Below are 230,686 nucleotides of genomic sequence, written 5' to 3' on the forward strand. Positions count from 1 at the left end.
CGGCGGCGACGGCCTGACCGTCTTCACCCGCGACGGCGCGGAGTACGCCGTGCCGGGCGAACGGGTCGACGTGGTGGACACGATCGGCGCCGGCGACACGGTGAACGCGGCCCTGCTGCACGGCCTCGCCGCCCGCGACGCCCTGTCTACGACGGCACTGGCCGGCCTGGGCGCCGACGGCTGGGGCGAGCTGCTGCGGTTCGCGGCACGCGCGGCGGCGATCACCTGCTCACGGGCGGGCGCGGAGCCGCCGTACGCCTATGAGGTGGGCGCTTTCTAGGGCGATCTGTGCAGCCGCTGGCGGGCGTCAGCTGTTGACGGCGCGCAGTGCGCCGGGCCGGCGGCCGTTGAGGCGGTCGAGCGCGTCGGCCGTGGCGTCGTCGGCGGGCAGGTGCACGATCAGGCGCTGGCCGTCGTTCGGCAGGGCGAGCGTCTCGTGGGCGAGGCGCAGCCGGCCGACTTCGGGATGGGCGACGAGGTCCGCCCCGGCCGACCGGGGCATGACGGGCGCGGCGGCCATACGGTCGGCGAACGGGGCTCCGGCCGTGATGGTCAACTCGTCGATCAGCGCGACCACATGGGGATCGCTGGACGGCACCTCGTGCCGGAAGGCGGCGACCTGCTCGTCGGCCACGCGGTCCCAGTCCGGGAAGGCGGTGCGGGCCCTCTCGTCGGTGAACACGTAGCGGAGGATGCTGGGGTGCGCGCCGTCGAGCAGCCCCAAGGGGGCCGCGAGCCGTTCATAACCGGTGGTGTACGCGAGGATGTCGCCGAGCGGGTTCAGCAGGACGGCGGGGGCGGGCTCCAGCCGGTCCAGCAGAGCCTGCACGGTGGGGCGCACCGTGTGGGCCGGAGTCATCCCGGCGCTGCAGAGCACGGCCTCGTCGCCCGACTCCTTCGCCAGGCGGCGCAACAGGATCCGGTCGTGCACGGCCAGCCGCAGCGCGTCCGCCAGGGCGGCGAGCACCTGGGCCGACGGGTTGTGGTCACGGCCCTGCTCGAGCCTGGTCAGGTACTCGACACTGATGCCGGCCAGCGTGGCCAGCTCGGCGCGGCGCAGCCCCGGAGTGCGACGACGGGGTCCGGTGGGCAGCCCCACCTCGGCGGGTGTGACCGCCTCACGGCGCGTGCGCAGGAAGGTGCCCAGCTCGTTGTCGCTCACCCAGGGAACGTATCAACGCACGAGCGCCAGAGGGTGGCCCTGTCACTACCATCCTCAGCCCGGCCTCCCTCCCGTCCGGCATCTCCCGCAGAGTGGCCGCATGGCTAACGACAACTCCCCGACCGTTGTGACCGCTTCCGCTCTCCCGCTGCTCCCCGGCGACTGGGAGCTCGACCCCCTCCATTCCGCCGTGAACTTCACCATCCGCCACCTCGGCATCGCCAAGGTGCGGGGCCGCTTCAGCGAGGTGAAGGCCGAGCTGTACGTGGGTGAGTCGGCCGACGACATCAAGGTGAGCGCCGAGATCGCGCTGGCCTCCATCGACACGGGCAACGCCGACCGTGACGCGCACACCCGCTCCCCCGAACTGCTCGACGTGGCGAGCCGCCCGACGATGACGTACCGATCCACTCGTGTGTCCGGAAAGGGCGAGGAGTGGTCGATGGAGGGCGAGTTGACGATCGGCGGGGTGACGCGTCCGGTGACGTTCGCAGTGGAGTTCGGGGGCGTGGTGGACTCCGTCATCGACAACCGCAGGCACGCCGGATTCGAGGCGACCGGCGAGATCCGGCGCAGCGACTTCGGCCTGGACTTCGCCCCGGGGCTGCTCGGTGATGTGGTCAAGATCCAGCTGGACATGCAGTTCGTCGAGCCGCAGGGGCAGGCCGGCTGACTGTGCAACGCGCCGCGCCCCACGGGGAGTTCCCGTGGGGCGCGGCGCGTTCGTGCGAGCCGGCTGTACGCGTACGAACCCGGCTCAGGCCTTCCGGGCCCCCGCCGCCTTCTTCGCCGGAGTCGCCTTCTCTGTGGTCGCGTCCGCCTTCTTGATGGCAGTGCTGTTGGCGGTCCTGGCCGTCGCCGCCGTCCTCGTCGTCGACTTGGCGGCCACCGTCTTCCTGGCCACCGTCTTCCTGGCCGCCACCTTGCGCGGGGCCTTCACCGGTTCGGCGTCGCTGATGCGCTCGGCGTCCAGCACCTCGCGCAAGAACTTGCCGGTGTGGCTGGCCGGTACTCCGGCGACCTGCTCGGGCGTGCCCTCGGCGATGACGAGGCCGCCGCCGCTGCCGCCTTCGGGGCCCATGTCGACGACCCAGTCCGCGGTCTTGATGACGTCGAGGTTGTGCTCGATGACGATGACCGTGTTGCCCTTGTCGACCAGGTCCGACAGGACCGAGATCAACTTGCTGATGTCCTCGAAGTGCAGACCGGTGGTCGGCTCGTCGAGTACGTAGACCGTGCGTCCCGTAGAACGCTTCTGGAGTTCGGAGGCCAGCTTCACGCGCTGGGCCTCGCCGCCGGAGAGGGTCGGCGCGGGCTGGCCGAGCCGCACATAGCCGAGACCGACGTCGTTGAGGGTCTTCAGGTGGCGGGCGATCGCGGGCACTGCCTCGAAGAAGCCGTGGGCCTCCTCGATGGGCATGTCCAGGACCTCGGAGATGGACTTGCCCTTGTAGTGGACTTCGAGGGTCTCCCGGTTGTAGCGCGCCCCGTGGCAGACCTCGCAGGGGACGTACACGTCCGGCAGGAAGTTCATCTCGATCTTGATGGTGCCGTCGCCGGAGCAGTTCTCGCAGCGGCCGCCCTTGACGTTGAAGGAGAAGCGCCCCGGCATATAGCCGCGGACCTTCGCCTCGGTCGTCTCGGCGAACAGCTTGCGGACGTGGTCGAAGACTCCGGTGTACGTCGCCGGGTTCGACCGGGGTGTGCGGCCGATGGGCGACTGGTCGACGTGTACGACCTTGTCGACGAGGTCGTCGCCGTCCACGCGCGTGTGCCGCCCGGGAACGTTCCGGGCACCGTTCAGCTCGCGGGCCAGGTGGGTGTAGAGGATGTCGTTGACGAGTGTCGACTTTCCGGAGCCCGAGACGCCCGTGACGGCCGTGAGGACGCCCAGGGGGAAGGACACGTCGATGTCCTGGAGGTTGTTCTCGCGGGCGCCGTGCACCGTGAGCTTGCGGATCGGGTCGGCGGGGCGGCGGATCTCCGGGAGCGCGATCTCCTTCTTGCCCGCCAGGTACTGCCCGGTGATCGACTCCGGGTTGGCCAGCAGTTCCTTCAGGGGGCCGCTGTGCACGACCTTGCCGCCGTGCTCGCCCGCGCCGGGACCGATGTCCACGATCCAGTCGGCGACCTTGATGGTGTCCTCGTCGTGCTCGACGACGATGAGCGTGTTGCCCATGTCGCGCAGCCGGACGAGGGTCTCGATGAGGCGGTGGTTGTCGCGCTGGTGCAGGCCGATGGAGGGCTCGTCCAGGACGTACAGGACGCCTACGAGGCCGGAGCCGATCTGGGTGGCCAGGCGGATGCGCTGGGCCTCGCCGCCGGAGAGGGTGCCCGCCGCGCGGTTCAGCGAGAGGTAGTCGAGGCCGACGTCCACGAGGAATCGCAGGCGTTCGTTGACCTCCTTCAGGACGCGCTCGGCGATCTTCTTGTCGCGCGCGTTGAGCTTCATCTCGCCCAGGAACTCCGCGCAGTCGCTGATCGACATCGCGGAGACCTCGGCGATCGACTTCCCCAGGATGGTGACCGCGAGGATGAGCGGCTTCAGGCGTGTGCCCTCACAAGTAGGACAGTGCACCTCGCGCATATAGCCCTCGAAGCGCTCGCGGCTCGCGTCGCTCTCGGCCTCGCCGTGCCGCCGCTTCACGAAGGGGACGGCTCCTTCGAAGGGCGTGGTGTAGACGCGCTCACGGCCGTAGCGGTTTCTGTACCGCACCTCGATCTGCGTCTTGTGCCCGTACAGGAGGGCCTTCTTGGCGCGCTGCGGGAGGCCCGCGAAGGGGATGTCGGTCCGGAATCCCAACGCGTTGGCGAGGGCTCCGATGAGGCGCCCGAAGTAGTCCTTGGTGTGGCCGTGCGACCAAGGGTGGATGGCGCCCTCGTCGAGGGACTTCTCCTCGTCGGGGACGATCAGCTCGGGGTCGACCTCCATGCGCGTACCGATACCCGTGCACTCCGGGCAGGCGCCGAAGGGCGAGTTGAAGGAGAAGGAGCGGGGCTCCAGCTCCTCGAAGGACAGGTCGTCGTACGGGCAGTAGAGGTGCTCCGAGTACATGCGCTCGCGCTCGGGGTCGTCCTGGGGGAGGTCGACGAAGTCGAGGACGACCATGCCTCCGGACAGGCCGAGCGCGGTCTCCACGGAGTCCGTGAGGCGGCGCTTGGCGCCCTCCTTCACCGTGAGGCGGTCGACGACCACCTCGATGGTGTGCTTCTCCTGCTTCTTCAGCTTCGGCGGTTCGGAGAGCTGGATCGTCTCTCCGTCGACCCGCGCCCGGCTGTACCCCTTGGTCTGGAGATCACCGAAGAGGTCGACGAACTCGCCCTTGCGCTCACGCACCAGCGGCGACAGGACCTGGAATCGGCTCCCCTCGGGCAGCTCCAGGACCTTGTCGACGATCGCCTGCGGTGACTGGCGCGAGATGGGGCGGCCGCACTCGGGGCAGTGCGGCTTGCCGATACGCGCGAAGAGCAGGCGCAGGTAGTCGTAGACCTCGGTGATGGTGCCGACCGTCGAGCGCGGGTTGCGCGAGGTCGACTTCTGGTCGATGGAGACAGCCGGCGACAGGCCCTCGATGAAGTCGACGTCCGGCTTGTCCATCTGCCCGAGGAACTGCCGGGCGTACGAGGACAGCGATTCGACGTACCTCCGCTGTCCTTCGGCGAAGATCGTGTCGAACGCGAGCGAGGACTTGCCCGACCCGGACAGACCCGTGAAGACGATGAGCGAGTCGCGCGGGAGGTCGAGCGAGACATTCTTGAGGTTGTGCTCGCGCGCCCCACGGACGATGAGACGGTCGGCCACGCCGGTCCGCACCTTTCTTGAGAGAAGTGACAGGGGCGGGGCCCCCGTCATTTTTCAGACTAGGGGGAGCCACTGACAGCGCCGGTTGGTTTCCCTGGTTGGTAACAATCCCGGGCCATCCAGCATGCCCGACGCCGCGCCTGAGCCTATAGCACGCGCATTCGATTTGCAGGGGTGGTCCACCACCTTCACCCGAACGTGTGGCGAGGCTAAGGTCGTTGACATGAACGATCATGTGCGCGACCTGGCGTCAGTACGTGACGCGACCGAACGGCTGCTCACCGCAGCGGCCAAACTCGACAACGCCTCCGTGGCCGAGCCGTCACGGCTGCCCGGCTGGAGCCGCGGCCATGTCCTGGCCCATATCGCCCGCAACGCGGACGCTCTCGTCAACGTCCTCGAAGGGCACCCCATGTACGCCTCCGCGGACGCCCGCGACACCGACATCGAGCGGGACGCGCCACGGCCGCTGGACGTCCAGCTGGCCGACGTACGCGAGAGCGCGGCCCGCTTCCAGGCGACGGGCGCCGCGCCCGCGGACTGGTCCCGCACGGTGGAACTGCGCAACGGGGTCACCGACGCGGCATCCCGGGTGCCGTTCCGGCGATGGGTCGAGGTGGAGCTGCATCACGTGGATCTGGGAATCGGGTACGAGCTGGAGGACCTTTCCGAGGAATTCACTCAGCGGGAGATCAACTTCCTCGCCGAGCGCTTCCGGGGCCACTCCGACGTGCCAGCCCTGTTGATCAAGCAGGACGACGGCCGCATGATTCCCACCGGAGCTGTCGAGTCCGTCTCCCAGGAGCAGATCCAGAGCGGCTATGTGCCACCTCCTCCCGGGCTCACGGTCAGCGGCCGTCAGGCGGACCTCCTCGGCTGGCTCTGCGGCCGCCGCGACGGTTCCGCACTGAGCACCGACGGCGGTCCGCTCCCCGCACTCCCCCCGCTATAGGCTGAGGACCATGACGTACAGCGGAGCGGTGAAGGTCGGCGGCCCTGCGGATGTGCATGAGTTGCAGGACCTGATGATCTCCAAGGTCGCGGTCGGTCCGATGGACAACAACGCCTATCTGCTGCGCTGCCGGGCCACGGACGAACAACTGCTGATCGACGCGGCCAACGAAGCCGGGACGCTGCTCACACTGATCGGCGCCGACGGCATCGCGTCCGTGGTCACCACTCATCAGCACGGCGACCACTGGCAGGCGCTCGCGGAGGTCGTGGCGGCCACCGGTGCGCGTACGTACGCGGGTCGGGACGACGCGGAGGGCATTCCCGTACCGACCGACGTCCTGGTCGACGACGGCGACACGATCCGGGTGGGGCGCGTGGAGCTGACCGCACGCCATCTGGTGGGGCACACGCCCGGCTCGATCGCGCTCGTCTACGACGATCCGCACGGGCATCCTCATGTGTTCACGGGTGACTGTCTTTTCCCGGGTGGTGTCGGCAACACCCGTAAGGATCCAAAGGCGTTCGCCAGCCTGATCCACGATGTCGAGACGAAGATCTTCGATGTGCTCCCGGACGAGACGTGGGTCTACCCGGGGCACGGCAACGACACGACGCTGGGCGCGGAGCGGCCGCACCTGCCGGAGTGGCACGCACGGGGTTGGTGAACTGCTCGGCGTCGACAGTGAGTTGGTGAACTGCTCAGCGCCACGCGTGAGTTGGCGAACCGTCTGACGCCGGGCGCGCGTTGACGTTGGTGGCTCGGCGGACGAGGACGCGCGTTTCGCGGGCGCGCCGTCGCGCGCCCCGTGTGAACCGAACGCACGCGCCGGTATCACGCACGCGCTCCCGGCGCACGAGACCGCGCGATCCACTGGAAGCAGCCCGCGCAGGAAGACGGCTCCTGAGCGGAGGGGCCGCCGGCCAACCGATCCCCGCCCTCGGGCTGGCGGCCCACCACGGCGGCGGCCGGTCGACGTCCGGCGGCCGGCCACCACCGTGGCGTCCGCCGACTCCGGTGCTCGGCGAGTCCGGAGGTCACGCGTCCGCTTGCCCCGCGCCCGCCAGCGCCGCGACCCGCTCCACCCCGAACACGTATCCCTGCACGCCGCAGCCCGCGATGACCCCGTCGGCTCGGAGCGAGACGTACGAGTGGTGCCGGAACTCCTCGCGTTTGTGGATGTTGGAGATGTGGACCTCCAACACGGGCATGCCGTCACAGGTGTTGAGGGCATCCAGGATCGCGACGGAGGTATGCGAGTAGGCACCGGGGTTGATCACAATGCCGACATGGTTCCGGCGTGCCACGTGGATCCAGTCGACCAGTTCGCCCTCGTGGTTGGACTGGCGGAAGTCCACGGTGCCGCCGTACGTGGCCGCCGCCTTGGCGCACATCGCCTCGACGTCGGCAAGCGTGTCCGAGCCGTAGATCTCCGGCTGGCGCTGCCCCAGGAGGTTCAGGTTGGGGCCGTTGAGGATCATGATCGGGGCGTTGGCGAGGGTGCGGGGCACTGTTCCTCCGGTCCTGTCGGCTGAGCCGTCGCCCGAGGGCGCCGTTCAGGTCTGCTGCTCAGACTCGGTTTATCACGGTGCGCCGGGGCGGGGACGGCTCGTACGCTCCGGTCATGACGCCCCCTACGTATCCGCCCAAGCCGTCGCCCGGCGACCGAATCGCCGTCATCTCGCCGTCCGCGGGACTCCCGGGCCTCTTCCCACTCCCCTACGAGCTGGGCCTGGAGCGGCTGCGCAAGGAGTACGGCCTCGAACCGGTCGAGTACCCGGCCACCCGCACGATGGGCGCGACACCTCAGGCGCGGGCCGACGACATTCATGCGGCGTTCGCCGATCCGACGGTCAAGGCGGTCATCGCGTCGATCGGCGGCGACGACCAGATCACCGTGCTGCCGCTGCTGGACCGGGAGTTGATCCGCGCGAACCCGAAGCCGTTCTTCGGCATGAGCGACAACACGAACCTGCTCGCGTATCTGCACCACACCGGGATCGTCGCCTATCACGGCGCGAGCGTGATGTGCGAACTCGGCCGGCCGGGCGCCGTGCACCCGCTGACCGCGGAGTCGCTGCGAGCCGCGCTCTTCACCCCGGGCGAGTACGAGCTCAAGCCCGCCGAGCGTTTCCGTGACATCGACCTGCCATGGGACTCCCCGGAGACCTACGTCTCCGAGCCGCCGACCGAGCCCGGTGGCGGCTGGACCTGGCACCGCCCGGAGCGGGTGGTCGAGGCGCGCTCCTGGGGAGGCAACATCGAGATCCTGTCCTGGCTGCTGATGGCGGACCGCGAGGTCGCCCGCGATTCCTCCGTGTACGACGGCTGTGTGCTGTTCCTGGAGACGTCCGAGGACATGCCGAGTGCCAACGACGTCTTCTGGATCCTGCGGAGCATGGGCGAGCGCGGACTGCTCGGCCGCTTCTCCGCGCTCCTGATGGGTCGCCCCAAGACGTGGTCCTTCGAGAAGCCCAACGCCCCGGAGGCGAAGGCCCGTTACGCGCGCGAGCAGCGCAAGGCGGTGCTCCGGGCGGTGGACATGTACGCCCAGGACATGATGGTCGTCCTCGATGTGGACTTCGGTCACACCGATCCGCAACTGGTCATTCCCTACGGGGGCGTGATCCGCGTGGACGGTCCGGCTCGGCGTATCACTGTGGTGTATTGAGCATCACTGTGGTGTATTGGCGCTGCATGAGCTCCCGCACGCCCCCGTGACCACCCGTCACGGTGGGTAGTTGACGCGGCATGCACGAAGTACGCTCTGTAAGGACACCCTCCATGCTGCGGCTCGCGGCTGCCTCGCTCGCCGGGACCGCGATCGAGTTCTACGACTTCTTCATCTACGGGACGGCGGCCGCGCTCGTCCTGGGCCCTCTGTTCTTCCCGACGTTCTCGCCGGTGGCGGGCACGCTCGCGGCCTTCGCGACCTTCGGCGTCGGCTTCGTGGCGCGGCCCCTGGGATCGGTGCTGTTCGGGCACATCGGGGACCGGCACGGACGGCGGCCCGTTCTCGTCGTCTCCTTGTTGCTGACGGGCGCCGCGACTGTCGCGGTCGGCTGCGTACCGACGTACGACGCGATCGGTGTGACCGCTCCGGTGCTCCTTCTTGTGCTGCGTTTTCTGCAGGGGCTCGGGCTCGGCGGGGAGTGGGGTGGGGCGGTGCTGCTGACCGCGGAGCACGCGCCCGCCGAGCGGCGCGGGCTGTGGTCGAGTTTCCCGCAGATCGGTCCGGCGGTGGGGTTCGTGCTGGCCAACGGGGTGGTACTGGTGCTGTCGGCGACGCTGTCGGAAGCGCAGTTCGCGGCCTGGGGGTGGCGGGTGCCGTTCTGGGCGGCGGGGGTGCTGGCCGTAGCGGGGCTATGGTTGCGCTCCTCGCTCGCCGAGAGCCCTCAGTTCCTCGGTATCGACGACCACGCGCGCGTGCCGCTCGCCGAAGTGCTGCGCGGTCATTGGCGGCTGTTGCTGCTGACGGCGGGGGCGCTCGCCATCGGGTACGCCGTGTTCTACGCGGTGACGACCTGGTCCCTCGCCTACGCGACCGAACGGCTCGGGGTGAGCCGTACCGTCATGCTCGCCTGCATCATGGCCGCCGTGGTCGTGAAGGGCGTGCTGACGCCCGTGGTCGCGCTCCTCGGCGACCGCTACGGCCGACGGCCGCTGTGCCTGATCGGCTGCGCGGCCGCCGCGCTCTGGATGTTCCCGATGGTCGCGCTCCTGTCGACCGGCGAACCCCTGCTGATGTTCCTCGGCTTCCTGGTGGCGATGCTCGCGTTCATCACCATGTTCGCGGTGGTCGCCGCGTATCTCCCGGAGTTGTACGAGCCCCGCGTGCGCTGCACGGGCGCCGCCGTGGGCTACAACCTCGGCGGGGTGCTCGGCGGCGCGCTCACGCCGATCGTGGCGACGGCGGCGGCCCAAGGTGAACGCGTTCCCTGGGGCGTGGCCGCGTATCTGACGGGGATCGCGCTGCTGAGCCTGGGGTGCTTCGCACTGCTGCCGGAGACACGACCGGTGCGCGTGGTCGCGGCCAAGGCCACCGCGGGCTGAAAGCCGCGGGATGACAACGCCGGGAGCGGTGGTCGGCAATGCGCCGAACGCCGCTCCCGGTGCTGGTTGTTCCTGCGTCCGCGGTTGTCAGGCCTCGATGCTGTCCTTCGAAGTGCCTTCGGTCTCCTTCTGCGCCGCCTCGGCCGCCGCCTGCTTCTTGGAGGCCATCAGGCTGGTGATCGTGGTGACGATCAGGACCGCACAGATCACACCGAGGGAGACCGGGATGGAGATCTCCGGGACGTGGACCCCGGACTCGTGCAGCGCGTGCAGCACCAGCTTGACGCCGATGAAGCCGAGGATGACCGACAGGCCGTAGCTGAGGTGGACCAGCTTCTTGAGCAGACCGCCGATGAGGAAGTACAGCTGTCGCAAACCCATCAGCGCGAACGCGTTGGCCGTGAACACGATGTACGGATCCTGGGTCAGGCCGAAGATCGCAGGGATCGAGTCGAGCGCGAAGAGGACGTCCGTGGTACCGATCGCGAGCATGACGACGAGCATCGGCGTCATGACCCGCTTGCCGTTCTGCTGGATCCACAGCTTGGTGCCGTGGTAGCGGTCGGCCACACCGAAGCGCTTCTCGACGGCCTTGAGGAGCTTGTTCTCCTCCCACTCCTCCTCGGGGTCGTCGGCCCTGGCCTCCTGGATCAGCTTCCAGGCGGTGTAGATCAGGAAGGCGCCGAAGATGTAGAAGACCCAGGCGAAGCTGGAGAGGATCGCGGCGCCCGCGGCGATGAAGATCGCACGGAGCACGAGGGCTATCAGCACACCGACCATCAGCACCCGCTGCTGGTACTGCGAGGGCACCGAGAACTTCGCCATGATCAGGACGAAGACGAAGAGATTGTCGACGCTTAGCGATTTCTCGGTGATGTAGCCCGCGAAGAACTCGCCTGACGGCTGTCCGCCGCCGAAGACGAGCAGTCCGAGTCCGAACAGTGCGGCCAGGACGATCCAGACGATGGTCCAGATTCCGGCTTCCTTGATCGATACGTCGTGGGGTTTACGGCCGATGAAGAAGTCGACCGCGATGAGGGCGACAAGGCCCACGATGGTCAGGACCCAAAGGGTCGTCGAAACATCCACTGCGCCTCCGGCAGTACGTAACGGCAAATGTCAGCGTCGTCGCTGCCGGAGGTCTCTTCCACCCGGGCCCCTGGGGCGCATGAGACGCCTGGAGCCTTCGGGCCGACGCCCCGGGATCTGGCCAGATCCGTATTGACGGGTACGCCGCAGTAGGTAGGGAGTACTCCCCTCCGCACGAACTACGGTACCCCAATCACCAAGGATTGGTAAAGAGATTGGCAAAGGAAGAGCCAAATTCCCTGGTCAGATGGGTTGACGAAGTCTTGGGACGACGCGCGAGACGGCACGCGACGGGCAGGCGACGGACTCCGCGGAGCGTCAGCGCTTCCAGGCGCGGCGGGCTGCCGCGACCTGAGTGAGGACGTGCTGGAGCACCTGGCTGCCGGGCGGTACGAGTGAGGGCTCGTACGTCCACGCGTGCCCGACCCAGGGGTCGGCGAGGTGGTCGTCGGGCACCGGGGTGAGGCGCAGGAGGGAGCGCCAGAGCGGGTCGAGCAGCGGTCCGTAGGCGGCGGCATCCTCCCGGTCGGCGACCATCATGAGGTGAACGCCGACGGCTGGGCCTTCGTCCGCGAGGTAGCGCAGCTGGGTCACCGCGCGGTCGTCGAAACCGTGCGGGAAGTCGTTGACGATCAGCAGCTGCTCGGCCGTGTCGAGGTCGGGCGGGAGCGAGTCGGCCGCGCCTGCGCGGATCGCCATCTGCACCAGGTCGACACGCTGGGTGAGCCTGGCCAGGACGTCGTTCACACCCGCGGCGCCGACGGCGGGCGGAGCGTGGAGCACACCGGTCTGCACGAGCGGCGCGAGCGCCGAGGCGCCGGAACCCGCCGGGTCGATGACGTGCACCGTGTACTCGCCCGCCGGGTAGACGGCGAGCAGCCGGGCGGCATGCGTCACTGCTGTGTCCATGGCAAGGCGGCGCAGCTCGTCGGAGTCGGCGAGCGAGCCGTCGAGGGATCCGGCGCGGCCGCTGTCGATCCACAAGCCGCGCTCCAGCGGCAGCCGCACCAGCATCGGGATGTTCAGGCCGGAGCTCTCCGGCAGCTGGAGGTCGCCCAGGCGCAGGGCCATGGGGATCTCCATAGGCGCGCGGTAGCCCTGCCAGACGGGGCTGTCCCAGCGCGCGAACGCCGGAGGCAGCGCAGGCTCGACGACCTCGGATTCGGCGCTGAGCTGGGCGAGGTCACGGTCGAGCGCGGCCCTGGCCTGATCGACAAGCTGGGAGTGCTTGGCGCGGGCCGTCTCGCGCGCGGTATCCGCCTGTCCGCCTATGCGGCTGCGCGGGTCGGACAGGACCTTGTCGAGCTCCTGTTCCATACGCGAATCGGCGAAGTCGACGGCGCTGCGATAGGCGGCCATGGTGCGGGCCAGATCCTCGAACATGCCCCACACCTGGTTGTAGAGCCGCTCCTCCATGGACCAGCCGGTCGCGTCGCCCGCGACGGGCTGCGCGGGCTGTCCGGGCTGGGCCGGTGGCACGGTCGGCGGGGGCGACGGAGGTGCGGCGGCCTGCCGGCCGGGGTGACTGTAGTTGACCGGACCACCGGCTCCCGGCATGGAAGGCTGCGTGGTGGCGGACGGATCTGTCTGAGCGGGTCCTTCGGGATAGCCGGCCTGCGGCGATACGTGACCGGTGGCGCCCTGAGGGGTGGGCCCACCCTGGTCGGAACCCAGCGCCGATGTCGCGGCATGCCGAGAGCGGTCGCCGTCGGCCGTGCGCGGCGGAGGCGCGGCCACCGAACGTGCCAGGCCCTGAACCACCGCCTCGTTGATGTCGTGTGCGAGCTGGGGTGCCTGGACCAGGCCCTGGTCGGCGAGGAGCTCGGCGAGGCCGCCCGCGTACCCCTGGCCGACCGCGCGCACCTTCCAGGCACCCTGCCTGCGGTACAGCTCGAGAGCGACGACGGCCGCCTCGGCGTCGAGACCCGTGATCGTGTAGCTGGCGATCTCGGAACCGTCGAGTCCGGTGACCGCCACGAAAGGAGCGGCGACGGAGCCGAACTGGACCGGGCCCCCGACTCCGGACGGCAGTGCGAGCAGCACACTGACCCGGTGCACGGCCTCTGTCAGGGCGTCCAAGTCGAAGGCGAGACGGTGGTCGGCCGCCGCCTGCTTGGAGACCTCGAGGCCGGGCAGAGTGGGCGAGCCCGGGTGGGCCACCCACTCGACGCCTTGCACCTTGCCGTTCTCGTCACCGAGCGTGGCTCCCGCCACGATCGGCTTGCCGGCCGACACCCGGATCTCGAGTCGGGCTTGGGGCAGCGGATGGTTCTGTCCCCGCACCAGCTCGGCCGTCATCGCCTTCTCCCCCTCGTTTCGTCTGCGCCGGGCTGCCTACAGATGCGGCAGGATCGCCGGCATCAGGTCCTGGAAGGTACGGCCGTTGGCCGGCGTACCGAGAGCGGTCATCTGCCAGCCCGGGCCCGCGCGGTGCACCTTCGCCATGATCTGTGCCGTGTACTGGCCGCCGCCCGCCAGTGTGTAGCGGGCGAGTTCCTGGCCGTTGGTCTCGTCGACCAGTCGGCAGAACGCGTCCTGCACCTCCTGGAACGTCTGGCCCGTGAAGGAATTCACGGTGAAGACGATCTGGTCGATGTGGACCGGGATACGCGCGAGGTCGACGAGGATCGCCTCGTCGTCGCCGCCCTGGCCGACACCGCCGACGAGGTTGTCTCCGGTGTGCCGCACGGAGCCGTCGTCGCTGACGAGGTGACGGAAGAACACCACGTCGACCGGCTGCTTGTCCGCGAAGAGCACGGCCGAGGCGTCGAGGTCGATCTCCCGGGTGCGCGAGCCGAACAGGCCGCGGCGCGGGGCCGCCTGCCAGCCGAGCCCCATGCGCACCGCGGTCAGGGTGCCTCCGTCGTTCTTCTGCAGACTGATGGCCTGACCCTTGGTCATGTTGACCGTCACGCGCTGTTCCCCTCTCGAACGTCCCCTGTTGCCGCAGAATCCTGCGGTTGACCAGCAACCCTACGCAGGGGCACCGACAGTGCCTAAGCCTGGCCCACACTTTGTGTCGGTCTTGCAACACAGCGCGCCATTCGCGGTGGTCAGGCGATGCCCGCCTCCTTCATCTGGCGTAGTTCCTTCTTCATTTCCGAGACTTCGTCGCGCAGCCGGGCGGCGATCTCGAACTGCAGGTCGGCGGCGGCCGCGCGCATCCGCTCTGTCATCTCCTCGATCTGTCCGGCGAGTTCGGCCGCGGGGCGGTCGGTGGGCACGGTCTCCTTGGCCTTGCCCCTGGCGGGCTTGGCTCCCTTGGCGGCCTGCGAACCGAGCGCGGGCACCGGGGCCTTGGCACCCTTGCCGTCCTTCAGGTTGCGATAGCCCGTGCCGAGCAGCTGCTCCGTGTCGACGTCCTCGCGGGCGATCTGCGCCACGATGTCGTTGATCTTCTTCCGGAGGGGCTGCGGATCGAGGCCCCTCTCCTTGTTGTAAGCGACCTGCTTCTCCCGGCGGCGGTTGGTCTCCTCGATGGCCTTCTCCATGCCCGGGGTGATCTTGTCGGCATACATGTGGACCTGACCGGACACGTTGCGCGCCGCGCGGCCGATGGTCTGGATCAGTGAGGTGCCGGAACGCAGGAAGCCCTCCTTGTCGGCGTCGAGGATCGACACCAGGGAGACCTCGGGCAGGTCGAGCCCCTCCCTCAGGAGGTTGATGCCGACCAGGACGTCGAATTCTCCGGCACGGAGTTCCCGCAGCAGCTCGACACGGCGCAGCGTGTCGACGTCGCTGTGCAAGTAGCGCACCTGGATGCCCAGTTCGAGGAAGTAGTCGGTGAGGTCCTCGGCCATCTTCTTGGTGAGCGTGGTGACCAGGATGCGCTCGTCCTTCTCGGTGCGCTTGCGGATCTCGTGCACCAGGTCGTCGATCTGCCCCTCGGTCGGCTTGACCACGACCTCCGGGTCGACGAGGCCGGTGGGGCGGATGATCTGCTCGACGAAGCCGTCCCCGCGCGAGAGCTCGTACTTGCCCGGAGTTGCGGACAGGTAGACGGCCTGGCCGATGCGCTCCTGGAACTCCTCCCACTTCAGGGGGCGGTTGTCCAGGGCGGAGGGCAGCCGGAAGCCGTGGTCGACGAGGGTGCGCTTTCGGGAGGCGTCGCCTTCGTACATGGCGCCGATCTGCGGCACCGTGACGTGCGACTCGTCGATGACCAGCAGGAAGTCGTCCGGGAAGTAGTCGAGGAGGGTGTTGGGCGGGGAGCCGGGGTCGCGGTCGTCGAAGTGCATCGAGTAGTTCTCGACGCCGGAGCAGGAGCCGATCTGGCGGAGCATCTCCAGGTCGTACGTGGTGCGCATGCGCAGCCGCTGAGCCTCCAGGAGCTTGCTCTGCTTCTCCAGCTCGGTGAGGCGCTCCTCGAGCTCCTTCTCGATGCCGTTGACGGCCTTCTCCAGGCGCTCCGGGCCCGCCACGTAGTGCGATGCCGGGAAGACGTACAGCTGCTCGTCGTCGCTGATGACCTCGCCGGTGAGCGGATGCAGCGTGGAGAGGGCCTCGATCTCGTCGCCGAACATCTCGATGCGGACGGCCAGTTCCTCGTAGACCGGGAAGATCTCGATCGTGTCCCCGCGGACCCGGAAGGTGCCCCGCGCGAAGGCCATGTCGTTGCGCGTGTACTGGATGTCGACGAAGCGGCGCAGTAGGTCGTCCCGGTCGATCTCGTCGCCGACCTTGAGGGCGACCATCCGGTCCACGTACTCCTGCGGTGTGCCGAGGCCGTAGATGCAGGAGACCGAGGCGACCACGACGACGTCACGGCGGGTGAGCAGCGAGTTGGTCGCGGAGTGGCGCAGGCGCTCGACCTCCTCGTTGATCGAGGAGTCCTTCTCGATGTAGGTGTCCGACTGCGGGACGTACGCCTCGGGCTGGTAGTAGTCGTAGTACGAGACGAAGTATTCGACCGCGTTGTTCGGCAGCAGCTCGCGGAACTCGTTGGCCAGCTGGGCGGCCAGGGTCTTGTTCGGCGCCATCACGAGGGTGGGGCGCTGGAGCTTCTCGATCATCCACGCGGTGGTCGCGGACTTGCCGGTGCCGGTCGCGCCGAGAAGGACGACATCCTTCTCACCTGCGCGGATGCGCCGTTCGAGCTCGGCGATGGCAGCGGGCTGGTCGCCGCTGGGCGAATAGGGACTGACGACCTCGAAGGGCGCCACCGTGCGTTCGATCTTGGATACGGGCCGCATGAATCAACCGTACGACTCCGCACTGACAACGGGGCTAGGGCCTGTCCGGCGGATCAGGTCGGAGGAAAGTAACGGTGCCTGATCAGCGGGCGTGAGCGGGGTCTGGTGCGTGCAGCTGCAAGGCGGAGGATCGAGTCGACGCGATGGGGTTCCCCCCGCGCGAGCTCGATTCGAGCGTGGGGGAGTCGGCGATTGACGACAACGCGGCAGATGTGCGTGCCAGACCCCGCGTCTCCGGCACGATCCGCCGGGCAGGCCCTAGATCACTACCTCTGCGGGGTCCGGGAGCCGGGGCGGTCGGGGCGGCGGCGCGGGCGGGACGTGGGACGGCGGCCGGTGTGACGGATCATGTGGGCCGGGATGCCGGGCTTCTGCTGGGCCGGGCTCCAGTCGGCTTTGCCCATGACCATCAGCGGGTCGAACATCATGACGACGCCGGCCAGGAACAGGAAGGCGAGGGGGCCGATCAGCATGGGGGCCAGCAGACTCGCGGGCGAGTCACCGGAGGTGACGTCGGTGGTGCCGTGCAGATGGACGCTGAGCGCGGCCATGCCCGTGTAGTGCATGCCGCTGACGGCGAGGCCCATGACGAGGCTCGCTCCCACGCTCCACAGGAAGCCGCGGACCTGGCCCGCCGCCCAGAGTGCCGCGGTCGCGGCCGCGACGGCTATGACGACTGAGGCGGCCACGGTGAAGGTGTTGTACTCGAGCTTTCCGTTGAGCTGCATTCCGGCCATGCCCAGGTAGTGCATCGAGGCGATGCCCAGGCCGGTGATGGTGCCTCCGGTGAACAGGGCCGTTCCGGAAGCCCCTTTGTAGCCGACGATGAAGATCCCGATGCCGACCATGAGGATGGCGACGCCGAGGCTCGCGAACGTGATCGGTTTGTCGTAGCGGATCGGGGTCTCCTGGACGGAGAAACCCATCATCGCGATGAAGTGCATGGTCCAGATGCCGGAGCCGATCGCCGCAGAGCCCAGCGCGAGCCAGCCGGGCCTCCAGGAGTGGGCGACCAGCATCGATCTGGTGGTGCAGCGCAGGCCGAGCGCGCCACCGAGGCAGGCCATGAGGTACGCCACCAGCGGTGTGACGAGTCCGTAGCTGAATCCGTCGACCGTGCCCTGCATGCGCGGTTGCCCTTCCGCCCTGTTGCGTCCCGGAATTTCCTGCAATGCCCCCGTCCCAGGACCGCCATGGCGGCCGGGGTTGACGCAGAGAGTATGACCCCCACCAGAGCGCTCGAACGATTTTCCGGCAAAGAAACACGCTCTTACCTCAGTTGTGCGGCACCGGTGATTGCCGCCGGGCAACTCCGTTCAATCTGTGGCCATCCTGTACCTCCCTCCTGTTGACACTCCGCTGTCACCATGGAGCTGCCCGTGACCACAGACGCAAGGAGTACGCATGCACGCGCGCGCTGCCGCCGGCACGACCACAGCACTCCTGGGAGCCGCCGCCCTTGTTCTGCCCCTCTCCCCCGCTCACGCCGCGGTGGGCGACGACCAGCCGCTGGTCGTCGCCCACCGCGGTGCTTCCGCCTACGCCCCCGAGAACACCCTGGCCGCCATAGACAAGGCGGCGGAGCTGGGTTTCCGCTGGGTCGAGAACGACGTCCAGCGCACCAAGGACGGCGAGCTCGTGGTGATCCACGACGACAACCTGGCGCGTACGACCAATGTCGAGGAGATCTTCCCCAACCGGGCTCCGTGGATGGTCAAGGACTTCACCGCGGCGGAGATCGCACGCCTGGACGCGGGCAGCTGGTTCAGTCCCGAGTACGCGGGCGCGCACGTGCCGACGCTGAAGCAGTACATGAACCGGGTCTCCCGCAACCATCAGAAGCTCGTGCTGGAGATCAAGAAGCCCGAGCTCTACCCGGGCATCGAGAAGGAGACCCTCAAGGTCCTCAGCAACGAGGGCTGGCTGGGTCCGCAAGCCGTACGGAGCAAGCTGGTCATCCAGAGTTTCAGCGCGGACAGCGTACGGACCGTGCACGAGCTGCGGCCCGCCATCAAGACGGGCTTCCTGGGTACGCCGGCGGTCGCGGAACTGCCCGCGTACGCGAAGTTCGCCGATCAGATCAACTCGACGCACACGTCCATCTCGACCGACTACGTCGCCTCGATCCACGCGCTCGAGGGACCGCACGGCAGGCAGCTGGAGATCTTCACATGGACCGTCGACACCGCGGACGGTGCTCGACGCGTCGCGGACTTCGGTGTGGACGGCATCATCACGAACAAACCGGACGTGGTCCGGGCGGCGCTGAACGAGCTCTGAGGTTCTCGACCGGAGCGCTCACCGGTGGCGCGGACGCCTCAGGCGTCCGCGCCACCGGCGTTGTCAGTGGTGCGCCGTACGGTGGGGCTCATGAACAGCCATGGGCAGAACGAGCAGCGGGTGGTGTGGGCCGTCGCCGGCAGCGACATCGGTCCGCTGCTGCTGGCCGCGACCGGCGAAGGTCTGGTCAACGTCGTCTTCCACGCCACGGACACGGTGCGCGACAAAGCGCTCGACCGGCTGCGGTCCCGGCTCGGCGCCGAGCCCGTCGAGGCACCCGACTCCCCACTGCTGGCCGAGGCGATACGCCAGATTCAGGCGTACTTCGCGGGCGACCGGCACGACTTCGAGCTGCCGCTGGACTGGTCCCTGATCTCCGGCTTCAACCGCCAGGTGCTGCACGAGCTGGCGTCCGGCGTTCCGTACGGGACGGTCGTGGGGTACGGCGACCTGGCAGGCCGGGTGGGTCAGCCGGGCGCGGCTCAGGCCGTGGGCATGGCCATGGGCGCCAATCCGCTGCCGGTCATCGTGCCGTGCCACCGGGTCGTCGAGAGCGACGGCGGCATCGGCGGCTTCGGGGGCGGCCTGGAGACGAAGCGGAAACTGCTGGCGCTGGAAGGGGTGCTGCCGGAGCCGTTGTTCTGAGGGTGTCCCGAGTTCGGGAGAGGGGGGAGACTGCGCCGGTGACCACATCCTTCGCGCGTGCGCACACATCCGACGCGGCTGGTTCGCCATGAGCGCCGTCGAGCGGCAGACCGCCGTGCCCGTCGACGCGGACGGGCTGTCGGCTCTGCGGCGCCGTACCTCCGCTGTGCTCATCGCCAGTCAGATCCTGGGCGGACTGGGCGTCGCCATCGGTATCGCGCTCGCCGTCGTGCTGGCCGAGGACATCAGCGGTACGGAGTCGCTGGCGGGACTCGCGCCCACCGCGACGGTCACGGGAACGGCGGTGCTCTCTGTGCCGCTGGCCGCGCTGATGACCGCGCGCGGTCGCCGCCCGGGACTCGTTCTGGCCTATCTCATCGGTGCCCTGGGCGCGGGCCTCGTCGTGATCGCGGCGGTCGTCGGCAGCTTTCCGCTGCTGTTGCTGGGCATGGCGGCTTTCGGCGCGGCCTCGTCGGCGAATCTGCAGGCACGCTTCGCGGCCGCCGACCTCGCCGAGCCCCAGCGACGGGCCCGGGCGATCTCGAACGTCGTGTGGGCGACCACGATCGGTGCGGTCCTCGGTCCCAACATCGCCGCGCCCGCGGGGCGCAGCGTCTCCGGGCTCGGCATACCGGAGGCGGCGGGCCCCTTCCTGTGGGCGGCCGGGGTCTTCCTCCTCTCTGCGCTTCTGGTCGCCGTGCTGCTGCGACCTGACCCGTTGCTGACCGCCCGCGCGCTCGCGCCGGTCGAGGAGCAGTCCGCCGAGGCGCGCTCCATACGGGCCGGGCTGGCCGCGGTGCGGGCCTCGGCGCGCGCCCGTCTCGCCCTGGTGACGGTGGCCGTCTCGCACACCGCGATGGTCTCGGTCATGTCGATGACACCGGTCGACCTCGATCACCACGGCGCGAGCATCGATCTGATCGGGCTGGTCATCAGCGGCCATATCGCGGGCATGTACGCCTTCTCGCCGATCATGGGGCGGCTCTCGGACCGGCTCGGGCGCCTCTCGGTGATAGGCCTCGCCGTGGGGCTGCTGGCCTGCGCGGCGCTGCTCGCGGGCACGGCGGGCGGCAGCCACTGGCAGAGCGCCGCCGGACTCTTCCTGCTGGGCCTCGGCTGGTCGGCCGGCCTCGTCTCGGGCTCCGCCCTCCTCACGGACTCCGTGCCCCAGCCCGCGCGCGCCGCCGCACAGGGGCTGTCAGACCTGACCATGAACACCTCAGCGGGCGTCGGCGGCGCGGCAGCGGGCCTCATCGTCGCGCAGGCGGGCTACGGCTGGCTTAACCTCATCGCCGCCTGCCTGCTGCTGCCGCTCGGCGCGCTGGCACTGTTCACCCGGGGCAGACGCAAGGCGGACACGGCGATATCCGAAATACCTCGAACACCTCGCGACACCGACGGCTGAGGGGTGTCCACGCGCGCGTGGACACCCCTTTTCCCTGCCTGAGATACCTGAGAGCTATTCGTAGTGCCGTGCCTCGAAGACGTTTCCGTCCGGGTCCCGGAAGTAGAAGCTGCGCTTGGCCATTCCGCGGGCGCCGAACGCGTCGTACGAGAAGTCCGAGACGGGCACGGACCGCTCCTCGAGACGAGTACGGAGCGCGTCGAAGTCCTCACCAGGGAGGGAGAGACATACGTGGTTGACCGGGTGGCCGGCACTTTCTGCCGCCCCGGGGACAGCGTCCATACGTGCGGCCAACGGCAGGGGCGCGAGGTCGAAGATGGTCTCCTCATTGAGGCGTACGGAAGGGAACGATGCCATCCCCGCGGCGAATTCGGTGACCCTGAGGGGCTCCATGCCGAGCGTCTTCTCGTAGAAGTCGGCCGAGGCGACGGGGTCGCGCACCCAGAGGACGACGTGGTCGAGACGTATCGAGTTGTCCGTCATGCCCCCAGGCTGCTGCCCCCTTCCGGGCCGCCGCAAGGGTTTGGCCACACGTGCCGCCCGCCAGGAATGATGGGGAGAGCCGACAGACAGGAGGCACGCGCGTGCTGGTGGTGTCCGAAGAGGTACGGGAGGCGCTCGCCGCGCACCGGCCGGTGGTGGCCCTGGAGTCCACGATCATCGCCCATGGGCTGCCGCGCCCACGCAATCTCCAGGTGGCGCTGGAGCTGGAGGAGGCCGTACGCCAGGAGGGGGCCGTTCCCGCGACGATCGCCGTCCTGGACGGACAGCCCCATGTGGGCCTCGACAAGAAGCAGTTGGAGCGGGTCGCGAACGAGGACGGCATCCGCAAGCTCGGTCATCGCGATCTGCCGCTCGCCGTCGCCACGGGAGCGAGCGGGGCGACCACGGTGTCCGCGACAGCACTGCTGGCCGCGCGGGCGGGCGTCCGCGTGTTCGCGACGGGTGGGCTCGGTGGCGTGCACCGGGAGTGGACGGTCACCCAGGACGAGTCCGCCGACCTGGGGCTTCTGGCACGTACCCGGATCACGGTGGTGTGCGCGGGCGTGAAGTCCATCCTGGACGTGCCGGCGACCCTGCAGCGCCTGGAGACACTGGGCGTCGCGGTCGCCGGGTACGCGACGGTGAGCTTTCCCGGCTTCTATCTGTCCGACTCGGGACATCCGGTGGACTGGACGCTTCAGTCACCTGCCGAGGTCGCGGCCGTCATGCGCGCACAGGACGCGCTCGACGGGCCCGAGTCGGCCCTGATCGTCGCGAATCCCGTGCGCGAGGCGGAGCAGCTCGATCCCGAGCTCCACGCGCGCGTGCTGGCCGACGCTCTGCAGGCGTGTGAGGCGGAGGGCGTGACAGGCCAGGCGGTCACGCCGTTCCTGCTCGACTATCTGGTCCGGCACACGGACGGGGCCTCGCTGAGCGCCAATCTGGCGGCCGTACGCGGCAACGTACGGCTCGCGGGGCGAATCGCGGCGGCCTGGGCCGGGGCGTGACCGGGGCGGGCGAACCCGTGTTCGGGGCCGACGGGAGCACGAGGGAGCCGAGCTGGGACGCGACGAGCCCGTATCGTCGTGACCATCGCGACGGAGCCCTTCTTGTCGTCGGCGACGTCGTCACAGACGTCGTCGCCCAGTACCGCGGACCGCTCGCCTCCGGCACCGATACGGCCGCCGCCGTCCGGACCGTGCCAGGCGGCGCGGGCGCCAACGTCGCATGCTGGGCGGCCCATTGGGGCTGTGCTCAGGTGCGGCTCCTCGGCCGGGTGGGCGCCGACGCCGCCGCGTGGCACGAACGGGAGCTGACCGCTTCAGGGGTGCGTCCTCACCTGGTCGTAGATCCCGCGGCGCCGACAGGCACGGTGATCTGCCTGGTGGACACAGGCGCCTCGGCGGAGCGTACGTTCCTCACGGACAGCGGCGCCTCCCTGCGTCTCGACCCCGACGACTGGTCGCCGTCGCTGCTCGACGGCGTCGCGTGGCTGCACCTGTCGGGCTACCTGTTCTTCTCCGAGTCGTGCCGGGCGCTGGTGGCGGTGGCGGTGGCGTCAGCACGCGCGCGTGGTGTGCCGGTGAGTGTGGATCCCGCGTCGGCGGGGTTCCTCACGGAGCTGGGCGTGGACAGGTTCCTCGCGCTCGCCGAAGGGATCGACGTACTGCTGCCGAGCCGGGACGAGGCCTGCTTGCTCACCGGGCTGCCCGATCCGGCGGACGCGGCGGCCAAGTTGAGCCGCCACGCCCCGCTGGTGGTGGTCAAGCAGGGCGGCGCCGGGGCTCTGGTGGCCGAGTCGGGCACCGTACGGGATCTCGTCCCGGCGACGTCCGCGGCTCCCGTGGACACGACGGGAGCCGGGGACGCTTTCACCGGCGCTTTCCTGGCCGCCCTGCTCTCGGGCAGCCGGCCCGGGGAAGCGGCGGCACAGGGGTGTCGGGCGGGGGCGCTCGCGGTGGAGCAGGTGGGCGGGAGACCTCATAGGGACACATGACGGCCGCTCCCGCCAACTCCCGCTCCGAGGTTAGGCCTTGCGCCCCCACGCCGAGATCAGCGGTGCCGTGGCCAGGTCCATGGCGCTCGCCGTCACGTTCGCCAGGTGGCGGTCGATGTCCTGGTCCGTGACTTGGCCCGCCGCGACGAGCTGGGCGCGGATCTGGCGGATCGTCGCCGATTCCAGGGCGGCGCAGGCGGGCGAGGTGATCGGGAAGTACGCGTCGGCCTCCACCTGTCGCAGTCCGGCCTCGCGGAGCAGTCGCGGGAGCCGACGGCCGTACGCGAGGTCGGCGCCGTGCTCGGCGAGCAGCTGGCGGAAGGCGTGACGCAGCCGGTTGGCCAGCTGCTGCTCGGTGCCGCGCTCGTCGGGCCAGAGCAGGGGTTGCAGTGCGGGATCGGCGTCCTCGACCAGGAGCCGTCCGCCCGGCCGCAGGGCCTTGATCATCGACCGCAACGCCCGTTCCCTGTCCGGTACATGGGACAGTACGAGCCGGGCGTGCACGAGATCGAAGCCGTCGCCCGGCGGCTCGTCCGCGCCCACGTCGTGCACGCACACCTCGACCGGCGGCCGGGTGGCCGAGGCCGCCCACGAGGTGTCGATGTCGGTCGCGACGACCCGTCCGGTGGGGCCGACCTTCTTGGCCAGCCAGGACACCACGGATATGCCGCCCGCGCCGACCTCCCAGCAGCGCCAGCCGGATCCGATGCCGAACTGCTCGATGTGGCGGAACGTCGTGGAGTCGAAGAGTGCGGCGAGGGCGTCGAAGCGCTGCCCCGCCTCGGCCTGCCGGTTGTCGAGGAGATACCCGTCGGTTCGCGTCATGCGGCAATCATCCCAATTGTCCGACGCATCCGCGATGGGTGATGCTTCCTTCGGCGACATGCCGGAACTCCCGGAGCGGAATGTTCCGCTCCCACAGGCTTCCCCCGCCGTCGAAGCAGCCTGGCAGACTGGCCGCGGCAGGCGCAGAGTGCGGCGCAAGGAGATCCACGAGGAGATTCCAGATGTCGATGGCAGGGAATCTGCGGAAGGTCACGGGCCTGGGCAGGGTAGGCGGCCTTCGCAGGGTGGCGCGGTTGCGGCGGCGCCCCCGTGTGGACCTGAGTCACCCGGCCCGGTCCCCGCTGGGCTCCGCGGTGGTGAACTGCGTGGCGTACGAGGACGGGACGAGAGTGCCCGGCGGTCGCGATCTCGTCGAGACAGTGGAGCAGATCAGCAAGGCCGGCGACGGCTTCGTCTGGCTCGGGCTGCACGAGCCGACGGAGGCGGAGTTCGCGGGCATCGCCGAGCTCTTCGACCTGCACCCGCTGGCGGTCGAGGACGCTGTGGACGCCCATCAGCGCCCGAAGCTGGAGCGGTACGGCGAGACGCTGTTCGCGGTGTTCAAGACGGTCTGTTACGTCGATCACACCGAACTGACCGCGACCAGCGAGGTGGTGAACACCGGCGAGATCATGGTGTTCGTCGGCCACCACTTCGTGATCACCGTGCGGCACGGCCGACACGGTTCGCTCGGCCCGCTGCGCGAGGAGCTGGAGGCCGATCCCCAGCAGCTCGCCAAGGGACCGGCCGCGGTGCTGCACGCGATCGCGGACCACGTGGTCGACGACTATCTGAACGTCACCGACTCGGTGCAGGCGGACATCGACCAGGTCGAGACGGATGTGTTCGCGGAGAGCGGCGCGCGGGCCGACCCCGGGCGCATCTACCAGCTCAAGCGTGAACTCCTCGAGCTGAAGCGGGCGGTGGCGCCCCTGAACCGCCCGCTCATGGATCTCGCCACCCGACCGATACGGGTGGTCGATCCGGAGATACAGGCGTACTTCCGGGACGTCTCCGACCATCTACTGCGGGCGACCGAGCAGATAGCCGCGTTCGACGAGCTGCTCAACTCGATTCTGCAGGCGCACCTCGCGCAGGTCAGCGTCGCGCAGAACGAGGACATGCGGAAGATCACGGCGTGGGCGGCGCTGATCGCCGTGCCGACGATGGTCTGCGGTGTCTACGGCATGAACTTCGAGCACATGCCGGAGCTGCACTGGAAGTTGGGTTACCCCATGACGCTCGGTGTGATCGCCACTGCCTGCTTCGTCCTCTACCGGGGCTTCAAGCGCAACGGCTGGCTGTGACACCGGCCGTGACGCACCTCCTCCGACACGGCCGGCCGGACGGACGAGAGCGCGTTCCCGGTGGCGGCGGGATCCCGACGTCAGCGTGTGGCGGTCCTCGCGTAGACGCTCTCGGCCCAGTGCGCGAGCTGGTCATCCGTCAGATGCGCGGCCAGATCGGCCTCGCTGATCATTCCGACCAGACGCTTGTTCTCGATGACAGGAAGGCGGCGGATCTGGTGCCCCTGCATTTCGCCGAGCACTTCGCTGACATCGGCGTTCGCGTCGATCCAGCGCGGTGTGCCCTTGGCCATCTCGCCCGCGGTGACGCGTGCCGGGTCGTGCCCCATGGCCACGCAGCCGACCACGATGTCGCGGTCCGTGAGGATGCCGCAGAGCCGTTCGTTCTTGTCGCTGATGGGCAGCGCGCCCACATTGAGCTCGCGCATCAGCTGGGCGGCGCGGTCCAGAGTCTCGTGGGCGGGGATCCACTGGGCACCGCGGTGCATGATGTCTCCGGCAGTGGTCATGAAGTACCTCCCGATGCCGGCGAGCCGGCGCGGCGCGGGGACGCACCGCTAGTCCCGGCGCCCTACATTCTCGTCGGGCGGGAGGCAATACGCACCCGCAGGTGCCCGGATTCCGGCGGCCCGGTTCTTGCACGAGTGGTCCGGAGCCGCTCGCCGAAGTCAGGTCAGCCGTTCCATGCCGGGCGGCGCGGGTCGTCCGCGCGTACCAGGATGTCGGCCGTGTCACCCGGGGCCACCTCGCTCTCGTAACGCTCGTACGCGGGAAGCGTCCAGTGCTCGCTTTCAGGGGTGCGCCGGCGCAGGGCGCCCTGAGAGAGGCGTACATGGACGGTGAAGTCGAACGGGAACCAGTGGCGTAGAAGCAGCGGACCGTGCAGCAACAGCAGAGTGCCGGGCGGGAGTTGGACATAAGGGCTGCGGGTGGCGCGGTCGGCGACCGGGTCCCAGAGGTCGGGCAGGACGCGGCCGTCACCGCCGGGGTCCAGCGGGCCGAAGACCTCGCGCCACAGGGCGCCCGTGTCGAACCAGCCGTCGTAGTACGCCTCCACGTCCTGGTGACCGTGCTCGAACCGGAGTGACGCGGGGCGCAGGAAGCCCTCCGTGCCGACGACGAGGGCGGACCGGCCGCGCAGGCGCAGCGCTTCGGCCACGCGTTCGGCGAGCTCACCGGGGTGGGCGGCCGGCGCTCCGTCGAAGGCGATACGCGGCCAGGGGCTGCCGTCGTCCGGTTTCAGGTCGAGGAACCGCTCGGCGAGGAAGTCGCCGAGCCGTTCCCAAGTGATCGCTTCGAGTCGCACAGGGCCATGATGCCGCGCGGGCGAATGGACACCGCCCGGCGCCCCAAGCCGAGCGGCTCGCGTATGCCCCCGAGCCCCTCGCCCATGGTGACCCTGGTCGTACCGGACTTCACTTGTGGTGACAGGGAGCGCCAGGCAGGATTTTTCAACATGCGGGAGTTGCCATGATCGATGGACCGTACTTCGTACTGACGGTGCTGGGTGTGCTCGGTACGGGGCTGGTTGCCGGAGTCTTCTTCGCGTTCTCGACCTTCGTCATGAGGGGACTTGCCGCGCTGCCACCGGCGCAGGGTGTGGCCGCGATGAAGTCGATCAACGTGACGGTGTTGGCGCCGGCCTTCATGATCGCGTTCGTCGGGTCGGCCGTGCTGTGCGCGGTGCTCGCGGTGGTCACGTTCGTACTGTGGCCCGACGAGGGCACGGTGGAGTTGCTGCTCGGCAGCGCGCTGTATCTGTTCGGCTGCTTCGGGGTCACGATGGTCGCGAACGTCCCACGCAACGAGAAGCTGGCCACGATGGACCCCGGCACCCGGGAGGCCGCCGCGTACTGGTCCTCGTACATGAGCGAGTGGACGACGTGGAACCACGTCCGCACGGCCGCGTCCGCCGCCGCGGCGATCTCGTACGTGCTCGCACTCGCCTGAGGCGCTGAGGCAGAGGCGCATGCGCCGGCGCGCACCCTGAGGCGTGCGCGCCGCGGGCGACGTATCGTGGCGGAAAGAGTCTGCCGCAAGGCCCTACGCGTCCGCCCCCGGCCCGCCGCCCCGGCCCGGAGGCCGGATGCCGTACGGGCCCCGTTCGCGTATGTAAGGGAAGACGGCCATGGCCGATCCCAAGGGTTTCCTCAACGCCTCCCGCGAGGACTGGCCGCGCCGCCCCGTCGAGGAGCGGGTTCGTGACTGGGACGAGGTGTACGTCCCCGGCGCGCTGCTGCCCATCATCCGCACGCAGGCCGACCGCTGTATGGACTGCGGCATTCCCTTCTGCCACGAGGCCTGTCCGCTGGGCAATCTGATCCCCGACTGGAACGACCTGGTCTCGCGCGACGACTGGCGCGCGGCGAGCGACCGACTGCACGCCACGAACAACTTCCCCGAGTTCACCGGGCGGTTGTGCCCCGCGCCCTGCGAGGCGGGCTGCGTGCTGGCGATCAACCAGCCCGCGGTCACCATCAAGAACGTCGAGGTCGCCATCGCCGACCGGGCCTGGGAGGAGGGCTTCGCGCCGCCGCGACCGCCGGACCGGCTCTCCGGGCGTACGGTCGCGGTGATCGGCTCGGGGCCCACCGGCCTTGCCGCGGCACAGCAGTTGACGCGGGCCGGGCACACCGTCGCCGTGTACGAGCGGGACGATCGGCTCGGCGGGCTGATGCGGTACGGGATACCCGAGTTCAAGATGGAGAAGCGGCATCTGGAGCGGCGGCTCGAGCAGATGCGGGCGGAGGGAACCAAGTTCCGTACGTCGACGGCCGTCGGCCGGGACATCGATGCCGCCGGGCTACGGGCCCGCTACGACGCCGTCGTGCTCGCCGTGGGTGCCACGGCCTGGCGTGAACTTCCCGTGCCGGGGCGGGAGCTGGACGGCATACACCAGGCGATGGAGTATCTGCCGTTGGCCAACCGAGTGCGCGAGGGGGACATGGAGGCCTCCCCACTGTCCGCGGCCGGCAAGCATGTCGTGATCGTCGGCGGCGGTGACACGGGCGCCGACTGCCTGGGCACGGCGATACGCGAGGGGGCCGCGTCCGTGACCCAGCTCGACATCTATACGCAGCCGGGCACGGAACGCGACGAGGACACCGAGCCATGGCCGACGTACCCGAAGATCTACCGGCTGTCGGCCGCGCACGAGGAGGCCCGCGAGCTGCGGACGGCGCCCTCGGCGGACGCCGACGCACGGCTCTTCGCGGCGTCCACGCTCCGCTTCACCGGCGATGCGAACGGGCACGTACGCGCGCTGCACCTGGTCGAGGTCGACGCCGAGCGCCGACCCGTCCCCGGCACTGGACGCCGGCTCCCTGCCGACCTCGTCCTGCTCGCCCTCGGCTTCTCGGGCCCCGACCGCTCCGACGGCCTCGTCGACCAGCTCGGCCTCGGCCTCGACCCCCGCGGCACGATCACCCGCGACGCCGACTTCGCGACCAACGTCCCCGGCGTGTACGCCGCCGGGGACGCCGCGCGCGGCCAGTCCCTGATCGTGTGGGCCATCGCCGAGGGCCGGGCGGTGGCAGCGGCGGTCGACCGCCAACTGACGGGGAGTTCACGGCTACCGGCGCCGATAGGGCCGTACGACCGGCCGATGACGGTGTGAGACAGCCGATGCGTTCAACTCGATATCAGTGCAGGGAAACGCGCCAAAAGGAGACATAAAGAGCAACAAATTAGGGGCAACGCACAACAGCCTCAAGACAGCAGGAAGTCCGCCTCCCCCGCCTTGGCGCCCTGAATGAACGCGGTCATCTCTCCGGGGGTGTAGATGAGGGCGGGTCCGTCCGGATCCGCGGACTGACGGACCGCGATACGGCCGTCGGCGAGTTTCATCGCCTCCAGGCAGTTGCCGCCGTTGCCGCCGCTCCAGGGCTTGTGCCAGCCTTCGCTGCCCAGCTCCCGTGCGGGCATGCCGTTGTAGATCCGCCCGTTGTGAACCCGGGCCTTGATGCGAGTCATTCACAGCTCCTTGCGGAGATCCAGGAGGATCTCGTTCGTGCGATGTGCTGTGGCGGCCTGCGCCGCCATGCGGTCCATGACCTCGAGATAGGTGGCCACCTCGGCACGCGCGTCCAGGTAGACGGCACCGGTCAGGTACTCGCTGTAGACCATGTCCGGAAGTTCGGGCACGGCAAATCGGAAGAGCACGAAGGGCCCGTACGTGCCCGCGTGCGGCCCCGAGGAGAACGGGGCTATCTGCAGGGTCACGTTCGGCAGTTTCGTGATCTCGAGGAGCTTGTCGATCTGGGCGCGCATCACCTCGGGGCCGCTGACGGGCCGGCGCAGGGCCGTCTCGTCCATCACGACCCAGAACCGTGGCGCGTCCTCACGCGTGAGCAGCTCCTGGCGTTGCATGCGCAGCGCCACATGACGCTCTATGTCCTCGGGTCTCGTCTGGCCGATGGCGCCGGATTCCATGACGCCACGGGCGTACTCCTCGGTCTGCATCAGTCCGGGCACGAAGTGGGGTTCGTAAGAGCGGATGAGGCCGGCCGCGCCCTCCAGGCTGACGTACATCGAGAACCAGCCCGGCAGGATGTCGTGGAACCGCTGCCACCAGCCGGGTTGGTTGGCCTCCTCGGCGAGGGCGACGAAGGCGTCGGACTCCTCCTCGGAGACGCCGTACGCCTTCAGCAGGAGCTGGAGATACGGGATCTTGAGAGCGACCTCGGCCATCTCCATGCGGCGGACGGTGGCGGCCGTGACGCGCAGTATGCGCGCCGCCTCCTCGCGCTTGAGCCCCGCGCGCTCCCTCAGGTCCAGCAGGCGCCGTCCGAGGACGACCTGCCCGACCGTCGGCGCGGACCGTGGCTCACTCACGTCCACCTCCACATAGTCCTGAACAGCCCGGGCGGCGCCCGGTGGGTACCCGGCGAGTACCCAACAGACGCCGCGTCACGTGCTGTTGCGTTGCAGTGTGCCATGGTCCTCTCGACACGGAACACTGCACTCTGCAATTTTCAGAGTGACTCTTGCCAAGTGTTCACGGCGGGGAGATAGTGGCAAGCGTGACTCCGCCTTCGTCGTTAAGAGCAGACGCCGCCGATGCCGCCGGGAGCCGGTTCGGTCTCGGCGCCGCCGATGCGGCTGCCGAGCGCCGGTTCCGTTTCGAGCTGGCCGCGCATCCGGGTTCCGCCGCGCAGGCCAGGCGCCTTACGCGCGCCCGACTTTCGGGGTGGGCCGTCTGTGAGGACATCTGCGACACGGCGGAGCTGGTCGTCTCCGAGCTGGTCACCAACGCGGTCGTGCACACGGCGAGCCGCCAGGTGGTGTGCGAACTGCACGACGGCGACGACCGGGTGCGAATAGCCGTACGCGATGAGGGGTGTGCGACGGGTGAACCCCACCCTTCGCCACAGCGCCCCGAGGAGGAGCACGGGAGGGGACTGCTTCTCGTCGCTGCGGTGTGCAGTGCCTGGGGCGCCCAGGATTCCGGACCCGGACTGCTGGTCTGGGCGGACCTTCCGCGATCGGCGAACAACGGCGCCGAGCCGCGGTCGGACCTGGGCTGGAGTGCGAGGAGCCGGCCGGCCCCAGCCGGCTCCTCGCGAACCGGCGCGGACGGGCTCTCCGCCGGGCACGAGTGGTTCTGAATCACTTCGACAACTCGAGAACGGACGGGGCTGGCTGAATGGGTGCGAGGGCTACGTCGGCCGGGGTGCCTCGGGTACTTCACCTGGACACGCTGGTTCGTCTGCGGCATTCGCTGCGGACCCCCTCCGGGGCCGAGGCGCTGCGACGTCTCACCGTCCCGGAGGGCATGCGCGCGCCGCTCGGCTGCGACGCGGTGGCGATGCCCGCGCGGTTCGGCCCCCTCCTGATGTCCCGGCTGCCTCGCGTCGGCTGTGTGTACGCCGACGATTCGCAGTGGTGGTGGCTGATCCCCTCCGACTCCGACGTCTCCCTGGAGTGGCCCTCGCCCACGCACTACGCGACGGGGGCGGTGGTCCCGGGCCCACCCACGCTTCCTCTCCCGGACCTGATCCACAAGCCGGACAGCACTCTTCCGTACACGCCGCCGATACCGCTGTATCTGGCGCTGTGCCGGGTCACGGGGACGGCGCCGGTGTGGTCGAAGGTGGTTCGCGCCTGACCTGGTCCGGCGCGAACCACCTTCGACCACACCACCCCCGTAGGCACCCCGCCCCACCGCCGGTGATACCCGCTCAGCCGCCGGAGGTGTCAGATACGACCACCAGGAAGGCGTCGGAAGTCAGGTCCATAACGACCTCGGCCTGCTGCCCTTCCAGGCGGCAAGCCTGCGCGAACTCCTCCGCCGGCCACGAACCACGCGGCCCACCGGCCGGAAAGCGCCCAAGCACTGTTCGCCCGTTCACCTTGCACCTCCATGTAGCGCTGCTCCCGTAGAAGCGCTGTTCTCCTAGAGTTAATAAACGCCAACCATGGGGGAAACGGATCGCTGAGTGACCGTACTGAGACGTAGCTGACACTCGGTTACTGCCTCGGTGTGAGTGATCTCTCAGCTTTCGTGACGTTTCGTGTCAGTCTTCGTACTCGTAGTGATATCGGGCCTCTTTCACTCCCGCCCCACGCCCACCGCTCTCAGGCGTCGTACTCCTGGATCTTCCTGCCATGGCTCCGGTCGAGCAGCGACGGCATCCGTTCCCCCAGCTCACCCACGATCCCCGGCACATCGAGCGTCAACAGCTCGCGGTCGCGCATGAGGACCCGGCCGTCGACGATCGTCGTGCGTACGTCGCTGGAGCGAGCGCTGTGGACCAGGGTGGCGGGGAGGTCGTGAACGGGCTGGGTGTGCGGGCCGGTCAGGTCGACGAGGATGATGTCGGCCTTGCGTCCCGGGGCGAGGCTGCCGATCTGCTCGCCGAGTCCGACCGCCCGCGCGCTCTGCAGCGTCGCGTGGTGCAGGGCTTGCCGCGAGGTCAGCCAGCGCGCGTCACGCTCCGTGAACTTCTGCACCAGCGCGGTGAGGGCCATGGCGTCCCACACGTCCAGGGAACCGTTCGAGGCGGCCCCGTCCGTGGCGAGCCCGACGGGGATGCCGAGTCCCCGCAGGGCGCGTACCGGAGTGGTGGTCGGCCAGGCGAACTTCAGATAACCGCGGGGCGCGCCGGCCACGGCGACCCGTCCCGTGGCTCCGGCGAGGACGGGCAGGTCGCGCTCCACGATGCCCGTGCCATGGGCGATGAGCAGGTCGACGTCGAGGAGCCCGGCGCCCTGAAGGATCTCGATCGGTGTGCGACCGTGCCGGGCCAGGCTGGTGTCGGTCTGATCGCGGTTCTCGGAGGCGTGAATGTGCACCAACAGGCCGTGCTCGCGGGCGAGTTGAGCGGTGGCGGCGAGGTCGGCGTCGTCGACGGTGTACGGGGCGTGCGGGGCGAGCGAGGTGGTGATGCGGCCGTCGGCTGCGCCCCGCTGTCGTAGCGCGAAGTCCAGTGACCGCTCGCGCCCTTCGGCCCCCTGCGAGGAGAAGTAGGCCTCTCCGAGGTTGGCGCGCATCCCGCAGTCGGCCACCACGGCGGCGACCGTGTCCATGGAGAAGTAGTGGTCCGCGAAGCAGGTGACACCGCCCCGGATCATCTCGGCGCAGGCGAGCCGTGCGCCCAACTCCACGTCCTTGTCGGTGAGGTTGGACTCGATGGGCCAGATGACGTCGTTGAACCATTCCTCGAGGGGCAGGTCCTCGGCGATACCGCGCAGGGCGACCATCGGTGCGTGCGTATGGCAGTTGACCAGGCCGGGCATCGCGATCTGGCCGTGCGCGTCGATGCGTTCGGTCGCAGGGGTGTCAGCGGGGGTGTCATCCGGGTCGTCGGTGGTCACGGTCTCGATGAGCCCGTCCCGTACGACGATGGTGGCGTCCTCGACGAAGTCGACCTGTTCATGATCGTCGTGCACGAGGGCGGTGCATCCGGTGATGATGAGATCGGCGGCGTTCTTCGCGTCGGGCGATGTCATCACGCCACGGTACGACGGGGTCGTACGGCCGGGTGACGTGAACCGTGCATCCGGTCCTCGCCCTGTCGCCGCAAGGGTTCGGCGCGCACTCTGGCGTCACCGATCCACGTCACCGTCCCACGAGACCTTCGACCGGCAGTGCTCCCCGGAAGGAGCCCGGCATGCTTCTCGGCACCTGGAATCTGGAGAACCTGTATCGGCCCGGCGGCCGGTTCGGACCGAGGAACGAGGCCGCGTACAAGGCGAAGCTCACCGCCCTGGCCTCGATGATCACGGATCTCGACCCCACACTGCTCGGTGTGCAGGAGGTCGGCGACCCGGCGGCGCTGCGGGATCTGGCCGACATGCTGGACGGCGACTGGCACATCGCGCTCTCGGAGCATCCGGACGGCCGCGGCATCAGGGTCGGCTTCCTCAGCCGCCCCGCACTGCGGGTACGGGCCGACACGAACGCCTTCCCCGCACCCCTGCGGCCCGTGCAGGGTGACGACGACGGTGAGCCGGTGGACCGTACGGGCCGCGGTCTGCTGGCGGTGGAGATCGCCATGGGGGCGATGACCCTGACGGTGGCGGTGTGCCACCTGAAGTCGAAGCTGCTGACATATCCGGGCGGACGGTTCCAGCCGCGGGACGAGGGCGAGCGGGCGCGCTATGGCGCGTACGCCCTCTACCGGCGGGCCGCCGAGGCCACGACACTGCGTGCGCTCGCCGACCAGTTCCTCGACGGCAAGGGCAGGGAGCGGAACGTGGCCGTCCTCGGCGACCTCAATGACGAGGTCGCCGCCGCCACGACCCAGATCCTCCAGGGCCCGCCGGGTTCCGAGATCAAGACCCCCGGCTTCGAACGCCCCGACAAGGGCGACGCGTCCCGCCTCTGGAACATCGCCCCTCTCATGGACGAGAAGCAACGATTCTCCCGAGTGCACGCCGGCCGCCCTGAGCTGATCGACCACATACTGGTCAGCCGCCTCCTCCTCGACCATGTGACCGGTGCGGGGACCGGGGCTCCGGCCCAGGAGGTCGCCACGCTGCCGTCGGTGGGCGACGATCCGAGTGTGCGCCGGGACGAGGCGGGGTCGGATCATGCTCCGGTGTGGGCACGAATACGGGTGTGAAGCTACGGGTGTGAGGGCGGCTTCCTCGGATCAGGCACGCAAGTTCATCAGGCGCTCAGGTTCAGCGGGTTCCCCGACCGGCCGTCCTCCGAGGTGAGCCCCGCCCGCTCCCGCTGCTCGACGAGTTCGTCGAGCAGGGTGGCGAGGCGTTCGGTGTGCTGGGGAGTGAGCTGTCCCGTGTCGTCGAGGTGGACGGCGCATGCGGTGGTCGTGTCCACGAGGCGTTCGAGTGTGGCCGCCACCTCGTCGGTGCCTTCCGTGTGCCGTGCCAGGGTGGGGAGTTCGGCGGAGGCGCGGTCGATCGCGGCGCGGGCATCGGCCAGCGTCCGATAGGCCTCGCGGCGCAGGGCCCAGCGCGCCGCCCGGTCGTCGGCCCCGCTCAGCACATGCGCCAGGTACGCGTGCGCCGCGTCGGCCGCCTGCCCCAGCCGGGCCCGTACGTTCCCGCCGCGCTGCCCCGGCGCCGGCAGGTGCCCGACGAGCAGCACGATCGCGCAGGCCAGCAGGGTCTCGCCGATCCGGCTCCAGGAGGCCTGCGGTTCGCCGCCGACCATGACGAGCGAGAGCACCAGGACGGTGACGACGGCGGTCTGGGCGGCGAAGTGCCGGGTGGCGATGGGGATCAGGGCACCGCTGATCGCCACGACCGCCACAAGCCCTCCCGGCTGGGGCAGCAGGGCCGCGAGCCCCGCGAAGAGGACGGCACCGAAGACGGTGCCCGCCGCCCGGTTCAGTACGCGCGAGACGAGCGGACCGAGGTCGGGTTTGACGAGGAAGACGGCGGTGGCCGGAAGCCAGTACCAGTGCACATGGTGCAGCGCCTGCGCGACGGCGGCACTCGCGCCGAAGCTCAGCGCCACCCGGAGCCCGTACTCGCGGCCTCCGGCGCCGGTGACCGTGCGCAGGAGGGCCCTGGCGCGGAGGGGACGTATATGCAGACCATGGCGCGCGGTCTGCTGGGCACCGAGGTCGATGGGCCCGCTGGAACCCTTGGGGGCGCTCTTCCCCCCGCCCCGGTCGAAGGCCTCGGCCGCGTGCAGCAGCGCGTCGTCGAGGGCCCGCAGCCCCGGTACGGAACGGGCGGGCGCGGGCAGCGGCCCACAGGCCTCCCCCGTCCGTACGGCGACAGCGAGCCGTCGCGGCCCCTCCGCCGCGCGCGCGGGCAATGCGTCTCCGGCCCAGGCGAGCGCGGTCGCGGCCTCGGCGAGGGGCAGCGCGGCGGCGTACTGCGCCCGCAGCCGCCGCTCGGCCGCGGAACTGGCGTACCGCCGCAGCCGCGGCCCCCCGAGCGCGTCCTGCGCGTGATCGAGCGCGGCGGTCAGCGCGGCGCGCCGGGCCATGGCCTCCTCACCGCCCACGGCGGCGAGCAACGCGGCGACGGCGTCGTATACGGAAGCGACGGCTTTCCGTTCCCCGTCGAAGCGGAAGTCACTGACCAGGGCCCCGGGCGTCGGCAGCACAAGCCGCAGCACAATGAGCCAGAGCGCACCACCGAGGAAGAACAACGCACGCTGCCACCCCGCTTCGGGCAACGGCATCCCGGCCCCCACAGCGGCCGCGACCAGCAACTGCGTCCCGGCTCCTGAAGCCACCGGCCCCACAGCGCTGACGGCCCCGCCCACCAGACCGAGCCCGGTCAGCCCCAGGGTCAGCAGCACCGCTCCGGCCTGCTCCCCGAGGTACGTCCCCAGGTACAGTCCCGCGGCCCCGGCGAGCGCCGGCACCCCGAGCCGCCTGATCGACGACCTCCGGCTCCCGGGCCGGTCGTTGATCCCGGCGAGCATGGCGCCGAGGGCGGCCACGACTCCGATGGAGGGACGGTCGACGAGGACGGTCACGAGCAGCAAAGGACCGGCGGCCAGCGCTCCCCGTACGACCGCGCTCCACGGCACGGGTCCCCGCTGGGCGCGCAGCGCATGGGTGAGCCAGGGAGGCAGAGCAAGGGCGGGGCGGGACACGGGGCTCCTGTCAGTACGAGGGCGGGGGTGTGCCTTCGGGCGACGTCGGCCGGGCGGTGGTGTGGTGCCCACGGTAGGCCGCGAACCTGGAGCAAATGCAACTCTCGCATTTCAGCGAGGTGAAGGACGGCGGGGAGGTCGCGTTCTTTATGAACGCAATGCGGATGAACGCAATGCGGGTCTACGGGTCTTGGGGCGGGCCTCCGGATTGCGGACGGCGTACCCACTTGAGACGTCCGTAAAAAGGAGCGGACCCGGGGGCGTAGCCGGCCCCCGAGCCCTGTGATGCCGCCCATGTCGCACGCCGGCGCGCTTGAGGACCCAGGTCAGGGTGAAGTCGCCGCGTCCTGCCTTTGGACCACCGCACATCGAGCTGTGCGGGCCGGACTTGAACCGGCATTTCGACGTCCGGGGCCTGGGCCCGGTTGATCCGGCGATCGGCGGCGAATGCTGAGTCTGGAGCAATAGTCTGAGATTGATCGCGGTTCCCGATCCGGGACCGCGCAGTCACGACAAGGCTCAGCTTCAGCTTTGCGCTCCTCGCGCACCCCGGCCGGTGGCTGATGGCCGGGGAGTCTCTGAGGCTACCCGAACAGGTAGCCGAACACGGCGTCACCGACCCGCTGGTCGACGACGTCGACGCCGTTCGCCTCTTCCCGCGCGAACTTGACGGCCTGCTGCAACTTCTCGACCCGGTCGAGCAGTTCGTTCACACGCCGGGCGGGGAGGGCACCCGAGAACTTGACGGTCGTCCAGTACCCGACAGGTATGTCCTCGTAGTACACCTCGACCTGCGCCGGATGCTTCTCGGTGGCTTCGGCCTTCACATGGTTCCGAGGCACCTTCTTCGTACGAAGCGTCCGGACCGGCTCGGTCTTCCAGGCGTCGGTGGACGGGTCCTGCACCCACGACTCGGAGGCGTCGAGCACCGGCAACTTCCGCACGAAGGCGTTGAGATCTGTGAGCTGCTTCTCCAGAAACAGCAGATAGGACACCGGCACATCGGCGACGAGCACCCGCCCGTCGACGGTGATGTCCGCCCTGGCCGAGGTGTTGGCCCAGTCCTTGGTGGCGGTCACATCGAACAGCCGCGTAAGGACCGCCGCGGTGTCCCGCAACACGTCCTCGGCCTTCACCTGCACCCGAGTCGACTCGGGCGGCAACTGCTCACCCTCCTCGTCCTTCGGCTGATACGTACGCGAGATGCCGGCCAGCAACGCGGGCTTCTGCAGCCCGTGGTGAGCGGACGTCAGGTCCTGATGGGACTTGGCCTTGACGCCCTTCTCGACTGCGATGATCTGATTGAGTTTCGCCACGTCGGAGACGGTAGCAGTAACAACTGGGCCTATACGAAGGGGTATTCGACGAGGTTCCTTCGCCACCGCAGTGACGGCGAACTAACCGGTCGAACTCAGGCGAGGCGTTGTCAGTGGTCTGGTACATGATCGGCAGTGTCAGTTCTTCCAGAGGGATGGGGCGCTATGCCGATCACAAACGAGCAGGTAGCGGAACGTGCGTTCCTGAAGCAGCTGTACGCGGACACGTACTTCCCCGATCACGTCCTCGACAAGGGCAGGGCGATCCTGCTGCGACTGTGCGAGCGGATCGAGGCCGAGCAGCCGTCGGATCTGACGGCCCTGTATGTGCTCACCCACGCCGCGACGGAGGAGTTCAACCTGCTGGAGGCGGAGTTCGAGGCAGCTGGCAGCGAGATCGAGACGGTAGCGCGGGAGGAAATCGCCGAGGACTTCGGGTTCGTGGCGTCGGCCTACGGGTTCAAGGACGCGGACATAGAGGAACTGATCACCACCCGGGACTGGTGAGCCACGACCGGGCTCGAACCGTGCGCATCGCGGGCCCAGGCCATGACCCCCGGCGCGCAAAGCGTGAACACCCAAGGCGAATACGCCCTCGAGGCGCTCAAACGAGCGAGGCGTGAACACGCCGGGGCGAGGTGCTCAGGCCGTGGGACACAGCCCCCTGGAGACACCACCCGCTCGGCCACTGTCCGATGTCCACGCACCGACCCCACGCCGCGCGCTGTCCTGAGGTCATTCCGGCCCTGGGTGCTTACGCGTACGAGGACGATGCTTCTTCCGCGGCAGTCGCCGTTGAGCGTCGGCCACGTCTTCGTCTATCTGACGGCGCACAGGCCGATGGAGTTCTGCCGAACTCCCGTGACCTCAGGCCCTGTTGGACGCCCCCAAAGGCGCCAGGAACCGGCTCGGCTCCCCGTGCCAGAAGATCGCCAGGGCATCGCGGGCCCTGGTCGCCGCGACGAACAGCAGCGAGCGGGCCCGTTGCAGCTCGCGGCGGTGGCGGAGTGGGTCCGTGCGTTGCCAGGTGTCGACGGCGGAGCGTGGGACCAGGCCTTCCGAGACGCCGGCGATGATCATGCGCTGGTACTCGAGGCCCTTGAAGCGGTACATCGTTCCGATGTGCACGCCCTCGTTGCGCGGGAGTCCGTCGCGGGTCATCACGGTGGAGGTGATGCCGTGCCGGGCGAGCCGCTGCTCCACGTCCGAGGCCATGTCGTTGGTGGGGACGCATACGGCGACGGACTCGCGGGGGATGTCGTGCCAGGCCTTGACCTGGTCGGCGATGGCGTCGAGGGTCTCGTCCCAGCTGTCGGCGCGGTGCAGTGCGGGACGGCGGCCGTGGAGCACCGAGCGGTAGCCCTTGAGGCTGTCGCTTCCGCCGTCGAGGTCGTCGTAGGCGGTCTCGTCCGCCTCGTCCATGACCCTCGCCGCGTCGCGGAGGATCTCCCAGGTCGTGCGGTAGCTGAGGGTGAGCCGGGAGGAGCGGCCGCGGATGTTGATGCCGAGGCTGCCGAGGGTGACCTGGTTGTCGTAGATGCGCTGGTGGGTGTCGCCGACGAGGAAGATGTCGTTCGGCCCGGCCGGGACCATCGCGCGCAGCATCTTCCAGTGGGCGGCGCTCAGGTCCTGGGCCTCGTCGACGACGACGTGCCGGTAGCGGTAGCGCAGGAAGGCCCCGGAGCCGGACTCGACGTGCACGTTCGCCAGCCCTCCGCGGTCGTCGGTCTGCCGCTGCCTGCGGTCGATCTTGACCTTGCGGTCGATCTCGAGGCGGGCGGCCCGCTCGGCGACCTGGCGGTGGGTTTCCAGGCCCTTGAGTTCCAGGCGCTGGGTGAAGCGTTCGGCGAGCTGCCAGACCTGTGCCCGCTCCGCTCGGCTCAGCGTGCGGCCGCGGCCGGCTCTGCGCACCCCGAAGTAGTCGGAGCGGGAGCGGACGGCCTGCCCGAGGATCACCTGGTTCCACTCGTCGCTGAGGAACTCCGCGTCCCAGCGGTTCTCCCCCGACTCCACCAGCAACTGCCGCCATTCCCTGAGCGCTTGGGAGTCCTCGATGCGCCGTTTCGCGTTGCCCGGGTCGGCTTCGCGGACCACGCGGGTGGCGAGCTGGTCGACGTGGACGATGTCGACGCGGGCCACGGTCTCGGGGCCGCCGAGGGAGAGCAGCCGGGCCCGCAGGTCGGCGGCGAGGTTCTTGTTGAAGGTGGTGAGGAGGACCGGCTTGGTGTGGCCGGGCCCGAGCCGGTCGACGAGGTGCTTGACGCGGTGGAGCGCCACGATGGTCTTGCCGGTGCCGGGGCCGCCGCTCACCCGGGCCGGACCGGAGTACTCGCGGCGGACCAGCTTCTCCTGGGTGGGGTGCAGGAAGACCTTCCAGCGGCCGAAGTCGCGCTCCTCGATGACGCTCTGGAGCGACTCGTCGTCGGTGATCACGACGGCCTGGGAGCGCCCCGCGGCCGACTGCCAGTCGTCGGCATCGAACTCGTCTTCCTTCTTGACCGCGACCGGCGCGGTGACCTGCTCCTTGACGTCCTCGTACGAGTAGCCGTCGCGCAGCCGCAGCAGCACTTCGCCCGTATGCCGGGGCGCGTACTTCGCGAGCGCCCTGACCTCGTCGTCCGAGGTGAGCTTGAGGACGATCGGGATGAGCGGCTCGGCGACCCCCAGCTCGGCGAGCCGCTCGGCGCCGTACCGTGCGAACAGCGGTTCTTCGACGGGCAGTTGGGGCTCAGGAGCATCCCGTACGTCCTCCTCCACGGCCTGGAGGTCGACGTACTCGATGGCGCCGGTGACCTGGTTGATGCCGTACGCGAGCCGGTCCGCGTGCTGCTTCACACGGTCGCGGTGCTGGACCGAGACGAGCAGCCAGTCGTCGTCGGCGAGACGGAGCAGGAGCGCGCGGTGGTCCTGGTCGACGCGGGCGGACCAGAGGCGGCCGTCGTCCCTCAGCTGCCGGCGGTGGAACACCCCCGCCCCCGGATTCTTCCGGAAGTCGCGCTGGAACCGGTACACCGCCTCGACGGTCGTACGGTCCAGTGCGGCGATCTCCTTGTCCGCCTTGTCGAGCAGCCGCAGCGTTGCGCCCCCGGTCATCCGGCGTGTCCCCCGTTCTCGGAGTTCTCGTCCCCGTCAGTTCCCGCAGTTCCGGCTGTTCCCGCAGCCGCGGGCGTTTCGGCAGCTCCGCCCGCTCCGGAAAGGAGCAGCCCGGCCAGTTCCCCGGCGTCCCACTCCACCGCGGTACGGGCCCGCCACCCCGCCGCCGCATACGCCTTGTCCCGCTCCTCGGCGTCGTGGTCCGGCGTACCGTCCTCCCCCCGCCGATGGGCGAGCACGACCGCAAGTCGCCTGCCCGGCCAGGCGAGTTCAGCGGGCCACAGCTGGGCCCCGAGCTCATAACCGGCCACCGGAGCAGCCACCCCCCGCTCCGCCAACGCCACGCACAGCTCCTTCAGCCCCGGCTCGTCCAGCAGATACTCGATGACCTCGTCCCAGCCCGGATCCCGTACGACCCCGGCCACGGCGCCCTCTGCGACGACGGCCTCCGGCTCCGCCACTGCCACCCTCCGGCGCTGCGAGGTCAGCCACCCCGCACCCCCGGTGACCGCCAACTCCCCCGCATCAAACCCGTCAAGCCCGCTCCCCGCGAGCTGCGCCCCGTCCCCCTCCCCCTCGTTGAGGAACTGCAGCAGGTTCGTCCAGTACAGCCACGCCTGCCACCGCCGCCGGTGCGCGCTCTCGTCCGCGACCGCCTCCGGGCTGTCGTCCAGCACGGTCACCGCCGACCACACGGCACCCGCCTGCCCCCGGCGCAGATCCAGGGCGATCGTCAGCGGACAACCGCTGCTGTCCCTGGTCGCCATGACCTGCACGGCGCCCTTGCCCCCGGCCAGCGGTTGCCCGCGCAGGCCCTCGGTGATGCGCTCGGCGATGGCCGGGCCGTCGGCGAGGGCCCGGCTGGTGGCGGCCACGGCGGCGAAGCCGGACAGTGCGCTCTGGGTGCGGCGGCGCCACAACTCCGGTTCGGGACGGGTGAGATACCCGATCAGCGTGTCCACCGGGTTCGCCCACACGAAGCGCGGCAGATCCCTCGTATCCCCGCTGTGCAGCCGCCGGTGGATGTCGAGCGCCGTCTTCTGCGCGGTGTTCTGGTACGGCATCCACACCGGGTCGGCGGGCGGTTTGCGCTTGCCGGTCCAGGCCTCGACGTCGTCCCAGGTCAGCTGGAACACCTGCCAGCCCTCGGCCCGCAGCCGGGTGCGCTTGGCCGCGTCGACGGCGATGTTGTTGTGCTCGGGGCTCGCGTGGTAGCGGTAGCCGTCCAGGTAGACGGCGACCCGCGGCTGTTCGGCGTCCAGGCGCGTGAACACCACGTCGGGCCGGGTGAAGCCAAGCGAGGTCTGCGTCTCCATCTGCCAGCGGGTTACGGACCCGTCCGGCGCGGTCAGCCGCAGCTCCGTGCTCCGCTCGCCGTCCGGTGTCAGCGCGGTCCGTACGCTCGCCTCGTCGACGTCGTCACGGCCCGCCCACTCCAGCAGCCCGCGCCTGAACAGCGCCTCCAGCTCGCTCTCCACCTGGTGGACGAGGGTGATGTCCCCGGTGGTGGCCACGGGCTTCGCCGACCAGCCCTCGCCCTGGCTGCCGAAGAGTTCGCCGAGCATGTCGAGGGCCTGCTCCCGCGAGACCTGCTCGTACTCGCTGTCGGCGACGTGGCGCAGCAGGCAGCGGTGGCAGGCGGGCCGTCCCTCCTCCACGCAGGCGCACGTCTCGATGAGCTGCCGTGCGCGGGCCAGCACATCGCGCAGCCCTTCGGGCCCGGCGAGCTGGTGCAGATAGCCGGTGCCTCCGGGGAGGGTGTCGTAGAGGACCAGGTAGTGGCGGCGTACGTCGGGGTCGCCGCTGCCCGGGTCGGGCATGGAGTCGGTGACCACGGCCAGGTGGTCGGGGTCGCCGCCGTAGCTGCGGGCGATCCCGGCGAGCAGCGCGGCCTTGAAGGAGACGAGCCGTTCCTGGGTGTGCGCGGTGACGGCGGGGATGAGGATGCGCAGCGCCTCGGTGCGCAGTTCGTGGGCGAGCAGCAGCCGGACCCCGGTCTGCCGGGCACGCGTGTCGGGCACGCCCTCGCGCAGCTTGGGGCACCAGGGCCGGTGGTATTTCGTGGCCTTGGCCGGCAGCAGGGCGTCGTCGGAGACGGGTCCGCCGTCCGGGTCGGCGTAGCCGCAGGAGTCGCACACCCAGAAAGGGTTGAGCCGCACCCTGCGCCCGGCGAAGGCGTCGTCGGCGACGGTGTCCACGCGCGAGGCGCCGACGTTGATGTGCCGGATCACGGCCTGCCGGGTGAACTCCCAGCCGAAGGTGGCGCTGCCGTGCCGCCAGGCCTCGGCGAGGCTGTCGTGCGGGATGTCCACGGCCGGTACGACGGTGTAGTGGCGTCGTTCGCGCTCGTCGGTGTCGTCCCGTACGCGTGCGTCGTCGCGCTGGTCCCGGGAGTGGACCCGGTGCGGCACGAGGACCTTGTGCAGGCATCCCACGTCCCCGATGGCGGCGGAGTGGCAGCGCGGGCACGCCGAGGAGTCCTGCTGGGCCCGGTGGGTGCGCACGTGACCGCAGTCGGGGCAGATCCGCCACCAGATCCAGGCCGGACGCTTGCTGCTGCCGATGTCGAGGCCGGTGATCCGGTGCTTGTAGCCCTGGATGTAGTAGTGGTTGCCGGGTGCGAAGTCCTCCAGCGCGAACCGTGCGGTGCGGTCGTAGCGGAGCACCTTGCTGCGGTACACCTTGCGTCCGGCCGGGCCGTCCGGAGCCTCCTCGGTCCAGGTGAGGGTGGCCTCCAGCTCGGTGGTGGAGTCGACGAGGCTGTAGTTGGGCAGCAGGCCCAGGTCGACGAGTGCTCCGTGCGCGGTGCTCGAGCTGATGTCGCGGGCCCGCCGGCTGACGGCCCGTCGCTCGGCGCGCAGTTCGCGTCCCTGCCGCTCGTGCTCGGGGTCACCGGCGACGAGCAGGTCGGTCGCCGCGTCGATGGCCTTGATACGGCGCTGGAGTTCCCCTCGCCGCTCGGCCCACTGTTCGCGCGCCTTGTCGAGGGCCTTCTTCAGCCCTTCGGTCGCGAACTCCCGTACGGCGTCGGCGGCTTGAGGGCTCACGCCGGTGCCGCGTTCTTCGTCGTACGAGGGGAAGAGGCGGAGGAACACGTCCGCGAGCCGTCGCCCGTCGGCCATGGCGGCTTCCTGAAACTCCGTCAGCCAGCCGGAGGTGTCGAACAGTTCGGTGGCCCGGCGCGGCAGCGGACGCAGCGGCACCCGGTCGCTGTCCGCCGACAGCAGCTTCCCGGCGGCGACCACGTCGAGGAGGTGGGCCAGGTACTGACGACGGAGGATCTCCACCGCCGACAGGTGGCAGCCCGGCGGCTGGATGTCCCCGGCGATCATCTGGCGCGGGTCTTCCAGGTAGTAGCGGTCGCGCGGCCCCCGGTCGACCATCGTCAGCAGGTAGGCGTTGCCGGTGGAGCGCCCGGCCCGGCCGACCCGTTGGACGTAGTTGGCCGGGCCCTTGGGCAGCGAGGCGAGCACCACGGTCGACAGGTCGCCGATGTCGATGCCGAGTTCGAGGGTCGGTGTGCAGGACAGCACCTGGGGGTTGGCGTAGTGGACGTCGGTGCCGTCACGGAACGCCTTCTCCACGGCTTCTCGCTTGCGGCGGTCAAGGGTGCCCGTGTGCTCGGCGGTGTTGATGGTGAAGACTCCGGCGTCGCGGTACATGCGCCGGTAGAAGTCGTCGGTGAAGTCCCGCTGGCGGACGGTCCCTTCGCCGTGCTGGCCGGCCTGGAGGTGTCCTCGGCACCGGTAGCGCGGGCACGGCTGTCCGTGCCACCGGCCGACGAGTTCGGGGTGGACGGTCTGCTGCCAGAAGCAGTCGGGGCAGCGCACCCCCGCATCGGCGACGTCCTCGTCGGCGAGCTTGCGTACGTGCACATGGCCGGGCTGGAGCCCGTACACCCGGGTCGCCCCGTCGCCCGCGGTGCGCGCGGACAGTACGTCCGCGTCGGCGAGGGCGGGCAGCAGCCGGACCAGGAAGTCGGTGGCCGCGTCCCGGTTGCGCAGGCCGAGGGCGCGGACGGTCCAGTCCTGGTACCAGCCGAGCCGTCCGGTCAGCACGTCGAAGTCGTCGCTGCCCTTCTTCGGGCCGCCCAGCAGGAAGGCGGGCGCGGAGACGCCCGGCGGGAAGGCGGGCATGCCCTCCTCGCGCCCGCCCCAGATCTGCCAGCGGCGCACGCCCGCCTGGTCGATCCAGTCGTCCAGCCACCTGTGCCGGATCGCGCCCCGCGTCCGCAGCCGCTCCAGCAGCCCTCGTACGTACCCCACGAACCGCTCAGGACCCGGCACCGACCCGTCGTCCAGCGCGATGTCTCCGGGGGTGCGGTGCAGCAGCTCGCGCACCAGCTCGGCCACGCCGTCCGGGTCGGCCAGCGGCACGTCGGCGGCCACGGTCCGGGTGAGTTCCAGGGTGCGCCCCTGCCGGGACCGCAGCCCGAACTCCATGATCGCGGCGAACGCCAGCCGCTCGGCGATGAGTTCCCATGTCGCCTTCGAGCCGTGGCTGCGTCCGGACAGCAGTGTGTCGACCCCCCGGAACACGTGCAGGTCCGGCGGTACGACCGCGACCCGCACCTTCCGGCTGTCGACGACCTCCCCGATGATGTCCGCCGCCAGGTCGCTCAGCGCGACGAACGAGTCCTCCTCGAGACGGCTGGCGAGCAGGGAGCGGAAGGAGAAGGTGTACGAGCGGCTGGCGACGTATCCGGCGCGGTGCGCGGCGTCCTGGACGGAGTCGTTGAAGAGGAGGGTCTTGTTCTCCTTCAGGTTCTCGTCGAGTTCGCCGCCCGTGAACAGCTGGGTGATGGAGGCCGCGGCGAGTGCCGCGAGACCCGTACCGAGGTAGCGGATGGAGTTGAAGGTGCGGCAGGCCGGGCACTGGTCCCTCTCGGCCGCGCGCTCACCCGCGAGGTCGACCTCCACAAACGCCGCGTTGTGCAGCGCCTTCGCGATCCGTGGGCCCATGCCGTCGTGGGCGGGCTCGAAGTCCGTCTCGGGCGACACGGGGCGCAGTCGCCCGCTGCCGCCGTCCAGCACCATGACCGTGGGCCCGCTGCGCGGCTTCTCCCGCGCGAACGCGATCTCGTGGGCGCGTGCCGCGGTGGTCGCGATCATGTTCCGTACGCGTCTCTTGTCCCGTCCGACGGACGCGCGGCGGATCTTGGTGGCGTTCAGGTCGAGCTCGGCCGCGTCCGTCTCCGGGGAGAGTGCCGCCCAGCCGGAGCGCCCGCACTCGCGGCAGAAGATCGCGGGCAGGAACACCTCGGCAGGCCGGGGCGCGCTGTCGTCGGCGGGAGCGGGCGCCGCGTCCGGTGTGTCCGCCTCGTCCGCCGCGTCGTCCGGGCCCTTGCTCACCAGGCGTCCGCCGGAGGCGACCCGCTCGTCGTCCCAGCGGAACTCGGCCCGCGCGGGCGTGATCCCCCGCAGCACCCGGGACACGGACCGCACCCAGTGGTGCATCTCGATGGACAGCAGCGGCCGCTTCGGATCGTCCGGGTCGCGGGCCGTCGACAGCAGCGCCACATAGCGGGCGAGCGCCTGGGCGGCGACCTCCGGCTTCTGCTGGACGGCCATGCCCCAGTGGTAGGCGTACCGGGGCAGCACCTCCATGACCTCGGGCAGGGTACGGGGCCTGCCGTCGAGGATCTCCAGAACGGCGGCGGTCAGCCGGTGCCGCCGAAGCTTCGCCCCCAACTCGGCCCGGGACAGCCCCGATTGCCCCGTGAACGCCGCCACAAGACGCTCCATGGCCGCCGAGTCCCGCGTGGGATCGCCGAGTTCGGCCACCTCGTGCGGCGAAGGGAAGGGAAGCGAGAAGTCGCTCTCCCCCACGAACTCGTCCACGCTCCGCCGCGACTCCCCCACCACGGCCTCGGCCGGGAAGGGCACCCCGAAGACCTGCTCGGCGACCTCCAGCATGGTGGAGGTCGCGCCCCCCGACTCCCCCAGGGTCGCCGAGGTCGCCACCGGGCACACCGGCCCGAGCGGCCGCCCGTCCTCCGCAAGGCCGGTCACCGCGCCGAGCCTGCGCAGCAGCATCGCCACGTCCGTGCCCTGGGCTCCGTCGTACGTGTGGAACTCGTCCAGCACGATGTACGCGAGCGAGGAGCCCTGCCACAGCTTCTGGTCCTCGGGCCGTTGCAGCAGCAGGTCGAGCATCTTGTAGTTGGTGATCAGGATGTCCGGCCGGGTGGCCCGGATCTCGTCGCGGTCCACGGCGACCTTGCGCACGGAGTCCTTGAACTCCCGCGAGGGCGTGTCCCCGATGTAGAGACCGGCCCGTACACCCTCGAGGCGGCTGTCCTTCGGGTTGTCCAGGTGGTCGTTGATGCGCTGGGCCTGGTCGGTGGCCAGCGCGTTCATCGGGTACAGCAGGACGGCCTTCACCCCGTCCCGCCCGGCCGCGCGCTCCCGCCGGCAGTGGTCGAGCAGCGGCACGAGGAACGACTCGGTCTTGCCGGAGCCGGTCCCTGTGGTGACGAGCGTCGGCTCGGCGGGCCCGTTCAGCGTGGACAGCCGCTCCCAGGCGAGCGCCTGGTGCCGGTGGGGCTTGAACTCCTTGGGCCACCACTCGAGATGCTTCTGCCAGCCGTCACCGACGGCGGTCCTGAAGGGCGTACGGATCCGCAGATACGGCCCGCGGAAGATCCCGTCGCCGGGGTCCCCGAGGAACAGCTCCAGCGCCCGCCGCGTCGACTCGTCCGCCAGCGCGTACGTCGTCGCCAGGTACTGGCTCAGGCTGGCGCGTACCTGGTCGGCGGCGAGAGTCGGTCGCACGCGCGGGTCCCCCTTCGGCGCTGGATCATGATGTGTCCCAACCGTAAGGGACGGCGGGCCGGCCGTGACCCCTCAGATGCCGCGCTTCCTGCCCAGATACGCGACCCGCACGGCCTTGTCCTCGGGCACGAGCCGGAAGTGCACCCGCCCTTCGTCCGGCGTGAACCGGGAGTGCGTGTCGAAGAGCGCCTGCTGCCCGTCGAGATCGGTGAACCAGCAGTCCCGCCTGCGCCCCTGGTGCTCCCCCGTCACCCACGACCGCCACCGCGGCCCCTCCGGCCGCGCCTGCGGGTCCCACTCGGCCGCGGCCTCCTCCAACTCGCCGAGCCGCCTGCGCACGGGCCCCACCCACACCTGGGGCAGGCCCCGCAGATCGGCCTCGACCCGCGGCAGGAACTGGAGATGCGGGAAGAGTTCCGCGCGCCGTTCCCACAGCTGCGCCCCCGTGTGTACGGCGGTGTCGCGCGCCGTCCGGATCCACGCCAGGTGCGCGTCGAGGTGCCGTTCGGCCGAGACATGGCGGACCTCGACGTCATCGACCTGTGTGCCGGTCGTGCCGTCCTCCGACTCGACGAGCTGCTCGCACTCCAGCGGCAGCAGGCCGGCGTCCCAGCGAGCGTGCACGGGCAACGAGATGCCCAGGCCGTCCATCAGATGGGCCCCGCCGAGTCCCGCCACGGTGACCCCCTCGTGCCGGTACTCGACGTCCAGCGGATCCTCGCCGTCCGGGAACACCGTCTTGAACGGGGCCTTGCTCTGCATCAGCCGCAGCCGCTGCCACGGGTCGCGGTTCTTCGGGTTGCCGATCCACTTCCCGATCGGGTAGCCGTCCGCGATCTCAAGCTGCTTGAGCGGCACCTCGCAGACCAGCACCGTGCCGCTCCGGTCCGCCCGCGCGACCGCCACCGCGGTCCTGGCGAACTGGTTCATGGCCCGGTCTGCGCGTAACGGCTCGCAGTCGGTTCCACATGACCTCTCGTTCAGGAACAGCAGCAGCGGCACGAGTCCCCCTACTCGGTGATTGGGTTGCTGGGCGTGAACGGAACGGACGGCTCAGGCGGTTCAGTCAAGAAGCTGGTCGAGCGTGTGGTCCAGCTCGTCGAAGAAACCCTCGGGCCACTGGTCGAGCAGGCCGTCCGCGTCGATCTTCGGGGTGATCACCTGCGCGCCCGCGGCGTCGTTGCGGAAGTAGTGCACGACCGCCTGATCGGCCGGCAGTACGCCCCGCTTCACCGCGAGCCGCATGCCGTTGAGCACGTGGTCGCTGTGCGTCTCGACGACGAGCTGGGCGCCCTGTCGCGCTGACGCGGCGGCCAGTTGGGCCATGGCCGTCTGCCCGTGCGGGTGCAGATGTGCTTCCGGGTTTTCCAGGAGTACGAGGCTCCCGGGCCGTGCGCTGAGACAGGCGACGACGATGGGCAGGGCGTACGTGAGGCCGAAGCCGACGTTCGTCGGGCGCCTCTGCGTCGGAGCCGGCGCGTTCCCGAAGGCGTACGACAGCAGTACCGAGTCCGTCCGCTCGATGACATCGGTCCTGATGTGCACACCCGGACACAACTCCCCCATCCAGGCGGCAACCTGGTCGAGAAGGCGGCCGGAGGCGGCGCGCCGGTGTTGTAGCGGTCCCTCGGGTACTTCGTCGCCCGCGTGGTGGCGAAGGAAGTTGACGGTGTGTTCGCCCCGTATGCCGAGGAAGCCGCGCCTGACGGCCATGTGGTGGTCGCGGGGGTAGCGCTCGGTGGGTGTGATGCGATCGGCGTGGAGGTACTGGAAGCCGTCCGTGAAGTAGCGGGGTGCCAACTCCTCCGGCGGGGCGATCACCCAGTCCTCTTCCGCCGGCACCCGGATGTCGGCCAGCGGCAGCAAGTTCTGCTCGGGCTCGTAGGCCACCGTCCATTCGTAGCGGTACAGCCCCTCGTTGACGGCCAGCGTGATCGCCGGCTCGTCCCCGGCGAAGTCCTCGTGCAGGACGTCCTGACCCGTACCGAGCCCGACGAACTCGCCGTTCAGAAGGAGCCCGACCTCATTGCTGTAGGAGCCGCGGGGGTAGTCGCGGCGGTCGATCGCGAGATTGCCCGACGTCCACGACTGCCGAAGTAACGCCAGCGCCTGCAGCACCGTGCTCTTGCCCGAGGAGTTGAGCCCGGTCAGCAGGGTGAGCGGGCCGAGCGGTATGTCCGCGTGCTGGAACGCCTTGAAATTGGTCAGCGTCAGCCGGTCAATCACCGCTCAGTACCTCCCGGAAGAGTCGCGCCACCACCTCGAACCGCGTCCGTACGTTGTCCGGGTGGCCGGGGTCGACGGTCAGGGCGCGTTCGAAGGCGAAGTCCCCCGTGAGACGAGCCGACAGACCGTCACGGACTTCGTCACGCGACGCTACCAGTGCGTCACGCGGCCGGTCATCCAGGGCCGCGAGATTGACGGCAACGGTCTCGAACAGGGCCTTGTTGATGGGCAGTTGGCGCCGATGGCCGAGTGACCTGCGAAAGGCCTGACGTCCGAAGACGGCCCGCGCGCACCTCATGGCCTCCCTGAACTGCCTTTCGTCCCAAGACAGTTGCTGTTCCGTCTGCGCGTTGAGGCGGCGCATGGCGCGGGTCAGGAACTGCTCGTAGTCCTGGTCCAGGTCCGGGCCGTGCGGTGTCACCCGGTAGGCCAGGAAGCGGAGCACCAGCTCGCGGTCGTGCATCCGCTCGTTCGACACATCGAACCCGGTGGCCTCGCCGAAGGCCGGATGCTCCGCGAGGTCGGCGAGCAACTGACGGGCGGGGCCGGGGATCATCGCGTGCCGGATCTCCTGCGGGGTGAGCGGCGACCCGCCCGTGGTGAGCCGGGAGAACACGTTGAACTTCACGACGTCCGGGGTGGTGTGCAGGACGAGGTGGACCACGACCGGCGTTTCGAGAAGCCGGATGCGCATGCGCCCGCGCAGGTGGGCGACGCCCTCGTACTGCCGCAGGTACTCCAGACCCCGAAGGGTCAGGGGCGGCAACTCGGCGAAGCCGGGGATCATGAGCCGGGCGATGGCGGTGAGCCGCTGGCCGCCGTCGACGACGGACCAAGTGTCGTCCTCCTGCTGCGCCATGTGGAAGGGAGCGACAGGGAGGCCCAGCAGAAGCGACTCGATGAACCTGCTCTGCTGTACATCGCTCCACATGCCGGCCCGGCGGTGGAAGTCCGGAGCCAGATCCAACGCCTTCTTACGGAGCCGGGACATCAGCACGTCGACCGTGGTGCTCTCCGTCTCGATGCTGATGCTCTCCCAGTCGAGGGCCTTCGGCAGCCGGTCCGGCTCATCGGGCGGCAGCTCCAACTCGACGCCGGTAGGCCGCCCGTTCGCTCCGATCTCGACGGGCCTCTCGAAGAGCACCCCGCGGGGGTCGTCTTCGCTCTCCAGCCCTGCCATGTCCGCTGCATCTCCTCATCGGCTTCGCCGTGCCCGCAGTACATGGCATTGCCATGTCCTCCGGCACCTTACTGAGTTTGAACTCGTGAATGACCGCACCCGTTCACGCCACTCCCGGCCAAGTGTCACAAGCTCGCGCAACAGCCTCCCCCCTCCGCCTCACCTCTTCAGGCTGACGATGATGACCTTGTACGCGGGGTCGCTGCTCGCCGATGCCACGGAGCCGACTCCAAGGATCTTGTCGGTGCCCGGGACCGCCGTGATGGCGTTCAGCCGGAACCATGCCCTTCCCTTGATGCCGTAGCCGCTCGGTGGCTTCGGATCCGTGATGCGTTCGCAACTGCCGTCCGCGGTGAGGTACTTGCGGGCGCTGAGGATCTCCCCACGGTCGCCGTCGCGCACCGCTTGGGTGCGGTCGGCGCATGCTCCCTCGGTGTTCGGCAGCTTGGTCCAGCGGGTGCCGTTCCAGCGCAGGTGGATGTGCTCCGTCGGTGGGTCGGGTTCGTCGTCCTCGCTGACGGAGGTGAGCTCGCCGTAGGCGTGTACGTCGCCGTCCAGCGCGACGACCTCGGTGAGGAGCGCCGTCTGTTCGGGGGCCGGGACCTTGTAGTGGTACTCCGGCGTCGGTACGAGCTTCCAGGCGCGGCCGTCCCAGTGCACGGCGGCGGGCTGGCCGCCCGGCAGCCCCGGGCCCGCGTCCTCCTTCCCGTAGCGGTCGCCGACCGCCCACAGGTCGTCGGACGCGACCCCGTCGAGTGCGGTGACGGTGGTGGGCAGGTCCATGGCCGTCCAGCGGGTGCCGTCCCAGTGGTACGCCCTGGTCCCGCCGTCGAGGACCCAGATGTCGTCCGGGGCGAGGGCCTTGATGTCGGCGGCCCGGGGATCGCCGGGGAGCTTGGGCAGCGCCGTCCAGCGGATGCCGTCCCAGTGCGCCATCCGCAGCGAGTTCAGGTCGAGGCTGGCTGTCAGCAGCAGTCCGCCGGAGTCCACGGCGTCGAAGCGCGCGTCGTAGACGCTGGTGCCGAACGACGCCGGCATGGGGCGGCGCTGCCAGCCGGTGCCGTCGTGGTGCAGGAGGAAGCCGTGGTCGGCCGACTCGTCTCCTGCCTTGCGGGTGTTGGGGGTGGACTGGCCCGCCGCCCAGATGTCGTCGGCGGCGGTCGCCATCACGTCGGACAGCACGGTCGTGCCGTTGTCCCTCTGGTCGAACGCTTTGTCGTAGTTCCAGGTCATGTCGGAGCCGCCGACGGCACGCAGGACCACCACGGCGACGATGACGAGCAGCAGGACCACGGCGATCGCCATGTTGATCTTGGCCGCGCGCATGCTCACGTACGTGTCACTCATCTCGTACTCACCCCCCAGTCCCCGGCCCAGGGCCGCAGAGCATACGTTCCGGCTCCCGGCCCGGAGCCGCCCGAACCGCGCCCTTGCCGGACGGGCATCCTGGTGCGACGAGACATGACCTTGTGCATGTACGTCCAGAGCAGTCGAGCAGCGGCAAGGTTGCCTGCCTTCACCTTTTCCGCACCGCTGCCTCCGCACATCTGCTCTTCAGCGGGCGAACGCCGCGCTGGGCACGGCCGCGTCGACCCAGCCGTTCGAGGCGGCCGTCGGGGTGCTCACTTCAATGCCTCCCCTGCGGCGCCCGGTTCGCGGTCGAAGTCCCGGTCGTATGCCGGGGCGTCGTCGCTCTGGTTCAGGTGTTGCTTGAACAGGGACAGCCAGTGGGGCAGGTCGATTTCGGCTCGTACGGTTTTGCCCGGGGGTTCACGGTTCAGGATCTCCCACCGGTCGGCGAGCGCCTCGACGAGGACGAGGCCACGGCCGGAGTCGGCCAGGGGCTCCGGAGGCTTTACGTCGCCGGGGCCGGGCGGGCGCGCTTCGGTGCGGGTGTCGGTGACCTCGATGCGCAGGCTGCCCGGGATGAGGGAGAGGCACAGTTCGAAGTCGCGGCCCGATACGCGGCCGTGGGTGACCGCGTTGGCGGACAGCTCCGCGACGATCACGGCGGCGGTGTCGGAGGCCCGGGTGCCGTGCGGGATGCCCCAGTCGTGCAGCTGGTTCAGGGCGAGGTGGCGGGCGAGGCGGGCGCCGAGCGGGGTGGCGCTGAAGCGCTGGGTGAACACACGTACGGTGACGGGGTGTTGGCGGGTGGCCGGTGGTGTCATGTGCCCAATGTGGCGTCCCGAAAGGGCACTTCACCAGGTCCGACCCGCGTACGCTGCGCGAGCGTACGCGGCCCTGGGCTGGACGGTACTCATAACGTCCCGTAACCGTCACGTTGCCGAGAAGACTTCAGCGCGACCCGCTCGGATTCGGCCAGCAAGATGCAGAACTCGTTGCCCTCCGGATCGGCAAGAACGACCCAGCCCCAGCCGCTGGGCTTGCGGTGGTCGGCGACCAGGGATGCTCCAAGCGTCAGCAGTCGCTCGACCTCCGCGTCCCGTGAGGTATCCGGGCGCAGGCACAGATGGAGCCTGTTCTTGGCCGACTTCGGCTCCGGAACCTCGTTGAAGTGCAAGGCCGGCCCGCCGGGCAGCATGATCTCGGTCTCGTCGTCACCCGGTTCGTCCTCGGGATCCAGCGGGTGTCCGGTCACCTCACTCCAGAACCGCGCCAGTTGGTATGCGTTTGCACAGTCGATCGCTATGTTCGTCACCGTTGAAACCATGGGCGTGATCATGCCCAAGCGGAGATCCGCTCGCCACCGGAAGTGTCGAACCAACGCCTGATGGGAGCTACGGAGCCGGGGAATCGGCCCACCTGGCGGCACCTCGTAGTCGCAGAAGGCCCTCTCAGATCTCCGGCGCGAGCACCGTCAGCCGCAGCAGCGCGGCGATGACCAGGACCGTGGGGATGGCGTACCACCACTTGCGTAGCCACGTGGCCTTGACGAACAGCCATGTCAGCAGGGCCGTGACGGCCGAGACGACCAGGACGAGACCGGAAGCGAAGTTGGAGTGGGCGACGGTCTCGCTGTCCCAAGGGCCGGCGGGGTCGGCCAGGTAAGCGAGAAGCATGAAGTAGACCGCCACCAGATGCGGCAGTGCGAGGACGAACCCGCAGACAGCGGAACCCATGCGGGCGCCGGGGCCCCGGCCTGTGGCTGCCTGGGGTGTCGTGTGGTGGGCGGGGCTGCTCACCGCATGGCCTCCTTGGCGTTGTCCAGTTTCTGATCGAAGCCCCGACCATACGCTTGGGCTGCGTCGCTCTCGTAGTACGGGCCACCGTTGTAGCGGGCGGCCAACTCCTGCATCTGGACGCGGGTCATCTGGTCGGGCGGTACATCGGCGAAGCCGCTCTCCGCCTTGAGCTGAGCCAGGTACTCGGATGCGATGAAGACGTTCTGAGCCGGGTCCTTCGTCGCTTCCACGACGGCGTCCCGCTGCATGTCGGTGAGGTTGTGCGGGTCGTACCCGAGGACCTCGGCAGCACGGCGGATCTGGATCGACATGGGGCCCACCGAGGTCCGGTCGGGGTCCTCCGCACCGGGGAGCCATTGGCGGCCCTCGTACGCCAAGTCGTCCATGACGCTGGGATCGCCCGCGACCTCCTGCCAGGCGATGCCGGCGACCATCTCGGGCGGCAGCCCGGAGTCCAGGGCGGCGGCATTGATGAGTTCCTTGTTGGCCGATATGTACGCGCGGCGGTCCTCGTCGGAGGTCGACGGCAGCCAGTAGTTGTTCCCCTGACCCTCGGGCAGACCGTCGACGCGCATCTTGATGCGGTACAGGGGCTCGGAGATCACGACGTGGTCGCCCAGCGTGGGGAAGGCGTCCACCTTGGGGCCGGAGCCCGGAAGCTGGGCGTAGGGGTTGTCGCCGGCCTGCCGCGCCTCGGCGCGCAGCGGGCCCAGGTTCTTCAGGAGCTGGGCGGGGTCGCCGATCGGGCTGCGGAAGTCGGGCAGGGAGCGGTACGCGGCCTGGACGTCGGCGATGCACTTCTCGCGCGCCTCGGACTCCACGCGCAGGGCATCGCTGTAGTGGCCCTTGGTCTGGTTGTAGTAGCGCTCGGCGTCCTCACGGATGGCGTCCACGTCGACGCTCACCTCGGCGAACCAGTCCAGTACCCCCGTGGTGCCCCGCAGGTCCTCCCACTGTCGCAGAGGCTCCGCGGCTCGCGCGGTGGGGGTGATGGCGGTGGCCTCCTGGGACATCACCTCGGCGAGCTTGCTCTCGGTCTGCTGTCCGCTCTCGAAGTGACTCTTGGCCGTGGTGACCGCGTCCGCGTACGACGAGAGAGCCTTTCCCGCCGTGTGGAAGGCTTCGGCCAGGGCGTCGGTGAGTTCCTTGGCCTCGCCCAGGCGTTTGACGTACAGGTCACGGCCTTCGCTCTGCCAGTCCACCTTGCCCGCCTTGCGGAAGGCGTCGTCGGTGGTGTCGATCAGCTTGCGCAGGCGGGTGAACTCCGCCGCGCTGCGCTCGATGAGCGCCGGGTTCGAGTCCTCGAGGAACTCGACGTCCTCGCGGTAGGCCACCGTGGATCACCGGTCCTTGGCTTCGATGTAGCTCCCGCTCACGAGGACCGATCGCAACTGATCGCGGATGCGCTGGTCGTACTGGGCGTACGTGTTGTTCGCGGACTTCAGATGGCCGGCCAGCGCCGCGAGCAGCACGACCGCGTCGTCGTACTGGTCCTTGGCGTAGCGGGCGAAGGTGTCGACTTTCGCGGCCACGTCGGCGTGGGAGCGGGGAACACGGCAGTTCGTCGCGTTCTCTGCGTCCATCCGCCCTTCGTACAGAACTCCTGCGATCTCGATGAGCAGATGCGAACTTCCGTCGACGGAGGCCGCGTTGACGGAGAACCCGTCTCCGTAACCCCCCGGACCATTGGAGGATCCCCCGACGTCGGCAGGCAACTGGTTCAGCTGCATGTGAGTCGACTGCTGTTGACGCGCCAGGGCATCAGCCTTGAGCTGAGCCCACTCCTCGTCCCATGACACTGTGTCCGCCCCCGTTCGACTGCGACATTGCCCGAGCACATGTTCGCGCCCGGGCCAAGTCTACCACGGACAGGCCGAGAGTGATCAAGCCTGTACGGGTGCGCCTGTGCCAACTGCCTTGACATTGCGGGCACATCAGGAAACGCGAGTGAGGCGGGCGCCGAGCGGGGTGGCGCTGAAGCGCTGGGTGAACACACGTACGGTGACGGGGTGTTGGCAGGTGGCCGGTCGCGTCATGCGCCCAATGCGGCGGCCCGGAAGGGCACTTCACCAGGTCTGAGCCGCGTACGCTGCGCGAGCGTACGCGGCCCTGGGCTGGACGGTACTCATAACGTCCCGTAACCGTGGGCGGCCTGGTTCGGGCGGGCTGGACGCCTGCCGCCGCGAGACTGGGGCCACCGGGCACGCTGGGAACACCTACGTGTCCGGCTATCGGGTCCACGGGGTTGCCTTTGCGTCACCGAGTCGACATACCGAGTGCGAAGCACGATCCTCATGCCATGGTTCTCCGTTGGCTCCGCCCTCGCCGCAGGCCGCCGCTCTCTCCCTCCCAGTCGCCGTCCGGCCCGGGACAGGACGGGCGCGGTGACGGAGGAGCCGCGTGCACCGGGTGCGACAGGACCGCTCGTGAGGCGGACTCCGTGCCGACGTGCCCGGCGTGCGGGACGGAGGACCACGAGTTCGTCACGCGCGCTGTGGCCAAGCGTGTGCTGCGGCACGGGTCCTCGACCGCGCCGTGCCTCGGCTGCCGGCAGGTGACGTTCGTCTTCGAACCGGACATGGTCTGCGCGACCTGCGAACGCCTGCTACCCGACCTCAACGAGCGGCTGCGGGAGCGGTTCGCCGTGCGGGGACCGGGGAGTTCCGAGGGGCTGGCGTGCATCGGCTGCGGATTCGGGAAGCGGATCCCGCACATGGCGCAGGTTGTGGCGTGCCCGCACTGCGCCGGAGACTTGGCCATCGCGCAGGACGACTGCCCGCGGCAGGGGATGGTCCTGTCATGCCCGTCGTGCGGCGAGGCCGTTCGCATCCCGCCCACCGTCTGGTGTCCCGACTGCGGCCTCAACTTCCGGCGGACGGGCGTCGCCGACCTGGTCAGGGAGGCAAACGCCTGACCTCCCGCATGGCGGGGTCCCTCCGCCGCCGGGGAATCGGCCCGCCTGACGGCAACATCTCACTGGGCATGGCCCACACGAGGCGCTGCGGGATCGACCCGGCCGTGCCGCTCCTGCGCCTCATAGACGCTGGGCACACCGTCGACCAGGCGGACGCCGAGCGGGGTGGCGCTGAAGCGCTGGGTGAACACACGTGCATTGGCGGGTGGCGGGTCGTGCCGTGTGCCCAATGCGGCGGCCCGGAAGGAGACTTCACCAGGTCCGCCCCGCGTACGCTGCGCGAGCGTACGCGGTTACGGACTGGACAGTACTCGTGACGTGCCGTAACGATGGGCGGGTTGGGTGTGTGCGGCGGGGCGGGTGCGCGGGAGGTGGCCACAGGTGGCCGATGACACGGTCGGTACGGATGTCGGCGGGGCGGACGCGGACGGTACGCCGCCGGAGGGGACCGACGGCGTTCCGGCTACCTTCCGGGGTGAGCCGGAGTCCTCGGACAGTCTGCGGACGTTCGGCGCGGTGGTCCAGGCCCTGCGCGAGCACGCGGGGCTGAGCAGGCAGGAGTTCGCCGACCGGGTGCGGTTCTCCAAGCACACGGTGGCGTCGGTGGAGTTGGGGCGACGGATGCCGGACCCGAGGTTCGCCGAGCGGGCGGAGGAGGCGACGGGGAACACGGGGGCGCTGCGGAAGGCGGTACGGCATCTGGCGCGGCAGCCGGGGTTGGCGGCGTGGTTCCGGCAGTGGGCTCGGCTGGAGGCAGTGGCGATCACGCTGTATACGTACGAGTGCCGCATGATTCCGGGGTTGCTTCAGACGGAGGCGTACGCGCGGGCGTTGGCCGCCGATCAGTTGCCGCCGTTGGACGACGCACAGATCGAGGAACGGTGGGCTGCCCGGACGGAGCGACAGCTGCTGCTGACGGAGCGGCCGAACACTACGTTCGGCTTCATCCTGGAAGAGCAGCTGTTTGTACGGCGGACAGGCGGCGCGGAGGTCACGCGGGAGCTCATCGACCACGTGCTGGACATCGGCCGGCTGCGGAACGTCGAGATCCAGATCATGCCTCTGGTGCAGGAATCACACGCTGGGCTACACGGCCCCGTGCAGCTGCTGGAAACCCCCGAGAACAAGTGGTTCGCCTACACCGAGGCCCCGGAGAGCGGCCAGTTGATCTCGGACTCGAAAGTGGTCAGCGTGCTCCAGAGGCGGTATGCCAGGATGCGTTCACAGGCTCTTACCATCCAGGACTCCATGAGCCTGTTGCAGCGGATGCGAGGAGACCTATGAGCACGTCCGACCTGGCCTGGTTCAAGAGCAGCTACAGCAGCAGCGCTTCCGGCGACTGCGTAGAGGTCGCTACCTGCCCCGACACCGTCCACGTCCGGGACTCCAAGGACGAGCAGGGCCCGCAACTCGCCCTCACCCCCACAGCGTGGACCGACTTCGTCTCGTACGCCGCCCAGGCCTGACCGTTCACAACGCCGTGCCCTGCAACCGGTCAACTCCGGTGCAGGGCACAGTCGTTCACTTGGCGTTGTTGAGCCGCGCCTCGAAGTAGGCGTGAGCAACGCGCATCTCCGCCTCACGGTCGGCCTTGTAGAAGGGCGCGGTGTAGCCCTCGGGAGGCTCGGTTCGCTCGCCGTTCTTGAAGGCGAGCAGCTGCTCGTAGTGCTCCTTGGTCTGACCGAAACCGTAAGTGTGGCGACTGCCCGCGATCCTGCGCTCGTTGGCGTCGAACCACATCACGGCGTCGAAGTCCTGCATGATCGGGAAGCGGGACTTGTACATGGCCACCAGAGCGTCGGCACTCACTCCCAGCCACACGGCCACCAGCGCGTCGATCTCGACCAACGCGGCCCGGCGCGCCCGCTCGGTCCGCAGGGGCGTCGAGCGGTTCCAGGTCGGCGTGACCTCGTGTAGGGGGCTCAGTCCGGGCCAGTCGCACGCCCAGGGTTCGTAGGCGGGCCATTTCGGGTCGTACAACTCGGCCCAGAGGTCGGCGTACGCCTCCGTCAAGCAGTTGAGCCGCAGGGTGCGCAACAACAGCGGTGCCGCAAGCGGGTGGTCGGAAGCTGGCGCGGGGAGTCGACGCGCCGGGGTCACATCGAGATGCCGGACTTTGGTGGACCGCAGCAGGTAGTCGACCGGAATGCCGGACCAGAATCCGGCAGTCAGAACCGTGCCGCGGTTGCTCGGCAGCGCCGCACTGCGGACCGCATGGACGTGGGCAGGTCCAGGAGGAAGGACGGCAGCGTAGAGGCTGCGCTCGGTGTCCGGAGCGATGAACTCCCGCCACGCCGCCCGGTAGAAGTCCGTGTACGGTCGCCGCGACAGCTCCTCCAAATACGCGTCCACGTCCCGTTCCGTCACCTTCTCCGGCAGCACCAGACGCGCCTTCGCCACCGCAGCCCGCGCCTTGGCCAACCCCTCCTCCGAAGCTCGCAGTTCAGCCAGCTTCCGGTGGTCGATCCAGCGGTCCTGAGCTGCCTTGTAAACCTCCGCGTCGGCCACGTACACGTACTCGGTCTCGGGTACGGCGTCGTCGGCCATCGTGAGCGGGTTGAGGCCGAGAACCTCGCCACTGCCCTGGCTCGGCTGCTTGAACATCGGGTTCGCCAGGCCAAGTTGAGGGCCCTTGAGGATCGCCTCGGACCAGTCCGTCGGCTGGTACATCCGGTCGTCCAGGCTGTGGTGGTTGTAGTCGATGAGGTCGTCCGCCTTGGCGCCGCTCTCGTGGTAACCACTGCTGATCTGCGGATCGTGCGCCGCCAGCCTCAGCGGATAGTCGGCCAGCGCCTCGATTGCCTGGGCCTCGGCCGTGCTCACTGGGGACAGCAGTCGCCCTTGTCGTACTGGCTGATCCTCGTCGCCGGTCAGGCGCTGCCAACGGGCCAGCGTCTCTTCGTCCACGCGCACGATCCGCTTCCGGTGCGGCCGTTCGTCCCAGTTGCTGCCGTACCGAACCCCTGGGTCAGGGCCAGTGCCGTCGTCCTGATCGGACAACCGCAGGGCGTCCACCGAGAACAGCCACGACAGGTGGTCGAAGCCGATCTCGCGCGCCTCGCCGTAGATGTGCAGACCGAAGTGGCTGGCGTGGCCGATCGGCGGTGGGAAGAAGCGGTAACCCTGGTTGGAGAAGTCCCCGTGGACGCGGAGCCTTTCGTATGCGGCCTCGCGCAGGCGGCCCTCCCTGTCGCCACTGAAGTGCGAGTCCGGGTGGAGCAGCCCCACCGTGCCCTTCCTGGCCGTGTGCGCCCAGGTGGTGCACATGAACGCCCGGTACAAGTCCGGCTGCCCCGTGAGCAGCGGATACGTGACCTCCGAACCGAGCATGGCGACCGTGCCGCTCAGCGAGGCCAACTCGTCCCGCAGGTACCCACGTACCTTCTCCGAGGCCAGCAACTCGTCGCGCCTACGCGTCCGTTCGGCCTTCGCGGGTTTCTCCGTGAGCATGAACCACGGCTCGTGCTCGGCGAGGACCTGGTTGTCCTCCCAGCGCGGCCGTACCCACGGCGGGTTACCCACCTGCAGATCGAACCCGCCCCTCTCCCCCTTGAAGACATGCGCGAAGTGCAGCTCCCAGTGGAAGAACCCATGCCCGTCCTCAGCCTGTATGTCCTTCTCCGTGGACCCGGCGACATCCGCGACCACGTCGAGCCACGGGAACCGGAACCGCAGCTTGCCGACGCTGTCCATGCCCATCTGGCCGTCCAAGTGCCCCTCGAACGCCGAGAGTTCAGCCAGTGCCTCGTCCACCGGAAGCTTGTCGAGGCCGTCCAAGAACGAACCCTCAGGCACATCCTTCGACCCGAGCACCAACTCCAGGAAGTCCAGCCAGTCATCCAGCGTCTTCAGCGGGATGCACTTCCGCCACGGGTCCTCCTTGATCTGGGACACGCGCCCACTCGCCCCGCGCTTCCTCCGGCCCTCCAGCCCCTTGTCCGGATCCCCGGCCGCGAACGCCCCCTGCTCCCCGTCCGGATCGTCGAAGATCCCCGCCGCCTCCCACACGAGGTCCCCGGGAGCGGGCCCGATGGGCTCGGGCGGCGGCGGCGCGGCCTCCGGCGCGCTCGCCTCCGCCTCAGTCGCGCCCGGCCGTAGACGCAGCTCGCCCTCCTCGACAAGGGCGCCCCCCGTCTCGTACACATACGCCGAACCGTCCAGCTCAGCCACCTTGTCGAGCGGCCAGAACCACAGCGCGCACCACGTGTCCATGACCGTCTTCAGCCGCCAGTACGGCGTACCGCTGGCCGTCAGGTCGTCCAGGATCCGCTGTCGTTCGACGGCCTCGCCCGAGTGCTCCAGCCAGTTCGCGCCCCATACGTCGATCCGCCGCGACACCTTCCGCTCGGACAGTTCGAGCCGCTTGGCGACCAGGCTCCACAGGAACTCGACCCGTCGGGCGACCCCTTGCAGCCGTCGCTGGTCGGTCTTCTTCTTCGGCGCCTTCTGGATGCCCTTGCGCCAGGCCCCGAGCGCCACGGCCTCCGTCTCCGCGAGCTTCTTGGCCTCCGGTTCGGCGGCGACCGCGCCCCACCCGGCGGCGGGCAGCAGGAAGTGGTGGACGGCCCCTTCGGGCAACTCACCGTCCCGGAAGGGGAGTTCGCGCGGCGGCAGCGGGTCCTTCTTCGCCAGCCAGGCGCCGCCGGGCAGGTCCTCGGCCGCGTACACCTTGCGCCCGGCCCCGATGAGCGAGTTGCCGCGCCGCAGGTGCAGGCCGAACCACGGTGCCTGCATACCGGGGTGCATGGTGTTGAGCCACAGCGACACCTCGGCCAGCTCCACGGCCGTGGCGTTCAGGTCGACGCCGTACGCGTTGTGCAGCGCGATGTACGCCTTCACCTTCTGCAGCTCGATCTGCCGCTGCTCGGTGTCGACGCGTTCCCCCAACTCCCGTTCCCGGCGCCGCAGATACTCCTCCGCCACCTGGTCGATCGCCTCGTTGAGGAACGCGCCGGAGCCCAGCGCCGGCTCGCAGATCTTCCACTCCAGGAGTTCGCGCGCGGGGGTGTCGTCGGTGAGGCGGTGCCTGAGCGCCAGCTCGACCGTCACCTTCGTGAGGGAGGGCGGGGTGTAGTACGACGCGGACGTCTGGCGGTCGCGGCCCGCGAGGCGGTACACGAACGAGCCCTTGGGATGCGTGACCCGCCCGAGCAGGCCCGTGTCCTTGTCCTCGCGCTGGACGAAGACCTCGTCCGGATAGTCCTGCACCCTGGACGCCGGGATCATCCAGCTGCCGCCGGAGGGGTCGCCGCCCTTGGCCACCTCGTACAGGTCCTCGTCGGCGATGAAGCCCGTGTAGGACATCAACCCCTCGTAGACGGCGCCGAGTTGGTTGATGCCGAGCTGCGCGTACGAGATGAAGCCGCCGCGCTCGCGACCCTTGCCCTTGGTGAGCATGAGGCGGCGCAGGACGCGGTGCAGGGTCTCGTTGCGGAGGCGGGTGTCCAGGTACTGGGGCTCCTCGGAGCCTTCACCGTCGTACGCGGGGTTGTCGAGACGCCCCTGCCCGATGAGCCGTACCGCGCCCTCCTTGAACAGCTCGGAGCGCAGCGGCTCGAAGCGCAGCCCGGTGTCGGCGCTGAGCGCGGCGGACCGGCGCAGGCGGCCGGCCTCGTGTACGCGCTCGGCGTGCTCCTTCCGCGTGATGGCGCCCTCGGCGAGGAGCCGGTCGGCCTCGGTCTCGGCGGCCGTCGCCTCCCGGTCGGCGGCTTCGGCGGCCAGGTCCTCGGGCTCGCTGCCGTGTCGGCGGTGGCCCTTCTCGACCATCTTGAAGAGCAGGTCGAGGGACTCGTACAGGTGAAAGCCCTGGCGGGACTTCTCGCCGATCAGGTCGCGTACGACGAGGTCGCCGAGGCGCTGGAGGCCGTACCCCTGGGCGTACTCGGGATAGGCGGACGGCAGGATGCCGAGGGCCGGCTGGGACTCGGCGTAGAGGAGGAAGAGGAGCCGGTAGAGGTAACGCAGTGACTCACGGCTCAGCTGCTTGGCGAAGCGGGCCGGGTCGTCCAACTGGTCGACGGTGACGCCCTGTTCGCGCAGCCGGGCCAGGACCTCGTTGGCGATCCACTCGACGGACAGGCGCAGGCCTTCGCGGAGTTCGGTGGAGACGCCCACCGCGTGCTTGCCGGACTTGTCGACGAAGTCGGCGAGCGGCGCCGTGCCGCCCTCCTCGGGGACGCGCATGGAGTCGGCGCCGAACAGGGCGGCGATGGTGTCGAGTTCGCCGCCGCCTCGGTCGTCGCGGCGGTGCAGTGCGGTGTCGAGGCTGACGGCGAGGTAACGGCCCTCGTGCCAGGCCATCCGGTCGGCCAGGACGATGACGCCGCCGGCCAGGAGGAGGACGTAGCGCGGGGGTTCGTCGCACTCGAAGAGGAAGTCGGTGAGCGCCTTGCCATCGGTGAGGCGGGCGGAGGCCTCCAGGGCGACGGGGTGCAGCAGGCGGCCGGGGCCGTCGGGGTCGAGGGCCGCGTCGGGGCGGGCGGTCCAGCCGCAGGAGACGGCGGTGATCAGCCCTGGTTCGTGGTGGGCGGCCTGGACGGCGTACTCGTGCCCGGAGCGGTGGACCGTGACCGTCTGCTCGTGCGCCTGCGTGAAGCCGAGCGCGCGGAGCGTGTCGAGGTGGAGGTCGGTGAGGCGCTTGGACCAGTCGGCCGGGGTGGGCTCGTCGGGGTTCGCGGCGGCCTCGGTGTCCTGCTCGAAGGCGGCGCGGCTCGCGAAGTACGGACCGTGCAGGGCGCGCAGGCCCTCGCGGGGTGTGCGGAGGCGCGGCGGGACGGTGTCCGCGTCCATTGCGTTCTCGCCCATGCTCTTGGCGTCGGCCACGGCTTCGGCATGGCGGCGGCGCTCCGCCTCCTCGAACGCCGTCCAGCGGGCGAGCAGTCCGTCCTTGGCCTTGAGGTCCTTGGGGAGGACCTCGGCCAGGTAGTGGGCTGAGAGGTAGTCGCCGTGGTTGACCAGCGAGTCGTAGGTCACTTCAGCTCTCCGCGGGGGTCGCCGTCGCCGGAGTGGTCTCCGGGGTGTGCTGCGGGGGGTGCGGCAGGGTCGTCTCCGGGGGCTTCCGCGGGATCGTCTCCGGGGGCGTTCTCCGGGGTGGCGGGCCTGTCTAGGACGGCCAGGACGCGCAGCAGGGGACGGCCCGACGTCTGCAACTGGTCGAGCAGGTGCGCCTGTTCGTCCGCCGTGTCCTCGATCTGCCGCTGCCGGCGGCTGGAGAGTCCGGGCAGCAGGGACTCCTGACGCCACTCGGCAAGCTGTTTGCGGTACTCGGCGAGCGGCTCGCTGATCAGCTCGTCCCACGCGTCCTTCGTACGCTCCAGATGGTCGCGTGCCGCCGAAACGGCCGCCGGGACAAGGGACTTGAGGTGGTCGGGGTCGCGCGGGCCGCCGGTGACGGGAAGCGCGGGGCCGACGCGGGCGGCGTCCAGGGCGGCGGAGAGCGGGCCCACGACCGGGGTGCTCGGCAGCCCCGTGACGGCCATCCACTTCACGACGGTGGGGCGGCCGAGCGCGTTGGAGTAGATGCCCTGGATCAGGAACGTGGGGTGGCGGACGTACGGGGAGGCGATGACCGGCGCCTCCTGGCGACCGAACTGCACGAGCACCTTGTCGGTCAGCCACTCCACCACCGGGTGGATGTCGGTGAGGAAGGAGACGTTCGGCCACTGGGTGTCCGAGCTCTCGCGGGCATCGCTGAGCTTGCGCTCGGCGAGCGTGCGGTCGAACGTGACCAGCATGCGCTCGGCCACACCCTGCTCCCTGAGGTAGGAGGGCGGCAGCGCCTTGAGCCGGTACAGCAGGTCGGGCGCCTTGGCCGGGGAGAGGGACAGGAACTCGCCGCCCTTGGGCACCTTGGGGTCCTTGCCCCGGGCCAGCCCGATCACGTCCTCGGCCCGCTCCTCGTACAGCTCGGCGAAAGCCGCGTCCACGAAGGCGGAGGTGTCGCCCTCGAAGAGGCTCGGCACCTCGGCGCGCGGCGGCAGCTCGTGCTCGGTGATCGAGTCGACCTGACCGAAGAGACCGGCGAGCATGCCGTCGTCGGCGCCGGCCGCGGCGGGGGCCGAGTCGAGGAACTCCTCGACCGTCCCGCCCTCGACGAGTTCGCGGATGAGCCTTCTTTCCTCTTCCTCGGCGCGGTAGTAGCCGGTCTCCGCCTCCGCCGTGCCGTTCAGCTTGTGGGCCTCCTCCTCGCGCTGGAGGAGCTTCTCGGCGACGGTGCGGTCGTCCTTGGCGGCGGGGTTGGCGGAGGTGAGGATCAGGGCGCGGAACTGGGGCTCGTGCTTCTGCCCGTACCGGTCGATACGGCCGTTGCGCTGCTCGATGCGGATCAGCGACCACGGGATGTCGTAGTGGATCAGGTGGTGGCACTGACGGTGCAGGTTGACGCCCTCGGAGGCGACATCACCGGTGAAGAGGAGACGCACCGGGTTCTCGGCGAGACCGAACGCCTCAAGAACCTTCTGCTGCTCGTCGTCGCTGAGCCCGCCGTGCATGAGGCGAACGGCCTTCGCGTCCTCCGTGGCCTCCTTCGCAGGGAACCCGAGCCTCGGCGGAACGACCCTGGCGAGCCACTTGAGGGTCTTGACGCGCTCGGAGAAGACGACGGCGCGGGTGGTGCTGCGCGGGCCGATGCCGATTTTCTTCAACTGCTCGACGAGGGCGTCGAGTTTGGCGGAGTCGCCGGGGGCGCCGCCGTCGCCGATGGAGTCGGTGAGGGCGCGGAGCCGGGCGAGGGCGTCCTGCTCGCGAGCGACGGCGGGGTCGGGCTTCTGGCCCTTCTCCTCGGCTTTACGGGTCTTCTCGGCGAGGTTCTTGGCGCGGGTGGCGACCGTCTCGCCGAGGGCGACGTGGGAGGAGAGGAAGGTCTTGAGCAGGTTGAAGGGGAAGAGGCGGTCCGTGCCGACGGACTGCCGGTCCTGGTCGGCCGTACCGAAGTCCGTGCTGGTGGGGCGGGCCGGCAGCCAGTGCTCGGTCAGCTCCGCGAAGATCTTCTCCTCGGCGGGGGTGGCGGTGCAGTGGAGGGAGACGGTGGGGCCGCGGTCGGCCCACTCGTCGCCCATCTGGTCGCGGACCTCGGGGCTGATCTTCGTACGGCGGATGAAGAGGTGACCGAGGTCTTTCTCCGGGTCGTAGTGGTTCGGGTCGGCGATGGCGGCCGGGTCGAGGAGCGAGATCAGGTCGGCGAAGGACTGCTTGTCGCCGTTGTGCGGGGTGGCACTGGCGAGCAGGAGAGCGTCGGTGCGCGGGCCGAGGATCTCGGCGAGGGCGCGGCGCTGGCTGCCCGGGTTGATGAGGTTGTGGGATTCGTCGATGACGACGGCGTCCCACTGGATGCGCTCCAGGTGGTGGCGGTATTGGCCGATGTTCTTGAGCGTGTCGACCGAGATGATCACGCGCTTGTAGTGCGTGAACGGGTTGCGGCCGGCCGGGATTTCGCGCTGGATGCGCTGGATGCCGAGGGAGTCCAGACGGACCAGGGGGATGGAGAAGCGGGTCCACAGCTCGCGCTGGAACTGCTCCAGGATGCTCTGCGGGGTGACGACGAGGATCCGCTCACCGCGGCCGCGGCGGATCAACTCGGCGAGGATCAGCCCGATTTCGAGAGTCTTGCCGAGTCCGACGACGTCCGCGATGAGGATGCGGGGCCGCAGGTTGCGCATGGAGAGGGCGAGTTCGGCCGGGCGTTGCTGGTAGGCGAGCGGGTCCAGCAGGAAGCGGTCGGCGAGCGCGAGGCCACGTTCGGACTGCGGGAGGGGGGTCTTGCGCAGGACGGCTTCGAGGAAGAGGCGGCTGCGGCGGAAGTAGGAGGAGGTGTCGGGGACCAGGCGGGTGTTCTCGGGTTCGAGGAGATCGACCTTGTCGATGCCGGTGAAGAAGACGGCTTCCTCGTCCCGTACGAACTCCGAGACGCCGATGGCTTCGATCCGGTCACCGTCGTGGACGCCGACCCGCTTGGCGTTCTTGACGAGCCACTCCTCGTCGCGGACGAGGATCTGGGCGCCGGGAGGATACCTGGTTTGTTGCTGGGGGTCGGGGTGGGTTTCCTCCCGCCCTCCGGGGTCGGTCTTGGTGTGGGCGGCCCCCTGGTCTGCCACGCCTTTGTCCTCCGTGAAGTGCGCGTTGCGGTGCATGCTGCGGTGAGTCTTTCACGGGGTGGAAGGGGGGTGGAGGGGTCGTTCGGCCCTGGTTCGGGGGCGGTGCGGGCTCGGTCAGAAGCGGGCGTCGCGTGCGTAGGCGGCTCGCATGCGTTCGGCGATCTGCTCGGGGGCGGAGAGGCGGGACAGCGCGTTGGCTGAGCGGGAGGAGGGCTGCGGTCCGGGCGGGGTGGCGGGCTCGGGCTCGGGTTTCTGGTCGTACGGCTCTTCGGGGTCCGGCTGCCGACGGTCCGAGGGCCGCTCCGTGTCCTCCTCGTGCGCGGCCGGATCCACGAACGTCGGAGTGTAACCCTCGCCGGGGGGCGGTGAGGCATCCTGCGGCTCCTGTTGCCCAGGCTGCTCCGGCTGCGGCATTGCAGGCGTCCGGTCCGTGAGCCTGCGCTTGGCCTGGGCGGCGGTCATTCCGCAGCCGTGGATGACGTTCACGAGGCGCTGGGTGACCTCGTCCAGCTCAGGCCGCTCGGCGGAGTCGTACGCGAGCATGTCCTGGACGACGGGCAGCAGCTCGGGCGGCAGACCGGACAGGTCGGGTGCGGTCTTCGGGTCCTCGATCCGCAGCGCGACCGCCTGCCAGGTGGGACCGGTGTACGGATAGTGGCCGGTGGCGGCGTACAGGAGCGCGGCCCCGAGGGCGTAGACGTCGGCGGCCTGCTTGAGGTCGTGTTCGCCGCGGGCCTGCTCGGGCGGCATGCACAGCACGGAACCGACCACGAACCCGGTCGCCGTCAGCATGGAGCGGCGCTCCGCGAGGACCGCGAGACCGAAGTCGATCAGCTTCGGCCCGTACTCGGCGAGGAGGATGTTCTGTGGTTTCAGATCGCGGTGCAGCAGCCCGGCCTCGTGCACCGTACGCAGGCCCTCGGCGAGCAGCGCGCCCAGGCTGGCGGTCTCGGCGAGTGGCAACGGCCCCTGCTCGGTGATGAAGGTCCGCAGGTCGGGACCGGCGACGTACTCGACCGCGAGCCACGGCTGCTCGGCGTACGCGTCCGCAGCGACGAACGCGGCGACGAACGGGCCGTAGACCGTCTTGAGACTGTCCACCTCCAGCACGAACCGCGCCCGGGTGTCCTCGTCGAGCACCGACGACTTGATCACCTTCACAGCGACCTGAGAGCCGGCGGCCGACTCCCCGAGATAGACCTGCCCCATTCCGCCGGCCCCGATCCGGCCCCGCAGCGTGTACCCGCCGATCTCCACCGGGTCGTCGTCCTGCAGTGGTTCCACGGGCCGTCGGCCTCCCCCATCGGTCAAGTGTGCCGTGCTCGTCGTACCTCATCAGGCAGTCCGCAGTCCAGCGAGCGATGTGCATGCCGCGCTCATGCCGACCGCATGCCCGGCGCATGCGGAACCTGTGCGCGACTTCTCCTTCCTCCGAAACTCCCGCTGAATTCCCTGGGCAGAGGATTACGAGCAGGCCGGCCGGACAACGGACCGGGCGGTCCGAATTTCCTGCGAAAGGAGGTGAACGACCATGAACCCCTCGTACCAGGGCGATGTTTCGCTGCTCGAGGAGATCGCGGAGCAGGACTTCGACGGTGTCGCCTACGGCGCGTGCACCACGAACACTTTCTCCCTCAGCGACGCACTCGGGAACAACGGGGGCTGGTGCACCCTGACCAAGGAGTGCCAGCCGAACTGCAACTAATCGCAAATGAAGGGAGAGGTACTTCATGAAGGGCAAGAACGAGGACATGCTCGACCGCTACGACGAGATCGAGCTCATGGAGCTGAGCGAGGAGGACGTCTACGGCGGCACGGCCTGGGCCTGCGCCACCGTCAGCGTCGCCAGCGCCGTGCTCACCGCCGCGAGCGCGGCGGTGTGCCCCACCACGAAGTGCACCAGCAAGTGCTGAACGCCAGTTCACCGGATTCGGTGAACGCGTAGCACGGTTGCGGCGGAATGGAGGTCGCGACCTGCCTCCATTCCGCCGCCTTCGGTCTGTTTCTGCGACATCACGCGTTCTACGACATCACGCGAAAACGGAGCAATGAGAACGTGATATCTCCAGCCAGGTACTATCCGGAGTTCGACAGCGTCGAAGTCGAAGAAACCATCGTGCCGCTGGCCGAGTTCGACCAGGAAATCGCCGCCGTGCTGCGGACATACGGAAGTGCTCCGGCGGCGGCCGCCGATTCGGGCGCCGGCACGCGTGCCACGGTCGAAGAATGGCTCGGCAGACCGGAGCGGTATTCCTTTCAACGGGTCGTCAGGGCTGTCGCCGCGACCCTGGCTGCCCCGGACCCGGTCGCTCCGTTCGAGGAGCTCTTCCGGGAACCGCGGGCCGTTCTGATCCAGCTGCTCGAACGCGCCGAGGCGCGCCTGCGCGAGGTGTACACCAGGCCGTTGGTCGCCGCCGTCAACCATGCCCGTGAGAAGGGGCTGCTGGTGGGCGCCGACACGGCCGAGCGGTACGCGTACTTCGTCGACCGGTCCACCCTGACCTCCTTCGAGGAGGTGAGCGGGCTGTCCTTCCCTGTGCTGCGTGAGGTCACGCGCACACTGCTCCGGCACGAGGCGGCGGGCTTCGCCGAATTCTGCGGCCGGCTGGTGGCCGACCGGGAGGCACTCGCGGCCAGGTTCGGCATCGACGTCACCGACCCTGTCGCGTCCTTCAGCTTCTCCGAGGGAGACGCGCACCACCATGGCCGCAGCGTGTCGGTCGTCGAGTTCCACTCCGGCACAAGGCTGGTGTACAAGCCGCGGGACGTGTCCGGCGAGAGCGCGTACGAGACCCTCGCCCGTGAGGTCAACTCGCGCTTCGGCACATCCCTCGTCGCCGCGAAGGTCCTGGAGCGGGATCGGTACGGCTACGTCGAGTTCATCGACGCCGAGGACGTCTCCGGGATGTCCGAGGAGTTCCTGCACGCCAGCGGCGAACTCGCCGCCGTGCTCTATCTCCTCAACGCCCGGGACATGCACGTCGAGAACATCGTGCCGACCCGCCGCGGCCCCGTACCCGTCGACCTCGAGACGATCCTCCACCCCGAGCGGATTCACGTCGGGTCGACGCCCCAGGCGCGGGGCAACGGCTACGAGGCCATGGGGCAGTCCGTGTACGGCATCGGGATCCTGCCGCTCGTCATGGTCGGCAAGGGCGAGGACTCCGGTCACGTCGACCTCGGTTTTCTCGGGGAGCAGGGGCGCGGCCCCTCGCCGTTCAAGGCGATGCGGTTCGAGGAACCCTTCACCGACCGCGTGCGACTGCTGTTTCAGGCGCAGGAGGCGCAGGAACGGCGGACGGTCGTCGAGGCGCTGACCAAGGACGAGACGTACGTGCTCGGCGACCGCATGGCCTCTGGGTTCACCCGGGTCTGCCGTGCCGTGATGGCCGACCGGGAGAGCTGGGCGGAGCTGCTGCACTCGGTGGCCGCCCGGGTGCGTGTCCGGTACGTCCACAACCCGACGGCGCTGTACGCCCAGACGCTGCGGATGACGTCGAGTGCGAACGCCCTGGACGACTTCTCCATCCAGCTGGCCCTGCTGAAGCGGATCGCGATCGCCAGCAAGACCTCGTCCCGGGAGATCGTCCGCTCCGAGATGCGCCAGCTCGCGGAGCGTGACATCCCGTACTTCACCGTCGCCGCCGCGGGGACCACCCTGGAGGACGGCGACGGCGTGCCCGTCGGGGCGGAGTTCGACGAGTCTCCCCTCGGCCTGGCGCTGGCGAAGTCGGCGCGGCTGAGCGAGTTCGAGCTGGGTGAGCAGCTCCGGCTCATTCACTCAGCCTTCGCCTCTCGCTTCCCCGACAACCATCTGACCGCCGCCGTCGGCACGGACCGGGTCCCGGCGGCCGACCTGCCGCCGGTGTCGCGGGAGGGAGGGCCGGACGAGGCGCTGACCGCACTCGCGGCCGAGCTGTGCGACCACCTCGTCGCGACCTCGCTGCCCGACCGGTTCGCGCACCTCCCTCGCACCTGGATCGGCCCGCTCGCCTCCGCTCAGGCCAACAGACCGTGGCCGCCCGCGGTGCTCGGATACGACCTCTACACAGGACGGGTCGGCCCCGCGCTGGCCCTCGCGGCCGCCGGGCGTGCCCTGGACAGGGGGGAGTACCGCGACCTGGCGGAACAGGTCTTCGCTCCCGCCGCGGACATCCTCGCGGACCACCGCTACGAGACCCGCAGCATCCGGCAGGCCGGCTTCGGGGGCTACACCGGTCTGGCCGGGACACTGCTCGCCCTCTCGGCCGCGGGCAGGCTGCTCGGCCGTCACGAGTGGGCCGGCGCCGCCCAGGGAGCGCTGCCGCTCGTACTCGCCCAGGTCCACGAGCAGCCGCCGGACCGGGTGCCGCTGGACGTGGTCGGCGGCCTGGCGGGGGTGATGTCGTGCGTCGCGGCGATCGGCGGGCCGCACGCCGACGACTCCCTCGCGGCCTTGGCCTCCCTGCTCACGGACGCGCTGCGCGGCGCCGGCCGCCGGCCAGGCCCCGGTCCGTCCGTTCTCGGCCAGTCCGGGTTCGCCCACGGGATCAGTGGGGTCGTCCATGCGCTGAGCCGGGTGCATCCGCTGCTCGCGCCCGAGCAGCGAGACGGTGTCGAGGAGACGCTGACCGGCCTCGTCAGCCGGCTGACTGACTTCTACGACCGGGAGGAGGGCAACTGGTTCTCCAACGTGGACACGCCGAAGTCCTTCTCGACCGGTTGGTGCCACGGGTCGACCGGTGTCGCCCTGGCGCTGTCGGCGTACGGCTCCCTCGCCCGCTCCGGTGACGACGGTTCAGGTGCCGAGGCCGTGCTCCGCATGCGGGACGTGGCCGTCGGCAACATGCTCCGGCTCGGCTTCGGCCGCAATCTGACCTGGTGCCACGGCGATCTGGGCAACCACGACGTCCTGTGGGAACTGGCCGCGGCGGGCGACGCACGGTTGCACGACGAGATCGCGGCGATAGAACAGACGTGGCTGCGCCCGGAAGTCTTCCGGCGCAAGATCCATGACCGCAAAAGCCGCTACGCGCACACCAACAGCCTCATGGTCGGCACCGCCGGCATCGTGCTGCACCTGGTCAACCGCATGGACCCCGCCCTGCGGATCTCCCCCGTCACCCTCACGATCGGGGGGCGGTGACATGGGAATCCGCGCCGGGCGCCCCTCGCGGCGCCGCATGCCGACGATCACACAGGTGTCGCAGACCGAGTGCGGGCTGTGCTGCTGCGTGTCACTGCTGCAGTACTACGGCCGGGCGGAGGACGTCTCCAGTGTGCGCGAGGACATGGAGGCAGGCCGGGACGGCCTGAGTGCCGGGCAACTGGCCCGGTTCCTGCGCTCCCGCGGCATGGAGGCGAACCTCTTCCGTACCAAAGGCGTCGGCGCGCTGCGGAACTTCACCTCACCAGTGATCATCTTCTGGGAGGACTACCACTTCGTGGTCCTCGAACGGTTCGACGGCCGCAGGGCGGTCGTCATGGACCCGGCCGTGGGACGGCGGCGGCTGAGCCGGGAGGAACTGGAAGCGGGGTTCAGCGGTGTCGTGCTGACCGCCGAGCCCGGACCTGACTTCGAGCGCACCCGGCGCGAGCCGCTGTCCGAATGGCGCAGCTTCCCCCTCTTCGCGGGGGGCTCGCGCCGACGGATCGCCCTGGTGGGGCTGTTGTCCTGCGGCGGATACGCAGCGGTTCTGGGCATCCCGGTGCTCACCGAGTGGGCCGTCGACCGGAACGCCCGCTGGCAGGGGCTTGACGACCTGCTCCTGGTACTGCTGATGATCCTGGGCGTTGCGGTCGGGTACTTCCTGATGCAGCTGGTCAGGGTCGTCGTGCTGTCGTCCGTGGTGGCGCTGCTCGGCCAGCATCTGATGACGCACACCTTCAGCAGGCTGCTGTCGCTGCCGTACAAGTTCTTCACCACCCGGCAACCCGGCGAACTGCTGTTCCGGCTGAACAGCGTGAACTCGATCAGGGACCTGCTGTCCTCCCGGGTGGCCCAGGGCGTCCTGGACATCGGAACCCTGGTGTGCGTGTCCGTGTACCTGTTCGTCGTCGAGTGGCGCCTGGGCCTGATAGCGGCCGGCCTGTTCCTGGCGAACGCGGTCTATCTGGCGACGACCCGCATCCTCGTCCTGGAGGCCGTCGACGCGGAGATCAGTCAGCTGAGCAAGAGCCAGTCGGCCCAGCTGGACGCCATCGTCTCGATTCCGACCATCAAGATGGGCGGCTACGCCGACGAGTTCGTCGACAGCTGGAGCAAGGTGTACGCCTCCTCGCTCGACGCGATGAAGGCCCGCATGCGCCTGCAGCAGGGCCGCATCTCCGGGGTGACGACCACGACCCAGATGTTCGGCCCGCTGGTCCTGCTGCTGTCCAGCCTGTACTTCGTGAGCCACGGGCAGATCACCCTGGGCGGGGCGATCGCGGTGCAGGCGGTGTCGGCGACGTACTTCGCGCTGTCGACGTCGGTGTTCCAGATGTACACGGAGTTCACCGAAGCCGGCCGCTACATGGCTCGGTTGAACGACATCGCGCGTACGCCGCCGGAAACGGCCGGCGGTTCCCTGACGAAGCTCCCCTCGACGTCGATCCGGCTGGAGAATGTCAGCTTCCGGTACACCCGGCACAGCGACTTCGTGGTGCGCGACGTCTCGCTCGATATCGAGGCCGGCTCGAAGGTCGCCCTCGTCGGGGCCTCGGGTTCAGGGAAGAGCACCCTGGGACGCATTGTCTGCAGCCTCCACGAACCAACCCAGGGAACCGTCCTGTTCGGCGGGCGCGAGGTCGGCGAGTACGACAGGAACGCGCTGCGCCGGGCCATCGGATACATCCCCCAGGAAGTGCACCTGCACAACCGCACGATCCTCGAGAACCTGACGCTGGGACAGGACATCTCCCCGGAGAAAGTACGGGAGTACTGCGACAGCGTCGGCATTCTCGAATTCCTCGAAGACCTTCCCATGGGACTCAAGACCCTGGTGTCGGAGATGGGGGCGAATTTCTCCGGCGGTCAGCGTCAGCGGCTCGCCATCGTCCGTGCGCTCCTGCAGCGCCCCTCGATTCTCGTACTGGACGAGGCGACTGCCTCGCTCGACACCGTGAACGAGCGGCGGGTCTCGAAGATCATCGAGGACATCGGCGCGACGCAGGTCGTCATCGCCCACCGCCTCGCGACCATCAGATCCGCGGATCACATCTACGTGTTCGACCGGGGCAGCGTGGTCGAAGAAGGAACTCACACAGAGCTGTTGACCAGGGGTTCGGTGTACGCAGACCTCTATGCAGAGAAATCCGTCGATGTTCTGGTTGGAGGCGAACAAGCGTGACCGGACCGGCTGTTTCGATCCAGTCTTTCCTGCCGTTCTACGAGTATCTGATGCCGCGACGCACGGTGGAATCGGCGCTGCGCGAACTGGTCGCGGCGGTCGCCGTACCGGAACGCGTCGAGGGCGTCCTCGACGAGGTCTGGGAAGATCTGGTCACCACCGTCGAGGGCCATTCCTTCCGTGCCCTGATCGGCGAGTTCCACACATTCCGGGAGAGCCGCTGTCTGCCCAGGACAGACAGCGGCGACGAGGCACTTCGGCTCTTTTGCCGGCATCTCGGCGACGCTGCCGAGTGCCGCCGTGTCCTCGGCACGTACCCCGTTCTGGAGGAACGGCTCGAGACGGTCCTGCGGAACACGCTGGACGCGTACGCCGAGTTGTTCGCCGCCTACGCCGACGACAGGACGGTGCTGCGGGAAGCCGGCCTGGTGCCGTCGCCGACAGCAGCGGGGGGCGGGGACGACCGCGTCGAGGAGCTCTTCATCACCGGCTCCGACCCGCACAACGACAACCGGCAGGTGTTCGGGCTGCGGCTGGCCGGCGGCGTGCGGGTGGTCTACAAACCCCGTGCCCTGGTCTCGGACCGCTTCGTGCGGGACCTGTACACGGCCGCCGACCCCTTTCTGAAGTACTCGTTGCAGGGGTGCGCGCCGCTCTCGGTCACGGTGGGCTCCCACGGCTGGCAGCAGTTCGTTGCCTCGCGCCCCATGGATGCGCCGGACCAGCCCGCGCGTTACTTCTACCGGTTCGGAGCCCTCTGCGCGATCTTGGGCGCTGTCGGGGCCTCCGACCTCCACGACGAGAACCTGCTGGCGTGCGGAGAGCACCCGTGCGTGATCGACACCGAGACCGTCGTACGGCCGGACGCCGGTGTGGACAACGACTCGCTGCCGCACCTCCTGGTGAACCACATGAAGCTCTCGGTGGTGTCCACCATGCTCGTCCCGATGGTCAACCCGACCTCTCCGATCGACGTGATGATGGCGGGAGTCGGCGTCTCCGGCGAGCAGAGCTCCAAGATGACCAGGCCGGTCGTCCGCGACAAGGAGACCGACGCCATCTCGGTCGGACGGGAGCCCGTCACCTACCGGCACAAGGGCAACGTGCCCCGGCTCGGGAAGGACTCGCCCGCGCCGACCGAGTACTTCGCCGACATCCAGGCGGGATACTCCGACGCCCTCGCCTTCGTTCGCAGCGACGACATCACCAAGGTCGTCGACAGCCATCCGGACATGCCCGTGCGGTGCCTGCTGCGGTCGACCATGGTGTACAGCCGGTTCATCGACGCTTCTACGCACCCGGACTACCTGGCCCGCCCCGAGGAGGCCACACGGCTGTTCGGACTACTCAAGCACTTCCCCGACTACCTGTCGCCAGAGGCCGCCGACTACGTCCGCGAGGCGGAACGCGCGTCACTGGCCTCGGGCAACGTCCCGTACTTCATCTCCCGGGGCGACTCCACGGAGCTGGCCACGCTCACCACCCGGCTCCCCGGGGTGTACCGGACCACTCCGCTGGAGACCGCGCGCCGTGGCGTGGCGCTCAACGCCGAACGCACCGACCGCTACCACCACTTCCTCCTGGAGGAATGCTTCAGCGAGGTGGTCGGCGAGGACGACCCCGCCGGCCTCCACGCCCACAGCGTGTTCGGCGGGACGGCGCTCGACCTGGCCCGCTCCGACGGTTGGTGGCGGGGCATAGCGCGGACGATCGCCGACATCGGCGTCACCTTCGAAGGCCCAGAGGGTCCGGAGACCGGCTGGCTGGGCGGGATAGGCCCGGGGCGAAACGCCGCGACCATCACCGCGGGCAACTTCGTCTCGTTCCACGACTACGGCGGCATCGTCGCGTTCCTGGACCGGGCGTCGCGGTACGACAGCGAGCTACTCGCCGTCCGGCAGGGTGCGGCCCGCGGTCTTGACACCCTGCTCTCCCAGTACGGCGACGTCCTGATGCTCACCCCCGAAGGGGTGTTCTCCGGCGCCGCCTCCCTGCTCCTGACCAGACCGGACGAGCCGGAACCCGGCTGGACGGAGCGGGTCTTCGACAAGATCGGCGAACGGTCGGCCGCCGGCGACCTGGACACCGATCTGGTCAACGGTCCTGCCGGTCTGCTGATGCTCCTGCTGTCCCGCGCCGAAGCGGGCGAGCCGGTGCCGGGCGGCGAGCGGTGGCTCGCGCGCCTGCGCGACCTCACCCTGTCGCACGCGCAGGCTCCCAGGACGGCGCCCTGGTTCGACGTGGCCCACGGCGAACTGGGCCTGCACTGGGCCTCTGCCCGGATGGGGAGGGTCCTCGGTGACCCGCGGCCGACGCGGGAGTCCGCGGACTGGCTGACCGAGCGGTCGGCGTCCGGCATGCCGGTGTCCGCCGACGGGACACCGCTGACGGGATGGTGCAACGGCGCGGCCGGGCTGCTGCTGTCCTCCGCGGAGATCATGGCGTCGGCAGGCCGGGAGGAGTGGCTGTCCGGCGGGAGACTGGCGGCCCTGGTGGACGCGGCGACAAGGCTCCCCGCCGGCCAGCCGGTCGATCTGTCGGTCTGCCACGGCAGCAGCGGGGTGATCCAGTCCCTGCTCGCCGCGGGCCGGATCCTCGGCGACCCGTCGCTTGCGGCGCGGGCACACGAGTACCAGGACCTGGTGCTGCGGACCATCCGCGCGAACGGCTTCTTCACCGGGTCGCCGGGCCGGACGTCGCTGCTCGGCTACATGCTCGGCTGGGCGGGCGTCGGGGACACCGACCTGCTCCTGCACTCCGCCGGGGACGGCCCGGGCTCCGACTCCGCCGGGCTCTCCATCCCGGTGGCGCTCACCAGCGGCGTACTCCAGTAGCGGGACTCTCCGACGAGGACAAGAAAGGAATGACCGGAGTGCAGTACTCCATACTTCTACCCATCGGCCCCAACAGGCCCGAGCAGGTGATCCCGTTCGCGAACCTGGTGAAATGGGCAGGGGCCGACCGGCTGTGGCAGGGCCAAGGGCTCCTACTGGACAGCCATCACCTGGCCACCTGGCTCGCCGGCATCGGCATCAGGGTCCCCACCGGGTTCGGTGTCTCTCTCATGCCGTTCCGCTCCCCCTACCAGGCGGCGATCGAGGCCCGGTCCGTCGCGCTCGCCACCGGGCAGTCGGTGATCGCCGGTTTCGGGCCCGGCTCGATCGCCGCCCAGCAGAGCGTCATGGGAAAGCCCTACGACGGTCAGATCGCCGCGTGCCGGGAGTACGTCCAGGTGGTCCGCGATCTGCTCAGAGGGGAGACCGCCGACCTCCACGGTGACCACTTCTCCGTCAGGGCCAGGCTTATCGACCACCACCCCACACCGGTCTCCATCGGCCTGGGAGTGCTGCGAGAGAGGATGGCCGCGCTGGCCGGGGAGGTCGCCGACGTGGCCATCACCTGGCTCGGCGCCCCGAAGTACGTGGGCGACGTGCTGATCCCGGCCATCCGGGCCGGCGAGAACCGGGCGGCGGGCACCCCGACGAAGGTGACGGCGATCGTGCCGGTCGCGGTGGCCCGCCAAGGCCGCGACCTCGCCGCGCTGGCCGGCGCCGCCTGCGGGAACCACGTCCGCTTCCCGCACTACCAGGACGCCCTGCGCAGGGCGGGCATCGAGGTCTCCGGCGACGGCGGGCCCGACGATGCCATGAAGCTCGTGGACGGCGGTGTCTTCCTCTACGGAACGGTCGAGGAGATCCACGCGAGACTCGACGAGTACCGCGCGATCGGCGTGGACGAAGTGGTCCTGAACGCCTCGGGCGTCGGACACACCGTCGGCCCGCGTGCTGCGGCACAGGATCTCCTCGACCTCCTGAACGCGGTCCCCGGCCGCGAGGCGCCCGGGCCGCATGGGAAGGAGGGGACCCGGTGATCGAGGTACGGCAACTCACCAAGCGCTACGGGAAGACCCTCGCCGTCGACCGGTTGACCTTCCGGGTGGAGCCGGGCCAGGTGACCGGCTTCCTGGGACCCAACGGCGCCGGGAAGTCCACGACGATGCGTGCGATGGTCGGTCTGGACCGCCCGACCTCCGGTCAGATCCTCATCGACGGCCGGCCTTACGACCAGCTGTCCCACCCGCTGCGCGAGGTCGGTGCGCTGCTGGAGGCCGGGTCCCTGCACGGCGGGCGCACGGCCCATGGCCACCTCCTCGGCCTGGCCCGCAGCAACCGCATCCCCGAACGGCGGGTCGGCGAGGTCCTGGACCTGGTCGGGCTGGCCGACGTGGCACACAAGCGGACCAAGGGGTTCTCGCTGGGCATGGCCCAGCGCCTCGGCGTCGCGGCCGCCCTGCTCGGCGACCCGCGGGTGCTGCTGCTCGACGAACCGGTCAACGGCCTCGACCCGGAAGGCATCCTGTGGATCCGCGGTCTGATGAGGAGGCTGGCGGGTGAGGGCCGTACGGTCTTCGTCTCCAGCCACCTGATGAGCGAGATGGCGCTGACCGCCGACCACCTCGTCGTGATCGGGCAGGGGCGCCTCCTCGCGGACACCTCCGTCGAGGAGTTCATCGTCGGCAACTCCCGCTCGTACGTCCTGATCCGCACCCCGGAACCGGAGCGGCTGCGGGATCTGCTGGCAGCCGAGGGCATCCGGCACGAGGACGGTCCCGACGGGGCGATCGAGGCCGTCGGCACCTCTCCGGAGACGGTGGGTGCGCTGGCGTCCGGGCACCGGGTGACCGTCTACGAGATCAGCCCCCGCTCGGCCTCGCTGGAAGAGGCCTTCATGCGACTCACCGCCGATGCGGTGGACTTCCGTGCGGACCAGGAGGTGCGATGACGACGGCGGACGCGAGCGCGGCCATGAGCTTCGAGTGGACCAAGATCCGGACGCTCCGCTCCACCCTGTGGTGCCTCGTTCTCTACGGCCTCACGAGCGTGGCCATCGGGATCCTCTACGGCCATTTCATGGGGGACGCCTACGGGGAGATGAACGAGCGGGACAGGGCGGCGTTCGATCCCGTGGCCGCCGGCTTCAGCGGACTACGGACCGGTGTCATAGCACTGGTCGTCTTCGGAGTACTGACCGTGACCAGCGAGTACTCGACGGGCACCATTCGCAGTTCGCTCACCGCGGTGCCGCAGCGCGGGGTGTTCTACGGGGCCAAGGTGCTCACCGGCACCCTGACGGCCTTCTTGGTGTCCCTGGTCGTCGTGGTCGTCGGCTTCCTCACCGCACAGGCGGCACTGGGCGGCCCGAGCCAGGTGTCCCTTTTCGACGACGGAGTGCCGCAGGCCGTGTTCGGAGCGGTGCTCTACGCGACGCTGCTCTGCACGTTCTCCATGGGCCTGGCGAGCCTGCTGCGCAGTTCCGCGCTCACCATGGGCATTCTGGTGCCGCTGTTTTTCATGGTCTCAACCATTCTCACCAGCCTTCCCGGTGCGCGGACGGTGGCCCAGTTCCTGCCCGACGTGGCCGGCGGGCTCGTCCTCAGCAGCAAGGAGCCGAGCGACACCGTCCTCACCGCGTGGAGCGGCATGGCCGTGCTCGGGGCCTGGACGGCCCTCGCTGTGACCGCCGGCTGTCTCGCGGTCCGGCACCGGGACGCCTGAGCACCGTCACGATCTGTCCCCCGGCCGGGCTCTCCGGCCGGGGGACAGATCGCGGGCGAGATGCGCGCGACGCAGACCGTGCCGACGGAGGTGACGCAGATCCTGGCGGGTGTCGTACATGAGCTGCCAGTGGAAGTAGTTCACCTGCTCCACCACCGCGAACAGGGCGAATCCGAGCCCCGGCCAGCTCTCCCGCCCGGGCCGCTCGGCCACCGCCCACGCGGTGATCAGCACCCCCACGGCCAACAGCGGAACATTGAGCACACGGGCCGCGACGAAGGCCGCGGCCCCCGGCAGACGCCCGCCGGGGGCCGCGATCAGACGGAGCTTGGCCAGCCAGTACGCGGCCCCCTGAACGAGCAGCAGAGAGAACAGGGCGAAGCCCACCGCGTTCGCCGCCGTCATCGGCAGACCGAAGCCGATCCCTCCGATGCTGCCGAACCAGATCGCGGCCTGGAGCGGGATGTTGAGCAGTTCCAGCGCGGCGAGCGAGCGCAGCCGTCCCCGGATCCAGACCCGGGAGCGATGACTCACATCCCGGTCGCGAGTCTGTGACATGGCCGTGAGTTCCTTGGAGTCGTGGACCTGAGCGGTTCCTGTGCGACGAGCGCGTCAGGACAGGGAACGCTGCGCCGGGCGGCGGTGCTCCTCGCCGTCCTCCGTGGCATGGGCCGCGATCAGCCGCAACGCCTGGTCGCGGTCCCAGTCGAGGGCCGCGGCCCGCATCGCCTCGACCCTGGGCGGCAGGTCGAGGCCCAGGTCGCCGGTGAGCAGCTCCTGGCAGCGTTTGATCACGTCCAGGGCGCTGGCGGCGTCACCGTCGACGCAGTGTGCCGCTGCCAGCAGCTCCCACAGGCGCTGCCGGTAGGGCGCCTCGGCGATGGCGCACTCGATCCGGTACGTCACCATCTCGGTACGGCCGGCCAGGAGGCAGGCGGTGAACAGGTCCTGATACGCGTCGAAGCGGGTGTTGTTGAGGCCGGCGACATGGGCGTTGAACCACCGCGTCGGCGGCAGGTCCTGCCCGAACGGGCCGCGCCACAGGGCCAGGGCCTCTTCCAGCGCGGCGATCGCCGCGTCGGTGTCGCCGCGCAGCAGCAGACTCCGGCCGCGTCTCGCACCCATGGTGAACGCGGACAGGTCCAGTTCGTCGGGGGCAGCGTGCAGTCCGTAGCCGCTCTGGCCGCCGCGATAGGTCCTCACCCTGCGTCTGAGGCCTGGGTCGGCTTGGTCGAGGGTTCGGCGCAGCCCGGTGAGATGGCTGCGGATGTTGGCTGTGGCCGAGGCCGGCGGCTCGTCCCAGAGCCGCTCGGCGAGTTCGGCGACGCCTATCGGGTGCCCGGCCTGAAGGAGTAATGCGGTGAGAATGGCGCGCTGGGCGGGCGAGCCTATTTCGTCGACCGCCCGGATCTGGAGCGGACCAAGAATGCGAAAGAGCATGTCCCCGTGTCTCCCTCATGTGCGGAGCGTGAACGTTCTTGCCTGAACCTCTCGCTTCGACGGGAGACCCCGCACATGGCATCCGCCGCGCTTCCGCGGCCGAGTGCGCAGTTGGAAGGCGCCGACGGCGGTTTTCGCCCTGGCCGACGACACCCGATCCTTCGGCATGGTTCACCTCTGCTTCACTCCTGCTCGGTCAAAGCAGGGATGTCAGAAGTGCGGCCTTGCTGTTCTGTCCCCCGTTGAAACCGTCACAAAGATTTCACGGGATGCCCGGTGGGTCAATAATTCTGTGTGAGCGACGTGATCCGGTTTCCCACCCTGGGGTGTCATTTCCTTTAAGTAATGGCGATTTGACGCTCTTTCGGAGACATCTCCGGTAAATACTCACCGTGCCCGCATTCCATGACGGTCTCGGGCGCGCGCATGGGCGGCGTCGACCCAGTCCATGTGAACCATGGTTCGGGGGACCGAAGCGGCTACTGAGAAACTGCCCGGCTGAAGAGCGTCTCGGCCTCCGTGACCGCCCGGACCAAGGCAGTCGGATCCCGGGTCAAGTTCCCCACCAGCACGTCGACTTCACGCAACCCGGCCCGCTCCAACAACCGCTTCTCATTGGTGACCCACTCCCCCCGCGCCGCGAGCACCGCATGCGCCGTCTGCGTCGCCGCGACGGCCATCGCGCCCGCGACCTGAGTGAGGGCGCCCTTCGGGGCGTGGCCGGCCTTCGCGTAGGCGAGGGTGGCGGTGGCCATGCCGTGCCAGCGGTCGGGGGCGGTCTTGCGCAAGGCCTGCGGATAGGCGGAAGGGCGGCGCAGTTCGCCCCGTAGCACCTGGTTGATCGCGAGCTCGGCGACGAGCAGGTACGTCGGGATTCCCGCGAGGTGGAACATCAGGGGTTCGATGCCGAAGCGGCCCTCCTCGGCCTCCGCGTACACGTGCTCGACGACGTCCAGGTCCCGGTAATGGACGTCCACGCGCCGCCCCTCGATCGTCAGCCACGCGCCGCCGTTGAAGACGCCGCCGCCCCAGCCGCCGATCTCCGAGACCTCGCCCTCCCAGCCGACGGCTCGCAGGTCCTCGGGGTCGAAGGCACCGCGGTAGTACACCGCCAAGTCCCAGTCACTGTCCGGGCGGTGGGTGCCCTGGGCTCGGGACCCGCCGAGGGCCACCGCCTGGACAGCAGGGAGGGCGGCCAAGCGGTCGGCGACTGCGTCGAGGAAGGTGGAGTCGTCGTTCACTGCGGGTCACTCCACGAAGGTCGCGAGGGGGGTACAGCCGCCGCCGACGCGGTCAACTCGGCGTCCATGGGGCCCCCTTCGTCGCCGTACGCAATGCGCGTGATGCGGAGCCTCCACCGTAATCCCTCCGACTGACACCCCTCGCGGACTGACAGCTCTCCGCCAGCCCGCCAGGGGATGCCCGGCACTTCGGCCTGGCATCCCCTGGCGGGCTGGTCGGGCTGGGCTTCAGGGTCCCCCGTTCCCCGGAGTCCCCGGAGGGGTCAGCGACCCGCGGCCACCGCGTCGCGCAGGGTGGCCAGTTCGTCGTACATCACCTGGCCGGGGCACTCGGTCGCCATCCAGTCGCGGTGACCGCTGATTTCCGGTACGTCCCTGGTGGTGCCGTTGATCGGGTTGGTGTACGTGACCTGGGCCTTGGGGTCGACTCCGTGGAGGCGGACCAGGATACGGGTCAGGCGGGTGAGCGCCGCGCGGGCGGCTTCGGTCGGGCCCTGGGTGGTCAGGGTGCCGAGGAGGGCGATGCCGAGGTTGCCGGAGTTGAAGCCGGCGGCGTGGAAGGCGGTGACGAGGTTGCCGTCGCCGTCGTGGGCGGGGATGCCGTCGTCGCCGGAGAAGCGGCCCTCGTAGATGGTGCCCGCCTCGTCTATGAGGAAGTGGTAGCCGATGTCGCCCCAGTCGTTGGTGACCGCGTGGAGCTCGTAGATCGCACGCACCGTGGCGGCCGGGTCCGGGTCGGCGTTGACGGTGGCGGTGTGGTGGACCGTGAGGGTCTGGAACGGGAAGTACGCGGTCGGCGTGTTCTCCGAGCCGTCCGGCTTGAAGCGCAACGACTCGTCCGCGCCCCAGGCCGCGCGCGTCAGGTAGGCGACGCCGCGCACCCGGGTCGTGTCGGCCGGGACGGCCACCTTGCGCGCCGGGCCCTGCTTGGTGTCGATGGCACAGGAACGCAGGTCGGTGGCGCCGTTCGGGGCCTTCACCTCGTAACCGGACGCCTGGCCTGCGGAGACGAGCAGGACACCGCCGTTGCTGTCCGAACAGCCGCTGGCGCTCAGGTCTTTCCAGGCGCCCTGGCTGCCGTCGGCGTCGGTCAGCCGGATGCCGCCGCCTGCGGCTTCGCGCGTGCCTGCCCAGCGGAGGCCCACGTAGGCGATGGGAAAGGCGGCCTCGACGGGTGTTTCGCCGGTGGCCGCCTTGGTGCGGGTCTTGGGGAACTCCTCCGGTGTCGTACCGGGTTCGGCGGCCGTGGTGTCGGCGTCGGTGGAATCCGCGTCGGCGGAGTCCGAGTTGGTGGTCGCCATCACGGCGGGGGTGATCACGGCGCCTGCCGCGACCGCGCCTGCTGCGCCGATCAACCCACGCCGGGTGACGCGGGATTTGGGGCGATGAGAAGTGGGGGGAACAGTCATCGGGGGGGATCCTTACAGGGTTCCGTGGTCGTTCCTGACGGCTACAAGGGCATACGGGCCCCGCGCGCCAGCCGTGCTTGAAGACGCAAGGGATCATACGGTTCCGGGATAACGTTTCGGCCGCCACCCCCTGGGAAATTGGCGGGAGTTGACCTACTCCGCAGTAGGTCCGGCTCGCCTCACGAGACGAGGCGAGGCGAGCCGGGGCAGAGCGGGACGGAGCCGCTGTCCGCCCGTCCCGTCTCCCGCCCGAATACTCGGATGCGCGACCACCCCCGTCACCCGCACGATCGGCAGGTCATCTCTCGTCAAGTCGCCGGAAGCCAAGCCAAGTCACCGGAAGTCACCGCTTGACGAGACCCCGCCGAACCCGGGAGACCCCATGCTCAAGCGCGTCACCGTCCCCGCCCTCTTCCCGCCCCCGGCCTACTCCCACGCTTCCGTGGTCGAAGCGGGCACGCGTCTCGCCTTCCTCGCCGGATCCGTCCCCCTCGACGCCGGCGGAAAGCTCGTCGGCGAAGGCGATCCCGTACGGCAGGCTGAGCAGGTCATCGCCAACCTGGGCGAGCAACTGCACGCGATCGGCAGCGACTTGGCGCACGTCGCGTACACCGACGTGTACGTCGTGACGAGCGACCCCGCCGTGCTCTCGCAGGTCTGGGACGTCGTCGAGGCCTCCGGTCTCAGCGCCGGCCCGCACTCGTCGACCCTCCTCGGCGTCGCCTGCCTCGGCTACCCGGGCCAGCTCGTGGAGATCACGGCAACTGCCGGCGTGCCCGAGTCCGGCGCCACCCCCTAACGAACCTCCTTCGGCCCCCAACTCCGCCTCTTCGGCAGCGGCTTCGCGTAACTCCCGGCGCGGCTCGTCGTCAGCCCCAGGCTCACCAGCGACTCGGCGAGCTTCACAGCAGCGGCCACTCCGTCGACGACCGGCAGCCCCAGCTTGTCGCCGACCACCCGCTGAAGTCCCGTCATCCCGGCGCAGCCGAGCACCAGTACTTCGGCGCCGGCGTCGCGGGCCCGTTCGGCGGCGGTCACGAAGGCCTCCTCCGTGCGGAGCGAGTCGCCGAGGTCGAGGACGCCGAGGCCCGTGCCCACGACGGCGGCGCAGTTCTGGGCGACCCCGGCCACGTACAGGCTGTCCTCGATCTGCCCGCGCGAGCGCTCCAGCGTGGTGACGACGCCGTAGCGCCGGCCCAGGAGACACGCGAGGTGGGCGGCCGCTTCGGTGATGTCGACGACGGGTACGTCCACGAGCTCCCGTACGCCCTCGCGCCCGTGCTCCCCGAACCCCGCCATGACGACGGCGTCGTACGCCTCGTCGTACGTCCGCAACTTGTCGAGGACGGCCGCCGCCGAGAGGTAGCTGTCGAGCCAGCCCTCGACGGACTCGGGCCCCCACGCGGGGGTCAGACCGGTCACGGTGGTGCCCGGGCCCGCGGCGGCCCGGGCACCTCGTGCGATCTCCGCGGTCATCTCCTGCGTCGTGTTGCAGTTGGTGACGACGATCCGCACGTTCAGCCCTCCACAGTGGCGGGCTCGGAGGCGGCGGCTTCACCGGCGGCGCGCTCGGGGCGGCAGAGCAGGGCGTACAGCCCGGCGGCCATCGCCGTTCCGATGAACCACGAGTACGGGGCCACGTTGCTGAAGTCCTTCACCAGCGCGAGCACCGCCGACACCGCCGCCGCGGGCAGGAACGCCCACAGAGCCTTGGGGTTGACGCCCTTGCGGTAGTAGTAGCGGGACCCGGGCGTGGCGTTGAAGAGCGCTTCGACGTCGATACGGCCGCGCTTGACCCAGAAGTAGTCGAGCATGATCACACCGAACAGCGGGCCCAGGAAGGCGCCGAGGCCGCCGAGGAAGTACTGGACGACGGTCGGGTTGGAGAAGAGGTTCCACGGGGTCACGACCAGCGCGGCCACCGTGCTGATCATGCCGCCTACCTTGAAGGTGATCTTCTGCGGCCAGACGTTCGCCAGGTCGTACGCCGGTGAGACGAAGTTGGCGACGATGTTGACACCCATGGTGGCGATGGCGAAGGTGAGCGCGGCCAGTACCAGCACCCAGGTGTTGCCGACCTTGGCGACGAGTTCCGCCGGGTCGGTGATGGCCTCGCCGAACACCTCGAGCGATCCGGCCGTGACGATGACCGACACGACGACGAAGGCCGTCGAGTTGATGGGCAGGCCCCAGAAGTTGCCGCGCTTGACCGTCTTGTAGTTGGGCGCGAAGCGCGAGAAGTCGCAGAAGTTGAGCATCAGCGTGCCGTACGTGGCGAGGATGAGCCCGATCGCCCCGAACCACTGCCTCCACTGCTCACCCGTCGAGACCGGGTGCGGGGTGTCGGTGAGCGAGATGGTCCAGCCGGCCTTGGCGAGGATCCACACGGCGAGCGCGATCATCACGACCCAGATCGCCGGACCGCAGAAGTCCTGGAACTTGCGCACCGACTCCATGCCCTGGCTGATGATCAGCGCCTGGATGATCCAGAGGGCCAGGAAGGAGATCCAGCCGAGCGCGTGCAGGCCCAGGAAGTCGTTGTGGGTCCAGGACTCCAGTCCGGGCCAGGCCGCGAGCAGCATGACGTTGACGGCGACGGAGGCCAGGTAGGTCTGGATTCCGTACCACATGATCGCGATGACGGCCCTGATCAGGGCGGGGATGTTGGCGCCCCATACGCCGAAGCTGATGCGGCTGACGACCGGGAAGGGCACGCCGTGGCGCTGTCCGATCCTCCCCATCCAGTTCATGCCGATGTAGATGATGACGAAGCCGACGAGCAGGGACGTGAAGACCTGCCACACGTTCATACCGAGGACCAGCAGGCCCGCCGCGAACGTGTAGTTGCCGAGGTTGTGGACGTCTGACATCCACATGGCGAAGAGGTCGAAGACCTTCCAGTTCCGCTTCTTCGCGGGCGCGAGGTCTTCGTTGGTGAGCCTGGGATCGGGGACGAACTCGGTGGCGCTCTGGGCTGCGGCCGGATCGGCGAGGGACACAGGGCCTCCAGGGGGGAGGGACGGAGGGCGGGGAGAGCGGAGAGCAGGGAGTGGGCGGTGGGGGCGGGGACGAGTGTGAGCGGAGGGGTGATCGCTCGCGTTCGTGAGCGGAAGGTGGTCGCTTCGCTCGCGATTTTGGTATACCAAACTTGCGTTATGGTCCCGCCGCCAACGGCACTCGGCAATGTCCGTGCGGTTACGGCTCGGTAAAACAGCCCCCGGTTCGGCGAAGATGGAGCCATGACAACGGTGGAACCGCTGGGGGCGGTGCGCGAGCGAGTCCTCGCCACGCTGCGGCAGGAGATCATCACCGGACGGCTGCGGCCCGGCGACCGGCTGGTCGAGCGCGAGCTGGCCGACCGCTTCGGGGTCTCCCGCGTCCCCGTCCGCGAGGCGATCCGCGCCCTGGTCGCGGAGGGCTTCGTCCACTTCGAGACCCCGCGCCGCACCGTCGTACGCCCACTGACCCCGACCGACGTCAAGGAACTCTTCGAGCTCCGCGAGGCCCTGGAGGTGTACGCCACCGGGCTCGCCGCGCAGCGCGCCACCCGGGCCGACCTCGCCGAACTGGAAGAACTGCTCGACCGCGCGGAGATCGCCACCCGCGCCCAGGACGCGGAGGCGATCCCCGAGATCAACACCCGTTTCCACGACCGCATCCTGACGATGGCCGGCAACGGCCTGCTGATCTCGGTCATGGAACCGGTCGCCGGCCGCGTGCGCTGGCTCACCCACCAGAACGAGGAATGGCCCCAACTCCTCGTGGAACACCGCGAGTTGTACGCCGCCATTGCCTCCGGCGACCCGAAACGCGCCCGCGCCCACGCCCTCGCACACGTCCAGGCCAACTACCGCTCGACGGTGCGGCAGCTATTCGGCGACACCAAGGCCGGCTCCGGCGGATCCGGCACGGACGGCTCCGGCCCCGACGGCTCCGGGGCCGACAAGTGAACGGGCTCGGCGCTAGCGAGCCGCCGCGTACTTGTCCGTAGCCGCGATCAACGCGTCCACGACATCCGCCGCCCCCGCGTTGTGCCCCACGTCGTCGATCATGACCAGCTCACTCCCGGGCCAGGCCTGCTGGAGACGCCAGACGGTGCCGAGAAGGTTGCCGAAGTCGAGGCTGCCCTGGACGAGGGTGCCGGGGATGTCCTTGAGGAGCGGGGCATCACGGAGGACCACTCCCTCCTCGTTGCCCTCGCCGAGGAAGTGGTCGTTGCCCCAGTAGTGCGTGACCGTGCGGGCGAAGCCCATGCGGAACACCGGATCCTCGTAGCGGGGGATCGAACGCGGCGGGGCGGGAGCCATGGCCGTCTCCCAGTCCGTCCAGGCCCGTGCCGCCCGCGCCCGCACCTCGGGGTCGGGCGACTCGATCAGCCGGTTGTACGCCGCCGCCAGATTCCCTTCGCGCTCGTCCTCGGGCAGCTCCGCGAGGAACCGCTCGAAGGCCTCGGGGAAGAACTGTCCGAGCCCTCTGGTCATCAGGGCCACTTCCCGGTTGGCCGCGGTCGCGACGGCTGTCAGCACCAGCTCGGAGACGGCGCCGGGGTGCGTCTGCGCATACCGCAGCCCGAGCACCGACCCCCACGACACGCCCCACACCAGCCACCGCTCGATCCCCAGGTGCCGCCGCAGCCGCTCCAGGTCGGCGATGATGTGCGCCGTCGTATTGACGCTCATGTCGGTGTCGTACGCGCTCGCGTGCGGCGTGGACCGTCCGCAGCCGCGCTGGTCGAGGACGACGATGCGGTACGCGGCCGGGTCGAAGTACCGCCGGAAGAAGGGGCTGCTCCCGGAACCGGGCCCGCCGTGCAGCGCCACCGCGGGCTTGCCGCGCGGATTGCCGCACACCTCCCAGTAGACGTGGTTGCCGTCGCCGACGTCGAGCATGCCGTGGCCGTACGGTTCGATCTCCGGATAAAGGGGCATCGGGTGACCCTAACCGGCGTACGGGCGGGTCGGTAGGCCTGCTGCTACCGCGGCCGTGCACAGCACGTTCCGCAACATTTCGGGTGTGAGGCGCCCGGTGAAGGTGTTGCGCTGGCTCACGTGGAAGCATCCGAAGAGCTCCAGCGGGCTGTTCGGCGGAGTGTCAGTCGGGCTGTCGGTCAGGCTCTCCAGTACGACCCGCGCGCCGTGGGAGAACACCGGCCGGGGCCGGGGCACGGTCCACCCCGCCTCGGCGAACGCGGGCAGCGCGGCCTGCCACCCGAAAGCCCCGAGCACCACGACCGCCCGGAGGGTGGGTTTGAGCAGCTTCAGCTCGCTCACGAGCCAGGGGCGGCAGGTGTCGCGCTCCTCGGGGGTCGGTTTGTTGGCGGGCGGCGCGCAGTGCACGGGCGAGGTGACGCGTACGCCGTACAGGGTCAGCCCGTCGTCCACGCTCACGGACGTGGGCTGCGAGGCCAGCCCCACCTCATGCAACGCCGCGTACAGCACGTCCCCGGAACGGTCCCCGGTGAACATCCGTCCGGTCCGGTTCCCGCCGTGCGCCGCGGGTGCGAGCCCGATGACCAGCAGCGACGCGTCCGGCGGTCCGAACCCCGGCACCGGGCGGCCCCAGTACGTCCACTCCGCGAAGGCGGCGCGTTTTGTACGGGCCACCTCCTCTCGCCAGTCGACCAGCCGCGGGCAGGCCCGGCAGCCGGCGACCCGCGCGTCCAGCTCGGCCAAGCTGTTGTCCATGCCCACAACGGTATGCCTGCGATGTATGCCCGGGATGCAGGTGTGAGGCGGGGTGCAAAAGGGCTCCGACTACCCGCTTCCCGAGGACTAAGGTCGAAGCATGGCTTCAGGGACTCAGGGGAACGGCACGGACAGTGCGGGTGGCGCGGGCGAGCGCGAGGCCGGCTCGGCCGAGGCGGTGGCCGCCGCGAAGGCCGCCGCCCCCGCGAGCGGTGAGACCGTCCGCGCCGACAGCTGGATCTGGTCCGTACGTCTCGTCAAGACCCGCTCAATGGGCGCCACCGCCTGTCGCGGTGGCCACGTCCGCGTGAACGGTGAACGCGTCAAGCCCGCACACGCGCTCCGCGTCGGCGACGAGGTCCGCCTGCGCCAGGGCAGCCGCGAACGAGTCGTCGTCGTCAAACGCCTGATCCGCAAGCGGGTCGGAGCCCCGGTCGCCGCCGAGTGCTACATCGACAACTCCCCGCCACCCCCGCCCCGCGAGGCCGTCGCCCCCGCAGGCATCCGCGACCGAGGCACCGGCCGCCCCACCAAACGCGACCGCCGCGAACTGGAACGACTGCGGGGGTTGGCGGGGCCTGGCCCCACCACGGGCCCCGGCCCCAGCCCCGGAGCTGCCCCACGTTGATCATGATGGTTCGAAGCTGCGGGTCCGTCGTGGCTGGCCACTCCCCCATTCTCGGCTCCTCCCCCCACACTCTCGGCTTCGCTCGAGCGGGGCCCCATGAGCGGGGAACCCCCATCGCGGCGGAGTCGCACAGCGGCACAGCTCCGCGCCCCGGACGGGGCGCGGTACCGGCACTCTGGCGCGATGTCGGCAACCGGCTCCGCGCGACGACAAGCCCACGCCAAAGCTCGGCATCAGCTCACCCCGACCCCACTCGAACAGGCGACGGCTCCCGGCGCGGTCCCCTCCCCCGCGCCGGGAGCCGTCCGACTGGGGGAGGTCACGACCGTCGTCGTATGAGTTCCAACAGCTCGGCGTTGTGACTCCGGCGTGCGTAGGCGATCAGGGCGAGCGGGACTATCAGGATGAGCGGAGTCGCGGCGTACTCCCCGTCGAAGACGGCGAGTTGTGTGATGAATGCCCCCACCATCAGCGCGCTCAGCGAAACTGCCGCCACCGACGACAGCAGCGGGATCAACAGCGCGACGCCACCGAGGAGTTCGAGCACGCCGATGCTGTACATGCCCGCGCTGCCCCAACCGATCTTGTCGAAGGGCTCGACGGCCGACTCGTGCGCGATCAGCTTGGGCAGCGCGCTCGCGAAGCCGAAGAAAAGGGCGAGCACAACCTGCAGACCACGCAGGGCGATACGGGCACGGCGGCCACGAGCGGTCGCGGATTCGGCGACGACAGTGCCGGACGTTACGGAAGCGACGGAAGCGGTGATCTCGGACATGAGGCTCTCCTGCGTGAAGCGGTTCGCGTTGCTGTCACAGAGGTAGACCGGTCCGCCTTCCGAAACTCATCGCTCGGCAACCGGAGTTCTCCGTCGAACCACGAAACCCATCGCCCCCGAACCAAGCTCACGCTCCCACCGGAACCGCCCGCACCCAGACCCCGTCTCCCGTCAGATACCGGTCGACCTTCAACCCCGCCTCTGCCAGCGCCCCCTCGAACTCCTCCTTCGTGAGCGGTCGTGCAAGAAATGTCTGGGTCCATATCGCATCCGGGAAGACATACTCCGCGTGCACCGAGTTCACCCCGTCCCCCACTGGCTCCGCAGACAGCATCCGCACCGTGAACCCGCTCGGATCCTCACTCCCCCAGCCTTCGGCCGGGGGGACCCTCATCTCGCTTCGCTCGCGCGGCAGATTCGTGTGGTAGTCCTCCCCCTCGCGCTGGATCAACACGCACCCGTCGTCCGCGACATGGCTCCGGCACACGTCCAACATCCCGCGCCGTACCCCGACGTCGCCGGTGTGCACCAGGAACGACGCGAGCATCACCACGTCGAACTTCTCCCGCAGGGCGAGCGTCTCGATGGGACTGCATATCGTGCGCGCCCCACGCACCCGCTCCAGCATCTCCGCCGACTCGTCCACCGCCGTGACCATGAACCCCCGCTCCAGAAGCGGATGCGTCACGCGCCCCACCCCGCAGCCCAGTTCGAGGATGTGCGCCCCCGCGGGCACGGCCGCGCTGATGATGTCCGGCTCGTCCCGGACGGGCAGCCGCGCATACAGCTCCACCGCGCAACCGTCCGGCGTAATCGCTCCGGGCCCGGTCCCCTCGTATCCCGCACGCATCTCGATCGTCATACCCGTCAAACGGCCCGTGCCCGCCGCCCCGTTCCCCCTCCCCGCCGCTTCACCCGTTCGAGTTACAGCGCGAACCAGCCATGCCCGCCGTACCAGTGACCGCCCGCCCGCAGATGATCCCCGACCGCCCGCTCCACACTCGTACGCCGAGGCAGCCGCTTCACCGGCAGTTCCGGATCACCGAAGACGAAGCCCACCGCACTCTTGTCGTCCGCTTTCGTCTCCTCGTACGCGAGCTGAAACCGCTCCTGGAAACGGACGATGTTGGACTCCGCCGGCAAGTACCGCTTCAACTGCGGGTCGAGCAGCCAGGAATGGCAGACAGCCACCTCGTACCGTTCGTACGGGTAGTGGCGGGCGAAGAACTCCCGTGCCAGGCCCAGCGATTGGTCACACGCGCGCGGTGACAGGGGCCCGCGGAAGTCGGCGATGTGCAGGCTCAGGCAGAGGCCGCCGGGGCCGGTGTCGAGACCCGCGGCCGCGGCCGCCTGACCCGTGCGCCCGCCGAGCCGCGTACGCTGGAACTGCAGCCGCCCCAGCTGGTACAGCTCCCCGTGGAAGTGCAGGGCGAGCCACCACGGCGCCAGGAGCCCGCAGGTACCGAGCCGCCGACGGTGCACGGCCATGTGCCGCCCCAGATCGGCGAGGCTGCGCCGGGACACGGCCTCCGGGATACCCCGGTCCCGGTGGTACGCGCGTACATACGGCAGTGCGGCGACGAACACGAACACATGGAAGCTTCGGCCGAGCGGTCCCGTGGACTCGGGGAAGGCCGGCGGCTCCCACCCTTTGCCGATCTCCCCCATGTCACGTACGAACCGGCCGACGCACCGTCGCAGCAGCGCTGTCGCCTCCGGATCCGCCGCCAACCTCTCCCGCTGCGCGACGAGTTCATTGACGCACTCATGCGGCACGGACAGATCGAGGAGTACGTCCGGCAGTACGACGGCGTCCGGAAGAACGGCCTCCACGCACGGGACGGCCTCGCTCTCCAGATCCCTCAGCCATTCCGCGAGCCTCTCGTCGGCCCGCAGCGCCTCCAGCAGCACAGCCGCTCCCCCGTTCGTCCGCCTCTTGGTGAACGTGCACCACGAAGAGTACGTTTCCGAGTAGGAGCAGTGATCCGGATGCGTACGGGCAGTGAACCGACGACTGCGCGCAGTGCGCTGCGAGCGCGCATGTGGCTCAGCGTGTGGGGTCTGGTCTGGGCGATTGCGGGAACCGCGGCCTTCGCCCTCGCCGGGCGGCCCGGGTGGGCGATCGCCTGCGGGGTGCTGTGGCTGATCATCACCGTCGACCTGGCGATGATCCTCCGGCACATCCGCCAAGGTCCCCACTACCAGCCGGGCCCCGACATCCCGCCCTATCCGCCGCCGAACAAACGCCGCTAAGCACTCCGCTGGCAATGCGGTTCGAAGCCGCTGGGGCGTCGTGGCTGGTCACTCCCCCACTCTCGGCTGCGCTCGAGCGGGGAAGGGACCCCGATCGCGGCGGAGCCGCATATTGATACAGCCCCGCGCCCCTACTGGGCGCGGTAGCAACCGAACCAGCGGTCAGGTGTCAAAGCGGGCCGCGGCCACATACTCCGGCTGCGGGTCCAGTGCCGCCGCGAGCCGGAAGTGGCGTATGGCCTGCTCGGGACGGCCCGAGCGCTCGTACGTACGCGCCAGCGCGAAGTGCGCGAACGCGTTGTCCGGCTCGCGCTCCAGCACGATCGTGAACTCCAACTCGGCGGGCCGCAGTTGAGCTGCCGCGAAGAAGGCACGCGCGCGCAGCAGCCGTGCCGCCGTGTTCTCCGGGTGTGCGGCGATGACCTTGTCGAGCAGCTTCACCGCGCCCCGCGGATCACGCGCGGCCAGCAGCTGCTCGGCGGCGCGGAAGTCGATGACATGCGTCTCCGGAGTAGGTCCGGTGGAACCACTGAACTCAGGCACGCCCCACTCCTTCCCTCACTGCCCAGCTTCAACGCCCCGGACGGGGCCCGCTATTCCAAGGTCGTTTTCTGGTGTGCCCGCCGCACAAGATCCGCCCACACCTCCCGGACGCGCCGCTCCAGCTCCTCCAGCGGTACGTCGTTGTCGATGACGATGTCCGCTGTTTCCAGGCGCTTCTCGCGGGTGGCCTGGGCGGCCATGCGGGCGCGGGCGTCCTCCTCGGTCATGCCGCGCAGCCGTATGAGCCGGTCGAGCTGGGTCTCGGGGGCGACGTCGACGACCACCACGACGTCGTACAGCGGCGCGAGGCCGTTCTCGGCGAGCAGCGGGACGTCGTGCACGATGACGGCGTCCTGGGAGGCGGCGGTTTCGAGCTCGCGGGAGCGGGCGCCCACAAGGGGGTGCACGATCGAGTTCAGCAGAGCGAGCTTCTCCGGGTCCGTGAAGACGATCGCGCCCAGCTTCGGCCGGTCGAGGCTGCCGTCCGGGGTGAGTATGTCCTCTCCGAAGGCGTCGACGACCGCTGCGAGGCCGGGAGTTCCGGGCTCGACGACCTCCCGTGCGATCTTGTCGGCGTCGATCAGCACGGCGCCGCACTCAACGAGCAGCCGCGACACCTCGCTCTTGCCGGCGCCGATCCCGCCGGTCAGGCCCACTGTCAGCATGCTCGAAAGCTTAGGACCTGCCTCTGACAACGCCATCGACAGGCCTCGTTGGCCCTCCGCCGCTGCGCTATGCGTCGCCTTCCCGCTCCGCCAGGAACCGCTCGAACTCGAGCCCGATCTCGTCCGCCGACGGGATGTCCAGGGGTTCGGCGAGCATGTTGCCCCGTGTCTCGGCGCCCGCGGCGGCGTCGTACTGATGCTCAAGGCCCTGGACGAGCGCGACGAGTTCCTCGTCGCCCTCCTGGATCTGCCGGTCGATCTCGGTCTGCGTACGGTGTGCGTCGGTGCGCAGGGCGTGTGCGATACCCGGCAGAACCAGACCGGTCGCGGCGGTGATCGCCTCCAGTACGGTCAGCGAGGCGTCCGGGTACGGGGAACGGGCGATGTAGTGCGGCACGTGCGCGGCGACACCCAGGACGTCATGTCCGGCCGCCATGAGGCGGTACTCGACGAGCGACTCGGCGCTGCCGGGGACCTGGGCCTCTTCGAAGGGGCTGCTGTGGCCGGGCACCAGTTCGTTGCGGTTGCCGTGCGGGGTGAGGCCCACGGGACGGGTGTGCGGAACACCCATGGGGATGCCGTGGAAGTTCACGGCCAGGCGGACGCCGAGCCGCTCCACGATCTGCTGGACGGCCACGGCGAAGCGCTCCCACTCGACGTCCGGCTCCGGGCCGGAGAGGAGCAGGAAGGGGGCACCCGTCGCATCCTGGACGAGCCGGACGTCGAGTGTGGGCTCTTCGTAGTCGGCCCAGTGGTCGCGCTTGAACGTCAGCAGCGGGCGACGGGCGCGGTAGTCCACGAGCCGGTCGTGGTCGAACCGGGCGACGACCTGGTGGGGCAGCGAGCCGAGGAGCCGGTCGACGATCTGGTCGCCGGTCTCGCCCGCGTCGATGTATCCGTCGAAGTGGTAGAGCATGACAAGGCCCGCCGACTCCTGGGCGAGCGCCATGTCGACGACGGCCAGGCCCTTCGGCTCCCATGCGTACAAACCCTGCGGATCAAGCACTGTGACCGCTCCTCCTCGTGTTCGTACTTCACAACGAGTCCTGGAACGCGGGCATTCCCGAAGCGCGCCCCTTCCTGACCCTCTTATCGCCTTCTTATCCGCTACGGCGTCATCGGTACGCGCGCGTGGAGAGCAGAGGGGGCACGCGTGCGTAGAGGTAGAGGGCGATTAACCGCCTCGCGGGCGGCCAAAGGGCGGACGAGCCCTCGGCGGGGAGCGCGGGCAGCCCCCTGCGGGGGCAAAGGCACTGGGCCCGCACCCCCAACAGGGGTGCGGGCCCAGTTACTACCTGCTCGGACTGGCGCCGACGATCAGCTCTGGCCGCCGGCCAGCTTCTCGCGGAGGGCAGCCAGGGCCTCGTCCGACGCCAGGGCGCCGGAGTTGTCGTCCGACTCCGAGGAGTACGAACCGCCACCGCCACCGGAGGCAGCCGGAGCCGCACCCGGGGTGCCGCCGCCGGCAGCGCCCTCGGCCTCGGCCTGGGCGTCCGCCTCGCGGGACTTGATGACCTGCGCCTGGTGCTGCTCGAAGCGCGCCTGCGCCTCGGCGTACTGGCCCTCCCAGGCCTCGCGCTGCTTCTCGTAACCCTCGAGCCAGTCGTTGGTCTCGGGGTCGAAGCCCTCGGGGTAGATGTAGTTGCCCTGGTCGTCGTACGACGCGGCCATGCCGTACAGCGTGGGGTCGAACTCCACCGAGGCCGGGTCGGCACCGAAGGCCTCGTTGGCCTGCTTCAGCGAGAGGCTGATGCGACGGCGCTCGAGGTCGATGTCGATGACCTTGACGAAGATCTCGTCGTTGACCTGGACGACCTGCTCCGGGATCTCCACGTGGCGCTCGGCCAGCTCGGAGATGTGGACCAGACCCTCGATGCCCTCGTCCACGCGGACGAACGCACCGAACGGAACCAGCTTCGTGACCTTGCCGGGCACGACCTGGCCGATCTGGTGGGTGCGGGCGAACTGCTGCCACGGGTCTTCCTGGGTCGCCTTCAGCGACAGGGAGACGCGCTCGCGGTCCATGTCGACGTCCAGGACCTCGACCGTGACCTCCTGGCCGACCTCGACGACCTCGGAGGGGTGGTCGATGTGCTTCCAGGACAGCTCGGAGACGTGGACCAGACCGTCGACGCCACCCAGGTCCACGAAGGCACCGAAGTTGACGATCGAGGAGACCACGCCAGAGCGGACCTGACCCTTCTGGAGGGTCGTGAGGAAGGTCTGGCGGACCTCGGACTGGGTCTGCTCCAGCCAGGCACGGCGGGACAGGACCACGTTGTTGCGGTTCTTGTCCAGCTCGATGATCTTGGCCTCGAGCTCCTTGCCCACATAGGGCTGGAGGTCGCGAACGCGGCGCATCTCGACCAGGGAGGCCGGGAGAAAGCCACGGAGGCCGATGTCGAGGATGAGACCACCCTTGACGACCTCGATGACGGTACCGGTGACGATGCCGTCCTCTTCCTTGATCTTCTCGATGGTGCCCCAGGCACGCTCGTACTGGGCACGCTTCTTCGAGAGGATCAGGCGGCCTTCCTTGTCCTCCTTCTGGAGAACAAGGGCCTCGATCTCGTCACCGACGGCGACGACCTCATTGGGGTCGACGTCGTGCTTGATCGAGAGCTCGCGGCTCGGGATAACACCTTCGGTCTTGTAACCGATGTCGAGCAGGACCTCGTCCCTGTCGACCTTCACGATGACGCCGTCGACGATGTCGCCGTCGTTGAAGTACTTGATCGTCTCGTCGATCGCGGCGAGGAAGGCTTCCTCGTTACCGATGTCGTTGACCGCTACCTGCGGGGTGGTGGCGGTGGTCTCGGTGCTGCTCGTCATGTGGGAAAGGGCTCCGGTACGGACATTGAAGTCGTAGGTACTGCTTACGCCGGGAGCCCGTTTCGCTCTGCAGAAGCCGGACAGCCAAGGAAGCGCCGAAATCCGATGACCGGGGCGCCTCGACAACCGAGGGGACATACATACAGATGCGAGCGCAGCCTGCTACGTCTGAGGAGCGCAGGCCCGCAGCGCAACTTGTAGCATACGGGGGCAGCCGGACACGGTCAATGCGCGAAGGCGCACACCCGGGGCGGATCGCCGCATACCCGGCACAAGACCACTCGCGGCCGAGCCGCATATCAGACACCGTCTGGAGTCACGCAGGCCCAAACGCCCCTTCCGTGACACCACCGGGACGGGCGGACGGACGAGGCCGCAGACTAATACGAGGGAGCCGATCATCCAAGAGCCCGAAGAGCCCCAACCGCTCGAGCCGGAGGCGACACGACGCCCGGCGGACGTCGCGGAGACCTCCCGCGCCAGTCGAGGGTGGTGGGACCGGAACGCGGACGAGTACCAGGTCGAGCACGGCACGTTCCTCGGTGACGACCGCTTCGTATGGGGGCCCGAGGGGCTCGACGAGGTGGAGGCCGAGTTGCTGGGGCCGGCCGAGGAGCTGAAGGGCAAGGACGTCCTGGAGATCGGCGCGGGGGCGGCGCAGTGTTCGCGCTGGCTGGCCGCTCAGGGGGCCCGTCCGGTCGCTCTGGACCTCTCGCACCGGCAGCTTCAGCACGCTCTGCGGATCGGCACCCAGGGCGTGGCCCTCGTGGAGGCGGACGCCGGGGCGCTGCCCTTCGGGGACAGCACGTTCGACCTGGCGTGCTCGGCGTACGGGGCGCTGCCGTTCGTCGCCGATCCGGTGCGGGTCCTTCGGGAGGTACGCCGCGTGCTGCGGCCCGGCGGCCGGTTCGTCTTCTCCGTCACGCATCCGATCCGCTGGGCCTTCCCCGACGAGCCGGGGCCCGAGGGCTTGAGCGTGTCCGCCTCGTACTTCGACCGCACGCCGTACGTGGAGCAGGACGAGAAGGGTCGCGCGGTGTACGTCGAGCACCACAGGACGGTCGGCGACCGGGTCCGGGACGTGGTGGCGGCGGGCTTCCGGCTGGTGGACCTGGTCGAACCGGAATGGCCATCCTGGAACAGCCAGGAGTGGGGCGGCTGGTCGCCGCTGCGCGGAAATCTGATCCCTGGGACGGCGATTTTCGTGTGCGTGCGGGACGAGCGGGACGAATAACCGAACGGGCACGCGCGCGTGCGGGTGATTGCGGGGGCACGCGCGCGTGCGGGGCGTTTTGGCTGTCGTACGACACTGGGGGCGTGATCCGTACCGACGCTCTGGACCGGTTGCCCGTTCGTTCCGTCGTGCCCGCGTTGCGGGATGCCCTGGAGGGGCATGGCACGGCTGTGCTGTGTGCGCCGCCCGGGACGGGCAAGACGACGCTGGTTCCCCTGGAACTGGCCGGGCTGCTGGGCCCGGCCTCGGGTGCGGACGCGGATCGTCCGGTCGTACGTCGTGTCGTCGTCGCCGAGCCGCGGCGGATCGCCGCCCGGGCCGCCGCTCGGCGGATGGCGTGGCTGCTCGGTGAGAAGGTCGGCGGGCGCGTCGGCTACACGGTGCGCGGTGAGCGGGTGGTGGGGCCACGCGCGCGCGTGGAGGTCGTGACGACCGGTGTCCTGTTGCAGCGATTGCAGCGGGACCAGGAGCTCGCCGGTGTCGACGTGGTCGTGCTCGACGAGTGCCATGAGCGGCATCTGGACGCCGATACGGTGGCGGCCTTCCTGTGGGACGTACGGACCGCTCTCCGCCCCGAGCTGCGGCTGGTGGCCGCTTCCGCGACGACGGACGCGGAGGGGTGGGCGCGGCTGCTGGGCCATGCCCCCGTGATCACATCAAAGGACGCCTCGTATCCCGTCGAGGTGGTGTGGGCGCCGCCCGCGCGGCCGGTGCGGCCGCCGCACGGGATGCGGGTGGATCCGGCGCTGCTGACGCATGTGGCGTCGGTGGTGCGGCGGGTGCTGTCCGAGCGCGAGGGGGACGTGCTGTGCTTTCTGCCCGGCGTCGGGGAAATCGCCCGTGTCGCCGGGCAGTTGGGGGATCTGAGCGGGATCGAGGTGCTCCAGGTGCACGGAAGGGCTCCCGCAGCCGCCCAGGACGCGGTGCTCTCGCCCGGTGCACGGCGTCGGGTGGTGCTCGCGACGTCCGTGGCCGAGTCGTCCCTCACCGTGCCCGGCGTACGGGTCGTCGTGGACGCCGGGCTGGCCCGGGAGCCGCGCGTCGATCACGCTCGGGGGCTGAGTGCGCTGACGACCGTACGGGCGTCACAGGCGGCCGGACGGCAGCGTGCGGGGCGGGCCGGGCGTGAGGCGCCCGGGGCGGTGTACCGGTGCTGGACGGAGGCGGAGGACGCCCGTCTGCCGCGTTTCCCCGCGCCGGAGATCAAGGTGGCCGACCTGACGGCGTTCGCCTTGCAGACGGCGTGCTGGGGCGATCCGGACGCGTCCGGGCTCGCGCTGCTGGACCCGCCGCCGAGCGGCGCGCTCGCCGCTGCACGCACCGTCCTGACGGCCATCGGGGCGGTGGACTCCGCGGGGCGGGCCACGGAGCGGGGTGTACGCATGTCCCGGCTGGGGTTGCATCCCCGGCTGGCCCGCGCCCTGCTGGACGCGGCACCCGAGGTCGGCGCCGACCGGGCAGCCGAGGTGGTCGCCCTGCTGAGCGAGGAGCCACCACGCGAGTACGGCGACGACCTCGCCGCTGCCTGGCGTACCGCCCGGCGAGGGGGCGACGCGTATGCGCGCCGCTGGCGGGTGGAGGCGCGGCGGCTCCGTGCCGCGACGGCACCCGCTCCGCTCAGTGGCGGGGCGACCGGCGCGCACGCTCCCGGCGCCGACGAACCCGTCTTCAACAGCGCCGCAGCGCTCGCACTCCCTCATGCCGGACGTCCTGATCAAGGACCCGACCGCGCCGACCGGCCCGCGCAGTCGGCCGGCAACGTAAACAGCACCCCGCCGGAAGCCACCGCCAACGCCGTGCCCGCCCGATCACGCGCCGAAGCCTCACCGCCACCCGGACCCGCCAGGCCCGGCACGCGTGCGCGGGAAACCTCCGGCGACGACCACGTCGTAGGCCTCGTCGCCGCTCTCGCGTTCCCGGAGCGGGTTGCTCGTGCGCAGGGCGGCTCGTATCTCATGGTGGCCGGTACGAGGGCCGAGCTCGGCGGAGGGACGGGGTTGCGGGGAGCCGGCTGGCTCGCTGTCGCCGTTGCGGATCGGCCGATGGGAGCGGGGCACGCGCGCGTGCGGCTCGGGGCCGTGGTCGATGAGGAGACCGTGCGGCGGGCCGCCGGGGCACTGCACGGCGAGGGCGAGGAGGTGCGCTGGGCGGAGGGGGACGTGGTCGCTCGGCGCGTCGAGCGGTTGGGGGCCGTGGAGTTGGCGGTGCGGCCGATCAGGAACGCCGACTCCGGGCTCGTGCGGGAAGCGCTGCTGGACGGGTTGCGGGAGGAGGGTCTTGGGCTGTTGCGGTGGTCGCGGGATGCCGAGGTGCTGCGGCAGCGGCTCGGGTTTCTGCGTCGCCATCTGGGGGCTCCCTGGCCCGATGTGTCGGACGACGCCCTGCACGCGCGCGTGGACGACTGGCTGGAGCCAGAGCTGAGCCGGGCGCGGCGGCGGGCCGATCTGGCACGGATCGACGCAGGGCAGGCCCTCGGGCGGCTGTTGCCGTGGGCCTCCGGGGAGGCGGCGCGGTTCGAGGAGTTGGCGCCCGAGCGGATCGAGGTGCCTAGTGGGTCCAGAATCCGAATCGACTACGCGGATCCCGAACGGCCCGTGCTCGCTGTGAAGTTGCAGGAGATGTTCGGCCTGCAGGAGTCCCCGGCCGTCGCCGGTGTGCCCGTACTCGTGCATCTGCTGTCGCCCGCGGGACGGCCCGCCGCCGTCACCGCCGACCTCGCCTCGTTCTGGCGGGACGGATACCGGGGCGTACGGGCCGAGTTGCGCGGGAGGTATCCGAAGCATCCGTGGCCCGAGGATCCCGCGACGGCGGAGCCGACCCGGTACACGAACGCGCGCCTCAGGCGCTGACGGGCTCCGGTTCGTGCGTCTGGGTGGGCGAAGGGTCCGCGGGGCGGCGGCTGCGGGCCTCCAGGTACAGGGACAGCGACAGCAGCCCGGCGCCCAGGATCAGGAAACCCCACGGCAGGTACGAGGTCAGCAACATGATGAGTACGCGCTGGGACTTGACCAGGTCGACCGTCGACTCGATGTAGTCCTCGCGCATTTTGACGTGCCCGGAGAACGCGGTCACCTTGTCGCGGTCCCCCAGGAGCGTGCCGCCGCGCAGTTCCTCCTTGTGGATCTCCTCGCCGTAGACGGGCGCTCCGGTGGCGGGTTCGACCCAGAACTTGCGGACGGTGGTGTACCAGCGGGTGGTGCCCGTCTTGGCGACCGACTCCGGAGTGATGCCTTTGACGGGCATGGTCTTGGGGAAGGGCACTTTGGTCCAGGGGATGGTCTGCTCGAAGTAGTAAACGTTTACGCCCCGGAAGTCCTGCTCGCCCTTGTAGTGGATGGGGGCGGTGACGCGGGCCTGCGCGTCGAAGTACTCGTAGTCCCGTTTCTCGGTCAGGAAGGGCCACTTGAACTCGATGCCCTCGCGCCTGACGGCGTCGCCGTCGACCATCTCGCCGGTGGCGTGGACGGGCTCCTGGGTGTGCGCGTCGAAGATGTAGCGTTCGGGGATCTTGGAGACCATCTTGCCGTCCGGGCCCTGGACATAGGACAGGCCGTCCCATACGACGACGTCGCGGCCCGCTGTCTTCTCGATCTTTTCGGAGGCCTCGACGTTGCCCTTGAGGGTCTGCACGATGCTGACCTTGTCGACCTTCCTGGACTGCATGGTCCCGTAGTCGAGGAGGGTGGCGTCCTTCGCCTCCAGGACCATGTCCTGGTACTGGTGGGCCGGGATCTTGGCGAGGCGGGGGAAGGCGTACCAGCGCAGCAGTGGGGACAGCGCCGTGCAGAACACGGCGAGGGCGAGGAGGATCAGGCTGGCCTTGCGGCGCATCTGGGCGGCCCTCCCTAGGGGTTACGGGTGCTCGGGGATGGTGGTCAGCAGCGGTTTCGGTGAGGTCTTGCCGGCCGGCGAGCCGATGGCCGTGATCGTGAGGACCAGCGCGAGCGCGACGGCGAGACCGGTCGCGGCGGCGATCAGGGCACGCATGCGGGGCCTCCCCGGTGAGCTGATGGAGCGTCAGGGCTGGGGCACCGTAGCAACGGCAGAGCGAGATGAGAACACGTTGCACACACAGACAGCGGCGCCCCCTCCGTACGGCCGTACGGAGGGGGCGCCGCTGATCCGGAGGACCTACGAGGCGGAGGGGCTCGGCGAGGCGGTCGCCGCCGCCACCTCCAGTTCGACCGTCAGCGTCGCGCCGCCGGTGGTGGAGATGCGCAGCAGGAACGTGCCGGTCGTGTCGTCCGCGTACAGCTTCGGCAGCTTGAGCAGGCCGTTCGCGTCCGTCTCGAGGCCCTTCAGGGTGCGTACGGTCTTGCCGTCGGCGTCCTTGAAGTAGGGGCCCTTGTCGTTCACGGTCGCGTCGTCCGCCGACGTGATGAGCGTGGCGGTGGCCGCGACACCGTCGGCGGCGGCGCCCTTGTACGTGGCTTTCACCTCGACCTGGTCTGCGAACTCGTCGCCCGGAGCGCAGGTCAGCGCGGTGTCGCTGGTGCGTGCGAGGGCGTCGGCCTGGCGGGCGGTGACCGTCGCCGTGTAGTCGAGGCCGGGCACGCTGCGGCCGACGACGGTGGCGCGGACCGTGAACTCGCCTGTCTTCTCACCGGCCTTGAGCGCGGGCGCGGTGGCCACGCCCGCGCTGTTGGTGACGACCGTGGCGACGCTTTCGCCGCCGCTGAAGGTGGCGTCCGTGTCACCGACGATCGTGAAGCGGACCCGGACCTTCGGCACGGCCTTGCCGGCCTTGGTCTCGGTGCGCGCGGCGATCTTCTCGGTGAAGGCGTCGCCCGCGGTCGCGGTGAGCGTGCCGGTGCCCGCGTCCTCCAGGTGGTCGACCGTGTCGGTGCCGGTGGGGGGCGGGGTGGTGCCCGGGGGCGGCGAGCTGGGCGGGGGCGGGCTGGGAGACCCAGGAGGCGTGGGACTCGTGGACCCGCCACGCGGAGGCGTGGGACTGGTGGAGTCGCCGCCGCCAGGCGTGGAGTTGGAGTTCGGCGGCCTCGATGTGGCCGGAGGGGTCGGCGACGGGTTGTTGGGGCTCGCCCCGCTGTTGTTGTCGTCGCTGCGACCGGAAGGCAGTGTGCCCGTGCCGTCCGGCACCTCGTGGGTGCCCTTGCGGTAGTACTCGAGCCACGACAGGACCAGGTTCAGGTATTCCGTCGATGGGTTGTAGCTGAGGATCGCGCGGTTCAGTTCCTTCTGGACGTTCATGTCGCGGTCCAGCCGGCAGAGGTAGTGGCCGGCGGCGAGGGCCGCGTCGTAGATGTTGTTGGGGTTCTTCGTGCCGTCGCCGTTGCCGTCCCGGCCCGCCCAGGCCCAGGTGGAGGGGATGAACTGCATGGGGCCGACGGCGCGGTCGTGCGTCGTGTCCCCGTCGAAGGAACCGCCGTCCGTGTCGGAGATGTTCGCGAAGCCGTTGCCGTTGAGAACAGGGCCGAGAATCGGGGTGATCGTGGTGCCGTCGGCATCGACGCGACCGCCGCGGGCCTGACCGGACTCGACCTTGCCGATGGCGGCGAGGAGTTCCCAGGGGAGGTTGCAGCCGGGCTTGGACTCCCGCAGTGCCGCCTCGGCCTTCTTGTAGGCGTCGAGGACGGTCGCGGGAATGCCGGCCTCGGCGTCGCCCGCGGCGATGGGGCCCCCGGTGCCGGGAGTCGGGCTCGGGGTCGGGCTGTTGAGCGGCGGGAGGTCCGTGTAGTACGGCGAGTTACCGGTCGCGCTCTCTTCGGGGTTGACCTCGGTCGAGGGCTGCGAACCGGCGTTCTGGCGGTCTTGCGTGTTGTCGGTCACGCCCGGGGCCTGGGACGCGGACAGGGCCGCCACCGCGGCCGCGGCCACAGCGGTCGTTACCGCCCCTTTGGCCAACCTTCTGCCGAATTGCGCCGCCATCGCGTGAATCCCTCCCGTCGTCGACTGCCCGCGCTGCGCGCGCTGCCCTGCCATCCGGCCGCGCTCTCCAGCGCGGCAACCCAGGTGACCCTACGACAACTTCCGGCGCGTATACACCTGTCCGTGCCCGAAGTTCACCGGTTGGCCAGATCCGTTTTCTGCTGCCCGCGTACGCCAGAAGCATGCGGCGCTCGTCCCGCATACTGGCGTACTCGATCAAGGAAGCGTTCAGGACCGTCAAGTTCGGTCAACGTCGTCAACGTGGAGCCCAGTTGCCGTTCACTCTCAGCCATGCCGCGGCTGTCCTGCCCGTCGTACGCATGGACGGAACCGGTCGTGGCTCGCTGGTCCCCGCGGTGCTCGTCGCCGGTTCGTTTGCGCCTGACTTGACCTATTACGTGGCGAGTGTGCTGCCTGAGGCGATGGAGTTCGGCGAGTTCACGCACTCCTTCACCGGCGTGTTCACGATCGACGTCCTCATCACCTGGGCACTTGTGGGCGTTTGGATGCTGTTGCGCGAACCGCTGGTGGCACTGCTGCCGCCGCGCAGGCAGGGGCGTACGGCGGCTCTGCTGCGATGTGGCGCGCCACGTGCGCCGTTCCGGCCGGCGCGTGCGCTGTGGTGGTACGTGTCCGCGGTGCTGGGCGCACTGACGCATGTCGTGCTGGACGCGTTCACACATCTGGACCGGTGGGGGATGCGGGTCTTTCCCGTACTGGGGCGGGAGTTGGCGGGTTCGCCGCTGTACTGGTACCTGCAGTACGGAGGTTCGGCCGTCCTGGCGGTGGTGATCGCGGTCTTCGTGGCGGTCGCTCTGCGGCGACTGCCCGCCGCGGAACCCGTGGGGGTGCCGGTTCTGTCCGTACGGGACCGGTGGCTTGCCGCTCTCGTGATCGGTGGCTGCGCGGTGGTGGCCGCTGTGCAGCGGGCGTCTCGGTGGTGGGCCTACTGGGGGTCGCGTGCGGAGCCCTGGGAGCTGATTCCCACCGTGTGCTTCGGGGCGGGCGCCGGGCTGGCCGTCGGTCTGCTCCTGTACGGCTTCGGGGTCAGGGTGTGGCGTCCGGCTCCGGTTCGTCCCAGCCCGGCAGCGGACCGTACGGAGCCGAGCCGTCCGGCTACTCGCTGAGCCGTTTCAGGCCGTACGCACGGGTGCGCAGGAACGCGCCGGTGTTCGTCAGTACGTCCAGCAGTCGCACCCGGCCGGCAGCCGTGGTGCGGGCCGAGTCGTACTGTCGCGCGCTCGCGAACGCGCAGGTCAAGTCGCTTTCATCGGCCCCTGTCACGGCGATGGGGGTGTAGAAGGAGTGGCAGGGGGCGCTGGGGATGGGTGCACCGAGGGTGTCTGCGCCGGTGGGGATGCGGGCGGTGCCGGCCGCAGCCGCGAGGGCGGGTACCGGGTGAGCAGCGCGGAGGCAAGTGCGATGCGGCAGTGCCGTATGTGAGGCTCCATGCCCCGCATCCTCCGGGCACGCCGGGGCCGGGGCCCCTGCTGGGGAACCACGTGGGTGACAGTCACTCCGCGTCGTTCCCCCTTGTGGGCGCCCAACCCCCGGCCCGCCGGAGGCTAATGCGCCGCCGACTCCCAGTCGTCGCCCGAGCCGACCGAGACGTCCAGCGGGGCTCGCAGGTGGACCGCGTTGGCCATTTCGTGGCGGACGAGGGCCTCGGTCGACTCCCGCTCGCCGGGGGCGATTTCGAGGACGATTTCGTCGTGCACCTGGAGCAGGATGCGGGACTTGAGGTTCGCTTCGGTGAGGGCGCGGTCGACGTTCAGCATGGCGATCTTGACGATGTCGGCGGCGGTGCCCTGAATAGGCGCGTTCAGAGCCATCCGCTCGGCCGCCTCGCGGCGCTGGCGATTGTCGCTGTTGAGGTCGGGGAGGTAGCGGCGGCGACCGAAGAGCGTCGCCGTGTAGCCCGTCGCCCGCGCCTCGTCCACGGCTCGGCGCAGGAAGTCGCGGACGCCTCCGAATCGCTCGAAGTACGTGTCCATCAGCACCCGCGCCTCCCCCGCGTCAATGTTCAGCTGCTGGGACAGGCCGAACGCCGACAGGCCGTACGCCAGGCCGTACGACATCGCCTTGATCTTGCGCCGCATCTCCGCGTCGACCGCGGAGCGCTCCACGGAGAACACCTGTGAGGCGACCGTCGTGTGCAGGTCCTCCCCCGAGGTGAACGCCTCGATGAGGCCCTCGTCCCCGGAGAGGTGGGCCATGACGCGCAGCTCGATCTGGCTGTAGTCGGCGGTCATGAGGGACTCGAAGCCCTCGCCGACCACGAAGCCGCGGCGGATCGCGCGGCCCTCGTCGGTGCGGACCGGAATGTTCTGGAGATTGGGGTCCGTGGAGGAGAGGCGGCCCGTGGCAGCGACCGTCTGGTTGAACGTGGTGTGGATACGGCCGTCCGCGGCGATCGACTTGATGAGGCCTTCGACGGTCACGCGCAGCTTGGCCTGCTCGCGGTGGCGGAGCATGATGACCGGCAGTTCGTTGTCGGTCTGGGTGGCCAGCCAGGCGAGGGCGTCCGCGTCCGTGGTGTAACCCGTCTTTGTGCGCTTGGTCTTGGGCAGGGCCAGTTCTCCGAAGAGGACTTCCTGGAGCTGCTTGGGCGAGCCCAGGTTGAACTCGTGCCCGGCCGCCGCGTGTGCCTCCTTTATGGCCTGCTGCACGGCGCCCGCGAACAACTGCTCCATGGCTTCGAGGTGTGCGCGGTCCGCGGCGATGCCATGCCGCTCCATGCGGGCGAGCAGCGCAGAGGTCGGCAGCTCCATGTCGCCCAGCAGATCGGCCGCGCCGACCTCCTTCAGCCGGTCCCCGAAGGCTTCGCCCAGGTCGAGTACGGCGCGGGCCTGCACCATCAGCGTCTCCGCCTCGGCGGCCTCGTCGGCGCCGAAGGCGAGCTGCCCGTCGGCCGCGGCGGCGGGTGCCAGCTCCCGGCCGAGGTATTCCAGGGACAGCGCGTCCAGGTCGAAGGAGCGGCGTCCGGGCTTGACGAGGTAGGCGGCGAGCGCGGTGTCCATGGAGACGCCGGCGATGCTCCAGCCGTGCTCGGCGAAGACGCGCATGGCGCCCTTGGCGTTGTGGAACACCTTGGGCTTCTTCGGGTCGGCGAGCCACTGCGCGAACGCGTTCTCGTCGGCCTCGTCCAGCTGCGTCGGGTCGAACCAGGCGGCTGCTCCTGCCGCCGCGGCGAGCGCGACCTCGGCCACCGCGCCCGTACCGAGCGACCAGGTGTCGACCGTGGCGACACCGAGGACCGCCTTGCCGTGCTCGGCGAGCCACGGCTTCAACTCGCCCGCGCCGAGCACCGCACCGTCCAGTGCCACACCCTCGGCGATCACCGGTGAGGTGTCGGCCTCTTCGGCTCCGGGGTCGACGGCCAGCAGCCGCTCGCGCAGCGAGGGGTTACGGATCTCCAGGGTGTCCAGGACCGTCGCGACGGCCTTGCGGTCGTACGCGGCGCGCTCCAGGTCGGTGACCGTCCTGGGCAGCTCCATGTGCCGCTCCAGCTCGGTCAGCCGGCGGTTGAGCTTGACGGCCTCCAGGTGGTCGCGGAGGTTCTGTCCCGCCTTGCCCTTGACCTCCTCGACGCGCTCGACCAGCTCGGCGAACGATCCGAACTGGTTGATCCACTTCGCGGCGGTCTTCTCGCCGACGCCGGGGATGCCCGGCAGGTTGTCGGACGGGTCGCCGCGCAGGGCCGCGAAGTCGGGGTACTGGGCCGGCGTCAGCCCGTACTTCTCGAAGACCTTCTCCGGGGTGAACCGCGTCAGCTCGGAGACGCCCTTCGTCGGATACAGCACCGTCGTGTGCTCGGAGACCAGTTGGAAGGAGTCGCGGTCACCGGTGACGATCAGCACCTCGAAGCCCTCGGCCTCGGCCTGGGTGGCGAGGGTGGCGATGACGTCGTCCGCCTCGAAGCCCTCGACCGCGAACCGCTCGGCGTTCATGGCGTCGAGCAGCTCGCCGATGAGCTCGACCTGGCCCTTGAACTCGTCCGGGGTCTTGGAACGGTTCGCCTTGTAGTCCGTGAACTCATCGGAGCGCCAGGTCTTGCGGGAGACGTCGAACGCCACCGCGAAGTGCGTGGGCTCCTCGTCGCGCAGGGTGTTGGCCAGCATCGACGCGAAGCCGTAGATCGCGTTCGTCGGCTGTCCCGTCGCCGTCGTGAAGTTCTCCGCGGGCAGCGCGAAGAACGCTCGGTACGCCAGCGAGTGCCCGTCCATGAGCATCAGTCGTGGGCGCCCGTCGGCGGAGGTCTTCTCGGTCTTCTTCGATGCTGTTTCTGCCACGACCCCGATCCTGCCACGAGCCACTGACAACGCGGCCCCCTCGGCCCGGCCACGGTTGTTGTCACCGGCGCGTGGCAGGATCAAAGACGTACCTCACACATGCGCTCGATCGAGGAGGCCGAGATGGCCGGCAAGCCGCCCCAGGGTGATCCGGTTCAGGACGCGCCGCAGGTCGCCGGGCCGAAGCACGCGGCGGCCGGTCTGCCCGCCATCGGCCACACACTGCGCGTCGCCCAGCAGCAGATGGGAGTGCGGCGTACGGCTCTGACGCTGCTGCGGGTCAATCAGAAGGACGGTTTCGACTGCCCGGGCTGCGCCTGGCCCGAGCCGGAGCACCGGCACAAGGCGGAGTTCTGTGAGAACGGCGCGAAGGCGGTCGCCGAGGAGGCCACGCTGCGCCGGGTCACACCGGACTTCTTCGCCGCGCACACGGTGGCCGACCTCGCGACCCGCAGCGGCTACTGGCTGGGCCAGCAGGGCCGCCTCACGCACCCCATGTATCTGGCGGAGGGCGCCGAGCACTACGCGCCGGTGTCCTGGGAGCGGGCCTTCGACATCATCGCGGAGGAGCTCACCGCCCTCGGTTCCCCGGACGAGGCCCTCTTCTACACCTCGGGCCGCACCAGCAACGAAGCGGCGTTCCTGTATCAGCTGTTCGCCCGCGAGTTCGGTACGAACAATCTGCCGGACTGCTCCAACATGTGCCACGAGTCGTCGGGTTCCGCGCTCAGCGAGACGATCGGCGTCGGCAAGGGCAGCGTCCTGCTGGAGGACCTCTACAAGGCGGATCTGATCATCGTCGCCGGGCAGAACCCGGGCACGAACCATCCGCGCATGCTCTCGGCCCTGGAGAAGGCGAAGGCGAACGGCGCGCGGATCATCACGGTGAACCCGCTGCCCGAAGCGGGCATGGAGCGCTTCAAGAACCCGCAGACCCCCCAGGGCATGTTCAAGGGCGCCGCCCTGACCGATCTGTTCCTGCAGATCCGCATCGGCGGCGACCAGGCCCTCTTCCGTCTTCTGAACAAGCTGATCCTCGAGACGGAAGGCGCGGTCGACGAGGCCTTCGTCAGCGAACACACCCACGGCTACGAGGAGTTCGCGCAGTCGGCCCGCGCAGCCGACTGGGACGAGACGCTCACCGCGACGGGCCTCACGCGCGCGCAGATCGACGAAGCGCTGCGCATGGTTCTCGCCTCGAAGCGCACCATCGTGTGCTGGGCGATGGGCCTGACCCAGCACAAGCACTCCGTGCCGACCATCCGCGAGGTGGTCAACTTCCTTCTGCTGCGCGGCAACATCGGTCGCCCGGGCGCGGGCGTGTGCCCGGTGCGCGGCCACTCGAACGTGCAGGGCGACCGCACGATGGGCATCTTCGAGCGCCCCGCGCCGGCCTTCCTGGACGCCCTGGAGAGGGAGTTCGGCTTCGCACCGCCGCGCGAGCACGGCTACGACGTCGTACGGGCGATCCGCGCGATGCGCGACGACAAGGCGAAGGTCTTCTTCGCGATGGGCGGCAACTTCGTGTCGGCGTCCCCCGACACCGAGGTCACCGAGGCGGCCATGCGCCGCGCCCGCCTCACCGTGCACGTGTCGACGAAGCTCAACCGCTCGCACGCCGTCACGGGCGCGCGTGCCCTGATCCTGCCGACCCTCGGCCGCACCGAGCGTGATCTCCAGGGCAGCGGCGAGCAGATCGTCACCGTCGAGGACTCCATGGGCATGGTGCACGCCTCACGAGGCCGCCTCGAGCCCGCGAGCGAACACCTGCTGTCCGAGACGGCCATCGTGTGCCGCCTCGCGCGCCGCGTCCTCGGCGACGAATCCCGCACGCCCTGGGAGGAGTTCGAGAAGGACTACGCGACGATCCGCGACCGCATCGCGCGCGTGGTCCCCGGTTTCGAGAGCTTCAACGCGCGCGTGGCCGATCCGGGAGGCTTCGCCCTACCGCACGCACCGCGCGACGAGCGCCGCTTCCCGACCGCCACCGGCAAGGCCAACTTCACGGCCGCGCCCGTGGAGTACCCGAAGCTCCCCGAGGGCCGTCTCCTGCTGCAGACGCTGCGCTCGCACGACCAGTACAACACCACGATCTACGGCCTGGACGACCGCTACCGGGGCATCAAGAACGGCCGCCGGGTCGTGCTCGTGAACCCCGACGACGCCCGTGAGCTGGGCCTGGCCGACGGCTCGTACACGGATCTCGTCAGCGAGTGGCAGGACGGTGTGGAGCGGCGTGCCCCCGGCTTCCGGGTCGTGCACTATCCGACGGCCCGGGGCTGCGCGGCGGCGTACTACCCGGAGACCAACGTCCTGGTCCCCCTGGACGCCACCGCGGACACCAGCAACACACCCGCCAGCAAGTCCGTCGTGGTCCGTCTGGAACAATCGGCCGCCAACTGAGCGTTCGCTTAGCGAGCGCGCCGACAGACGGCCGAAAGACGAAGGAGCCGGACTCCATGGGCGAGCACCAGCACGTGAACTTCCCACAAGAGGTCATCGACGAGTACACCGCCCTCGGCGTCGATCTCGTCGCCATGTTCTCCGCCGGGCACCTGGGCACGCGCATGGGCGTCGAGATCACCGAGGCCTCCCCGGACCGCATCGTGGGCACGATGCCGGTCGAGGGCAACACACAGCCGTACGGACTCCTGCACGGCGGCGCCTCCGCCGTGCTCGCCGAGACGCTGGGCTCGGTCGGCGCGATGCTGCACGCCGGCAGCTCCAAGATCGCCCTCGGTATCGACCTCAACTGCACCCACCATCGGGGAGCCAGCTCCGGCCTCGTCACCGGTGTCGCGACACCCCTGCACCGCGGCCGGTCCACCGCTTCGTACGAGATAGCGATCAGTGACGAGGCGGGCAAGCGCGTATGCACCGCGCGGCTCACCTGCCTGTTGCGTGATGTGACGGCGAGCGACGAGGAACGCGTACGTGCCGCGGACTGACCCACGCCCCTTCGGGGAACCGGGATCGCCGGGCCCCAATCACTCTGGTGGGTACCGGAGTTGTCCACAGCACCGCGGTTGTCCACAGGGCCGTTGCTCCCCGGCACCCGGCGGCTTAGCGTCAAGGCATGAAAACGGGAGAAGCCCTCTGGCCGGGGGCACCGCTCGGATTCGGGCTCGGGCTCGCACTGTTGACCGGCGCCCTGATCACCGGGTGCGGGCAGGCCGACTCGAAGGACGGCGCGAGTCCGCGGGATGCCGCGCGGACCGGCGCCGGCTCGCCGTCGCCGTCGGCCGCTCCTCCCGAGGACCTGTGCACGCGAGTCGTCACGTACTGGTCGCGGGAGGCTCTGACGGGGGACACTTACGGGGACTACCAGTCGATGGGCCTGTCGGGCAGGCAGTACGAGATCCTGATGAAGGTCGTGGACGCCGCCCGGGCCGAGAAGAAGAGCAAGGGCGCACAGGCCGCAGAGCGGCTGATCGACCGCGAAGCGCGCGCGGGCTGCGAGGACCTGTACCGCGACGGCATCCCGAGCGGAGGGCCGTGGGGGTGAGCGGCGTCGGCCCCGTCGAGCCGGGCGAAGGCACGCGCGCGTGGGACATCCCAGACCCGGGCACTCCGCCGGAGCCCTCGCCCGAACCACCGCGCGGACGCCTCGCGCAGGCTTACATCCGGCATCGCCGCGTCGTCCTGTCGATCGCGGCAGCAGTCGTTCTCCTCGCGGGCGGCGGCTACCTCTACGCCACCCGCCCCGAACAAGCCCCGTCGGACCCACCGCCGTACCCCTCACAGGTGGTCGGCATCACCTACCTCGGACCGGAGCCCTCGCCCGACAACGCTCCGCCCAAGAGCTTCAGCATCGGCGTGGAACTGACAGTTCAGTCCGGCCCCCAGGTCACCGTGCTGCGGATAACGCAGCCCTATGCAGGTCTTTCGCTGGTCTCCGTTCCGCGTCTGCCTTTCCGGACAAGGACCGGCTTTCCCCACAAGATCAACATCACCATGCAGGTGACGGAATGCGCGCAAGTGCCAAGGAACGCCGGGCTACCTTTCCTGGACGTAACTCTGCGTAATACGCGCGCAATACAAGTGCACAGTTTCATCCTTGGTGAACGATATGCACACGACCTCTCGGAAGCCGTCCAAGACGCCTGCAGCACCAACTCGGCGACAGTACCAAAACGGTAGTACACTCCTGACGGCACCCGGAGAGGCCTGCGAGTTCTCACTATGCGGACCGGGCGAATCGGCCGTAATTCGACTCTTCCACCCACTGAGTACCGCTCTGCATTACCTCGTGTCATAACAAGAGCGTCACAGCATTGGCCAGACCCTCCTCCACGTTCCCCACACACGCTTAGAGTCACGCCCAGTCACCGCGCCATCGGATCCGAATATTTTCGGACCAGCGCTCGACTCGGCCGCTTCTACGGGGAAGGGCCGCGCCAGGGAAAGGACTGATCGTGCGCCAACGTTCGCTCATCGCCATCACCGCCGCGCTGGCGGCGGGAGCACTCACACTCACCGCCTGCGGCTCGCGCGACGAGGACGGCGGCTCGGACTCCGGCGGCGGTGGCACCACCGTGGTCATCGGTGTCGACGCCCCGCTGACCGGCGACCTGTCCGCGCTGGGCCTCGGCATCAAGAACTCCGCCGAACTCGCCGTCAAGACGGCCAACAAGGAGAAGACCGTCGAAGGCGTCACCTTCAAGGTCGAATCCCTCGACGACCAGGCGCAGCCCTCCTCCGGCCAGCAGAACGCCACCAAGTTCGTCGCCGACAAGGAAGTCCTCGGTGTCGTCGGCCCCCTGAACTCCGGCGTCGCCGAATCCATGCAGAAGGTCTTCGACGACGCCAAGCTCGTCGAGGTCTCCCCCGCCAACACCGGCCCGACCCTGACCCAGGGCCCGGACTGGCAGAGCGGCAAGAAGGTCCGCACGTACAAGTCGTACTTCCGCACCGCGACCACGGACGCCATCCAGGGCCCGTTCGCCGCGCAGTACATATTCAACGACGCCAAGAAGAAGAAGGTCTTCGTCATCGACGACAAGAAGACCTACGGTGCCGGACTGGCCGGAACCTTCACCACCGAGTTCAAGAAGCTCGGCGGCCAGGTCGTCGGCACCGAGCACATCGACCCCGAGACCAAGGACTTCTCCGCGGTCGCCACCAAGGTGAAGAACTCCGGCGCCGACGTCGTCTACTACGGCGGTGAGTACCCGCAGGCCGGCCCGCTCAGCAAGCAGATCAAGGCCGCAGGCGCCAACATTCCGCTCGCCGGCGGCGACGGCATCAAGGACGACGTCTTCATCGAGCTGGCCGGCAAGAGCGGCACCGGCGACCTCTCCACCTCCGTCGGCGCGCCCGTCGAAGAACTCCCCTCCGCCAAGGAGTTCGTCGCCAACTACAAGGCCGCGGGCTACAAGGAGCCCTACGGCGCGTACGGCGGCTACTCCTACGACTCCGCCTGGGCGATCATCCAGGCCGTCAAGACGGTCATGGAGGACAACGACGGCAAACTCCCGGACGACGCCCGCGCAAAGATCACAGAGACCATGCAGAACGTGTCCTTCGACGGTGTGACCGGCAAGGTCGCCTTCGACGAATACGGTGACGCCGTCAACAAGCAGCTCACCGTCTACTCGGTCGAGAACGGCGCCTGGAAGCCGGTGAAGTCCGGCACCTTCACAGGCTGACCCACACCCGCACCACTCATGAGCCGCGCGGGGCGCTGCACCACTGGCGCCCCGCGCGGACTCGCATCCGGTCACATCCCTCGACAAATCCGAAGTCTCGGAGGACATGCGGTGAACGAACTGCCGCAGCAGCTGGTCAACGGCCTGCTACTGGGATCCATGTACGGGCTCGTCGCCATCGGCTACACGATGGTCTACGGCATCGTCCAGCTCATCAACTTCGCCCACGGCGAGATCTTCATGATCGGAGGGTTCGGCGCCCTCACGGTCTACCTGTACGTCCTGCCCGACGGCACCACCATGTGGATCGCACTGCCACTGATGCTCCTCGGCGCCGTCATCGCCGCGGTCATCGTCGCCGTAGGCGCGGAACGGTTCGCCTACCGCCCCCTGCGAGGCGCACCACGCCTCGCCCCCCTCATCACCGCCATCGGCCTCTCTCTCGCCCTCCAGCAAGCCGTATGGGCCTGGTACCCCGACGCCAAGGAATCCATCAACTTCCCCGAGATCGACGGCGGCCCCTTCGAGATCGGCAACGTCACCGTCCAGACCGGTGACATCTTCCTGCTGATCGTCGCCCCCATCAGCATGGCGATCCTCGCCTACTTCGTCATGAAGACTCGCACCGGACGCGGCATGCAGGCCACCGCCCAGGACCCCGACACCGCCAAACTCATGGGCATCAACACCGACCGCATCATCGTGGTCGCCTTCGCCCTCGGCGCCGTGTTCGCCGCCGTCGGAGCCGTCGCGTACGGCCTCAAGTACGGCCAGGTCCAGTTCCGCATGGGCTTCATCCTCGGCCTCAAGGCCTTCACCGCCGCCGTCCTCGGCGGCATCGGCAACATCTACGGAGCCATGATCGGCGGCCTCGTCCTCGGCATCGCCGAAACCATGGCTACCGCCTACATCGCCGACGTCCCCGGCATGGAGCAACTCGGCGGCCAGTCCTGGGCGAACGTCTGGGCCTTCGTACTTCTCATCCTCGTCCTCCTCTTCAGGCCACAAGGCCTGATGGGTGAGCGCGTGGCGGACAGGGCGTGACACCGATGACCACACAGACCACTGCCCCCCAGACGCCGAGCACCCCGGCCGACGGCAAACCCAGCGGCCTCATCGGCATACCCGAAAACCTCGGCCGCGCCCTCGCCACCGGCGGCGGCATCCTCACCGTCATCTCCACCTTCCTCGCCTGGACCTGGACCGACGCCTTCCCCGGCGACCTCACCGTCTACGGCTACCCCGGCGGCCTCCAAGTCCTCGTCCTCATCGCCGGCGCCCTCACCGCACTCTTCGGCCTCGCCTCCTACGGAGTGAAGGGCCTGCGCTGGCTCACCCCCGGATCAGCCGACAGCGCGATCAAGCTGGCCGCACTCGCCGCCTTCACCACCGCCTGGTTCACGATCATCGCGATCAGTGTCCAGCTCGGCGGCCTCGCCAACCTCGAACCCGGCGGCTGGGTCGTCGCCATCGTCACCCTCGCGACCCTCCTCGGAGCCCTCTCCCTGCCCTTCGAACGGCCCGTAACCGAACCGGCCGACCCCGATGACACCGACTGGGAGCAGTTCCGCCACAACACCCGCAACAAGGTGACGGTCTTCAAAGCGGCCTTCGCCTCCAGCGACGTAACCTCGGCCCGCACACTCCCCGCGTACGCCGAAATCCTCATCATCGTCGCGGCACTCGCCCTCGGCCTCACCGTCTTCACCTACGGCATCGGCACCGAATACGACGAACTCTTCGTCGGCTTCATGATCACCGTCGGCTTCGGTTTCGCCGCCGCCACCAAGGCAGGACTCGTCGCCAGGGTCTCCGCGATCACCGCCAAGCACCGCAACGTCACGATGATCGGCGCCTTCGTCGCCGCCGCCGCCTTCCCCTTCACCCAGTCCGACGACCAGTACGCCACCATCGGCGTCTACATCCTGATCTTCGCCACCGTCGCCCTCGGCCTCAACATCGTCGTCGGCATGGCCGGACTCCTCGACCTCGGATACGTCGCCTTCCTCGGCGTCGGCGCCTACACCGGAGCCATGGTCTCCGGCTCCCCCTCATCCCCCTTCGACATCCACCTGCCGTTCTGGGCCTCCGCCCTCCTCGGCGCAGCCGTCGCCATGATCTTCGGCGTCCTCATCGGCGCCCCCACCCTCCGCCTGCGCGGCGACTACCTCGCCATCGTCACCCTCGGCTTCGGTGAGATCTTCCGCATCGCCGTCCTCAACGCCGACGGCACCTCAGGCCCCGACCTCACCAACGGCTCCAACGGCATCGCATCGATCCCGAACCTCAACATCTTCGGCTTCGACTTCGGCCAAGAACACACCATCGCCGGATTCACCATCGCCCGCTTCGCCAACTACTTCCTGCTGATGCTCCTCATCACCCTCATCGTCGTCATCGTCTTCCGACGCAGCGGCGACTCCCGCATCGGCCGCGCCTGGATCGCCATCCGCGAAGACGAAACCGCCGCCCTCGCCATGGGCATCAACGGCTTCCGCGTCAAACTCATCGCCTTCGCCCTCGGCGCCGCACTCGCCGGCCTCGCCGGCACCGTCCAGGCCCACGTCACCTACACCGTGACCCCCGAGCAATACCAATTCGCCCACGTCGTACCACCCAACTCGGCATTCCTCCTCGCCGCAGTCGTCCTCGGCGGCATGGGCACCATCAGCGGCCCCCTCGTCGGCGCCGCACTCCTCTACCTCATCCCCGCCAAGCTCCAATTCCTCGGCGACTACCAGCTCTTCGCCTTCGGCCTCGCGCTCGTCCTGCTGATGCGCTTCCGTCCGGAAGGCCTCATCCCGAACCGGCGCCGCCAGCTCGAATTCCACGAAGAAACGGAAGCGCCCACAGTCCTCAGCAAGGCAGGGGCCTGACCACCATGACAACCGACACCACCACCAAGGACACCGCACCGGCCGCACCCACGCCCGGCGAGACCGTCCTCGACGCACGCGGCGTCACCATGCGCTTCGGCGGCCTCACCGCCGTACGCAACGTCGACCTCACCGTCAACAGCGGCGAAATCGTCGGCCTCATCGGCCCCAACGGCGCCGGCAAAACCACCTTCTTCAACTGCCTCACCGGCCTCTACATCCCCACCGAGGGAGAGGTCCGCTACAAAGGCAACATCCTGCCGGCGAAATCCTTCAAGGTCACAGCCGCCGGAATCGCCCGTACATTCCAGAACATCCGGCTCTTCGCCAACATGACAGTTCTGGAAAACGTACTCGTCGGCCGCCACACCCGTACGAAGGAAGGGCTCTGGTCCGCGCTGCTCCGCGGCCCCGGCTTCCACAAAGCCGAAGCCGCCTCCCGCGAACGGGCCATGGAACTGCTCAAGTTCATCGGCCTCGACAAGAAGGCGGAACACCTCGCCCGCAACCTCCCGTACGGCGAACAGCGCAAGCTGGAAATCGCGCGGGCACTGGCCAGCGAGCCCGGCCTGCTGCTGCTCGACGAGCCGACAGCCGGCATGAACCCGCAGGAAACCCGGGCGACCGAAGAACTCGTCTTCGCCATCCGGGACATGGGCATCGCCGTACTCGTCATCGAGCACGACATGCGCTTCATCTTCAACCTCTGCGACCGCGTCGCAGTCCTCGTACAGGGCGAAAAACTCGTCGAAGGCAGCAGCGAAGTCGTCCAGGGCGACGAACGCGTCATCGCCGCCTACCTCGGAGAACCCTTCGAAGACGCCCCCGGCGCCAAAGAAGTAGCGGAAGTCGAAGCCGCCGAGGCCAACGCCGCCGCCCAGACGGACGCCGCGCCCCGCAAGGAGAACGACCGATGACCGCCCTCCTCGAAGTCGAAGAACTCCGAGTCGCCTACGGCAAAATCGAAGCCGTCAAAGGCATCTCCTTCAAGGTCGAAGCCGGCGAGGTCGTCACCCTCATCGGCACCAACGGAGCCGGCAAGACCACGACACTGCGCACCCTGTCGGGACTGCTCAAGCCACTGAGCGGCCAGATCAAATTCGGCGGCAAATCGCTGAAGAAGACCCCGGCCCACCAGATCGTCTCGCTGGGACTCGCCCACTCCCCCGAGGGGCGGCACATCTTCCCCCGGATGACCATCGAGGACAACCTGCGGCTCGGCGCATTCCTCCGCGACGACAAAGCCGGTATCGAAAAAGACATACAGCGCGCCTACGACCTCTTCCCCATCCTCGGAGAACGCCGAAAGCAAGCCGCCGGAACCCTCTCCGGCGGCGAGCAGCAAATGCTCGCCATGGGCCGCGCCCTCATGTCGCAGCCCAAACTCCTCATGCTCGACGAACCCTCCATGGGCCTCTCGCCGATCATGATGCAGAAGATCATGGCCACCATCGCCGAACTCAAATCCCAGGGCACGACCATCCTCCTGGTCGAACAGAACGCCCAGGCGGCACTGTCACTGGCCGACCACGGACACGTCATGGAAATCGGCAGCATCGTCCTCACCGGCACCGGACAGGACCTCCTGCACGACGAATCCGTACGCAAGGCGTACCTCGGCGAGGACTGAGCTCCTCACCCTGCACGACCGTTGCACGACGAGGCCCGCACCCCCTCGCAGGGGGCGCGGGCCTCGTCGTATGTACGCGCGTGCAGGTACCGACCTCAGTCCTTCGCGGCCTTCTTCTCCTCCGCGTCCTGAATAACCGCCTCCGCCACCTGCTGCATCGACATCCGACGATCCATCGACGTCTTCTGAATCCACCGGAACGCCGCCGGCTCCGACAACCCGTACTCCGTCTGCAAAACCGACTTCGCACGATCCACGAGCTTCCGCGTCTCCAGACGCTGCGTCAGATCGGCGATCTCCTTCTCCAACTGTTTCAACTCCGTGAAGCGCGAGACAGCCATCTCGATCGCCGGGACGACATCACTCTTACTGAACGGCTTCACCAAGTACGCCATCGCGCCGGCGTCACGGGCCCGCTCGACGAGATCGCGCTGCGAGAAGGCAGTCAGCATCAGTACGGGGGCGATCGACTCCTCCGCGATCTTCTCAGCGGCGGAGATCCCGTCCAGCTTCGGCATCTTCACATCAAGGATCACAAGATCCGGACGGTGCTCCCGAGCCAGCTCCACGGCCTCCTCGCCATCGCCGGCCTCGCCAACGACGGAGTAGCCCTCTTCTTCGAGCATCTCCTTGAGATCGAGACGGATCAACGCCTCGTCCTCGGCGATGACGACACGGGTCGTCAGCGGAGGCACGTGCGACTTGTCGTCGTCGGGCGCGTCTGTGGGCTGGGGCGACTCGGGGGCGGTCACGGGGGGCTCCTCGTTCAGGGCAGAGGTACTGCTTTCCAAGAGGGTACCCAGCTGCGATATGGTGGACGGGCAGCGGGTCGAGGTTAACCTTCGATTCACTGGGCCCCGGTAGCCCAATTGGCATGAGGCAATGGATTCAAAACCCATACAGTGTCGGTTCGAGTCCGACCCGGGGCACTTTTCCTTAGATTCGAAGGTCATCTCCCGGAAGTGGAGGTTCACGTTCTCGTGAACCTCCACTTTTTGCTGCGCGTCGAGACGATCAGTCACACAGAGTGTGCACATGTACGACATGAGCACACGCAAGCGGGCACTCGCACTGGTTGGCCAGGGGCGCAGCCTGAACTCCGTCAGCAAGGAGACAGGCATCTCACGCGCTGCGATCCGCTCCTGGCAGGAACGGATCGAGCCGCTGCCTCGCATGGCCACTCCGGATCCCGGCCCACCCGCAGATGAACAGGCGTACGCCTACCTGTTGGGCCTCTACCTCGGCGACGGATGCATCAGCGCCCACCCTCGCAGCACCGGCTACTACCTCAGGATCGCGTGCGCGGACGCATGGCCCGGACTCCTCCAGCAGTGCCGCGAGACCATCGCCAAGGTACGCCCCGGCATTGGTGTCTACGCCCTTCAGAAGCAGGGCTACGTAATGGTGACCAGCTACTCCCGACACTGGCCCAACCTCTTCCCACAGCACGGCCCCGGCAAGAAGCACGAACGCACCATCGCCCTCGATCCCTGGCAGCAGGAGATCGTCGACGCCCACCCGTGGGAGTTCGTCCGCGGCCTCATCCACTCCGACGGCTGCCGCATCACGAACTGGACGACCCGGCTCGTCGCCGGTGAGCGCAAGCGCTACGAATACCCTCGGTACTTCTTCACCAACGTCTCCGGCGACATCCGTCAGCTCTACACCGACACCCTCGACAAGCTCGGGATCGAGTGGAAGCCCTGCACCCGGCACGGAAACCCGTACAACATCTCGGTCGCCCGCAAAGCCTCCGTAGCCCTGATGGACACCCACGTAGGCCCCAAGCACTAACCGCACGCCACTACTTGGGCGCGTCATCCTCGCCGATGTGATGCACGCGGACCAGGTTCGTCGAGCCCGAGACTCCCGGCGGCGAGCCCGCCGTGATCACCACGATGTCGCCCTTTTGGCAGCGGCCGATCTTGAGGAGTTGTTCGTCGACCTGGTCGACCATCGCGTCGGTGGAGTTGACGTGGGGGCCGAGGAAGGTTTCGACACCCCAGGTGAGGTTGAGCTGGGAGCGGGTGGCCGGGTCGGGGGTGAAGGCCAGGAGGGGGATCGGCGACCTGTAACGCGACAGGCGGCGGACCGTGTCGCCGCTCTGGGTGAAGGCGACGAGGAACTTCGCGCCCAGGAAGTCGCCCATCTCGGCGGCCGCTCGGGCGACGGCGCCGCCCTGGGTGCGGGGCTTGTTGCGTTCGGTCAAGGGCGGGAGGCCCTTCGCGAGGATGTCCTCCTCGGCGGCCTCGACGATGCGGGACATAGTGCGAACCGTCTCGATCGGGTACTTGCCGACGCTCGTCTCGCCAGACAGCATCACGGCGTCCGTGCCGTCGATGACCGCGTTGGCGACGTCGCTCGCCTCCGCGCGCGTCGGGCGGGAGTTGTCGATCATCGAGTCGAGCATCTGGGTGGCGACGATGACGGGCTTGGCGTTGCGCTTCGCCAGCTTGATCGTGCGTTTCTGGACGATCGGGACCTGTTCCAGCGGCATTTCCACGCCCAGGTCACCTCGGGCGACCATGATCCCGTCGAAGGCGGCGACGATGTTGTTGATGTTGTCGACGGCTTGGGGTTTTTCGACCTTGGCGATGACGGGGAGGCGGCGGCCCTCTTCGTCCATGATGCGGTGGACGTCCTTGATGTCGCGTCCGCTGCGGACGAAGGAGAGGGCGATGACGTCGAAGCCGGTGCGCAGGGCCCAGCGGAGATCGGCTTCGTCCTTGTCGGAGAGGGCGGGGACGGAGACGGCGACGCCGGGGAGGTTCAGGCCTTTGTTGTCGGAGACCATGCCGCCTTCGACGACGGTGGTGTGTACGCGGGGGCCGTCGACGGCGGTGACTTCGAGGCAGACTTTGCCGTCGTCGACGAGGATGCGTTCGCCGGTGGTGACGTCGGCGGCGAGTCCGTCGTAGGTGGTGCCGCAGGTCTGGCGGTCGCCTTGGATGCCTTCTTCGACGGTGATGGTGAAGGTGTCTCCGCGTTCAAGGAGTACGGGGCCTTCGCTGAAGCGGCCGAGTCGGATCTTCGGGCCTTGAAGGTCGGCGAGGATTCCGACGCTGTGGCCGGTTTCGTCGGAGGCCTTTCGTACGTGCTGGTAGCGCTCCTCGTGGTCGGCGTAGGTGCCGTGGCTGAGGTTGAAGCGGGCTACGTCCATTCCGGCTTCGACCAGTGCTTTGATCTGGTCGTACGAGTCGGTTGCGGGGCCCAGGGTGCAGACGATCTTTGCTCGGCGCATGGTTCGAGCCTAGGGCTTACCGGTGGGTAGGGAATTGGTCATGCATGACTACTCAACGACCTTTGCGTGAAGGGCTATTGACAAGTGTTGAATTGTGCGCCGGGGTGCTCCGATGAGCATTTGAGCTCGTTACTGGAGCTCTCGTTACTAGAGCTGGGGTGGCGCCATTGTGAAGCGGGCGTTGATGTGGGCGTAGACGTGTTGGCGTTGGGGTTCGAGGTCGAGGGGTGCGGCGGTGGTGTCTTCGGCGGCTCGGGCGTAGCCGGGGTTGCGCATGCGGCTTGAGCCCGGTGCTGCGAATTGCTGGGTGTTTTCCGCGCCGATGTCGGCGAGTTCGACGAGTGCGGCGAGTGTCGTACCGAGTGCTTCGGCGTATTCGCGGGCGCGTTGGACGGCTTCGCGTACTGCTTGTTGGCGGGCTTGGCGGTGGGCGGGTGAGCCTGGGCGCAGGGCCCAGAAGGGGCCGTCGACGCGGGTGAGGTCGAGGTCCGCCAACTGTGTTGTCAGTTCGCCGAGTGCGGTGAAGTCGGTGAGTTCGGCGGTGGTGTGGACGCGGCCGTGGTAAGCGCGGATGCGTTCGCCGCGGCCGTGTTTGGTGAGTTCGGGGCTGATGGAGAAGGCGCCGGTTTCCACGCGTTCCACGGCTTCGCCGTATGTCTTGACGAGGTCGAGTGCGATGGCGTTGCGGCGGGTGAGGTCGTCGAGGGCGGTGCGTCGGTCGGTGCCGCGGGCCATGACGGTGATGACGATGCGGGCGATTTCGGGGTCGACTTCGAGGTGGGCTTCGCCTCGGACGGCGATGCGGGGGGCCTCCGGTGTGCCGTAGGGGGTTGCGGGGCGGGGTTCCTCTGCGGCTGGGGTCATACGTCCCACTCTGTCATCGGTGGCCTGGTTGTGGGGCTGGTTGGTCATCAGATCGAAACCTGGGGGGCCTGTTGCTGCCGGTCATGACCGGGTCAGAATCTACGCGCGTTGTTGACCATGCGCGCGTTGGATCCCATCCTCCCGAGGAGTTACGAGTCATGCCGTTGAACCGCCGGAAGTTCCTGAAGAAGTCCGCCGTGACTGGGGCGGGGGTGGCGCTCACCGGTACGGTCGCGGCTCCGGCGGCGCACGCTGCGGAGACGAGGAGAGGCGGGAAGCCGGTGAAGCGGTATGCACTGACCGTCATGGGCACGACGGATCTGCACGGCCATGTCTTCAACTGGGACTATTTCAAGGACGCGGAGTACGCCGACTCGGCGGGCAACGCGCAGGGCTTGGCCCGTATTTCGACGCTGGTGAACCAGGTCCGTGCGGAGAAGGGCCGCCGCAACACTCTGCTCCTGGACGCGGGCGACACGATCCAGGGCACTCCGCTGACGTATTACTACGCGAAGGTCGATCCGATCACGGCCGAGGGTGGGCCGGTGCATCCGATGGCGCAGGCGATGAACGCGATCGGGTATGACGCGGTGGCGCTCGGCAATCATGAGTTCAATTACGGCATCGAGACGCTGCGGAAGTTCGAGGAGCAGTGCGAGTTTCCGCTGCTGGGTGCGAACGCGCTGGATGCGAAGACGCTGCGGCCGGCTTTCCCGCCGTACTTCATGAAGACGTTCCATGTGCGGGGTCTGCCGCCGGTGAAGGTGGCTGTGCTGGGGCTGACGAATCCGGGGATCGCGATCTGGGACAAGGCGTATGTGCAGGGGAAGTTGACGTTTCCAGGTCTTGAGGAGCAGGCGGCGAAGTGGGTGCCGAAGCTGCGGTCGATGGGTGCGGATGTGGTGGTTGTTTCGGCGCACAGTGGGTCGTCGGGGACGTCTTCGTACGGTGATCAGTTGCCGTATGTCGAGAATTCTGCGGCGTTGGTGGCGCAGCAGGTGCCGGGGATCGACGCGATTCTCGTTGGGCATGCGCATGTGGAGATTCCCGAGTTGAAGGTGACCAACGAGAAGACCGGCAAGGCCGTGGTGCTGTCGGAGCCGTTGGCGTATGCGGAGCGGTTGTCTCTCTTCGATTTCGAGCTGGTTTTCAAGCGGGGGCGGTGGGAGGTCGAGTCCGTGGCGGCCTCGGTGCTGAACTCGAATGCGGTCGCCGACGATCCGGAGATCACGAGGCTGCTGAAGGACGAGCATGACGTAGTAGTCGCATACGTGAATCAGGTGGTCGGGAGGGCGACGGAGACACTGACGACGGTCGATGCCCGTTATAAGGACGCGCCGATCATCGACTTGATCACGAAGGTCCAGGAGGACGTGGTCAAGGCGGCGCTGGCGGGAACGGAGTACGCCTCGCTGCCGATGATCGCACAGGCGTCCCCCTTCTCCCGCACCTCTGAGATCCCGGCCGGCGAGGTGACCATCCGGGATCTGTCGAGTCTGTATGTGTACGACAACACGCTGGTCGCGAAGGTGATGACGGGTGCGCAGGTGCGGGCGTATCTGGAGTATTCGGCGGAGTATTTCGTGCGGACGGCGGCGGGTGCGCCCGTGGATGTGGAGAAGCTGACCAATGCGGGTGGCCGCCCGGACTACAACTACGACTACGTATCGGGACTGACTTACGAGATCGATGTCGCGCAGGCGGCCGGTTCGCGGATCAAGAACCTCTCCTACGACGGTGCGGCGCTGGATGACGCGCAGGAGTTCGTGTTCGCGGTGAACAACTACCGGGCCAATGGCGGTGGAGCGTTTCCGCATGTGGCGGCGGCTACGGAAGTGTGGTCGGAGTCGACGGAGATCCGTACGCGGATCGCGGAGTGGGTGACGGCTAAGGGCACGCTGGATCCGAAGGAGTTCGCTTCGGTGGGGTGGAAGCTGACACGGGAGGGCGCCCCGGTTTTCCCGTAATTCCCTGGTTTCCGGTAATTCCGTGTTTTCCCGGCGTCCCGTCTTCGAGGCCGAAGGTGGTGAAGGCGGTGCGCTGCGGGAGTGGGTAGGGGTCTTTGCCGGTGAGGGAGTTGAGGATGGTGGCGCTGCGCCAGGCGGCGAGGCCGAGGTCGGGGGTGCCGACGCCGTGGGTGTGGAGTTCGGCGTTCTGGACGTAGAGGGAGCCGGTGACGGTGGGGTCGAGGGTGAGGCGGTACTGGTCGTCGATGTGGGGGCGGCCGGCGCTGTCGCGGAGCACGTAGGGGTCGAGGCCGGCGAGGAGGGGGTCGAGGGGGCGTTCGCGGTAGCCGGTGGCGAGGACGACGGCGTCGGTGGTGAGGCGAGTGCGGGTGCCCTGCTGGATGTGTTCGAGGTGGAGTTCGATGCGTGTCCTGGCGATGCGGCCTGCGGTGCGGACGTGGATGCCGGGGGTGAGGACGGTGTCGGGCCAGCCGCCGTGGAGGGTGCGCTGGTAGAGCTCGTCGTGGATGGCGGCGATGGTGTCGGCGTCGATGCCTTTGTGGAGCTGCCATTGGGCGGGGACGAGGCGGTCGCGTACGGGTTCGGGCAGGGCGTGGAAGTAGCGGGTGTAGTCGGGGGTGAAGTGTTCGAGGCCGAGTTTGGAGTACTCCATGGGGGCGAACGCTTCGGTGCGGGCGAGCCAGTGGATTTTTTCGCGGCCTGCGGGGCGGTGGCGGAGGAGGTCGAGGTAGATCTCGGCGCCTGACTGTCCTGAGCCGATGACGGTGATGTGGTCGGCGGTGAGGAGTTGTTCGCGGTGTTCGAGGTAGTCGGCGGCGTGGATGACGGGTACGCCGGGGGCTTCGACCAGGGGGCGGAGCGGTTCGGGGATGTGGGGGGCGGTACCGATGCCGAGGACGAGGTTCTTGGCGTACGTACGGCCGTGGGCTTCGCCTTCTTCGCTGTCGTCGCCGTCGAGGTCGGGGCCTTCGGGGTCGGGGCGTCGGGTGAAGTCGACTTCGAATAGGTCGAGCCCGGGATTCCAGCGGACGGCGTCGATGTGGTGGCCGAAGTGGAGTGCGGGCAGGTGGTCGCTGACCCAGCGGCAGTACGCGGCGTATTCGGCGCGGTGGATGTGGAAGCGCTCGGCGAAGTAGAAGGGGAAGAGGCGGTCGCGGCTGCGGAGGTAGTTGAGGAAGGACCAGGGGCTTACGGGGTCGGCGAGGGTGACCAGGTCGGCGAGGAAGGGCACTTGGAGGGTGGCGCCGTCGATGAGAAGGCCGGGGTGCCAGTCGAAGGCGGGGCGCTGGTCGTAGAAGGCGGTGTCGAGTTCGGCGAGGGGGTGGGCGAGGGCGGCGAGGGAGAGGTTGAAGGGGCCGATGCCGATGCCGATCAGGTCGCGGGGTGCTTCGGGTTCGTGCTGTGCGGGGCGGGGCCTCGGGATCATCGGGGGGTGTGTCCTTCCACCAGTTTCAGGAGTGCGGCGAGGTCGCCGGCTGTGGTGTGCGGGTTGAGCAGGGTGGCTTTGAGCCAGAGGCGTCCGTCGGGGCGGGCGCGGCCGAGGACGGCGTGGCCTTGGGTGAGGAGTGTGCGGCGTATGTCGGCGACGGCGTCGTCGGTGGCGTGGGTGGGCCTGAAGAGGACGGTGCTGATGGTGGGCGGTGCGTAGAGCTCGAAGCCGGGGTGTGACGCGATGAGGTGGGCGAACTCGCGGGCGTGGGCGCAGACTTGGTCGACGAGTGTGCCGATTCCTTGGCGGCCGAGTGTTTTGAGGGTGACGGCGGTTTTGAGGATGTCGGGGCGTCTGGTGGTACGCAGGGAGCGGCCGAGGAGGTCGGGGAGGCCGGCCTCGGTGTCGTCGTCGGCGTTGAGGTAGTCGGCGTGGTGTTCCAGTACGCGGAGGTCGTGCGGGTCCTGGACGGCGATCAGGCCTGCGGCGATGGGCTGCCAGCCGAGTTTGTGCAGGTCGAGGGTGACGGTGTGGGCGCGGGCGAGTCCGTCGAGTCTGCTGCGGTGGCGGTCGCTGAAGAGGAGGGCTCCGCCGTAGGCGGCGTCGATGTGCAGGCGGGCGCCGTGGGTGTGGCAGACGTCGGCGACGGCGGGGAGCGGGTCGATGAGTCCGGCGTCGGTGGTGCCGGCGGTGGCGGCGACGATCAGTGGGCCGGGCAGCTTGGTGAGGATTTCGTCGAGGGCGGCGGGGTCGAGTGTGCCTGTGGGGGCGGGAACGGTGATGGGTTCGGGGAGGCCGAGCAGCCAGGTGGCGCGGTGGAGGGAGTGGTGGGCGTTCTCCGCGCATACGAGTTGGACGTTGCCGTTCAGTTCGCGGGCGAGGAGGAGGGCGAGTTGGTTGGACTCGGTGCCGCCGGTGGTGACGAGGGCGTCGGCTGGTTTGCCGTACACCTCCTTGGCGAGGGCTGCCGTGACCAGGGTTTCCAGCTCGGAGGCGGCGGGGGCCTGGTCCCAGGAGTCGAGGGAGGGGTTGAGGGCACTGGCGGCGAGGTCTGCGGCGGTGGCGACGGCGAGGGGCGGGCAGTGGAGGTGGGCGGTGCACAGGGGGTCGGCGGGGTCGGCGGCGCCTGCCGCGAAGGCGTGGACGAGGGTGCGGAGGGCGTCCGGGTCGCCGTGTTGGGGCAGGGGGTCGCCTACTGCGGCGTGTATGTGTGCGGCGACTGTTGAGGGGCCGCCGGTGGGCAGTGGGCCTCTTCTTGCGGCGGCGCCGGTGCGTAGTGCGTCGAGCACTGTGGTGAGCAACGGGCGTAGGGCGGCTGGGCCTTGGGGGCCTGATGCGAGGCCTGGTGCGACGTCTGATGCGACGCGTGATGCGAGCGGGCTCATGGTGGTCCTCCGGGGCGCGGGGTTGGGGCTGCGCGCCCGGAGGCTCAACGATCGTTACCCGAATGGGGGTACGGTGCGCTCCGCGGGTTGGGCGGGGCGCCTACGGGGGTGGTGGGTTGGGTTCGTGGGCGAGTGCGGGTTCGTTGTGGCTTGTCGCGCAGTTCCCCGCGCCCCTTGGGGCCTCCGGCCCCTCGGGGTCACCCGCACCCCCGGCCCTGCTCACGAGGGTGCCGTTATGCCTCCCTCACCCTCAACGCTCGCTCCATGTCATCCAGTTGGTCCACCAGCTTGCGCTGCAGCGCCGGTGTCGGGTCGGCCTTGTTCAGGCACTTCTTGCCCAGGCGGAGTGTCTCGGGTGAGATCGCGTGGATCGGGAACGCCCAGCGGCCCGCCGCTTCGGCGATCGCGGGGCCTCGGCGGGCTGCCACGGCCGGGGCGTTCTTGAAGTAGCGGGGGACGTAGTCCCGTACCAGATCCGCCTGTTCGGGTTGCCAGAAGCCCTTGGCTGTGGCGGTGAACAGGTAGTTGGAGAGGTTGTCGGTGGTGAACATGGCCTCCCAGGCCTGGCGTTTGGCTTCGGGGTCGGGGAGGGCGGCGTGGCAGCGGGCGGCGCCTTCCTGGCCGGTGGCGCTGGGGTCCTGGACGAGTTCGGCGTCGATGACGGCGTCGTCGATGGCGCCGAGTACGGCGAGGCGGCCGAGGATGCGCCAGCGCAGTTCGGGGTCGAGTTCGGGGCCGCCGGGGACGGTGCCTTCGGAGAGCCAGGCGGTGATCGTGTCGGGTTGGGCTGCGGCGTCGATGAAGTGGCGTACGGCGGTGAGGCGCAGTCCGGGGTGGGAGCCGTCCTCGGTGCGGCGGATCAGGTCGCGGCACAGGGAGGTGAGGGTGGCAAGGGCGGCAGGCCGGTCGGGGGCGGGCAGGTAGCGGTCGGCGATCTGGGTGGCGGCGAAGACCAGGACGCCCTGGACGAGGGCGAGGTCCGTCTCGTGCGGGAGGTGGGTGCGGGCCGTGTCGAGGTAGGCGGTGGGGGCGAGTTCGCCGTCACGTACGCAGTCGCGCAGTGCGTTCCAGACGACGGCGCGGGTGAGCGGGTCGGGCAGGGCGGACAGGTGGGCTCGTACGGTCGCGAAGGAGTCCGTGTCGAAGCGGATCTTGGCGTAGGAGAGGTCGGCGTCGTTGAGGACGAGCAGGGCGGGACGTTTGCCGATGGGGTGGGCCGGTTCGGTCTGGGGGACGTCGACTTCGAGGCGTTCGCGGAGGCTGAGGCGGCCTTCGTCGCTGAGGTCGCGGTCGTAGAGGCCGACGGCGATGCGGTGGGGGCGGCTGCCGTCGTGGGCGATGGTCAGGGTGCAGGTGCCGTTGTCGGTGGGGCCGATCTTCGGGGTGAGGGTGTCGACTCCGGTGGTGCGCAGCCAGGAGTCGGCCCAGGCGTGGACGTCGCGTTCGGCGGTGTCGGCGAGGGATTCGATGAAGTCGGCGAGGGTGGCGTTGGCGAACTTGTGCCGGGCGAAGTGGGTGTTGATGCCGGCGAGGAAGTCCTTCTCGCCGAGCCAGGCGACGAGCTGGCGTAGTGCGGAGGCGCCCTTGGCGTAGGAGATGCCGTCGAAGTTGAGGAGTGCGGAGGCGGTGTCGGGGACGGATTCGGGGTCGGGGGCGACCGGGTGGGTGGAGGGGCGCTGGTCGGCTTCGTAGCCCCAGGGTTTGCGGGTGACGCCGAAGTCGGTCCAGGTGCCGGTGAAGCGAGTTGCTTCGATGAGGGTCTGGTAGCCCATGTACTCGGCGAAGGACTCGTTCAGCCAGATGTCGTCCCACCAGCGCAGGGTGACGAGGTCGCCGAACCACATGTGGGCCATCTCGTGGGCGATGACCATGGCGCGGGTCTGGCGTTCGGTGTCGGTGACGGCGGAGCGGTAGACGAACTCGTCGCGGAAGGTGACCAGGCCCGGGTTCTCCATGGCGCCGGCGTTGAACTCGGGGACGAAGGCCTGGTCGTAGGAGTCGAAGGGGTAGGACTCCTCGAACTTCTCGTGGTAGCGGTCGAAGCAGGCGCGGGTGATGTCGAGAAGCTCGTCGGCGTCGGCGTCCAGGTACCGAGCGAGGGAGCGGCGGCAGTGGATGCCGAAGGGGAGGCCTCGGTGTTCGGTGCGTACGGAGTGCCAGGGGCCGGCGGCGACGGCGACGAGGTAGGTGGAGATCAGCGGGGTGGGGGCCGCCTTCCACCTGCCCTCCTCCAGATGCTCGGTGATCCCGTTGGCGAGGACGGTCCAGTCTTCGGGGGCCTTGATCGACAGTTCGAAGACGGCTTTGAGGTCGGGCTGGTCGAAGGCGGCGAAGACGCGCTGGACGTCGTCCATGAACAGCTGGGTGTAGACGTACGTTTCGCCGTCGGTGGGGTCGGTGAAGCGGTGCATGCCCTCGCCGGTGCGTGAGTAGCGCATGACGGCGTCGATGTGCAGTTCGTGCTCGCCCGGGGTGAGGTCTTTGAGGGGCAGCCGGTTCTCGTCCAGGGTGTCCAGGTCGAGCAGCTGTCCGTCGAGGGCGGCCTTGCGCAGTTCGGCGGGCTTGAGCTCGACGAAGGTGTCCACGGCCTCCAGGTCGCTCCGTACCGTGAAGTGGATGACGGTGCGGGAGTCGAAGAGCTCGTCGCCGCGCGTCAGGTCGAGTTCGATCTGGTAGCGGTGGACGTCGAGAAGCCGGGCACGGATCTGCGCTTCGGCGCGCGTCAGTACGGACATGGGGACATGTTGCCTGATGAGTGGGGTGCGGCGCAGGTGAGGTCGGGTTCCGATCGGGTTCCGGTCGGCTGCCTCGTACGTGCGCGGTCCTCGGGGTCGCAGATGGTCCTACGCGGTTTGGTCGTGCTCGCGCAGGACGGGCCGCTGCGGCGGTACGCGGGTGTCGAGGCGGGTTTCGGGTTCGAAGGCCTGGTTCGGGGGCGGTAACTCCTTTACCAGCGCCCGGAGTTCGCGTACCTCTTGCTTCATCCGCAGGTAGCGCTGGTGGGCGTCGTACAGGTATCGCACCTTGGTGCGCAGGGCCCAGGGGTCTATGGGTTTCATCACAAGGTCGGCGACGCCGAGCCGGAAGGCGGTGGTGGTGAGTTCGGCGTCCGGACCGAAACCGGTGACCAGGATGACGGGAATGTGCTGGGTCTGTTCCAGACGGCGCAGGTAGCGGACGACGTCGAAGCCGCTGACGTCGGGCATGTGCACATCGAGGACGAGCAGTCCGACCTGGCCGCGCAGGACTTCCTTGAGGGCGGCGTCGCCGCTGGAGGCGCGCGCCAGCCGGTAGCCGAGCGGGGCCAGGGCGCTTTCCAGCGCATAGAGCGTTTCCTCATGGTCGTCGACGATGAGGATCTTGGCATCCGACGGCATTGCGCGAAGTCCCCTCGCTTGGACAACCAGATGGTGCCCGGCCCGGTTGACAGGGAGTACTCACAGACTGACAAGGAGTGCTGCGCGCAGGATGCCTCATTTCGGCCCTGAGGCCGAGGGGGTGCGCGGACAAAAGCGCGAGGAACGGGGTCAGCCGGTAAAGGACGGTTGCCGTCGGGACGGCTGAGAAGCCGAAACCGGTTACTGCTGTTGCTGAACGATGTTCGTGTTGTCGGCGATGCTCTCGTGGTGGCGGATGACCTCGGCGATGATGAAGTTGAGGAGCTTCTCGGCGAACGCGGGGTCGAGTTTGGCGTTCTCCGCGAGCCGGCGCAGGCGGGCGATCTGGTGGGCCTCGCGGGCCGGGTCGGCGGGCGGCAGCTGGTGGGCGGCCTTGAGGTGGCCGACCTGCTGGGTGCACTTGAAGCGTTCGGCGAGCATGTGGACGACGGCGGCGTCGATGTTGTCGATGCTGTCGCGCAGCCTGGCGAGCTCGGCACGGACGGCGGGGGCGACAGGCTCGACGTCTTCGGTTCCGTTGTTGCTGGTGGTCATGACCGTTCACCCTACTGTCGGCTCCCACCGCCACCCGCAGGCGCCGGACGCTTACGACCTGGGGAGCAACAGGGAGCGGCGTCGCGACGCCGCTCCCTGTTGCTCCCCAGGTCGTTATCGTGGATGTGGGTTCAAGCCTCCTGGGGGGTGCAGGCGTGGCGAACGGCGGTCCCGTCGAGCATGGCTACCCGCACCTGGACACGGTGCGGGCGGCGATCACCGCGCTGTACAAACGGCTCTCGTACGACACCATCCACACCTTCGACACCAGCGTGGCCCCCGCCGACGTGGCCTTCGCCGATCACGACGACCTGTACCTGGGCGCCCAGCGCGTGGCCCATGAGCTGGTCCAGCACTTCCGGCTGCCGGACGCCCGCATGATCGTCGGCTTCCGCGAGATGCACCACGCGGCGAACGTCGAACTCGCCGCGGGCCCCGAGTACTTCATCGAGCTGAACGACCGCTTCCGCTCCCACCGCAGGGACATCGGCGCCGCCCTCGCCCACGAGATCATGCATGTCTATCTGCACCGCCTGGACCTGTCGTTCCCGGGCACGCGCGACAACGAGATCCTCACGGACACGGCGACGACGTATCTGGGCGCGGGCTGGCTGCTGCTGGACGCGTTCCGCGAGGACGGTGCCTCCTCGCAGAAGCTCGGCTATCTGACCCCGGAGGAATACGGGTACGTGCTGGCCAAGCGGTCCCTGGTCTTCGGCGAGGATCCCTCGACGTGGTTCACCAGCCCGCAGGCGTACACGGCGTACACGAAGGGCATGGCGCGGGCCCGCCACGACGAGCAGCAACCCCCGCTGACCGCGGCCGGCTGGGCGGGCCGCCGCCGCTACGCCAAGGACCGCCGCCACGCCCAGGACCACCTCGGCCGTCCCGTCGGCGTCCCGTACGACTTCACCCCCGACACCCATGGCCCGCTGCGCGTGTCGTTCCCCTGCCCGACCTGCCATCAGCGGATCCGGGTGCCGGTACGGGGCCGGGTGCGGGCCCGCTGCGGCCTGTGCCGCACGGTGCTGGAGTGCGATACCTAGCCCAGTGCGACGTATGGGCAACGTCACGTGATTCATGGCGAAATGCTTTGCCCCGCACACGTCTGACGGGCGAAGGTCGAAGGATGAACACGCACGATCCGGCGGCCGCTCTTTTCACCGCCGTGTACGAGGCCGACGAGGACGCGGTCGTACGGCAGCTGCGCGCGGGCGCGAGTCCGGAATCGGTGGACGAGGACGGCCAGACAGTCCTGTATCTGGCGGCCATGACGGACGACCCAGGTGTCGTACGCCTCCTTCTGGCGGCCGGAGCCTCACCGGACCGGCTCAGCGCGGGCAGCGACTCGCCGCTGTGCGGGGCGGCGTGCGGCGGGCACACGGAAGTCGTACGTGCGCTGCTGGCGGCCGGGGCGCGGCCGAATCTGGTGGAGGAGGGCGGGTTCACGGCCCTGACCTGGGCTGTCCAGCGCGGCCACGCGCCCGTGGTGGCCGAGCTGCTCGCGAGCGGCGCGGACCCGAACCGTCCGGGCCCCACCGGCGAGCCCCCGCTGGTGACGGCCGCGCGCCGCGGCTCCCCCGGTTGCGTACGCGCCCTGCTCGTGCACGGGGCGCGGGCCCGGTCGGAAGCGTTGGCGGAGGCCCGGCGCTGGCTGACCGTGAACGTGGAGGCGAAGCTGCGGGCGGGCCTGGAGCGCACGCACGGGCCCGGCCATGAGTACGTCACCCACCGTTTCCCGGAGGACGGCGGCGTGACCGTCGAGGTCCAACTGCTGAAGGACGGCCGCCCGAGCTCGGGCAACGACCAGCAGACGGGCCACGCGGCCATCGTCACCCTCCTGGAGACATCGCTGAGCATCGCGGCCCCCGCCCCCGAACTCGCCGACCGCGCCCTGCGCTTCGGCGACCCCGACAACGACGACTGGACCGAGGCGGTGACCGCGCTCGCCCGGCGCGGCGACGAGGAGACGTTCCGGGCGGCGGCCCTCTGGTGCGGCGACGGCGCGAACCCGTTGCGGCAGGCATTCGGAGCGGATGTGCTGGGGCGGTTGGGGGCGGAGGGCGGGCCGGAGCAGGAAGAGACAGCCGTACGCCCCTTCGCGAGCCAAAGCGTGCCGCTGCTGCGGGAGTTGGCGCGCGAGACCGAGCAACCGTTGACGTTGCGATCCGTCGTCGCGGCGCTCGGGCAGCACCAGGACCCCACCGCACTTCCCGAGATCCTCCGGCACGCCGGCCACCCGGACACCGGCGTACGACGCGCCGTTGCCGTCGCCCTGTGCGGGCTCGTCCCCGCCTCTCACGCGGAGGGCATCGCGCGGCTCGTCGCCCTGGCAGGGGACGCGGACAGGGACGTACGCAACTGGGCGACGACGGCCCTGGCCGTACTCGACACGGACACCCCCGCGCTGCGGGACGCCCTTGCCACGCTCCTCGACGACCCGGATCCGGAGGTGGTGGCGGAGGCGGCACGCGGGCTGGCCGTGCGTCAGGATCCACGTGCGATCACCGCGTTGCAGCGACTGCTCGCCGAGGAGAAGCCCGACAGCCCGCCTCGCACGACCGCCGAGGAGGCGGTCGAGCACATACGGGACGACCGCGTACGGACATTGCTGTCGTGGACGCTGCCGCGCCGCCGAGTATGACGAGGTCTCCGGAACCGGACGGCGCAGAAACATCTCCTGGGTGTCGTACGCCTGTTGCCCTCCCGATTGCTCTACCGGGCCCCGTAGACCGGCTGCGGCGGCTCCGCCTGAGCGAGCAGCTTGAGTGCCGTATCCCCGGCCTCGGACGGCGTCCAGCGGGCCCTCTTGTCGGCGCTCGGCCCGGCCCGCCAGCCCTCCATCACGGTGATACGGCCGCCCTCGGCCTCGAAGACCCGGCCGGTGACCCCGGCGCTGGCGGCGGACCCGAGCCAGACGACGAGCGGCGAGACGTTCTCGGGCGCCATCGCATCGAAGCCGCTGCCAGGCGCCGGCGCCGCCATCGTCTCGGCGAAGGTTCGTTCGGTCATACGGGTGCGCGCGGCCGGCGCGATCGCGTTGACCTGCACTCCATAGCGCCCCATCTCGGCGGCGGCCACCAGCGTGAGCCCGACGATGCCCGCCTTCGCCGCGCTGTAGTTGCCCTGCCCGACCGACCCCAACAGCCCCGCCCCGGAGCTGGTGTTGACGACACGTGCCTCAGGCGTACGCCCCGCCTCCGCCCGCCAGTACACAGCGGCCTGCTGAAGCGGCAGGAAGTGCCCCTTCAGGTGGACGCGCATGACGGCGTCCCAGTCGTCCTCGTCGAGGTTCACGAGCATCCGGTCGCGCAGGAACCCGGCGTTGTTGACGAGCGTGTCCAGCCGCCCGAACGCGTCAAGTGCCGTCGCGATCAGCGACTCGGCGCCCTCGCGCGTGGCGATGTCCCCGCCGTGCGCGACGGCCTCGCCGCCCGCCGCGCGAATCTCCTCTACGACGAGCGCGGCCGGGCTGTCGGGCCCGGGCGAACCGTCGAGGCCGACACCGAGGTCGTTGACGACGACCCGCGCCCCCTCGGCCGCGTACGCGAGGGCGTGCGCCCGTCCGAGGCCACGTCCCGCACCGGTGACGATCACGACCCGGCCGTCACAGATTCCGGTCATGTCACTTCTCCTTGTTGACGGTCGCAGCGTCCAGGAAGGCGGGCCGCTCTCCCCCGCCATGCACGAGCAGGCTGGCCCCGGTGATGTACGCGGCGGCGTCCGAGGCGAGGAACACGGCCGCCTCGCCGATGTCGGAGGGCGCGGCGAGGCGGCCCAGCGGAACCGTGCGGGACACGGCGGCGATGCCCTCCTCGTCCCCGTAGTGGAGAAGGGACAGTTCGGTACGGACCATCCCGACGACCAGCGTGTTGACGCGGACGTCCGGCGCCCATTCCACGGCCATCGACCGGGCCAGATTCTCCAGGCCCGCCTTGGCCGCACCGTAGGCCGCCGAACCGGGAGAGGGCCGCGTCCCGCTGACGCTGCCGATCATCACGACCGAGCCCCGGGCGCGTTTGAGGTGCTCGTACGCCGCCAGGGACGCGGTCAGCGGTGCGGTGAGGTTGAGCTCGATCACGCGCGCATGCCGCTCGGCGTCCGCGTCGGCGAGCAGCCGGTACGGGGCGCCGCCCGCGTTGTTGACCAGGACGTCGAGCCGGGGCAGCGCGTCGAAGAAGTCGCGTACGGCAGCCGGGTCACGTACATCGAGGGGCATGAACTCGACGCCTTCGACCGGTACTTCGGGCGGTCTGCGGGCGCAGGCCACGACCTCGGCGCCCGCCTCGGCGAACGCTCGGGCGATCCCGGCGCCGACGCCGCGGGTCCCGCCGGTGACCACCACGAGTCGCTTCTCCTGCCGGGTGTCCTCCCGGTTGTCCACAGGGCCTCCCGCTGGTCGGCATTCGCTGTTACCTTCACACCAGATCGCACCTAACAAATGTTTGGTGGAAAGGTAGCTGATGCGTCCATGGGTGTCTCCACCTCGTCCCCGGAAAAGGGGATTTCCGTAGTCACGGTCGACTTCCCGCCCGTGAACGCGCTTCCGGTGCACGGCTGGTTCGACCTGGCCGACGCCGTGCGCACGGCGGGCCGCGACCCCGAGATCCGCTGTGTCGTGCTGACCGCCGAGGGGCGGGGGTTCAACGCGGGCGTCGACATCAAGGAGATACAGCGGGAGCAGGACCGGCGGGAGTACGGGCGGCAGCAGGACGGTCGGCGGGGCGCGACGGGCCACGGTGCGCTGATAGGCGCCAACCGCGGCTGCGCGGAGGCGTTCGCGGCGGTGTACGAGTGCGAGGTCCCGGTGGTGGCGGCCGTGCGGGGCTTCTGCCTGGGGGGTGGCATCGGGCTGGTGGGGAACGCGGACGCGATCGTGGCGAGCGACGACGCCACCTTCGGCTTGCCCGAGCTGGACCGGGGCGCGCTGGGTGCGGCCACGCATCTGGCCCGCCTCGTGCCGCAGCACCTGATGCGCGCGCTGTACTACACCTCGCGTACGGCCACGGCGGCCGAGCTGCACGCGCACGGTTCGGTGTGGCGGGTCGTACCGCGTGCCGAAGTCCAGGACGCCGCTCTGGAGTTGGCGCGGGAGATCGCGGCGAAGGACGGGCAGCTGATCCGGCTCGCCAAGGCCGCCATCAACGGCATCGACCCCGTCGACGTGCGCCGCAGCTACCGCTTCGAGCAGGGCTTCACCTTCGAGGCGGGCCTCAGCGGGGTGGCGGACCGGGTCCGGAGCACATTCGGCCATGACGCATCTGGAGAGGAGGACCGGTGAGCGACAAGACCATGTCGGCGGATGAGGTCGTCGGCCGTCTGGAAAGCGGGATGACGATCGGCATCGGAGGCTGGGGGTCACGCCGCAAGCCGATGGCGCTGGTGAGAGCACTGCTCCGTTCCGGGATCACCGATCTCACGGTCGTCTCGTACGGCGGCCCGGACGTCGGCATGCTCGCGGCCGCCGGGCGGATACGGAAACTGGTCGCCGCCTTCGCGACCCTCGACTCGATCCCGCTCGAACCGCACTATCGCTCGGCGCGCGAGAGCGGTGCTCTCGAACTGATGGAGATCGACGAGGCGATGTTCATGTGGGGTCTGCACGCCGCCGCGAACCGGCTGCCCTTCATACCGGTGCGGGCCGGCGTCGGCTCGGATGTTATGCGGGTCAACCCGGGTCTGCGGACGGTCACTTCACCGTACGAGGACGCGTCGACGGGACTCCAGGAGACCTTCGTCGCCATGCCCGCCCTGCGCATGGACGCCGCGCTGGTCCATGTGAACCGCGCGGACCGTCTCGGCAACGGGCAGTATCTGGGCCCGGATCCGTACTTCGACGACCTGTTCTGCGAGGCGGCCGACACCGCGTATGTCTCCTGCGAGCGCATCGTCGACACGGCCGAGCTGACGAAGGAGGCCGCCCCGCAGACCCTGCTGATCAAGCGGCACAGCGTGACCGGCGTGGTGGAGACGCCGAACGGGGCGCACTTCACGTCCTGCGCGCCCGACTACGACCGGGACGAGGGCTTTCAGCGGCTGTACGCGGCCACACCCTGGCCGGAGTTCACCGAGCGGTTCCTGCACGGAGGCGAGAAGGACTACCAGTCCGCCGTACAGGCATGGCACACCGGGGACGACTCGGAAGCCTCGGGCGACGAGGGCGCCTCGGCAGAGGAGCGGCGATGAGCGAGGCAGTGAGTGATGTGAGGCATGAGGTGACGCGCGCCGAGTACTGCGTGATCGCCTGTGCCGAGGCCTGGCGGGACAACGGCGAGGTGCTCGCCAGTCCCATGGGTGCTGTCCCGTCCGTAGGCGCCCGACTCGCCAGGCTGACGTTCGCCCCCGACCTGCTCCTCACCGACGGCGAGGCGATGCTGGTCGGCCCGGACGGCACGGTGGAGGGCTGGCTGCCGTACCGGCAGCACCTCACGATGGTCACCGGCGGCCGACGCCACGTGATGATGGGCGCGAGCCAGATCGACCGGTTCGGCAACCAGAACATCTCCTGCATCGGCGGCTGGGAACGGCCCGCGCGGCAGCTTCTCGGGGTGCGGGGCGCGCCGGTCAACACCCTGAACAATCCGGTCAGTTACTGGGTCCCTCGGCACTCCACCCGGGTCTTCGTCGAGAAGGTCGACATGATCTGCGGAGTGGGGTACGACAGCGCCGCGGCGGCCGGTCCCACGGCGACCCGTTTCCACCGCATCCCCCGGGTCGTCTCCAACCTCGGCGTGTTCGACTTCGCGACTCCGGACCGCTCGATGCGGCTCGCCTCGCTGCATCCGGGGGTGACGGTCGAGGAGATCAGGGAGGCGACAGGGTTCGAGCTGACGGTTCCCGAGGAGGTGCCGTACACGCGCGAACCGACCGGGGAGGAGCTGGAGTTGATACGCGATGTGCTCGACCCGCAGGGGCTGCGCAACCGTGAGGTCAAGGGCTGATGGAGACCGCGCTGACAAAACTCGTCGGGGTGCGCCACCCGATCGTGCAGACCGGTATGGGCTGGGTCGCGGGCCCTCGCCTGGTCTCCGCCTCCGCGAACGCTGGCGCTCTGGGGATCCTGGCTTCCGCGACGATGACCGTAGAGGAGCTGAGGGGGGCCGTCCGGGAGGTGAAGTCCCGTACGGACGCGCCGTTCGGCGTGAACCTGCGGGCGGACGCGGGCGATGCCCACGACCGGGTGCGGATCATCATCGACGAGGGCGTGAAGGTCGCCTCGTTCGCGCTCGCGCCCTCCCGTGAGCTGATCGCCGAGCTGAAGGACGCGGGTGTCGTGGTCATCCCGTCCGTCGGGGCCCGCCGCCATGCCGAGAAGGTCGCGGCGTGGGGTGCGGACGCGGTGATCGTGCAGGGGGGCGAGGGCGGCGGGCACACGGGCGAGGTGGCGACGACGGTGCTGTTGCCACAGGTCGTGGACGCGGTGGAGATACCCGTCGTGGCGGCGGGCGGCTTCTTCGACGGACGGGGCTTGGTCGCGGCGCTCGCGTACGGGGCGGCGGGGATCGCCATGGGCACTCGTTTCCTGCTCACCTCGGACTCGACGGTCCCGGACGCGGTGAAGGCCGAGTACCTAGCGGCGACGGTGAGGGACGTCACGGTGACGACAGCCGTGGACGGTCTGCCCCACCGCATGCTCCGCACGGACCTGGTCAACTCCCTTGAGGGAGCGGGCCGTACGAGGTCCCTGGCCCGCGCAGTGCGCCGAGCCGCCGCGTTCCGCAAGTTCTCCGGCCTCACCTGGCACGCGATGATCCGCGACGGTCTCGCCATGAAGCACGGCAAGAACCTGTCCTGGAGCCAGGTCCTGCTCGCCGCGAACACACCGATGCTGCTGCGCGCGTCGATGGTCGAGGGCCGTACGGACCTGGGGGTGATGGCCTCCGGCCAGGTGGCGGGAGTGATCGACGACCTGCCGTCGTGCGCGGAACTGGTGGAACGCGTGATGACGGAGGCGGAGCGGGTGCTCGATGAGCTCGCAGCGGACGTCAGAGCCGCTCGATGATCGTCACGTTCGCCTGACCGCCCCCCTCGCACATCGTCTGCAAGCCGAACCGGCCCCCCGTGCGCTCCAGTTCGTGCAGCAGCGTCGTCATCAGCTTGACGCCGGTCGCGCCCAGTGGGTGCCCCAGGGCGATCGCGCCCCCGTTGACGTTGACCTTTGCCGGATCCGCGCCCGTCTCCTTCAGCCAGGCCAGGACGACGGGAGCGAAAGCCTCGTTGATCTCCACGAGGTCGATGTCGTCGATGGTCAGGCCGGTCTTCTTCAGGGCGTGTGCCGTGGCCGGGATCGGGGCCGTGAGCATGCGGATCGGGTCCTCGCCTCGTACGGAGAGGTGGTGCACGCGCGCGCGTGGCGTCAAGCCGTGTTCGCGTACCGCCCGCTCGGAGGCCAGCAGCATCGCGGCGGCGCCGTCGGAGACCTGGGAGGAGCAGGCGGCGGTGATGGTGCCGCCGTCGATGACCGGCTTCAGGCCTGCCATCTTCTCCAGCGAGGTGTCCCGGCGCGGCCCCTCGTCGACCGTGACGTCGCCGTACGCAACGGTCTCGCGCTCGAAGCGGCCCTCGTCGATCGCCCCGATCGCCCGCTGATGGGACCGCAGCGCGAACTCCTCCTGGTCGAGGCGGCTGATACCCCACTTGGCAGCGATCATCTCGGCGCCGACGAACTGGTTCACCGGCTGGTCCCCGTACCGCGCCCGCCACCCCTCGCTCCCCGCGAACGGCCCCTCCGTGAGCCCCAGTGGAGCGGTGGCCCGCCCGGAGGTGAACCCGATGGGGACCTGCGTCATGTTCTGGACGCCGCCGGCCACGACCAGGTCCTGTGTGCCGGACAGCACACCCTGCGCGGCGAAGTGCACGGCCTGCTGCGACGAACCGCACTGCCGGTCGACCGTCACCCCCGGCACCTCCTCGGGCAGCCCCGCCGCCAGCCAGCACGTCCGCGCGATGTCACCGGCCTGCGGCCCCACGGTGTCCAGGCAGCCGAAGACGACGTCCTCGACGGCGGCCGGGTCGACTCCGCAGCGCGCGACCAGAGCCTTCAGCACATGCGCGCCCAGGTCGGCGGGATGCACTCCGCTCAAGCCACCTTTGCGGCGCCCGACGGGCGTACGGACCGCTTCGACGATGTAGGCCTCGGCCATGACAACTCCCAGTCAGATCAAGTCGATCCAGTTCGCTTACGGTCGGTCCAGTGCGATGTCGATCCGGTTCGCTTACGTACGTACTGCGATCCCGTCCAGCACCATCGACAGGTACTGCCGGGCGATCTCCTCGGGGCCGTGCTGTCCGCCGGGCCGGTACCAGGACGCGGCGACCCACACCGTGTCGCGCACGAACCGGTAGGTGAGCCGTATGTCGAGGTCCTCCCGGAAGACCTCGGCGGCCACCCCCCGCTCCAGCGTGCTCAGCCACGCCTTCTCGAACTTGCGCTGCGAGTCGGCGAGAAACGCAAAGCGCTCCTGTGACGCCAGGTGCTTGGACTCCTTCTGGTAGATGGCGACGGCCGCGCGGTGCCGGTCGATCTCCCGGAAGGACTCGATGACCAGGGCCTCCAGCGTCTCCCGGGGCCCGAGCTCGGCATCCAGGACGGTGTCGTACCCGTCCCACAGCTCGTCCAGGAACGTCCGCAGGATCTCCTCCAGCATCGACTCCTTGGAGTCGAAGTGGTAGTAGAGGCTGCCCGCGAGCATGCCCGCGTGGTCGGCGATCTTGCGGACGGTGGTGGCGTTGTAGCCCTGCTCGGCGAAGACCTCGGCGGCGGTGCCGAGGAGTTCACTGCGCCTGGCGGGCGAGGCGGTCACCTGGGGCTTCTTCTTCGTAGGCACGGATCCATTGTCGTCCTAGGCGTGCTGGCTGCTGACGGACACGACCTCGCCGGTCATGTACGAGGAGTAGCCGGACGCGAGGAACACGATCACGTTGGCCACCTCCCAGGGCTCGGCGTACCGCCCGAAGGCCTCGCGCTCGGTGAGTTCCTCCAGCAGTTCGGGGCTGGTGACCTTCACCAGATGCGGGTGCATGGCGAGGCTCGGCGACACGGCGTTCACCCGCACCCCGTACTCGGCCGCCTCCATGGCCGCGCACCGGGTCAGCGCCATCACGCCCGCCTTCGCGGCGGCGTAGTGCGCCTGGCCGGCCTGGGCGCGCCAGCCGACGACGGAGGCGTTGTTGACGATCACGCCGCCGCCACCGGACTCCCGCATCGCCCGCAGTGCCGTCCGCGTACACCGGAAGGTGCCGTTCAGCGTCACGTCGAGCACTCTCGACCACTGCTCGTCCGTCATGTCGACGAGGTTCGAAGTCCCGCCGAGACCGGCGTTGTTGACCACGATGTCGAGCCGTCCGTGCAGCCGCTGGGCGGCGTCGAACAGCGCCTGCACCTGAGCCTCGTCGGTGACGTCGCAAGCGAGCGCCGCGACCCCCTCGAACTCGGCCGCCAGCTCCCCCTCGTACTCCTTCAGCCGCCGCGCGTGCGCGTCGCTGATCAGTACGCGCGCGCCCTCCTCCAGGAAGCGGCGTGCCGTGGCCCCGCCTATCCCCGCGCCCGCGGCAGCCGTGATGACGGCCGTACGCCCCTTCAGCAGCCCGTGCCCGGGGACGTACGCCGGACCCTCGACGTCTGTCATGGAGCCACGCTAACCTACCAAACACTTGTTAGGGAAGGCCGTTTTCGCTTCGAGGAGCCTCGAGGGACTCCGCTGAATCCCTGGCGAACTCCGAGGAAGGTGACCGTGGACCTGAACCACTCCCCCGCCGACGAGGCGTTCCGCGCCGAAGCCCGCGCCTGGCTCGCCGCGCACGTACCGCCCGCGCCCCTCCCCTCCCTGGAGACCGAGGAGGGCTTCGCGGCACACCGCGCGTGGGAGGCCGAGCTGGCCGCGGACCGCTGGTCGGTGGTGTCCTGGCCGATCGCGTACGGCGGCCGGGGCGTCGACATCCTCAAGTGGCTGATCTTCGAGGAGGAGTACTACGCGGCGGGCGCCCCCGGCCGCGTCGGCCAGAACGGCATCAGCCTCCTCGCCCCCACCCTCTTCGACCACGGCACCGAGGAGCAGCGCGCCCGGATCCTGCCGCCCATGGCGTCCGGCGAGGTGATCTGGGCGCAGGCGTGGTCCGAGCCCGAGGCCGGTTCGGACCTGGCCTCGCTCAGGTCCAGGGCGGTGCGCACGGACGGGGGCTGGCGCTTGAGCGGGCAGAAGACGTGGTCGTCGCGGGCCGCGTTCGCCGACCGCGCGTTCGGCCTGTTCCGCAGCGAGCCCGACACCCCGAAACCCCACCAGGGGCTCACGTACGTGATGTTCGACCTGCGCGCGCCGGGCGTCACCGTCCGCCCCATAGGCCGCCTCGACGGGAAGCCTGCCTTCGCGGAACTCTTCCTGGACGAGGTCTTCGTGCCGGACGAGGACGTGATCGGCGAGCCCGGCCAGGGCTGGCGGGTCGCCATGTCGACAGCGGGCAACGAACGCGGTCTGACCCTCCGCTCCCCCGGCCGTTTCCTCGCCGCCGCCGACCGGCTCGTCGACCTGTGGCAGGCGCACGGCGACCCGTCCGACACGGCCCTGCGCGATCGCGTGGCGGACGCGGTGATCGGCGCCCGCGCGTATCAGCTCTTCACGTACGCCCATGCCTCCCGTTTCCTCCAGGGCGAGCCCCTCGGCCCCGAGTCCAGCCTGAACAAGGTCTTCTGGTCCGAGTACGACATCGCCCTGCACGAGACGGCCCTCGATCTACTGGGCGCGGAGGGCGAGCTGGCGGACACCGACTGGTGCGAGGGCTACGTCTTCTCGCTCGCCGGTCCCGTCTACGCTGGCACCAACGAGATCCAGCGCGACATCATCGCCGAGCGCCTCCTCGGCCTGCCGAAGGGACGCCGCTGATGCGCTTCCTCCTCGACGACGAGCAGCAGGCCTTCGCCCGCTCGCTGGACGCGATGCTGACGGCCGCGGACACCCCGTCGGTCATACGGTCCTGGAGCGCCGGGGACCCCACGGCCGGGCGCGCGCTGTGGACCCGTATCGCGGAGGCGGGAGTGTTCGCGCTGGCGGTTCCGGAGGCGTACGAGGGAGTCGGGCCGCTGCCCGTCGAACTGGCCGCGGCCTTCGTGGAGTTGGGGCGGCACGCGGTGCCGGGGCCACTGGTGGAGACGGTGGCGGCGGCCGTGCTGCTCACCGAGCCGGAGGCCGCCAAGCGGCTGCTCCCGGCGCTGGCGTCCGGCGAGGTGATCGCGACGGTGGCGCCGGAAGGCTCGTACGCCCTGGACGGAGACGTGGCCACGGCCCTCCTCGCGGTCGACGGCGAGGCACTGCGCCTGGCCCCCGGGCACGGCCCGGTACGTACATCCCTGGACCCGGCCCGCCGCCTCACCCGCCTCGACCCCGGCGGTGAACTCCTCGCCAGGAACCCGCCCCTCCCCCGGGCCCTCACCTGGGCCCGGCTCGCCACCGCCGCCCAGGCCCTGGGCGTGGGACTCGCCCTCCTCGACAGAACGGTCGCGTACGTCAAGCAACGCGTCCAGTTCGGCGTGCCCATAGGCTCGTTCCAGGCGGTCAAGCATCAACTGGCCGACTCGAAGCTCGCGTTGGAGTTCGCGCGCCCGCTCGTCTTCGGCGCCGCGCTGTCCATGGACCCGGCCGATGTCGCCGCAGCCAAGGTCACGGCGTGTGAGGCGGCGTACGCCACGGCGCGCACGGCGCTGCAACTGCACGGCGCGATCGGCTACACCGCGGAGTACGACCTGTCCCTGTGGCTGACCAAGGCCCGCGCCCTGCGAACCGCCTGGGGCACCCCGGGCGAGTGCCGAGCCATGGTGCTCGACAGCGGGCTCAGTGGTGGTGGTCGCCGCTCGTGAGTTCCCGGTACTCCTCGGGGGTCGGTTTGGGGATGTGCGTGTGCGGTCCGTACATGGCGCGGGCGAGCCGGGCGCGCAGCCGCTCTGCGGGTCTGACCTTCCGGACGACGCCGTTCGCGTCGACAGTCGGGCCCACCTCGTACGGCGGGGCCTGCTCGTGCTGGGTGAGGGTGAACCGCTGTGCCTGCGAGAGCGGTTCGTGCACCTCGATGAACTCGCCGTTCGGCAGCCGCTTGATGGTGCCGGACTCCCTGCCGTGCAGCACCTTGTCCCGGTCGCGGCGTTGCAGCCCCAGACAGATCCGTCTGGTGATGATGAAGGCGAGGACGGGCACCACGAAGAAGCCGATCCGTACAGCCCACGTGATCACGTTGATCGACAGATGGAAACGCGTGGCCACGATGTCGTTGCCGCCGCCGATCAGCAGCACCCCGTACAGACTCAGCCAGGCCACGCCGAGGCCGGTGCGCGTGGGCACGTTGCGCGGGCGGTCCAGGATGTGGTGCTCGCGTTTGTCGCCGGTGATCCAGGCCTCGATGAACGGGTACACGCCGATCGCCAGCATGAGCAGCGGGAAGAGGGAGAAGGGGATGAAGACGCCCAGCGCCAGGGTGTGGCCGAAGGCGTTGATCTCCCATCCCGGCATCACCCGGATCAGGCCCTCGGAGAAGCCGAGGTACCAGTCGGGCTGGGCGCCGGTGGTGACCAGGTCGGCCCGGTAGGGGCCGAAGGCCCACACGGGGTTGATGGTCGCGATCGCGCCCATCACCGAAAGCACACCGAAGACCAGGAAGAAGAAGCCGCCCGCCTTGGCCATGTAGACCGGCAGGAACGGCATGCCGACCACGGACTTCTGGTCGCGTCCGGGCCCGGGGAACTGCGTGTGCTTGTGGTAGAAGACCAGGATCAGATGGGCGACCACCAGGCCGAGCATGATCCCGGGCAGCAGGAGAATGTGGATCGGGTACAGCCGGGAGATGATGTCGTCCCCGGGGAACTCTCCGCCGAAGAGGAAGAAGGAGAGATACGTTCCCACGACCGGCACCGACAGGATCGCGCCCTGGGCGAAGCGCAGGCCCGTGCCGGAGAGCAGGTCGTCGGGGAGCGAGTAGCCGGTCAGCCCGGTGATGATGCCGAGGAACAGCAGCGTCCAGCCGAACAGCCAGTTCAGCTCGCGCGGCTTGCGGAACGCGCCGGTGAAGAACACCCGCATCATGTGGATGAGCATCCCGGCGACGAACACGACCGCCGCCCAGTGGTGGATCTGGCGGATGAGGAGTCCGCCGCGTACGTCGAAGCTGATGTCGAGCGTGGACTCGTACGCCCTGGTCATGATGATGCCGTTCAGGGGCTCGTACGAACCGTGGTAGACGGTCTCGGCGCTGCTCGGCTCGAAGAACAGCGTGAGGTAGACGCCCGTGAGGATCAGGATGAGGAAGGTGTAGAGGCAGATCTCGCCCAGCATGAAGGACGGGTGGTCCGGGAACACCTTGCGCATCTGGGCCTTGGCAAGGCCGTAGACCCCGAGCCGTCCGTCGGCCCAGTCCGCCAGCCGCTCGCCCTTGCCCGTCTGCACCGGCCGCCCGCCGCTGCCGTGCCGATCCGCCGATCGCGCGCCCATATGCCGCCTCTCGCCGCAACTCCTCCCAGAGTGACACGACGATCACACAAATCCAACGGGGTCGCTAGCGATCTTTCAGCCGACGATGCCCCGGGCCCGTGCCGCAGACAGCCACTGCGGGAACTCGGCCACCAGACGGTCGTACAACTCGCGGTCGGAGACCCGTCGCGGGTCCGCACCGGCGTGGAAGAAACCGGCGTTGTCGACGATCCGCTTGCCCGGCACCGCCAGTTCGTCGAGCTTGCGGAGGAAGTCGAACTGCTTGCTCGTCGCGTCGCCGAAGCCGATGAACTGCCAGAAGAGGGGGAGCTTCGCGGCCTTGCACAGGTACCGCTCGGCGGCGAGCTTGTTGATCGGGCCGCCGTCGGTCTGGAAGACGACCAGGGCCGGGTCCTTGGAACCGCTGTCCAGGTAGTGGTCGATGACCGCGTCCATGGCCAGGTGATAGCTGGTCTTGCCCATGTGGCCGAGGCCCGCCACGATCCGCTCGATACGGCCCTGGTGGTTGTCGAGCGCGATGTCCGTCACCGCGTCGATGTCCGTGGAGAAGAACACCACGGGTACGGTCCCGTCGTCGTCGAAGTGCGCCGAGAGGCCCAGCACCCGGTCGGCGAGCGCCTGTACGCTGCCGTCCTTGTAGTAGGGCTTCATCGAGCCCGAGTAGTCGATGACGAGATAGACGGCGGCCCGCTGTCCGCTCAGCCCGTGCTCGGCGAGGCTCGCTCCCGCGCTCTTGTAGAGGGAGACCAGCGCGGGCGCGGTCTCCTCCACCTTGCTGAGGCTGATCCCGGCCACAGCGGCTCCTTTCGGTCATGCGCTGACCGGGTGAGCGTAGCTGGGGGGAACCACTCGCCAAGGCGGCTTGCGGCAGAACGTACCCTGAGCGCCATGAAGCGTGCTGGTTGCCTGCTATTCGCTGCGGTGCCCGTCTTTGTCACGGCCACGGTCTACTTCTTCACGCCCGGGGAGACGGAGTCGGACGGCTCCGGCTCCGGGGCAAAGCCGTCGGCTTCGCAGCCGACCGGGCGGGCGGCCGAGAATGCGGTGATCGCGGATCTGCCACCCGGGCTTGCGGCGCCGCAGAAGAAGGAACTCGCCAGCAAGATCGTGGCGAGTGCGGAGAATTCCACGCTGAACTGGCGCGACCAGTACGGCTATATCGAGGACATCGGCGACGGCCAGGGCTACACCGCGGGCATCATCGGCTTCTGCACCGGCACGCACGATCTCCTCGTCCTCGTCGAGCGCTATACGAAGGACCACCCGGACAACGGGCTCGCACGCTATCTGCCCGCCCTGCGCAAGGTGGACGGTACGGATTCCCACGAGGGCCTGGACCCCGGGTTCACCGCTGCCTGGAAGAAGGAGGCGGAGGTGGCGGCCTTCCGTGAGGCCCAGAACGAAGTGCGCGACCGTATCTACTTCGACCCCGCGGTGCGGCTCGCCAAGCTCGACGGTCTCGGTACCCTCGGTCAGTTCATCTACTACGACGCCATGGTCATGCACGGACCCGGCACCGGTCCGACCGGCTTCTACAGTCTGCGTGAGCGCGCCGTCTCCGAGGCGAATACGCCTGCGGAGGGCGGCAAGGAGAAGGCATACCTCGACATCTTCCTGGACATCCGCCGCGCGGCGATGAAGTCCAAGAAGTCCCACCGCGACACCAGCCGAATCGATACGGCACAGCGGCGTTTCCTGTACGCCGGGAACTTCGACCTCAAGCTTCCGCTGGAGTGGGCGATGTACGGGGAAACGTTCCGGGTGACCCGGTAGCGGGGCGGAACACCACAACGCCCGCCCTGCGTCCGGTCGGGGACAAGGGGCGGGCGTCGTGGTGTTCCGTACGCCTTTGTACGGGACGTTCTGGGTGGGGCCGTCAGACCGCGAGTGCGCGGTCCGTCGGGCGGATGGGGGCCGGGAGGTCGCTCGCGCCCGTGAGGAAGCGGTCGACGCCGCGGGCGGCCGAGCGGCCCTCCGCGATGGCCCACACGATCAGCGACTGACCGCGGCCGGCGTCACCCGCCACGAAGACACCCGGAACGCTCGTCTGGAAATCGCCGTCACGGGCGACATTGCCCCGCTCGTCGAGGTCCAGGCCGAACTGCGAGACCATCCCGTTCTCCTGGTCGATCCCGGTGAAGCCCATCGCGAGCGTGACCAGCTGAGCCGGAATCTTGCGCTCCGTACCCGGCTTCTGGTTCAGCTTGCCGTCCACGAACTCGACCTCGACAAGGTGCAGCCACTGCACGTTGCCGTCCTCGTCGCCCTCGAAGTGGGTGGTGGAGACGGAGTACATCCGCTCGCCGCCCTCCTCGTGCGCGGAGGTGACCTTGTAGAGCATGGGGAAGGTCGGCCAGGGCTGGCCCGGGTTCCGCTCCTCGCCCGGCTGCGGCATGATCTCCAGCTGCGTGACGGAGGCCGCGCCCTGACGGTGGGCGGTGCCCACGCAGTCCGCGCCCGTGTCGCCGCCGCCGATGACCACGACGTGCTTGCCCTCGGCGGTGATCGGAGGCGTCACATAGTCGCCCTCCTGCACCTTGTTGGCCAGCGGCAGGTACTCCATCGCGAAGTGGATGCCGTTCAGCTCACGCCCGGGGACGGGAAGGTCACGCGAGACGGTCGACCCGGCCGCGATGACCACGGCGTCGTACCGCTTGCGCAGATCCGTCGCCTTCATGTCGCGGCCGATCTCGATGCCCGTACGGAAGCGGGTGCCCTCCGCGCGCATCTGCTCGATACGGCGGTTGATGTGCCGCTTCTCCATCTTGAACTCGGGGATGCCGTAGCGCAGGAGACCGCCGATACGGTCCGCCCGCTCGTAGACGGCGACGGTGTGACCGGCCCGCGTCAGCTGCTGGGCGGCGGCCAGGCCGGCCGGGCCCGAGCCGATGACCGCGACCGTCTTGCCGGACAGCCGCTCCGGCGCCTGCGGCGCGACATCGCCGCTGTCCCACGCCTTGTCGATGATCGAGACCTCGACGTTCTTGATGGTCACGGCGGGCTGGTTGATGCCGAGGACGCACGCCGACTCACAAGGGGCCGGGCACAGTCGCCCGGTGAACTCCGGGAAGTTGTTCGTGGCGTGCAGCCGCTCCAACGCCGCCGACCAGTCCTCGCGGTACGCGTAGTCGTTCCACTCGGGGATGAGGTTCCCCAGCGGACAGCCGTTGTGGCAGAACGGGATACCGCAGTCCATGCAGCGCGAGGCCTGCTTGGAGATGATCGGCAGCAGCGAGCCGGGGACGTAGACCTCGTTCCAGTCCTTGACGCGCTCCTCGACGGGACGGGTCCTGGCGACCTCGCGTCCGTGGTTGAGAAAGCCCTTGGGATCAGCCATTGGTCGCCGCCTCCATCATCTTCTCGGTGATCTCGGACTCGGAGAGCCCGGCTCGCTCGGCGGCGTCCTTGGCGGCGAGCACTGCTTTGTACGTACTGGGGATGATCTTGCTGAAGCGGTCCACCGACTCGGACCACTCGGCGAGGAGCTTCCCGGCGACCGTGGAGCCGGTCTCCTCCGCGTGCCGGCGCACCACGTCGTGCAGCCACTGCTTGTCGGTGTCGTCCAGCTTCTCGATGGCGCCGACGTTGCCGACGTTCACGTTGTCGCGGTCCAGGTCGATCACGTACGCGATACCGCCCGACATGCCGGCCGCGAAGTTGCGGCCCGTCTCGCCGAGGACGACCGCGTGACCGCCGGTCATGTACTCGCAGCCGTGGTCGCCCACGCCCTCGGACACGACCGTCGCGCCGGAGTTGCGGACGCAGAACCGCTCGCCGGTACGGCCCCGGAGGAACAGCTCGCCGCCGGTCGCGCCGTACGCGATGGTGTTGCCCGCGATCGTCGAGAACTCGGCGAGGTGGTCGGCACCCCGGTCCGGGCGGACGATCACGCGGCCACCGGACAGGCCCTTGCCGACGTAGTCGTTGGCGTCGCCCTCCAGGCGCAGCGTCACACCGCGCGGCAGGAAGGCGCCGAAGGACTGGCCCGCCGAACCCGTGAAGGTGATGTCGATGGTGTCGTCGGGCAGGCCCGCGCCGCCGAACTTCTTCGTCACCTCGTGGCCGAGCATGGTGCCGACCGTGCGGTTGATGTTGCGGATCGCGACCTGGGCGCGGACCGGCTGGGCGTCGGTCGCGCCGGCCGCGGCCAGGGCGTCGGCGGAGAGCTTGATCAGCTCGTTGTCGAGCGCCTTCTCCAGGCCGTGGTCCTGCGCGATGACCTGGTGGCGCACCGCGCCCTCGGGCAGTTCGGGCACGTGGAACAGCGGCTCCAGGTTCAGGCCCTGCGCCTTCCAGTGGTCGATGGCACGCGTGACGTCGAGCGTCTCGGCGTGGCCGACGGCCTCCTCGATGGAGCGGAAGCCCAGCTCGGCGAGGAGCTCGCGGACCTCCTCGGCGATGAACTGGAAGAAGTTCACGACGTACTCGGCCTTGCCCGTGAACCGGTCGCGGAGCGTCGGGTTCTGCGTGGCGATGCCGACCGGGCAGGTGTCCAGGTGGCAGACGCGCATCATGACGCAGCCGGAGACGACGAGCGGCGCGGTCGCGAAACCGAACTCCTCGGCGCCGAGCAGTGCGGCGATGACGACGTCACGGCCGGTCTTCAGCTGGCCGTCGGTCTGCACGACGATGCGGTCGCGCAGGCCGTTGAGCAGCAGAGTCTGCTGGGTCTCGGCGAGGCCCAGCTCCCAGGGACCACCGGCGTGCTTGAGCGACGTCAGCGGGGACGCGCCCGTACCGCCGTCGTGACCCGAGATCAGTACGACGTCCGCGTGCGCCTTGGAGACACCCGCGGCGACCGTGCCGACACCGACCTCGGAGACCAGCTTCACGTGAATCCGCGCCTGCGGGTTCGCGTTCTTCAGGTCGTGGATCAGCTGAGCCAGGTCCTCGATGGAGTAGATGTCGTGGTGCGGCGGCGGGGAGATCAGGCCGACACCGGGGGTGCTGTGCCGGGTCTTGGCCACCCACGGGTAGACCTTGTGGCCGGGCAGCTGGCCGCCCTCGCCGGGCTTGGCGCCCTGGGCCATCTTGATCTGAATGTCGTCGGCGTTGACGAGGTATTCGCTCGTCACACCGAAGCGACCGGACGCCACCTGCTTGATCGACGAACGGCGTGCCGGGTCGTACAGCCGGTCCGCGTCCTCGCCGCCCTCACCGGTGTTGGACTTGCCGCCCAGCTGGTTCATCGCGATGGCGAGCGTCTCGTGCGCTTCCTTCGAGATGGAGCCGTACGACATGGCGCCGGTGGAGAAGCGCTTGACGATCTCGCTCGCCGGCTCGACCTCGTCGATGGAGATCGGCTCGCGGCCCGACTTGAAGCCGAACAGCCCGCGCAGGGTCATCAGCCGCTCGGACTGCTCGTTCACGCGGTCCGTGTACTTCTTGAAGATGTCGTAGCTGCCGCTGCGCGTCGAGTGCTGGAGGCGGAAGACCGTCTCCGGGTCGAACAGGTGCGGCTCGCCCTCGCGGCGCCACTGGTACTCGCCGCCTATGTCGAGAGCTCGGTGCGCGGGCGCGATGCCGCTCGCCGGGTACGCCTTCGCGTGGCGGGCGGCGACCTCCTTGGCGATGACGTCGATGCCGACGCCGCCGATCTTGGTGGCGGTGCCGTTGAAGTACTTCTGGACGAAGGCCTGGTCGAGACCGACGGCCTCGAAGACCTGGGCACCGCGGTAGGAGGCGACGGTCGAGATGCCCATCTTGGACATGACCTTCAGGACGCCCTTGCCGAGGGCGTAGATCAGGTTGCGGATGGCCTTCTCGGGCTCGATGCCGGGCAGGAACGTCCCTGCGCGGACGAGGTCCTCGACGGACTCCATCGCCAGGTACGGGTTCACGGCCGCGGCGCCGTAACCGATGAGCAGGGCCACGTGGTGGACCTCGCGGACGTCACCGGCCTCGACGAGCAGGCCCACCTGGGTGCGCTGCTTCGTACGGATGAGGTGGTGGTGGACGGCCGCGGTGAGCAGCAGCGACGGGATCGGCGCGTGCTCGGCGTCGGAGTGCCGGTCCGAGAGGACGATCAGGCGGGCGCCGTTCTCTATGGCGGCGTCGGCCTCGGTGCAGATCTCCTCGATACGGGCCGCGAGGGCGTCGCCGCCTCCGCCGACCCGGTAGAGACCCGACAGGGTCGCGGCCTTCATACCCGGCATGTCGCCGTCGGCGTTTATGTGGATGAGCTTGGCCAGCTCGTCGTTGTCGATCACCGGGAAGGGCAGCGTGACACTGCGACACGACGCGGCGGTGGGCTCCAGGAGGTTGCCCGCGGGGCCGAGGGACGAGCGCAGGGAGGTGACGAGCTCCTCGCGGATGGCGTCCAGCGGCGGGTTGGTGACCTGCGCGAACAGCTGGGTGAAGTAGTCGAAGAGCAGCCGCGGGCGCTCGGACAGGGCCGCGATCGGCGAGTCCGTACCCATGGAGCCGAGGGGCTCGCCGCCGGTCTTGGCCATCGGCGCGAGGATGACGCGCAGCTCCTCCTCGGTGTAGCCGAAGGTCTGCTGGCGGCGGGTGACCGAGGCGTGGGTGTGCACGATGTGCTCGCGCTCGGGCAGGTCGGAAAGCTCGATCTCGCCGGCTTCCAGCCAGTCCGCGTACGGCTTCTCGACGGCGAGCTCGGCCTTGATCTCGTCGTCCTCGATGATGCGGTGCTCGGCGGTGTCCACGAGGAACATCCGGCCGGGCTGCAGACGGCCCTTGCGGACGACCTTCGCCGGGTCGATGTCGAGGACGCCGACCTCGGAGCCGAGGACGACGAGGCCCTCGTCGGTGACCCAGTAGCGGCCGGGGCGCAGGCCGTTGCGGTCGAGGACCGCGCCGACCTGGGTGCCGTCGGTGAAGGTGACACAGGCCGGGCCGTCCCAGGGCTCCATCATCATGGAGTGGAACTGGTAGAAGGCGCGCCGGTCCGGGTCCATGGAGTCGTGGTTCTCCCACGCCTCCGGGATCATCATCAGCACGGAGTGCGGCAGCGAACGGCCGCCGAGGTGGATCAGCTCCAGGACCTCGTCGAAGGTCGCCGAGTCGGACGCGTCCGGGGTACAGATCGGGAAGATCCGCTCCAGCTTCTCCGACGGGCCGAACAGATCGGAGACCAGCTGGGACTCGCGGGCGCGCATCCAGTTGCGGTTGCCCATGACCGTGTTGATCTCGCCGTTGTGCGCGACGAAGCGGTACGGGTGCGCGAGCGGCCAGCTCGGGAAGGTGTTGGTGGAGAACCGGGAGTGCACGAGCGCGATCGCGGAGGCGAAGCGGCGGTCGGACAGGTCCGGGAAGAAGGGCTCCAGCTGACCGGTGGTCAGCATGCCCTTGTAGACGATGGTGCGCGCGGAGAGCGACGGGAAGTACACGTCGGCCTCACGCTCGGCGCGCTTGCGCAGCACAAAGGCCTTGCGGTCGAGGTCGATGCCCTTGCTGACGCCGTCGCTGACGAAGATCTGCCGGAAGGCGGGCATCGTGGAGCGGGCGGTGGCGCCGAGGAGTTCGGGGGCGACCGGGACCTCGCGCCAGCCGAGGACGGTCAGGCCCTCTTCGGCGGCGATCGCGTCGATCCGCGCGACGGCGTCGGCCGCGTTGTGCTCGGGCAGGAAGGCGGTACCGACCGCGTACGCACCGGCCTCGGGCAGCGCGAAACCGGCCACCTCACGGAAGAAGGCGTCGGGGACCTGGGACAGGATGCCGGCACCGTCGCCCGAGTCGGGCTCGGCGCCGGTGGCACCACGGTGCTCCAGGTTGCGCAGAACCGTGAGCGCCTGCTCGACCAGCGTATGGCTCGCCTCGCCGGTGAGGGTCGCCACGAAGCCGACGCCACAGGCGTCGTGCTCGTTGCGGGGGTCGTACATACCCTGCGCAGCAGGGCGAGCATCCATGAACGACCACTTCTGGCCGTTCTCGGAATGCTGGGACGGCTGGCGCGGCGTACGCATCGGCTCTCCCGTCGTCGTGTTGTGGCATATGCAGATTGCCGAGGGACGACGCTGGCCCTCTGCTGAGATCAAAATTTCGTGCAGGTTACATGATGGAGCGGTTCTCGGGAACCGGATACCGCGTTCCAACATGCGGACACCGCAGGTCGCGGTGGGAGTACCGCTCGTGGCGGTGGAATAAGGGGGCCAACGGGGACAGATCCTGCCCGCCGGTCCGGGTTCGCGGCGGGCAACGTCGCCCACCGCACTGGTGCACAGCAGGCCTCATTGCCCGCAGCGCTTACGGCTCATGCCCAGTGGTTAAGGATTCGAAACCGCCGAGTAACAGTTACTTATGCAGTCCCATGCATAGAACCCTCAGCTGATCCATCATACGGCCGCACCGAACAGACTGCCCAGGGCGTACGTCACACCCGCCGCGGCACCGCCCAGAGCGAGCTGCCGCAGTCCGCTGTACCACCAGGAACGCGCGGTCACCCTGGCCACCACCGCTCCGCACGCGAAGAGCCCGAGCAGCGCCAACAGCACCGCCGGCCACAGCGCGGTCGCACCGAGCAGATACGGGAGTACGGGCAGCAGGGCGCCCAGCGCGAACGAGCCGAAGGAGGAGGCGGCGGCCACGGCCGGCGAGGGCAGGTCGCCGGGGTCGATGCCCAGCTCCTCGCGCGCGTGGATCTCGAGAGCCTGCTCGGGGTCCTTGGACAGCTGCCCGGCCACCTCGCGGGCGAGCTCGGGGGTCACACCCCTGCCTTCGTACAGCTTGGCGAGCTCGTGCTCCTCGTCCTTGGGATGCTTGCGCAACTCCCTACGCTCCACGTCGAGTTCGGCCTCGACGAGTTCGCGCTGCGAGGCGACGGAGGTGTACTCGCCGGCCGCCATGGAGAAGGCGCCGGCGGCGAGTCCCGCAAGGCCGGTGAGAACGACCGTCTGATGAGAGACGGCCCCGCCCGCCACACCGGTCATCAGCGCCAGATTGGAGACGAGACCGTCCATCGCACCGAAGACCGCAGGGCGCAGCCAGCCACCGTTGACGTCCCGGTGGGTGTGGTTGTCGCGGTGCGCTTCGTGCAGGCTCGCTTCGGTCTCGATGATGGCCACGCCGGTCCCCCAGGGAGCTTTGACTGGACTGATTCCACTTTTCGACAACACCAAAAGTACGCCTGGAATTTCGCTCCTGCCAGCAAGGAAGGCCGTACTTACCTGCACGTTTGCGGACGTACGAAGGGGGCGCCCCAAAAATTTGGGGCGCCCCCTGCGACGTACAAGCCGACGTCAGGTCTTCTTGGCCGACTCGGCCTCGTCCTTCACGTCAGAGGAGTCGGCGGATTCCGCGGCGTCGGCCTCCTTGGACTCCTTCTCGGACTCCTTGCCGGAGGCCTCCGTGTCGGCCTCCCGGTCGGCGGCGGCAGCCGGCTCGACGACCTCTTCCCGTCCTGGCCGCCGCTTGGCCGACAGCACGATGTAGAGGACGGCGAGGAGGAAGACCACGATCGCGGTCCAGTTGTTCAGGCGCAGCCCGAGGAATTCATGGGCCTCGTCGACGCGCATGTACTCGATCCAGAACCGGCCCGCGCAGTACGCGGCGACGTACAGCGCGAACGCCCGCCCGTGCCCGAGCTTGAAGCGCCGGTCGGCCCAGATCACGAGCAGCGCTACGCCGATGCACCACAACGACTCGTAGAGGAAGGTCGGGTGGTACGTGCCAGGAATGCGCCCGTCGTCCGAGGACGTGATCTTCACTGCCCAGGGCAGGTCCGTGGCCCGCCCGTACAGCTCCTGGTTGAACCAGTTGCCCCAGCGGCCGACGGCCTGCGCGAGAGCGATGCCCGGGGCGACGGCGTCGGCCCAGGCGGGCAGCGGGATCCCGCGGCGACGGCAGCCGATCCACGCCCCCAGGCCACCCAGCGCGATGGCGCCCCAGATGCCGAGGCCGCCCTCCCAGATCTTGAAGGCGTCGACCCAGTCCTCGCCCTCGCTGAAGTACAGCTGGTAGTCCGTGATGACGTGGTACAGCCGGCCGCCGACGAGACCGAACGGCACCGCCCACACGGCGATGTCGGCCACGGTGCCGGACCGGCCGCCGCGGGCGATCCACCGTTTGTTTCCGAGCCAGACGGCCAGAAAGACGCCGATGATGATGCAGAACGCGTAGCCGCGCAGCGGAATGACACCGCCGAGTTCGTACACTCCGCGCGACGGGCTGGGGAAAGAGGCAAGTTCCATGGCAGGGTCGACGCTACCCTGCCGGGCGGGAAGTGCGGCAACCCGCCCTGGCTACGGCTCCATAACGGGATAACGGGCCATGGGCCTCAGGCCCCGAAACCCGCGCCGGCGCTACGACTTGTCCGACTCCTCGATCATCCGCTTCAGCTTCGCCGGGGTCATCGCCCGGTCCTGGTAGATGTTCTTGCCGTTCAGCAGCACCGTCGGCGTGCCCTGGAAGCCGCCGGTCTGGAAGGCCTTGTTGGACTTGGCGACCCAGCTGTTGTGCGTACCGTCCTCGACGCACTTCCTGAACGTGGGGGTGTCGAGTCCGTCGACCTTGCCCGCCAGCTCGATCAGCTTGCCGTTGTCGGCGAACTCGTCGCTCGTCTCCGGAGGCTGGTTCTGGAACAGCACGTCGTGGTACTCGGGGAACTTCCCGGCGTTCTGAGCGCACGCCGAGGCGTTGGCGGCGCGCAGGGAGCCGCTGCCGCCCATGTTCCCGTCGATCAGCGTCGCGAGGTGATACTCGACCTTCAGCTGTCCGGAGTCCGTCAGCTCATGGATCGTCGAGCGGTACGCGTCCTCGAAGCTCTTGCAGGCCGGGCAGCGGAAGTCCTCCCACACGGTGAGCGTCGATCTGGCGCTCTCCTTGCCCACGGGGATGGCGGGACTGTCGCCGCCGGTCGCCCTCGAGGGCGCTCTGACCGGGCCCTCGGGATCTCCCTTGCCGTTGCCCGCGTTCGCGGCCAGTGTGCCGATCACCCCCGCCAGTGTCAGTACGCAGACCGCAGTGGAGCTCACGATCAGCGCACGGCGGCGCTTCTCCCCGGCCTTCTGCTTCTCTCGCTCGACCGCCAGCCGCTCGCGGGCGGTGCGCTTTCCTTCACGGTTCTTCTCGCTCACATCCGGCAGAACGAACCGGGGAGGCACAGAGCGCCTCCCCGGTCCCAGGTCCACCCGTACGAGTGAGCGGATTTTCCGTTTCTCCCCCGTCTGAGGGACCGCCCGTCACGCCGTCCCGCGCACGCCCTTCGCGAGGTCCGCGGCGAGTGCGCGTACGGCCTCCAGAGCCGCCGTCTCGTCCGGCGCGTCCAGCATGCGCTTGACGAAGGCCGAGCCGACAATGACGCCGTCGGCGAAGCCGGCGACCTCGGCGGCCTGTCCGGCGTTGGAGACGCCGAGGCCGACACAGACCGGCAGTTCGGTGGTGGCCTTGGTGCGGTGTACGAGGTCCTGCGCCTGTGCGCCCACCGACTCGCGGGTGCCGGTGACGCCCATCAGGGAGGCCGCGTACACGAATCCGGAGCCCGCCGCGGTGATCTGGGCGAGCCGGGCGTCCTTGCTGCTGGGCGCGACGACGAAGACGGTCGCGAGGCCGTGCTTCTCGGCGTGCTCCCTCCAGAGGGCCGACTCCTGCACCGGGAGGTCGGGCAGGATGCAGCCCGCCCCGCCGGCTTCCGCCAGCTCGGCGGTGAAGCGCTCGACGCCGTAACGGTCGATGGGGTTCCAGTACGTCATGACGAGCACCGGCTTCCCGGTCGCCTCGTACGCCTCGCGGACCGTGCGCATCACGTCCGCGATCCTGACTCCGCCGCGCAGGGCGATGTCGTCGGCGGTCTGGATGACCGGGCCGTCGAGGACCGGGTCGCTGTGCGGCAGCCCGACCTCGACGACGTCGGCGCCGCCCTCGAAGACGGCCTTGATGGCGGCGATCCCGCCGTCGACGGTCGGAAAGCCGGCCGGGAGGTACGCGATGAGGGCGGACCGGCCCTCCGCCTTCGCTGCCGCGAGGGTGTCGCTCAACAGCTCGATGTTGCCGCTCACTTGGCGTCCCCTTCGATCTCGGCGGTGTCACTGTCGGCATCCGCGGCGACGACGGCGTCGGCGCCCTTGTCGTACAGGCCGAAGTAACGGGCGGCCGTGTCCATGTCCTTGTCGCCGCGTCCGGACAGGTTGACGATGATCAGCCCGTCCTTGCCCAGCTCCTGGCCCACCTCCAGGGCACCGGCGAGCGCGTGCGCGCTCTCGATGGCCGGGATGATTCCCTCGGTGCGGGACAGTAGGCGCAGGGCCTGCATGGCCGCGTCGTCGGTGACGGCGCGGTACTCGCCGCGGCCGCTGTCCTTGAGGTACGAGTGCTCGGGGCCGATGCCCGGGTAGTCGAGCCCGGCCGAGATCGAGTACGGCTCGGTGATCTGGCCCTCCTCGTCCTGCAGTACGTAACTCCTCGAACCGTGCAGGATGCCCGGCTCACCGGCGGTGAGGGTGGCCGCGTGCTCGCCGGTCTCGATGCCGTGGCCGGCCGGCTCGCAGCCGATGAGGCGTACGTCCGTGTCGGGGATGAAGGCGTGGAAGAGGCCGATGGCGTTCGAGCCGCCGCCGACGCAGGCGATGGCGGCGTCGGGGAGGCGACCGGCGCGCTCCAGGAGCTGGCGCCGGGCCTCGACGCCGATCACCCGGTGGAAGTCGCGCACCATGGCGGGGAAGGGATGCGGGCCCGCCACGGTCCCGAACAGGTAGTGCGTGTGCTCGACGTTGGCGACCCAGTCGCGGAAGGCCTCGTTGATGGCGTCCTTGAGCGTCCGGCTGCCGGACTTCACGGCGATGACCTCGGCGCCGAGCATGCGCATACGGGCGACGTTGAGGGCCTGCCGCTGGGTGTCGATCTCGCCCATGTAGATGGTGCACTCGAGGCCGAAGAGGGCGCAGGCGGTGGCGGTCGCGACGCCGTGCTGGCCGGCTCCGGTCTCGGCGATGACGCGGGTCTTGCCCATGCGCTTGGTGAGCAGGGCCTGGCCGAGCACATTGTTGATCTTGTGCGAGCCGGTGTGGTTCAGGTCTTCGCGCTTGAGGAAGATCCGGGCACCACCGGCGTGTTCGGCGAACCGGGGCACCTCGGTCAGTGCGCTCGGCCGTCCGGTGTAGTTGACGAGCAGGTCGTCCAGCTCGCGTGCGAACTCCGGATCGGACTTCGCCTTGTCGTACTCCACGGCGACCTCGTCCACGGCGGCGACCAGCGCCTCCGGGATGAACTTGCCGCCGAACACGCCGAAGTAGCCCTCGGCAGTGGGGACTTGACCCTCCGGGTCAGGAATGAAGAACTCGCTGGGCATGCGGTTACCTCGCAGGGGCGTGAGGCCCCAGGTCTCGAGTCTGACAATGGTCACGGTATGCCTCGGGTGGGACACCGGCGGGGGCGTCGTCACCTTCGGCGGGAGTCGGTGCCGTCCTGCGCCTCGGCGGACAGTGGCTGCCGCCTGTGCCTCCGGCGGGCTCTGGCTGCCGCCGCGGGGTGGCGGCCCGCCGGAATCCGACGGTCCGAAACCACGGGGCTGGTCGCCGCCTCGGCGGGACAGAGGCGTCCTGACGGGGCGCACCCGGTCCGTGGCGGACCGATGCGCGCCCACAGGGGACGCACCCGGGAACGAACCGGCGGAGCCTACCGGCGGCTCAGAGCTCCGAACAGAGTGGGCGCACGAGGCGCCGACGCCATCGCATCCCGTTGACCTGGCCCGGCTCGTCGCCGATCACGTACCGCACCCGGCGTCCGTGGACCCGGCGGGCGGGTGCCCGGCAGCCGCGCGGGCGGCAGCCTCTGGCGAGGCGGGCGTAGGGGTCGCGGGCCGCCGTGAGGGCCTCGGCGACTGCACGTGCCCCGAGGCGGCCGGGGCGGGTGAGGCCCCGCGGCGCGAGGCCGGCCGAAGTGCCATGACCGACGACAGGGCGCGCCACAAGGCGGTGAGCGACCGCGCATACGCCTAGGCGGGCCTCCCCGGCACGCGGGGCCGCCGCGACCGGGCGCCCTCCGAGAAGGGCCACGCCGTCACTCGGATCGTGCGGTGCAGCCGACCGTACGCGCGCCGAGTCCCCGTCGGGGCGCAGGCCCGGACGGGTGGCGGCGGCGTCGGAAACGGTGTGCACCGGAGCGTCAGCCCCGTCCGTGCCGCAGCGCGGGGTGCGCGCCCGCTGCCACCAGGTCGGAGACCGCTGCCTTCGGGTCGCGGCCCGTGACCAGGGACTCGCCGACCAGGACCGCGTCGGCGCCGGCGTTGGCGTAGGCGATGAGGTCATGGGGGCCGCGGACGCCTGACTCGGCGATCTTGACGATGGTGTCGGGGATCTCGGGGGCGATGCGGTCGAACGTCGAGCGGTCGACCTTCAGAGTCTTCAGGTCCCGGGCGTTGACGCCGATGACTTTCGCGCCGGCCTCCACCGCACGCTCGACCTCGTCCTCGTCGTGCACCTCGACGATCGGTGTGAGCCCGATGGACACGGCGCGCTCGATGAGGGACTCCAGGGCGGGCTGGTCCAGGGCCGCGACGATCAGCAGGGCCAGATCCGCGCCGTACGCCCGCGCCTCCCACAGCTGGTACGACGTGACGATGAAGTCCTTGCGCAGGATTGGGATGTCCACCCGGGCGCGGACGGCCTCCAGATCGGCCAGCGAACCTCCGAAGCGACGCTGCTCGGTCAGTACCGAGATCACCGCCGCGCCGCCCGCCTCGTAGTCCGCCGCAAGCCCTGCCGGGTCGGCGATCGCGGCGAGCGCGCCCTTGGACGGGCTCGAACGCTTCACCTCGCAGATGACCTTGACGCCGTCGCCGCGCAGGGCGGCCACGCCGTCCTTGGCCGCAGGAGCCTTCGCCGCACGCTCCTTGAGCTCGTCGAGGCTGACGTGTGCCTGCCGCTCCGCGAGGTCGGCACGGACTCCGTCGATGATCTCGTCGAGCACACTCACGCGAGCGGCCCCCTTCCTGACGGTGGACGGTTGTAGCTGTCGAGCTGCTGAGCGGTTGATTCGAAGGTCGCCCGCATCAGACGAAACCGATGGTCACTGCGATGGTATCCGCAGGAGGGCTCAGCTCTCGCATCCGGTTGACGGCGGCCCCTCCCCCACCCTCGAACCAGCTTCGCACGGCTCGGGCGGAAGGTACCCCCGTACTGGGCGTTCGCCAGTTGATCAAGGGTGAAGCCAGCCACCGAACGGCAGGTTCCGGACAACCGTGAAGACAAGCAGCAGCGCCCCGAGCCCCCACAGGTGAACGGTCCTCAAGTCGAGGCTCAGCGGGCGGCCCCGGACCGATCGGACCGCCCAGACGATCCACAGCACCGCGAACACGAAGTACGCCACGACCGCGACCGCGTTGGCCTGGAGCGCCGCCGCGAAGTCCCCGTACACGAAGGCGTGCGCACTGCGCAGTCCGCCGCAGCCGGGGCAGTACACGCCCGCGTACTGGAACAGCGGACAAGCGGGGTAGTGCCCCGGCTCGTTCGGATCCACGGCGGCGACGTACGCGAAGGCGCCGACGACGGCCGCGAGCACACCGCCGGGCACGGCGAGCCGCCGCACCACGGATCCGGGAGGGGACGTCGCCCTCTGGCTTTCGGGGTCCACTCAACGCATTCTGCCTCGCGCACAGGAAACCGCGCACAGCAAAAGGCGGCCCCGGCTTCCAGCGCCGGTGCCGCCTTACTCGTCGCCGTGTGGCAGATCAGCTCTCGGAGGCCACCTTGTGCGGCGGGTGGGTGGACTTCGGCTGGCCGAGGCCCGCCGCGCGCATGGCCATGCCGACCACTCCGCCGAGGACGCAGATGACCATGCCGGCCCAGAAGCCCAGCGGGTTGGCCAGCACCATGAAGGCACCCGAGACGCAGAAACCGATGAAGACGATGATGACACCGGTCCAGGCGGCCGGGGTGTGACCGTGGTGGTTGCCCGCCATGACTTGCTCCTCGTTGCTGATTGCGTGTGTGGCTGTATGTGCCTGTGCGAGTCGCCTGAGTGAGTCGGACGCTCGAAGCCCATTGTTCCGCACGCGCGCGTGCGTGTTGATCGGGGGTCCTGCCTCACGCGCCCGCGCCGAGCGGCCTCGGTGAAGTCCGGCGCGGTACCGCGCCCCTGAGGGGGGCCGCAGGCCCTCCTTCAGGGGCGCGGGGCTGTATCGATTTGCGGCTCCGCCGCGCGGGCGCGACAAGCCACAACGAACCCGCAGCTTGAAACCGCGCAACCCAGCGGAGCGCTTACGCTCCTGTCGGGTCCTCGCCGCGGTCCAGCGCCTTCCACATCTCCTCGGGCCGGTCCGGGTCCGCGGCAGGCCTGGGCCTACGGGGCCTGGGGGTGCCGTCCCGCTCGTACCGGCCCGACATGGCCGGCCACAGCCGTCCGTAGCGCAGCGCGAGCAGTCCGGCGAGCAGGAGCAGTACTCCGCCCGCGGCGGCGACGTACGGCCAGGCGGTATGGCTCATGGAGTCGACGGTCGCGGCGGTGTCGCCGGAGGCCTGCGCGGCCTTGTCGTCGAGTGCGGAGCTGTCGGAGGCGCCGAGGAGGGCCGCGGCCACGGTGCCCGCGCCGGAGAGCGCGAGGAGCCCGGCGACCAGGAAGCGCCCGGCACGGCGGACGGCGAAGACGGCGACGAGGGCGGCCAGGCCCACTATGGCGAGGGACGCGGGCACACCCGTGACGTCGCTGCCCGTGGCCTTCAGCGGGAAGTCGCCGCCGGCCACCGTCGCGGTGCCCTCCGACCAGCCCTGCCGCGTGGCGAGCAGCGCCACGGCCGCACCGAGCGCGCCGCACAGCAGGGCGATGGCAAGGCTCCGGCGGCCGGACCGGGCGGGTCCGGCGGCTTCGGATCGGGAGTGAGGTACAGCAGTCACGTACCCCACTATCGCCTGAACCCCGGGCGAACGGTCACCCGGGGCCCACGTGAGAAGTGCCCTATTGTCCGAGCCGGTTCGCCGTGTGCACCGCCCTGAGTACCGCCGCCGCCTTGTTGCGGCACTCGTCGTCCTCGGCCACGGGGTTCGAGTCGGCGACGACTCCGGCGCCGGCCTGCACGTACGCCGTGCCGTCCCGCAGCAGGGCCGTACGGATGGCGATGGCGGTGTCGGAGTCGCCCGCGAAGTCGAGGTAGCCGACGCAGCCGCCGTACACGCCGCGGCGGCTCGGCTCCAGCTCGTCGATGATCTGCATCGCGCGGGGCTTGGGGGCGCCGGAGAGGGTGCCCGCGGGGAAGCAGGCGGTCAGGACGTCGAAGGCCGTACGCCCCTGTGCGACCTTGCCGGTCACCGTCGAGACGATGTGCATGACGTGCGAGTACCGCTCGATGGACATGAAGTCGACGACCTCGACGGAACCCGGCTCGCAGACGCGGCCCAGGTCGTTGCGTCCGAGGTCGACGAGCATCAGGTGCTCGGCGCGTTCCTTGGGGTCGGCGAGGAGTTCGTCGGCGAGGGCCTGGTCCTCCTGCGGGGTCGCGCCGCGCGGTCGCGTACCGGCGATGGGGTGCACCATCGCGTGCCCGTCCTCGACCTTGACGAGGGCCTCCGGGGAGGAGCCCACGACGTCGAAGCCGTCGAAGCGGAAGAGGTACATGTACGGGGAGGGGTTGGTGGCCCGCAGTACGCGGTAGACGTCCAACGCGCTTGCCGTGCAAGGGGTTTCGAAGCGCTGGGAGGGTACGACCTGGAAGGCCTCGCCTGCCCGGATGCGCTCCTTGATGTCCTCGACGGCGACCTGGTAGTCGGGGCCGCCCCACAGCGCGGTGTACTCGGGGAGTTCGGAGGGCGGGAGTGCGGCCGGGGGCTGGGAGACGGCGTGCGAGAGGTCGGCCTCCATGGCGTCCAGGCGGGCGACGGCGTCCGCGTAGGCCTCGTCGACGCCCGTGTCGAGGTCGTTGTGGTTGATCGCGTTGGCGATCAGCAGGACCGTGCCGTCCCAGTGGTCCAGGACCGCGAGGTCGCTGGTGAGCAGCATGGTCAGCTCGGGAAGTTTCAGGTCGTCGCGCTCGCCGGGGCCGATCTTCTCCAGGCGGCGCACGATGTCGTAGCCGAGATAGCCGACCATGCCGCCGGTGAACGGGGGCAGTCCGCTGTCGTGGACGAGGTCGTGCGGGGTGTGCAGCGCCTCGACGGTGGCGCGCAGGGCGGCGAGCGGGTCGCCGCCGACGGGGACGCCGACGGGCGGGGTGCCGAGCCAGTGCGCCTGCCCGCCACGCTCGGTGAGAGTCGCGGCGGAGCGGACGCCCACGAAGGAGTAACGGGACCAGGAGCGGCCGTTCTCGGCGGACTCCAGCAGGAAGGTGCCGGGCCGCTCGGCGGCGAGCTTGCGGTAGAGCGCGACGGGTGTGTCGCCGTCCGCGAGGAGCTTGCGGCTGACGGGGATGACACGCCGGTCGGTGGCCAGCTTGCGGAACGTCTCGAGGTCCATGGCCGCTGACCTTACTGACCGAGGGACTGTACGTGGGACACGGCGTCCTCGATCAGGACGTCGGCGTCGAAGCAGGTGCGGGCACCCGTGTGGCAGGCGGCGCCCACTTGGTCGACCTTGACCAGGACGGTGTCGGCGTCGCAGTCGAGGGCGACGGACTTGACGTGCTGGACGTGCCCGGAGGTGTCGCCCTTGACCCAGTACTCCTGGCGGCTGCGCGACCAGTAGGTGCAGCGGCCCGTGGTCAGTGTGCGGTGCAGCGCCTCGTCGTTCATCCAGCCCAGCATCAGCACCTCTCCGGTGTCGTACTGCTGGGCGATCGCGGGGACGAGCCCGTCCGTGCTGCGCTTGAGGCGCGCGGCGATGGCGGGATCCAGGTTGCTGGGCGGGGGCACGCGGGTCATGGGAGCCATTGTGCCGCGCTCGTACGGGCCGTTCGGCGGGCGTCCACTGTCCGGACCGCGAAGCCGGTCGTAGGCTGGCAGACATGTCGACCCATGCAAAGCGTGAACGACTCCTCCTCGCCGACCTGTTGGAAGCCTCGGGCCCGGATGCCCCGACCCTGTGCGAGGGCTGGAACACCCGGGATCTGGCCGCCCATGTGGTGGTGCGCGAGCGCCGCCCGGACGCAGCGGGCGGCACCCTGATCAAACAGCTCGCGCCGCGCCTGGACCGGGTGATGGCGGAGTTCACCGAGAAGCCGTACGAGGAACTGATCCAGCTGATCCGTACCGGCCCGCCCCGCTTCTCGCCCTTCTCTCTCAAGCAGATCGACGAGGCGGCGAACACGGTCGAGTTCTACGTCCACACCGAGGACGTACGGCGCGCGCAGCCGAACTGGACCCCGCGCGAACTGGACCCCGTCTTCCAGGACGCCCTCTGGTCCCGCCTGGAGCGAACGGCCCGCCTCGTGGGCCGCAGCGTCCCGACCGGCCTGGTGCTGCGCCGCCCGGACGGCCAGACGGCGGTGGCCCACCGCGGCACCCCGGTGGTGACAGTGACCGGCGAGCCATCCGAGCTGCTGATGTTCACCTACGGCCGCTTGAACGAGGCCGACGTGGAACTGGAAGGCGACAAGGCCGCGATCGCGAAGCTGCACGAGACGAAACAGCTGGGGATCTAGGCGGGGACTGATACGCGCAGGAAGGCCGCGCAACGAGCGTTGCGCGGCCTTCCTCGTCCATCCTGTCTACGCGGCCCAGTCGCGCAGCAAACGGGCCGCTTCCGTGAGGTCGGCCTCGTCGCTGCGGATGTCGGCTACGAGTTTCGCAACCTCGCCGTACGACAGCTCGAACGGCATCCCGGACTGCTCCATGTACTCCCAGGCGCAGGCGATGCCGATCGAGGCGTTGTAGTCGCTGAAGGGTCGCAGCCTCAGGGCGGTGTGCAGGAAGGTCGCCGCCCGTGCGGGGATCTCCTCGTAGTAGGGCTCGCCTGCGACACGTTCGTACCTGTGCCGTTCGGCCATGCAGTGCAACGCGCCCCAGTCGCGGATCGGCGTGTTCTGTGGCGAGACGTTCACCTGGATGTTGAGGACCCATCCGGTGTCCACGTAGAGGGTCACCGCAGGCCCTTCGGGAAGCGCTCGTCGAAGTCCGCCATGATCTCCCGGGCCTTCTTCGACGCCCCCTCGACGAACCGCTGCTTCTGCCGTCGACGCACGACATCCTCGGTCAGTATGTCGTGCGCCAGCCGCTTGATCGCGACGCCCTGTTCCTTGGCTTCGGCGCGCAGCTCGGCCAGCTCTTCCTCGGTGAACTCGATCGTGATTCCAGGCATGCGATCACGATAGCCACGAAAGAAACCTGATTACTACCAAATTCACTACCAAGAGTGATACCTCGAACTACCGTACGGGGTGCCCCGACCCCCGCAGCGTCTCCTTCACCTCGCCGATCCGCAGGTCCCCGAAGTGGAAGACGGAGGCCGCGAGTACCGCGTCCGCGCCCGCGGTGATCGCCGGCGGGAAGTCGGCGAGCCGCCCGGCTCCGCCACTGGCGATCAGCGGGACGGTGACGTGCCCCCGTACCGCTTCGATCATCTCGATGTCGTAGCCGTCCTTCGTACCATCCGCGTCCATCGAGTTGAGCAGGATCTCGCCCGCGCCCAACTCGGCCGCCTGATGCGCCCATTCGACGGCGTCGATGCCCGTGCCCTTGCGACCACCGTGCGTCGTCACCTCGAAGCTTCCGGACGGCGTCCTGCGCGCGTCGACCGACAGGACCAGGACCTGGCGGCCGAAGCGTTCGGCGATCTCGCGGATCAGCTCCGGACGGGCGATCGCCGCGGTGTTCACGCCCACCTTGTCCGCGCCCGCCCGCAGCAGTTTGTCGACGTCCTCGGTGGTACGGACCCCACCGCCGACCGTCAGCGGAATGAACACCTGTTCCGCCGTGCGCCGCACCACGTCGTACGTCGTCTCGCGGTTGCCCGACGACGCCGTGATGTCCAGGAACGTCAACTCGTCGGCGCCCTCGGCGTCGTACACCTTGGCCATCTCGACGGGGTCGCCCGCGTCGCGCAGGTTCTGGAAGTTGACGCCCTTGACGACCCGGCCGTTGTCTACGTCCAGGCAGGGGATGACTCGGACCGCCAGAGTCATGGATTCACGGCTCCTCACCAGCAAAAATGCGCTTCTAGCCTCTGAAGGCTTCCAGTTCCACTTCGACCAGGATGCGCGGATCGACGAAGCCGTCCACGATCAGCAGGGTCGAGACTGGGCGTACGGAGTCGAAGAGCTCCTTGTGGGCCCGGCCCACCTCGTCCACGTCCCGCGCGTGGGTGAGATACAACCGCGTACGGAGAACGGATTCGACGTCGAGCCCGAACTCGCCTATCGCGTCCAGAGCGTTGGCGAACGCCACCCTGGCCTGCTCGTACGGGTCGCCCTCCCCGTACAGCACGCTGCCCTTGAAAGACGTCGTGCCCGCCACCAGGACTCGGTCGCCCGCCGCGACGGCGCGTGCGAAACCGAAGGACTCCTCCCAGGGGCTTTCGCTCTGCACGCGCCGCACGGCATCGCTCATGACGCCACAGCCTCCAAGGCCTCTTCCAGGGTGAACGCCTTCGCGTACAGGGCCTTCCCGACGATGGAGCCCTCGACACCGAGAGGTACGAGCTCGGCGATGGCCCGCAGGTCGTCCAGGGAGGACACCCCGCCGGAGGCCACCACCGGGCGGTCCGTCGCCGCGCACACATTGCGCAGCAGCTCCAGGTTCGGGCCCTGCAGCGTGCCGTCCTTGGCGATGTCCGTCACCACGTAGCGTGCGCAGCCCTCCTTGTTGAGGCGCTCCAGCGTCTCGTACAGGTCGCCGCCGTCACGGGTCCAGCCGCGCCCGCGCAGCGTCGTACCGCGTACGTCGAGACCGACCGCGATCTTGTCGCCGTGCTCGGCGATGACCTTGGCGACCCACTCGGGAGTCTCCAGGGCGGCCGTGCCCAGGTTCACACGCGTACAGCCGGTGGCCAGGGCGGCGGCCAGCGAAGCGTCGTCCCGAATGCCGCCGGACAGCTCGACCTTGATGTCCATCGCCTTCGCGACCTCGGCGATCAACCCACGGTTGTCGCCCGTCCCGAACGCCGCGTCCAGGTCCACCAGATGCAGCCACTCGGCACCTGCCCGCTGCCAGGCGAGAGCGGCCTCCAGAGGAGAGCCGTACGAGGTCTCCGTACCGGACTCGCCGTGCACCAGGCGGACCGCCTGGCCGTCACGGACGTCGACGGCGGGGAGGAGTTCGAGCTTCCCAGAGGGATTCGACGTCATCAGAGGGTTCCGATCCAGTTCTTCAGCAGCTGCGCTCCGGCGTCGCCGGACTTCTCGGGGTGGAACTGCGTCGCCCACAGGACGCCGTTCTCCACGGCCGCCACGAAGGGCTTGCCGTGCGTCGACCAGGTCACCACGGGCGCCCGCATCGCCGCGTTCGCGGTCTCCATGGACCAGTCGTGGACGGCGTACGAGTGCACGAAGTAGAAGCGGGCGTCGGCATCCAGGCCCGCGAACAGCTCCGAACCGGCCGGTGCCGTCACGGTGTTCCAGCCCATGTGCGGCACGATGTCGGCCTGGAGCGGCTCGACCGAGCCGGGCCACTCGTCCATGCCCTCGGTCTCCACGCCGTGCTCGATGCCGCGCGCGAAGAGGATCTGCATACCGACGCAGATGCCCATCACCGGGCGCCCGCCCGACAGCCGGCGATCGATGATCCAGTCGCCGCGGGCTTCCGTCAGTCCCTGCATACAGGAGGCGAAGGCGCCGACTCCCGGCACCAGCAGCCCGTCCGCGTTCATGGCCTTGTCGAAGTCGCGGGTTATCTCGACGTCGGCACCTGCGCGCGCGAGAGCACGTTCGGCGGACCGTACGTTCCCAAAGCCGTAGTCAAAGACGACCACTCGTTTTGAAGGAGTACTCAATTCCACACCTCCAGCCGGAGGATCCCCGCCACGAGACACATCGCGGCACCGATGGAGAGCAGCACGATGAGGCTCTTCGGCATCTGCTGCTTGGCGAAGGAGATGATGCCGCCGACCAGGAAGAGCCCGACGACGATCAGTACGGTGGACAGGCCGTTCATGGCTTTACAGTGCGCCCTTCGTGGACGGAAGGATGCCGGCGGCCCGCGGGTCACGCTCGGAGGCGTAACGCAGCGCCCGCGCCAGCGCCTTGAACTGGCACTCCACGATGTGGTGCGCGTTGCGCCCGTAGGGCACGTGTACGTGCAGCGCGATCTGCGCCTGGGCGACGAAGGACTCCAGGATGTGCCGCGTCATCGTGGTGTCGTACTCGCCGATCATCGGCGCCATCTTCTCGGGCTCCGTGTGCACGAGGTAGGGGCGGCCGGAGAGGTCGACGGTCACCTGGGCGAGCGACTCGTCCAGCGGGACCGTGCAGTTGCCGAAGCGGTAGATCCCCACCTTGTCGCCGAGCGCCTGCTTGAAGGCGGCGCCCAGCGCGAGGGCCGTGTCCTCGATGGTGTGGTGCGAGTCGATGTGCAGGTCGCCCTCGGTCTTCACGGTCAGGTCGAACAGACCGTGACGGCCGAGCTGGTCGAGCATGTGGTCGTAGAAGCCGACGCCCGTCGACACATCGACCTTGCCGGTGCCGTCGAGGTCGATCTCGACGACGACGGACGTCTCTTTGGTGTTCCGTTCGACACGGCCTACGCGGCTCATGCGTTCTGCTCCTTCTTGAGTTCACGTACCGCGTCGAGGAACGCGTCGTTCTCTTCGGGCGTACCGGCGCTGACCCGCAGCCATCCCGGTACGCCGTTGTCCCGGACCAGGACGCCCCGGTCGAGGATCTTCTGCCAGACCTCATGGGCGTCGGCGAACCGCCCGAACTGCACGAAGTTGGCGTCGGACTCGGTCACTTCGTAGCCGATCGACCGCAGCTCGCCCACCAGCCGGTCCCGCTCGGCCTTCAGCTGCTCGACGTACTTCAGCAGCGTCTCGGTGTGCTCCAGGGCGGCCAGCGCGGTCGCCTGCGTGACCGCCGAAAGGTGATACGGCAGCCGTACGAGCTGGACGGCGTCCACCACCGCCGGGTGCGCGGCGAGATAGCCGAGGCGCAGCCCGGCCGCGCCGAACGCCTTCGACATGGTCCGCGAGACGACCAGATGCGGCCGGCCTTCGAGCAGCGGCAGCAGCGAGTCGCCGTGGCTGAACTCGATGTACGCCTCGTCCACGACCACCATGGACGGCTTCGCCGCCTGCGCGGCCTCGTACAGCGCGATGACCGTCTCGGGCGGAACGGCGTTGCCCGTGGGGTTGTTGGGGGTCGTGATGAAGACGACGTCGGGCCGGTTCTCGGCGATCGACTCCTCGGCGGCGGCGAGATCGATCGTGAAGTCCTCGTTGCGTGGCCCGGAGATCCAGCCCGTCCCCGTACCGCGCGCGATCAGGCCGTGCATCGAGTACGAGGGCTCGAAGCCGATCGCCGTACGGCCGGGCCCGCCGAAGGTCTGCAGCAGTTGCTGGATGACCTCGTTCGAGCCGTTGGCCGCCCATACGTTCTCGAGGCCGACCGCGAACTTACCGGTGTCCGTCAGGTACTTGGCCAGTTCGGTACGCAGCTCCACCGCGTCCCGGTCGGGGTAGCGGTTGAGGTTCCGGGCGGCTTCGCGCACCCGCTCGGCGATCCGCTCGACGAGGGGTTCGGGCAGTGCGTACGGGTTCTCGTTGGTGTTCAGGCGTACGGGGACGTCGAGTTGGGGCGCGCCGTAGGGGGACTTGCCGCGCAGCTCGTCCCGGACGGGAAGTTCGTCCCAGGGGGACATGGAGGGGCTGCCAAAGGAACTCACTTGCCGGGCACCTTCCACTCGAAGCGTGCCTTGATGGCCGCACCGTGCGCAGGCAGGTCCTCGGCCTCGGCGAGCGTCACCACGTGGTGCGCCACCTCGGCGAGGGCCTCGCGCGTGTAGTCGACGATGTGGATGCCACGCAGGAAGGACTGGACGCTGAGCCCCGAGGAGTGGCAGGCGCAACCGCCGGTCGGCAGGACGTGGTTGGAGCCCGCCGCGTAGTCGCCCAGCGAGACGGGCGCCCAGGGGCCGATGAAGATCGCGCCCGCGTTCGTCACGCGGTCGGCCACCGAGCCGGCGTCGGCCGTCTGGATCTCCAGGTGCTCCGCGCCGTACGCGTTCACGACCCGCAGGCCTTCGTCCACACCGGAGACCAGCACGATCGCGGACTGCCGGCCCGCGAGCGCCGGGGTGATCCGGTCCTCGATGTGCTTGGTGGCCGCGACCTGCGGCTGAAGCTCCTTCTCGACCGCGTCGGCCAGCGCCACGGAGTCCGTGACGAGGACGGCCGCCGCGAGCGGGTCGTGCTCGGCCTGGCTGATCAGGTCGGCGGCGACGTGCACCGGGTCGGCGGTCTCGTCGGCGAGGACCGCGATCTCGGTCGGGCCGGCCTCGGAGTCGATGCCGATCTTGCCGGTGAAGTAGCGCTTGGCGGCGGCGACCCAGATGTTGCCGGGGCCGGTGACCATGTTGGCGGGCGGGCAGGACTCGGTGCCGTACGCGAACATCGCGACGGCGGTCGCACCGCCGGCCGCGTACACCTCGTCGATCCCGAGCAGTGCGCACGCGGCGAGGATCGTGGGGTGCGGCAGGCCGCCGGCTGGGTCATTTTCAAAAGCGGGGGCCTGCGCCGGAGAGGCGAGGGCGATCGACTGGACGCCGGCCTCCTGCGCGGGCACCACGTTCATGATCACGGAGGAGGGGTAGACGGACCGGCCGCCGGGCGCGTACAGACCGACCCGATCGACCGGCACCCACTTCTCGGTCACCGAACCGCCGGGCACAACCTGGGTGGTGTGCGTCGTGCGGCGCTGCTCGCGGTGGACGATGCGGGCGCGGCGGATGGACTCCTCCAGGGCCGCGCGGACGGCGGGGTCGAGCTCCGCGAGGGCCCGCTCGATCGCCGCGGTGGGTACGCGCACCTGGTCCAGCCGTACGCCGTCGAACTTCTCCGCGTAGTCGATCAGCGCCGCGTCGCCCCGATGATGCACGGCCTCGCAGATCGGACGCACCTTCTCCAGGGCGGCCGAGACGTCGAAGTCGGCTCGGGGCAGCAGGTCGCGCAGGGCGGGGCCCTCGGGGAGGGCATCGCCGCGCAGATCGATTCGAGAGATCACGTGGCCAATTCTCTCAGACGGCGATCGAGCGCCGGACGGCTGTATCAATCGCTGATACGACACCCTCCCCGAACCCACCCCGACGGATCGCATTCACCATGAGTGTTCAAGCCGTCACTCAGCGGGCATCACCTGAACGACTGTACGAAACCCGCGAGTAGCCAGGGGAGGAAGGAAGAGCCGTGGCCGAGGGTGCCGCCATCCGGCACGGGATCCGGGACGCGGATCCGCCGGACGATCTGACCGCCGCCGAGACGGGAATGTGGCAGGCGTTCCGCAACGGCAGCATGTACGACCTGCGCACCGGGGACACCACCGCGGACGATCCGCACGGCGGCCGTCCATGGGGCCCGGAGCGGAGTGTGAGGGCGCGCGTCGTGGCCATGCTGCTGCTGAACGGACCGCCCGCGCTGGACGGCCGCGTCTCGTCCCTGAAGCTGACCGGCATCCGGATCACCGGCGTACTCGATCTCGCGGGCGGCACGATCGTCCCGTATGTCGAGATGAAGGGCTGCCGTTTCGAGAAGGAACTCCTGCTGCCGGAGGCCCGGTTCACGACCGTGCGCCTGGTCGGCTGCTCGGTGCCACGGTTGGAGGCGGCCCGGCTGCACACCGAGGGCGATCTGCATCTGCCGCGCTGCCGCTTCCACAACGGCGTACGCCTCACCGACGCGCACATCGGCACGGATCTGCTGCTCAACCAGGCCGTGGTCCACCGGGACCGGCACGGCCGCTCGATCACCGGCGACGGGATGACCGTCGGCCAGGACCTGCAGGCCGAAATGCTGGAGTCCGACGGCGAGTTGAGCCTGCGCGGCGCCACGGTGGGCGTCTCGCTCAGTCTGCGCGGCAGCCGGCTGAAGAACCCGCACGACCGGCTGGCGCTGAACGCCCCTCAGCTGACCGTCGAGCGCACGCTCTATATGACGCCCGCGGGCGTCGGCAATCCGCAGCAGACCAGCGGCAGAACTCCGGCGCGTGGGACGCGGGTGCAGCGGTTCGCGTGCGAGGGCGGAATCCGCCTGGACGACGGGCGGTTCGGGGACGCGGTGGACTTCGAGCAGGCCCGCTTCGTCCTCAGGGACGACCAGGAGATATCGCTGCGCCGCGTGCAGGTTCCCGAGCTGCGCTTCCTCGGGGAGCGGCCGCGACGCGGGCGGATCGTGCTGTCCGGCGCCCGGGTCGTCAACCTCATGGATGCGGCGAGCAGTTGGCCGGGCGCGGGCCAGCTGCAGATGGGCGGCTTCCAGTACGAGAGCCTCGTGCCGCGCGGCCCGTTCCCGCTGGCCCGGCGCCTGGAGTGGGTGGCCGCGGCGACCCCCGAGTACAGCCCGGAGCCGTACGAGCGCCTGGCGGCCGTGCTGCGCGACGGCGGCGAGGACGAGGACGCGCGCGAAGTGCTGCTCGCCAAGCAGCGCCACCGCCGCGAGTTCCTGCCGCCCGCGGCCAGACTCTGGGGGTACGTACAGGACTGGACGGTCGCCTACGGGTACCGGCCGGGACGGGCCGCCGTATGGATGGCGGTGCTGTGGGCGGCGACCTCCCTCGCCTTCCGCCATGCCGACCACCCGCCGATCAAGACGGGCGAGCATCCGCCGTGGAACCCCTCCCTCTTCGCCCTGGACCTGCTCCTGCCCGTCATCGACCTCGGCCAGGTGGGCTACTGGCAGCTGCACGGCAGCTGGCAGTGGCTGGCCGCGGCGGTGATCCTGCTCGGCTGGATCCTGGCGACGGCGGTGGCGGCAGGCGCGACACGGCTCCTGCGCCGGGGCTGAACCGTAATCTGAACACGCACAACCCTGGCCGCAGTTCGGCCGTCTTCTCACCGAACCATCAATTGAGCAACCACGACGGCGAGCATTGGGTCCGCGAGAGCGGCGCCGGTTTAGGCGCAAAAGACAGTCGCAGAGGGGAGCACTTCCATGGCCTTACTGCGCGCGTTCGTCCGTACCGCCCGGATGGCACGGAACACCTCCCGGCTCGCCGCCGGTCTGCCCGGCGACGACGAGGTCCTGCTCGACGCCGCGGACGAGCGGCTCGCGCCGGCGCTGGTCGCCGCGGGCCAGGGCGAGTACGAGCCCGCGGCCAAACTGCTCGCCACCACGCGCGAGGCCGCCGAGTGGGAGAACCGCGACCGGTACGCGACGCGCCTCGCCGCCTTCGCCCGCTCCCGGCCCGAGTGGTTCGCGCTCTGGCGGTACGCGGCCCCGCACGACCCCGACGCGCTACTGATCAAGGCCGAGCTGGCGATGTGCCGGGGCTGGGAGTCACCGGCCCGCGCCGAACTGCTGCGCCAGGTCGCGCCGTTGATCGCCACGGCCGCCGAGGGCGACCCGCGCGATCCGGTGCCGTGGCGGATCGCGCTGGACCACGCCCGGGGCACGAACGCGTCGCACACCGAGTTCGAGGAGCTGTGGGCTCAGGCCGTACGCCGCTCCCCGCACCACTACGGCTGCCACGTTTCCGCCCTCCAGTACCTGTCTGCCGCGTGGTACGGCTCGCACCGCGAGTGCTTCGACTTCGCCGAGCGGGCCGCGCAGGACGCGCTGCCGGGCTCCCTCGTCCAAGCACTGCCCGTGCGCGCGGCCTTCGCGTATCTGACCGAGGAGGGCGGCAGATCCACGGTGCCGCGCGACCGCCTGGACGCGGCGGCCGATCTCGCGATCGCCCTGTCGCAGGAGTACGCGCCCGCCGACCCGTGGCCCGCCCAGGTCCGCAACCTGCTCACCTACGTGCTGGTCCGGCTCGAACGCTGGGAGGACGCGCTGGCGCAGCTGCGCCGGATCGGGCCGTACGCCACCTCGTTCCCCTGGGACCGGATCTCGGACGACCCGCTCGGGCAGTTCCTCGAACTCCGGGACGGTGTACGGCTGGAAGTGGCCGCGCGCACGCCGTTCAAGCTACGGAGCGCGGCGCCCGCGCGTCCGCTGAGTGACCACGGCGAACCTGCCCATCCCGGAGACCATTAGGCTTTTGCGTCGTGACCACCGTCCGGCTTCCCCTCTTCCCCCTGAACACGGTGCTGTTCCCGGGCCTCGTGCTGCCCCTGAACATTTTCGAGGAGCGCTATCGCGCCATGATGCGTGAGTTGCTGAAGACTCCCGAGGACGAACCGCGCCGGTTCGCCGTCGTCGCCATCCGCGACGGCCACGAGGTCGCGCCCAGCGCTCAAGGGCTGCCGGACCAGACGGCCGTACCGGAGCGCGGGCCCGCGGCCGGTTTCGGCGACGATCCCGCCGGGGCCTTCCACAAGGTGGGCTGCATCGCGGACGCGGCGACCATCCGGGAGCGGGCCGACGGCAGCTTCGAGGTGCTGGCCACCGGGACGAGGCGCGTACGGCTGCTCTCGGTGGACGCGTCCGGCGCATTCCTGACGGCCGAGCTGGAAGAGCTGGAGGAGGACCCGGGCGAGGAGGCGGGGGCGCTGGCCGAGGGGGTACTGCGGGCCTTCCGTCAGTACCAGAAGCGGCTGGCCGGGGCTCGCGAACGGTCCCTGTCGACCGGGGGCGAGCTGCCGGACGAGCCGTCCGTCGTCTCCTACCTGGTCGCGGCGGCGGCGATGCTCGACGTACCGGCGAAACAGCGCCTGCTGCAGGCCCCGGACACGGCGTCACGCCTGCGCGAGGAGCTGAAATTGCTGCGCGCGGAGACGGCGATCATCCGTAATCTGCCGTCACTGCCCGCGACGGAGCTGACTCGCGGGCCGACGAGTCTCAACTGACGTAAGGCTTGGTTCCGTTGGCGAAGAAGTCGAAGAAGCAGCAACCCGGGGGAACCCCCGCCACGGTGGCGCTCACCGCTGCCGGGGTCGAGTTCACGGTGCACGCGTACGAGCACGACCCCTCCCACCCCTCATACGGCGAGGAGGCGGCCGAGGCGATGGGCGTGTCCCCCGAGCGGGTCTTCAAGACCCTGGTGGCGGACGTCGACGGAGCCCTGACGGTCGCCGTGGTCCCGGTCGCGGGCTCACTGGACCTGAAGGCGCTGGCGGCGGCGGTGGGCGGCAAACGCGCCACGATGGCCGACCCGGCGGCGGCAGAGCGCACGACGGGCTACGTCCGCGGCGGCATCTCCCCCCTCGGCCAACGCAAGAAACTCCGCACGATCCTCGACTCCTCGGCCTCGGTCCACCCCACGATCTGCGTATCGGCAGGCCGCCGCGGCCTGGAAGTCGAACTCTCCCCGAGGGACCTGGCCGAGCTCACGGAAGCGACCTCGGCGCCGGTGGCCCGCACGTGACCTCTCGACGAATGCCGCACTTTCGGCTAAACCGAGAACATGTCGAAGAAAACACGCAAACGTAAGTGGCGCATGAAGAAGGGCCGCTCGAATCATGGGCATAGGCCCGCGTAGGGATAAGGGCGGTTGGTGCCGCTGAGGCGGCACCAACCGCCCGCCTGCACACCCACACCCACCTGCACTATTCAGCCAAGCCCAGCCACAACCAGCCCGTCCGGTGCTTGAGGACGAGGCCGTTCAGGCCGACGCGGGGTCTGGGGGCGCAGCCCCCAGCGGGGTCCAGGGGCGGAGCCCCTTGGTATGGGACGGGTAGGGGCGGCGGGGGCGAAAACCCGTGGCGCCCAGCCCCCGCAAGAACCCCGCCCCTACGCCGGAGGCGCCCCGTAAGGGCTCTGCTGATACGGATCCGGTTCAGGGTCCCGCGGCCCGAACAACGCCGTCAGCCCCAGGTGAACCACCAGCGCCGCCACGGACCAGGCCAGCAACGCCCCCTTCGCCTCAAGCTCCAGCGGCGCCGCGAACGTGACCCCCCGGCCCACCTCCCGAGCATGCGCCGCCACATCCTGCGTAGGCCCGAGCCAGACCCCGAGCCGCCAGGCAAGCAACGAACCGAGCACACCCCCGACCGTGAGCGCGACAACGACCCCGATCCCCCCGCGTCGCCGCAGCGCGAACACGACCAGCGCACTCACCAGCCCGAACCCGAGCGCGAGCAGAGTGAACGTCCCGTCCACCGCGATGGCCTGCTCCCCCTCCGTGTCCTTGAGATAGACCGCGGACGCGTCCGAGACCAACGGCACCTCAGGAGCGAGCCACCACCACAGCACCCCGAGCAACGCCCCGCCGACCGCCATCGCGAACGCGATGACAGCGGCCTCCCGCACTTCGGTCTTCATCCCGAGGCCGTCCTCCTGATAACCGACGGATCCGCCCGCACCAGCAGCGGCGGCGGGCGGCGGCGCCTGCCAGGCAGGGTGCGGAGACTGCTGATCCGGAGACTGCTGATCCGGAGACTGCTGATCCGGAGAAGGGCGATGCGGCGGCTGGGGCGGAGTAAGCGGTGCGGTCACCCTGACATCGTGCCAGGCTCGGCTGTGGGCCGCGTCATCGGACGGCGGCCCGACGATAGGCCCAGGTCGCGACAGCCAGCGAGACGACCCCGACCCCCGCGCACACGGCGAGGTCGAGCACGACGATCCCCCAGTCGGGATTCGCCCCGAAGGTCAACCCGAAGGCCTCGACACCGTACGTGGACGGCAGCAGATCCCGCGCGTACTGGACGACGGCAGGCAGCCGGTCCGCCGGCAGCACCCCGAGCAGCAGCGCCGCCGACATCCCCAACTGCCCGAGCAGCGTGGCGAGTTCGGGCCGCGGCGCCAGCAGCCCGAGCGCGGCTCCGAGCCCGGCGAGCGCCGCACCGGCGAGCGGGATCACGGCGGCGAGGATCCACAGATTCGCCATCGGCAGGCCGAACAGCACACACCCGAAGACGGCGGTGACCACGGTCCCCGGCACGGTGAAGGAGGCGTACGCACCCGCCGCACCCAGCACCACCGCCGCCGGCGGCACCGGCAACGTCGCGTAATGATCGAGCCCACCGCTCGCACGCAGCTGCCCGAAGTACTGAGCGAGCAGATTCAGCGCGACGAACGCGACGACGAGCACCGACGAGCCCGCCACCACGGCCCGCGCCTCGCCCCCGCCGTCCACCACCCCGCGCATCAGGACCATGATCCCGATCGACTGGAAGGTGGCCACGAACAGCAGCGGAATCCGCGCGACCCGCGCCCGGGACAGCTGAGCCCGGTACACGGCGCACAGCGCGGGCCACAGCCGGGCACGCGGCCCGAGCTCGGCGGCTTGTTGCGCGACGGCGTCCTCGACGGGGAGGGCGCGGCCCGGCAGGACCTCGGCGGGTACGACACTCACGTCGAGCGGCTCCTGTTCGCTTCAGCTGTCGTCCTGTTCCGTACGGCCAGAGCGGCCCGAACACTCACGCCTTGACCAACCCCCGTACATTGCCGGCGCTCCCGCCCAGCGCCAGATACACGTCTTCGAGGCTCGGTGTGGCGAGCGTGAAGTCGTCCAGGGCGGCGAACGCGGCCCCGCCCGTGACGGCGGCGACGGCCGCGCGGGCCTCCTCGGGGGCGAGGCGCAGCGCCCAGCGGCGGCCGGACTCGACGGCACGGTCGCGCAGCGCGGCGACCTCGGGAACGTCGAGAGGCGCGCGCTCGCGCCAGACGAGTTCGAGGCGCACCTCGCCCGCGACCTGCTCCTTCAGCCCGGAGGGGGTGTCGCAGGCGATGACACGGCCCTGGTCCATCACGGCGACACGGTCGAGAACCGTCTCGGCCTCGATGACGTTGTGGGTGACCAGGAGAACCGTCGTGCCGTTGTCGGCCCGGCGCCGGTCGACGGCGCCCCAGACGGCGCGACGGGCGATCGGGTCCATGCCGGCGGTCGGCTCGTCGAGTACGAGCAGCGGCCGCTCACCCACGAGTGTGGCGGCGAAGCAGGCGAGCCGCCGCTGCCCGCCGGACAGTTTCCGCAGCGGCCGCGATGCGAGGGCAGTGAGACCCAGCTCCTCGAGGACGGTGTCCCGCTCGGCCCGCGCGCTGCGCACATCGAGCCCGCGCAGCCGCCCGGTGGTCTCCGCGGCGAGCGACACCGTCAGCTCGTCGAGCGCGGTGGACTCCTGTCCGAGGTACGCGAGGATCCGCGCCGCCCGCTCGGGATGGCGCACGACGTCGTGCCCGAGGATCTCGACACTGCCTCGATCGGGACGCATCAGGCCGGTCAGCTGCCGTACGAGGGTGGACTTCCCGGCGCCGTTGGGCCCGAGCAGCCCGAAGATCTCGCCGCGCCGGATGTCGATCCGTACGCCGTCGGTGGCCCGCACCTCGGGTGTCCCGGGTGCCCCGCGCCGTCCGCGCACCGCCGGATAGGTCTTGGTCAGATCCCGCACCGCGCACACGACATCCCCACCGTGCCCGTGCCGGGCTGTCTGTGCGGTGCGCGTACTCACGAGGGACGAGACTACGGGGTCGCGGGCGCCGCATCGCGCTCGGGGCACCATCGGGGTCGAAACCGGGACACCGCGGGGCCTGCCGCTCCACTCCCCGGCGGGCGCGTGCTCCGCGCCCCGCAAGGGGCGCGGGGAACTGCGCGACCAGCCACAACGAACCCGCAGTCGCCTACGAACAAAACCCCCCCGAGCTACTAGGCGCTCACTCCCCCGCGGGAGCGTGTTCCGCAGCCGTCCGTACATCGATCTCCCGCCAGAACCCGGCCCGGATCGCGTACCGATCATGCTCGTCGATCTGGTCGTCCTTGTGCGCGAGCAGCCCGAACCGCGCCGCGTACCGCAACAGCTCCCCGTCGATCCGGTGCGGCACCCGCGGATACATCGTGGACAGCTTCTGCAGATGCGCCGGATCGGACAGCCGTCCCATCCAGCGCCGGGCGAACACCTGCCCGACCTCGTACGGATCCCCGCTCACCGCCGTGATGTCCTCCTCGCGGTCGGCCCACCGCTGCTCGGCCGTGGTGAGCTGCGCGAGCGTCGGCAACGCGGCCGCGTCCGCGGACTCGGCGGCGCCGGGCCGGTCGACCCACCCCTTGTCGGAGGACCACCGCAGCGTGGCGTTGGCGGGGGCATGCTGGGTGGCCTGCGCACCGGGCGCGCGCAACGCCGCCAGATCCTTCGGCGTCGGCACCCCCTTCGCGGCCGACCCCCGTTCCTGGGTGCCGTTCTCACTCGGCGCCGGCTGCGAGTGGTCCTGCTCCCGCGCGTCCCGCTCGCTCCTGGAGGGCATCGCGGACTCGGGCAGCGGCGCGGAGAGGATCGCGGCGATCTCGGGCCGCGGCGCGGGCTGCGGCGCGCAGATCCCGCCGAACTCCTTGGCCCGTACGGCCTTGGTGATCCACGTCCGGTCCAGTACGCGGCGCTCGTCGGCCTCCGCGACCAGGTCCTCGGACTGGTTGTAGTCGCCGTCAGCGGCCTGCACGGCCCACAGGTGTACGGCGACCCCGTGCTCTTTGGCGGCCATCATGCCCGGCAGCAGATCCCCGTCACCGGTCACCAGGACCACGTCGGAGCAGGCCCGGTTGCGCGCCAGCTCGGTGAGCTCGGCGTGCATTGCGGCGTCGACACCCTTCTGCGCCCACCGCCCGTCACTACGGGTAAGTGCACCCAGACGTACGGTCACCCTGGGCATCACGCGCAGCCTGCGGTGCTCGGGCTGCGGCACGCGGTCGGGGGCGCCGTCGAACCAGTAGATGCGCAACAGGGGCCGTTCCGTGTCGGACTCGGCGCGCTCGCGCAACCCCTGGATCAGGGCGGCGTGGTCGACGGTGATCCGGGACCTCGAAGGCTCCCCGGCCAGAAGACTGGCGGCGGCCCCGAGCAGATACCCGGCGTCCACCAGGACGATGCAGCGGTCCACGCGATCCACCCTCTTTCCGGGAGGTTTGCTTCGGGCTTCCTTCGAGTCTGCCCGACTGCGCGGAGGTTAACGGCCGGAACTCGATCTTCGGCGTGGCGTATCGGAAGTTCACTCTCCGCTGTGCCTTATTACGCACGGTAATTCTCCGACATGCGCGGCTTCTGCGCCTATGTGAATCTGATCCCGGTCCTGGCCCCTAGGTAACCCCAACAGGAGGCAGATCACCATGGCCAAGAACAAGAACCGCAAGCAGGGCGGCCCGCAACAGCGCGGCACACAGGAGCAAGCCCGGCGTGGCGCCGAGGAGTTGGCGTCCGCCGCCGAGCAGACCGAATCCGCACCGGGCCCCGACCGGTTCACCTCCGGCGGCAAGCGGCAGAAGAAGTTCGGCCACAACTAGGGCCCGCCCGGCGGATCATGCCGGAGACGCGGGGTAGCACAGGGCGAGAGGGGCGCACCCGGACCGGGGCGCCCCTCATCGTTTTCCGTACGCGGTATTCAGTACGCGTCTGCTCAGTACGCGCCTGTTCAGCCGGCCAGGCAGGACGGGCCGAGCAGTACCTTCAAATCTCCGAAGAGCGCCGGGTCCGGCTTCACCCGGTGCCGGTCGAGTCGCAGCACCGTCGTCTTGCGCGGGCCCTGGAGCTTGATGCGTACCTCGCTGTCGCCCTTGTGATGGCTGAGGATCTCGCCGAGCCGGCTGACCATGGGCGGGGTGACCTTCAGCGCCGGAATCGTCAGGATGACGGGGGCGTTGGTGCCCGCGTTCGACAGATCCGGGACCTGGAGTTCCATGGCGACGAGGCGGGGTACGTCCTCCCGCTTGTCGAGGCGTCCCTTGACGAACACCACGGCGTCCTCGACGAGTTGGGTGGACACCAGCTGATAGGTGGCAGGGAAGAACATGCACTCCAGGGAGCCGGCCAGGTCCTCGACGGTGGCGATGGCCCAGGCGTTGCCCTGCTTGGTCATCTTGCGCTGGAGGCCGGAGATGATGCCGCCGATGGTGACGACCGCCCCGTCGCCGAAGTCGCCGCCGGTGAGCTGGGCGATGCCGGCGTCGGCCTTGTCGGACAGCACGTGTTCCAGGCCGAACAGCGGGTGGTCGGAGACGTACAGGCCGAGCATCTCCCGCTCCTGGGCGAGCAGATAGGCCTTGTCCCACTCGTCGTCGGTGAAGCTGACGTCCAGGCCGAAGCCGGGTTCGCTGGTCTCCTCCTCGCCCATGCCGCCGAAGAGGTCGAACTGGCCCTCGGCCTCCTTGCGTTTGACCGCCACCACGTTGTCGATCATCGGCTCGAACTGGGCGGTCAGCCCCTTGCGGGTGTGCCCCATGGTGTCGAACGCGCCTGCCTTGATGAGCGATTCGGTGGTGCGCTTGTTGCAGACGACCGCCTCGACCTTGTCGAGGTAGTCGGGGAAGGAGGCGTACTTTCCCTTCTCCTTGCGCGAGCGGATGATCGACTCCACGACGTTCGTACCGACGTTGCGGACCGCCGAGAGGCCGAAGAGGATCACGTCGTCGCCCTGGGCGGCGAAGTTGGACATCGACTCGTTGACGTTCGGCGGGAGCACCTTGATGCCCATGCGCCGGCATTCGTTGAGGTAGACGGCCGACTTGTCCTTGTCGTCCTTGACCGAGGTGAGCAGCGCGGCCATGTACTCGGCCGGGTAGTTCGCCTTGAGATACGCCGTCCAGTACGACACCAGCCCGTACGCGGCGGAGTGGGCCTTGTTGAAGGCGTAGCCGGCGAAGGGGACCAGCACGTCCCACAGGGCCTGGATCGCCTCGTCGCTGTAGCCGTTCTTCCGGGCGCCCGCCTGGAAGAGGACAAAGTTCTTCGCCAACTCGTCGGGCTTCTTCTTGCCCATCACCCGGCGCAGGATGTCGGCCTCGCCGAGCGAGTACCCGGCGATGATCTGGGCGGCCTTCTGCACCTGCTCCTGGTAGACGATCAGGCCGTAGGTGACCGCCAGGACCTCCTCGAGGGGCTCTTCGAGCTCCTTGTGGATCGGTGTGATCTCCTGGCGGCCGTTCTTGCGCTCCGCGTAGTTGATGTGCGAGTTCATGCCCATCGGGCCCGGCCGGTAGAGGGCCGAGACGGCGGAGATGTCCTCGAAGTTGTCGGGCTGCATCTGGCGGAGCAGCGAGCGCATCGGGCCGCCGTCGAACTGGAAGACGCCGAGGGTGTCACCGCGGCAGAGCAGTTCGAAGGTCTTGGGGTCGTCCAGCGAAAGGGAGAGCATCTCGAGGTCGATGCCCTTGTTGGCCTTCACCATCTTGATGGCGTCGTCCATGATCGTGAGGTTGCGCAGGCCCAGGAAGTCCATCTTCAGCAGGCCGAGCGACTCGCACTGCGGGTAGTCCCACTGCGTGATGGTCACGCCGTCGGTGTGCCGCACCCAGACCGGGGCGTGGTCGACGATGGGCTCGCTGGACATGATCACGCCGGCCGCGTGCACGCCCATCTGCCGGACCAGGCCCTCCACGCCCTTGGCGGTGTCGATGACCTTCTTCACGTCCGGCTCGTTCTCGTACATCGACCGGATCTCGCCCGCCTCGCTGTAGCGGGGGTGCGAGGGATCGGTGATGCCGTTCAGGTCGATGCCCTTGCCGAGTACATCGGCGGGCATCGCCTTGGTGAGCCGGTCGCCCATCGCGTACGGGTAACCCAGCACGCGCGCGGAGTCCTTGATGGCGTTCTTCGCCTTGATCTTGCCGTACGTGCCGATCATGGCGACCTTGTCGGCGCCGTACTTCTCCGTCACATACCTGATCACCTCCACGCGCCTGCGCTCGTCGAAGTCGATGTCGACATCGGGCATGGAGACACGCTCGGGGTTCAGGAACCGCTCGAAGATCAGGCCGTGCGGGATCGGGTCCAGGTCGGTGATGCCCATGGCGTACGCCACGATCGAACCGGCCGCGGAGCCACGGCCTGGTCCGACGGCGATGCCCTGCTCCTTGGCCCACATGATGAAGTCGGCGACAACGAGGAAGTACCCCGGGAACCCCATCTGGATGATGACGTCCATCTCGTACTCGGCCTGCTTCTGCCGGTCCTCAGGGATGCCGCCGGGGAAGCGGCGCTCCATGCCCCGGCGCACCTCCTCCTGGAACCAGGTGACCTCGGTGAAGCCCTCCGGGATGTCGAACTTCGGCATCAGGTTCTTCGCCTCGAACATGCCGGCGGTGTCGACCTGCTCGGCCACCAGCAGCGTGTTCGCACACCCCTGCTGCCAGGCGTCCGAGGAGTCGATCGCATACATCTCGTCGGTCGACTTCAGGTAGTAGCCGGTGCCGTCGAACTTGAAGCGGTCCGGATCCGAGACGTTCTTGCCGGTCTGGATGCACAGCAGGGCGTCATGCGCGGCCGACTCGTGCGCGTACGTGTAGTGCGAGTCGTTGGTCACCAGCGGCGGAATACCCAGCTTCTTGCCGATCTCCAGCAGCCCGTCGCGCACCCGGCGCTCGATCTCGATGCCGTGGTCCATCAGCTCCAGGAAGTACCGCTCCTTGCCGAAGATGTCCTGGTACTCGGCGGCCGCCTTCAGCGCCTCGTCGAACTGGCCGAGCCGCAGCCGGGTCTGCAACTCTCCCGACGGACACCCGGTGGAGGCGATCAGCCCCTCCGACCACTGGGAGATCGTCTCCTTGTCCATCCGCGGCCACTTCTGCAGCCAGCCCTCCGCATACGCGTCCGAGGACAGCTTGAACAGGTTGTGCAGGCCGGTCTTGTTCGCCGCCCAGATCGTCTTGTGTGTGTAACCACCGGAGCCGGACACGTCGTCCCGCTTCTGGTGCGGCTGGCCCCACTGGATCTTCCGCTTGTTGCGCCGTGACTCCGGCGCCACGTACGCCTCGATCCCGATGATCGGCGTCACCCCGGCCTTCTTGGCGGAGTGGAAGAAGTCGTACGCCCCGTGCAGGTTGCCGTGGTCGGACATCGCGATGTGCGTCATGCCCATCTCGTTGCACGCGTCGAACATGTCCTTCAGCCGCGCGGCACCGTCCAGCAGCGAGTACTGGGTGTGGACGTGCAGGTGCGTGAACGGCGGCTTTGACACGGTTTCGGCCTCCAAGGAGAACACGGGTCGACGGGGATCCGACAGGCTGCGGACAGTCTGGGGTCAGCGTCGAAGTCTATGCCTCGGCACTGACAATTCGAGGGCGCCCCCGCGTACGTTCACATGCGGGAAACGGGCACTCCCGCGTACCTTCGTCCGTTGGAAGAGGACGGACGATTCTGTCCCACTTGTCATGCATCACCCTGCACCTGGAGGCACCCCGCGATGTCGGATCCGCAGCTCAGCGCCGAGCACCGCGGCGAACAGATCCTCGCCGTCTTCGACACCGCCTTCGGCGAGCTGCTCGCCGCCGACCCGGCCGCGTTCCGCGTGAAGTTCCGGAAGATGGCCGCCTCGGCCTTCGCCTTCTACCGGGGCACGGCGTGCCTCTTCTACCACGACCTGGAGGAAGAAAAGCGGGGCGGCCCCTACCTGGACGAGCGGACGTCCCGCGTCTGGGTCCACGGCGACCTGCACGCCGAGAACTTCGGCACGTACATGGACGCCCAGGGCCGCCTGATCTTCAACGTCAACGACTTCGACGAGGCGTACGTCGGCCCCTTCACCTGGGACCTCAAGCGCCTCGCGGCCTCCGTGGCACTGATCGGGTACGCGAAGGCGCTCAGCGACGAGCAGATCACCGAGCTGGTGCGGATCTACGCGGCCTCGTACCGCGACCGGATCCACGCGCTCGCGACGGGCGCCAAGAGCGACGAGGTGCCTCCCTTCACGCTGGACACCGCCCAGGGCCCGCTCCTGGACGCGCTGCGCGACGCCCGCTCGCTGACCCGCTTCGGTCTCCTTGAGTCGATGACGGAGATCCGCGACTTCGAGCGCCGTTTCGCGCCGGGCGGCGGCTCCATCGAGCTGGACGCGGCCACGCGCTACAAGGTGCTCGCGGCCTTCGACGGCTACCTGGAGACGCTGCCGGAGTCTTCTCTGGCCCGCCCGGACTCGTATCGCGTGAAGGACGTCGTGGGCCGCCGCGGCATCGGCATCGGCTCGGCCGGTCTGCCCTCGTACAACATCCTTCTGGAGGGCGCCACCGACGCCCTGGAGAACGATGTGGTGATCTACATCAAGCAGGCCCAGACCCCGGCCGTCTCCCGACACATCACAGACCCGGCGATCCGCGAGTACTTCCAGCACGAGGGCCACCGCACGGTGATCTCGCAGCGCGCCCTCCAGGCGCACGCGGACCCGTGGCTCGGCTGGACCGAGCTGGACGGCGCGGGCCAGCTGGTCGCGGAGGTCTCGCCGTACGCGGTGGACCTGGACTGGGGCGACATCGACGACCCGGAGGAGATCGCGGCGGTCGTCGCCGACCTGGGGCGGGCCACGGCCACCATGCACGCGGCGGCGGACGACGAGAGCGGCCACTCCGATCTGGTGCCGTTCTCCACGGAGCGAGCCATCGACGCGGCGATCGCGGCGGACGAGTCCGGCTTCGGGGACCTCCTGGTGGACTTCGCCCACGCGTACGGGGCACGCGCGCGTGCCGACCACCAGATCTTCGTGGACCTGTTCCGCAACGGAAGGATCCCGGGACTGTAGACCTGCCGTAGACCTGCGGCAGGCCGGTGACCGCCCACCCGCTCACAGGGAGCTTTTAGCGCTCCCTTACAGGAGTACGTGACACACTCTCCACCGCTATGGACATATCCGGGACCCAGCTGAGAGCCGTACGCGCGGCACTGTTCACGGCAGTCGTCGTGACACTGTCCGTCGCGTCGCACGTGCTGCTGTCCCGGGCCCCGCTGCCGCTGGCCACCGTGGCCGCGCTCACCGCCGCCGTCTTCGTCATCTCGTACGCGCTGGCAGGACACGAGCGCGGCTTCGGGAGGATCGCCGCCCTGCTGATCCCGCTGGAGCTGGCCGCCGACACGCTGTTCACAGCGGGCCAGCACGCCTGTTACGGCAGGGCGGGCGGCCCGGTGGCGGGACCGCTGCGTTCGGTCGGCTTCGACTTCCTGTGCGCCGGTGAGGTCGGCACTCCGCTGGCCCGGATGACGCGGGAGGGCGACGGTGCCGCCGCTCTCCTCGCCCATGCCGATCCGGCCGCCGCCTGGGTGCTGCTCGCCGCACACGTCGGCGTCGGCCTCCTCGCGGCCGCCTGGCTGCGGCGCGGCGAGCGGGCCCTGGCCCAACTCCTGTGCGCGGCCGTCGCCTCCACGTTCCGGCCGCTGCTGGTCGCCGTCGCCACGGTGACCGTGCGGCCGGCGCCGGTACACCGGCTGCCGCGCCCCGTACGCCGTACGAGCGCACCCCGCAGCCACTTCTTCGTGCACTCCCTGGGACGGCGTGGACCGCCGTGCTCGCTCGTTCCCGCCTCAACGGCGTGAACCACGGCTGAGCCCAACAGTCCACATCCCCATGCCTTCACACGGAGAAAACGATCATGAGCAAGAGGAACAGCCAGGCAGCGAAGACGGCGGCCCGCGAGCGACTGCGCGCCGAGCGCGAGCGCCAGGCCAAGCGCGCCAAGATCAAGCGGCAGATCGTCGTCGCCGGCTCCGTCGTCGGTGTCCTCGCGATAGCCGGCGGCATCAGTTACGCCGTCGTCCAAGGCAACGAGCCCGGCTACTGGGAGGCCGCGAAAGACGACAAGCTCGTCAAGCCCGCCCACACCACCGGTGAGAACGGCACGACCGTCGTCATCGGCAAGACCAGCGCCAAGAAGACCCTGGAGATGTACGAGGACCCGCGCTGCCCGATCTGTGCGCAGTTCGAGCAGACGGTCGGCTCGACGGTCGACAAGGGCATCGAGGACGGGCAGTACAAGGTCCAGTTCATCGGCGCCACGTTCATCGACGACGCCACCCAGGGCGAGGGCTCCAAGAACGCGCTCAGCGCGATGGGCGCCGCCCTGAACGTCAGCACGGACGCCTTCCTGGAGTACAAGACCGCGCTCTACTCGGCGAAGTACCACCCCGAGGAGAGCCAGGACAAGTTCAAGGACGACTCGTACCTGATCGAGGTGGCCGACACCGTCGACGCACTGAAGGACAACAAGAAGTTCCAGACGGCGGTGGAGAACGGCACCTACGACAAGTGGGCGCTGCTCATGTCGGAGAAGTTCGACGACAGCGGTGTTCAGGGCACGCCGACGCTGAAGATGGACGGCAAGACGCTCACCGGCTCCGACGGCAAGAACGCGCCGATGACCGTCGCCGATTACGAGGCAGCGATCAGCAAGGCGCTGGCGGCCTGAGCGGGCCAGAGAGCGCTCAGGGGCCCGGGCAAAGGGCCTGAGCGAACCCGCGCCGAAGAGCGGGCGAACTTTCCGAGTTCGCCCGCTCTCGCCATGTACTGATCAGTAATCTGAGCGCCTGTGACCAGTCGCATCAGATCCCACTCCAACCCCAATCCTCCCAACTCTCTCAATTCCCCCAACTCGCCCGCCCCGCGCCGCCGTACGGTCGTCAAGGCGGCAGCGGCGACCGCCGTGCTCGCGGGCTCTCTCGCCGCCGCGACACCCGCCCGGGCCTCCGCCGAGGCCCCCGCGTTCCTGCATGGTGTCGCCTCCGGTGACCCGCTGCCCGACGGCATCCTGCTGTGGACCCGGGTGACGCCCACGCCGGAGGCCGTGCCCGGCTCCGGGCTCGGCCCGGACGTCGAGGTGAGCTGGACCGTCGCCCTGGACAAGGCGTTCATGAACGTCGTCGCCAAGGGCTCCGCCACCGCGTCCGCCGCCTCCGACCACACCGTGAAGGCGGACATACGCGGCTTGAAGCCCGCCACGGACTACTGGTTCCGCTTCTCCAGCGCGGGCACCGACTCCCCGGCCGCCCGCACCCGCACCGCCCCGGCCACCGACGCGGCCGTGACCGGCCTGCGCTTCGGCGTGGTGTCCTGCGCCAACTGGGAGGCCGGCCACTTCTCGGCGTACCGGCACCTGGCCGCACGCGGCGACCTGGACGCCTGGCTGCATCTGGGCGACTACATCTACGAGTACGGCACGGGCGAGTACGGGACGCGCGGCACCGTCGTACGCCCGCACGCTCCCGCCCACGAGATCCTCACGCTCGCCGACTACCGCACGCGGCACGGCCGTTACAAGACCGACCCGGATCTACAGGCTCTGCACGCCGCCGCCCCCGTCATCGCCATCTGGGACGACCACGAGCTCGCCAACGACGCGTGGTCGGGCGGCGCCGAGAACCACACCGAGGGCACGGAGGGCACCTGGCCGGCCCGCCAGACGGCCGCCAAGCAGGCCTACTTCGAGTGGATGCCGGTCCGCCCGGCGATCGAGGGCACGACCTATCGTCGGCTGCGCTTCGGCAAGTTGGCCGATCTCTCGCTGCTCGACCTGCGGTCCTTCCGTTCGCAGCAGGTGTCGGTCGGCAACGGCGGTGTCGACGATCCGAACCGTACGCTCACGGGTCGGCCCCAACTCGACTGGCTGAAGGCGGGGTTGACGGCGTCCGACACCACCTGGCGGCTGGTCGGCAACTCGGTGATGATCGCGCCGTTCGCCATCGGATCGCTCTCCGCCGAGATCCTGAAACCGCTCGCGGAGCTGCTCGGCCTGCCCAAGGAGGGACTGGCCCTCATCACCGACCAGTGGGACGGCTACACCGACGACCGCCGCGAACTGCTCGCGCATCTGCGCAGCAACGCCATCCGCAACACCGTCTTCCTCACCGGCGACATCCACATGGCCTGGGCCAACGACGTGCCGTACAACGCCGGTACGTACCCCCTGTCCCCCTCCGCCGCCACCGAGTTCGTCGTCACATCGGTCACCTCCGACAACCTGGACGACCTCGTCAACGTCCCCGAGGGCACCCTCTCCGCCGTGGCCGCCCCCGTGATCCGCGCCGCCAACAGGCATGTCCACTGGGTCGACACCGACCGGCACGGCTACGGCGTACTGGACCTCACCGCCGAGCGCACGCAGATGGACTACTACGTCCTCTCCAACCGCACAAGCGCCAACGCCACAGCGTCCTGGGCCCGTTCGTACCGCACACGCAGCGGCACGCAGAAGGTCGAGCGGGTGTACGCGCCGGTGAACTGACCCCTTCTTCTGTCCCTCAGAGGCTCTCGAGGAAGCCGAGCGCCACCCGCCAGGTGGCCTCGGCCGCCTCCTTGTCGTAGTCCGGCAGGCCGGGATCCGTGTAGAGGTGACCGGCCCCCGCGTATCTGTGGACCTCCACGTCGGCGCCCGCCCTGCCCATCCGGAGATACCAGGCGGTCAGCCAGTCGTCGGGCTCGAAAGCGTCCGGCTCGGCCACGTGCAGCTGGACCGGCAGCTCGTCCACCGACGCGTTCTCGGCGATGTCCGAGGTGCCGTGCAGCAGCAGGAGCCCTCGCGCCTTCTCATCGCCCAGCGCCAGCGTCTGGGCGGTCGCGGCGCCGAAGGAGAACCCGGCGTAGACGAGACCTCGCTCCGAGTAGGGCGCGGCGGCCAGGACCGCGCGCTTGAGCAGCTCGTCCTTGCCTATCTCGTCCTTGAAGGCCATGCCCTCCTCGACGGTCTCGAAGGTCCGCCCCTCGAAAAGGTCGGGCGTCCACACCTCGTGGCCCGCCGCGCGCAGCCGGTCCGCCGCGTCACGCACCGCGGGCCGCAGCCCGTAGGTCGAGTGAAAGAGCACAATGTCCATGAGGCCATCGTGCCAGCCGGCACTGACAGCGGCGCCGGACGGAAGCCCGGGCCGGGGCTACATGTTCATGACGGGCCGGAGCCGGTTACCGTCGAGGGCATGGAGAACGTACTGCGCCCGCTGATCGTCGTCGGCGGCTCCGTCGTCCTCACCCTGGTGATCGGCTGGGCCGTGGACCGGACGATGCGACGCATCGACGACCGGCACAGCGAGACCCCACTGTGGGGCCTGCTGCGCCGCGCCCGCATCCCCTTCCAGGTCGTACTGCTCACGGCCTTCCTGAGAGGCTCGTACGACCAGGCGCGAATCTTCCCGTCCTACTCCTCCGCGATAGGCCGAGCCCTGACGCTGGTGCTCATCGGATCCGCCGCCTGGTTGGTGGTACGTATCGCGGCGGCGATCGTCGAGACGTCGTACGCCCGTTACGCGTCCACCCACCGCGACCCGGCCCGGGTCCGCCGCGTGCGCACGCAGGTGTCGCTGATCATGCGCGTGGTCACGGCGATCGTCGGTGTGGTCGCGATCGCCGCGATGCTGTTCACCTTCCCCGCGATGCGGGCGGCCGGGGCCTCGCTGCTCGCCTCGGCCGGCATCCTCGGCATCGTCGCCGGTGTGGCCGCACAGTCCACGCTCGGCAATCTCTTCGCGGGGATGCAGATCGCCTTCGGCGACATGGTGCGGCTCGGCGACGTGGTGGTCGTGGACGGCGAGTGGGGCACGGTCGACGAGATCACACTGACATTCCTGACCGTACGCACCTGGGACGAGCGCCGGATCACCATGCCGGTCTCGTACTTCACGTCCAAGCCCTTCGAGAACTGGTCCCGCGGCGGCATCCAGATGACCGGCACGGTCTTCCTGCACGTGGACCACAGCACGCCCCTGGAGGCGATGCGCGAGCGGCTCCGCGACATCCTGCGCGAGTGCCCGGCCTGGGACGGCCGCCACTACGACCTGACCGTCACCGACTCGACGCCCACCACCATGGAGCTACGCGCCCTGGTGACCGCCAAGGACCCCGACGACCTGTGGACGGTCCGCGTCACAGTCCGCGAACACCTCCTCCGCTGGCTCACCGAACACCACCCCTACGGGCTCCCCCGCGTCAACACAGCCGACGCGATCCTGCCCCCGGGCTCCCCGCCGGACGGTTCGATACCACGCACAAACCGAGGCCGCATCCATGCCCCACCACGAACGGACCGCGCCCCTTAGCCAAGACACACGCTCCCGGAACCACCACGCACCCGCACTCGCCCGCCGCCGGAAAACACCCCGACGCGCCCGCACCCTCCCTCCGGCGGGAGGGGTCGTGGGCCGGTGCGTCGTATGCCCGTCGCTTAGCTTCGGTCTCGGAGAACCCGCACCCTGTACCAGACCAGGGCCGTATGCCCGGCCTGCGACGGGCTGACGCACCGGCCCACGGCCCCGCCACCCCCCACCCACCCAGGGGCGCGGGGAACGGCGCGACCAGCCAGAACGGACCCGCAGCCGCCCCACCGCCGGAGGCACCCCGCGGAGCGCTCAGTGGCTACGTTCCGCCCCACCATTGACCTGGACAACCTGGACAACCTGGACAACCAAAGCCAAGACAGCAGCTAAAGAGAGCGCCTCATCGCCTGATGAGGAATCCCCGCTTCGAGATATTCCGGGCCGTACGCCACATACCCCAGCCGCTCGTAGAACCCCAGCGCATGCGTCTGTGCGTGCAGATCGACCGCCGTCAGCCCACGCGCGCGTGCCGCGTCCTCGATGCCCCGGACGAGCGCGATACCGACACCGAGTCCGCGCGCGGACTTCAGGACGGCGAGCCGCCCCAGGGACCCGACGGCCCGGTCACCGCCGGTCTTGGCGGCCGCCGCCTCGCCGTACAGCAGGCGCCCCGCGCCGATCGGCACCCCGTCCTCGCGGACGGCGAGGACATGCACAGCATCGGCGTCGTACGCGTCGTACTCCAGGTCCTCGGGGACCTGCTGCTCGCTGACGAAGACCTCCTTGCGCACCGCGAAGCAGGCCTCGCGGTCGGCGGGGTCCTCGGCCACCCTCACCGCGTACGACGCGCTCATGCGTAGGTCTCCTCCCGCACCTGGTCCAGCGCCTGCTGCAGGTCCGCGGGGTAGTCGCAGGCGAACTCCGCCCACTGCCCGTCCCCTGGGTGCTCGAAGCCGAGCCGCACGGCGTGCAGCCACTGCCGGGTCAGCCCGAGCCGCTTGGCGAGCGTCGGGTCCGCGCCGTACGTCAGGTCACCCACGCACGGATGCCGGTGGGCCGCCATGTGGACGCGGATCTGATGCGTGCGCCCGGTCTCCAGCTTGATGTCGAGCAAGGAGGCCGCGCGGAACGCCTCGACCAGGTCGTAATGCGTCACGGAGGGCTTGCCCTCGGCCGTGACCGCCCACTTGTAGTCGTGGGTCGGATGGCGGCCGATGGGCGCGTCGATGGTGCCGCTGGTCGGGTCCGGATGGCCCTGGACCAGCGCGTGGTAGCGCTTGTCGACCGTGCGCTCCTTGAACTGGCGCTTCAGCGACGTGTACGCGTACTCCGACTTGGCCACCACCATCAGGCCCGAGGTGCCCACGTCCAGGCGGTGCACGATGCCCTGGCGCTCGGCGGCTCCCGAGGTCGAGATGCGGTACCCGGCAGCCGCGAGCCCGCCGATCACCGTGGGGCCCGACCAACCGGGGCTGGGGTGCGCGGCGACCCCGACGGGCTTGACGATCACCACCACGTCCTCGTCGTCGTGCACGATCTCCATGCCTTCGACGGGCTCGGCGACGATCTGCACGGGCGCGGGCGCCTGTGGCATCTCGACCTCCAGCCACGCACCGCCCTGCACCCGCTCGGACTTGCCGACCGCCGTGCCGTCGACCAGCACCTTGCCTGCTGCGGCCAGTTCCGCCGCCTTCGTACGGGAGAAGCCGAACATGCGTGATATGGCGGCGTCGACGCGCTCGCCCTCCAGGCCGTCGGGCACGGGCAGGGTACGGATCTCGGGACTTGTGCTCACCCGTCGAGTATGCCGGACGGGTCCGACATCCCCTGACGCGAGCCGAAGAGCGCCAGGGTCCGACGGACTTTCAGTCCTTGTGGACGGTCCCGTCCGGGTCGAGGCCTCGGAACGACAGCAGCACGATCAGGATGCCGCCGCAGACGATCGCCGAGTCGGCGAGGTTGAAGACCGCGAAGCCCTTGGGGGCGATGAAGTCGACGACCGCGCCCTCGAAAACGCCCGGCGAGCGGAAGATGCGGTCGGTGAGGTTGCCGAGCGCGCCGCCGAGCAGCATGCCGAGCGCGATCGCCCAGGGCAGGCTGTAGAGCTTGCGCGCGAGGCGGGCGATCACCACGATCACGGCCGTCGCGATCACCGTGAAGATCACGGTGAAGGCCTCCCCGAAGCCGAAGGCCGCGCCCGCGTTGCGGATCGCCTCGAACCTCAGCCAGTCCCCGATGATCTCGATCGGCTCATGGTGCTCCAGCTTCGCGACCACGATGATCTTGCTGACCAGATCCAGGGCATACGCCAGGGCGGCGACCGAGAACAGCACGGCGATCCGGCGCTTGCCCCTGGGCCGCTCGGCCTGCGCCGCCTTCTCCTCGGAACCGGAGTCGGAGCCGGACGGCTCGGCCGGCTCTCGCGCCCCTGAGGAGTCGGACCGCTCGTCCGACGCCGCGCTCTTGTCGGTGTGCTCCGGCTCGGCCCCAGCCGCCCCCGGGATATCCGGCGTACCGATGATGCGCTCCGCCTCTGCCACGTGTGTCCCTCAACCTAGGTGCCTGACTGAGGAGAGGGTACGGCACGGTTCCCCGCTCCCATGTGCCCCTTGGCCGCACCGTGCCGCTCAGTGACGGCGCTCCGTCTTCTGCTTGCACTCGACGCACAGGGTGGCGCGCGGGAAGGCCTGCATACGGGCCTTCCCGATGGGATTGCCGCAGCTCTCGCAGAGGCCGTATGTGCCCGCGTCCAGGCGCTCGAGGGCGCGCTCGGTCTGCTCCAGCATCTCCCGGGCGTTGGCCGCGAGCGCCATCTCGTGCTCGCGCGTGATGTTCTTGGTGCCGGTGTCCGCCTGATCGTCTCCGGCGCCGTCCCCGGAGTCGCGCATCAGGCCCGCCAGGGACTCCTCGGAGTTCGTGATCTCGGCGCGCAGTCGCACCACCTCCGCGAGCAGCTCCGCACGTGCCTCCGCGACCTCTTCCGGGGTCCAGGGGTCCTCACCGGGGCGTACGGCGAGCTCGCCGGGTTCCGCCGCGGAGAGCCGTGCCTTGGGAACCGCGGTGGCCTTGCCCGCCGCCGTGGCCGTACCAGGAGTCTTCTTCGCAACCACCGTCGTGGCTCCCGTCGTCTTCGCGGCCTCGGCCGCACCCTCGGTCGCGGAGGCGACCGCTTTCCTGGCCGTACGCGTGCTCTTCCTGACCGCACTCTTGGAGGGCCTCTTCGCGGGAGCACCCGCAGTGACGGCACTCTCCGCGCTCTTCATGACGCCGCCCTCATTGACGGCGCCCTTCTCGGCGACCTCCTTCTTGCCGGCCCTCTTCTTGGTGACTCTCTTCTTGGTGGCCGCCTTCGAAGCCGTCTCCTTCTTGGCGGCCGTTTTCTCACCGGCCCTCTTCGTAGCGGCCGATTTCGTACTCGCGGTCTTCGAAGCAGCTGTTTTCGTACCCTCCGGCTTCCCGCCCCCAACAGCACCACCGGCGCGGGCGTCGGCACGAACTCCAGTACCGGAACCACCCCGTACGGTCTTCACCGGCTTCGCCGTCTTCACGGCACCCCGCGTGCTCTTCGTGCCGCTCACATCCTTGGCCGCCGCTCCGGCACCGCCTGCCGCCCCCGTGGTTCTGCCGGACGCCGACTGCGGTACGGCCGTCTTCTTCGCCACCATGGCCGCGGCCCCTTCACATATTGTGATCTTGTTCGCGAATCGTGCTGGGACGATAAATCGACTTCTGACCCGCGGCAACGGGGCACGCTGCCCGATTCACCCGCCTCTCAGGTGCCACGTGGCGAGCCTGCAAGCGTTGTGCCCAGCTCCCCGCCAGGTAATCCGCCGAGTCGGCCGTACCGGGACGCGAACCCCGACCCCTGGCCATTCGGGTCAGTCCGTGCGCCGCCCCCACGCCCCGTGAACCCCTGCCCACGAGTCCCGGAAAACCGGTCGGCCGCTGTCTGTCCGGCGCCGTACACTGGGCGGAGCGAAAAGCGTGGATGGGGACGAGTAGCGGCGTACGCAGCCATGAGCGACCCGGGGACGGTGCGAGCCCGGGGGCGAGCGCGACGTGAAGATCACCCCGGAGCCGCCGGAAGAAAGCCGCAGCGACCAGCCGCGGCCGGTAGACCCGGCATCGCGACCCCAATGAGGGGGCTCACCGGAGCACAGCGCCCCGGAGGGCCAAGGAGGGTGGTACCGCGGGAGCGCGCCGCACACGGCGTAGGTGGCAACACGACTCTCGTCCCTCCGACGGAAGGCAGAAAGTCCGCCGGAGGAAGCTCGCCGATGAAACCGACGCAGTACCGCCAGGTGCCCGCCCAGGTCGACCTGCCCGCCCTCGAGCACGCCGTGCTCGACTTCTGGCGTGAGCAGAAGATCTTCGCCAAGAGCCTGGAGCAGTCCGAGGGCCGCCCTGAGTGGGTGTTCTTCGAGGGCCCGCCCACCGCCAACGGCATGCCGGGCACCCACCACATCGAGGCCCGCGTCTTCAAGGACGTCTTCCCGCGCTTCCGCACCATGCGCGGCTACCACGTGGCCCGCAAGGCCGGCTGGGACTGCCACGGCCTGCCGGTGGAGATCGCGGTGGAGAAGGAGCTCGGCTTCAGCGGCAAGCAGGACATCGAGGCGTACGGCATCGCCGCGTTCAACGCCAGGTGCCGCGAGTCCGTGACCCGCCACACCGACGCCTTCGAAGAGCTCACGACCCGCATGGGGTACTGGACCGACCTCAGCGACCCGTACCGCACGATGGACCCGGAGTACATCGAGTCGGTCTGGTGGTCGCTCAAGGAGATCTTCAACAAGGGCCTGCTGGTCCAGAACCACCGCGTCGCCCCCTGGTGCCCGCGCTGCGGCACGGGCCTGTCGGACCACGAACTGGCGCAGGGCTACGAGACGGTCGTCGATCCCTCGGTGTACGTCCGTTTCCCGCTCACCTCCGGTCCGCTCGCGGGCGAGGCCGCGCTCCTGGTCTGGACGACGACGCCCTGGACCCTGGTCTCCAACACGGCCGTCGCCGCGCACGCCGAGGTGACGTACGTGGTCGCGACGAAGGGCCCAGAAGGCACAGAGAAGCTCGTCGTCGCCGAGCCGCTCGTCGAGAAGGCCCTCGGCGAGGGCTGGGAGACGACCGGACAGTCCTTCACGGGCGCCGAGATGGAGCGCTGGTCGTATCAACGTCCGTTCGAGCTCGTGGAGTTCCCGGCGGACGTGCCGACCCACTACGTGGTGAACGCCGAGTACGTCACAACCGAGGACGGTACGGGTCTGGTCCACCAGTCCCCCGCCTTCGGTGAGGACGACCTCAGGGTCTGCCGCGCGTACGGCCTGCCGGTGGTCAACCCCGTCCGTCCCGACGGCACCTTCGAGGAGGACGTTCCGCTCGTGGGCGGCGCCTTCTTCAAGAAGGCCGACGAAAAACTCACCGAGGACCTCCAGAACCGCGGTCTGCTCTTCAAGCACATCCCGTACGAGCACAGCTACCCGCACTGCTGGCGCTGCCACACCGCGCTCCTCTACTACGCGCAGCCGTCCTGGTACATCCGCACCACGGCCGTCAAGGACCGCCTCCTTCAGGAGAACGAGAAGACCAACTGGTTCCCGGAGACGGTCAAGCACGGCCGCTACGGCGACTGGCTGAACAACAACATCGACTGGGCCCTGTCCCGCAACCGCTACTGGGGCACCCCGCTGCCCATCTGGCGCTGCGAGGCCGACCACCTCACCTGCGTGGGCTCCCGGACCGAGCTGACCGAGCTGACCGGCACGGACCAGTCGAACCTCGACCCGCACCGCCCGTTCATCGACGAGGTCACCTTCGCCTGCCCCCAGGACAACTGCGGACAGACGGCCACGCGCGTACCGGAGGTCATCGACGCCTGGTACGACTCGGGTTCGATGCCGTTCGCGCAGTGGGGCTACCCGTACAAGAACAAGGAGCTCTTCGAGCAGCGCTACCCGGCGCAGTTCATCTGCGAGGCCATCGACCAGACGCGTGGCTGGTTCTACACGCTGATGGCCGTAGGCACGCTGGTCTTCGACAAGTCCTCGTACGAGAACGTCGTCTGTCTGGGCCATATCCTCGCCGAGGACGGCCGCAAGATGTCCAAGCACCTGGGCAATCTGCTCCCGCCGATCCCGCTGATGGACCAGCACGGCGCGGACGCGGTCCGCTGGTTCATGGCGGCCGGCGGCTCCCCCTGGGCGGCCCGCCGCGTCGGCCACAACACCATCCAGGAGGTCGTCCGCAAGACGCTCCTGACGTACTGGAACACAGTCGCCTTCCAGGCCCTGTACGCCCGCACCTCGAACTGGACGCCCAGTGAGGCGGACCCGGCCCCGGCCGACCGCCCGGTCCTGGACCGCTGGCTCCTTTCCGAACTCCACGCGCTCACCGACCAGGTGACCCAGTCCCTGGAGGCGTACGACACCCAGCGCGCCGGAAAGCTCCTGTCGGCGTTCGTCGATGACCTGTCCAACTGGTACGTACGCCGCTCCCGTCGCCGCTTCTGGCAGGGCGACAAGGCGGCGCTGCGCACCCTGCACGAGGTCCTCGAGACGGTCACGCGTCTGATGGCCCCGCTGACCCCGTTCATCACCGAGCGGGTCTGGCAGGACCTGGTGGTGCCGGTGGCGCCCGACGCCCCCGAGTCCGTACACCTGTCGTCCTGGCCGGAGGCGGACCTGTCCGCCATCGACCCTGAGCTGTCGAAGCAGATGGTGCTCGTGCGCCGTCTCGTGGAGCTGGGCCGTGCCACGCGCGCGGAGTCGGGTGTGAAGACGCGACAGCCGCTGTCGCGCGCGCTGGTCGCGGCGAGCGGGTTCGAGGCGCTCAACCCCGAACTGCACGCGCAGATCACGGAGGAGCTGAACGTCTCCTCGCTGGCGTCTCTGAGCGAGGTGGGCGGCTCGCTGGTCGACACGACCGCCAAGGCCAACTTCCGTGCGCTGGGCAAGAGGTTCGGCAAGCGCGTCCAGGACGTGGCCAAGGCCGTCGCCAACGCGGACGCGGCCGCTCTGTCCCTGGCCCTGCGCGAGGGCACGGCGTCGGTCGAGGTCGACGGCGAGACGGTGACGCTGGCCCCGGACGAGGTCATCATCACGGAGACCCCGCGCGAGGGGTGGTCCGTCGCCTCGGACTCCGGTGCGACAGTCGCCCTCGACCTGGAGATCACCGAGGAGCTGCGCCAGGCGGGCCTGGCCCGTGACGCGATCCGCCTGATCCAGGAGGCCCGCAAGAACAGCGGCCTCGACGTGGCCGACCGCATCGCCCTGCGCTGGACCTCCACGGACCCGAAGGTCACCGCGGCCCTCACGGAGCACTCCGGCCTCATCGCGGACGAAGTCCTCGCCACGGACTTCTTGAATGAACACAGCGCGTCCGGCGAAGCGGACGACACATACGGCGCCCCGTTCACGGACGAGTCGCTGTCGCTGACGTTCCGCCTCCGCAAGGCGTAAGCACGCACGAAGGCCCGGGCCCACCGAACTTCCTCGGTGGGCCCGGGCCTTCGGCGTTGCGTACCCACGTACAGACGCTCGCCAGGTCAGCACAAAAGCGCGAGACAAAAGGGCGAGGCCCCCGGAAATCCGGGGGCCTCGCCCTGAACGCTGCCGACGCCTAAGGCGTATTAGAGGCCGTCAGTTGTCGTCCTCGTCGATCAGGAACCCACGCATCGGCGAGGGAGCCTGTCCCATCGGCGACGGGCCCTGCGGCCGGACCGGCGCCATCGGCTGGGTCATGGCCGGCGACATCTGCTGCTGGCCGCCGTAGGACGGAGCAGCGGGGGCCGGGCCACCCATCGACTGGTTGCCGCCGTACGACGGCGCGCTCGCACCGGCCGGCGCCATGGACGGCGACGACGACGGCAGCGAGGCGGCCGCGGGCTGACGCGGCGGAGCCAACGAGTCGTCCGCCTGGGTCTCCAGCTGACGCAGCTGGGACTCGAGGTAGGACTTCAGCCGCGTACGGTACTCGCGCTCGAAGCCGCGCAGGTCCTCGACCTTGCGCTCCAGCGTGGCGCGAGCGGACTCCAGAGAGCCCATCGCGACGCGGTGCTTCTCCTGCGCGTCCCGCTCCAGGGCGTCCGCCTTGGCACGAGCGTCACGCTCCAGACCCTCGGCACGGCTGCGGGCCTCACCGACGATCTTGTTGGCCTCGGAACGCGCCTCGGCGATCGCCTGGTCGGCGGTCTGCTGAGCCAGCGACAGCACGCGGGCGGCGCTGTCGCCACCGGGACCGCCCTGACCGGGGCCGCCCATCTGCTGCGGGGGGCCGCCCATCGGGCCGCCCATCTGCTGCGGGGGACCGCCCATCGGGCCGCCCATCTGCTGCGGCAGCTGCCCCTGCATCGGGCCGGGACCCTGGCCCATCTGGCCCTGACCCATCTGGCCCTGACCCATCTGGCCCTGACCCATCTGGCCCTGACCCATCTGGCCCTGACCCATCTGGCCCTGACCCACATCTGCTGCTGCGGCGGGCCCGATATGCCGGCGGGCACAGGAGCACCCGGACCACCGCGCATACCCTGCGGCGGCCCTTGCTGCTGCTGGTCCTGCTGTTCAGGCGGCTTGCGCATGCCCTGCTGCTGGTTCTGCGCGGCGGCACGCGTGGCGGCGGCCAGCTTGGCGCGCAGGTCCTCGTTCTCGCGGAGCAGGCGGGTCAGTTCGGCTTCGACCTCGTCGAGGAAGGCATCGACCTCGTCCTCGTCATAGCCTTCTCGGAGGCGGACGGTCGTGAACTGCTTGTTCCGCACGTCCTCGGGGGTCAACGGCATCTCTTCACCTCAACGTAGTCGTCGGCATCGTCGGCGTTCGGCAAGACCGTATCGTTCACAGCCGGCTCACAACGGAGATCAGGATGTAGACGATGATCATCAGTACGAAGAAGGACAGGTCGAGCGCCACGCCCCCGAGACGCAGCGGCGGGATGAACCGCCGCAGAAGCTTGAGCGGTGGATCCGTGACAGTGTAGGTGGCCTCCAGAACGACCACCATCGCCTTGCCGGGTTGCCATGAGCGGGCGAACTGGAAGACGTAGTCCATGACGAGCCGGAAGATCAGCACGATGAGGAAACACATCAGCGCGATGTAGACAACATCCAAGACCACGCTCATGATCCGCGTTTCCCTCTCCCCTGTTTCCGACTCTGTCCGGTCCTGCGTCTCAGCTCTGGTTGAAGAACCCGCCCTCTGCGATGCGGGCCTTGTCCTCCGCCGTGACATCGACGTTAGCAGGCGACAACAGGAACACCTTCTGCGTCACCCGCTCGATGCTCCCATGAAGACCAAACACCAAACCGGCGGCAAAGTCGACAAGTCGCTTGGCATCGGTGTCATCCATCTCGGTCAAGTTCATGATCACCGGGGTGCCTTCGCGGAAGTGTTCCCCGATGGTACGGGCCTCGTTGTAGGTCCGGGGGTGCAGTGTGGTGATCCGGTACGGCTCTCGTTCCGACACGACCTTGGGCATGATCACCGGTGCGTTCTTCTCCAGGCTTTGACGTTCTTGTGTGATGGATGCCACGGGGGCGATTCGTGCCGGACGTCCCGATTCCGCCGATAGCGAAGCGGAATGTGACACGGGATCACGCTGCACCGGGGGCTGCACCACCCGTACCGATTCGTCCCGTTGGGACTGATGCGGCTGGTGCGACTGATGCGGCGGCTCGTGCCGCCGGCGGTCCCGATCGGGCTCCGGATCAAGCTCGGGCTCGAAGTCGTCGTCGGGGTCGAAGCCCCTGCCGTCGTACCCATCGTCCTCCACGAGGCCGAGGTAGACCGCCATCTTGCGCATCGCGCCGGCCATTGCTCTGAGTCCTCCGCTCTGTGGTGGATCGGCTGACTATTGCCAAGTGCCCGCGATCCACTAGGTCGTTATGCCCGCTTTCGGCGGTAATGACCATATTTTCTGCTGTGGTCCGACTTCTTGGCGACGTTACCCGAGCCCGGGACGGACTCCGAGTACCGCGGTGCCGACGCGTACATGTGTCGCTCCGGCCGCCACGGCCTGTTCGAGGTCCGAACTCATCCCTGCCGAGACCATGTTCGCAGCCGGATGAGTCCGGCGCAGGTCAGTCGACAAATCCATCAGCCGCTTGAACGCCGCCTGTTCACGCCCCGCGTACGGTCCGGTGAGCGGAGCGACGGTCATCAGTCCGTCAAGTCGCAACCCCGGAGCCTTCGCGACAAGCTCGCCCAACTCCTCGATTCCGTCCGGCCCTACGCCCCCGCGCGCCCCCCGGCCGCTCTCGTCCGCGTCGAGCGCGACCTGGATGAGACAGCCCACCTCGCGTCCGGTACGTACGGCTTCCTTCGACAGAGCCGTGACGAGCCTGGCCCGGTCGACCGACTGCACAATTCCCGCATAACCGACCACGGAACGCACCTTGTTGGTCTGCAACTGACCGACGAAGTGCCAGGTGAGGGGCAGATCCGAACACTCTGCGGCCTTGGGTGCCGCATCCTGGTCCCGGTTCTCGGCGACGTGACGCACGCCGAGTTCCGACAGGGTCCGCACATCGCTCGCGGGGTAGGTCTTGGTGACCACGATCAGGGTCACCTCTTCGCGCTTGCGGCCCGCGGCCACACAGGCCGCCGTGATGCGCTCTTCAACTTGCGTGAGATTTCTGGCGATTTGCGCCTTACGGTCCGTCATGTCCCATCAGTCCAGCCACACATAGCCCGCGAGCCGACCGGTGATGCGATCGCGGCGGTACGAGAAGTGGTCGCCCGATTCGAGCGTGCACACCGGCGACTGCGCCCGATCGCACACCCCGAGCCGCTCCAGTTGCGCGTGCACTCCGGCGGCCACATCGACTGCCGGAGTGCCCCAACTGGTCTCGGCGTACGCCGCCGGCTCGACGGCGGCGACCTGGGCGCGCATCTCGTCCGGCACTTCGTAGCAACGGCCACAGACGGCGGGGCCGGTGCGTGCGACGATCCGGCCCGGCTCCGCGCCGAGTTCGACCATCGCCGCGACGGCTGCGGGCACGACTCCGGCGACCATGCCGGGCCGCCCCGCATGAGCGGCGGCCACGATCCCGGCGACCGGGTCGGCCAGCAGGACCGGCGTGCAGTCGGCGGTGAGGACGGCGAGGGCAAGACTGCGGCGGGTGGTGACGACGGCGTCGACCTCCGGCACGGGACGGTCTCCCCAGGGTTCGTCGATCACTGCCACGTCCGGCCCGTGCACCTGGTTCATCCAGACGACCCGGGCCGGGTCGAGACCGAGGGACTTGGCGGCCAGTTCACGATTGGTGCGTACGGCGTCGGGGTCGTCACCGACCGCTCCACCGAGGTTGAGCTCCTCGTACGGAACGGCGCTCACCCCGCCCCACCGGTCGGTGAAGGCGAAGTGGGCGCCGCCCGCTGTGCTCGTTTCGGAGCGGTGTCCTATCACTTGAGGAAGTCCGGCACGTCCAGCTCTTCGGCCGCGCTGTCGGAGTAGGTCCGCGACGGCGGGACCGGCGGGGAGACCGGCAGTTCGTTCATGGGCTCGGGGGCGGGCTCCGGGGTGTCCTCACGCGGCGTGACGCTGCCGAGCGAACCGAAGGACGGGCGGCTCTCGGAGGGCCGTACCGGCGCGGACTCCTCGCGCTTGGCGGAGGAGCCGAGGACGTTGTCCCGCTTGGACGGGGGCTGTCCGCCGTCGAAGCCGGCCGCGATGACCGTGACCCGGACCTCGTCGCCCAGCGCGTCGTCGATGACCGCGCCGAAGATGATGTTGGCCTCGGGGTGTGCAGCCTCGCTCACCAGCTGGGCGGCCTCGTTGATCTCGAACAGGCCGAGGTCGGAGCCGCCGGAGATGGAGAGCAGTACGCCACGGGCGCCGTCGATGGAGGCTTCCAGGAGCGGCGAGGAGATCGCCATCTCGGCGGCGGCCACCGCGCGGTCGTCGCCGCGGGCCGAGCCGATGCCCATGAGCGCCGAACCCGCCTCGGACATCACGGACTTGACGTCGGCGAAGTCGAGGTTGATGAGGCCAGGGGTGGTGATGAGGTCGGTGATGCCCTGGACACCGGAGAGCAGTACCTGGTCGGCGGACTTGAAGGCGTCGAGCACGCTGACCTGGCGGTCCGAGATGGACAGCAGCCGGTCGTTCGGGATGACGATGAGGGTGTCGACCTCTTCGCGGAGTTCGGCGATGCCGTCCTCGGCCTGGTTGGCGCGGCGCCGGCCCTCGAAAGTGAACGGGCGCGTGACCACGCCGATGGTGAGGGCGCCGAGGGAACGGGCGATGTTGGCCACGACGGGCGCGCCGCCGGTGCCGGTGCCGCCGCCTTCACCGGCCGTCACGAAGACCATGTCGGCCCCCTTGAGGACCTCCTCGATCTCCTCGCGGTGATCCTCGGCGGCCTTGCGGCCGACGGCCGGGTTGGCTCCGGCGCCGAGTCCGCGGGTGAGTTCACGGCCGACGTCGAGCTTGACGTCGGCGTCGCTCATCAACAGGGCTTGCGCGTCGGTGTTGATGGCGATGAACTCGACGCCCTTGAGACCGACCTCGATCATCCGGTTGATGGCATTGACACCACCGCCGCCGACACCGATGACTTTGATGACTGCGAGGTAGTTCTGCGGTGCTGCCACGTCGAAGGCCTCTCGCCTCGAGTTACGTGTCGTCGCCTCGCGGTGGCCCGCGATCCGACGACTGATGCCGAATGGGACGGTCCGTTTCGCCGACCCGAACCCTAACGTTGAAGTTTAGGGTTACCAGTGTGTCTGTTCCCTGGACTCTTCCGAACAGGACACTAAGTCGACAAGTGGCGCACGTTCAACGAACACGCCGAACCTCCCGTTTTTCTTTTCACCCTATGTGATCAGGCGTAGCGCTGCCCAACCAGGGTGCTGGCCTGCGCGTATGTGCGTCAACTCCCCGATGACGCAGGGGCGGTGGGAACGCTGACGTCGAAGTGCCGTGCCTCGGGGGCGGCTTTCAGGAGAGCGGTCAGCGTTCTCGCCTTCGCTCGACCCTCCTCGGCACTACCCCACGCGACGGTCCGGTTTCCGCTCAACTCCAGTGAGATGGCGTCGTATGAGCGGACCTTGACAGTACGGGTGTCGCGCGCGACGGCGGCTGGAAGGACACCCGCGACGCGCACCGCCTCGCGCACGAGCCGGCCCGTTCCGAAGCGTCGCAGGCTCGCGGACTGCGAGGTTCCGGAAGGCGACTTAGGCGCAGTCAATTTCAGTTCGGGTACGCCTTCGGGAGCGCGCGAAACCGTGGCAAATCGCACTCCCTTGGCGTCCACTTCGACGAACTTTCCACCTTTTTTCACCATCAGAACCGGAGTGCGTTCGTTCACTTTTAGCCCGATTTCGTTAGGCCAAGAACGAGTGACATCAACCGAGTCAATTCGGGACAATTTATTACGCAGATCTGCTTCAATCGCATCGGTGTCGATGGAAATCAACGGCGATCCGACTGGAATGTCCGCCGCCGCGAGCACCTGCTCGTCCGACAGGACCCGCATCCCCGAAGCCGATACGCGCTCCACCCGCAGCCACCCCGAGCCGTAGAGCACCCAGACGCCGCCCACGGCGAGCAGTACGACGCAGACGAGCAGCACGACGAGCGTACGAGGCCGGGGCAGCCTGTCGAGACGGGGCGGCCAGGGCGGGCCGGACTGAGGGCGCTGGCGTTCGCCTCGCTCTGCGGTCGTCGGTCCGGCCACGCTCCCCTGCCTTCTGCCACGCGCTAACGGCGTGACGCGATCGCCTCGTACACCATCCCGACGAGCAGCTCGTCGGCGTCCCGGCGGCCGAACTCCGCGGCGGCACGGGACATCTCGAACAGCCGGTGCGGATCCGCGAGCACGGGCAGGACGTTGGTCTGGATCCACTGCGGCGTCAGCTCCGCGTCGTCGACCAGCAGCCCGCCGCCGGCCTTGACCACCGGCTGGGCGTTCAGCCGCTGTTCGCCGTTGCCGATCGGCAGCGGGACGTACGCGGCGGGCAGTCCGACGGCGGAGAGTTCGGCGACGGTCATCGCACCCGCCCGGCAGAGCATCATGTCGGCCGCGGCGTACGCGAGATCCATCCGGTCCACGTACGGTACCGGGATGTACGGAGGCATCCCCGGCATCTGCTGGACCTGCGGCAGTTCGTTCTTGGGGCCGACCGCGTGCAGGACCTGGATGCCGGCCTGCTGGAGGTACGGGGCGACCTGCTGGACCACCTCGTTGAGGCGGCGGGCGCCCTGCGAGCCGCCGGAGACCAGCAGCGTCGGCAGATTCGGGTCGAGCCCGAAGGCGGCGCGGGCCTCGGGGCGTACGGCGGCACGGTCGAGGGTGGCGATGGTGCGGCGCAGCGGGATGCCGATGTAGCGGGCACCGCGGAGCTTGCTGTCCGGAGTCGAGACGGCGACCTGGGCCGCGTACCGCGAACCGATCTTGTTGGCCAGGCCGGGCCGGGCGTTGGCCTCGTGGACGATGATCGGGACGCCCAGACGCTTGGCCGCGAGGTAGCCGGGCAGGGCGACATAGCCGCCGAAGCCGACGACCGCGTCCGCTTTGGTGCGCTCCATGATCTGCTCGGCCGCCTTGATCGTGCCGCGCAGTCGCCCGGGGACGGTGATCAGCTCGGGGGTGGGCTTGCGGGGCAGCGGGACGGCGGGGATCAGCGCGAGATCATAGCCCCGTTCGGGTACGAGCCGGGTCTCGAGTCCGCGCTCCGTGCCCAGGGCCGTGATGCCCACGGTCGGGTCCTGCCTGCGCAGGGCGTCCGCGAGGGCGAGCGCGGGCTCGATGTGGCCGGCGGTCCCCCCACCGGCGAGTACGACATGCACCGAAATTCACCGCTCTCCGGACGAACGCGCCGAGGCGCGCCGTCGCATCGTGTTCCAGCTCCGAGGTCTCCGACTGTTTCCGGAACCTCCAGCCCGCTTTCTACCAAAGCGTGGTTGTCGCATCGCAAGCGCCGCCCGCGCAGCGGGATCCTCCCGCGCGAAGGCGATCAGGAGCCCGATGGCGAACATGGTCGGCAGCAAAGCGGAACCCCCGTAGGAGAACAGCGGGAGCGGGACTCCGGCGATCGGCAGCAGGCCGAGCACCGCACCGATGTTGATCACGGCCTGGGCCGTGATCCAGGTGGTCACGCCACCCGCGGCGTACCTCACGAAGGGGTCCTCCGTGCGTCCGGCCACGCGGATACCCGCATAGCCTAGAGCCGCGAAGAGGGCGAGTACCGACAGCGTCCCCGCCAGGCCCAGTTCCTCCCCGGTGATGGCGAAGATGAAGTCGGTGTGCGCTTCGGGGAGTTGGCCCCATTTCTCCACACTCGCACCGAGGCCGGAACCGAAAATTCCGCCGGAGGCGAGAGCGTAGATTCCGTGCACGGCCTGCCAGCAGTCGACGGGTCCCGACTGGGGTTCGGTGGCGCCGATGCAGGAGAGTCGTGCCATGCGGTTCGGGCTGCTCGTGATCAGCATCAGGCCGATCGTCCCGGCGATGGCCAGTACACCCGCGAAGAGCCGCGTCGGGGCACCGGCCAGCCAGAGCAGCCCGAACAGGATCGCGGTGAGGATGATCGCCGTGCCCATGTCGCCGCCGAGCATGATCAGTCCGAGCAGCATGAAGGCCGCCGGCACGAGCGGCACCAGCATGTGCTTCCACTGGGTCAGCAGCCGCTTGTCCTGTTTGCGGGCGAGCAGATCGGCACCCCACAGCACGAGCGCGAGCTTGCCGAACTCGCTGGGCTGGAGCTGGAACGGGCCGCCGATGGAGATCCAGTTCTGGTTGCCGTTCACCGCCACCCCTATCCCCGGGATCTGCACCAGGACCATCAGGAAGACCGAGCCCAGGAGCATCGGATACGCCAGCGCGCGGTGCAGCTTGGACGGCATCCGTGAGGCGATCAGCAGCAGTACGGTGCCCAGCACGGCCGCCAGGAACTGCTTCCGGAAGAAGTACGTTCCCGGCAGCGACAGTTGCAGCGCCTTGATCTGGGAGGCCGAGTACACCATCACGATCCCCAGCACGGTGATCAGCATGCTGCTGCCGAGGATCAGGTAGTACGCGGTCAGCGGCCGGTCCCAGGCACGGCGCGCACGCGTGTAGAAGCGGCGCACGGGGTTGTCTCCCGGCGGGCGGGAGACGGCGGGGCGCCCGGTGGCGCGCGGGGCGGAGGGCCGGCCGGTGCGGTTACCGGCCATCGGTACCGCCCAGCCGCCCACGATGCACCGGCCACGATGGCGTCACGCGTCCCTCCCAGAGGTACCGGGGCGCCTCCCGGCGCGGCAACGGCCGAGTCAGGCGCTCGCGGCGCCGAGTTCGCGGACGGCCTCCGCGAACATGTCACCGCGCTGGTTGTAGTTGGTGAACATGTCCATGGAGGCACAGGCGGGAGCCATGAGCACCGTGTCTCCCGCACGGGCGAGCCGCGTCGCCTCCTGGACGGCCTCGAGCATCGCCCCAGTGTCGGTCCGGTCGAGGTCGACGACCGGCACTTCGGGCGCGTGTCGCGCCAGCGCCTGCCGGATCAGGTCCCGGTCGGCGCCGAACAGGACGACGCCCCGAAGTCGCTTTGCCGACTTGGCGACCAGCTCGTCGAAGGTCGCGCCCTTGGCGAGCCCGCCCGCGATCCACACGATCGACTCGTACGCCGCCAAAGAGGCTTCTGCGGCATGCGTGTTGGTGGCCTTGGAGTCGTCGATGTACGCGACATCGCCGACATCGGCGATGTGCTGGATGCGGTGCGCGTCCGGACGGAACGCCCGCAGACCGTCGCGTACGGCCGCGGCGGGCACTCCGTAGGCGCGCGCGAGAGCCGCCGCCGCAAGGGCGTTGGCGATGTTGTGCGGGGCGGGCGGCTGGACGTCGCCGACCTCCGCGAGCTCCTGGGCCTGCTTGTGCCGGTCCTCGACGAAGGCGCGGTCGACCAGGAGGCCCTCCACGACGCCGAGTTGGGACGGCCCGGGCGTACCCAGCGTGAAGCCGACCGCCCGGCAGCCCTCCTCGACGTCCGCCGCGCGCACCAGGTCCTCGGTGGCCTTGTCCGCGACGTTGTAGACGCAGGCGACCCGATTGCCCTCGTAGATACGACCCTTGTCGGCGGCGTACGCCTCCATGGAGCCGTGCCAGTCGAGGTGGTCGGGCGCGAGGTTGAGGACGGCGGCGGAGTGGGCGCGCAGGGAGGGCGCCCAGTGCAGCTGGTAGCTGGAGAGTTCGACGGCGAGTACGTCAAGAGTGCTGTACGGCTCCGCGCCCAGCACGACATCGATGATCGGCGTGCCGATGTTGCCCACGGCGGCCGTACGCAGGCCCGCGGCGCTCAGGATCGACGCGAGCATCTGCGTGGTGGTCGTCTTGCCGTTGGTGCCCGTTACGGCGAGCCAGGGCGCCGCGTCGGGGCCGCGCAGCCGCCAGGCGATCTCCACGTCACCGACGACGTCCACGCCCGCCTTCGCGGCTGCGGCGAAGAGCGGCGAGGTGGGCTTCCAGCCCGGCGAGGTGACCACGAGGTCGGTGCCCTCGGGAAGGGTCTCGGCGTCCGCGAGACGTACCGAAATACCTTCTGCCTCAAGGGAGTCGGCCCGCTCCCGGAGTGCCGGGGAGGAGCCCCCGTCGACGACCGTGACGGACGCGCCGAGGCCGGCCAGGGCGCGGGCGGCACTGATGCCGCTCACGCCGAGGCCGGCGACGGTGATGTTCCGGCCCTGCCAAGTGGTCACTTGTCGGCTGCCCACCCTGCGTAGAAGAGACCCAGACCCACGATCACGCACATGCCCTGGATGATCCAGAAGCGGACCACCACAAGGACTTCGGACCACCCCTTGAGTTCGAAGTGGTGCTGGAGCGGGGCCATACGGAAGACGCGCTTCCCGGTCAGCCGGAAGGAGCCGACCTGGATGACGACCGACATGGTGATCAGGACGAAGAGACCGCCGAGCAGCGCGAGCAGCAGCTCGGTGCGGGAGCAGATGGCGAGTCCGGCGAGCGCGCCGCCGAGCGCCAGAGAGCCGGTGTCGCCCATGAAGATCTTGGCGGGCGAGGTGTTCCACCACAGGAAGCCGAAGCAGGCGCCCATCAGTGCGGAGGCGACTACCGCGAGGTCGAGCGGATCGCGTACTTCGAAGCAGGCGGCCGGGTTGGTGAGGGTCTGCGCGTTGGCGCAGGACTCCTGGAACTGCCAGACGCCGATGAAGGTGTACGCCCCGAAGACCATCACGGACGCGCCGGTGGCGAGGCCGTCCAGGCCGTCCGTCAGGTTCACGCCGTTCGACATCGCGAGGATCATGAAGAGCGCCCAGACGACGAACAGCACCGGGCCGATGGTCCAGCCGAAGTCCTGGACGAAGGAGATCTTGGTGGAGGCCGGCGTCTGGCCCTGGGCGTCCGCGAACTGCAGCGAGAGCACCGCGAAGGTGACACCGACGATCAGCTGACCGGTCATCTTCGCCTTGGCCCGCAGACCGAGCGAACGGCGCTTGACGATCTTGATGTAGTCGTCGAGGAAGCCGACCAGGCCCATGCCCGCCATCAGACCGAGCACCAGCACTCCGGAGAGCCTCGGCGGCTCGCCGCTGATCACCTTGCTGAGGAAGTACGCCAGGATCGTGGCCAGGATGAAGGCGATACCGCCCATGGTCGGCGTACCGCGCTTGGCGTGGTGCTCGCGCGGGCCGTCGTCGCGGATGTACTGGCCGTAGCCCTTGCGGGCCAGGAGCTTGATCAGCAGCGGGGTGCCGATCAGGGTCAGGAAGAGACCGATGGCGCCCGCGAACAGGATCTGGTTCATCATCGGGCGGAAACCTCACCCTCGGCACCGCCGTCGAGCAGCGCCAGTGCCACCCGTTCGAGCCCGACCGATCTGGACGCCTTCACGAGCACGACGTCCCCCGGGCGCAGCTCATTGCGCAACAGGTCGACAGCCGCCTGTGCGTCGGACACGTGCACCGACTCCTCACCCCACGAACCCTCGTTATATGCGCCCAGTTGGAGCCAGGACGCTTCCCTGCCCCCGACCGCGACGAGCTTGCTGACGTTGAGCCGGACGGCGAGCCGTCCGACCGCGTCGTGCTCGGCGAGCGCCTCGTCCCCGAGCTCGGCCATCTTGCCGAGCACCGCCCAGGTCCGGCCCCCCCTTGCCCGTGAGGCTCCGCCCATGGCAGCCAGCGCGCGCAGAGCCGCCCGCATGGATTCGGGGTTCGCGTTGTAGGCGTCGTTGACGACCGTCACGCCGTCCGGGCGCTCGGTGACCTCCATCCGCCAGCGGGAGAGGGAGCCCGCCTCGGAGAGCGCGACGGCGATCTCGTCTGCGGACATGCCCAGCTCATGGGCGACGGCGGCCGCGGCGAGCGCGTTCGACACGTGGTGCTCACCGTACAGGCGCATGGTCACATCACTTGCACCGGAGGGTGTGTGAAGCCTGAACGCGGGCTGTCCGCTCTCAGTGAGCCGCACGTTCTCGGCCCGTACGTCCGCTTCGCCGGACTCCCCGAAGAGGAGCACGCGTGCCTTCGTACGGGATGCCATGGCGCGTACGAGGGGATCGTCGGCGTTGAGAATCGCGGCGCCGTCCTCCGGAAGGCCCTCCACCAGCTCCCCCTTGGCCTGGGCGATCTGCTCCCGCCCGCCGAACTCGCCGATGTGGGCGGTGCCGACGTTCAGGACGAGGCCGATCTTCGGCGGGGTCAGCTCCGCGAGGTAGCGGATGTGGCCGATACCGCGGGCGCCCATCTCCAGGACGAGGAACTTCGTCTCCCCGGTGGCGCTGAGCGCGGTGAGCGGCAGCCCGATCTCGTTGTTGAGCGAGCCCGGCGTGAACACGGTCGGAGCCTTGCGCTGAAGTACCTGCGCGATCAGGTCCTTGGTGCTGGTCTTGCCCGCGGAGCCGGTGAGGGCCACGAGGGTCGCGCCGAGCCGCTGGACGACATGGCGGGCGAGGGCTCCCAGGGCCGTCTGGACGTCGTCCACGACGATCGCGGGCACGCCGACGGGCCGGGACGCCAGAACGGCGGCAGCGCCCTGCTCAACGACCTGCGCGGCGAAGTCGTGACCGTCCACGCGCTCACCCACGAAGGCGACGAACAGGCTGCCTGGCTCCACCTCACGGGAGTCCCTGACGACCGGTCCGGTGATCTGGACCGACGGATCCGGTATGTCGTACGTCTGCCCGCCGACGACTGAGGCGATCTCGGCGAGAGAGAGGGCGATCACAAGTTCATCCCTGGGTCTTCTGGATAGCTTCGCGAAGCACCTGGCGGTCGTCGAAGGGACGGACCACTCCGGCGATGTCCTGGCCCTGCTCATGGCCCTTGCCCGCGACCAGCACGGTGTCGCCGGGCTCGGCCCGGGCGACGGCCGCAGCGATCGCGGCGGCCCGGTCCTCGAAGACCGCGACCTCGCCGCGCTCGTGCGCCGGCACGTCAGCGGCGCCCGCGAGCATCGTGGCGAGGATCGCGAGGGGGTCCTCGGAGCGGGGGTTGTCCGACGTCAGTACGGCGGTGTCGGCGAGGCGGGCCGCCGCGGCACCCATCGGCATCCGCTTGGACTTGTCGCGGTCTCCGCCGCAGCCGAGCACGATGTGCAGCTTGCCCTCGGTGACCTTGCGCAGCGCCCGCAGCACCGATTCCACGGCGTCCGTCTTGTGCGCGTAGTCGACGACCGCGAAGTACGGCTGACCGGCGTCCACGCGTTCCAGGCGGCCGGGCACACCCGGTACGGCCGCGATGCCGTCGGCCGCGGTCTGCGCGTCGAGTCCGGCAGCGGCCAGGGCGACGATCGCGGCGAGCGTGTTGGCGACGTTGAAGGGGCCCGCGAGCGGCGACTTGGCGCTGATCCGCTCCCCCTTGGGGCCGATCGCGACGAACGTCGAGTCCAGCGGACCCACCTCGACGTCCTCGGCGCGCCAATCGGCGTCCGGGTGCCCCTCGGCGGAAAACGTCACCACAGGGACGGTGGCTTCCTTGACGAGCCTCCGTCCGTACTCGTCATCGAAGTTGACTACGCCGAACCTGCTGCGTTTCGGCGTGAACAGCTGTGCCTTGGCCCGGAAGTAGTCCTCCATGTCGGAGTGGAACTCCATGTGCTCCGGGCTGAGGTTGGTGAAGACGGCGATGTCGAAGACGCAGCCGTCGACCCGGCCGAGGACCAGTGCGTGGCTGGAGACCTCCATGGCTACCGCGTCCACGCCGCGCTCACGCATCACCGCGAACAGCGCCTGGAGGTCGGTGGCCTCGGGAGTAGTCCGCTCCGACTTGATGCGCTCGTCGCCGATACGCGTCTCGACCGTGCCGATGAGTCCGGTGCTACGGACCGTCTTGAGACCGCCCTCGATGAGGTACGCCGTCGTGGTCTTGCCCGAGGTTCCGGTGATGCCGATCTGGAGGAGATCGCGGCCGGGGTGGCCGTAGATCGTGGCCGCCAGCTCGCCCATCCGTCCGCGCGGATCGTCGACGACGAGGACCGGGAGGCCGGTCGCGGCGGCGCGCTCGGCGCCGGTCGGGTCCGTGAGCACCGCCACCGCACCCAGGCCCGCAGCCTGCGTCACGAAGTCGGCGCCGTGCAGCCGGGCGCCGGGCAGGGCGGCGTAGAGGTCACCCGGGCGCACGGCCCGGGAGTCGTGGGTGATGCCCGTGACCTCGGCCGCAGCGGGGGCGGTGACACCCAGCTGATCGGCGAGGTCCGCCAGGTCTGTGGCGGAGACCTGAACCGGTCGCGGCGGCCCCGGAAATGTCACAGGAACGCCCTTCTGGGTGGTTTGGGACTGATCAGCGTGTGGCACGGCGGTGAGCGTACCGGGCGCGCCCCCGGCTGAGCGAAGCGAGGGGCGGGGCTCCGGATGTTTCCCGGGGTCGGGAGTGATCGTTGTCACGAATTGGTTCCTGCTCGGTGTTCCGGGTGACCGGACGTGTCCGGTGCTGATCAGGGTGTGAAGGTGACAGGAAGTCTGGCGGGCGCGTCCCCGGTCGGCGGCACCTGGAGGGTCTTGAGGGCGAACTCCAGGACCTCCTTGTAGACGGGCCCGCAGATCTGGCCGCCGAAATAGCTGCCCTGGGTGGCGTTCTGGATCGCGCAGTACACAGTCACGCGGGGGTTGTCGGCGGGAGCGAATCCGGCGAACGACGAGGTGTAGCCGCGGTAGCGGCCGGTGGCCGGATCCACTCGGTTGGCGGTGCCCGTCTTCCCCGCGACGCGGTAGCCGGGGATACGGGCCTTGGTGCCGGTGCCCTCCTCGTCGTCCACGACGGACTCCAGCATCTGCGCCAGCGTCTTCGCCGTCTTCTCGCTCACAACCCTTGTCTTCTGGGGCTTCGGGGCCGGTATGAAGCGGCCGTCCGCTCCCTTGGTGCCTCGTACGAGGGTCGGCTCGACGCGTACGCCGCCGTTCGCGATCGTCGAGTAGACGGAGGCCGCCTGCATCGCGTTGATCGACACGCCCTGGCCGAAAGGAATCGTGTACTGCTGCGAGGTCGACCACTTGTCGGCGGGTGCGAGGATGCCGTTCGTCTCGCCGGGGAAGCCGAGTCCGGTCTCGCGGCCGATGCCGAACTTGCGCAGATACGAGTGGAGGACCTGGTTGGCCTGCTTCTGGGTCTTGCCGAGCTGGCCGGTCGCCAGGATGGTGCCGATGTTGCTGGACTTGGCGAGGACGCCGTTGAGCGTCAGATACCAGGTCGGGTGGTCGATGTCGTCCCGGAAGAGCCGGTCGCCACGGTGCAGCCGGTTGGGCACGACCACATGCGTCCCGGGCGTGGCGACGTTCTCCTCCAGGACGGCCGCCATCGACATGACCTTCGCGGTGGAGCCGGGTTCGTACGCGTCCTGGAGGGCCGCGTTGCCGAGCGCCGCCGAGCCGGCCTGGGAGAGGTCGTTCGGGTCGAAGCCGGGCGAGTTGGCCATCGCGAGGATCTCGCCGGTCTTGTTGTCCTGCACGATCACATAGCCGCGGTCCGCCTTGGACTCCTTCACCTGCTCCGTGATGGCGTTCTGCGCGGCCCACTGGATGTCGCGGTCGATGGTCAGCTCGACCTCGGAACCGGCCACGGCGGGCGTCTCCGTACTGCCCGCGGTCGGGACCCGGTGGCCGCCGGCCTGGGCGTAGCGGATCTCGCCGTCCTTGCCGGTCAGTTCCTTGTTCAGCTGCTGCTCGATACCGCCGCCGCCCTTGCCGTCGGCGTTGACCCAGCCCAGTATCCCGGCGCCGAGGCCGCCGTTCGGATAGACCCGCTTGCTGCTGGGCTCCTGGAAGACGCCCGCCAGCACGTTCGCGGCCGTCCTGTCCTTCTGGGCCTTCTCGGCGAGCGTCGTCTTCAGGTCGTTGATCTGCGTCCAGACCTGCGGGGTCTGGCGACGGGCCAACAGGACGTACTGGGTGCCCTTCGTACGGAGCTTCTCGGCGAGCTCGGCGGGTTCCCTGCCGAGGATCGGGCCGAGCAGCGCGGCGGCCTGCTCAGGAGCGTCGCCGATCTTCGTCGCCTTCCGCGTGAACATCGTGGGGTCGGCCGTGATGTCGTTCGCGTCCACGCTTGTGGCCAGCTCGACGCCGTTGCGGTCGGTGATCCCGCCACGCTCGGCGGCCAGGGTGCGGCTGAAGTACCGGTTCTGCTCGGCCTTGGCCGAGTACACGCTTGCGTCGACCGCCTGCACCTGAAGCAGCCGCACCACGAAGGCGATCACCACCAGCGTCAGGGCGAGGCTGACCAGGCGCAGCCGCGGGCGGGGGCTGCCCAGCCGGATCATCCGCGGCCCCGGTGCCCGCCCGGCGCGGGGCGTGGCCGGGCGGCGTGCGGGGCGGGCACCGGGCCCCGGGCGCCGGCTGCCGGGGCGTACGGGCCTGTCGGGCGACGGAACGCGGCGGCGCGGGGGTTCCTTGTCGGACACTTCCGTCACCTGCCGGGGGTTGTAGGGGGCCGCTTGGACGGGGTGGGCATCAGTGGCAGCTTCGGCTTCGGCGTGGAGTCGGGCTTCTCGGGCCTCAGCACCATGGGGACGCGTACCGAGGACCGCTGGGCTGCTTCAGGAACGCCTCGTACCGTGCCGTCGGGGTTGAGGAAGGCGGGGTCGCCGCCGGGGACCATGCCCAGCTCGCGGGCGCGGCGTTGGAGGGCGTCGGGGGCGGAGTAGGCGTCCACGTCCCGCTGGAGCGCCTGCTCCTCGTCGGTGAGGCTCTTCGTGTCCTCCTGGAGGTCGTCGAGCTTGAACGCCCCTTCACTGAGAGCGGAGTTCAGCACCAGCAGCACGATGAGGCCGCCGCCCAGGAGAAACACGACGAGGAGGACGAAGGGGGTACGAGCGGCTCGTCCGGGACCGGACGGGATGAGCCGGGCGAGCCGAGCGGCCCGCCCCCTCAGTTCGGGTTTCCTACTCACTCACCCGCCCCCTTCTTGTGCCTCACGCCCCTCATTCCATGGACTCCCTGATGCGCTGCGCCCCGCGCAACCGCGCCGGTGCGGCCCGCCGGTTCTGAGCGACCTCTTCCTCCGTGGGAAGCTCCGCACCGCGCGTCAGCAGCTTCAGCCGGGGCTGATAGCGCTCGGGCACCACCGGCAGGCCGGGCGGCGCGGTGATGGCGGCACCGGCCGCGAACACCTGCTTGACCAGCCGGTCCTCCAGCGAGTGATACGACAGGACGGCGATCCGGCCACCGACGGCGAGCGCCTTCACGGCCGCCGGAATCGCCCTCTCCAGGACGGTGAGTTCGCCGTTGACCTCGATACGCAGCGCCTGGAAGGTCCGCTTGGCCGGGTTGCCGCCGGTGCGCTTGGCTGCCTGCGGCAGTGCGTCCCGGATCAGCTCGACGAGACGCGCGCTGTTGCTGAAGGGCTCCTTCTCGCGCTCACGCACGATCGCGGACACGATCCGCTTGGCCTGCTTCTCCTCGCCGTACACCCTCAGGATCCGGACGAGTTCGCCCGGAGGGTACGTGTTGAGCACCTCGGCCGCGCTCACGCCGGTCGTCTGGTCCATACGCATGTCGAGCGGGGCGTCCTGGGCGTACGCGAACCCGCGGTCCGCCTCGTCGAGCTGCATGGAGGAGACGCCGAGGTCGAAGAGGACGCCCTGGACGCGCGGGAACCCGAGCCGGTCGAGTACGTCGGGGAGTTCGTCGTAGACCGCGTGCACCAGGGTGGCCCGGTCACCGAAGGGATCGAGCCGCTCTCCGGAGAGGCGCAACGCCTCCTTGTCGCGGTCCAGGGCGACGAGGCGGGCCTCGGGGAACCGGGTGAGCAGGGCCTCGCTGTGGCCGCCGAGGCCGAGCGTGCAGTCGACGACGACGGCTCCGGGCCGCTCCAGCGCCGGGGCCAACAGGTCCAGGCACCGCTGGAGCATCACCGGGACATGTCGAGACTGTCCCTCCCGTCGCCCGCCACCACCCCTGTTCGAATGCGCTTCGCGCCCCATTTGATCTGGGCCCTCTCAGTTCCGGCGCGGCGTACGTACCACCGGGTCCCCTCTCGCTCGGTGAAGGGGAGGGCCTGCCGGCGCCGGAAGCGTCGTCGACCGGGAGCGGGAGGAGGCCGAGCCGTACGTACGCGCCGCGCACGCGGGGAGATTCCGGCACGTCGCCGGGCCCTCCGGGGGACAACAGTCCAGATGGGAGGGTCTCGCCTCCCAGTTCGCGTCACTTTAGTCCACCGCGTCTCACGGTCAATCAACCGGCCTGCGCGTCGCGGGACCCCCGCCACCGACGCGGCACATCGCGGAGAACCATCCTTACGGGATCCTCGCGGCACCCATGTGGGTTAGCTCACAACAACGCTTGTTGATGTTCTTTGTCCCCTCTCACAGAAGGGACGTACAGACTGTGACGATTACCGTCATGGGTATGACGACTTCCGCACCCGTTCCCACCGAGCCCGAAGGCGCCATAGCCGACGGCGGCACCGTCACCGACCGTCTCGTCGAGGCCAACGAGCGGTACGCCGCCGCGTTCACCGACCCGGGCATGGATGCCCGCCCTGTGCTGCAGGTAGCGGTCGTGGCCTGCATGGACGCCCGACTCGACCTGCACGACGCGCTCGGCCTGGAGCTGGGCGACTGCCACACGATCCGTAACGCGGGCGGCGTCGTCACCGACGACGTGATCCGCTCCCTCACCATCAGCCAGCGGGCGCTCGGCACCCGCAGCGTGGTGCTCATCCATCACACCGGCTGCGGTCTGGAATCCCTCACCGAGGACTTCCGGCACGACCTGGAGATGGAGGTCGGCCAGCGTCCCGCCTGGGCGGTGGAGGCCTTCCGGGACGTCGAACAGGACGTGCGGCAGTCCATGCAGCGGGTGCGCACTTCTCCGTTCCTTGTCCACACCGATGACGTACGTGGTTTTGTGTTCGATGTGAAAACGGGACTGCTGCGTGAGATTGACCCCACCTGACCCCACCCAAAGGCCGCAAGCCCCGACATATCACAGCCAGTTGTCCACAGGCGAGTGACACGAACCGGTAACGGCAACAAGAATGCGGGTGTGGCGTCACGCGGAACTTTTCACGCGTGGTGTCCGTGTTCGAGGTGGGCCGGTTCGCGTCGTGAGCGTCGGCCCGGAGAAAGAACGGGCCGAGGAGGGCCGGGTGACGACCTATGACGATCGAGCGAGCCTTACAGATCTGACCACCACTGTGGAGCGAGTCCGCAGTTCGGTGGAGGGAGTGATCGAGGGCAAGCCTGAGGTCGTGCGGCTTTCGCTGACCGTACTGCTCGCCGAGGGGCATCTTCTGATCGAGGATGTGCCCGGTGTCGGCAAGACCATGCTGGCCAAGGCACTGGCGCGGTCCATCGACTGCTCGGTGCGGCGTATTCAGTTCACGCCGGACCTGCTGCCCTCGGACATCACCGGAGTGTCCATCTGGGATCAGCAGCGCAGCGAATTCGAGTTCAAGCCGGGCGCGATCTTCGCGCAGATCGTGATCGGAGACGAGATCAACCGCGCGTCGCCCAAGACGCAGTCCGCGCTCCTGGAGTCCATGGAGGAGCGCCAGGTCACCATCGACGGGCATACCTACGAGCTGCCCAGCCCCTTCATGGTGGTGGCCACGCAGAACCCGGTCGAGATGGAGGGCACGTACCCGCTGCCGGAGGCACAGCGCGACCGCTTCATGGCCCGTGTCTCCATCGGTTATCCCAGCGCGGAGGCCGAGCTGGAGATGCTGGACATCCACGGCGGCGTCTCCCCGCTGGACGACCTCCAGCCGGTGGCGCACGCGCACGACGTCGTCAAGCTCATAGACGCGGTCCGCACGGTCCATGTCGCCGACCCGGTGCGGCGTTACGCGGTGGACCTGGTCGCCGCCACGCGTGCTCACCCCGACCTGAGGCTGGGCGCCTCCCCGCGCGCGACGCTGCACCTGCTGCGTGCGTCGAAGGCGTCCGCGGCGCTCAGCGGCCGGGACTACGCGCTTCCGGACGACGTCCAGGCGCTCGCGGTGGCGGTCCTCGCCCACCGTCTGCTGCCGACCGCGCAGGCCCAGCTGAACCGCCGTACGGCCGAGCAGGTCGTGCTGGAGATCCTGCAGCGCACACCTGTGCCCGCGGCGCCTGCGTCGCAGAGCGGTCTGACGATGGGCCGGCCGGTTCCGGAGTTCGGCCAGCAGCCGCCCCGGAGGCTGTGATGACCACCGGGGGCATGCCGGCGGCGCAGGCCGAGGAGGACAAGGGCGGGCTGCGCACGGCACTCGCCGGGCTCACCACGCGCGGTCGGTCCTTCCTGGCGGCGGGCGTGGCGGCCGCGGTGTGCGCATACGTCCTGGGGCAGAGCGATCTGCTCCGGGTCGGGCTGCTGCTGGCCGTGCTGCCGCTGGTGTGTGCGGCCGTCCTGTACCGCACGCGCTACCGGGTGGCGGGCAGCCGCCGGCTTTCGCCCGGGCGCGTGCCCGCGGGGTCCGAGGCCCGGGTCCATCTGCGGATGGACAATGTCTCGCGGCTGCCCACGGGACTGCTGATGCTCCAGGACCGGGTGCCGTACGTGCTGGGGCCGCGTCCCCGGTTCGTACTGGACCGGATGGAGGCGGGCGGCCGACGCGAGGTGTCGTACCGCGTGCGCTCCGACTTGCGGGGCCGTTATCCGCTGGGCCCGCTCCAGCTGCGGCTCAGCGACCCGTTCGGAATGTGCGAGCTGACCCGCTCCTTCTCGACGTACGACACCCTGACGGTCATCCCGCGCGTGGAGCCACTGCCGCCGGTGCGGCTGACCGGCGAGGCCAAGGGGTACGGCGACGGGCGGAACCGCTCGCTTGCTCTGGCCGGCGAGGACGACATCATCCCGCGCGGGTACCGCTACGGCGACGATCTGCGCCGGGTCCACTGGCGCTCGACCGCGCGCTACGGCGAGTTGATGGTGCGCCGCGAGGAGCAGCCGCAGCGGGCCCGCTGCACGGTGCTCCTCGACACCCGAGGCATCGCCTTCGAGGGCGCGGGCCCGGACTCGGCCTTCGAGTGGGCCGTCTCGGGCGCGGCGTCCACGCTGGTGCACATGCTCGAGCGGGGCTTTTCGGTTCGGCTGTTGACGGACACCGGCAATTCGGTGCCCGGCGAGGGGGCCGACGGGTTCGCGGGCGCCAACCAGGAGTCGGCGGACGCGGCCGGGCTGATGATGGACACCCTGGCGGTGATCGACCACTCCGACGATACGGGCCTGTCCCGGGCGTACGACGTGCTGCGCGGGGGGAACGAAGGGCTTCTGGTGGCTTTTCTCGGCGACCTCGACGAGGAGCAGGCGACGGTGCTCGCCAAGATGCGGCAGCGCAGCGGCGGGGCGGTCGCCTTCCTGCTGGACAGCGAATCGTGGGTGCAGGGCGAAGCCCACGAGGACAGCGAGGAGCGGCTCCGGATGCTGCGGGAGGCGGGCTGGACCGCTGTGACCGCGCCGCCGGGTGCGGACCTCGCCGATCTGTGGCGGGAGGCGGACCAGCAACGCAATCAGGTCACGCCGATGGGTAGCACGGCGGGAGGCGGTGGCTCATGAGCGGGCGCGCGCGACTGGCGCTGTGCGCCGCGGCGGCGACACTGATGGCGGCGAGCGCGCTGCTGCCGCTGGTCACCCCGGCGACCTGGCTGCTGCAGGCGGCGTTCCTGCTCGCTGTGCAGACCGGTGTGGGCGCGGCGGCCCGGCGGGTTCCGCTGGCCCGGCCGCTGACGATCGCGGCGCAGGCCCTGGTGAGTCTGATGCTGCTGACGCTGATGTTCGCCCGTGAGCAGGCCATCGTCGGGATCATCCCGGGCCCGGAGGTGTTCCAGCACTTCGGGGTGCTGCTGCAGACGGGTGGGGAGGACGTCGGGCGGTATGCGATCCCGGCGCCGCTGTCCGACGGCATCCGGCTGATGATGGTCGGCGGTGTCCTGGTGATCGGGCTGGCGGTGGACGCGCTCGCGGTGACCCTGCGCAGCGCTGCCCCGGCCGGGCTGCCGCTGCTCGCGCTGTACTCGGTCGCCGCCGGGCTCTCGGACGGCGGCGCCGGATGGCTGTGGTTCCTGTTGGCGGCCGCCGGTTATCTGCTACTGCTGCTGGCCGAGGGCCGTGACCGGCTCTCGCAGTGGGGCCGCGTCTTCGGCGGCGCACCCCGCACGCCGGGCCCCGACCCGTCGCCGGGCGCGGTCGCGCCGATCCGTACGGGCCGGCGCATCGGTGCCGTCGCCCTCGGCATAGCCCTGGTGGTGCCGCTCGGTCTGCCGTCCCTCGACGGCGGCCTGCTGGACGGTACGGGGACAGGTGTCGGCTCGGGCTCCGGAGGCGGCGGCACGATCTCCGCGGTGAACCCGCTGGTCTCGCTCCGCGACAGTCTGAACGTGGACGAGGACCGCCAGGTCATGTCGTACAACACCAACTCCGAGGAGACGCAGGACCTTTATCTGCGGATCGTCTCGCTCGACGAGTTCGACGGCACGGCGTGGAAGCCCTCCAAGCGCAGCATCACGGATGTACCGGAGAACTTCCAGACACCACCCGGTCTCGGGGACGAGGTCCAACGCACCGAGGTCGAGACGAATATCGCGGCGGCGGACTGGTACGCGCAGGACTGGCTGCCCATGCCCTATCCGGCCAGCCAGGTGGACATCAGCGGCAAGTGGCGGTATGAGCCTGTCGGGCGCACGCTCGTCGGCGACCACGGCCAGACCACGCGCGGCCTTGAGTACTCCGTCAAGAGCCTGATCGTGCAGCCGACCGCCAAACAGCTCGCCGATGCGCAGGAGCCGCCCGGGTGGCTGCGGCGCGAGTTCACCGATGTGCCGGAATCGCTGCCCCCGATGGTCTACGACACGGCACGGCAGGTCACGGCGGGCGCGAGCAACGACTACGAGCGCGCGGTGAAGCTCCAGGACTGGTTCGCCCTGGAGGGCGGCTTCGTGTACGACACGGAGGTGCAGGTCGGCAGTGGTTCGCAGGCGATCGAGCGCTTCCTGAGGGACAAGGAGGGCTTCTGCGTCCACTTCTCCTTCGCGATGGCCTCGATGGCCCGCACGCTGGGCATACCGGCCCGCGTCGCGGTCGGTTTCACACCCGGCTCACCCCAGTCGGACGGCACGATGTCCGTGGGCCTGCGGGACGCGCACGCCTGGCCCGAGCTGTACTTCGAGGGCGTGGGCTGGACCCGCTTCGAGCCGACGCCGAACCGCGGCACGGTTCCGGAGTACACCCGGACGGACACTCCGGGCACCACCCTCCCGGATCCGGGCACTTCGCAGGAGGTCGCGCCGCGGCCTTCCTCGGCCGCCCCGTCGACCAGCGAGAGCTGCACGGCGGAGCAGAAGAGGCTGCAGGAGCCCTGCGGCAGCGAGTCTCCTGAGGCGGCGATCACGGCGACGGACGGCGGTACGCCGTGGCTCCAGATCCTGCTGTGGCCCCTGCTCGGTCTTGCCGTGCTCGCGATACCACTGCTGCCGATGATGTGGCGGACGAGAGTACGGGCCGTACGGCTCGGCACGCATGGCCGCACCGAGGCGGACGCGGCAGCTCACACGCTGGCGGCGTGGCATGAAGTGACCGATACGGCCTGGGACTTCGGTATCGCGCCGGACGAGTCCCAGACGCCCCGCAAGGCGGCGGCCCGGATCGTCCGGCTCGGGCACCTCGACCCGGCGACCGCGACATCCGTGCACCGGATCGCGGACGCCGTGGAACAGGTCCTGTATGCGCCGCGGCCCCGGCCCACACCGGGTCTGGCCGACGACGTCCGCAGGATGACCGACGGCCTGCGCGCCACGGTCAGCAGCGGCACCCGCCTGAGGGCACTGCTGGCGCCCCGCTCGGCTGTACGGGTGGTGTGGATGGCCTCGGAGAGCTGGGCGTCGCTCAAGTCCCGGGCGGTGGCTCGCTGGACGACGCTGGTCCGGCGACCGTCGGCGGGGCAGGGCAGCGGCTGAGGGGGCTTGGCCCTTACAGAGGGGGCGCCTGCCCGGTCTCGGGTGGGCGCCCCCGGTCGGGTTTCGGCGGGGTGCGGTGTCGGGGATTCGACGGGCCACTCGGACCGGGCCGTGCCCAACTTCAGCACGGCTCGGTGCCGAACACCGATGCGGCGTGGCGCCGTGTGCCGGTGCCGTATGCCTCGTGAGCGAGGGCCGGTGGGAGACCTCTCGTACGCGAAGCTCAGTCGGGCAGCAACTCCGGGGCTACGCCGGGGCGTTCGCAGGCATGCCGAAGGGGCGGCCACCCGCGGGTGGTCACCCCTTTCGCGCTGTGTTGGCTCTCCGCCCGGGGGCTAATGGCCTTGTTCGTCGCGGCGCCGCTGCCAGCGCTCTTCGATGCGGTCCATCATGGAGCGCCGCTGCCGACCCTGACGGCGGGCTTGCGGAGCGCCCGGCGCACCGGCACCCGCGGCGGGCTGCTCGCCCGGCTTGGGGGCTTTGCGCCAACCGGTGACGGCGAGCACCGCGCAGCCCAGCATGACGAGGAATCCCACCACGCTGACCCAAATCTGCTGTGCGACCATTCCGGCCATGAGGAGCGCGATACCAACCAGGAAGCCAACGACCGCCTGGTAAACCCGTTTCCGGGTGTACGTACGCAGCCCGCTTCCCTCAAGCGCTGTCGCGAACTTGGGATCTTCGGCGTACAGCGCTCGCTCCATCTGCTCGAGCATTCGCTGCTCGTGCTCCGAGAGCGGCACGGAGTCCTCCTCATCGTGCAGTCGCCGGGGCGACCGGGGGTCCCCTTCAGGATAGGCAGGGAATCGCCCCCGTGAAACCCGCCCCTCTACGCCAATTAGCCAACCGGATTCCGCCATGGCACCCCGGTTCACTGAAGCGTGCATTCCCCAGCGACCGGCCCGTCATGCCGGACGGTCTCCTCCGATCATACGGCTCCGAGCGCGCGATCGGGGGCGCTGTGGCGTACTCCATCTGCCGCCGAGCTCCTGATCAGCGGCGGGGGCACGGGAGCCGGCTCAGGCCTCGGCGGCTTCCCTGGTCTCGCCGAGCACGTGGAGCTGGGTCGCCACGGAGTGGAAGGCGGGCAGCTCAGCCGCCGCGGCCTCCAGCTTGAGCAGGGCGTCCAGGGCTCCCGGCTCGGTGTCCACGAGGACTCCGGGGACGAGGTCCGCGAAGACCCGTACGCCGTGCACGGCGCCAACGCGCAGACCGGCGCCCTCGACGAGAGCGATGAGCTGTTCGGCGGTGAAGCGCCGAGGAACGGGATCGCCCTCGCCCCAACGGCCGTCCGGGTCGCTGAGTGCTTGCCGGGCCTCGGTGAAGTGCCCGGCGAGAGCGCGCGCGAGCACCGCGCCGCCGAGGCCCGAGGCGAGCAGGCTGAGGACCCCCTCGGAGCGCAGCGCGGCCACGGCGTTGGCGACGCCCTCGGCGGGGTCGTCCACGTACTCGAGCACGCCGTGGCACAGCACCACGTCGTAGCCACCGCGCTCGACGACGTCGAAGAGGCCGTGGGCGTCGCCCTGGACGCCCTGGACCCGGTCGGCGACATCGGCCTCGGCGGCCCGGCGCTCCAGCGCGAACAGCGCGTTCGGGCTGGGGTCCACGACGGTGACGCGGTGGCCGAGTCGGGCGGCGGGCACCGCGAACCTGCCGCTGCCGCCTCCCGTGTCGAGCACGTCGAGCGACTCCCGGCCCGTGGCCTTGACCCGGCGGTCGAGGGCGTCCTTCAGGACGTCCCAGACCACGGCGGTACGGAGAGAAGCGCGGGGTCGAGACGGGTCCGACACGGCAGTTGACTCCTCGGCGCGGCACCGCCTCGGCTAGGGCGGAGCGATCGGGATGCCTTCCCCGGACCTGTGCGGCCAGGGGAAGGCGCAGGCGCTGCCAACCCTATTGCCTCCGACCCCGTCCCCGGCCCTCCGTCTCGCGCGGCGGACGACCGTGCCAGAGCGCTCCGCTGGAAGCACAGTGATTCGGCTGCGGGCCGGTGGGGGCTGGTCGCGCCCACGCGGCGGAGCCGCAAATGGATACAGCCCCGCGCCCCTCTCAGGGCCTGCGCCCCTCTCAGGGGCGCGATACCGCAACCGGACTTCACCAAGACCGCTTTGTCGGCCCCGGGCAGACGCGGCTTCGCTCATCGGACTCCCGCACCGTTCATCCCGCATCCGGTACCTCCGGTACGTCTGGCTCCTCCCGGTCGACGTCCTGCTGTGGCTGGGGCAGGACGGGCTGCAGGACGAGCATGCGCTCGACGAGGCGCAGGAACATGGCCACGTCGCGCAGCAGGTCGTCGGCGTCGCGGCTGCTGGCCGCGCCCTGTATGCCTGCCTCCGCGCGGGCACGGCGGCGGGCGCCGGAGGCGAACAGCGCGCTCCACTCGGCGAGTTCGGGCGCGATCTCGGGGAGCACTTCCCAAGCGCTCCGGATCTTCGCCCGGCGCCTCGGGGTGGACTCCGGGCGGCCCCGGGCGGCGAGCACCGCGGCGGCGGTGCGCAGGGCCGCGAGATGGGCCGTCGCGTAGCGCTCGTTGGGCGTTTCCAGCAGGGCCGCCTCGTCGAGTCCGGCGCGGGCCTGGGCGAGCAGGTCGAGGGCGGCGGGCGGGGCCGTGGCCCGGCGGAGCACAGGGTGTACGTCGCTCGCCGGTCCGGTCAGTGAGGGGGCAGGGCCGGGGGCGCGGCGCCGGCGGGCGGCGGCTGCGTGGTAGCTGGCCATGACGAACCTCCTGTCGTCTGTGTGACGGCGCAGTGGCCGTATGTGCCCATCGTGAGGTATGCCACTGACAATGCGTTCTGACCTGGGGTTTTGCTTCGATCGAGCGTTCGGGTTAGATTTTGCACTGACCAGTCAGTTCAATTCCTCGTGAGTTGGGGGAAGTGGTGGGGGAAGTGGTGGATGGACCGCGTGGTCTCCGCGTCACGGCTGAGAACTTCGGGCTCAGGGGCCCTCGCGGCTGGGCGTTCCGCGGGGTGGGCCTCGACGCGGAGCCCGGTTCACTGATCGCGATCGCGGGGCCGTCGGGCTCGGGGCGTACATGCCTGCTGCTCGCGCTCACCGGACGCATGAAGCCCACCGAGGGGCACGCGACGGTCGGACCGTTCCGCCTGCCGAAGCAGATGGCGACCGTCCGCCGGATCAGCGCACTCGCCCATGTGCCCGGGGTCACCGACCTCGACCCCGCCCTGACCGTCGGCGAGCACCTGCGCGAACGGGCGCTGCTCCAGCGGCGGTTCGGCGGTTCTCCCCCACTCTCGAATTCGCTCGAGCGGGGGGACCCCCATCAAAGGCTGCTGCGGCCCCGCAGCGAGCGGGCGGCGGAGGCTCGGCTGCGGATCGACGCCGCGCTGAGCGCCGCCGGGCTGGACCGGGAGGCGCTGCCCAAGGGCTCCCGGACTGCCGTACGCGACCTGGAGCGGGTCGAGGCGCTGCGGCTCTCCGTGGCACTGGCCCTGGTCGGCCGTCCGCGGCTCCTCGGCGTCGACGACACCGACCTGAAGCTCTCGGAGCCCGAACGGGCCGAGGTCTGGGCGCTGTTGCGCTCGCTCACCGAGGCAGGGACGACCGTGCTCGCGGTGTGCAGGGAAGCACCCGAGGATGCCGTCGCGGTGTCCACCGGGTCCGCCGGCGAGCCCACCCACGAGGAAGCCGGCGCCCCCTCCGACGAGGGAGCCGAAGAAGACGTCGAAGAAGACAAGGAGGCGGCGGATGCGCTCGCCGAAGCTGGCCGCGCTTGAGCTCAGGCGGTTCGGCAGGGGGAAGCTCCCGCGCGCGGCCATGGCCTCGCTCCTGTTGCTGCCGCTGCTGTACGGCGCCCTGTACCTGTGGTCGTTCTGGGATCCGTACGGTCGTCTCGACCGCATTCCGGTGGCCCTCGTGAACGACGACAAGGGGGTGACGGCGGACGGCGGGAAGATCGCGGCGGGCGACGACATCACCAAGGGCCTGCACAAGAGCGACACCTTCGAGTGGCACGAGGTCAGCGCCGCCGAGGCGCGCAAGGGCGTCGAGAACGGCACGTACTACCTGTCGCTGACGATGCCCTCCGACTTCAGTGAGCGGATCGCTTCCAGTTCGGGCGACTCCCCGGAGACGGGCGCCCTCCAGGTGCGTACGAACGACGCGAACAACTACATCGTCGGGCAGGTCTCCAGGACGGTCTTCGGCGAGGTGCGGACGGCGGCGTCCACGAAGACGTCGCGGTCGTTCCTCGACAGGATCTTCATCTCGTTCTCGGACATCCACGGTCAGACCGTGAAGGCCGCCAAGGGGGCCGATCAGCTGAAGGGCGGGATCGGGAAGGCCAAGAAGGGCTCGAAGGATCTCGCCGACGGTCTGAAGGACGCCAAGAAGGGCAGCGGCAAGCTTTCCGCGGGCCTGAAGAAGCTCGACAAGGGAGCGGGCGACCTGGAGAAGGGCTCACGGCAGGTCTCGGAGGGGACACGGGCGCTGGCCGACAGGGTCAATGGCGTCGCGGACAAGGTGGGCCCCTTCCTGAAGGGCAACGAGAAGGAGATCGGCGACACGGCACAGCTTGTCGCGGACTCCGCGGCGGCCATCCGCCGCAACCTCGACACGTTGGTGAAGACCGCCCCGACCGCCGCCAAGTCGGCCCGCACGGCCTCCGACACGCTGAACGACGTCTACAAGGCGCGCTGCGAGACCGCGCCGCTGCCCGACGCCGCCTGCCCGCAACTGAAGGAGGCGAAGAACGCAGCCGCGGACGTGGCGAAGGTCGCCGACGACGTCAACACGCTGGTGGCCGGTCAGGACGGCGATCTGGACGCGCTGGACCAGCACCTGGCCACCCTCCAGAAGCAGGCCCAGGCACTTGCCGACCGCTCGCCGCACCTCTCCGAGGACCTCGCCACCGCCGTCTCCAAGATCAACGAACTCGACAAGGGAGCCGGGCAGGTCGCCAAGGGGGCGAAGACCCTGCACACCGGGCTCGGCACGGCCAAGACCGGCGCTGCCGGCCTCGACACCGGCGTCGGTGCCCTCAAGACGGGGGCGATCGACCTCGAGGGAGGCATGTTCAAGCTCGTCGACGGCTCCGGGAAGCTCGCCGGCGGACTGCACGACGGCGCCGGAAAGATCCCCGACTACGACAAGAAGGACCGCGACCAACGCACCGAGGTGATGGCGGACCCGGTACGGCTCGCTTCGAAGGACCTGCACAAGGCACCCAATTACGGCACCGGTTTCGCCCCGTACTTCATTCCGCTCTCCTTGTGGGTGGGCGCGATGGTGGCCTACATGGTGATCCAGCCGCTCAACCGGCGCGCTCTCGCGACGGGCGCCTCCGCCTGGCGCATCGCGCTCGCGGGCTGGCTGCCGGTGGCCGCCCTGGGCGTGCTCCAGACGGCCACGCTGATGGCCGTACTGCACTGGGGGCTAGGCCTTCAGATGGCGCGGGCCGCCGGGACGGTGGGGTTCCTCTGCCTGGTGACGGCGTGCTTCGCAGCGATCGTGCAGTGGCTGAACGCGCGCTTCGGAGCGGCGGGCCGGATCCTCGTCCTCGCCTTCCTGATGCTGCAACTGACGTCGGCAGGCGGCACGTACCCCGTGCAGACCAGTCCGGCCTTCTTCAACGCGATCCACCCCTTCTTGCCGATGACTTACGTCGTCGACGCCCTCAGGAGGCTCATCACGGGCGGCGGCCTCGGCCCGGTCTGGCAGGCATGCGTGGTCCTCACGGCGTTCACCGCGGGCGCCCTCGCACTCACCGCCGTTGCCGCGCGCCGCAAGCAGGTGTGGACCCTGGACCGGCTGCACCCGGAGCTGAGCCTGTGACAATCAGGGCCATGGAAAGCAGCAGGGCCGTGGACAGCGGCAGCAGCCGGAGACAACTGACCCGGCAGAAGCTCTACGAGGCAGCCGTGACGCTCATCGCGGAGCAGGGCTTCTCGGCCACCACCGTGGACGAGATCGCCGAGCGCGCCGGGGTCGCGAAGGGCACCGTCTACTACAACTTCGCGAGCAAATCCGTCCTCTTCGAAGAGCTGCTCCGGCACGGTGTGCGACTCCTCACCGCCTCCCTCCGGGAGGCGGCCGAGAAGACCGCTCAGGACGGCGGCAGCAAGGTCGACGCGCTGGACGCGATGATCCGGGCGGGGCTCGTCTTCATCGATCGCTATCCGGCCTTCACCCAGCTGTACGTGGCGGAGTTGTGGCGTACGAACCGGGCCTGGCAGTCCACCCTGATGGTGGTCAGGCAGGAGGCCGTCGCGGTGGTCGAGGGAGTTCTGCGCGACGGCATCGCGAACGGCGAGCTGAGCGAGGAGATCGACATCCCCCTGACGGCGGCGGCCCTGGTGGGCATGGTGCTGGTGGCTGCCCTGGACTGGCAGGCCTTTCAGCCGGAGCGCTCCCTGGACGACGTCCACGCGGCGCTGTCGCGGCTGCTTCAGGGGCGGGTGAGCGGCAACCGCTGAAGCACACAGGGGCCGAAAAGAGAGCGCCGGCCCGAGGTGGCCGCGTCCCCCGCGGGCCACGCCGGACCGGCGCCCCTTCTTGCTTCCCCGTAGTCCCCCGTTGCTTCCCCCCGTTCGGTCTCCCCCGGTCCCCCGTGCCTCGCTCCCGCCGACTTCTCGGCGGAAGGAGCGGCCAAGGGCGCTGCACCGTTCCGCCGCCCCGTGTCGGCGGTACCGGAGCCGCGCCCCTTTCCGTGCCCCCACTCTCTCGTTCGCGCAGGTCGTGCCCCATCCGCGCGCGTACTCAACTCACTTACTAGGTACGGATACTCAGACCTGCGCACTCACACCCAGGACGCACCGTTGCCGACTGGTTACGATCGCGTCCGCGCCGCTACTCCCCAGGTACTCCCCCGACGGGAATCCGGGACCGCCGCCTGCGAGGCGGTGGCAGTCCGACCGTGGCGGCCGGATTGTCAGTGGCGGCCGATACAGTCCCTGGCATGGCACGAATTGCGGTGATCGGCGCCGGGATGGGCGCGCTGGCGGCCGCCGCCCGACTGGCCGTCGCGGGCCACCGGGTGGTGGTGTACGAGCGCGCGGCGACGTACGGCGGATCGGTGGGCGTCGTCGAGCGCGACGGCTTCGTCTTCGACACGGGCCCGGGGCTGCTGCCGCTGCCCGCGGTCTACCGCGATCTGTTCGTCAAAACCGGCAAGGAGCCCCTGGAGAAGTGCGTCGACCTGGTCCAGGTGGACCCGGCCTCGCACCACGTCTTCGCGGACGGCACAGAGGTCTCGCTGCCGAACGCCTCACGCGCGGGAGTCGTCTCGGCCCTGGAAGCGGCCCTCGGTGCGGGCGCGGGAGAGCGGTGGGGCGAGCTCCTGGTGCGGGCACGCGAGGCCTGGGACCGTACGCGCCGGCCGCTGCTCGAAGAGCCCTTGTGGCCCAACTGGCAGGTTCTCGCCGAGCGTGAGCCTTATCCGCCCGTCAAGCAGCGGCGTCTGCTGCGCACCCGGACGGCGACGACTCTCGCGGAGGTCGGCGCCTGGGAGCTGGGTGACCCGCGGCTCGCGGCCCTCTTGGAGAGCCACGCCCTCGCGTACGGCCTCGACCCGCGCCTCGCTCCGGCCGCCGCGACCGTGCTGCCGTACATGGAGCACGCCTTCGGCACCTGGTATGTGCGCGGTGGGATACGGGAGTTGGCGCGGACGGTGTACGAGCGGTGCCTGACTCGGCGGGTCGAGTTCCACTTCGATACGGCTGTCGAGCGGATCGTCGAGAAGGACGGCCGGGCGGCGGGCCTGGA

At 69.4% G+C, this 230,686-nt stretch carries 195 protein-coding genes, 1 tRNA gene and 1 pseudogene (2 of these 197 cut by a window edge); 77 read left to right on the forward strand and 120 right to left on the reverse strand.

Annotated elements, in window-relative coordinates:
* Positions 1-280: the final stretch of a carbohydrate kinase family protein gene (locus tag OP79_RS01075; RefSeq protein ID WP_033317931.1), read on the forward strand. It extends 632 nt beyond the left edge of the window; the window shows 280 of its 912 coding nt (coding positions 633-912); the start codon falls outside the window, past its left edge; the stop codon is at positions 278-280.
* 27 nt (positions 281-307) lie between these two features.
* On the opposite strand, the gene OP79_RS01080 is transcribed toward OP79_RS01075, so the two are convergent.
* A complete protein-coding gene (locus OP79_RS01080; protein ID WP_033317932.1) occupies positions 308-1,162 on the reverse strand; it encodes a helix-turn-helix domain-containing protein in 855 nt (284 codons plus the stop codon).
* Positions 1,163-1,262: 100 nt separating this feature from the next.
* Here OP79_RS01080 and OP79_RS01085 point away from each other — a divergent pair, with 100 nt between their 5' ends.
* A complete protein-coding gene (locus OP79_RS01085) occupies positions 1,263-1,835 on the forward strand; it encodes a YceI family protein (RefSeq protein WP_033317933.1) in 573 nt (190 codons plus the stop codon).
* Between the two features lie 84 nt (positions 1,836-1,919).
* On the opposite strand, the gene uvrA is transcribed toward OP79_RS01085, so the two are convergent.
* Positions 1,920-4,964, reverse strand: a complete 3,045-nt coding sequence (gene uvrA, locus OP79_RS01090; protein ID WP_033318125.1) for an excinuclease ABC subunit UvrA — start codon at positions 4,962-4,964, stop codon at positions 1,920-1,922.
* A gap of 223 nt (positions 4,965-5,187) precedes the next feature.
* On the opposite strand from uvrA, the gene OP79_RS01095 reads away from it, so the two are divergent.
* Both OP79_RS01095 and OP79_RS01100 read left to right on the forward strand, forming a co-directional pair.
* Positions 5,188-5,916, forward strand: coding sequence for a maleylpyruvate isomerase family mycothiol-dependent enzyme (locus OP79_RS01095; RefSeq protein ID WP_033317934.1), 729 nt, complete (start codon positions 5,188-5,190; stop codon positions 5,914-5,916).
* Between the two features lie 10 nt (positions 5,917-5,926).
* Positions 5,927-6,583 carry an MBL fold metallo-hydrolase gene (locus OP79_RS01100; RefSeq protein WP_033317935.1) on the forward strand — a complete coding sequence of 219 codons (657 nt, stop codon included), beginning with the start codon at positions 5,927-5,929 and terminating at the stop codon, positions 6,581-6,583.
* A 370-nt stretch (positions 6,584-6,953) separates the two neighbouring features.
* Here OP79_RS01100 and aroQ read toward each other — a convergent pair whose 3' ends face one another.
* Positions 6,954-7,427: a type II 3-dehydroquinate dehydratase gene (gene aroQ, locus OP79_RS01105; RefSeq protein ID WP_033317936.1), complete on the reverse strand. Its 474-nt coding sequence runs from the start codon at positions 7,425-7,427 to the stop codon at positions 6,954-6,956.
* A 113-nt stretch (positions 7,428-7,540) separates the two neighbouring features.
* On the opposite strand from aroQ, the gene OP79_RS01110 reads away from it, so the two are divergent.
* Complete coding sequence (locus OP79_RS01110; RefSeq protein WP_033317937.1) at positions 7,541-8,587, forward strand: S66 family peptidase; 1,047 nt, start codon at positions 7,541-7,543, stop codon at positions 8,585-8,587.
* Positions 8,588-8,700: 113 nt separating this feature from the next.
* Positions 8,701-9,969, forward strand: a complete 1,269-nt coding sequence (locus OP79_RS01115; RefSeq protein ID WP_033317938.1) for an MFS transporter — start codon at positions 8,701-8,703, stop codon at positions 9,967-9,969.
* An 87-nt stretch (positions 9,970-10,056) separates the two neighbouring features.
* On the opposite strand, the gene OP79_RS01120 is transcribed toward OP79_RS01115, so the two are convergent.
* From OP79_RS01120 to OP79_RS01140, 5 genes are all read right to left on the reverse strand, one after another.
* A complete protein-coding gene (locus OP79_RS01120; protein WP_051744293.1) occupies positions 10,057-11,058 on the reverse strand; it encodes a TerC family protein in 1,002 nt (333 codons plus the stop codon).
* A 318-nt stretch (positions 11,059-11,376) separates the two neighbouring features.
* A complete protein-coding gene (locus OP79_RS01125) occupies positions 11,377-13,356 on the reverse strand; it encodes a TerD family protein (RefSeq protein ID WP_033317939.1) in 1,980 nt (659 codons plus the stop codon).
* A gap of 36 nt (positions 13,357-13,392) precedes the next feature.
* The gene (locus OP79_RS01130) at positions 13,393-13,971 is read right to left on the reverse strand and encodes a TerD family protein (RefSeq protein ID WP_033317940.1); all 579 of its coding nucleotides are present in this window, start codon (positions 13,969-13,971) and stop codon (positions 13,393-13,395) included.
* A gap of 140 nt (positions 13,972-14,111) precedes the next feature.
* On the reverse strand, positions 14,112-16,250 hold the full coding sequence (uvrB, locus tag OP79_RS01135) for an excinuclease ABC subunit UvrB (protein WP_033317941.1): 2,139 nt from the start codon (positions 16,248-16,250) through the stop codon (positions 14,112-14,114).
* 266 nt (positions 16,251-16,516) lie between these two features.
* Positions 16,517-17,377: an MHYT domain-containing protein gene (locus OP79_RS01140; protein WP_033317942.1), complete on the reverse strand. Its 861-nt coding sequence runs from the start codon at positions 17,375-17,377 to the stop codon at positions 16,517-16,519.
* A gap of 277 nt (positions 17,378-17,654) precedes the next feature.
* On the opposite strand from OP79_RS01140, the gene OP79_RS01145 reads away from it, so the two are divergent.
* The 3 genes from OP79_RS01145 to OP79_RS01155 all read left to right on the forward strand — a co-directional run bounded on the left by OP79_RS01145 (position 17,655) and on the right by OP79_RS01155 (position 20,580).
* Positions 17,655-18,530 (forward strand): glycerophosphodiester phosphodiesterase, encoded by an 876-nt coding sequence (locus OP79_RS01145; RefSeq protein ID WP_033317943.1) that lies wholly within the window; start codon positions 17,655-17,657, stop codon positions 18,528-18,530.
* A gap of 90 nt (positions 18,531-18,620) precedes the next feature.
* Positions 18,621-19,175 carry a methylated-DNA--[protein]-cysteine S-methyltransferase gene (locus tag OP79_RS01150; RefSeq protein WP_033317944.1) on the forward strand — a complete coding sequence of 185 codons (555 nt, stop codon included), beginning with the start codon at positions 18,621-18,623 and terminating at the stop codon, positions 19,173-19,175.
* 88 nt (positions 19,176-19,263) lie between these two features.
* Positions 19,264-20,580, forward strand: a complete 1,317-nt coding sequence (locus OP79_RS01155) for an MFS transporter (protein ID WP_033317945.1) — start codon at positions 19,264-19,266, stop codon at positions 20,578-20,580.
* 54 nt (positions 20,581-20,634) lie between these two features.
* Here the strand turns inward: OP79_RS01155 and OP79_RS01160 are convergent, their stop codons facing one another.
* Positions 20,635-21,063 (reverse strand): VOC family protein, encoded by a 429-nt coding sequence (locus tag OP79_RS01160; RefSeq protein ID WP_033317946.1) that lies wholly within the window; start codon positions 21,061-21,063, stop codon positions 20,635-20,637.
* 101 nt (positions 21,064-21,164) lie between these two features.
* Between OP79_RS01160 and OP79_RS01165 the strand changes: the two genes are divergently transcribed.
* Positions 21,165-22,070, forward strand: a complete 906-nt coding sequence (locus tag OP79_RS01165) for a pseudouridine-5'-phosphate glycosidase (RefSeq protein ID WP_033317947.1) — start codon at positions 21,165-21,167, stop codon at positions 22,068-22,070.
* Positions 22,067-23,059, forward strand: a complete 993-nt coding sequence (locus OP79_RS01170; protein WP_169786175.1) for a carbohydrate kinase family protein — start codon at positions 22,067-22,069, stop codon at positions 23,057-23,059. The genes OP79_RS01165 and OP79_RS01170 overlap by 4 nt, the downstream gene beginning before the upstream one ends.
* A gap of 30 nt (positions 23,060-23,089) precedes the next feature.
* Here OP79_RS01170 and OP79_RS01175 read toward each other — a convergent pair whose 3' ends face one another.
* A complete protein-coding gene (locus tag OP79_RS01175) occupies positions 23,090-23,884 on the reverse strand; it encodes a methyltransferase domain-containing protein (protein ID WP_033317948.1) in 795 nt (264 codons plus the stop codon).
* Positions 23,885-24,066: 182 nt separating this feature from the next.
* Between OP79_RS01175 and OP79_RS01180 the strand changes: the two genes are divergently transcribed.
* Positions 24,067-25,191 (forward strand): magnesium and cobalt transport protein CorA, encoded by a 1,125-nt coding sequence (locus OP79_RS01180; RefSeq protein WP_033317949.1) that lies wholly within the window; start codon positions 24,067-24,069, stop codon positions 25,189-25,191.
* 80 nt (positions 25,192-25,271) lie between these two features.
* Here OP79_RS01180 and OP79_RS01185 read toward each other — a convergent pair whose 3' ends face one another.
* Together OP79_RS01185 and OP79_RS01190 are read right to left on the reverse strand one after the other, a co-directional pair.
* Positions 25,272-25,700 (reverse strand): CBS domain-containing protein, encoded by a 429-nt coding sequence (locus OP79_RS01185; protein WP_033317950.1) that lies wholly within the window; start codon positions 25,698-25,700, stop codon positions 25,272-25,274.
* A gap of 164 nt (positions 25,701-25,864) precedes the next feature.
* Positions 25,865-26,497, reverse strand: coding sequence for a nucleoside/nucleotide kinase family protein (locus OP79_RS01190; protein ID WP_033317951.1), 633 nt, complete (start codon positions 26,495-26,497; stop codon positions 25,865-25,867).
* 164 nt (positions 26,498-26,661) lie between these two features.
* Between OP79_RS01190 and OP79_RS01195 the strand changes: the two genes are divergently transcribed.
* On the forward strand, positions 26,662-27,141 hold the full coding sequence (locus OP79_RS01195) for an anthrone oxygenase family protein (protein WP_033317952.1): 480 nt from the start codon (positions 26,662-26,664) through the stop codon (positions 27,139-27,141).
* A 178-nt stretch (positions 27,142-27,319) separates the two neighbouring features.
* Entirely contained in the window at positions 27,320-28,807 is a 1,488-nt protein-coding gene (locus OP79_RS01200) for a glutamate synthase subunit beta (protein WP_033317953.1), read from the forward strand.
* Positions 28,808-28,899: 92 nt separating this feature from the next.
* Here OP79_RS01200 and OP79_RS01205 read toward each other — a convergent pair whose 3' ends face one another.
* Both OP79_RS01205 and OP79_RS01210 read right to left on the reverse strand, forming a co-directional pair.
* Positions 28,900-29,163 carry a DUF397 domain-containing protein gene (locus tag OP79_RS01205; protein WP_033317954.1) on the reverse strand — a complete coding sequence of 88 codons (264 nt, stop codon included), beginning with the start codon at positions 29,161-29,163 and terminating at the stop codon, positions 28,900-28,902.
* On the reverse strand, positions 29,164-30,024 hold the full coding sequence (locus OP79_RS01210) for a helix-turn-helix domain-containing protein (RefSeq protein ID WP_033318128.1): 861 nt from the start codon (positions 30,022-30,024) through the stop codon (positions 29,164-29,166).
* A 179-nt stretch (positions 30,025-30,203) separates the two neighbouring features.
* Between OP79_RS01210 and OP79_RS51240 the strand changes: the two genes are divergently transcribed.
* On the forward strand, positions 30,204-30,797 hold the full coding sequence (locus tag OP79_RS51240) for an ATP-binding protein (protein WP_078491546.1): 594 nt from the start codon (positions 30,204-30,206) through the stop codon (positions 30,795-30,797).
* Between the two features lie 38 nt (positions 30,798-30,835).
* On the forward strand, positions 30,836-31,297 hold the full coding sequence (locus OP79_RS01220) for a hypothetical protein (protein ID WP_033317956.1): 462 nt from the start codon (positions 30,836-30,838) through the stop codon (positions 31,295-31,297).
* A gap of 470 nt (positions 31,298-31,767) precedes the next feature.
* On the opposite strand, the gene OP79_RS01225 is transcribed toward OP79_RS01220, so the two are convergent.
* On the reverse strand, positions 31,768-33,141 hold the full coding sequence (locus OP79_RS01225) for an amidohydrolase (protein ID WP_033317957.1): 1,374 nt from the start codon (positions 33,139-33,141) through the stop codon (positions 31,768-31,770).
* Positions 33,142-33,302: 161 nt separating this feature from the next.
* Between OP79_RS01225 and OP79_RS01230 the strand changes: the two genes are divergently transcribed.
* Positions 33,303-34,256, forward strand: a complete 954-nt coding sequence (locus tag OP79_RS01230; RefSeq protein ID WP_033317958.1) for an endonuclease/exonuclease/phosphatase family protein — start codon at positions 33,303-33,305, stop codon at positions 34,254-34,256.
* 47 nt (positions 34,257-34,303) lie between these two features.
* On the opposite strand, the gene OP79_RS01235 is transcribed toward OP79_RS01230, so the two are convergent.
* The gene (locus OP79_RS01235; protein WP_033317959.1) at positions 34,304-36,214 is read right to left on the reverse strand and encodes an FUSC family protein; all 1,911 of its coding nucleotides are present in this window, start codon (positions 36,212-36,214) and stop codon (positions 34,304-34,306) included.
* A 584-nt stretch (positions 36,215-36,798) separates the two neighbouring features.
* Positions 36,799-37,530: a DUF7873 family protein gene (locus tag OP79_RS01240; protein ID WP_033317960.1), complete on the reverse strand. Its 732-nt coding sequence runs from the start codon at positions 37,528-37,530 to the stop codon at positions 36,799-36,801.
* A 165-nt stretch (positions 37,531-37,695) separates the two neighbouring features.
* On the opposite strand from OP79_RS01240, the gene OP79_RS01245 reads away from it, so the two are divergent.
* Positions 37,696-38,037 (forward strand): DUF5713 family protein, encoded by a 342-nt coding sequence (locus OP79_RS01245; protein WP_033317961.1) that lies wholly within the window; start codon positions 37,696-37,698, stop codon positions 38,035-38,037.
* Between the two features lie 360 nt (positions 38,038-38,397).
* On the opposite strand, the gene OP79_RS01250 is transcribed toward OP79_RS01245, so the two are convergent.
* The 11 genes from OP79_RS01250 to OP79_RS01300 all read right to left on the reverse strand — a co-directional run bounded on the left by OP79_RS01250 (position 38,398) and on the right by OP79_RS01300 (position 55,678).
* Positions 38,398-40,623 carry a UvrD-helicase domain-containing protein gene (locus OP79_RS01250; protein ID WP_033317962.1) on the reverse strand — a complete coding sequence of 742 codons (2,226 nt, stop codon included), beginning with the start codon at positions 40,621-40,623 and terminating at the stop codon, positions 38,398-38,400.
* The gene (locus OP79_RS01255) at positions 40,620-47,396 is read right to left on the reverse strand and encodes a DEAD/DEAH box helicase (protein ID WP_051744295.1); all 6,777 of its coding nucleotides are present in this window, start codon (positions 47,394-47,396) and stop codon (positions 40,620-40,622) included. Before OP79_RS01255 ends, OP79_RS01250 begins: the two co-directional genes overlap by 4 nt.
* 72 nt (positions 47,397-47,468) lie before the next feature.
* The gene (locus OP79_RS01260; RefSeq protein WP_033317963.1) at positions 47,469-48,326 is read right to left on the reverse strand and encodes a hypothetical protein; all 858 of its coding nucleotides are present in this window, start codon (positions 48,324-48,326) and stop codon (positions 47,469-47,471) included.
* 132 nt (positions 48,327-48,458) lie between these two features.
* The gene (locus tag OP79_RS01265; protein ID WP_033317964.1) at positions 48,459-49,622 is read right to left on the reverse strand and encodes an AAA family ATPase; all 1,164 of its coding nucleotides are present in this window, start codon (positions 49,620-49,622) and stop codon (positions 48,459-48,461) included.
* The gene (locus OP79_RS01270) at positions 49,615-50,802 is read right to left on the reverse strand and encodes a DUF262 domain-containing protein (protein ID WP_051744297.1); all 1,188 of its coding nucleotides are present in this window, start codon (positions 50,800-50,802) and stop codon (positions 49,615-49,617) included. The genes OP79_RS01265 and OP79_RS01270 overlap by 8 nt, the downstream gene beginning before the upstream one ends.
* Positions 50,803-50,961: 159 nt before the next feature.
* Entirely contained in the window at positions 50,962-52,149 is a 1,188-nt protein-coding gene (locus OP79_RS01275) for a hypothetical protein (RefSeq protein WP_033317965.1), read from the reverse strand.
* 275 nt (positions 52,150-52,424) lie between these two features.
* On the reverse strand, positions 52,425-52,973 hold the full coding sequence (locus OP79_RS01280) for an ATP-binding protein (protein WP_078491547.1): 549 nt from the start codon (positions 52,971-52,973) through the stop codon (positions 52,425-52,427).
* A gap of 89 nt (positions 52,974-53,062) precedes the next feature.
* The gene (locus OP79_RS01285; RefSeq protein ID WP_033318132.1) at positions 53,063-53,476 is read right to left on the reverse strand and encodes a VOC family protein; all 414 of its coding nucleotides are present in this window, start codon (positions 53,474-53,476) and stop codon (positions 53,063-53,065) included.
* Between the two features lie 124 nt (positions 53,477-53,600).
* Complete coding sequence (locus OP79_RS01290) at positions 53,601-53,948, reverse strand: hypothetical protein (protein ID WP_033317966.1); 348 nt, start codon at positions 53,946-53,948, stop codon at positions 53,601-53,603.
* Complete coding sequence (locus OP79_RS01295; RefSeq protein WP_033317967.1) at positions 53,945-55,282, reverse strand: lysozyme family protein; 1,338 nt, start codon at positions 55,280-55,282, stop codon at positions 53,945-53,947. Before OP79_RS01295 ends, OP79_RS01290 begins: the two co-directional genes overlap by 4 nt.
* Before the next feature lie 6 nt (positions 55,283-55,288).
* Positions 55,289-55,678, reverse strand: coding sequence for a hypothetical protein (locus tag OP79_RS01300; protein ID WP_033317968.1), 390 nt, complete (start codon positions 55,676-55,678; stop codon positions 55,289-55,291).
* Between the two features lie 710 nt (positions 55,679-56,388).
* Here OP79_RS01300 and OP79_RS01305 point away from each other — a divergent pair.
* Positions 56,389-56,862, forward strand: coding sequence for a hypothetical protein (locus OP79_RS01305; RefSeq protein ID WP_033317969.1), 474 nt, complete (start codon positions 56,389-56,391; stop codon positions 56,860-56,862).
* Positions 56,863-56,921: 59 nt separating this feature from the next.
* On the opposite strand, the gene OP79_RS57990 is transcribed toward OP79_RS01305, so the two are convergent.
* Positions 56,922-57,053 (reverse strand): hypothetical protein, encoded by a 132-nt coding sequence (locus OP79_RS57990; RefSeq protein WP_281193019.1) that lies wholly within the window; start codon positions 57,051-57,053, stop codon positions 56,922-56,924.
* Positions 57,054-57,243: 190 nt separating this feature from the next.
* Here OP79_RS57990 and OP79_RS01310 point away from each other — a divergent pair, with 190 nt between their 5' ends.
* Positions 57,244-58,146 (forward strand): helix-turn-helix domain-containing protein, encoded by a 903-nt coding sequence (locus OP79_RS01310; protein ID WP_033317970.1) that lies wholly within the window; start codon positions 57,244-57,246, stop codon positions 58,144-58,146.
* A complete protein-coding gene (locus OP79_RS01315; RefSeq protein WP_033317971.1) occupies positions 58,143-58,328 on the forward strand; it encodes a DUF397 domain-containing protein in 186 nt (61 codons plus the stop codon). Before OP79_RS01310 ends, OP79_RS01315 begins: the two co-directional genes overlap by 4 nt.
* A 55-nt stretch (positions 58,329-58,383) precedes the next feature.
* Here OP79_RS01315 and OP79_RS01320 read toward each other — a convergent pair whose 3' ends face one another.
* The 3 genes from OP79_RS01320 to OP79_RS01330 all read right to left on the reverse strand — a co-directional run bounded on the left by OP79_RS01320 (position 58,384) and on the right by OP79_RS01330 (position 68,237).
* A complete protein-coding gene (locus tag OP79_RS01320) occupies positions 58,384-63,834 on the reverse strand; it encodes a DNA methyltransferase family protein (protein ID WP_037973397.1) in 5,451 nt (1,816 codons plus the stop codon).
* The gene (locus OP79_RS01325) at positions 63,831-66,953 is read right to left on the reverse strand and encodes an SNF2-related protein (RefSeq protein WP_342669484.1); all 3,123 of its coding nucleotides are present in this window, start codon (positions 66,951-66,953) and stop codon (positions 63,831-63,833) included. The genes OP79_RS01320 and OP79_RS01325 overlap by 4 nt, the downstream gene beginning before the upstream one ends.
* 114 nt (positions 66,954-67,067) lie before the next feature.
* A complete protein-coding gene (locus OP79_RS01330) occupies positions 67,068-68,237 on the reverse strand; it encodes a serine/threonine-protein kinase (RefSeq protein ID WP_033317972.1) in 1,170 nt (389 codons plus the stop codon).
* A 247-nt stretch (positions 68,238-68,484) separates the two neighbouring features.
* On the opposite strand from OP79_RS01330, the gene OP79_RS01335 reads away from it, so the two are divergent.
* From OP79_RS01335 to OP79_RS01370, 8 genes are all read left to right on the forward strand, one after another.
* On the forward strand, positions 68,485-68,658 hold the full coding sequence (locus tag OP79_RS01335) for a plantaricin C family lantibiotic (RefSeq protein ID WP_033317973.1): 174 nt from the start codon (positions 68,485-68,487) through the stop codon (positions 68,656-68,658).
* Between the two features lie 25 nt (positions 68,659-68,683).
* Positions 68,684-68,866, forward strand: coding sequence for a class II lanthipeptide, LchA2/BrtA2 family (locus OP79_RS01340; protein WP_033317974.1), 183 nt, complete (start codon positions 68,684-68,686; stop codon positions 68,864-68,866).
* A 143-nt stretch (positions 68,867-69,009) separates the two neighbouring features.
* Positions 69,010-72,078 (forward strand): type 2 lanthipeptide synthetase LanM, encoded by a 3,069-nt coding sequence (gene lanM, locus OP79_RS01345; protein WP_033318135.1) that lies wholly within the window; start codon positions 69,010-69,012, stop codon positions 72,076-72,078.
* Positions 72,079-72,115: 37 nt separating this feature from the next.
* Positions 72,116-74,263: a peptidase domain-containing ABC transporter gene (locus OP79_RS01350; protein WP_033317975.1), complete on the forward strand. Its 2,148-nt coding sequence runs from the start codon at positions 72,116-72,118 to the stop codon at positions 74,261-74,263.
* Positions 74,260-77,097, forward strand: a complete 2,838-nt coding sequence (lanM, locus tag OP79_RS01355) for a type 2 lanthipeptide synthetase LanM (protein ID WP_033317976.1) — start codon at positions 74,260-74,262, stop codon at positions 77,095-77,097. The genes OP79_RS01350 and lanM (OP79_RS01355) overlap by 4 nt, the downstream gene beginning before the upstream one ends.
* 29 nt (positions 77,098-77,126) lie before the next feature.
* A complete protein-coding gene (locus tag OP79_RS01360; RefSeq protein WP_051744299.1) occupies positions 77,127-78,134 on the forward strand; it encodes an LLM class flavin-dependent oxidoreductase in 1,008 nt (335 codons plus the stop codon).
* Entirely contained in the window at positions 78,131-79,045 is a 915-nt protein-coding gene (locus tag OP79_RS01365; protein WP_033317977.1) for an ABC transporter ATP-binding protein, read from the forward strand. Before OP79_RS01360 ends, OP79_RS01365 begins: the two co-directional genes overlap by 4 nt.
* Positions 79,042-79,818 carry an ABC transporter permease subunit gene (locus OP79_RS01370; protein ID WP_051744303.1) on the forward strand — a complete coding sequence of 259 codons (777 nt, stop codon included), beginning with the start codon at positions 79,042-79,044 and terminating at the stop codon, positions 79,816-79,818. The genes OP79_RS01365 and OP79_RS01370 overlap by 4 nt, the downstream gene beginning before the upstream one ends.
* A 6-nt stretch (positions 79,819-79,824) precedes the next feature.
* Here OP79_RS01370 and OP79_RS01375 read toward each other — a convergent pair whose 3' ends face one another.
* From OP79_RS01375 to OP79_RS01390, 4 genes are all read right to left on the reverse strand, one after another.
* Positions 79,825-80,376 carry a hypothetical protein gene (locus tag OP79_RS01375; RefSeq protein WP_063741845.1) on the reverse strand — a complete coding sequence of 184 codons (552 nt, stop codon included), beginning with the start codon at positions 80,374-80,376 and terminating at the stop codon, positions 79,825-79,827.
* Positions 80,377-80,430: 54 nt separating this feature from the next.
* Positions 80,431-81,258: an AfsR/SARP family transcriptional regulator gene (locus OP79_RS01380; RefSeq protein ID WP_051744305.1), complete on the reverse strand. Its 828-nt coding sequence runs from the start codon at positions 81,256-81,258 to the stop codon at positions 80,431-80,433.
* 479 nt (positions 81,259-81,737) lie between these two features.
* A complete protein-coding gene (locus OP79_RS01385) occupies positions 81,738-82,499 on the reverse strand; it encodes a nucleotidyltransferase family protein (protein ID WP_033317978.1) in 762 nt (253 codons plus the stop codon).
* Between the two features lie 263 nt (positions 82,500-82,762).
* Entirely contained in the window at positions 82,763-83,908 is a 1,146-nt protein-coding gene (locus tag OP79_RS01390) for a peptidoglycan recognition protein family protein (protein WP_033317979.1), read from the reverse strand.
* Positions 83,909-84,290: 382 nt separating this feature from the next.
* Here OP79_RS01390 and OP79_RS01395 point away from each other — a divergent pair, with 382 nt between their 5' ends.
* Positions 84,291-84,707 carry a RidA family protein gene (locus tag OP79_RS01395; protein ID WP_033317980.1) on the forward strand — a complete coding sequence of 139 codons (417 nt, stop codon included), beginning with the start codon at positions 84,291-84,293 and terminating at the stop codon, positions 84,705-84,707.
* On the opposite strand, the gene OP79_RS01400 is transcribed toward OP79_RS01395, so the two are convergent.
* Both OP79_RS01400 and OP79_RS01405 read right to left on the reverse strand, forming a co-directional pair.
* Positions 84,704-85,423 carry an aspartate/glutamate racemase family protein gene (locus OP79_RS01400; RefSeq protein ID WP_033317981.1) on the reverse strand — a complete coding sequence of 240 codons (720 nt, stop codon included), beginning with the start codon at positions 85,421-85,423 and terminating at the stop codon, positions 84,704-84,706. The two genes, OP79_RS01395 and OP79_RS01400, sit on opposite strands and share 4 nt — an antisense overlap.
* 2 nt (positions 85,424-85,425) lie before the next feature.
* A complete protein-coding gene (locus tag OP79_RS01405) occupies positions 85,426-86,907 on the reverse strand; it encodes an NCS1 family nucleobase:cation symporter-1 (protein ID WP_033317982.1) in 1,482 nt (493 codons plus the stop codon).
* Positions 86,908-87,147: 240 nt separating this feature from the next.
* Here OP79_RS01405 and OP79_RS01410 point away from each other — a divergent pair, with 240 nt between their 5' ends.
* Complete coding sequence (locus OP79_RS01410; RefSeq protein WP_033317983.1) at positions 87,148-87,858, forward strand: GntR family transcriptional regulator; 711 nt, start codon at positions 87,148-87,150, stop codon at positions 87,856-87,858.
* Positions 87,859-87,870: 12 nt separating this feature from the next.
* Here the strand turns inward: OP79_RS01410 and pip are convergent, their stop codons facing one another.
* Positions 87,871-88,836: a prolyl aminopeptidase gene (gene pip, locus OP79_RS01415; RefSeq protein WP_033317984.1), complete on the reverse strand. Its 966-nt coding sequence runs from the start codon at positions 88,834-88,836 to the stop codon at positions 87,871-87,873.
* Positions 88,837-88,845: 9 nt separating this feature from the next.
* The gene (locus OP79_RS01420) at positions 88,846-89,592 is read right to left on the reverse strand and encodes a uracil-DNA glycosylase (RefSeq protein WP_033317985.1); all 747 of its coding nucleotides are present in this window, start codon (positions 89,590-89,592) and stop codon (positions 88,846-88,848) included.
* Positions 89,593-89,692: 100 nt separating this feature from the next.
* Here OP79_RS01420 and OP79_RS01425 point away from each other — a divergent pair, with 100 nt between their 5' ends.
* Positions 89,693-90,220: an RNA-binding S4 domain-containing protein gene (locus tag OP79_RS01425; protein ID WP_033317986.1), complete on the forward strand. Its 528-nt coding sequence runs from the start codon at positions 89,693-89,695 to the stop codon at positions 90,218-90,220.
* A 319-nt stretch (positions 90,221-90,539) separates the two neighbouring features.
* On the opposite strand, the gene OP79_RS01430 is transcribed toward OP79_RS01425, so the two are convergent.
* The 3 genes from OP79_RS01430 to OP79_RS01440 form a co-directional block, all read right to left on the reverse strand.
* Positions 90,540-90,995, reverse strand: coding sequence for a DoxX family protein (locus OP79_RS01430; RefSeq protein WP_033317987.1), 456 nt, complete (start codon positions 90,993-90,995; stop codon positions 90,540-90,542).
* 127 nt (positions 90,996-91,122) lie between these two features.
* Positions 91,123-91,845, reverse strand: a complete 723-nt coding sequence (locus OP79_RS01435; protein ID WP_078491558.1) for a class I SAM-dependent methyltransferase — start codon at positions 91,843-91,845, stop codon at positions 91,123-91,125.
* A gap of 74 nt (positions 91,846-91,919) precedes the next feature.
* A complete protein-coding gene (locus OP79_RS01440) occupies positions 91,920-92,906 on the reverse strand; it encodes an acyltransferase domain-containing protein (protein ID WP_033317989.1) in 987 nt (328 codons plus the stop codon).
* A gap of 78 nt (positions 92,907-92,984) precedes the next feature.
* On the opposite strand from OP79_RS01440, the gene OP79_RS01445 reads away from it, so the two are divergent.
* The gene (locus OP79_RS01445; RefSeq protein WP_033317990.1) at positions 92,985-93,248 is read left to right on the forward strand and encodes a DUF6343 family protein; all 264 of its coding nucleotides are present in this window, start codon (positions 92,985-92,987) and stop codon (positions 93,246-93,248) included.
* 162 nt (positions 93,249-93,410) lie between these two features.
* On the opposite strand, the gene OP79_RS01450 is transcribed toward OP79_RS01445, so the two are convergent.
* From OP79_RS01450 to rpsA, 4 genes are all read right to left on the reverse strand, one after another.
* Positions 93,411-93,791 (reverse strand): tetratricopeptide repeat protein, encoded by a 381-nt coding sequence (locus OP79_RS01450; protein WP_033317991.1) that lies wholly within the window; start codon positions 93,789-93,791, stop codon positions 93,411-93,413.
* 50 nt (positions 93,792-93,841) lie between these two features.
* The gene (gene coaE, locus OP79_RS01455) at positions 93,842-94,456 is read right to left on the reverse strand and encodes a dephospho-CoA kinase (protein WP_033317992.1); all 615 of its coding nucleotides are present in this window, start codon (positions 94,454-94,456) and stop codon (positions 93,842-93,844) included.
* A 67-nt stretch (positions 94,457-94,523) separates the two neighbouring features.
* Positions 94,524-95,462: a PAC2 family protein gene (locus tag OP79_RS01460; protein WP_033317993.1), complete on the reverse strand. Its 939-nt coding sequence runs from the start codon at positions 95,460-95,462 to the stop codon at positions 94,524-94,526.
* Between the two features lie 311 nt (positions 95,463-95,773).
* On the reverse strand, positions 95,774-97,288 hold the full coding sequence (gene rpsA, locus OP79_RS01465; protein ID WP_033317994.1) for a 30S ribosomal protein S1: 1,515 nt from the start codon (positions 97,286-97,288) through the stop codon (positions 95,774-95,776).
* Positions 97,289-97,685: 397 nt separating this feature from the next.
* Between rpsA and OP79_RS01470 the strand changes: the two genes are divergently transcribed.
* Positions 97,686-98,522: a class I SAM-dependent methyltransferase gene (locus OP79_RS01470; protein WP_245685187.1), complete on the forward strand. Its 837-nt coding sequence runs from the start codon at positions 97,686-97,688 to the stop codon at positions 98,520-98,522.
* Between the two features lie 83 nt (positions 98,523-98,605).
* Positions 98,606-101,371: an ATP-dependent RNA helicase gene (locus tag OP79_RS01475; protein ID WP_033317996.1), complete on the forward strand. Its 2,766-nt coding sequence runs from the start codon at positions 98,606-98,608 to the stop codon at positions 101,369-101,371.
* On the opposite strand, the gene pgfA is transcribed toward OP79_RS01475, so the two are convergent.
* The 3 genes from pgfA to OP79_RS01485 all read right to left on the reverse strand — a co-directional run bounded on the left by pgfA (position 101,361) and on the right by OP79_RS01485 (position 104,408).
* Positions 101,361-102,353, reverse strand: coding sequence for a cell envelope lipid trafficking protein PgfA (pgfA, locus tag OP79_RS01480; protein WP_033317997.1), 993 nt, complete (start codon positions 102,351-102,353; stop codon positions 101,361-101,363). The genes OP79_RS01475 and pgfA overlap by 11 nt on opposite strands.
* Before the next feature lie 21 nt (positions 102,354-102,374).
* The gene (locus OP79_RS53595) at positions 102,375-102,509 is read right to left on the reverse strand and encodes an SPW_0924 family protein (RefSeq protein WP_106972263.1); all 135 of its coding nucleotides are present in this window, start codon (positions 102,507-102,509) and stop codon (positions 102,375-102,377) included.
* 144 nt (positions 102,510-102,653) lie between these two features.
* Positions 102,654-104,408 carry a lytic transglycosylase domain-containing protein gene (locus tag OP79_RS01485; RefSeq protein ID WP_033317998.1) on the reverse strand — a complete coding sequence of 585 codons (1,755 nt, stop codon included), beginning with the start codon at positions 104,406-104,408 and terminating at the stop codon, positions 102,654-102,656.
* Between the two features lie 272 nt (positions 104,409-104,680).
* Between OP79_RS01485 and OP79_RS01490 the strand changes: the two genes are divergently transcribed.
* Positions 104,681-105,535, forward strand: a complete 855-nt coding sequence (locus OP79_RS01490; protein ID WP_033318140.1) for a DUF4184 family protein — start codon at positions 104,681-104,683, stop codon at positions 105,533-105,535.
* Here the strand turns inward: OP79_RS01490 and OP79_RS55145 are convergent.
* Together OP79_RS55145 and polA are read right to left on the reverse strand one after the other, a co-directional pair.
* Positions 105,525-105,692, reverse strand: a complete 168-nt coding sequence (locus OP79_RS55145; RefSeq protein ID WP_157857261.1) for a hypothetical protein — start codon at positions 105,690-105,692, stop codon at positions 105,525-105,527. The genes OP79_RS01490 and OP79_RS55145 overlap by 11 nt on opposite strands.
* A gap of 281 nt (positions 105,693-105,973) precedes the next feature.
* On the reverse strand, positions 105,974-108,700 hold the full coding sequence (gene polA / locus OP79_RS01495; RefSeq protein ID WP_033317999.1) for a DNA polymerase I: 2,727 nt from the start codon (positions 108,698-108,700) through the stop codon (positions 105,974-105,976).
* A gap of 123 nt (positions 108,701-108,823) precedes the next feature.
* Here polA and OP79_RS01500 point away from each other — a divergent pair, with 123 nt between their 5' ends.
* From OP79_RS01500 to OP79_RS01535, 9 genes are all read left to right on the forward strand, one after another.
* Entirely contained in the window at positions 108,824-111,103 is a 2,280-nt protein-coding gene (locus OP79_RS01500) for an FdhF/YdeP family oxidoreductase (RefSeq protein WP_033318141.1), read from the forward strand.
* 56 nt (positions 111,104-111,159) lie between these two features.
* A complete protein-coding gene (locus tag OP79_RS01505) occupies positions 111,160-111,648 on the forward strand; it encodes a hotdog fold thioesterase (protein WP_033318000.1) in 489 nt (162 codons plus the stop codon).
* Between the two features lie 128 nt (positions 111,649-111,776).
* On the forward strand, positions 111,777-112,205 hold the full coding sequence (locus tag OP79_RS01510) for a hypothetical protein (RefSeq protein WP_051744307.1): 429 nt from the start codon (positions 111,777-111,779) through the stop codon (positions 112,203-112,205).
* Complete coding sequence (locus tag OP79_RS51245) at positions 112,202-112,840, forward strand: Tat pathway signal sequence domain protein (RefSeq protein WP_078491550.1); 639 nt, start codon at positions 112,202-112,204, stop codon at positions 112,838-112,840. The genes OP79_RS01510 and OP79_RS51245 overlap by 4 nt, the downstream gene beginning before the upstream one ends.
* A gap of 275 nt (positions 112,841-113,115) precedes the next feature.
* Complete coding sequence (locus OP79_RS01515; protein WP_033318001.1) at positions 113,116-114,348, forward strand: branched-chain amino acid ABC transporter substrate-binding protein; 1,233 nt, start codon at positions 113,116-113,118, stop codon at positions 114,346-114,348.
* 111 nt (positions 114,349-114,459) lie between these two features.
* On the forward strand, positions 114,460-115,392 hold the full coding sequence (locus OP79_RS01520) for a branched-chain amino acid ABC transporter permease (protein ID WP_033318002.1): 933 nt from the start codon (positions 114,460-114,462) through the stop codon (positions 115,390-115,392).
* Between the two features lie 5 nt (positions 115,393-115,397).
* Positions 115,398-117,224 (forward strand): branched-chain amino acid ABC transporter permease, encoded by a 1,827-nt coding sequence (locus tag OP79_RS01525; protein WP_033318003.1) that lies wholly within the window; start codon positions 115,398-115,400, stop codon positions 117,222-117,224.
* A 5-nt stretch (positions 117,225-117,229) separates the two neighbouring features.
* Positions 117,230-118,141, forward strand: coding sequence for an ABC transporter ATP-binding protein (locus OP79_RS01530; RefSeq protein ID WP_033318004.1), 912 nt, complete (start codon positions 117,230-117,232; stop codon positions 118,139-118,141).
* The gene (locus tag OP79_RS01535) at positions 118,138-118,854 is read left to right on the forward strand and encodes an ABC transporter ATP-binding protein (RefSeq protein WP_033318005.1); all 717 of its coding nucleotides are present in this window, start codon (positions 118,138-118,140) and stop codon (positions 118,852-118,854) included. Before OP79_RS01530 ends, OP79_RS01535 begins: the two co-directional genes overlap by 4 nt.
* 95 nt (positions 118,855-118,949) lie before the next feature.
* Here the strand turns inward: OP79_RS01535 and OP79_RS01540 are convergent, their stop codons facing one another.
* Positions 118,950-119,606: an ANTAR domain-containing response regulator gene (locus OP79_RS01540; protein ID WP_033318006.1), complete on the reverse strand. Its 657-nt coding sequence runs from the start codon at positions 119,604-119,606 to the stop codon at positions 118,950-118,952.
* Between the two features lie 102 nt (positions 119,607-119,708).
* Here OP79_RS01540 and OP79_RS01545 point away from each other — a divergent pair.
* Together OP79_RS01545 and OP79_RS01550 are read left to right on the forward strand one after the other, a co-directional pair.
* A tRNA-Leu gene (locus OP79_RS01545) sits at positions 119,709-119,783 on the forward strand.
* Positions 119,784-119,889: 106 nt separating this feature from the next.
* Positions 119,890-120,648 carry a helix-turn-helix domain containing protein gene (locus OP79_RS01550; protein WP_033318007.1) on the forward strand — a complete coding sequence of 253 codons (759 nt, stop codon included), beginning with the start codon at positions 119,890-119,892 and terminating at the stop codon, positions 120,646-120,648.
* Between the two features lie 10 nt (positions 120,649-120,658).
* Here the strand turns inward: OP79_RS01550 and pyk are convergent, their stop codons facing one another.
* Together pyk and OP79_RS01560 are read right to left on the reverse strand one after the other, a co-directional pair.
* Positions 120,659-122,095: a pyruvate kinase gene (gene pyk / locus OP79_RS01555; protein ID WP_033318008.1), complete on the reverse strand. Its 1,437-nt coding sequence runs from the start codon at positions 122,093-122,095 to the stop codon at positions 120,659-120,661.
* A 147-nt stretch (positions 122,096-122,242) separates the two neighbouring features.
* The gene (locus tag OP79_RS01560; RefSeq protein WP_033318143.1) at positions 122,243-122,959 is read right to left on the reverse strand and encodes an SIMPL domain-containing protein; all 717 of its coding nucleotides are present in this window, start codon (positions 122,957-122,959) and stop codon (positions 122,243-122,245) included.
* Between the two features lie 158 nt (positions 122,960-123,117).
* Between OP79_RS01560 and OP79_RS01565 the strand changes: the two genes are divergently transcribed.
* Positions 123,118-124,926: a bifunctional metallophosphatase/5'-nucleotidase gene (locus OP79_RS01565; RefSeq protein ID WP_033318009.1), complete on the forward strand. Its 1,809-nt coding sequence runs from the start codon at positions 123,118-123,120 to the stop codon at positions 124,924-124,926.
* Here OP79_RS01565 and OP79_RS01570 read toward each other — a convergent pair.
* From OP79_RS01570 to OP79_RS01590, 5 genes are all read right to left on the reverse strand, one after another.
* Positions 124,847-126,352 (reverse strand): lysine N(6)-hydroxylase/L-ornithine N(5)-oxygenase family protein, encoded by a 1,506-nt coding sequence (locus tag OP79_RS01570; protein ID WP_078491551.1) that lies wholly within the window; start codon positions 126,350-126,352, stop codon positions 124,847-124,849. The two genes, OP79_RS01565 and OP79_RS01570, sit on opposite strands and share 80 nt — an antisense overlap.
* The gene (locus OP79_RS01575) at positions 126,349-127,740 is read right to left on the reverse strand and encodes a pyridoxal phosphate-dependent decarboxylase family protein (RefSeq protein WP_051744309.1); all 1,392 of its coding nucleotides are present in this window, start codon (positions 127,738-127,740) and stop codon (positions 126,349-126,351) included. The genes OP79_RS01570 and OP79_RS01575 overlap by 4 nt, the downstream gene beginning before the upstream one ends.
* A 233-nt stretch (positions 127,741-127,973) precedes the next feature.
* Positions 127,974-130,475 carry an aminopeptidase N gene (pepN, locus tag OP79_RS01580; RefSeq protein WP_033318011.1) on the reverse strand — a complete coding sequence of 834 codons (2,502 nt, stop codon included), beginning with the start codon at positions 130,473-130,475 and terminating at the stop codon, positions 127,974-127,976.
* A 108-nt stretch (positions 130,476-130,583) separates the two neighbouring features.
* Positions 130,584-131,117, reverse strand: a complete 534-nt coding sequence (locus tag OP79_RS01585) for a response regulator (RefSeq protein ID WP_033318012.1) — start codon at positions 131,115-131,117, stop codon at positions 130,584-130,586.
* Between the two features lie 201 nt (positions 131,118-131,318).
* Positions 131,319-131,672: a chorismate mutase gene (locus OP79_RS01590; protein WP_033318013.1), complete on the reverse strand. Its 354-nt coding sequence runs from the start codon at positions 131,670-131,672 to the stop codon at positions 131,319-131,321.
* Between the two features lie 155 nt (positions 131,673-131,827).
* Here OP79_RS01590 and OP79_RS01595 point away from each other — a divergent pair, with 155 nt between their 5' ends.
* On the forward strand, positions 131,828-132,718 hold the full coding sequence (locus tag OP79_RS01595; RefSeq protein ID WP_033318014.1) for a hypothetical protein: 891 nt from the start codon (positions 131,828-131,830) through the stop codon (positions 132,716-132,718).
* Between the two features lie 83 nt (positions 132,719-132,801).
* Positions 132,802-134,316: an ankyrin repeat domain-containing protein gene (locus OP79_RS01600; RefSeq protein WP_033318015.1), complete on the forward strand. Its 1,515-nt coding sequence runs from the start codon at positions 132,802-132,804 to the stop codon at positions 134,314-134,316.
* Positions 134,317-134,387: 71 nt separating this feature from the next.
* On the opposite strand, the gene OP79_RS01605 is transcribed toward OP79_RS01600, so the two are convergent.
* Both OP79_RS01605 and OP79_RS01610 read right to left on the reverse strand, forming a co-directional pair.
* Positions 134,388-135,296 (reverse strand): SDR family oxidoreductase, encoded by a 909-nt coding sequence (locus OP79_RS01605; protein ID WP_033318016.1) that lies wholly within the window; start codon positions 135,294-135,296, stop codon positions 134,388-134,390.
* A gap of 1 nt (position 135,297) precedes the next feature.
* A complete protein-coding gene (locus OP79_RS01610; protein WP_033318017.1) occupies positions 135,298-136,056 on the reverse strand; it encodes an SDR family oxidoreductase in 759 nt (252 codons plus the stop codon).
* An 87-nt stretch (positions 136,057-136,143) separates the two neighbouring features.
* On the opposite strand from OP79_RS01610, the gene OP79_RS01615 reads away from it, so the two are divergent.
* Genes OP79_RS01615 through OP79_RS01630 form a run of 4 tightly spaced genes read left to right on the forward strand, consistent with a single transcriptional unit; the run spans position 136,144 to position 139,674 of the window.
* Entirely contained in the window at positions 136,144-136,953 is an 810-nt protein-coding gene (locus OP79_RS01615) for an enoyl-CoA hydratase family protein (protein ID WP_033318018.1), read from the forward strand.
* Complete coding sequence (locus OP79_RS01620) at positions 136,950-137,858, forward strand: CoA transferase subunit A (protein ID WP_051744311.1); 909 nt, start codon at positions 136,950-136,952, stop codon at positions 137,856-137,858. Before OP79_RS01615 ends, OP79_RS01620 begins: the two co-directional genes overlap by 4 nt.
* Positions 137,855-138,613 (forward strand): CoA-transferase subunit beta, encoded by a 759-nt coding sequence (locus OP79_RS01625; protein ID WP_033318019.1) that lies wholly within the window; start codon positions 137,855-137,857, stop codon positions 138,611-138,613. The genes OP79_RS01620 and OP79_RS01625 overlap by 4 nt, the downstream gene beginning before the upstream one ends.
* Positions 138,613-139,674, forward strand: coding sequence for an NAD(P)H-dependent flavin oxidoreductase (locus OP79_RS01630; RefSeq protein ID WP_033318020.1), 1,062 nt, complete (start codon positions 138,613-138,615; stop codon positions 139,672-139,674). The genes OP79_RS01625 and OP79_RS01630 overlap by 1 nt, the downstream gene beginning before the upstream one ends.
* Here the strand turns inward: OP79_RS01630 and OP79_RS01635 are convergent.
* From OP79_RS01635 to OP79_RS01645, 3 genes are all read right to left on the reverse strand, one after another.
* Positions 139,658-140,815 carry an acetyl-CoA C-acetyltransferase gene (locus OP79_RS01635; protein ID WP_033318021.1) on the reverse strand — a complete coding sequence of 386 codons (1,158 nt, stop codon included), beginning with the start codon at positions 140,813-140,815 and terminating at the stop codon, positions 139,658-139,660. The two genes, OP79_RS01630 and OP79_RS01635, sit on opposite strands and share 17 nt — an antisense overlap.
* 72 nt (positions 140,816-140,887) lie before the next feature.
* Positions 140,888-141,499 (reverse strand): TetR/AcrR family transcriptional regulator, encoded by a 612-nt coding sequence (locus OP79_RS01640; RefSeq protein WP_033318022.1) that lies wholly within the window; start codon positions 141,497-141,499, stop codon positions 140,888-140,890.
* 15 nt (positions 141,500-141,514) lie between these two features.
* The gene (locus OP79_RS01645; protein ID WP_033318023.1) at positions 141,515-142,300 is read right to left on the reverse strand and encodes an SDR family oxidoreductase; all 786 of its coding nucleotides are present in this window, start codon (positions 142,298-142,300) and stop codon (positions 141,515-141,517) included.
* 105 nt (positions 142,301-142,405) lie between these two features.
* Between OP79_RS01645 and OP79_RS01650 the strand changes: the two genes are divergently transcribed.
* The gene (locus OP79_RS01650; RefSeq protein WP_033318024.1) at positions 142,406-143,551 is read left to right on the forward strand and encodes an acyl-CoA dehydrogenase family protein; all 1,146 of its coding nucleotides are present in this window, start codon (positions 142,406-142,408) and stop codon (positions 143,549-143,551) included.
* Positions 143,551-144,522 carry an acyl-CoA dehydrogenase family protein gene (locus OP79_RS01655; protein WP_033318025.1) on the forward strand — a complete coding sequence of 324 codons (972 nt, stop codon included), beginning with the start codon at positions 143,551-143,553 and terminating at the stop codon, positions 144,520-144,522. Before OP79_RS01650 ends, OP79_RS01655 begins: the two co-directional genes overlap by 1 nt.
* On the opposite strand, the gene qcrB is transcribed toward OP79_RS01655, so the two are convergent.
* Positions 144,497-146,143: a cytochrome bc1 complex cytochrome b subunit gene (gene qcrB / locus OP79_RS01660; RefSeq protein WP_033318026.1), complete on the reverse strand. Its 1,647-nt coding sequence runs from the start codon at positions 146,141-146,143 to the stop codon at positions 144,497-144,499. The two genes, OP79_RS01655 and qcrB, sit on opposite strands and share 26 nt — an antisense overlap.
* Before the next feature lie 75 nt (positions 146,144-146,218).
* The gene (locus OP79_RS01665; RefSeq protein ID WP_033318027.1) at positions 146,219-146,938 is read right to left on the reverse strand and encodes a vWA domain-containing protein; all 720 of its coding nucleotides are present in this window, start codon (positions 146,936-146,938) and stop codon (positions 146,219-146,221) included.
* Positions 146,939-147,031: 93 nt separating this feature from the next.
* Between OP79_RS01665 and OP79_RS01670 the strand changes: the two genes are divergently transcribed.
* On the forward strand, positions 147,032-147,916 hold the full coding sequence (locus OP79_RS01670; protein WP_033318028.1) for a chitosanase: 885 nt from the start codon (positions 147,032-147,034) through the stop codon (positions 147,914-147,916).
* A 103-nt stretch (positions 147,917-148,019) separates the two neighbouring features.
* Here OP79_RS01670 and OP79_RS01675 read toward each other — a convergent pair whose 3' ends face one another.
* The 14 genes from OP79_RS01675 to hisI form a co-directional block, all read right to left on the reverse strand.
* Positions 148,020-149,480 carry a glutamate synthase subunit beta gene (locus OP79_RS01675; RefSeq protein WP_033318029.1) on the reverse strand — a complete coding sequence of 487 codons (1,461 nt, stop codon included), beginning with the start codon at positions 149,478-149,480 and terminating at the stop codon, positions 148,020-148,022.
* Complete coding sequence (gene gltB, locus OP79_RS01680; RefSeq protein ID WP_078491552.1) at positions 149,473-154,068, reverse strand: glutamate synthase large subunit; 4,596 nt, start codon at positions 154,066-154,068, stop codon at positions 149,473-149,475. The genes OP79_RS01675 and gltB overlap by 8 nt, the downstream gene beginning before the upstream one ends.
* 369 nt (positions 154,069-154,437) lie before the next feature.
* On the reverse strand, positions 154,438-155,166 hold the full coding sequence (locus OP79_RS01685) for a VIT1/CCC1 transporter family protein (protein ID WP_033318031.1): 729 nt from the start codon (positions 155,164-155,166) through the stop codon (positions 154,438-154,440).
* Positions 155,167-155,340: 174 nt separating this feature from the next.
* On the reverse strand, positions 155,341-156,291 hold the full coding sequence (gene lgt, locus OP79_RS01690; protein ID WP_033318032.1) for a prolipoprotein diacylglyceryl transferase: 951 nt from the start codon (positions 156,289-156,291) through the stop codon (positions 155,341-155,343).
* Positions 156,292-156,402: 111 nt separating this feature from the next.
* On the reverse strand, positions 156,403-157,176 hold the full coding sequence (locus OP79_RS01695) for a DsbA family protein (RefSeq protein WP_033318146.1): 774 nt from the start codon (positions 157,174-157,176) through the stop codon (positions 156,403-156,405).
* 105 nt (positions 157,177-157,281) lie between these two features.
* Positions 157,282-158,097 carry a tryptophan synthase subunit alpha gene (gene trpA / locus OP79_RS01700; RefSeq protein WP_033318033.1) on the reverse strand — a complete coding sequence of 272 codons (816 nt, stop codon included), beginning with the start codon at positions 158,095-158,097 and terminating at the stop codon, positions 157,282-157,284.
* Positions 158,094-159,386: a tryptophan synthase subunit beta gene (gene trpB / locus OP79_RS01705; RefSeq protein ID WP_033318034.1), complete on the reverse strand. Its 1,293-nt coding sequence runs from the start codon at positions 159,384-159,386 to the stop codon at positions 158,094-158,096. Before trpB ends, trpA begins: the two co-directional genes overlap by 4 nt.
* Positions 159,387-159,723: 337 nt before the next feature.
* On the reverse strand, positions 159,724-160,005 hold the full coding sequence (trpM, locus tag OP79_RS58415) for a tryptophan biosynthesis modulator TrpM (RefSeq protein WP_078491559.1): 282 nt from the start codon (positions 160,003-160,005) through the stop codon (positions 159,724-159,726).
* 196 nt (positions 160,006-160,201) lie between these two features.
* The gene (gene trpC / locus OP79_RS01710) at positions 160,202-161,011 is read right to left on the reverse strand and encodes an indole-3-glycerol phosphate synthase TrpC (protein ID WP_033318035.1); all 810 of its coding nucleotides are present in this window, start codon (positions 161,009-161,011) and stop codon (positions 160,202-160,204) included.
* A gap of 222 nt (positions 161,012-161,233) precedes the next feature.
* A complete protein-coding gene (locus tag OP79_RS01715) occupies positions 161,234-161,668 on the reverse strand; it encodes a DUF2752 domain-containing protein (RefSeq protein ID WP_051744313.1) in 435 nt (144 codons plus the stop codon).
* 97 nt (positions 161,669-161,765) lie between these two features.
* The gene (locus OP79_RS01720; RefSeq protein WP_033318037.1) at positions 161,766-161,996 is read right to left on the reverse strand and encodes an HGxxPAAW family protein; all 231 of its coding nucleotides are present in this window, start codon (positions 161,994-161,996) and stop codon (positions 161,766-161,768) included.
* Between the two features lie 298 nt (positions 161,997-162,294).
* On the reverse strand, positions 162,295-162,936 hold the full coding sequence (locus OP79_RS01725; protein WP_033318038.1) for a TIGR02234 family membrane protein: 642 nt from the start codon (positions 162,934-162,936) through the stop codon (positions 162,295-162,297).
* Positions 162,937-162,988: 52 nt separating this feature from the next.
* Positions 162,989-164,479 carry an anthranilate synthase component I gene (locus OP79_RS01730; protein WP_033318039.1) on the reverse strand — a complete coding sequence of 497 codons (1,491 nt, stop codon included), beginning with the start codon at positions 164,477-164,479 and terminating at the stop codon, positions 162,989-162,991.
* Positions 164,480-164,490: 11 nt separating this feature from the next.
* Complete coding sequence (gene hisI, locus OP79_RS01735; RefSeq protein ID WP_033318040.1) at positions 164,491-164,892, reverse strand: phosphoribosyl-AMP cyclohydrolase; 402 nt, start codon at positions 164,890-164,892, stop codon at positions 164,491-164,493.
* A gap of 74 nt (positions 164,893-164,966) precedes the next feature.
* Between hisI and OP79_RS01740 the strand changes: the two genes are divergently transcribed.
* Positions 164,967-165,602, forward strand: coding sequence for a TIGR03085 family metal-binding protein (locus tag OP79_RS01740; protein ID WP_033318041.1), 636 nt, complete (start codon positions 164,967-164,969; stop codon positions 165,600-165,602).
* Between the two features lie 66 nt (positions 165,603-165,668).
* Here the strand turns inward: OP79_RS01740 and OP79_RS01745 are convergent, their stop codons facing one another.
* From OP79_RS01745 to hisD, 10 genes are all read right to left on the reverse strand, one after another.
* Positions 165,669-166,043, reverse strand: coding sequence for a hypothetical protein (locus OP79_RS01745; RefSeq protein ID WP_033318042.1), 375 nt, complete (start codon positions 166,041-166,043; stop codon positions 165,669-165,671).
* A complete protein-coding gene (locus tag OP79_RS01750; protein WP_033318043.1) occupies positions 166,040-166,258 on the reverse strand; it encodes a hypothetical protein in 219 nt (72 codons plus the stop codon). The genes OP79_RS01745 and OP79_RS01750 overlap by 4 nt, the downstream gene beginning before the upstream one ends.
* A gap of 67 nt (positions 166,259-166,325) precedes the next feature.
* Entirely contained in the window at positions 166,326-167,081 is a 756-nt protein-coding gene (gene hisF / locus OP79_RS01755; protein ID WP_033318044.1) for an imidazole glycerol phosphate synthase subunit HisF, read from the reverse strand.
* A 34-nt stretch (positions 167,082-167,115) separates the two neighbouring features.
* Positions 167,116-167,505 carry a RidA family protein gene (locus OP79_RS01760; RefSeq protein WP_033318045.1) on the reverse strand — a complete coding sequence of 130 codons (390 nt, stop codon included), beginning with the start codon at positions 167,503-167,505 and terminating at the stop codon, positions 167,116-167,118.
* The gene (gene priA, locus OP79_RS01765; RefSeq protein WP_033318046.1) at positions 167,502-168,242 is read right to left on the reverse strand and encodes a bifunctional 1-(5-phosphoribosyl)-5-((5-phosphoribosylamino)methylideneamino)imidazole-4-carboxamide isomerase/phosphoribosylanthranilate isomerase PriA; all 741 of its coding nucleotides are present in this window, start codon (positions 168,240-168,242) and stop codon (positions 167,502-167,504) included. Before priA ends, OP79_RS01760 begins: the two co-directional genes overlap by 4 nt.
* Positions 168,242-168,892 (reverse strand): imidazole glycerol phosphate synthase subunit HisH, encoded by a 651-nt coding sequence (gene hisH, locus OP79_RS01770; RefSeq protein ID WP_063741847.1) that lies wholly within the window; start codon positions 168,890-168,892, stop codon positions 168,242-168,244. The genes priA and hisH overlap by 1 nt, the downstream gene beginning before the upstream one ends.
* Positions 168,883-169,047, reverse strand: a complete 165-nt coding sequence (locus OP79_RS55895) for a hypothetical protein (protein ID WP_033318048.1) — start codon at positions 169,045-169,047, stop codon at positions 168,883-168,885. Before OP79_RS55895 ends, hisH begins: the two co-directional genes overlap by 10 nt.
* 4 nt (positions 169,048-169,051) lie before the next feature.
* Complete coding sequence (hisB, locus tag OP79_RS01780) at positions 169,052-169,645, reverse strand: imidazoleglycerol-phosphate dehydratase HisB (RefSeq protein WP_033318049.1); 594 nt, start codon at positions 169,643-169,645, stop codon at positions 169,052-169,054.
* Positions 169,642-170,748: a histidinol-phosphate transaminase gene (locus OP79_RS01785; RefSeq protein ID WP_033318050.1), complete on the reverse strand. Its 1,107-nt coding sequence runs from the start codon at positions 170,746-170,748 to the stop codon at positions 169,642-169,644. The genes hisB and OP79_RS01785 overlap by 4 nt, the downstream gene beginning before the upstream one ends.
* A 20-nt stretch (positions 170,749-170,768) precedes the next feature.
* Positions 170,769-172,109 (reverse strand): histidinol dehydrogenase, encoded by a 1,341-nt coding sequence (gene hisD, locus OP79_RS01790; protein WP_033318051.1) that lies wholly within the window; start codon positions 172,107-172,109, stop codon positions 170,769-170,771.
* Between the two features lie 182 nt (positions 172,110-172,291).
* Here hisD and OP79_RS01795 point away from each other — a divergent pair, with 182 nt between their 5' ends.
* The 4 genes from OP79_RS01795 to ybaK all read left to right on the forward strand — a co-directional run bounded on the left by OP79_RS01795 (position 172,292) and on the right by ybaK (position 176,348).
* Complete coding sequence (locus OP79_RS01795; RefSeq protein WP_033318052.1) at positions 172,292-173,884, forward strand: hypothetical protein; 1,593 nt, start codon at positions 172,292-172,294, stop codon at positions 173,882-173,884.
* Between the two features lie 147 nt (positions 173,885-174,031).
* Positions 174,032-175,078, forward strand: a complete 1,047-nt coding sequence (locus OP79_RS01800; protein ID WP_033318053.1) for a hypothetical protein — start codon at positions 174,032-174,034, stop codon at positions 175,076-175,078.
* An 11-nt stretch (positions 175,079-175,089) separates the two neighbouring features.
* A complete protein-coding gene (locus tag OP79_RS01805; RefSeq protein WP_033318054.1) occupies positions 175,090-175,830 on the forward strand; it encodes an LON peptidase substrate-binding domain-containing protein in 741 nt (246 codons plus the stop codon).
* Between the two features lie 17 nt (positions 175,831-175,847).
* On the forward strand, positions 175,848-176,348 hold the full coding sequence (gene ybaK, locus OP79_RS01810) for a Cys-tRNA(Pro) deacylase (RefSeq protein ID WP_033318055.1): 501 nt from the start codon (positions 175,848-175,850) through the stop codon (positions 176,346-176,348).
* Between the two features lie 365 nt (positions 176,349-176,713).
* On the opposite strand, the gene OP79_RS01815 is transcribed toward ybaK, so the two are convergent.
* The 4 genes from OP79_RS01815 to OP79_RS01830 form a co-directional block, all read right to left on the reverse strand.
* Positions 176,714-177,418 (reverse strand): AAA family ATPase, encoded by a 705-nt coding sequence (locus OP79_RS01815; RefSeq protein WP_078491553.1) that lies wholly within the window; start codon positions 177,416-177,418, stop codon positions 176,714-176,716.
* A 34-nt stretch (positions 177,419-177,452) separates the two neighbouring features.
* Positions 177,453-178,277: an ABC transporter permease gene (locus OP79_RS01820; protein WP_033318057.1), complete on the reverse strand. Its 825-nt coding sequence runs from the start codon at positions 178,275-178,277 to the stop codon at positions 177,453-177,455.
* A gap of 64 nt (positions 178,278-178,341) precedes the next feature.
* Positions 178,342-179,373: an ABC transporter ATP-binding protein gene (locus OP79_RS01825; protein ID WP_211270713.1), complete on the reverse strand. Its 1,032-nt coding sequence runs from the start codon at positions 179,371-179,373 to the stop codon at positions 178,342-178,344.
* Between the two features lie 202 nt (positions 179,374-179,575).
* The gene (locus OP79_RS01830; RefSeq protein ID WP_033318147.1) at positions 179,576-180,793 is read right to left on the reverse strand and encodes an NYN domain-containing protein; all 1,218 of its coding nucleotides are present in this window, start codon (positions 180,791-180,793) and stop codon (positions 179,576-179,578) included.
* Between the two features lie 226 nt (positions 180,794-181,019).
* Here OP79_RS01830 and OP79_RS55150 point away from each other — a divergent pair, with 226 nt between their 5' ends.
* Positions 181,020-181,193 (forward strand): hypothetical protein, encoded by a 174-nt coding sequence (locus OP79_RS55150; RefSeq protein WP_157857262.1) that lies wholly within the window; start codon positions 181,020-181,022, stop codon positions 181,191-181,193.
* 128 nt (positions 181,194-181,321) lie between these two features.
* Here OP79_RS55150 and dnaE read toward each other — a convergent pair whose 3' ends face one another.
* Complete coding sequence (gene dnaE, locus OP79_RS01835; protein ID WP_033318148.1) at positions 181,322-184,861, reverse strand: DNA polymerase III subunit alpha; 3,540 nt, start codon at positions 184,859-184,861, stop codon at positions 181,322-181,324.
* A gap of 225 nt (positions 184,862-185,086) precedes the next feature.
* Between dnaE and OP79_RS01840 the strand changes: the two genes are divergently transcribed.
* The 4 genes from OP79_RS01840 (at position 185,087) to OP79_RS01855 (ending at position 189,884) form a co-directional block, all read left to right on the forward strand.
* A complete protein-coding gene (locus OP79_RS01840; RefSeq protein ID WP_033318059.1) occupies positions 185,087-186,415 on the forward strand; it encodes a DUF2252 domain-containing protein in 1,329 nt (442 codons plus the stop codon).
* Positions 186,416-186,513: 98 nt separating this feature from the next.
* Complete coding sequence (locus OP79_RS01845) at positions 186,514-187,203, forward strand: hypothetical protein (RefSeq protein ID WP_033318060.1); 690 nt, start codon at positions 186,514-186,516, stop codon at positions 187,201-187,203.
* Between the two features lie 56 nt (positions 187,204-187,259).
* On the forward strand, positions 187,260-188,072 hold the full coding sequence (locus OP79_RS01850; protein WP_033318061.1) for a thioredoxin domain-containing protein: 813 nt from the start codon (positions 187,260-187,262) through the stop codon (positions 188,070-188,072).
* 120 nt (positions 188,073-188,192) lie between these two features.
* Positions 188,193-189,884, forward strand: a complete 1,692-nt coding sequence (locus OP79_RS01855; protein WP_033318062.1) for an alkaline phosphatase D family protein — start codon at positions 188,193-188,195, stop codon at positions 189,882-189,884.
* 16 nt (positions 189,885-189,900) lie between these two features.
* On the opposite strand, the gene OP79_RS01860 is transcribed toward OP79_RS01855, so the two are convergent.
* Positions 189,901-190,470 (reverse strand): dienelactone hydrolase family protein, encoded by a 570-nt coding sequence (locus tag OP79_RS01860; RefSeq protein ID WP_033318063.1) that lies wholly within the window; start codon positions 190,468-190,470, stop codon positions 189,901-189,903.
* 99 nt (positions 190,471-190,569) lie between these two features.
* Between OP79_RS01860 and OP79_RS01865 the strand changes: the two genes are divergently transcribed.
* Complete coding sequence (locus tag OP79_RS01865) at positions 190,570-191,685, forward strand: mechanosensitive ion channel family protein (RefSeq protein WP_033318064.1); 1,116 nt, start codon at positions 190,570-190,572, stop codon at positions 191,683-191,685.
* 383 nt (positions 191,686-192,068) lie between these two features.
* On the opposite strand, the gene OP79_RS01870 is transcribed toward OP79_RS01865, so the two are convergent.
* The 4 genes from OP79_RS01870 to OP79_RS01885 form a co-directional block, all read right to left on the reverse strand.
* Positions 192,069-192,536 (reverse strand): GNAT family N-acetyltransferase, encoded by a 468-nt coding sequence (locus OP79_RS01870; RefSeq protein WP_033318065.1) that lies wholly within the window; start codon positions 192,534-192,536, stop codon positions 192,069-192,071.
* Positions 192,533-193,477 carry an RluA family pseudouridine synthase gene (locus OP79_RS01875; protein ID WP_033318066.1) on the reverse strand — a complete coding sequence of 315 codons (945 nt, stop codon included), beginning with the start codon at positions 193,475-193,477 and terminating at the stop codon, positions 192,533-192,535. The genes OP79_RS01870 and OP79_RS01875 overlap by 4 nt, the downstream gene beginning before the upstream one ends.
* A gap of 70 nt (positions 193,478-193,547) precedes the next feature.
* On the reverse strand, positions 193,548-194,222 hold the full coding sequence (gene lspA / locus OP79_RS01880; protein WP_033318067.1) for a signal peptidase II: 675 nt from the start codon (positions 194,220-194,222) through the stop codon (positions 193,548-193,550).
* A gap of 87 nt (positions 194,223-194,309) precedes the next feature.
* Positions 194,310-195,347: a TraR/DksA family transcriptional regulator gene (locus tag OP79_RS01885; protein WP_033318068.1), complete on the reverse strand. Its 1,038-nt coding sequence runs from the start codon at positions 195,345-195,347 to the stop codon at positions 194,310-194,312.
* Between the two features lie 612 nt (positions 195,348-195,959).
* On the opposite strand from OP79_RS01885, the gene ileS reads away from it, so the two are divergent.
* Positions 195,960-199,133, forward strand: coding sequence for an isoleucine--tRNA ligase (ileS, locus tag OP79_RS01890; protein ID WP_033318069.1), 3,174 nt, complete (start codon positions 195,960-195,962; stop codon positions 199,131-199,133).
* Between the two features lie 180 nt (positions 199,134-199,313).
* Here ileS and OP79_RS49590 read toward each other — a convergent pair.
* The 16 genes and pseudogenes from OP79_RS49590 to rsmH form a co-directional block, all read right to left on the reverse strand.
* Positions 199,314-200,449 (reverse strand): annotated as a pseudogene (locus tag OP79_RS49590) (DivIVA domain-containing protein).
* 55 nt (positions 200,450-200,504) lie between these two features.
* The gene (locus tag OP79_RS01900; RefSeq protein WP_033318070.1) at positions 200,505-200,789 is read right to left on the reverse strand and encodes a YggT family protein; all 285 of its coding nucleotides are present in this window, start codon (positions 200,787-200,789) and stop codon (positions 200,505-200,507) included.
* Positions 200,790-200,838: 49 nt separating this feature from the next.
* A complete protein-coding gene (locus OP79_RS01905) occupies positions 200,839-201,480 on the reverse strand; it encodes a cell division protein SepF (RefSeq protein ID WP_033318071.1) in 642 nt (213 codons plus the stop codon).
* 129 nt (positions 201,481-201,609) lie between these two features.
* Positions 201,610-202,329: a YggS family pyridoxal phosphate-dependent enzyme gene (locus OP79_RS01910; protein ID WP_033318072.1), complete on the reverse strand. Its 720-nt coding sequence runs from the start codon at positions 202,327-202,329 to the stop codon at positions 201,610-201,612.
* Between the two features lie 6 nt (positions 202,330-202,335).
* On the reverse strand, positions 202,336-203,073 hold the full coding sequence (gene pgeF, locus OP79_RS01915; protein ID WP_033318073.1) for a peptidoglycan editing factor PgeF: 738 nt from the start codon (positions 203,071-203,073) through the stop codon (positions 202,336-202,338).
* Entirely contained in the window at positions 203,070-204,260 is a 1,191-nt protein-coding gene (gene ftsZ / locus OP79_RS01920; protein ID WP_033318074.1) for a cell division protein FtsZ, read from the reverse strand. The genes pgeF and ftsZ overlap by 4 nt, the downstream gene beginning before the upstream one ends.
* Before the next feature lie 278 nt (positions 204,261-204,538).
* On the reverse strand, positions 204,539-205,345 hold the full coding sequence (locus tag OP79_RS51260) for a cell division protein FtsQ/DivIB (RefSeq protein WP_078491554.1): 807 nt from the start codon (positions 205,343-205,345) through the stop codon (positions 204,539-204,541).
* Positions 205,346-205,368: 23 nt separating this feature from the next.
* A complete protein-coding gene (murG, locus tag OP79_RS01925; RefSeq protein WP_033318075.1) occupies positions 205,369-206,457 on the reverse strand; it encodes an undecaprenyldiphospho-muramoylpentapeptide beta-N-acetylglucosaminyltransferase in 1,089 nt (362 codons plus the stop codon).
* Positions 206,458-206,463: 6 nt separating this feature from the next.
* Positions 206,464-207,822 carry a putative lipid II flippase FtsW gene (gene ftsW / locus OP79_RS01930; protein WP_033318149.1) on the reverse strand — a complete coding sequence of 453 codons (1,359 nt, stop codon included), beginning with the start codon at positions 207,820-207,822 and terminating at the stop codon, positions 206,464-206,466.
* A 96-nt stretch (positions 207,823-207,918) separates the two neighbouring features.
* On the reverse strand, positions 207,919-209,340 hold the full coding sequence (gene murD, locus OP79_RS01935) for a UDP-N-acetylmuramoyl-L-alanine--D-glutamate ligase (RefSeq protein ID WP_051744315.1): 1,422 nt from the start codon (positions 209,338-209,340) through the stop codon (positions 207,919-207,921).
* Positions 209,337-210,407 carry a phospho-N-acetylmuramoyl-pentapeptide-transferase gene (gene mraY, locus OP79_RS01940; RefSeq protein WP_033318150.1) on the reverse strand — a complete coding sequence of 357 codons (1,071 nt, stop codon included), beginning with the start codon at positions 210,405-210,407 and terminating at the stop codon, positions 209,337-209,339. Before mraY ends, murD begins: the two co-directional genes overlap by 4 nt.
* Entirely contained in the window at positions 210,407-211,828 is a 1,422-nt protein-coding gene (locus tag OP79_RS01945) for a UDP-N-acetylmuramoyl-tripeptide--D-alanyl-D-alanine ligase (RefSeq protein WP_033318077.1), read from the reverse strand. Before OP79_RS01945 ends, mraY begins: the two co-directional genes overlap by 1 nt.
* Before the next feature lie 4 nt (positions 211,829-211,832).
* Positions 211,833-213,350, reverse strand: a complete 1,518-nt coding sequence (locus OP79_RS01950) for a UDP-N-acetylmuramoyl-L-alanyl-D-glutamate--2,6-diaminopimelate ligase (protein WP_033318078.1) — start codon at positions 213,348-213,350, stop codon at positions 211,833-211,835.
* A 185-nt stretch (positions 213,351-213,535) separates the two neighbouring features.
* Positions 213,536-215,494: a peptidoglycan D,D-transpeptidase FtsI family protein gene (locus OP79_RS01955; protein ID WP_078491555.1), complete on the reverse strand. Its 1,959-nt coding sequence runs from the start codon at positions 215,492-215,494 to the stop codon at positions 213,536-213,538.
* 5 nt (positions 215,495-215,499) lie between these two features.
* Positions 215,500-215,982 carry a cell division protein FtsL gene (gene ftsL, locus OP79_RS01960; protein WP_106972265.1) on the reverse strand — a complete coding sequence of 161 codons (483 nt, stop codon included), beginning with the start codon at positions 215,980-215,982 and terminating at the stop codon, positions 215,500-215,502.
* A 31-nt stretch (positions 215,983-216,013) separates the two neighbouring features.
* Entirely contained in the window at positions 216,014-217,015 is a 1,002-nt protein-coding gene (rsmH, locus tag OP79_RS01965) for a 16S rRNA (cytosine(1402)-N(4))-methyltransferase RsmH (protein ID WP_078491556.1), read from the reverse strand.
* Between the two features lie 424 nt (positions 217,016-217,439).
* On the opposite strand from rsmH, the gene OP79_RS01970 reads away from it, so the two are divergent.
* From OP79_RS01970 to OP79_RS01985, 4 genes are all read left to right on the forward strand, one after another.
* Positions 217,440-217,988, forward strand: a complete 549-nt coding sequence (locus OP79_RS01970; protein ID WP_033318153.1) for a beta-class carbonic anhydrase — start codon at positions 217,440-217,442, stop codon at positions 217,986-217,988.
* Positions 217,989-218,181: 193 nt separating this feature from the next.
* Positions 218,182-219,219, forward strand: coding sequence for an AAA family ATPase (locus OP79_RS01975; protein WP_033318080.1), 1,038 nt, complete (start codon positions 218,182-218,184; stop codon positions 219,217-219,219).
* Positions 219,219-220,571 carry a DUF58 domain-containing protein gene (locus OP79_RS01980; RefSeq protein WP_033318081.1) on the forward strand — a complete coding sequence of 451 codons (1,353 nt, stop codon included), beginning with the start codon at positions 219,219-219,221 and terminating at the stop codon, positions 220,569-220,571. The genes OP79_RS01975 and OP79_RS01980 overlap by 1 nt, the downstream gene beginning before the upstream one ends.
* On the forward strand, positions 220,568-222,967 hold the full coding sequence (locus OP79_RS01985) for a transglutaminase TgpA family protein (protein ID WP_033318082.1): 2,400 nt from the start codon (positions 220,568-220,570) through the stop codon (positions 222,965-222,967). Before OP79_RS01980 ends, OP79_RS01985 begins: the two co-directional genes overlap by 4 nt.
* Before the next feature lie 335 nt (positions 222,968-223,302).
* Here OP79_RS01985 and OP79_RS01990 read toward each other — a convergent pair whose 3' ends face one another.
* The 3 genes from OP79_RS01990 to OP79_RS02000 all read right to left on the reverse strand — a co-directional run bounded on the left by OP79_RS01990 (position 223,303) and on the right by OP79_RS02000 (position 225,682).
* Complete coding sequence (locus OP79_RS01990) at positions 223,303-223,710, reverse strand: DUF3040 domain-containing protein (RefSeq protein WP_033318083.1); 408 nt, start codon at positions 223,708-223,710, stop codon at positions 223,303-223,305.
* A gap of 276 nt (positions 223,711-223,986) precedes the next feature.
* Entirely contained in the window at positions 223,987-224,757 is a 771-nt protein-coding gene (locus OP79_RS01995) for a class I SAM-dependent methyltransferase (protein ID WP_033318084.1), read from the reverse strand.
* A 367-nt stretch (positions 224,758-225,124) separates the two neighbouring features.
* Positions 225,125-225,682: an SAV_6107 family HEPN domain-containing protein gene (locus OP79_RS02000; RefSeq protein WP_033318085.1), complete on the reverse strand. Its 558-nt coding sequence runs from the start codon at positions 225,680-225,682 to the stop codon at positions 225,125-225,127.
* Positions 225,683-225,858: 176 nt separating this feature from the next.
* Between OP79_RS02000 and OP79_RS02005 the strand changes: the two genes are divergently transcribed.
* From OP79_RS02005 to OP79_RS02020, 4 genes are all read left to right on the forward strand, one after another.
* Positions 225,859-226,701 carry an ATP-binding cassette domain-containing protein gene (locus OP79_RS02005; RefSeq protein WP_078491560.1) on the forward strand — a complete coding sequence of 281 codons (843 nt, stop codon included), beginning with the start codon at positions 225,859-225,861 and terminating at the stop codon, positions 226,699-226,701.
* Entirely contained in the window at positions 226,673-228,757 is a 2,085-nt protein-coding gene (locus tag OP79_RS02010; RefSeq protein WP_033318087.1) for a YhgE/Pip family protein, read from the forward strand. The genes OP79_RS02005 and OP79_RS02010 overlap by 29 nt, the downstream gene beginning before the upstream one ends.
* Positions 228,758-228,768: 11 nt before the next feature.
* Positions 228,769-229,398 (forward strand): TetR/AcrR family transcriptional regulator, encoded by a 630-nt coding sequence (locus OP79_RS02015; RefSeq protein ID WP_033318088.1) that lies wholly within the window; start codon positions 228,769-228,771, stop codon positions 229,396-229,398.
* Positions 229,399-229,880: 482 nt separating this feature from the next.
* Positions 229,881-230,686: the 5' portion of a phytoene desaturase family protein gene (locus OP79_RS02020; RefSeq protein ID WP_033318089.1), read on the forward strand. 712 nt of this gene lie beyond the right edge of the window; only the first 806 of its 1,518 coding nucleotides appear in the window; it begins with the start codon at positions 229,881-229,883; the stop codon falls past the right edge of the window.

The organism is Streptomyces yerevanensis (assembly GCF_000716805.1).
Lineage (GTDB): Bacteria > Actinomycetota > Actinomycetes > Streptomycetales > Streptomycetaceae > Streptomyces > Streptomyces flaveus.

Bases quoted from the DNA above. Each gene is read 5' to 3' on its own strand.
- OP79_RS01645 (WP_033318023.1), bottom strand. From the start codon at position 142,300: ATGACAGACGTCGAGGGTCCGGCGTACGTCCCCGGGCACGGGCTGCTG.
- OP79_RS01175 (WP_033317948.1), bottom strand. From the start codon at position 23,884: ATGACGCGAACCGACGGGTATCTCCTCGACAACCGGCAGGCCGAGGCG.
- OP79_RS01905 (WP_033318071.1), bottom strand. From the start codon at position 201,480: ATGGCCGGCGCGATGCGCAAGATGGCGGTCTACCTCGGCCTCGTGGAG.
- OP79_RS01110 (WP_033317937.1), top strand. From the start codon at position 7,541: ATGACGCCCCCTACGTATCCGCCCAAGCCGTCGCCCGGCGACCGAATC.
- OP79_RS01550 (WP_033318007.1), top strand. From the start codon at position 119,890: ATGTACGACATGAGCACACGCAAGCGGGCACTCGCACTGGTTGGCCAG.
- OP79_RS01360 (WP_051744299.1), top strand. From the start codon at position 77,127: ATGACCGGAGTGCAGTACTCCATACTTCTACCCATCGGCCCCAACAGG.
- OP79_RS01675 (WP_033318029.1), bottom strand. From the start codon at position 149,480: ATGGCTGATCCCAAGGGCTTTCTCAACCACGGACGCGAGGTCGCCAGG.
- OP79_RS01205 (WP_033317954.1), bottom strand. From the start codon at position 29,163: ATGACTCGCATCAAGGCCCGGGTTCACAACGGGCGGATCTACAACGGC.
- OP79_RS01270 (WP_051744297.1), bottom strand. From the start codon at position 50,802: ATGGCAGGGCTGGAGAGCGAAGACGACCCCCGCGGGGTGCTCTTCGAG.
- OP79_RS01785 (WP_033318050.1), bottom strand. From the start codon at position 170,748: ATGTCCCCCTGGGACGAACTTCCCGTCCGGGACGAGCTGCGCGGCAAG.
- OP79_RS01615 (WP_033318018.1), top strand. From the start codon at position 136,144: ATGGGTGTCTCCACCTCGTCCCCGGAAAAGGGGATTTCCGTAGTCACG.
- OP79_RS01435 (WP_078491558.1), bottom strand. From the start codon at position 91,845: ATGCGTGCGGGATACGAGGGGACCGGGCCCGGAGCGATTACGCCGGAC.
- OP79_RS53595 (WP_106972263.1), bottom strand. From the start codon at position 102,509: ATGCGTGCCCTGATCGCCGCCGCGACCGGTCTCGCCGTCGCGCTCGCG.
- OP79_RS01840 (WP_033318059.1), top strand. From the start codon at position 185,087: ATGTCGGATCCGCAGCTCAGCGCCGAGCACCGCGGCGAACAGATCCTC.
- OP79_RS01505 (WP_033318000.1), top strand. From the start codon at position 111,160: ATGGGCGAGCACCAGCACGTGAACTTCCCACAAGAGGTCATCGACGAG.
- OP79_RS01575 (WP_051744309.1), bottom strand. From the start codon at position 127,740: ATGAGCCCGCTCGCATCACGCGTCGCATCAGACGTCGCACCAGGCCTC.
- OP79_RS01500 (WP_033318141.1), top strand. From the start codon at position 108,824: ATGGCCGGCAAGCCGCCCCAGGGTGATCCGGTTCAGGACGCGCCGCAG.
- OP79_RS01850 (WP_033318061.1), top strand. From the start codon at position 187,260: ATGAGCAAGAGGAACAGCCAGGCAGCGAAGACGGCGGCCCGCGAGCGA.
- OP79_RS01670 (WP_033318028.1), top strand. From the start codon at position 147,032: ATGAAGCGTGCTGGTTGCCTGCTATTCGCTGCGGTGCCCGTCTTTGTC.
- OP79_RS01560 (WP_033318143.1), bottom strand. From the start codon at position 122,959: ATGACCCCAGCCGCAGAGGAACCCCGCCCCGCAACCCCCTACGGCACA.
- OP79_RS01085 (WP_033317933.1), top strand. From the start codon at position 1,263: ATGGCTAACGACAACTCCCCGACCGTTGTGACCGCTTCCGCTCTCCCG.
- OP79_RS01260 (WP_033317963.1), bottom strand. From the start codon at position 48,326: ATGAACCAGTTCGCCAGGACCGCGGTGGCGGTCGCGCGGGCGGACCGG.
- OP79_RS01585 (WP_033318012.1), bottom strand. From the start codon at position 131,117: ATGCCGTCGGATGCCAAGATCCTCATCGTCGACGACCATGAGGAAACG.
- OP79_RS01200 (WP_033317953.1), top strand. From the start codon at position 27,320: ATGGCCGATCCCAAGGGTTTCCTCAACGCCTCCCGCGAGGACTGGCCG.
- OP79_RS01430 (WP_033317987.1), bottom strand. From the start codon at position 90,995: ATGTCCGAGATCACCGCTTCCGTCGCTTCCGTAACGTCCGGCACTGTC.
- OP79_RS01980 (WP_033318081.1), top strand. From the start codon at position 219,219: ATGACCACCGGGGGCATGCCGGCGGCGCAGGCCGAGGAGGACAAGGGC.
- OP79_RS01655 (WP_033318025.1), top strand. From the start codon at position 143,551: ATGCGCTTCCTCCTCGACGACGAGCAGCAGGCCTTCGCCCGCTCGCTG.
- OP79_RS01845 (WP_033318060.1), top strand. From the start codon at position 186,514: ATGGACATATCCGGGACCCAGCTGAGAGCCGTACGCGCGGCACTGTTC.
- OP79_RS01370 (WP_051744303.1), top strand. From the start codon at position 79,042: ATGACGACGGCGGACGCGAGCGCGGCCATGAGCTTCGAGTGGACCAAG.
- OP79_RS01115 (WP_033317938.1), top strand. From the start codon at position 8,701: ATGCTGCGGCTCGCGGCTGCCTCGCTCGCCGGGACCGCGATCGAGTTC.
- OP79_RS01245 (WP_033317961.1), top strand. From the start codon at position 37,696: ATGCCGATCACAAACGAGCAGGTAGCGGAACGTGCGTTCCTGAAGCAG.
- OP79_RS01635 (WP_033318021.1), bottom strand. From the start codon at position 140,815: ATGGCCGAGGCCTACATCGTCGAAGCGGTCCGTACGCCCGTCGGGCGC.
- OP79_RS02000 (WP_033318085.1), bottom strand. From the start codon at position 225,682: ATGGCCAGCTACCACGCAGCCGCCGCCCGCCGGCGCCGCGCCCCCGGC.
- OP79_RS02010 (WP_033318087.1), top strand. From the start codon at position 226,673: ATGCGCTCGCCGAAGCTGGCCGCGCTTGAGCTCAGGCGGTTCGGCAGG.
- OP79_RS01425 (WP_033317986.1), top strand. From the start codon at position 89,693: ATGGCTTCAGGGACTCAGGGGAACGGCACGGACAGTGCGGGTGGCGCG.
- OP79_RS01150 (WP_033317944.1), top strand. From the start codon at position 18,621: ATGAACAGCCATGGGCAGAACGAGCAGCGGGTGGTGTGGGCCGTCGCC.
- OP79_RS01760 (WP_033318045.1), bottom strand. From the start codon at position 167,505: ATGAGCGATGCCGTGCGGCGCGTGCAGAGCGAAAGCCCCTGGGAGGAG.
- OP79_RS01590 (WP_033318013.1), bottom strand. From the start codon at position 131,672: ATGACCACCAGCAACAACGGAACCGAAGACGTCGAGCCTGTCGCCCCC.
- OP79_RS01125 (WP_033317939.1), bottom strand. From the start codon at position 13,356: ATGACGGCCGAGCTGGTGCGGGGACAGAACCATCCGCTGCCCCAAGCC.
- OP79_RS01340 (WP_033317974.1), top strand. From the start codon at position 68,684: ATGAAGGGCAAGAACGAGGACATGCTCGACCGCTACGACGAGATCGAG.
- OP79_RS01625 (WP_033318019.1), top strand. From the start codon at position 137,855: ATGAGCGAGGCAGTGAGTGATGTGAGGCATGAGGTGACGCGCGCCGAG.
- OP79_RS01350 (WP_033317975.1), top strand. From the start codon at position 72,116: ATGCCGACGATCACACAGGTGTCGCAGACCGAGTGCGGGCTGTGCTGC.
- OP79_RS02015 (WP_033318088.1), top strand. From the start codon at position 228,769: ATGGAAAGCAGCAGGGCCGTGGACAGCGGCAGCAGCCGGAGACAACTG.
- gltB (WP_078491552.1), bottom strand. From the start codon at position 154,068: ATGCGTACGCCGCGCCAGCCGTCCCAGCATTCCGAGAACGGCCAGAAG.
- rpsA (WP_033317994.1), bottom strand. From the start codon at position 97,288: ATGACGAGCAGCACCGAGACCACCGCCACCACCCCGCAGGTAGCGGTC.
- hisB (WP_033318049.1), bottom strand. From the start codon at position 169,645: ATGAGCCGCGTAGGCCGTGTCGAACGGAACACCAAAGAGACGTCCGTC.
- OP79_RS01565 (WP_033318009.1), top strand. From the start codon at position 123,118: ATGCCGTTGAACCGCCGGAAGTTCCTGAAGAAGTCCGCCGTGACTGGG.
- OP79_RS01185 (WP_033317950.1), bottom strand. From the start codon at position 25,700: ATGACCACTGCCGGAGACATCATGCACCGCGGTGCCCAGTGGATCCCC.
- trpB (WP_033318034.1), bottom strand. From the start codon at position 159,386: ATGCCCAGCGAGTTCTTCATTCCTGACCCGGAGGGTCAAGTCCCCACT.
- OP79_RS01220 (WP_033317956.1), top strand. From the start codon at position 30,836: ATGGGTGCGAGGGCTACGTCGGCCGGGGTGCCTCGGGTACTTCACCTG.
- mraY (WP_033318150.1), bottom strand. From the start codon at position 210,407: ATGAACCAGATCCTGTTCGCGGGCGCCATCGGTCTCTTCCTGACCCTG.
- OP79_RS55150 (WP_157857262.1), top strand. From the start codon at position 181,020: ATGGCCAAGAACAAGAACCGCAAGCAGGGCGGCCCGCAACAGCGCGGC.
- OP79_RS01195 (WP_033317952.1), top strand. From the start codon at position 26,662: ATGATCGATGGACCGTACTTCGTACTGACGGTGCTGGGTGTGCTCGGT.
- OP79_RS01750 (WP_033318043.1), bottom strand. From the start codon at position 166,258: ATGCCTGGAATCACGATCGAGTTCACCGAGGAAGAGCTGGCCGAGCTG.
- qcrB (WP_033318026.1), bottom strand. From the start codon at position 146,143: ATGGGCGCGCGATCGGCGGATCGGCACGGCAGCGGCGGGCGGCCGGTG.
- hisF (WP_033318044.1), bottom strand. From the start codon at position 167,081: ATGACTCTGGCGGTCCGAGTCATCCCCTGCCTGGACGTAGACAACGGC.
- uvrB (WP_033317941.1), bottom strand. From the start codon at position 16,250: ATGCGGCCCGTATCCAAGATCGAACGCACGGTGGCGCCCTTCGAGGTC.
- OP79_RS01535 (WP_033318005.1), top strand. From the start codon at position 118,138: ATGACCGCCCTCCTCGAAGTCGAAGAACTCCGAGTCGCCTACGGCAAA.
- pip (WP_033317984.1), bottom strand. From the start codon at position 88,836: ATGCCCCTTTATCCGGAGATCGAACCGTACGGCCACGGCATGCTCGAC.
- OP79_RS01250 (WP_033317962.1), bottom strand. From the start codon at position 40,623: ATGACCGGGGGCGCAACGCTGCGGCTGCTCGACAAGGCGGACAAGGAG.
- OP79_RS01730 (WP_033318039.1), bottom strand. From the start codon at position 164,479: ATGGACCTCGAGACGTTCCGCAAGCTGGCCACCGACCGGCGTGTCATC.
- OP79_RS01300 (WP_033317968.1), bottom strand. From the start codon at position 55,678: ATGCAGCTGAACCAGTTGCCTGCCGACGTCGGGGGATCCTCCAATGGT.
- OP79_RS01375 (WP_063741845.1), bottom strand. From the start codon at position 80,376: ATGTCACAGACTCGCGACCGGGATGTGAGTCATCGCTCCCGGGTCTGG.
- OP79_RS01885 (WP_033318068.1), bottom strand. From the start codon at position 195,347: ATGGTGGCGAAGAAGACGGCCGTACCGCAGTCGGCGTCCGGCAGAACC.
- OP79_RS01485 (WP_033317998.1), bottom strand. From the start codon at position 104,408: ATGGCGGCGCAATTCGGCAGAAGGTTGGCCAAAGGGGCGGTAACGACC.
- OP79_RS01140 (WP_033317942.1), bottom strand. From the start codon at position 17,377: ATGCAGGGCACGGTCGACGGATTCAGCTACGGACTCGTCACACCGCTG.
- pepN (WP_033318011.1), bottom strand. From the start codon at position 130,475: ATGTCCGTACTGACGCGCGCCGAAGCGCAGATCCGTGCCCGGCTTCTC.
- OP79_RS01740 (WP_033318041.1), top strand. From the start codon at position 164,967: ATGTCGACCCATGCAAAGCGTGAACGACTCCTCCTCGCCGACCTGTTG.
- OP79_RS01570 (WP_078491551.1), bottom strand. From the start codon at position 126,352: ATGATCCCGAGGCCCCGCCCCGCACAGCACGAACCCGAAGCACCCCGC.
- rsmH (WP_078491556.1), bottom strand. From the start codon at position 217,015: ATGGGGCGCGAAGCGCATTCGAACAGGGGTGGTGGCGGGCGACGGGAG.
- OP79_RS01160 (WP_033317946.1), bottom strand. From the start codon at position 21,063: ATGACGGACAACTCGATACGTCTCGACCACGTCGTCCTCTGGGTGCGC.
- OP79_RS01870 (WP_033318065.1), bottom strand. From the start codon at position 192,536: ATGAGCGCGTCGTACGCGGTGAGGGTGGCCGAGGACCCCGCCGACCGC.
- OP79_RS01180 (WP_033317949.1), top strand. From the start codon at position 24,067: ATGTCGATGGCAGGGAATCTGCGGAAGGTCACGGGCCTGGGCAGGGTA.
- OP79_RS01900 (WP_033318070.1), bottom strand. From the start codon at position 200,789: ATGAGCGTGGTCTTGGATGTTGTCTACATCGCGCTGATGTGTTTCCTC.
- OP79_RS01800 (WP_033318053.1), top strand. From the start codon at position 174,032: ATGGCCTTACTGCGCGCGTTCGTCCGTACCGCCCGGATGGCACGGAAC.
- lgt (WP_033318032.1), bottom strand. From the start codon at position 156,291: ATGGAACTTGCCTCTTTCCCCAGCCCGTCGCGCGGAGTGTACGAACTC.
- OP79_RS01445 (WP_033317990.1), top strand. From the start codon at position 92,985: ATGCGTACGGGCAGTGAACCGACGACTGCGCGCAGTGCGCTGCGAGCG.
- OP79_RS01600 (WP_033318015.1), top strand. From the start codon at position 132,802: ATGAACACGCACGATCCGGCGGCCGCTCTTTTCACCGCCGTGTACGAG.
- pgfA (WP_033317997.1), bottom strand. From the start codon at position 102,353: ATGCGCCGCAAGGCCAGCCTGATCCTCCTCGCCCTCGCCGTGTTCTGC.
- ftsW (WP_033318149.1), bottom strand. From the start codon at position 207,822: ATGGCCGGTAACCGCACCGGCCGGCCCTCCGCCCCGCGCGCCACCGGG.
- OP79_RS01285 (WP_033318132.1), bottom strand. From the start codon at position 53,476: ATGGTTTCAACGGTGACGAACATAGCGATCGACTGTGCAAACGCATAC.
- OP79_RS01630 (WP_033318020.1), top strand. From the start codon at position 138,613: ATGGAGACCGCGCTGACAAAACTCGTCGGGGTGCGCCACCCGATCGTG.
- priA (WP_033318046.1), bottom strand. From the start codon at position 168,242: ATGACGTCGAATCCCTCTGGGAAGCTCGAACTCCTCCCCGCCGTCGAC.
- OP79_RS01410 (WP_033317983.1), top strand. From the start codon at position 87,148: ATGACAACGGTGGAACCGCTGGGGGCGGTGCGCGAGCGAGTCCTCGCC.
- OP79_RS01970 (WP_033318153.1), top strand. From the start codon at position 217,440: ATGACGACTTCCGCACCCGTTCCCACCGAGCCCGAAGGCGCCATAGCC.
- OP79_RS01280 (WP_078491547.1), bottom strand. From the start codon at position 52,973: ATGACACCACCGGCCACCCGCCAACACCCCGTCACCGTACGTGTGTTC.
- OP79_RS01910 (WP_033318072.1), bottom strand. From the start codon at position 202,329: ATGACGGACCGTAAGGCGCAAATCGCCAGAAATCTCACGCAAGTTGAA.
- OP79_RS01275 (WP_033317965.1), bottom strand. From the start codon at position 52,149: ATGAGTGACACGTACGTGAGCATGCGCGCGGCCAAGATCAACATGGCG.
- OP79_RS01985 (WP_033318082.1), top strand. From the start codon at position 220,568: ATGAGCGGGCGCGCGCGACTGGCGCTGTGCGCCGCGGCGGCGACACTG.
- OP79_RS01100 (WP_033317935.1), top strand. From the start codon at position 5,927: ATGACGTACAGCGGAGCGGTGAAGGTCGGCGGCCCTGCGGATGTGCAT.
- OP79_RS01145 (WP_033317943.1), top strand. From the start codon at position 17,655: ATGCACGCGCGCGCTGCCGCCGGCACGACCACAGCACTCCTGGGAGCC.
- OP79_RS01390 (WP_033317979.1), bottom strand. From the start codon at position 83,908: ATGACTGTTCCCCCCACTTCTCATCGCCCCAAATCCCGCGTCACCCGG.
- OP79_RS01315 (WP_033317971.1), top strand. From the start codon at position 58,143: ATGAGCACGTCCGACCTGGCCTGGTTCAAGAGCAGCTACAGCAGCAGC.
- OP79_RS01420 (WP_033317985.1), bottom strand. From the start codon at position 89,592: ATGGACAACAGCTTGGCCGAGCTGGACGCGCGGGTCGCCGGCTGCCGG.
- hisI (WP_033318040.1), bottom strand. From the start codon at position 164,892: ATGGCTCCCATGACCCGCGTGCCCCCGCCCAGCAACCTGGATCCCGCC.
- OP79_RS01860 (WP_033318063.1), bottom strand. From the start codon at position 190,470: ATGGACATTGTGCTCTTTCACTCGACCTACGGGCTGCGGCCCGCGGTG.
- ileS (WP_033318069.1), top strand. From the start codon at position 195,960: ATGAAACCGACGCAGTACCGCCAGGTGCCCGCCCAGGTCGACCTGCCC.
- OP79_RS01530 (WP_033318004.1), top strand. From the start codon at position 117,230: ATGACAACCGACACCACCACCAAGGACACCGCACCGGCCGCACCCACG.
- OP79_RS01230 (WP_033317958.1), top strand. From the start codon at position 33,303: ATGCTTCTCGGCACCTGGAATCTGGAGAACCTGTATCGGCCCGGCGGC.
- OP79_RS01155 (WP_033317945.1), top strand. From the start codon at position 19,264: ATGAGCGCCGTCGAGCGGCAGACCGCCGTGCCCGTCGACGCGGACGGG.
- OP79_RS01525 (WP_033318003.1), top strand. From the start codon at position 115,398: ATGACCACACAGACCACTGCCCCCCAGACGCCGAGCACCCCGGCCGAC.
- OP79_RS01380 (WP_051744305.1), bottom strand. From the start codon at position 81,258: ATGCTCTTTCGCATTCTTGGTCCGCTCCAGATCCGGGCGGTCGACGAA.
- pyk (WP_033318008.1), bottom strand. From the start codon at position 122,095: ATGCGCCGAGCAAAGATCGTCTGCACCCTGGGCCCCGCAACCGACTCG.
- OP79_RS01865 (WP_033318064.1), top strand. From the start codon at position 190,570: ATGGAGAACGTACTGCGCCCGCTGATCGTCGTCGGCGGCTCCGTCGTC.
- OP79_RS01225 (WP_033317957.1), bottom strand. From the start codon at position 33,141: ATGACATCGCCCGACGCGAAGAACGCCGCCGATCTCATCATCACCGGA.
- OP79_RS01335 (WP_033317973.1), top strand. From the start codon at position 68,485: ATGAACCCCTCGTACCAGGGCGATGTTTCGCTGCTCGAGGAGATCGCG.
- OP79_RS55895 (WP_033318048.1), bottom strand. From the start codon at position 169,047: ATGAACGGCCTGTCCACCGTACTGATCGTCGTCGGGCTCTTCCTGGTC.
- OP79_RS01720 (WP_033318037.1), bottom strand. From the start codon at position 161,996: ATGGCGGGCAACCACCACGGTCACACCCCGGCCGCCTGGACCGGTGTC.
- coaE (WP_033317992.1), bottom strand. From the start codon at position 94,456: ATGCTGACAGTGGGCCTGACCGGCGGGATCGGCGCCGGCAAGAGCGAG.
- OP79_RS01605 (WP_033318016.1), bottom strand. From the start codon at position 135,296: ATGACCGGAATCTGTGACGGCCGGGTCGTGATCGTCACCGGTGCGGGA.
- OP79_RS01395 (WP_033317980.1), top strand. From the start codon at position 84,291: ATGCTCAAGCGCGTCACCGTCCCCGCCCTCTTCCCGCCCCCGGCCTAC.
- OP79_RS01095 (WP_033317934.1), top strand. From the start codon at position 5,188: ATGAACGATCATGTGCGCGACCTGGCGTCAGTACGTGACGCGACCGAA.
- OP79_RS01510 (WP_051744307.1), top strand. From the start codon at position 111,777: ATGAAAACGGGAGAAGCCCTCTGGCCGGGGGCACCGCTCGGATTCGGG.